At 67.5% G+C, this 230686-nt stretch carries 204 protein-coding genes, 1 pseudogene and 1 riboswitch (2 of these 206 only partly in view); of the genes and pseudogenes, 73 read left to right on the top strand and 132 right to left on the bottom strand.

The annotated features are described in order from the left end of the window. On the bottom strand, positions 1 to 691 hold the 5' portion of the coding sequence (gene fadD11, locus PT015_RS04490; RefSeq protein WP_285190921.1) for a fatty acid--CoA ligase FadD11. It extends 1121 nt beyond the left edge of the window; 691 of the gene's 1812 nt are visible here — the first part of the coding sequence; its start codon is at positions 689 to 691; its stop codon lies beyond the left edge, outside the window. A gap of 55 nt (positions 692 to 746) precedes the next feature. On the opposite strand from fadD11, the gene PT015_RS04485 reads away from it, so the two are divergent. Next, positions 747 to 1568, top strand: coding sequence for a class I SAM-dependent methyltransferase (locus tag PT015_RS04485; RefSeq protein ID WP_285189096.1), 822 nt, complete (start codon positions 747 to 749; stop codon positions 1566 to 1568). A 13-nt stretch (positions 1569 to 1581) separates the two neighbouring features. Here PT015_RS04485 and PT015_RS04480 read toward each other — a convergent pair whose 3' ends face one another. Beyond that, positions 1582 to 1983 (bottom strand): MerR family transcriptional regulator, encoded by a 402-nt coding sequence (locus tag PT015_RS04480; protein ID WP_285189095.1) that lies wholly within the window; start codon positions 1981 to 1983, stop codon positions 1582 to 1584. A 59-nt stretch (positions 1984 to 2042) separates the two neighbouring features. Between PT015_RS04480 and PT015_RS04475 the strand changes: the two genes are divergently transcribed. Together PT015_RS04475 and PT015_RS04470 are read left to right on the top strand one after the other, a co-directional pair. Next, positions 2043 to 2489, top strand: a complete 447-nt coding sequence (locus PT015_RS04475; RefSeq protein WP_285189094.1) for a PPOX class F420-dependent oxidoreductase — start codon at positions 2043 to 2045, stop codon at positions 2487 to 2489. Further along, positions 2482 to 3450, top strand: coding sequence for an MBL fold metallo-hydrolase (locus PT015_RS04470; protein WP_285189093.1), 969 nt, complete (start codon positions 2482 to 2484; stop codon positions 3448 to 3450). The genes PT015_RS04475 and PT015_RS04470 overlap by 8 nt, the downstream gene beginning before the upstream one ends. A 35-nt stretch (positions 3451 to 3485) precedes the next feature. Here the strand turns inward: PT015_RS04470 and dnaE are convergent, their stop codons facing one another. From dnaE to PT015_RS04445, 5 genes are all read right to left on the bottom strand, one after another. Further along, the gene (gene dnaE, locus PT015_RS04465; protein ID WP_285189092.1) at positions 3486 to 7028 is read right to left on the bottom strand and encodes a DNA polymerase III subunit alpha; all 3543 of its coding nucleotides are present in this window, start codon (positions 7026 to 7028) and stop codon (positions 3486 to 3488) included. A 74-nt stretch (positions 7029 to 7102) separates the two neighbouring features. Beyond that, entirely contained in the window at positions 7103 to 10315 is a 3213-nt protein-coding gene (locus PT015_RS04460) for an MMPL family transporter (protein ID WP_285189091.1), read from the bottom strand. Positions 10316 to 10409: 94 nt separating this feature from the next. Next, entirely contained in the window at positions 10410 to 10808 is a 399-nt protein-coding gene (locus PT015_RS04455; protein ID WP_390887992.1) for a type II toxin-antitoxin system Rv0910 family toxin, read from the bottom strand. A 146-nt stretch (positions 10809 to 10954) separates the two neighbouring features. Continuing rightward, positions 10955 to 11758 carry an SDR family NAD(P)-dependent oxidoreductase gene (locus PT015_RS04450; protein ID WP_285189089.1) on the bottom strand — a complete coding sequence of 268 codons (804 nt, stop codon included), beginning with the start codon at positions 11756 to 11758 and terminating at the stop codon, positions 10955 to 10957. Between the two features lie 7 nt (positions 11759 to 11765). Continuing rightward, positions 11766 to 12782: an SDR family NAD(P)-dependent oxidoreductase gene (locus PT015_RS04445; protein WP_285189088.1), complete on the bottom strand. Its 1017-nt coding sequence runs from the start codon at positions 12780 to 12782 to the stop codon at positions 11766 to 11768. Between the two features lie 162 nt (positions 12783 to 12944). Here PT015_RS04445 and PT015_RS04440 point away from each other — a divergent pair, with 162 nt between their 5' ends. Continuing rightward, positions 12945 to 13352, top strand: a complete 408-nt coding sequence (locus PT015_RS04440; protein ID WP_285189087.1) for a group I truncated hemoglobin — start codon at positions 12945 to 12947, stop codon at positions 13350 to 13352. Positions 13353 to 13447: 95 nt separating this feature from the next. On the opposite strand, the gene PT015_RS04435 is transcribed toward PT015_RS04440, so the two are convergent. Beyond that, positions 13448 to 14827 carry an MFS transporter gene (locus PT015_RS04435; protein ID WP_285189086.1) on the bottom strand — a complete coding sequence of 460 codons (1380 nt, stop codon included), beginning with the start codon at positions 14825 to 14827 and terminating at the stop codon, positions 13448 to 13450. Positions 14828 to 14977: 150 nt separating this feature from the next. On the opposite strand from PT015_RS04435, the gene PT015_RS04430 reads away from it, so the two are divergent. Then, positions 14978 to 16159: a putative sulfate/molybdate transporter gene (locus PT015_RS04430; RefSeq protein ID WP_285189085.1), complete on the top strand. Its 1182-nt coding sequence runs from the start codon at positions 14978 to 14980 to the stop codon at positions 16157 to 16159. Here PT015_RS04430 and PT015_RS04425 read toward each other — a convergent pair. Genes PT015_RS04425 through moeA form a run of 3 tightly spaced genes read right to left on the bottom strand, consistent with a single transcriptional unit; the run spans position 16150 to position 18352 of the window. Continuing rightward, the gene (locus tag PT015_RS04425; RefSeq protein ID WP_285189084.1) at positions 16150 to 16629 is read right to left on the bottom strand and encodes a MogA/MoaB family molybdenum cofactor biosynthesis protein; all 480 of its coding nucleotides are present in this window, start codon (positions 16627 to 16629) and stop codon (positions 16150 to 16152) included. The two genes, PT015_RS04430 and PT015_RS04425, sit on opposite strands and share 10 nt — an antisense overlap. Beyond that, positions 16629 to 17123, bottom strand: a complete 495-nt coding sequence (gene moaC, locus PT015_RS04420; RefSeq protein WP_285190920.1) for a cyclic pyranopterin monophosphate synthase MoaC — start codon at positions 17121 to 17123, stop codon at positions 16629 to 16631. Before moaC ends, PT015_RS04425 begins: the two co-directional genes overlap by 1 nt. Before the next feature lie 23 nt (positions 17124 to 17146). Next, positions 17147 to 18352 carry a molybdopterin molybdotransferase MoeA gene (gene moeA, locus PT015_RS04415; protein ID WP_285189083.1) on the bottom strand — a complete coding sequence of 402 codons (1206 nt, stop codon included), beginning with the start codon at positions 18350 to 18352 and terminating at the stop codon, positions 17147 to 17149. A gap of 25 nt (positions 18353 to 18377) precedes the next feature. Here moeA and PT015_RS04410 point away from each other — a divergent pair, with 25 nt between their 5' ends. Next, positions 18378 to 18803: a molybdenum cofactor biosynthesis protein MoaE gene (locus PT015_RS04410; protein WP_285189082.1), complete on the top strand. Its 426-nt coding sequence runs from the start codon at positions 18378 to 18380 to the stop codon at positions 18801 to 18803. 1 nt (position 18804) lies between these two features. On the opposite strand, the gene PT015_RS04405 is transcribed toward PT015_RS04410, so the two are convergent. Both PT015_RS04405 and moaA read right to left on the bottom strand, forming a co-directional pair. After that, entirely contained in the window at positions 18805 to 19062 is a 258-nt protein-coding gene (locus PT015_RS04405) for a MoaD/ThiS family protein (RefSeq protein ID WP_285189081.1), read from the bottom strand. 2 nt (positions 19063 to 19064) lie between these two features. Continuing rightward, a complete protein-coding gene (moaA, locus tag PT015_RS04400) occupies positions 19065 to 20186 on the bottom strand; it encodes a GTP 3',8-cyclase MoaA (protein ID WP_285189080.1) in 1122 nt (373 codons plus the stop codon). A gap of 23 nt (positions 20187 to 20209) precedes the next feature. Between moaA and PT015_RS04395 the strand changes: the two genes are divergently transcribed. The 5 genes from PT015_RS04395 to nirD all read left to right on the top strand — a co-directional run bounded on the left by PT015_RS04395 (position 20210) and on the right by nirD (position 28313). Then, positions 20210 to 20605, top strand: a complete 396-nt coding sequence (locus tag PT015_RS04395; protein WP_285189079.1) for a KH domain-containing protein — start codon at positions 20210 to 20212, stop codon at positions 20603 to 20605. 81 nt (positions 20606 to 20686) lie between these two features. Next, the gene (locus PT015_RS04390; protein WP_285189078.1) at positions 20687 to 24721 is read left to right on the top strand and encodes a bifunctional nitrate reductase/sulfite reductase flavoprotein subunit alpha; all 4035 of its coding nucleotides are present in this window, start codon (positions 20687 to 20689) and stop codon (positions 24719 to 24721) included. An 8-nt stretch (positions 24722 to 24729) separates the two neighbouring features. After that, complete coding sequence (gene mobA, locus PT015_RS04385) at positions 24730 to 25290, top strand: molybdenum cofactor guanylyltransferase (RefSeq protein WP_285189077.1); 561 nt, start codon at positions 24730 to 24732, stop codon at positions 25288 to 25290. A gap of 70 nt (positions 25291 to 25360) precedes the next feature. Continuing rightward, positions 25361 to 27907, top strand: coding sequence for a nitrite reductase large subunit NirB (nirB, locus tag PT015_RS04380; RefSeq protein WP_285189074.1), 2547 nt, complete (start codon positions 25361 to 25363; stop codon positions 27905 to 27907). 1 nt (position 27908) lies between these two features. Further along, positions 27909 to 28313, top strand: a complete 405-nt coding sequence (nirD, locus tag PT015_RS04375) for a nitrite reductase small subunit NirD (protein ID WP_285189072.1) — start codon at positions 27909 to 27911, stop codon at positions 28311 to 28313. Here nirD and PT015_RS04370 read toward each other — a convergent pair. Both PT015_RS04370 and PT015_RS04365 read right to left on the bottom strand, forming a co-directional pair. Then, positions 28310 to 29023: a sirohydrochlorin chelatase gene (locus PT015_RS04370; protein WP_285189070.1), complete on the bottom strand. Its 714-nt coding sequence runs from the start codon at positions 29021 to 29023 to the stop codon at positions 28310 to 28312. The genes nirD and PT015_RS04370 overlap by 4 nt on opposite strands. Next, positions 29020 to 30168 (bottom strand): uroporphyrinogen-III synthase, encoded by a 1149-nt coding sequence (locus PT015_RS04365; RefSeq protein WP_285189069.1) that lies wholly within the window; start codon positions 30166 to 30168, stop codon positions 29020 to 29022. The genes PT015_RS04370 and PT015_RS04365 overlap by 4 nt, the downstream gene beginning before the upstream one ends. Before the next feature lie 230 nt (positions 30169 to 30398). Between PT015_RS04365 and PT015_RS04360 the strand changes: the two genes are divergently transcribed. Beyond that, positions 30399 to 31157, top strand: coding sequence for a class I SAM-dependent methyltransferase (locus tag PT015_RS04360; protein ID WP_285189067.1), 759 nt, complete (start codon positions 30399 to 30401; stop codon positions 31155 to 31157). Here the strand turns inward: PT015_RS04360 and PT015_RS04355 are convergent. Together PT015_RS04355 and lspA are read right to left on the bottom strand one after the other, a co-directional pair. Beyond that, positions 31154 to 32080 (bottom strand): RluA family pseudouridine synthase, encoded by a 927-nt coding sequence (locus PT015_RS04355; RefSeq protein WP_285189066.1) that lies wholly within the window; start codon positions 32078 to 32080, stop codon positions 31154 to 31156. The two genes, PT015_RS04360 and PT015_RS04355, sit on opposite strands and share 4 nt — an antisense overlap. Continuing rightward, positions 32077 to 32733, bottom strand: coding sequence for a signal peptidase II (lspA, locus tag PT015_RS04350; RefSeq protein WP_390887929.1), 657 nt, complete (start codon positions 32731 to 32733; stop codon positions 32077 to 32079). Before lspA ends, PT015_RS04355 begins: the two co-directional genes overlap by 4 nt. Before the next feature lie 17 nt (positions 32734 to 32750). Between lspA and PT015_RS04345 the strand changes: the two genes are divergently transcribed. Further along, complete coding sequence (locus PT015_RS04345; protein ID WP_285189062.1) at positions 32751 to 33662, top strand: asparaginase; 912 nt, start codon at positions 32751 to 32753, stop codon at positions 33660 to 33662. On the opposite strand, the gene PT015_RS04340 is transcribed toward PT015_RS04345, so the two are convergent. The 4 genes from PT015_RS04340 to PT015_RS04325 all read right to left on the bottom strand — a co-directional run bounded on the left by PT015_RS04340 (position 33627) and on the right by PT015_RS04325 (position 40284). Continuing rightward, positions 33627 to 35030, bottom strand: coding sequence for a DNA polymerase IV (locus PT015_RS04340; protein WP_449247846.1), 1404 nt, complete (start codon positions 35028 to 35030; stop codon positions 33627 to 33629). The genes PT015_RS04345 and PT015_RS04340 overlap by 36 nt on opposite strands. 90 nt (positions 35031 to 35120) lie before the next feature. Further along, a complete protein-coding gene (locus PT015_RS04335; RefSeq protein ID WP_285189061.1) occupies positions 35121 to 35978 on the bottom strand; it encodes a DUF559 domain-containing protein in 858 nt (285 codons plus the stop codon). 134 nt (positions 35979 to 36112) lie between these two features. Further along, positions 36113 to 39229, bottom strand: coding sequence for an isoleucine--tRNA ligase (gene ileS / locus PT015_RS04330; RefSeq protein ID WP_285189059.1), 3117 nt, complete (start codon positions 39227 to 39229; stop codon positions 36113 to 36115). A gap of 248 nt (positions 39230 to 39477) precedes the next feature. Next, positions 39478 to 40284 (bottom strand): acyl-CoA thioesterase, encoded by an 807-nt coding sequence (locus PT015_RS04325; protein ID WP_285189057.1) that lies wholly within the window; start codon positions 40282 to 40284, stop codon positions 39478 to 39480. Between the two features lie 107 nt (positions 40285 to 40391). Here PT015_RS04325 and PT015_RS04320 point away from each other — a divergent pair, with 107 nt between their 5' ends. Then, complete coding sequence (locus PT015_RS04320; protein ID WP_285189056.1) at positions 40392 to 41162, top strand: lipase family protein; 771 nt, start codon at positions 40392 to 40394, stop codon at positions 41160 to 41162. A 51-nt stretch (positions 41163 to 41213) separates the two neighbouring features. On the opposite strand, the gene PT015_RS04315 is transcribed toward PT015_RS04320, so the two are convergent. From PT015_RS04315 to PT015_RS04305, 3 genes are all read right to left on the bottom strand, one after another. Continuing rightward, a complete protein-coding gene (locus tag PT015_RS04315) occupies positions 41214 to 41447 on the bottom strand; it encodes an Rv1535 family protein (protein ID WP_285189055.1) in 234 nt (77 codons plus the stop codon). Positions 41448 to 41716: 269 nt separating this feature from the next. Next, positions 41717 to 41889, bottom strand: a riboswitch (M-box (ykoK) riboswitch). Positions 41890 to 41955: 66 nt separating this feature from the next. Further along, positions 41956 to 42630, bottom strand: coding sequence for a TetR/AcrR family transcriptional regulator (locus tag PT015_RS04310; RefSeq protein ID WP_285189054.1), 675 nt, complete (start codon positions 42628 to 42630; stop codon positions 41956 to 41958). Continuing rightward, the gene (locus PT015_RS04305) at positions 42630 to 43751 is read right to left on the bottom strand and encodes an NAD(P)H-dependent flavin oxidoreductase (protein WP_285189053.1); all 1122 of its coding nucleotides are present in this window, start codon (positions 43749 to 43751) and stop codon (positions 42630 to 42632) included. The genes PT015_RS04310 and PT015_RS04305 overlap by 1 nt, the downstream gene beginning before the upstream one ends. 837 nt (positions 43752 to 44588) lie before the next feature. On the opposite strand from PT015_RS04305, the gene pks2 (PT015_RS04300) reads away from it, so the two are divergent. The 12 genes from pks2 (PT015_RS04300) to PT015_RS04245 all read left to right on the top strand — a co-directional run bounded on the left by pks2 (PT015_RS04300) (position 44589) and on the right by PT015_RS04245 (position 69898). Further along, positions 44589 to 50849: a sulfolipid-1 biosynthesis phthioceranic/hydroxyphthioceranic acid synthase gene (pks2, locus tag PT015_RS04300; protein WP_285189051.1), complete on the top strand. Its 6261-nt coding sequence runs from the start codon at positions 44589 to 44591 to the stop codon at positions 50847 to 50849. Positions 50850 to 50894: 45 nt separating this feature from the next. Beyond that, positions 50895 to 57137, top strand: a complete 6243-nt coding sequence (gene pks2, locus PT015_RS04295) for a sulfolipid-1 biosynthesis phthioceranic/hydroxyphthioceranic acid synthase (protein ID WP_285190918.1) — start codon at positions 50895 to 50897, stop codon at positions 57135 to 57137. 86 nt (positions 57138 to 57223) lie between these two features. Beyond that, the gene (locus tag PT015_RS04290) at positions 57224 to 58627 is read left to right on the top strand and encodes a condensation domain-containing protein (protein WP_285189048.1); all 1404 of its coding nucleotides are present in this window, start codon (positions 57224 to 57226) and stop codon (positions 58625 to 58627) included. Positions 58628 to 58670: 43 nt separating this feature from the next. Then, the gene (locus PT015_RS04285; protein WP_285189047.1) at positions 58671 to 61913 is read left to right on the top strand and encodes an MMPL/RND family transporter; all 3243 of its coding nucleotides are present in this window, start codon (positions 58671 to 58673) and stop codon (positions 61911 to 61913) included. Continuing rightward, entirely contained in the window at positions 61910 to 63160 is a 1251-nt protein-coding gene (locus tag PT015_RS04280) for a glycosyltransferase (RefSeq protein ID WP_285189046.1), read from the top strand. Before PT015_RS04285 ends, PT015_RS04280 begins: the two co-directional genes overlap by 4 nt. Then, positions 63160 to 63924 carry a GAP family protein gene (locus PT015_RS04275; protein ID WP_285189045.1) on the top strand — a complete coding sequence of 255 codons (765 nt, stop codon included), beginning with the start codon at positions 63160 to 63162 and terminating at the stop codon, positions 63922 to 63924. Before PT015_RS04280 ends, PT015_RS04275 begins: the two co-directional genes overlap by 1 nt. Before the next feature lie 32 nt (positions 63925 to 63956). Next, complete coding sequence (locus PT015_RS04270; RefSeq protein WP_285189043.1) at positions 63957 to 65435, top strand: PE-PPE domain-containing protein; 1479 nt, start codon at positions 63957 to 63959, stop codon at positions 65433 to 65435. Beyond that, positions 65432 to 66301, top strand: coding sequence for a glycosyltransferase family 2 protein (locus PT015_RS04265; protein WP_285189042.1), 870 nt, complete (start codon positions 65432 to 65434; stop codon positions 66299 to 66301). The genes PT015_RS04270 and PT015_RS04265 overlap by 4 nt, the downstream gene beginning before the upstream one ends. Beyond that, the gene (locus PT015_RS04260) at positions 66298 to 67362 is read left to right on the top strand and encodes a polysaccharide pyruvyl transferase family protein (RefSeq protein ID WP_285189041.1); all 1065 of its coding nucleotides are present in this window, start codon (positions 66298 to 66300) and stop codon (positions 67360 to 67362) included. Before PT015_RS04265 ends, PT015_RS04260 begins: the two co-directional genes overlap by 4 nt. Continuing rightward, positions 67363 to 68262: a glycosyltransferase family A protein gene (locus tag PT015_RS04255; protein ID WP_285189040.1), complete on the top strand. Its 900-nt coding sequence runs from the start codon at positions 67363 to 67365 to the stop codon at positions 68260 to 68262. Next, on the top strand, positions 68259 to 69329 hold the full coding sequence (locus PT015_RS04250) for a polysaccharide pyruvyl transferase family protein (RefSeq protein ID WP_285189039.1): 1071 nt from the start codon (positions 68259 to 68261) through the stop codon (positions 69327 to 69329). The genes PT015_RS04255 and PT015_RS04250 overlap by 4 nt, the downstream gene beginning before the upstream one ends. Then, positions 69329 to 69898 (top strand): class I SAM-dependent methyltransferase, encoded by a 570-nt coding sequence (locus PT015_RS04245; protein ID WP_285189038.1) that lies wholly within the window; start codon positions 69329 to 69331, stop codon positions 69896 to 69898. Before PT015_RS04250 ends, PT015_RS04245 begins: the two co-directional genes overlap by 1 nt. A 6-nt stretch (positions 69899 to 69904) precedes the next feature. On the opposite strand, the gene PT015_RS04240 is transcribed toward PT015_RS04245, so the two are convergent. The 7 genes from PT015_RS04240 to mutA form a co-directional block, all read right to left on the bottom strand. Beyond that, positions 69905 to 70573, bottom strand: a complete 669-nt coding sequence (locus PT015_RS04240; RefSeq protein ID WP_285189037.1) for an O-methyltransferase — start codon at positions 70571 to 70573, stop codon at positions 69905 to 69907. 46 nt (positions 70574 to 70619) lie between these two features. Next, on the bottom strand, positions 70620 to 72344 hold the full coding sequence (locus PT015_RS04235) for an AMP-binding protein (protein WP_285189036.1): 1725 nt from the start codon (positions 72342 to 72344) through the stop codon (positions 70620 to 70622). A gap of 81 nt (positions 72345 to 72425) precedes the next feature. Continuing rightward, a complete protein-coding gene (locus tag PT015_RS04230) occupies positions 72426 to 73013 on the bottom strand; it encodes a carboxymuconolactone decarboxylase family protein (protein ID WP_285189035.1) in 588 nt (195 codons plus the stop codon). A gap of 18 nt (positions 73014 to 73031) precedes the next feature. Continuing rightward, complete coding sequence (lipL, locus tag PT015_RS04225) at positions 73032 to 74297, bottom strand: esterase/beta-lactamase LipL (protein ID WP_285189034.1); 1266 nt, start codon at positions 74295 to 74297, stop codon at positions 73032 to 73034. Positions 74298 to 74339: 42 nt separating this feature from the next. Beyond that, a complete protein-coding gene (meaB, locus tag PT015_RS04220; RefSeq protein WP_285189033.1) occupies positions 74340 to 75338 on the bottom strand; it encodes a methylmalonyl Co-A mutase-associated GTPase MeaB in 999 nt (332 codons plus the stop codon). Between the two features lie 4 nt (positions 75339 to 75342). Next, complete coding sequence (scpA, locus tag PT015_RS04215; RefSeq protein WP_285189032.1) at positions 75343 to 77592, bottom strand: methylmalonyl-CoA mutase; 2250 nt, start codon at positions 77590 to 77592, stop codon at positions 75343 to 75345. A gap of 5 nt (positions 77593 to 77597) precedes the next feature. After that, entirely contained in the window at positions 77598 to 79478 is a 1881-nt protein-coding gene (mutA, locus tag PT015_RS04210; protein ID WP_285189031.1) for a methylmalonyl-CoA mutase small subunit, read from the bottom strand. Positions 79479 to 79654: 176 nt separating this feature from the next. On the opposite strand from mutA, the gene PT015_RS04205 reads away from it, so the two are divergent. The 5 genes from PT015_RS04205 (at position 79655) to PT015_RS04185 (ending at position 83495) form a co-directional block, all read left to right on the top strand. Then, positions 79655 to 79936 (top strand): FeoA family protein, encoded by a 282-nt coding sequence (locus PT015_RS04205; protein ID WP_285189030.1) that lies wholly within the window; start codon positions 79655 to 79657, stop codon positions 79934 to 79936. Next, entirely contained in the window at positions 79933 to 81849 is a 1917-nt protein-coding gene (gene feoB / locus PT015_RS04200) for a ferrous iron transporter B (protein WP_285189029.1), read from the top strand. Before PT015_RS04205 ends, feoB begins: the two co-directional genes overlap by 4 nt. Then, a complete protein-coding gene (locus PT015_RS04195; RefSeq protein ID WP_285189028.1) occupies positions 81846 to 82412 on the top strand; it encodes a NifU family protein in 567 nt (188 codons plus the stop codon). Before feoB ends, PT015_RS04195 begins: the two co-directional genes overlap by 4 nt. A gap of 22 nt (positions 82413 to 82434) precedes the next feature. Beyond that, positions 82435 to 83199 (top strand): TVP38/TMEM64 family protein, encoded by a 765-nt coding sequence (locus PT015_RS04190; protein WP_285189027.1) that lies wholly within the window; start codon positions 82435 to 82437, stop codon positions 83197 to 83199. 62 nt (positions 83200 to 83261) lie between these two features. Beyond that, positions 83262 to 83495 (top strand): hypothetical protein, encoded by a 234-nt coding sequence (locus PT015_RS04185; protein ID WP_285189026.1) that lies wholly within the window; start codon positions 83262 to 83264, stop codon positions 83493 to 83495. Positions 83496 to 83774: 279 nt separating this feature from the next. Here the strand turns inward: PT015_RS04185 and PT015_RS04180 are convergent, their stop codons facing one another. Further along, positions 83775 to 85100, bottom strand: a complete 1326-nt coding sequence (locus tag PT015_RS04180; RefSeq protein WP_285190917.1) for an MFS transporter — start codon at positions 85098 to 85100, stop codon at positions 83775 to 83777. A gap of 270 nt (positions 85101 to 85370) precedes the next feature. Here PT015_RS04180 and PT015_RS04175 point away from each other — a divergent pair, with 270 nt between their 5' ends. Then, on the top strand, positions 85371 to 85787 hold the full coding sequence (locus tag PT015_RS04175) for a nitroreductase family deazaflavin-dependent oxidoreductase (RefSeq protein ID WP_285190916.1): 417 nt from the start codon (positions 85371 to 85373) through the stop codon (positions 85785 to 85787). Here PT015_RS04175 and PT015_RS04170 read toward each other — a convergent pair. The 3 genes from PT015_RS04170 to PT015_RS04160 are packed head-to-tail and all read right to left on the bottom strand — an operon-like array spanning position 85784 to position 87736. Further along, complete coding sequence (locus tag PT015_RS04170) at positions 85784 to 86140, bottom strand: DoxX family protein (protein WP_285189025.1); 357 nt, start codon at positions 86138 to 86140, stop codon at positions 85784 to 85786. The two genes, PT015_RS04175 and PT015_RS04170, sit on opposite strands and share 4 nt — an antisense overlap. A 1-nt stretch (position 86141) precedes the next feature. Further along, entirely contained in the window at positions 86142 to 87278 is a 1137-nt protein-coding gene (locus PT015_RS04165) for an SPFH domain-containing protein (RefSeq protein WP_285189023.1), read from the bottom strand. Between the two features lie 26 nt (positions 87279 to 87304). Next, positions 87305 to 87736: an NfeD family protein gene (locus tag PT015_RS04160; protein ID WP_285189021.1), complete on the bottom strand. Its 432-nt coding sequence runs from the start codon at positions 87734 to 87736 to the stop codon at positions 87305 to 87307. A 58-nt stretch (positions 87737 to 87794) separates the two neighbouring features. Here PT015_RS04160 and PT015_RS04155 point away from each other — a divergent pair, with 58 nt between their 5' ends. Further along, the gene (locus tag PT015_RS04155; RefSeq protein WP_285189020.1) at positions 87795 to 88652 is read left to right on the top strand and encodes a hypothetical protein; all 858 of its coding nucleotides are present in this window, start codon (positions 87795 to 87797) and stop codon (positions 88650 to 88652) included. Here the strand turns inward: PT015_RS04155 and PT015_RS04150 are convergent. From PT015_RS04150 to fabG1, 3 genes are read right to left on the bottom strand one after another with little or no spacing between them, the layout of a single operon-like run. Further along, positions 88649 to 89662: a ferrochelatase gene (locus PT015_RS04150; protein WP_285189017.1), complete on the bottom strand. Its 1014-nt coding sequence runs from the start codon at positions 89660 to 89662 to the stop codon at positions 88649 to 88651. The genes PT015_RS04155 and PT015_RS04150 overlap by 4 nt on opposite strands. Before the next feature lie 6 nt (positions 89663 to 89668). Next, positions 89669 to 90478, bottom strand: coding sequence for an NADH-dependent enoyl-ACP reductase InhA (gene inhA, locus PT015_RS04145; protein ID WP_285189016.1), 810 nt, complete (start codon positions 90476 to 90478; stop codon positions 89669 to 89671). Positions 90479 to 90504: 26 nt separating this feature from the next. After that, positions 90505 to 91248, bottom strand: a complete 744-nt coding sequence (gene fabG1 / locus PT015_RS04140; protein ID WP_285189015.1) for a 3-oxoacyl-ACP reductase FabG1 — start codon at positions 91246 to 91248, stop codon at positions 90505 to 90507. Positions 91249 to 91405: 157 nt separating this feature from the next. On the opposite strand from fabG1, the gene PT015_RS04135 reads away from it, so the two are divergent. Then, positions 91406 to 92245: a type IV toxin-antitoxin system AbiEi family antitoxin gene (locus PT015_RS04135; protein WP_285189013.1), complete on the top strand. Its 840-nt coding sequence runs from the start codon at positions 91406 to 91408 to the stop codon at positions 92243 to 92245. Positions 92246 to 92325: 80 nt separating this feature from the next. Here the strand turns inward: PT015_RS04135 and PT015_RS04130 are convergent, their stop codons facing one another. The 6 genes from PT015_RS04130 to PT015_RS04105 form a co-directional block, all read right to left on the bottom strand. Beyond that, positions 92326 to 93333: a VWA domain-containing protein gene (locus PT015_RS04130; RefSeq protein WP_285189012.1), complete on the bottom strand. Its 1008-nt coding sequence runs from the start codon at positions 93331 to 93333 to the stop codon at positions 92326 to 92328. A gap of 43 nt (positions 93334 to 93376) precedes the next feature. After that, positions 93377 to 94288 (bottom strand): DUF58 domain-containing protein, encoded by a 912-nt coding sequence (locus tag PT015_RS04125; protein WP_285190915.1) that lies wholly within the window; start codon positions 94286 to 94288, stop codon positions 93377 to 93379. 50 nt (positions 94289 to 94338) lie between these two features. Next, positions 94339 to 95472, bottom strand: coding sequence for a chaperone MoxR1 (moxR1, locus tag PT015_RS04120; protein WP_285189010.1), 1134 nt, complete (start codon positions 95470 to 95472; stop codon positions 94339 to 94341). 143 nt (positions 95473 to 95615) lie between these two features. Then, a complete protein-coding gene (gene ripB, locus PT015_RS04115; RefSeq protein WP_390887991.1) occupies positions 95616 to 96308 on the bottom strand; it encodes an NlpC/P60 family peptidoglycan endopeptidase RipB in 693 nt (230 codons plus the stop codon). Positions 96309 to 96354: 46 nt separating this feature from the next. Continuing rightward, on the bottom strand, positions 96355 to 97776 hold the full coding sequence (gene ripA / locus PT015_RS04110) for an NlpC/P60 family peptidoglycan endopeptidase RipA (RefSeq protein ID WP_285189007.1): 1422 nt from the start codon (positions 97774 to 97776) through the stop codon (positions 96355 to 96357). A gap of 250 nt (positions 97777 to 98026) precedes the next feature. Then, complete coding sequence (locus tag PT015_RS04105) at positions 98027 to 98569, bottom strand: Rv1476 family membrane protein (RefSeq protein ID WP_285190914.1); 543 nt, start codon at positions 98567 to 98569, stop codon at positions 98027 to 98029. A 244-nt stretch (positions 98570 to 98813) separates the two neighbouring features. On the opposite strand from PT015_RS04105, the gene acnA reads away from it, so the two are divergent. Together acnA and PT015_RS04095 are read left to right on the top strand one after the other, a co-directional pair. Beyond that, complete coding sequence (acnA, locus tag PT015_RS04100) at positions 98814 to 101657, top strand: aconitate hydratase AcnA (RefSeq protein ID WP_390887928.1); 2844 nt, start codon at positions 98814 to 98816, stop codon at positions 101655 to 101657. A gap of 20 nt (positions 101658 to 101677) precedes the next feature. Next, entirely contained in the window at positions 101678 to 102241 is a 564-nt protein-coding gene (locus PT015_RS04095; RefSeq protein ID WP_285189004.1) for a TetR/AcrR family transcriptional regulator, read from the top strand. An 11-nt stretch (positions 102242 to 102252) separates the two neighbouring features. On the opposite strand, the gene PT015_RS04090 is transcribed toward PT015_RS04095, so the two are convergent. The 4 genes from PT015_RS04090 to trxA all read right to left on the bottom strand — a co-directional run bounded on the left by PT015_RS04090 (position 102253) and on the right by trxA (position 105474). After that, a complete protein-coding gene (locus PT015_RS04090; protein WP_285189003.1) occupies positions 102253 to 102444 on the bottom strand; it encodes a helix-turn-helix domain-containing protein in 192 nt (63 codons plus the stop codon). A gap of 116 nt (positions 102445 to 102560) precedes the next feature. Then, positions 102561 to 104189: an ABC-F family ATP-binding cassette domain-containing protein gene (locus tag PT015_RS04085; protein WP_285189002.1), complete on the bottom strand. Its 1629-nt coding sequence runs from the start codon at positions 104187 to 104189 to the stop codon at positions 102561 to 102563. 74 nt (positions 104190 to 104263) lie between these two features. Continuing rightward, a complete protein-coding gene (locus PT015_RS04080; protein ID WP_285190913.1) occupies positions 104264 to 105070 on the bottom strand; it encodes an enoyl-CoA hydratase in 807 nt (268 codons plus the stop codon). A 41-nt stretch (positions 105071 to 105111) separates the two neighbouring features. Then, positions 105112 to 105474 (bottom strand): thioredoxin, encoded by a 363-nt coding sequence (gene trxA, locus PT015_RS04075; RefSeq protein WP_285189001.1) that lies wholly within the window; start codon positions 105472 to 105474, stop codon positions 105112 to 105114. A gap of 157 nt (positions 105475 to 105631) precedes the next feature. Here trxA and PT015_RS04070 point away from each other — a divergent pair, with 157 nt between their 5' ends. Next, a complete protein-coding gene (locus PT015_RS04070; RefSeq protein ID WP_285189000.1) occupies positions 105632 to 106384 on the top strand; it encodes a DUF5666 domain-containing protein in 753 nt (250 codons plus the stop codon). On the opposite strand, the gene PT015_RS04065 is transcribed toward PT015_RS04070, so the two are convergent. Both PT015_RS04065 and PT015_RS04060 read right to left on the bottom strand, forming a co-directional pair. Next, a complete protein-coding gene (locus tag PT015_RS04065; protein WP_285188998.1) occupies positions 106385 to 107533 on the bottom strand; it encodes an acyl-CoA dehydrogenase family protein in 1149 nt (382 codons plus the stop codon). Next, positions 107530 to 109023, bottom strand: coding sequence for a carotenoid oxygenase family protein (locus PT015_RS04060; protein ID WP_285188997.1), 1494 nt, complete (start codon positions 109021 to 109023; stop codon positions 107530 to 107532). Before PT015_RS04060 ends, PT015_RS04065 begins: the two co-directional genes overlap by 4 nt. 23 nt (positions 109024 to 109046) lie before the next feature. On the opposite strand from PT015_RS04060, the gene PT015_RS04055 reads away from it, so the two are divergent. Then, positions 109047 to 109784 (top strand): FadR/GntR family transcriptional regulator, encoded by a 738-nt coding sequence (locus PT015_RS04055; RefSeq protein ID WP_285188996.1) that lies wholly within the window; start codon positions 109047 to 109049, stop codon positions 109782 to 109784. Between the two features lie 7 nt (positions 109785 to 109791). On the opposite strand, the gene zwf (PT015_RS04050) is transcribed toward PT015_RS04055, so the two are convergent. The 9 genes from zwf (PT015_RS04050) to PT015_RS04010 all read right to left on the bottom strand — a co-directional run bounded on the left by zwf (PT015_RS04050) (position 109792) and on the right by PT015_RS04010 (position 117931). After that, positions 109792 to 111195 (bottom strand): glucose-6-phosphate dehydrogenase, encoded by a 1404-nt coding sequence (zwf, locus tag PT015_RS04050; protein WP_285190912.1) that lies wholly within the window; start codon positions 111193 to 111195, stop codon positions 109792 to 109794. Between the two features lie 148 nt (positions 111196 to 111343). Then, on the bottom strand, positions 111344 to 111568 hold the full coding sequence (locus PT015_RS04045; protein WP_285188995.1) for a hypothetical protein: 225 nt from the start codon (positions 111566 to 111568) through the stop codon (positions 111344 to 111346). A gap of 106 nt (positions 111569 to 111674) precedes the next feature. Continuing rightward, complete coding sequence (locus PT015_RS04040) at positions 111675 to 112022, bottom strand: metal-sulfur cluster assembly factor (protein ID WP_285188994.1); 348 nt, start codon at positions 112020 to 112022, stop codon at positions 111675 to 111677. After that, a complete protein-coding gene (gene sufU, locus PT015_RS04035; RefSeq protein WP_285188993.1) occupies positions 112019 to 112480 on the bottom strand; it encodes a Fe-S cluster assembly sulfur transfer protein SufU in 462 nt (153 codons plus the stop codon). Before sufU ends, PT015_RS04040 begins: the two co-directional genes overlap by 4 nt. Positions 112481 to 112486: 6 nt before the next feature. Then, complete coding sequence (locus PT015_RS04030) at positions 112487 to 113749, bottom strand: cysteine desulfurase (protein ID WP_285188974.1); 1263 nt, start codon at positions 113747 to 113749, stop codon at positions 112487 to 112489. A gap of 1 nt (position 113750) precedes the next feature. Further along, complete coding sequence (gene sufC, locus PT015_RS04025) at positions 113751 to 114521, bottom strand: Fe-S cluster assembly ATPase SufC (RefSeq protein WP_285188972.1); 771 nt, start codon at positions 114519 to 114521, stop codon at positions 113751 to 113753. A gap of 1 nt (position 114522) precedes the next feature. Next, positions 114523 to 115707 (bottom strand): Fe-S cluster assembly protein SufD, encoded by a 1185-nt coding sequence (gene sufD, locus PT015_RS04020; protein ID WP_285188969.1) that lies wholly within the window; start codon positions 115705 to 115707, stop codon positions 114523 to 114525. After that, positions 115707 to 117161, bottom strand: a complete 1455-nt coding sequence (gene sufB, locus PT015_RS04015) for a Fe-S cluster assembly protein SufB (RefSeq protein ID WP_285188968.1) — start codon at positions 117159 to 117161, stop codon at positions 115707 to 115709. Before sufB ends, sufD begins: the two co-directional genes overlap by 1 nt. Beyond that, complete coding sequence (locus tag PT015_RS04010; protein WP_390887927.1) at positions 117158 to 117931, bottom strand: helix-turn-helix transcriptional regulator; 774 nt, start codon at positions 117929 to 117931, stop codon at positions 117158 to 117160. The genes sufB and PT015_RS04010 overlap by 4 nt, the downstream gene beginning before the upstream one ends. A gap of 172 nt (positions 117932 to 118103) precedes the next feature. Here PT015_RS04010 and mptB point away from each other — a divergent pair, with 172 nt between their 5' ends. The 4 genes from mptB (at position 118104) to PT015_RS03990 (ending at position 122553) form a co-directional block, all read left to right on the top strand. Continuing rightward, entirely contained in the window at positions 118104 to 119798 is a 1695-nt protein-coding gene (gene mptB, locus PT015_RS04005) for a polyprenol phosphomannose-dependent alpha 1,6 mannosyltransferase MptB (RefSeq protein WP_285188965.1), read from the top strand. Further along, the gene (locus PT015_RS04000; protein WP_285188963.1) at positions 119795 to 120739 is read left to right on the top strand and encodes an ABC transporter ATP-binding protein; all 945 of its coding nucleotides are present in this window, start codon (positions 119795 to 119797) and stop codon (positions 120737 to 120739) included. Before mptB ends, PT015_RS04000 begins: the two co-directional genes overlap by 4 nt. Next, entirely contained in the window at positions 120736 to 121512 is a 777-nt protein-coding gene (locus PT015_RS03995; protein WP_285188962.1) for an ABC transporter permease, read from the top strand. The genes PT015_RS04000 and PT015_RS03995 overlap by 4 nt, the downstream gene beginning before the upstream one ends. A 78-nt stretch (positions 121513 to 121590) precedes the next feature. Next, a complete protein-coding gene (locus PT015_RS03990) occupies positions 121591 to 122553 on the top strand; it encodes a COX15/CtaA family protein (RefSeq protein WP_390887926.1) in 963 nt (320 codons plus the stop codon). Here the strand turns inward: PT015_RS03990 and PT015_RS03985 are convergent. Beyond that, positions 122503 to 123177, bottom strand: a complete 675-nt coding sequence (locus PT015_RS03985) for a hypothetical protein (RefSeq protein WP_285190911.1) — start codon at positions 123175 to 123177, stop codon at positions 122503 to 122505. The genes PT015_RS03990 and PT015_RS03985 overlap by 51 nt on opposite strands. Positions 123178 to 123208: 31 nt before the next feature. On the opposite strand from PT015_RS03985, the gene PT015_RS03980 reads away from it, so the two are divergent. Beyond that, the gene (locus PT015_RS03980; RefSeq protein ID WP_285188958.1) at positions 123209 to 124189 is read left to right on the top strand and encodes a quinone oxidoreductase family protein; all 981 of its coding nucleotides are present in this window, start codon (positions 123209 to 123211) and stop codon (positions 124187 to 124189) included. 6 nt (positions 124190 to 124195) lie between these two features. On the opposite strand, the gene PT015_RS03975 is transcribed toward PT015_RS03980, so the two are convergent. The 8 genes from PT015_RS03975 to PT015_RS03940 all read right to left on the bottom strand — a co-directional run bounded on the left by PT015_RS03975 (position 124196) and on the right by PT015_RS03940 (position 131736). After that, positions 124196 to 124486, bottom strand: a complete 291-nt coding sequence (locus tag PT015_RS03975) for a WXG100 family type VII secretion target (protein ID WP_285186681.1) — start codon at positions 124484 to 124486, stop codon at positions 124196 to 124198. A gap of 31 nt (positions 124487 to 124517) precedes the next feature. Beyond that, a complete protein-coding gene (esxG, locus tag PT015_RS03970; protein ID WP_285188957.1) occupies positions 124518 to 124811 on the bottom strand; it encodes a type VII secretion system protein EsxG in 294 nt (97 codons plus the stop codon). Positions 124812 to 124858: 47 nt separating this feature from the next. Next, a complete protein-coding gene (locus PT015_RS03965) occupies positions 124859 to 126520 on the bottom strand; it encodes a PPE family protein (RefSeq protein ID WP_285188956.1) in 1662 nt (553 codons plus the stop codon). A 2-nt stretch (positions 126521 to 126522) separates the two neighbouring features. After that, entirely contained in the window at positions 126523 to 126828 is a 306-nt protein-coding gene (locus PT015_RS03960) for a PE family protein (protein ID WP_285188955.1), read from the bottom strand. 105 nt (positions 126829 to 126933) lie between these two features. Continuing rightward, on the bottom strand, positions 126934 to 127893 hold the full coding sequence (locus PT015_RS03955; protein WP_285188954.1) for a hypothetical protein: 960 nt from the start codon (positions 127891 to 127893) through the stop codon (positions 126934 to 126936). Further along, positions 127893 to 129077, bottom strand: coding sequence for a JmjC domain-containing protein (locus PT015_RS03950; protein ID WP_285188953.1), 1185 nt, complete (start codon positions 129075 to 129077; stop codon positions 127893 to 127895). Before PT015_RS03950 ends, PT015_RS03955 begins: the two co-directional genes overlap by 1 nt. A gap of 42 nt (positions 129078 to 129119) precedes the next feature. Continuing rightward, positions 129120 to 130640 carry a PPE family protein gene (locus PT015_RS03945; protein ID WP_285188952.1) on the bottom strand — a complete coding sequence of 507 codons (1521 nt, stop codon included), beginning with the start codon at positions 130638 to 130640 and terminating at the stop codon, positions 129120 to 129122. A 175-nt stretch (positions 130641 to 130815) separates the two neighbouring features. Next, entirely contained in the window at positions 130816 to 131736 is a 921-nt protein-coding gene (locus PT015_RS03940) for a heme o synthase (RefSeq protein ID WP_285188951.1), read from the bottom strand. Positions 131737 to 131990: 254 nt separating this feature from the next. Between PT015_RS03940 and tkt the strand changes: the two genes are divergently transcribed. The 7 genes from tkt (at position 131991) to PT015_RS03905 (ending at position 140207) form a co-directional block, all read left to right on the top strand. Further along, complete coding sequence (gene tkt / locus PT015_RS03935; protein WP_285188950.1) at positions 131991 to 134081, top strand: transketolase; 2091 nt, start codon at positions 131991 to 131993, stop codon at positions 134079 to 134081. A gap of 15 nt (positions 134082 to 134096) precedes the next feature. Next, positions 134097 to 135215 (top strand): transaldolase, encoded by a 1119-nt coding sequence (tal, locus tag PT015_RS03930; RefSeq protein WP_285188948.1) that lies wholly within the window; start codon positions 134097 to 134099, stop codon positions 135213 to 135215. Positions 135216 to 135311: 96 nt separating this feature from the next. Continuing rightward, positions 135312 to 136865, top strand: coding sequence for a glucose-6-phosphate dehydrogenase (gene zwf / locus PT015_RS03925; RefSeq protein WP_285188947.1), 1554 nt, complete (start codon positions 135312 to 135314; stop codon positions 136863 to 136865). Then, the gene (gene opcA / locus PT015_RS03920; RefSeq protein WP_285188945.1) at positions 136862 to 137773 is read left to right on the top strand and encodes a glucose-6-phosphate dehydrogenase assembly protein OpcA; all 912 of its coding nucleotides are present in this window, start codon (positions 136862 to 136864) and stop codon (positions 137771 to 137773) included. Before zwf (PT015_RS03925) ends, opcA begins: the two co-directional genes overlap by 4 nt. Beyond that, a complete protein-coding gene (gene pgl / locus PT015_RS03915; RefSeq protein ID WP_285188943.1) occupies positions 137770 to 138513 on the top strand; it encodes a 6-phosphogluconolactonase in 744 nt (247 codons plus the stop codon). Before opcA ends, pgl begins: the two co-directional genes overlap by 4 nt. A gap of 20 nt (positions 138514 to 138533) precedes the next feature. Next, the gene (locus PT015_RS03910; RefSeq protein ID WP_285188942.1) at positions 138534 to 138932 is read left to right on the top strand and encodes an ATPase; all 399 of its coding nucleotides are present in this window, start codon (positions 138534 to 138536) and stop codon (positions 138930 to 138932) included. A 3-nt stretch (positions 138933 to 138935) separates the two neighbouring features. After that, positions 138936 to 140207: a cytochrome P450 gene (locus PT015_RS03905; protein WP_285188941.1), complete on the top strand. Its 1272-nt coding sequence runs from the start codon at positions 138936 to 138938 to the stop codon at positions 140205 to 140207. Between the two features lies 1 nt (position 140208). Here the strand turns inward: PT015_RS03905 and PT015_RS03900 are convergent, their stop codons facing one another. The 16 genes from PT015_RS03900 to PT015_RS03825 all read right to left on the bottom strand — a co-directional run bounded on the left by PT015_RS03900 (position 140209) and on the right by PT015_RS03825 (position 159054). Next, positions 140209 to 140670: a hypothetical protein gene (locus PT015_RS03900; RefSeq protein ID WP_285188940.1), complete on the bottom strand. Its 462-nt coding sequence runs from the start codon at positions 140668 to 140670 to the stop codon at positions 140209 to 140211. A gap of 19 nt (positions 140671 to 140689) precedes the next feature. Further along, positions 140690 to 143482 (bottom strand): phosphoenolpyruvate carboxylase, encoded by a 2793-nt coding sequence (ppc, locus tag PT015_RS03895; RefSeq protein ID WP_285188939.1) that lies wholly within the window; start codon positions 143480 to 143482, stop codon positions 140690 to 140692. Between the two features lie 45 nt (positions 143483 to 143527). Beyond that, positions 143528 to 143764: a preprotein translocase subunit SecG gene (gene secG, locus PT015_RS03890; protein ID WP_285188938.1), complete on the bottom strand. Its 237-nt coding sequence runs from the start codon at positions 143762 to 143764 to the stop codon at positions 143528 to 143530. A 26-nt stretch (positions 143765 to 143790) separates the two neighbouring features. After that, on the bottom strand, positions 143791 to 145017 hold the full coding sequence (locus tag PT015_RS03885; RefSeq protein ID WP_285188936.1) for a PecA family PE domain-processing aspartic protease: 1227 nt from the start codon (positions 145015 to 145017) through the stop codon (positions 143791 to 143793). 140 nt (positions 145018 to 145157) lie between these two features. Further along, positions 145158 to 146396 carry a PecA family PE domain-processing aspartic protease gene (locus tag PT015_RS03880; RefSeq protein ID WP_285188935.1) on the bottom strand — a complete coding sequence of 413 codons (1239 nt, stop codon included), beginning with the start codon at positions 146394 to 146396 and terminating at the stop codon, positions 145158 to 145160. Between the two features lie 123 nt (positions 146397 to 146519). Then, on the bottom strand, positions 146520 to 147305 hold the full coding sequence (gene tpiA, locus PT015_RS03875; protein ID WP_285188934.1) for a triose-phosphate isomerase: 786 nt from the start codon (positions 147303 to 147305) through the stop codon (positions 146520 to 146522). A 145-nt stretch (positions 147306 to 147450) separates the two neighbouring features. Continuing rightward, entirely contained in the window at positions 147451 to 148671 is a 1221-nt protein-coding gene (locus PT015_RS03870; RefSeq protein ID WP_285188932.1) for a phosphoglycerate kinase, read from the bottom strand. A 2-nt stretch (positions 148672 to 148673) separates the two neighbouring features. Further along, positions 148674 to 149696 (bottom strand): type I glyceraldehyde-3-phosphate dehydrogenase, encoded by a 1023-nt coding sequence (gap, locus tag PT015_RS03865; RefSeq protein WP_285188931.1) that lies wholly within the window; start codon positions 149694 to 149696, stop codon positions 148674 to 148676. Between the two features lie 87 nt (positions 149697 to 149783). Beyond that, the gene (locus PT015_RS03860) at positions 149784 to 151526 is read right to left on the bottom strand and encodes a DUF3556 domain-containing protein (protein ID WP_285188930.1); all 1743 of its coding nucleotides are present in this window, start codon (positions 151524 to 151526) and stop codon (positions 149784 to 149786) included. A 164-nt stretch (positions 151527 to 151690) separates the two neighbouring features. Further along, positions 151691 to 152668 (bottom strand): DNA-binding protein WhiA, encoded by a 978-nt coding sequence (whiA, locus tag PT015_RS03855; protein ID WP_285188929.1) that lies wholly within the window; start codon positions 152666 to 152668, stop codon positions 151691 to 151693. Further along, positions 152665 to 153729 (bottom strand): YvcK family protein, encoded by a 1065-nt coding sequence (locus PT015_RS03850; RefSeq protein WP_285188928.1) that lies wholly within the window; start codon positions 153727 to 153729, stop codon positions 152665 to 152667. The genes whiA and PT015_RS03850 overlap by 4 nt, the downstream gene beginning before the upstream one ends. Next, the gene (gene rapZ / locus PT015_RS03845) at positions 153726 to 154652 is read right to left on the bottom strand and encodes an RNase adapter RapZ (RefSeq protein ID WP_285188927.1); all 927 of its coding nucleotides are present in this window, start codon (positions 154650 to 154652) and stop codon (positions 153726 to 153728) included. The genes PT015_RS03850 and rapZ overlap by 4 nt, the downstream gene beginning before the upstream one ends. 11 nt (positions 154653 to 154663) lie before the next feature. Continuing rightward, on the bottom strand, positions 154664 to 156649 hold the full coding sequence (uvrC, locus tag PT015_RS03840; protein ID WP_285188926.1) for an excinuclease ABC subunit UvrC: 1986 nt from the start codon (positions 156647 to 156649) through the stop codon (positions 154664 to 154666). Between the two features lie 134 nt (positions 156650 to 156783). Further along, positions 156784 to 157254 carry a PH domain-containing protein gene (locus PT015_RS03835; RefSeq protein WP_285188925.1) on the bottom strand — a complete coding sequence of 157 codons (471 nt, stop codon included), beginning with the start codon at positions 157252 to 157254 and terminating at the stop codon, positions 156784 to 156786. After that, positions 157251 to 157730, bottom strand: coding sequence for a 6,7-dimethyl-8-ribityllumazine synthase (gene ribH, locus PT015_RS03830; protein ID WP_285188923.1), 480 nt, complete (start codon positions 157728 to 157730; stop codon positions 157251 to 157253). Before ribH ends, PT015_RS03835 begins: the two co-directional genes overlap by 4 nt. A 46-nt stretch (positions 157731 to 157776) precedes the next feature. Then, a complete protein-coding gene (locus PT015_RS03825) occupies positions 157777 to 159054 on the bottom strand; it encodes a bifunctional 3,4-dihydroxy-2-butanone-4-phosphate synthase/GTP cyclohydrolase II (protein ID WP_285188922.1) in 1278 nt (425 codons plus the stop codon). A 231-nt stretch (positions 159055 to 159285) separates the two neighbouring features. Here PT015_RS03825 and PT015_RS03820 point away from each other — a divergent pair, with 231 nt between their 5' ends. Beyond that, positions 159286 to 159837, top strand: coding sequence for a chitin-binding protein (locus PT015_RS03820; protein ID WP_285188921.1), 552 nt, complete (start codon positions 159286 to 159288; stop codon positions 159835 to 159837). Positions 159838 to 160008: 171 nt separating this feature from the next. Continuing rightward, positions 160009 to 160269 (top strand): hypothetical protein, encoded by a 261-nt coding sequence (locus tag PT015_RS03815; RefSeq protein ID WP_285188919.1) that lies wholly within the window; start codon positions 160009 to 160011, stop codon positions 160267 to 160269. Here PT015_RS03815 and PT015_RS03810 read toward each other — a convergent pair. Continuing rightward, positions 160266 to 160865 (bottom strand): riboflavin synthase, encoded by a 600-nt coding sequence (locus PT015_RS03810; protein ID WP_285188918.1) that lies wholly within the window; start codon positions 160863 to 160865, stop codon positions 160266 to 160268. The two genes, PT015_RS03815 and PT015_RS03810, sit on opposite strands and share 4 nt — an antisense overlap. Before the next feature lie 93 nt (positions 160866 to 160958). Here PT015_RS03810 and PT015_RS03805 point away from each other — a divergent pair, with 93 nt between their 5' ends. Then, positions 160959 to 161672: an LppX_LprAFG lipoprotein gene (locus PT015_RS03805; RefSeq protein ID WP_285188916.1), complete on the top strand. Its 714-nt coding sequence runs from the start codon at positions 160959 to 160961 to the stop codon at positions 161670 to 161672. Beyond that, the gene (locus PT015_RS03800) at positions 161627 to 163216 is read left to right on the top strand and encodes an MFS transporter (RefSeq protein ID WP_390887990.1); all 1590 of its coding nucleotides are present in this window, start codon (positions 161627 to 161629) and stop codon (positions 163214 to 163216) included. Before PT015_RS03805 ends, PT015_RS03800 begins: the two co-directional genes overlap by 46 nt. Here the strand turns inward: PT015_RS03800 and PT015_RS03795 are convergent. Both PT015_RS03795 and PT015_RS03790 read right to left on the bottom strand, forming a co-directional pair. After that, positions 163200 to 163664 (bottom strand): hypothetical protein, encoded by a 465-nt coding sequence (locus PT015_RS03795; protein ID WP_285188913.1) that lies wholly within the window; start codon positions 163662 to 163664, stop codon positions 163200 to 163202. The genes PT015_RS03800 and PT015_RS03795 overlap by 17 nt on opposite strands. 15 nt (positions 163665 to 163679) lie before the next feature. Next, positions 163680 to 163994 carry a DUF4333 domain-containing protein gene (locus PT015_RS03790; RefSeq protein ID WP_285188912.1) on the bottom strand — a complete coding sequence of 105 codons (315 nt, stop codon included), beginning with the start codon at positions 163992 to 163994 and terminating at the stop codon, positions 163680 to 163682. A gap of 151 nt (positions 163995 to 164145) precedes the next feature. Between PT015_RS03790 and PT015_RS03785 the strand changes: the two genes are divergently transcribed. The 3 genes from PT015_RS03785 to PT015_RS03775 are packed head-to-tail and all read left to right on the top strand — an operon-like array spanning position 164146 to position 168547. Next, a complete protein-coding gene (locus PT015_RS03785; protein ID WP_285188911.1) occupies positions 164146 to 167214 on the top strand; it encodes an AfsR/SARP family transcriptional regulator in 3069 nt (1022 codons plus the stop codon). Between the two features lie 53 nt (positions 167215 to 167267). After that, positions 167268 to 167633, top strand: a complete 366-nt coding sequence (locus tag PT015_RS03780; RefSeq protein ID WP_285188908.1) for a hypothetical protein — start codon at positions 167268 to 167270, stop codon at positions 167631 to 167633. A gap of 38 nt (positions 167634 to 167671) precedes the next feature. Further along, entirely contained in the window at positions 167672 to 168547 is an 876-nt protein-coding gene (locus PT015_RS03775) for a vacuolar protein sorting-associated family 26 protein (RefSeq protein WP_285188906.1), read from the top strand. A gap of 6 nt (positions 168548 to 168553) precedes the next feature. Here PT015_RS03775 and PT015_RS03770 read toward each other — a convergent pair whose 3' ends face one another. The 4 genes from PT015_RS03770 to PT015_RS03755 all read right to left on the bottom strand — a co-directional run bounded on the left by PT015_RS03770 (position 168554) and on the right by PT015_RS03755 (position 171082). Next, on the bottom strand, positions 168554 to 168892 hold the full coding sequence (locus PT015_RS03770; RefSeq protein WP_285188905.1) for a TM2 domain-containing protein: 339 nt from the start codon (positions 168890 to 168892) through the stop codon (positions 168554 to 168556). Continuing rightward, a complete protein-coding gene (locus PT015_RS03765) occupies positions 168889 to 169101 on the bottom strand; it encodes a hypothetical protein (RefSeq protein WP_285188903.1) in 213 nt (70 codons plus the stop codon). Before PT015_RS03765 ends, PT015_RS03770 begins: the two co-directional genes overlap by 4 nt. 2 nt (positions 169102 to 169103) lie before the next feature. Next, positions 169104 to 170360 (bottom strand): neutral zinc metallopeptidase, encoded by a 1257-nt coding sequence (locus tag PT015_RS03760; RefSeq protein ID WP_285188900.1) that lies wholly within the window; start codon positions 170358 to 170360, stop codon positions 169104 to 169106. A 188-nt stretch (positions 170361 to 170548) separates the two neighbouring features. Next, complete coding sequence (locus tag PT015_RS03755; RefSeq protein WP_313825825.1) at positions 170549 to 171082, bottom strand: anti-apoptotic protein; 534 nt, start codon at positions 171080 to 171082, stop codon at positions 170549 to 170551. Positions 171083 to 171302: 220 nt separating this feature from the next. On the opposite strand from PT015_RS03755, the gene PT015_RS03750 reads away from it, so the two are divergent. Both PT015_RS03750 and mddA read left to right on the top strand, forming a co-directional pair. Continuing rightward, on the top strand, positions 171303 to 171926 hold the full coding sequence (locus PT015_RS03750; protein ID WP_285188897.1) for a hypothetical protein: 624 nt from the start codon (positions 171303 to 171305) through the stop codon (positions 171924 to 171926). A 117-nt stretch (positions 171927 to 172043) separates the two neighbouring features. After that, positions 172044 to 172853 (top strand): methanethiol S-methyltransferase, encoded by an 810-nt coding sequence (mddA, locus tag PT015_RS03745; RefSeq protein ID WP_285188896.1) that lies wholly within the window; start codon positions 172044 to 172046, stop codon positions 172851 to 172853. Here the strand turns inward: mddA and ribD are convergent. The 4 genes from ribD to fmt are packed head-to-tail and all read right to left on the bottom strand — an operon-like array spanning position 172825 to position 176994. Then, positions 172825 to 173889: a bifunctional diaminohydroxyphosphoribosylaminopyrimidine deaminase/5-amino-6-(5-phosphoribosylamino)uracil reductase RibD gene (ribD, locus tag PT015_RS03740; RefSeq protein ID WP_285188894.1), complete on the bottom strand. Its 1065-nt coding sequence runs from the start codon at positions 173887 to 173889 to the stop codon at positions 172825 to 172827. The genes mddA and ribD overlap by 29 nt on opposite strands. After that, positions 173886 to 174575, bottom strand: coding sequence for a ribulose-phosphate 3-epimerase (gene rpe, locus PT015_RS03735; RefSeq protein ID WP_390887925.1), 690 nt, complete (start codon positions 174573 to 174575; stop codon positions 173886 to 173888). The genes ribD and rpe overlap by 4 nt, the downstream gene beginning before the upstream one ends. A gap of 14 nt (positions 174576 to 174589) precedes the next feature. Then, complete coding sequence (locus PT015_RS03730; protein WP_285188892.1) at positions 174590 to 176056, bottom strand: RsmB/NOP family class I SAM-dependent RNA methyltransferase; 1467 nt, start codon at positions 176054 to 176056, stop codon at positions 174590 to 174592. Further along, positions 176053 to 176994: a methionyl-tRNA formyltransferase gene (gene fmt, locus PT015_RS03725; protein WP_285188890.1), complete on the bottom strand. Its 942-nt coding sequence runs from the start codon at positions 176992 to 176994 to the stop codon at positions 176053 to 176055. Before fmt ends, PT015_RS03730 begins: the two co-directional genes overlap by 4 nt. A 70-nt stretch (positions 176995 to 177064) precedes the next feature. Here fmt and PT015_RS03720 point away from each other — a divergent pair, with 70 nt between their 5' ends. Next, positions 177065 to 177685, top strand: a complete 621-nt coding sequence (locus tag PT015_RS03720; RefSeq protein ID WP_285188889.1) for a YdcF family protein — start codon at positions 177065 to 177067, stop codon at positions 177683 to 177685. Here PT015_RS03720 and PT015_RS03715 read toward each other — a convergent pair. From PT015_RS03715 to PT015_RS03700, 4 genes are all read right to left on the bottom strand, one after another. After that, positions 177633 to 179585, bottom strand: coding sequence for an aconitate hydratase (locus PT015_RS03715; protein WP_285188888.1), 1953 nt, complete (start codon positions 179583 to 179585; stop codon positions 177633 to 177635). The genes PT015_RS03720 and PT015_RS03715 overlap by 53 nt on opposite strands. A gap of 69 nt (positions 179586 to 179654) precedes the next feature. Further along, positions 179655 to 180350, bottom strand: a complete 696-nt coding sequence (locus tag PT015_RS03710; RefSeq protein ID WP_285188886.1) for an LpqN/LpqT family lipoprotein — start codon at positions 180348 to 180350, stop codon at positions 179655 to 179657. Between the two features lie 31 nt (positions 180351 to 180381). Continuing rightward, positions 180382 to 182328, bottom strand: a complete 1947-nt coding sequence (locus PT015_RS03705; RefSeq protein ID WP_285190910.1) for a primosomal protein N' — start codon at positions 182326 to 182328, stop codon at positions 180382 to 180384. Positions 182329 to 182381: 53 nt separating this feature from the next. Continuing rightward, complete coding sequence (locus tag PT015_RS03700) at positions 182382 to 183113, bottom strand: lysoplasmalogenase (protein WP_285190909.1); 732 nt, start codon at positions 183111 to 183113, stop codon at positions 182382 to 182384. Here PT015_RS03700 and PT015_RS03695 point away from each other — a divergent pair. The 3 genes from PT015_RS03695 to PT015_RS03685 are packed head-to-tail and all read left to right on the top strand — an operon-like array spanning position 183112 to position 186559. Beyond that, positions 183112 to 184062: an alpha/beta hydrolase gene (locus tag PT015_RS03695; protein ID WP_285188885.1), complete on the top strand. Its 951-nt coding sequence runs from the start codon at positions 183112 to 183114 to the stop codon at positions 184060 to 184062. The genes PT015_RS03700 and PT015_RS03695 overlap by 2 nt on opposite strands. Positions 184063 to 184075: 13 nt before the next feature. Then, positions 184076 to 185020: an alpha/beta hydrolase gene (locus PT015_RS03690; RefSeq protein ID WP_285188884.1), complete on the top strand. Its 945-nt coding sequence runs from the start codon at positions 184076 to 184078 to the stop codon at positions 185018 to 185020. A gap of 51 nt (positions 185021 to 185071) precedes the next feature. Beyond that, positions 185072 to 186559 carry a flavin-containing monooxygenase gene (locus PT015_RS03685; RefSeq protein WP_390887924.1) on the top strand — a complete coding sequence of 496 codons (1488 nt, stop codon included), beginning with the start codon at positions 185072 to 185074 and terminating at the stop codon, positions 186557 to 186559. Positions 186560 to 186611: 52 nt separating this feature from the next. Here PT015_RS03685 and metK read toward each other — a convergent pair whose 3' ends face one another. The 12 genes from metK to pyrR all read right to left on the bottom strand — a co-directional run bounded on the left by metK (position 186612) and on the right by pyrR (position 199699). Continuing rightward, entirely contained in the window at positions 186612 to 187823 is a 1212-nt protein-coding gene (metK, locus tag PT015_RS03680; protein WP_285188882.1) for a methionine adenosyltransferase, read from the bottom strand. A 109-nt stretch (positions 187824 to 187932) separates the two neighbouring features. After that, on the bottom strand, positions 187933 to 189180 hold the full coding sequence (gene coaBC, locus PT015_RS03675; protein WP_285188880.1) for a bifunctional phosphopantothenoylcysteine decarboxylase/phosphopantothenate--cysteine ligase CoaBC: 1248 nt from the start codon (positions 189178 to 189180) through the stop codon (positions 187933 to 187935). 42 nt (positions 189181 to 189222) lie between these two features. Next, positions 189223 to 189549: a DNA-directed RNA polymerase subunit omega gene (gene rpoZ, locus PT015_RS03670; RefSeq protein WP_240258122.1), complete on the bottom strand. Its 327-nt coding sequence runs from the start codon at positions 189547 to 189549 to the stop codon at positions 189223 to 189225. A gap of 65 nt (positions 189550 to 189614) precedes the next feature. Then, positions 189615 to 190184, bottom strand: coding sequence for a guanylate kinase (gene gmk, locus PT015_RS03665; protein WP_285188879.1), 570 nt, complete (start codon positions 190182 to 190184; stop codon positions 189615 to 189617). Positions 190185 to 190338: 154 nt separating this feature from the next. Continuing rightward, the gene (gene mihF / locus PT015_RS03660) at positions 190339 to 190659 is read right to left on the bottom strand and encodes an integration host factor, actinobacterial type (RefSeq protein ID WP_005146193.1); all 321 of its coding nucleotides are present in this window, start codon (positions 190657 to 190659) and stop codon (positions 190339 to 190341) included. Positions 190660 to 191080: 421 nt separating this feature from the next. Next, positions 191081 to 191896 carry an orotidine-5'-phosphate decarboxylase gene (gene pyrF, locus PT015_RS03655; protein WP_285188872.1) on the bottom strand — a complete coding sequence of 272 codons (816 nt, stop codon included), beginning with the start codon at positions 191894 to 191896 and terminating at the stop codon, positions 191081 to 191083. Between the two features lie 2 nt (positions 191897 to 191898). Continuing rightward, positions 191899 to 195246, bottom strand: a complete 3348-nt coding sequence (gene carB / locus PT015_RS03650) for a carbamoyl-phosphate synthase large subunit (protein WP_285188870.1) — start codon at positions 195244 to 195246, stop codon at positions 191899 to 191901. Further along, a complete protein-coding gene (gene carA / locus PT015_RS03645) occupies positions 195246 to 196397 on the bottom strand; it encodes a glutamine-hydrolyzing carbamoyl-phosphate synthase small subunit (RefSeq protein WP_285188867.1) in 1152 nt (383 codons plus the stop codon). Before carA ends, carB begins: the two co-directional genes overlap by 1 nt. After that, the gene (locus tag PT015_RS03640; protein ID WP_285188865.1) at positions 196361 to 196873 is read right to left on the bottom strand and encodes a PH-like domain-containing protein; all 513 of its coding nucleotides are present in this window, start codon (positions 196871 to 196873) and stop codon (positions 196361 to 196363) included. The genes carA and PT015_RS03640 overlap by 37 nt, the downstream gene beginning before the upstream one ends. Further along, positions 196870 to 198162 (bottom strand): dihydroorotase, encoded by a 1293-nt coding sequence (locus PT015_RS03635; RefSeq protein WP_285188863.1) that lies wholly within the window; start codon positions 198160 to 198162, stop codon positions 196870 to 196872. The genes PT015_RS03640 and PT015_RS03635 overlap by 4 nt, the downstream gene beginning before the upstream one ends. Next, positions 198159 to 199136, bottom strand: coding sequence for an aspartate carbamoyltransferase catalytic subunit (locus PT015_RS03630; RefSeq protein ID WP_285188862.1), 978 nt, complete (start codon positions 199134 to 199136; stop codon positions 198159 to 198161). Before PT015_RS03630 ends, PT015_RS03635 begins: the two co-directional genes overlap by 4 nt. Continuing rightward, complete coding sequence (gene pyrR / locus PT015_RS03625) at positions 199133 to 199699, bottom strand: bifunctional pyr operon transcriptional regulator/uracil phosphoribosyltransferase PyrR (protein WP_285188861.1); 567 nt, start codon at positions 199697 to 199699, stop codon at positions 199133 to 199135. Before pyrR ends, PT015_RS03630 begins: the two co-directional genes overlap by 4 nt. A gap of 658 nt (positions 199700 to 200357) precedes the next feature. On the opposite strand from pyrR, the gene PT015_RS03620 reads away from it, so the two are divergent. The 4 genes from PT015_RS03620 to PT015_RS03605 all read left to right on the top strand — a co-directional run bounded on the left by PT015_RS03620 (position 200358) and on the right by PT015_RS03605 (position 204513). Continuing rightward, positions 200358 to 200675, top strand: a complete 318-nt coding sequence (locus tag PT015_RS03620) for a hypothetical protein (protein WP_285188860.1) — start codon at positions 200358 to 200360, stop codon at positions 200673 to 200675. 304 nt (positions 200676 to 200979) lie between these two features. Beyond that, entirely contained in the window at positions 200980 to 202698 is a 1719-nt protein-coding gene (locus tag PT015_RS03615; protein WP_285188859.1) for a glycosyltransferase family protein, read from the top strand. Between the two features lie 70 nt (positions 202699 to 202768). Next, positions 202769 to 203974 carry a serine hydrolase domain-containing protein gene (locus tag PT015_RS03610; protein WP_285188857.1) on the top strand — a complete coding sequence of 402 codons (1206 nt, stop codon included), beginning with the start codon at positions 202769 to 202771 and terminating at the stop codon, positions 203972 to 203974. Further along, complete coding sequence (locus tag PT015_RS03605; RefSeq protein WP_285188855.1) at positions 203974 to 204513, top strand: GNAT family N-acetyltransferase; 540 nt, start codon at positions 203974 to 203976, stop codon at positions 204511 to 204513. The genes PT015_RS03610 and PT015_RS03605 overlap by 1 nt, the downstream gene beginning before the upstream one ends. Here the strand turns inward: PT015_RS03605 and PT015_RS03600 are convergent. From PT015_RS03600 to PT015_RS03560, 9 genes are all read right to left on the bottom strand, one after another. Next, positions 204510 to 205664, bottom strand: a complete 1155-nt coding sequence (locus PT015_RS03600; protein WP_285188854.1) for an acyl-CoA dehydrogenase family protein — start codon at positions 205662 to 205664, stop codon at positions 204510 to 204512. The two genes, PT015_RS03605 and PT015_RS03600, sit on opposite strands and share 4 nt — an antisense overlap. 41 nt (positions 205665 to 205705) lie before the next feature. Further along, positions 205706 to 206269 carry a TetR/AcrR family transcriptional regulator gene (locus PT015_RS03595; protein ID WP_285188852.1) on the bottom strand — a complete coding sequence of 188 codons (564 nt, stop codon included), beginning with the start codon at positions 206267 to 206269 and terminating at the stop codon, positions 205706 to 205708. A 142-nt stretch (positions 206270 to 206411) separates the two neighbouring features. Continuing rightward, positions 206412 to 209096 carry a fumarate reductase/succinate dehydrogenase flavoprotein subunit gene (locus PT015_RS03590; RefSeq protein ID WP_285188851.1) on the bottom strand — a complete coding sequence of 895 codons (2685 nt, stop codon included), beginning with the start codon at positions 209094 to 209096 and terminating at the stop codon, positions 206412 to 206414. Beyond that, complete coding sequence (locus PT015_RS03585) at positions 209096 to 209836, bottom strand: ABC transporter ATP-binding protein (protein WP_285188849.1); 741 nt, start codon at positions 209834 to 209836, stop codon at positions 209096 to 209098. The genes PT015_RS03590 and PT015_RS03585 overlap by 1 nt, the downstream gene beginning before the upstream one ends. Then, a complete protein-coding gene (locus tag PT015_RS03580; protein ID WP_285190907.1) occupies positions 209833 to 210651 on the bottom strand; it encodes an ABC transporter permease in 819 nt (272 codons plus the stop codon). The genes PT015_RS03585 and PT015_RS03580 overlap by 4 nt, the downstream gene beginning before the upstream one ends. A gap of 38 nt (positions 210652 to 210689) precedes the next feature. Continuing rightward, positions 210690 to 212048 (bottom strand): ABC transporter substrate-binding protein, encoded by a 1359-nt coding sequence (locus PT015_RS03575; RefSeq protein WP_285188848.1) that lies wholly within the window; start codon positions 212046 to 212048, stop codon positions 210690 to 210692. Positions 212049 to 212056: 8 nt separating this feature from the next. Continuing rightward, positions 212057 to 212284 carry a 4Fe-4S dicluster domain-containing protein gene (locus PT015_RS03570; RefSeq protein WP_285188847.1) on the bottom strand — a complete coding sequence of 76 codons (228 nt, stop codon included), beginning with the start codon at positions 212282 to 212284 and terminating at the stop codon, positions 212057 to 212059. After that, positions 212281 to 213018 (bottom strand): GntR family transcriptional regulator, encoded by a 738-nt coding sequence (locus tag PT015_RS03565; RefSeq protein WP_285188845.1) that lies wholly within the window; start codon positions 213016 to 213018, stop codon positions 212281 to 212283. Before PT015_RS03565 ends, PT015_RS03570 begins: the two co-directional genes overlap by 4 nt. Positions 213019 to 213195: 177 nt before the next feature. Beyond that, positions 213196 to 215940 carry an aminotransferase class I/II-fold pyridoxal phosphate-dependent enzyme gene (locus tag PT015_RS03560; RefSeq protein ID WP_313825807.1) on the bottom strand — a complete coding sequence of 915 codons (2745 nt, stop codon included), beginning with the start codon at positions 215938 to 215940 and terminating at the stop codon, positions 213196 to 213198. A gap of 71 nt (positions 215941 to 216011) precedes the next feature. Here PT015_RS03560 and PT015_RS03555 point away from each other — a divergent pair, with 71 nt between their 5' ends. Next, the gene (locus PT015_RS03555; protein WP_285188844.1) at positions 216012 to 216614 is read left to right on the top strand and encodes a hypothetical protein; all 603 of its coding nucleotides are present in this window, start codon (positions 216012 to 216014) and stop codon (positions 216612 to 216614) included. Positions 216615 to 216618: 4 nt separating this feature from the next. On the opposite strand, the gene PT015_RS03550 is transcribed toward PT015_RS03555, so the two are convergent. The 3 genes from PT015_RS03550 to efp are packed head-to-tail and all read right to left on the bottom strand — an operon-like array spanning position 216619 to position 218029. After that, complete coding sequence (locus PT015_RS03550) at positions 216619 to 216978, bottom strand: antitermination protein NusB (RefSeq protein WP_285188843.1); 360 nt, start codon at positions 216976 to 216978, stop codon at positions 216619 to 216621. Beyond that, on the bottom strand, positions 216975 to 217469 hold the full coding sequence (gene nusB, locus PT015_RS03545) for a transcription antitermination factor NusB (RefSeq protein WP_285188841.1): 495 nt from the start codon (positions 217467 to 217469) through the stop codon (positions 216975 to 216977). Before nusB ends, PT015_RS03550 begins: the two co-directional genes overlap by 4 nt. Beyond that, positions 217466 to 218029, bottom strand: a complete 564-nt coding sequence (efp, locus tag PT015_RS03540; RefSeq protein ID WP_285188840.1) for an elongation factor P — start codon at positions 218027 to 218029, stop codon at positions 217466 to 217468. Before efp ends, nusB begins: the two co-directional genes overlap by 4 nt. A 193-nt stretch (positions 218030 to 218222) precedes the next feature. On the opposite strand from efp, the gene PT015_RS03535 reads away from it, so the two are divergent. Further along, positions 218223 to 219329, top strand: a complete 1107-nt coding sequence (locus tag PT015_RS03535) for a GGDEF domain-containing protein (protein WP_285188839.1) — start codon at positions 218223 to 218225, stop codon at positions 219327 to 219329. Here PT015_RS03535 and PT015_RS03530 read toward each other — a convergent pair. After that, on the bottom strand, positions 219326 to 220414 hold the full coding sequence (locus PT015_RS03530) for a M24 family metallopeptidase (protein ID WP_285188838.1): 1089 nt from the start codon (positions 220412 to 220414) through the stop codon (positions 219326 to 219328). The two genes, PT015_RS03535 and PT015_RS03530, sit on opposite strands and share 4 nt — an antisense overlap. Before the next feature lie 33 nt (positions 220415 to 220447). Here PT015_RS03530 and PT015_RS03525 point away from each other — a divergent pair, with 33 nt between their 5' ends. Further along, positions 220448 to 221164 carry a B-4DMT family transporter gene (locus PT015_RS03525; RefSeq protein WP_285188836.1) on the top strand — a complete coding sequence of 239 codons (717 nt, stop codon included), beginning with the start codon at positions 220448 to 220450 and terminating at the stop codon, positions 221162 to 221164. Here the strand turns inward: PT015_RS03525 and aroQ are convergent. The 4 genes and pseudogenes from aroQ to aroC form a co-directional block, all read right to left on the bottom strand. Then, complete coding sequence (gene aroQ, locus PT015_RS03520) at positions 221161 to 221592, bottom strand: type II 3-dehydroquinate dehydratase (RefSeq protein WP_285188835.1); 432 nt, start codon at positions 221590 to 221592, stop codon at positions 221161 to 221163. The genes PT015_RS03525 and aroQ overlap by 4 nt on opposite strands. After that, on the bottom strand, positions 221589 to 222671 hold the full coding sequence (aroB, locus tag PT015_RS03515; RefSeq protein ID WP_285188834.1) for a 3-dehydroquinate synthase: 1083 nt from the start codon (positions 222669 to 222671) through the stop codon (positions 221589 to 221591). Before aroB ends, aroQ begins: the two co-directional genes overlap by 4 nt. Before the next feature lie 152 nt (positions 222672 to 222823). After that, positions 222824 to 223330: pseudogene (locus PT015_RS03510) on the bottom strand (shikimate kinase); the annotation flags it as partial. A gap of 2 nt (positions 223331 to 223332) precedes the next feature. Next, positions 223333 to 224538: a chorismate synthase gene (aroC, locus tag PT015_RS03505; protein ID WP_285188833.1), complete on the bottom strand. Its 1206-nt coding sequence runs from the start codon at positions 224536 to 224538 to the stop codon at positions 223333 to 223335. A 439-nt stretch (positions 224539 to 224977) separates the two neighbouring features. Here aroC and PT015_RS03500 point away from each other — a divergent pair, with 439 nt between their 5' ends. Both PT015_RS03500 and PT015_RS03495 read left to right on the top strand, forming a co-directional pair. Then, positions 224978 to 226024 carry a ferredoxin reductase gene (locus PT015_RS03500; protein ID WP_390887989.1) on the top strand — a complete coding sequence of 349 codons (1047 nt, stop codon included), beginning with the start codon at positions 224978 to 224980 and terminating at the stop codon, positions 226022 to 226024. Between the two features lie 15 nt (positions 226025 to 226039). After that, the gene (locus tag PT015_RS03495) at positions 226040 to 227242 is read left to right on the top strand and encodes a fatty acid desaturase family protein (RefSeq protein ID WP_285188830.1); all 1203 of its coding nucleotides are present in this window, start codon (positions 226040 to 226042) and stop codon (positions 227240 to 227242) included. On the opposite strand, the gene PT015_RS03490 is transcribed toward PT015_RS03495, so the two are convergent. Beyond that, complete coding sequence (locus PT015_RS03490; protein ID WP_285188829.1) at positions 227239 to 227637, bottom strand: hypothetical protein; 399 nt, start codon at positions 227635 to 227637, stop codon at positions 227239 to 227241. The two genes, PT015_RS03495 and PT015_RS03490, sit on opposite strands and share 4 nt — an antisense overlap. Positions 227638 to 227717: 80 nt before the next feature. Between PT015_RS03490 and PT015_RS03485 the strand changes: the two genes are divergently transcribed. Then, positions 227718 to 228527: an alpha/beta fold hydrolase gene (locus PT015_RS03485; RefSeq protein ID WP_285188827.1), complete on the top strand. Its 810-nt coding sequence runs from the start codon at positions 227718 to 227720 to the stop codon at positions 228525 to 228527. Here the strand turns inward: PT015_RS03485 and PT015_RS03480 are convergent. From PT015_RS03480 to PT015_RS03470, 3 genes are all read right to left on the bottom strand, one after another. Further along, positions 228519 to 228932: a prepilin peptidase gene (locus PT015_RS03480; RefSeq protein ID WP_285188826.1), complete on the bottom strand. Its 414-nt coding sequence runs from the start codon at positions 228930 to 228932 to the stop codon at positions 228519 to 228521. The genes PT015_RS03485 and PT015_RS03480 overlap by 9 nt on opposite strands. Positions 228933 to 228946: 14 nt before the next feature. Further along, a complete protein-coding gene (locus PT015_RS03475; RefSeq protein WP_449247814.1) occupies positions 228947 to 230014 on the bottom strand; it encodes an IS110 family transposase in 1068 nt (355 codons plus the stop codon). Positions 230015 to 230235: 221 nt separating this feature from the next. Beyond that, on the bottom strand, positions 230236 to 230686 hold the 3' portion of the coding sequence (locus tag PT015_RS03470; protein WP_285190906.1) for a shikimate dehydrogenase. 356 nt of this gene lie beyond the right edge of the window; the window shows 451 of its 807 coding nt (coding positions 357-807); the start codon falls outside the window, past its right edge; its stop codon occupies positions 230236 to 230238.

Raw genomic sequence — 230686 nt, 5'->3', positions numbered from 1 at the left:
GAATCCCGTACATCTCCTGGTTGTAGAGCGCCATCATGCGGTCGGCAATGTGCGCCGACGGCAGATAGGAGGTCGTGCGGTCGTCCGGGTTGACATCCACGACGGCGCTGAGTGCCTCCGCCTCGAACATCAGGTTGGCGTGCGTCATCTCGACACCCTTGGGATTGCCGGTTGTCCCGGACGTGTAGATCAGGGTGATCACGTCATCCGGTTGCACTGCGCGCCAAGTCGATTCGAAATCGAAGTCGTCGGGGGCGGCGGCGTACAGCTCGTCCAGCGAGATGGTCCCCTCCGGTGCGCCGTCGATGCAGACAATGTGGTCGAGGCGGGCATCGCTCGCCTTGATCCGGTCGACGTACTGCTGTTCGCAGATCACCACTTTGGTGTCGGCGTTGCCGAAAACATACGTGAGTTGCTCGGCGGGCAACGTGTTGTAGACCGAGAACGACGTGGCACCGAGATGCTGTGCGCCGACCTCCAGCGGATAGAACTCGACGCGGTTGGTCATCATCAGCGACACCGTGTCGCCCCGGCGGACGCCGATCCCGGCCAGTCCCGCTGCGACCCGGCGGACGCCGTCGGCGTACTCCCGCCAGGTCAGCGTTGTGGTGTTGCCGGGAGTGCGCAGCGCCACCGCGTCCGGGTTGGCGGCCGCGGACCGCTGAAATGCTTCACACATGGTGGCGGGCATATCGAGATGGGAATCGGTCACTCAGCCGAGGTTAGTCCCGGAGTAGGTTGCCGGTATGGGAATTGCGATCACCGGCTTGACGCCCGTCGAGCGGACCGCGTTCGTCACCCAGTACGCCCGCGCGGTCGACAGCCGTTGGGCCAGGCCGATACTCGGTGATCGGCTGGCCGACGAGATCGTCGCAAAGATCGACTTCGACTTCGACGGCCTGGGCGTACCGGGCAGTGCGATCCGCCAGACGGCGTTGCGCGCGAAAATCCTCGACGACCGGATCCGCGACTTCGTCGCCGAGCATCCTGACGCCGTTGTCGTCGACCTCGGCGCGGGCCTGGCGACGCCGATGCAACGCGTCACGCCGCCGCCCACGGTGGACTGGTACAACGTGGACCTGCCCGCCATCATCGCGCTGCGTGAGCAGGTGGTGCCCGCCGACAATCACGCGCATTCAGTGGCGGCGTCGCTGGCCGACGACACGTGGACCGACGGGATTCCCGCCGATCGGCCGGCGTTCCTGATCGCCGACGGCCTGCTGGCGTTTGTTCCAGAGTCGTTGCTGGTCAACCTGTTCCGCCATATTCCGGAACATTTCGGGTCCGGTGAAGTGGCGATCAACGACTATGGGCGGGTCAGCCCGGTCAACATCGCCGCGATGAAGATCGGGTTCAGCGCGGTCGGAACCCAATGGATCTACCGGGGTTTCAACGATCCGCACACCCCGGAGACCTGGAGTCCGCGGCTACGCCTCGTCGAGGAGACCAGCCTGTCGCACGTGCCGGAGATTGATCTCTACCCGACCGCGGCCCGCGTGTCGACCCGGCTGATGGGCAGGACCAAGTCGGGCGCCCGCAGCGCGCGCATCCTGCGCTACCGTTTCTGAAAGACGCTGCGGTCTAAGCAGATTCGGCTGTCGGCTGCGGCGGGTGAATGCCGCAGCTGCACTCGTCGATCGACCGGCAGGTGCAGCGCATCCCCCACTCGATGACGGCCCGCGCGCGGGTCAACGAGTCGATGCGCTCATCGATCTCCACCAGCTTGGCCTCGGCGAGGGCCTTACTGGCCGGTCGCCCGGGCGCATCGTCGGCGAACAGCACCTGGATCTCGTCCAGCGTGAACCCGGCCGCTTTGCACAGCCCGATCACCTCGAGGCGGGCCAGCACCGAATCGTCGTAGCGCCGCTGTCCACCGATCCGTGTCGGCACCGGCACCAACCCGATCTGTTCGTAATAGCGCAGCGTGGTGGCCGCGACGCCCGTTTCCACGGCCACCCCGCCGATCGTCAATCCTGCGGCCACGACGACCTCCACATCTTAATGCTTGACTTAGAGCCAACTCTAAGTCATTGACTGTCGCCATGCATAGATCCGATCCACTCAAGACCGCCCGCTACGCCCGACTGCGTTCCTTCCGTCGCGACGGCAGGCCCGTCGACACCCCGATCTGGTTCGCGATGGAAGACGGGCAGGTGGTGTTCCGCACCAAGGTCGGCCCGAATACCCGGCGGCTCACCTACCGTCCCGACGTCGAACTCGTCGCGTGTGATCACCGTGGCCGGGTGCGCGCCGGCGCGGCGACGTGGGCCGGACGCGCGACGATCCTGTCCGGTCCGCAGGCGGAGCAGGCCAACCGCGTACTGCACCGGCGCTACGGCTGGCAGTGGAACATCGTGCCGATGATCAAGGTGCCCGGCGTCACCAACGTCCACCGCGATCTCTGCTTCGGCGAAAAGCTGCGGCGGACTCGCGACCGGGGAGTCTGGTCCGACAGCGTCATCGTCCGGGTGGAGGCGTCCCATGTCTGATCCGGTGCGCTCCCCCAGCTTTCGCCAATGCTGCTCGGCTGCAGTCGGATTGGTCCGGGGATCGCTGCGGCCACGCCGGCCCGACGAGCGCTTCATCCGCAGCGTGGTCGACACGGGGCTGCCGACCCCCGGCGCGACCGTCACCGTGAGGGCGCTGCCGCAGGTGCCGCACTCGGTGCCCACCGCGGCGATCGTCGAGGGCACCTTCTCGCCCCAGCGCATAGACAACGCGATGACGTCGTTCGTGGTGACACACCCGGAGGCGACATTCGTCGTGGATCCCGCAATCTGTGTGGATGTCGAGGAGCGGGCGATCGCTCAACTGCCGGCGGTGCTGCGGGTGGCAGTGCACCCGCCCGCGGATGTCATTCCGACCATCGCCGGCCTGGCCCAGTCAGGGCTGCCGCCAATCGATTTCGCGCTGCCGACGCACGCGCACTGGGACCACATCTCCGGCCTGCTCGACTTCCCCGGCCTGCCCGTTTACCTGCATCGCGCCGAACACGACTGGGTGAGCGCAGGGCCGGTCGCGCCGGTCGGCGGTGTCCGCGACTCGCTGCGCGACCGCCCGCTGATCGACTATGAGTTGGACGGGCCACCCGTGTCGACATTCACCCGATCACACGACCTGTTCGGCGACGGCTCGGTGATCCTGGTCGACCTGCAGGGGCACACCCCCGGCAGCATCGGCGTGCTCGCGCACAGCCAGCACGGATGGATCCTCATCGCCGGCGACGCCGCTTGGCACGAACTGCAGGTCGAGAACGTGCGGCAAAAGTCTGGCTACCCCGGCGTTCTGGTCGACGAGGACCGCGACGAGACGTTCAAGACATTGCAACGACTGCACCTTGCACGGCACACGGTGCGGGTCATCCCGACCCACGACCATCAGGCGGCGTTGCGGCTGGCTAGTCGCCGAGCGCCCGGCGGGCGGGGGGACGAGCGCCGGGTTCCCGGCTAGCCGGGCGCTCGACGTCGGGCTGGCGCTGCGGCTGGCTAGCCGCCCAGGCAGCCCGGGCCGAGCAACGCCTTGAGATCACCCATCAGCGCCGGGGACATCGTCACCCGCAGCGTCTGGTCCAGCTCCAGCGTGGTGACCCGGTCGCCGCTGAGCAGTCGCAGGTGCACCTGCGAGGTGCCCGGGTGTTGCGAGAGCACCTGTTTGAGCGCGGTGACCTTGTCGATAGTGCATTGGCGGGTCGGCAGGCTCACCGCGAGCGGCCGATTCACCTGTGCGTTGCTGAAGTCCGGCACCACCAGGTCGTTGGCGATCAGCGAAATCCGGTCGTCGCGGATCGCGACCTTGGCGGTCACCAGCACGACCGTGTCGTCGATGACGTCGGCGCCGAACGCGGAATAGGTGTGCGGGAAGAACATCACCTCGATGCCACCGGTAAGGTCTTCCAATTGCGCTGAGGCCCAGGGCATTCCGTTCTTGTTCACCCGCCGGTTCACCGATGCGAGGATGCCGCCGACCTTCACCATGGTGTCGTTGCCGACATCGCCGTCCAGGATTGCCGGGATCGCGGTGTCGACCTGGGTGGCCAATAGATGCGCGACACCATTGAGCGGATGCCCGGACACGTACAGTCCCAACATCTCTCGCTCGAGGGCGAGCTTGTGCTTGTCGTCCCACTCCTCGTCGGGCACCCGAATCGTGAACACCGCGTCGGCGCCCGCTCCCCCGTCATTAGGGTCGCCGCCGAAGAGGTCGAACTGCCCCATCGCCTCGGCCTTCTTGGTGCCGAGCACCGACTCGACCGCGTCGGTGTGCACCAGGAACAGGCCCTTGCGTGGATGCTTGAGCGAGTCGAAGGCACCCGCCTTGATCAGCGACTCGGTGACCTTCTTGTTGCACGCCGCGATGTCGACCTTGTTGAGGTAGTCGGAGAAGTCGGTGTACTTGCCCTTCTCTTCACGGGTATTGATCAGCGAGGCAACGACATTGGCGCCGACGTTGCGCACCGCGCCCAGTCCGTAGCGGATGTCGGTGCCGACGGAAGCGAAGTTCAGCCGCGACTCGTTGACGTCCGGCGGCAGCACGGTGATGCCGAGCTTGCGGCAGTCGGCCAGATACACCGCCGCCTTGTCCTTGTCGTCGCCGACGGAGGTGAGCAGACCGGCCATGTATTCGCCCGGGTAGTTCGCCTTGAGGTAGGCCGTCCAGTAGGACACCAGGCCGTACCCGGCAGCGTGCGACTTGTTGAACGCGTAGTCGGCGAACGGCAGGATGGTGTCCCACAGCGCCTTGACGGCCTTGGCCGTAAATCCGTTGGCCGCCATGCCTTCCGAAAAGCCCTCGAACTCCTTTTCCAAGACCTCGCGCTTCTTCTTACCCATCGCCTTACGCAGAATGTCTGCTCGGGCGAGGGAATACCCGGCGACTTTCTGCGCGATGCGCATGATCTGCTCCTGATACACGATCAGGCCGTAGGTCTCGGCGAGGATCTCGCGCAGCGGCTCCTCGAGCTCGGGGTGAATCGGCTTGATGGCCTGCCGGCCGTTCTTGCGGTCGGCATAGTCGTTGTGGGCGTTCATGCCCATCGGCCCGGGCCGGTACAGCGCCAACACCGCGACGATGTCTTCGAAGCCGGTCGGCTGCATGCGGCGCAGCAGATCGCGCATCGGCCCGCCGTCGAGCTGGAACACGCCCAGCGTCTCGCCGCGACCCAGCAGCTCGAAAGTGGCCGGGTCGTCGAGCGCTACCGACTCCAGGTCGAGGTCTATCCCCTGGTTCTCTTTGATGTTGACCAGCGCGTCGCCGATGATCGTCAGGTTGCGCAGCCCCAGGAAGTCCATCTTCAACAGGCCGATGGCCTCACACGACGGGTAGTCCCAGCCGGTGATGATCGCGCCGTCCTGCGCGCGCTTCCACAGCGGGATGACGTCGGTCAGCGGCTCGCTGCTCATGATCACCGCGCAGGCGTGCACGCCCGAGTTGCGGATCAGGCCTTCCAGTCCGCGGGCGGTTTGGTAGATCGTGCGGACGTCGGGATCGGTGTCGATCAGGCCGCGGATCTCCGCGGCCTCTTTGTAGCGCTCGTGGGTGGGGTCGGTGATGCCCGACAGCGGGATGTCCTTGGCCATGATCGCCGGCGGCAAGGCCTTGGTGATCCGGTCGGCGATCGCGAAGCCGGGCTGGCCGTAGTGGATCCGGGCCGAATCCTTCAGCGCCGCTTTGGTTTTGATCGTGCCGAAGGTGATGACCTGGGCGACCCGGTCGGAGCCCCACTTCTCGGCGGCGTAGCGCACCATCTCGCCGCGTCGGCGGTCGTCGAAGTCGATGTCGATATCGGGCATCGACGCGCGCTCGGGGTTGAGGAACCGCTCGAACAGCAGGCCGTGCTCGATCGGGTCGATGTCGGTGATGCCCAGCGTGTAGGCCACCAGAGATCCGGCGGCGGAACCACGGCCGGGGCCGACCCGGATGTCGACCGAGCGGGCGTAGTTGATCAGGTCGGCGACGATGAGGAAGTAGGACGGGAATCCCTTGTCGCAGATGACTTCGATCTCGTAGGCGGCGCGCTCGGAGTAGCCGTCCGGCGTCGCGGCCGGGAAGCGGCGCTTCAAACCGTTCTCGACCTCGTGGCGCAGCCAGGACGCCGGGTCGTGGCCCTCGGGCACCGGGAACACCGGCATCCGGTCCTTGGGCGCCCACACCTCGGCGTACGAGGTGACCCGTTCGGCGATCAGCAGGGTGGAGTCGCAGGCGCCGGGGACCTCGTTGTCCCAGATCTCGCGCATCTCGGCGGCCGACTTGAGGTAGTAGCCGTCACCGTCGAACTTGAACCGCGTCGGGTCGGTGAGCGTCTTGCCGGTCTGCACGCACAGCAGCGCCTCGTGGTTGTGCGCGGCGTCGCGGGTGACGTAGTGGCAGTCGTTGGTCGCCAGCGGCGGAATGTTCAGCGCGCGACCGATTTCCAGCAGCCCGTCGCGCACCCGGCGCTCGATGGACAGGCCGTGGTCCATCAGCTCCAGGAAGAAGTTCTCCGGGCCGAAGATCTCGCGCCACTTGGCCGCCGCTTCCAGCGCCTCGCGGTGGTGACCGAGCCGCAGCCGGGTCTGCACCTCGCCGGACGGGCAGCCGGTGGTCGCGATGATCCCGCTCGCGTGCTCGGCGATCAGTTCGGCGTCCATCCGCGACCACTTGCCGAGCTGGCCCTCGAACGACGCCAGCGACGACAGCTTGAACAGGTTGCGCAGGCCGGTGGCGTTCTCGGCCATCATCGTCATGTGGGTGTAGGAGCCGCTACCGGAGACGTCGTCGCTCTTCTGCCCCGGGTCACCCCACAGGATGCGCTTGGTCTCGAAGCGGGACGCCGGCGCGATGTAGGCCTCGATGCCGATGATCGGTGTGATGCCGAGCGCGGTGGCGCCGTTGTAGAACTCGCTGGCGCCGAACATGTTGCCGTGGTCGGTCATCCCGATCGCGGGCATCTGCAGCCGCTGCGCCTCGGCCAGCATGGGCGAGACCTTCGCGGCACCGTCCAACATCGAGTATTCGGTGTGGTTGTGCAGGTGCACGAACGACTTGCTCATAGGGACGCCAGTCTATGGCCGGACACCGACGAGTACGGGCGTGTCGCGGAAGTGTGTCGTGCCGTTGTGTCTGATCACCAACGCAGCACGACGGTGTCCGGATCGCTTTCGTCGACGACCTCGGTCGACATCCTGATCGCGTCCGTGTCGGGATCATCCTCGATGTGCACCGGCATCCCGTTTTCCGGGCCGGTCAGAGACTCCGCCCCGACCTCGGGCGTAGGGACCGCGTGCACTTCGGGCGTGGGTACCAGGTGGGCTTCGGGCGTCGGCACCGCGTGGGCCACCAGCGTCGGCCCCAAATCCGCCTCGGGCTCACTGCCGTTCTCCGGCGTCGGCTCGGCGTCGGTCTCGGGCGCCGCGTCGGATTCGGGCGCCGCGTCGACCACCGGCGCCGGCTCGGGCTCCGTCTCAGCCTTCGTCTCGACCTCTACTGCAGGCTGAGCGTCGGCCTGCGACAGGGGAATTGGCCGCTCCCGCGCCGCGGGCGGTGGCGGCTTGGACGGCCACCAGTTCCACTTCCCGACGAGCACGGCGATCGCGGGCACGGTGATCGTGCGGACCAGGAAGGTGTCCAGCAGCAGACCGGTGCCGATGATGAACCCGCACTGCACCAATGTGCTGATGCTGGCGAACAGCATGCCGAACATGGAGGCGGCGAAGATGACGCCGGCCGCGGTGATCACGCCGCCCGTCGAGCGCACCGTCTGGATCACCCCGGAGCGGATGCCGTGCGGCGACTCCTCGCGCAGTCGCGAGATCAACAGCAGGTTGTAGTCGGCGCCCATCGCGACCAGCACGATGAAGGTCAGCCCGGGGATGCTCCACGTCAGCGGCTGGCCCAGCATGAACTGGAAGACGATCACGCCGAGGCCGAGTGCAGAGAGATACGAAAGCACCACGGACGCAATCAGATACAGCGGCGCCACCACCGCGCGCAGGATCGCGACCAGGATCAGGAACACAATCAGGATCGTCATCACGATGATGAGGTTGATGTCGTCGCCGTAGTAGGCCCGGGTGTCTCGCAGCATCGCTGTCACACCCGACGCCGAGATCGACGCCTCCTTCATCAGCGCGCGCGGGTGCGGGCCGCGGGCCGCGTCGGTGATCTCACGGATCTGGCTGAACGCCTCGGTCGCGAACGGGTTGAGCTTGGTCTGCACCAGATACCGCGCAGTGTGCCCATCGGGCGAGATGAAAGCCGTCAGCGCGCTGTTCAGGCCGCCCCCGGTCTGGGAGGTGTCCTTGATGAGCGCCTTGACCTCATCGATCATCTGCTGGATCGCGTCCGCGTAGTTGTGCGGATCTTTCGGCGGCGGCGCGGCCGCGTCCTTGGCCGACGGCGGGTCGTTGCTCAGGGAGCGTATCTCGGTTCGCGCGTTCTCCACGATCCGGCGCACTTCCCGCGAGGCCGCCTCGATGGAGGGCTCGTCGGGGAACGACGACAACTGTTCGGCGAACTCCGACATCTTCTTCAGCGCGCCGCCGTCACGGTTGGCGGTCGCCACCACATCGAGCACCGTCACCGGCGCGGAACCCACCGTATTGGCGATCTCCGCGATGTCGACCGACATGGCGAACCCGAGTCCGCGCACCGTGTTGACGAACGTGTTGGTGTCGTCGACTTCCTTCTTCTTCTCCGGCGGCGCGGTCGGCAGCGTCACGCCGGGAGGCAGGTCGAGGCTGCTGAGATCCGGTGTCAGATCGACGTTTCCGGACGCCGACACCGAATACAACAACGCCGCTACGTTGGGGAACCCCTCGGCCCCCTCGAGATCCTTGTTGCCGGAACTACTGCCCTTGTCGTGGCGGGGCAGCAGTTCGCCGCTGGCCGCGGACTTCTTGTCGTTCGATTTAGCCGACGGCACCGGGGCGGGATGGATCGCGGCGATGTCGGGCAGTTGGCTGACCCGCTGCTCCATCTGCTTCAACTCGACGAGAGCGGGACGCTTGCGCAGGTCCTCGCTGGAGTGGACGACGAGATACTCCGGAATGGTCGCGTTCAGCGGAAAGTGTTCCGCCAGAGTCGAATACCCGACCGAGCTCTCCACCGAGTCCGGCAGGGTCTTGCTGTCGTCGTAGTTGAAGCGGGCGAACATCCCGCAGACGGCGAGGATCAGCAGGACGGTGAGGCTGCCGGCCAGATGGATGATCGGCTTACGGACGATGCGAATCCCGGTCACCCGCCAGAAGTGGCCGGTGAGATCGCGACGCGGCTTGATCCAATTGCGCCGTCCGGCAAGGACCATCAGCGCCGGCAGGAACGTGACGGCCGCAAACAGCGCCACCGCGATGGAGATGGCCAACGCGGGACCGACGTTCCGGAAAGCGCCCAGCTTGGTGAAGATCATCCCCAAAAAGGTGACCGCCACCGTCGCCGCGGAGCCGGCGATGACTTTGCCGATCGAGGTCAGCGCCCTCTCGACGGCGTCGTCGGAATCCAGGCCCTGCCGCAGATAGTCGTGATATCGGCTGATCAGGAAGACCGCATAGTCGATTCCCGCGCCAAACATCATCGTGGTCATCAGCGTGATGGTCTGGGTGGAAACGCCAAGGCCGAGCTGGGCGACGCCGGATACCAACGCCTGCGCCACGCCGACCGACAGGCCGATGGTCATCAGCGGCAACATCATCGTCAGCAGATTGCGATAAATCACGAACAGAATGACCAGGACCATCACCACGACGGCCGTCTCGATCACGTGCATGTCGCGGATACCGATGTACATCAGGTCGTCGCCGGTGGCCGCCGGGCCGGTCAGATGCGCCGTCAGCGTGGTGCCGGCAACGGATTTCTTGACGATGTCGGCGACCCGGCCGAAGCCTTCATGCAGTTCGGGCGTGCCCACTCCGCCGGACAACACCATCGGCAGGTACCAGGCTTTATGGTCCTTGCTGGTCATGGCGTCCCGCAGCGCCGGGGTTCGGACGAAGTCCTGCAGCAGGACGATGTCGCGGGTGTCCGGCCGCAGATTCTCGGCCAGCGTCCGATACGTGGTCAGGTCGGACGGGTTGAGTCCGTTGTCGTCGGTCAGGACGACGAGCAGGACGTTCTCGTTCTCCGAGCCGTTCTGGTGATAGGCCTCGGAGATCTGCTTCGTCGTCTGCAGCACCGGGGCGTCCGGCGGCAGGATCGGGACCGGCCGTTTTGCGGCCATCTCGGTCAGCGACGGGAACGTCATCGACAGGACAGCGGTCAGCGCGATCCAGAATCCGACGACCGCCCACGGCCAGCGGCGCACGACGACGCCGATCCAGCCGAAGACACCGGTGCCATCGGCCATAGTCGCTCCACGAGCCCCCCGTAACACCCGGTCAGGCTACCGCCGTTGGCTGAGGATGTAGGCCCTTCGACCCATGTGAGTCGGCGTTCCGCCGCTATCCGTACAGCTCGACGAACTGCTTGAGGGACTTCTCGACGTCGCCCTTCACGGCACGGGCGGCGGTCGCCCCGACCGGCCCGAACAGTGCACGGCCGCCCAGGTCGAGGCGTAGACCCAGGTTGGAGCCTTTTCTGGTGGGTGAGACGCTCAGTGTGACGGTGTATTTCGCGCCGCCTTTGCCCGAGCCGGAGAGCGCGATCCGGTGCGGCGGGTCCCAGGTGGTGACCGTCCAGGTCACGCGGTTGCGGAAGCCTTTGGCGCGAGCGACGCCGACGATCTGGGTGCCCTCGCTCAGCTCGTCGGGAAGTTCGCTGCGCCACGCCTCATGCATGGTCAGCCACTCCCCGAGCTGAGACAGATCCGAGACGCGGTCCCACATATCCTGCGGGCTCATCGGCACGTCGGCCGTGACATCGACTTTGGCCACCGCGTCAGACTATCCGGCGAGTCACACCAGCCACGTGGTCCTCCGCCGGAGGCGAGGGTCGTTGTGCCCGCCTCGTAGCGGATTTGGCGTGCACTTGGCGCCGGGGCGACACCCTAACGACTGGGCCCGCCGCGGAACCGGTTGCCGATGCGTAGTCCGGGCAGCAGCAGGGTGCGCGGCATGTAACGGCCGCCGATACTGACTGCTTTCGGTACCAGCCCAGGCACCACGCTGCGCTTGCCGTCGACCATGCCGGCGATCGCCGCCTCGGCGACGTCGCGCGGCGACACCTGCGCGATCGGAATGCTGAAGCGTTCCGCGTTGGCGATCTCGCCCCACTCGGTGGGCACCGGGCCCGGGCACAGCACGGTCACCGACACCCCGGTCCCGTTGAGCTCCTCGTGCACCGCCTCGGAAAACGTCTGCACGAAGGCCTTCGTCGCTGAGTAGACCGCCATGTACGGCATCGGCTGGAAGCCTGCGATCGAGGCGATGTTGAGCACCGCCCCTGCGCCGCGCTCGACCATCCCGGGCAGCGCGGCATGGGTCAGCTCCATCAACGTCAGCGAGTTGAGCACCACCTCTTCGCTCTCACGCTCGACCGGCAGGTCCTGGAATACCCCGCTGGTGCCGAATCCGGCGCTGTTGCACAGTCCCGCAACGGATTCCGTGCGCAGCCGGTTGGCCAGCTTTTCCCGCGCCGCGGCGTCGGACAGGTCCAGCGCCTGCACTTCGACGTCGACCGAGAACTGTGAGTGCAGCTCCCCCGCCAGCTCGTCCATCCGCTCCTTGCGGCGAGCGACCAGTAACAGCGGATAGCCGCGACGGGCCAATCCGCGGGCCAGTTCGGTGCCGATGCCCGACGAGGCGCCGGTGATGACGATGGGTGCCTGATTGGTCGGTTTAGGAAGACTCATGATCGCCTCACCAGTGGATTCCGCGGGTGGCCCGCACGAAGTTCTCGCTGCGGTTGTCGAATTCGGTAGTGCTGCTTTCGGATTGGTCGCCCTTGGCCGCCGTCGAATCACCGAACATGCTGAAGGCTCGGTTGCGCACCCGGTCCATCACCGCCGGGTTGACGGCGTCGGCGACGGCGGCGAGCTGCCCGAGCGGCGAGCTGGAGCGGCGCGGGCGCTGCACGATCGCGTCGGTGATGACGCCGGCGGCCTGCTCCGGTGTCAGCGCCGGGAACTTGTCGTACATCGTGGTGGGGCTGATCATCGGCGTCCGGACCAGCGCCATGTGCACGGTGGTGAATTTGATGTCATCGCTGACGACTTCGGCCTGCAGCGCGTCGCACAGGCTGTCCAGGGCCGCCTTGCTGGCGATGTAGGCGCCGAACCGCGGCGCGCGGGTCTGCACTCCCACCGAGGACACATTGATGACATGCCCGAATCCCCGTTCCCGCATGCCCGGAATGAACTTCAGGATCAGTTGCACCGCGCCCAGGTAGTTCAGCTGCATGGTGCGCTGGTAGTCGTGGATCCGGTCGTACGACAGCGCCAGCGAGCGCCGGATCGACCGTCCGGCGTTGTTGATCAGCATGTCAACCCCGCCGAGATCGGCGAGCACCTTGTCGGCCATCGCGGCGATGGCGTCCATGTCGGTGAGATCGCAGGGGTAGACGTGCGCAGTGCCGCCGCTGCTGCGGATGTCGGCCGCGACCTTGTCGAGGTTCTCCTGGGTGCGCGCCACCAGAACCACCTCGCCGCCGGCCTCGGCGATCTTCTTGGCCGCCGCCTCGCCGATGCCCGACGACCCGCCGGTGATCAGCGTGATGGTGCCGTCGACGGCGTCGTGCAGGGTCCGGCCTTGCACCGCGTCGAGCAGATTGCGCAGGTAGAACGGCCGATAGCGGCCGGCTGCGTTGGGCGTGTTGACGAGATTGGACACGGCGGCGAACGGCTTCTCGACGAGGCCGGTCAGATCACCCAGATTCATTGCTTCACGCTCCCGGTGGTGACTCCCCTGGATTTCCCACGAGTCTGCTACACCGCCGCGCCGCCCAAGGTGGTTCTCCGGCAATCCGGTTGTTACGCCGGGTAATCGCGCGGTGACGGCAACCTAACGGGTGGGCAACTCCGACATGGTCTGCTGCACAGCATGGGAATGCTCACCCGTTTTCGTAGACCCGGCACGGTGTCGCTGTACGACAAGGTCGGCGGCCACGACGCCTTGGACGTCGTCGTCGAGGACTTCTACTGCCGGGTGCTGGATGACGATCAGCTGGCCGGCTTCTACGCCGGCGCGGACATGCGGTGCGTCAAGGCACGTCAGGTCGAGTTCCTCAGCGCCACGCTCGGCGGCCCCGCGCCCTACGGCGGACGGTCCATGCGACAGGTCCACGAGGGCCGCGGCATCACCATGTACCACTTCGCGATGGTGACCGCTCATCTGGCCGACTCGCTCTGTGCGGCTGGATTGCACCCCGACACCATCACCGAGATCCTCCACGCCCTCGCGCCACTCGCCGGCGAGATCGCGTCGGACGAGATCAAAGCGGTCGTCTAGGACGCCGCCCCACAGCTTCGCCGAGCGTGCGTGGTCTGCGAATAAGCGGCCTGGTTTATCGCGTGGCCGCACGCTCGGCGAACCCCTTTCTTGCACTAGGCGGCGGCCAGCGCCGGTTCGCTCACCGCGGTGAGCGACGACCGCCGCACGTAGACGCCGAAGGTGATCAGGGCCGCTATCACGTAGAAGCAGGCGAAGTCCCAGAACGCGCCGGTGGCCGTGCCGTCGGCGAGGTAGGACGTGCGTAGCGCCAGGTTGATCGCAACCCCGCCGAGTCCGCCGATGGCACCGGTGATCCCGATGACCGCTCCCGACATCGAGCGCGAGTAGTTGTTGCGGGTGTCCTCGTCGGCGTCCAGTGAGCGGGACGCGGCATGGAAGATCGACGGGATCATCTTGTATACCGCCCCGTTGCCAATTCCGCTGAGCACGAACAGGATAACGAAACCGGCGACGTACGCGACCATCGTCACGGCGGTGGTCTCGCGGCCGGCGAACGTCGACGTGATCGCCAGCACCGCGTCGCCGCCGATCATCCCGACGAACGCCCACAGGGTCACTGTGCCGCCACCCACCCGGTCGGCGACCCGACCGCCGTAGATCCGGGCGATCGAGCCCAATAGTGGCCCAACAAAGGCTATTTGAGCTGCGTGCAGGGACGCCTGCGCCGGGCTCTGCCCGGTGGCCGAGAAGGAGATCTGCAGCACCTGGCCGAACGCGAACGAAAAACCGATGAATGACCCGAAGGTGCCGATATAGAGCAGGCTGACCAGCCAGGTGTGCCGACTGCGGAGCGCGGCGCGCATAGCGTCCACGTCGACCGACACCACGTCGAGGTTGTCCATGCACCGGGCGGCGCCAACCGCCGCGACGACCAGCGCCGCGACGTAGAACCCGCACACCCAGTACGGCTGGCGATTGCCCGCGGTGGCGATCACCAACAAGCCGACGAGTTGCACGGCGGGCACACCGATGTTGCCGCCGCCGGCGTTGATGCCCAGGGCGATGCCCTTGAGACGCTGCGGGAAGAACGCGTTGATGTTCGTCATCGACGAGGCGAAGTTGCCACCGCCGAGCCCGCACAGCGCCGCACACACCAGGTAGAGCCACAGCGGACGACCGGGCAGCGCAAGGACCGCGATCGTCGCGGCCACCGGCACCACCAGCACGCACGCGGAGAACACCGTCCAGTTTCGGCCGCCGAAGCGCGCCGTTGCCATCGTGTACGGCAGCCGCAGCATCGAACCGACCAGCGTCGCAGTCGCGGCGATCAGGAACTTGTCCCCCGCCGTCAATCCGTAGATCGACTGCGGCATGAACAGCACCATCACCGACCACAGCGACCAGACCGAGAACCCGACATGTTCGGCGGCCACCGACCACACCAGATTGCGGCGTGCGACGGCCTTTCCGCCGGCGTCCCATGCGACCCGGTCTTCGGGGTTCCACCCTGTGATCGTGTGCGATCGCGCCACCACGTTCTCCTCTGCGTGTTCGGTACGTCCGAGGTGAAACTAAGAGTGCGATGTTGCCGACCGGCGTCTCACGGTGTCGCGGCCGTGAAATCACCCTCACGGGCGGGCGCGCGGCCTCGTGAGCGTGGCGTGCTGCATTAGAGTGCGGGCATGGTCGGCACGGCGCCCGCAGAGCTCGAGTCAGGGTCGAACCCGTTTCGGTTCGATCGCGCGGAAATGGCCGGAGCGCTAGGCGATCTGGGTGTGCTGGTGCCGATCGCGGTGGCGTTGATCGTCAAGAACGGGCTGACGCCGACGGCGGTACTGCTGCCGGCCGGGGTGCTGTACGTGGTGGCCGGCCTGATCTATCGGCTCCCGGTTCCGGTGCAACCGCTCAAGGCATTTGGCGCGATCGCGATCGCCCACGGTTTCGGCGCCGACGACATCGCGGCCGGCGCGCTGCTGATGGGCCTGCTCTTCCTGGCGCTCGGCGCCTCGGGATTGTTGGACTGGGTGGCAAAGGTGTTCCCGCATGCCATCATTCGTGGAATTCAGCTCTCGGTCGGACTGCTGTTCTGTCAGTTGGCGTGGCGGCTGGTCTCGGCCACGCCCAAGTCGTTCGTCGACCATCGTCATTCGCCGCTGTATGTGGTGGGCTTGACCGTCCTGGTCGTCGTGGTGGCGCTGCTGTTACGGCACCGCCAGATCACGTTGGTGTACATAGTGATTGCGGTCGTGGCGATGGTGCTGGCATTCCACGGCGCGGTCACGTTCGGCCCTTCGGCGATCCACGTGCCGCATCTGAGCCGGCACGCGTTCGCCGCAGCGGCGGTCGCGCTGGTGCTGCCTCAGGTACCGCTGTCGTTCGCCAACTCGTGCCTGGCCACCGCCGATACGGCCCGGACGTACTTCGGCGACGCGGCGGCGCGGGTGCGACCGGGCCGGCTGGCCACCACGATCGGGATCGCCAACCTGTTCGCCGGCTCGATCAGCGGCATGCCGGTATGCCATGGGGCCGGCGGCATGACGGCGCACCGAACCTTCGGTGCCCGCAGCGGTGGCGCGCCGATCATGTTGGGCGGCTTACTGATCGCGCTCGCGTTGGGCATCGGCGCCGCGCTGACCACTGCCCTGACCGGATTCCCGGTGCCGATCCTGGCGGGTCTGCTGACGGTTGCGGGCCTACTGCACATCACCCTGCTGCGCGACCTGAAGGGGCCGTGGCAGTGGGCGCTGGCCATCGGCGTCGGTGTCACCGGATTCCTGAGCAATCTCGCAGTGGCGTTGGTGGGAGCACTATTGCTCTGGTGGGCAGTGCATCTCGTCCGGTCGCGCCGGACCCGTCAGGAATGATCCTTGCCGGCAATCTGATCCAGCGCATGACCGAGCACAGCGCCGAGCACGCCGAGGCCGTCCCGCACCCCACCGGGTGAGCCGGGCAGGTTGACGATCAACGTGCGGCCCGCTACCCCGCAGATACCGCGCGACAACACCGAGGTCGGCACCGCCGGCAGGCCCGCGCGCCGGATTTCCTCGGCCAAACCCGGGATGTCGTAGTCGATTACCGCCGCGGTCTGGGCCGGAGTGTCGTCGGTCGGCGAGATGCCGGTGCCACCGGAGGTGATCACCACGCCGACGCCGGCGGCGACCGCTTCCCGCAGCGCCTGCCCGACCGGATCCCCGTCGCCGACCACCGTCGGCGTCACCGACTCAAACCCCTGCTGCACAAGCCAATCGGCGATCAGAGGCCCGCAGCGGTCCTCGTACACGCCCTGCGATGCCCGGTTTGAGGCGATCACGACGCGGGCCGATCGGTTCGCCATCAGCGTGTCCAGGATCCGTGACGGCCGCCGTCCTTGCGTAACACCCGGATGTCGTCGATGCGGGCGGCTGGGTCGACGGCCTTGATCATGTCGTAGAGCGTCAGCGCGGCTACCGAAACCGCGGTCAGGGCCTCCATCTCCACCCCGGTGCGGTCGGTGCTGCGCACGGTGGCGGTGATGTCGATATCGGTTGCGCCGACACCGAATTCGACGTCCACGCCCGTCAAAGCCAGTTGGTGACACAACGGGATGAGTTCGCTGGTGCGTTTGGCAGCCTGGATCCCGGCGATCCGTGCGGTGGCCAGCGCGTCACCCTTGGCCAGCCCGCCCGCCGAGATCAGCCCCACCACATCGGCGGCGGTGCGGACCGAACCCGCGGCGACCGCCACGCGCGCGGTCGCCGCCTTCTCGGTGACATCGACCATGCGGGCCGCGCCGCGCTCGTCGATGTGCGACAGCTCGCCGGACGGCGGCTCAGCGGCGGGTTCGGCCATCACGGGTCCATTCTGACAGTTGATCAGGCCAGGTCCCAGACCTGCACGGTGGCGCCCGCGGGCAACTCGGTGACCTCCAGCGGGATGTCGAGCAGGCAGTTGGCCACCGCGAGCGACCGGAGGTGATGCGACGCGGGCGGTCCCTCGCTGGTCACCGTCCCGGTGGCCGGGTCGAACATCCCACGCCGGAACTGGCGCTTGCCCGTCGGCGAGGTCAACGATTCGGTCAGCACTGCGGATCGGCGTGGACGGTCGGCATCGGGCAGTCCCATCGCCGCCCGAAGCGGCGACCGGATGAACACCTCGAAGCACACCAGCGCACTGACCGGGTTGCCGGGCAGCGTCAGAATCGGGGTGCCCGCCACCCTTCCGGCACCCTGCGGCATGCCGGGTTGCATCGCCACCCTGGCGAATTCCACTCCACGATCGCCCGAGCGGCCGAACGCGTCCTTGACCACCTCATAGGCACCCGCACTGATCCCGCCGCTGCTGATGATCAGATCGGACTCGGTGGCGTACCGGTCGATCACCGCGGCGAATTCAGCGACGTCGTCGCTGACCGTCGCGACGGCGACCACCTCGGCGTCGGCATCGCGCAGGGCCGCCGCCAGCATTGGCGAGTTGGATTCGTAGATCTGGCCGGGCCGCAGCGTCTCGCCCGGCGCCACCAACTCCGAGCCGGTGGAGACCAACAGCACTCGCTGGGGCGGGATGACCGGCAGCGCACCGAATCCCAGCGAAGCGGTCAGTCCGATCACCGCCGGTGTGACCAGTCGACCGGCCCGCAATACGGTGCTGCCCGCCTCGACGTCTTCGCCGGCCCGGCGGATGTGCTTTCCCGCGGGGACGGCGGCGTTGATGCTGACGACGTCGACGCGGCCGTCGGTGGACTCCACCGGCACCACCGCGGTCGCGCCGGGCGGGACGGGTGCGCCCGTCATGATCCGGTGTGCGGTGCCCGGCTCGAGCGCCGGGAGGTCGATGCGACCGGCCGGAATATCCTCGGCGACGGGCAATTTCACCGGCGCGGCCGCCGACGCGGTGCTCACGTCCACCGCGCGGACCGCGTAGCCGTCCATCGCGGAGTTGTCGAAAACCGGCAACGAGACTGCGGCAGACAGGTCTTCGGCGAGGACGCGTCCCTCGGCGTCGCGCAGGTTGACGGCGACGGCCGGACGGGCGCTGATCAAGTCGGCGACGATCCGCTGGTGCTCCTCGACCGACCGCATGACGCCTCAATATAGTGGGGCCTCGATGACGCTCGTTGTGCGTGCCGCGCTGACGGATCAACCGATCACCCTCGCCGAACACCAGGGTCTGGTGAGTCGTGACGCCGCGGGTGCGGTCGTCGGCTTCGTCGGCGTGATCCGCGACCACGACCACGGGCGCCAGGTCACCGAACTCGAGTACTCGGCACATCCCTCGGCCGCCGAGGTGCTCGCCGAGGTGGTGGCGGAGGTGGCCGCGCAATCGCCCGGGACGCGCGCGATCGCCGCCAGCCATCGGATCGGCGTCCTGCGGATCGGCGAGGCCGCCCTGGTCGCGGCCGTCTCCGCCGATCACCGCCAGGAAGCGTTCGTGACCTGCGCGCGACTGGTCGACACGATCAAGGAGCGGTTACCGGTATGGAAGCGGCAGGTGTTCGCCGACGGCACCGACGAGTGGGTCAACTGCACTTAGCTCAGCCGCCGGCGAACGGCGGCAGCACGTCGATCGTGACGCCCCGCCCAAGCGGTTGGGACCGGTCGCGGACCGCTATCCCGTCGCGCAGGAACGAACACCGCACCAGGACCCGGGCCAGATCGGGGTTACCGGCGCCGAGTCGATCGATCAGGTCGTCGACGGTCGTGCCGTCCTGCACGCTCACCTGCACGGACTCCGATCCGGCAGCGGCGTGCGCGGCGGCGAAATAACGCACGGTCAGCTCTACCGGGGGCACGGTCAGCCGCCGATCGCGCTCATCGGGCGGGCCGGCTGCACGAAGTCAGGGTCGTCAATGCCGTGTCCGGCGGGCTTGTCCCACATGGCTTTTCGCCACGCCGCCTCGACCGCTGCATCGTCGGCGCCGCCGCGGAGCAGGCGACGCAGGTCGGTCTCCTCGGTCGCGAACAGGCAGCTGCGCAGCTGCCCGTCGGCCGTGAGCCTGGTGCGGTTGCAAGTCGAGCAGAACGGGTGCGACACCGATGCGATCAGCCCGATCGTGCCGCGACATCCGGTCGCAGGATCGGTGACGCGCCACAGTTCGGCGGGCGCCGAATCACGCGGGGCCCGATCGGGTTCCAGTGCGAACGCGTGGCGCCGCAATTGGGTCAGCACCTGATCCGCGGTCACCGCGGCCTCGCGACGCCACTGTTGTTGGGCATCGAGCGGCATCTGTTCGATGATCCGCAGCTGATAGTGGTGCTCGAGACAGAAACGCACCAGCGCCACCGCGTCGTCGAGCCCGGTCTGCGGGTCCAGCACCGCGTTCACTTTCACCGGGCGCAGGCCGGCGGCGTGCGCGGCGGCCAGTCCGGCCAGCACGTCGTTCAGCCGGTCGCGCCGGGTGATCGCCGCGAAGCGCATGCCGTCCATGCTGTCCAGCGACACGTTCACCCGGTCGAGGCCGGCCCGCGCCAGGCTGTCGGCGCGAGTGCCCAGCAGCACCCCATTGGTGGTCACGGCGATTTCGGGGCGCGGTCGCAGAGCGGCCGTGGCCGCGATGACGTCGTCAATATGCTTGGCCAGCAACGGTTCTCCGCCGGTCAACCGCACTTTTGTGATACCCAGGCGGGTCACGCCGATTCCGATCAGGCGGACGATCTCGTCGGGCTGGAGCAACTCCTGAGCGGGCGACCATTGCAAGCCCTCCGCCGGCATGCAATACGTGCAGCGCAGATTGCAGCGGTCGGTCAGCGACACCCGGAGGTCGGTGGCCACACGGCCGAAGCGGTCGATCAGCGGACCGGTGGCCGGCACCTGGCCGGTCGCAGCCAGCCCGCTCGCAGCGGGACGCCGCACCAGCGGCACACCGAGCGTCGTGATCACGCCTGCCATTATCCATTCGCCCGTCGGGATCGGCATGGTGCGACGCCTAGGCTGGCCGGATGGGCGGCAAGACTGACAAGAAAGTCGACTTCGTGCGGCTGGCCGACGCGCTGACCGGCTTTCATGCCGCGTACCTCGTTACCGTCGACGACGACTACCGGGTGCACACCGTCGACGTCGAACCGGAGCTCCAGGGTCACGTGATCGACGTCGGAAGGGTCGGCGGCCGAACTCGACGCAACATCGAAAAGCGCAGCGCCGTAACGCTGTTGTGGCCACCGCGCGAGGCCGGCGATTACTCGCTGATCGTCGACGGCACCGCGAAGCTGTCCGACGTCAGCGACGCCGACACCGCCGCGCTGCGGGTCACACCGGCCCGCGCGTTGCTGCACCGCAAGGGCGACCCCGGGCCGGGTGGCTTTCGGCACGATTGCGTGGTGTTCTCACAGCCCTGAACTCGCCTTCGACAGGTCGAGTTGATCCGCCCGTAACCGCCGCGACGGGCCCGGAAACACGCCACCGCCACCATTGATGGCATGGCAACCTCTGCAAAGGTCGCCACAGTCTGCGGGTACTGCGGCGTGGGCTGCGGCCTGGATCTGCACGTCACCGACGGGGTGGCCACCAAGGCCACGGGCCGTGCCGATCACCCGGCCAACCACGGCCGACTGTGCACGAAGGGCAACACGACCGCGGACATGCTCCGCGCCGGCGGCCGCCTGACCACGGCGCTGGTCCGGCAGGAACGCGGGGCAGAGGCCGAACCGGCCCCCGTGACCGCCGCGATCGAGACTGTCGCCGATCGGCTGTCGGCGATCCGCGACCAGCACGGGCCCGACGCGATCGCGCTCTACGTGTCCGGGCAGATGACCATCGAGGCGCAGTATCTGGCCAACAAGCTGGCCAAGGGATATCTGCGCACGCAGTGGATCGAGTCCAATTCCCGACTGTGCATGGCCAGCGCCGGCACGGGCTACAAGCAGTCGCTGGGCGCCGACGGGCCGCCCGGCAGCTACGACGACCTGGACACCGCCGACCTGTTCGTGGTGATCGGCGCCAACATGGCGGACTGCCACCCGATCTTGTTCCTGCGCATGATGGACCGGGTCCGCGACGGCGCCAAGCTGGTCGTGATCGACCCGCGCCGCACTGCCACCGCGGCCAAGGCCGACGTTTACCTCCCGGTGCGACCGGGCACCGACCTGGCGCTGCTGAACGGCGTGCTGAGGCTGGTGCGCGACGCCGGCGGTGTCGACCACGGCTTCGTCGACGCCTACACCGAGGGTTGGGACGCGCTGGACGCCATGCTCGACGAATACCCCCCGGACACGGTCGCCGAGATCACCGGAATTCCGGAGGCCGACCTGCGGGCGGTCGCGGACATGATCTGCGCGACGAAGAACTGGGTGAGCCTGTGGACGATGGGTCTCAACCAATCCACCCACGGCACCTGGAACACCAACGCGCTGTGCAACTTACATCTGGCCACCGGTGCGATCTGCCGCACCGGCGCCGGCCCCTTCTCGCTGACCGGTCAGCCCAACGCGATGGGCGGCCGCGAGATGGGCTACATGGGTCCCGGTCTGCCCGGGCAGCGCTCGGCACTGGACGCCGCGGACCGGACGTTCGTGGAACAGCGCTGGGGCCTCGATGCCGGGACGATCCGCGCACAGGCCGGCGCCGGGACGGTCGACATGTACCGCCGGATGGCCGACGGGGAGATCAAGGCCGCCTGGATCATCTGCACCAATCCCGTTGCCTCGGTGTCGAATCGGGCCTCGGTGATCGCCGGTCTCGAGCGCGCCGAGCTGGTGGTGATGCAGGAGGCGTTCACCGGCGTCGAGACCGCCGCCTACGCCGACGTGGTGCTGCCCGCCGCACTGTGGGCGGAATCCGAAGGGGTGATGGTCAACAGCGAGCGCACGCTGACCCATTGCGGCGCGGCGATGAAGCCGCCGGGTGAGGCGCTGCCGGACTGGCAGCTGATCTGCCGGGTCGCCACCGCCATGGGTTATTCGGGCTTCGAATTCGATTCCGCCGCAGAGGTGTTCGCCGAACTCGCGAGCTTTCACAATCCCCGCACCGGATGGGACCTGCGCGGCATCGACTACGACCGGTTGCGCAGCAACCCGGTGCAATGGCCCGCCGCGCCCGGCGGCGCCGACCGCAACCCGATCCGCTACCGCAATGACGGGGTCAACCAGGACCTGCACACCGCCGACGACGGAACCGTTCCCGCGCTGGCTTTTCCCACGCCGAGCCGCCGTGCCCGGTTTCTGCCGCGTCCGCACCTGCCCGCCGCGGAGCTACCCGACGACGAGTTCCCGCTCGTGTTCACCACCGGCCGGTTGGCGCACCAATGGCACACGATGACCAAGACCGGGCGGGTCGCCAAGCTCAACAAACTCAACCCCGAGCCGTTCCTGCAAGTGCATCCCGACGACGCCGACCGCCTCGGGGTGCGCGACGGCGATCGGGTCGAGATCCGTTCCCGGCGGGGCCGAGCAGTTCTTCCCGCGGCGGTCGACGACGCGGTACGACCGGGCGTGTGCTTCGCGCCGATGCACTGGGCCGACGCGTTCGGCCCCGACGTCGCAATCAACGCCGTCACCAACGACGCCGTCGACGCCGACTCGCTGCAGCCCGAATTCAAGGTGTGCGCCGTCGCGCTGAGCGTCCTCGACACCCGTTCTGCACCAGAGGAATCCATGCCGCTGCAAGTTCAGCTACCGGCCGACGCCCTCGGCGGTGTCTTCGGATCGCTTCCCAGCGCGCCGACCCTTACCGTCGCCGAACAGCACTACCTGTCCGGCTTGCTGGCCGGAATCCGGGCGAACCCGCCCGTGGGTGCGATGCCCGCGTTACCCGCGACGACTCCACTCTCGCCGGAGAACCGGATGTGGGTCGACGGTGTCCTGGCCGGAATCTTCTGCCGCACAGAGCACACCGCGCCTGCTGCGCCACCAGAAGTAGCCGAAAGGCCGACGGCCACCGTGGTGTGGGCGTCGCAAACGGGCACCGCCGAGGAGTACGCCGGCACCTGCGCAGAGCACCTGAGCGGGGCCGGTGTCGCGACCCGGTTACTCGGGGCCGAGGAAGTATCCGTGGCCGATCTGGCCGGCACGGTGCTGTTCGTGGTGGCGACCACCGGCGACGGTGATCCGCCCGACAACGGCATCGCGCTGTGGGACGCCCTGGCCGCCGCCGAACCGGGCGACATCGACGGCCTCGAGTTCGCGGTGCTGGGCTTCGGCGACTCGTCATATGCCGACTTCTGCGGATTCGCCCGCAAACTCGACGCGCGCCTGGAACACCTGGGCGCCCGCCGCATCGCCGGCCGCGGATCGTGTGAGCCCGACTTCGATGCCACCGCGCGCAACTGGACCGACCACGTCGTCGCCGCGATCTCGGAGCAGCAACCCAAGACGCCGACCGTCGCGAAAGTATCAGCACAGCAGGCATATTCGCGAAATAACCCGCTACGCACCACGATCGCCGGCAATGTCGCGCTGTGCGCCGCCGGCTCGGACAAGGACGTCCGCGACATCGCGGTGCATCTTCCGGCGGACACCCTGCAGTACGGCGTGGGCGATGCACTCGGCGTCTGGCCGCACAACCGCGCCGACACCGTCGCCGAATTCCTCGACGTCGCCGGACTCGACGGCACCACCGAGATCAAACTTGGTGGCGAAACACTATCTGTCGCAGAGGGTTTCCGTCGCAGGCTCGATATCACCCGCATCACCCCCGACCTGGTGCGGTTTGTGCAGCGTCACAACCCGTCCGAAGACCTGCGGGCTGTCATCGACAACCCGGCCGGTTTCGCCGACTGGACCTGGGGCCGCCAACTCATCGACCTGCTGGCGAGCCATCCGGTCGCCGCCCACCTCGACGACTGGCTCCAGGTGCTACGGCCGATGACGCCCCGGCTGTACTCGATCTCGTCGAGCCCGCTCGAGGACCCCACCCAGGTACACGTGACGCCAGGCATCGTCCGCTACGCGTCGTCGAACGGCGGCTCCCGCCACGGCGTCTGCTCCGGCTACCTCGCAGGCCTGGACGCCGGTGCCGAGGTCGATGTCTTCATCCAGCCCACCAAGCACTTCCGGCCCCCGGCGGACGCAGACGCGCGGGCCATCATGATCGGTCCCGGCACCGGGATCGCACCGTTTCGCGGCTTCCTGCACGATCGCGCCGGTCGCGGGCACCGCGGCGACAACTGGCTGTTTTTCGGCGAGCGTCACGAGGCGACCGAGTTCTACTACCGCGAGGAGTTGGAGAGCTTCGCGCAAACCGGGCTGCTCACCCGGCTGGACACCGCGTTCTCCCGGGACGGAGATACCAAGCTCTATGTTCAGGACCGGATGCGTGAAAACGCCGCCGACCTGTGGAAATGGATCACCGACGGCGCATACGTCTACGTGTGCGGCGACGCGGCGCGGATGGCACGCGACGTCGACGGGGCCCTGCAGGGCATCATCGCTCAGGAGAGCGGCCGCAGCCCGAAGAGTGCCGAGGCCTACCTGTATGCGATGTCAGCCGAGAGGCGTTACGTGCGAGACGTGTATTGAGCACCCCGATGCGGGCCGTGATCCTGGCCGGTGGCGCGTCGACGCGCCTTGGCGCGGACAAGCCAGAGCAGCGGGTCGGCGACCGGCGCCTGCTCGACATCGCACTGGCCGCCGTCGCCGGAGCCGAGCAGGTCGTGGTCGTGGGGCCGCCGCGTGCCGTGCCGGCGGAAGTCGTTGTGGTGCGCGAAGATCCACCCGGCTCGGGTCCCGTGGCGGCGCTCGCCGCGGGCCACGCGGCGCTGCGGCCCGGCGCCGCCGACGTCGTAGTGCTTGCAGCCGACCTGCCATGGATCACCCCGGCCGCCGTCGCGGCATTGCGCGCCGCGCGCGGCGGCGCGCCGGTCGCCCTCGCCGTCGACGACACCGGCCAGCCCCAATACCTCACCGCCGTCTGGGATTCGGTCACGCTGGCGGCCGCCTTGGCTGCCAACCCCCCTCGAGTGAGGGACCTCATACCCGCCGGTGCCGCGCTCGCCGAGGTGGGCGACGTGACCGACATCGACACGCCTGACCAGCTAGCCTCGGCCCGGGCCCGGGCCGCCCTCACGCGCGACGATCGGACGCGGTGAGAAAGGCGTGACGACGCGGCAACTCAGCGCGACGCCGCGGCAATACGCACCTCCTAGCGTCGACCTCGACATGCTGGAGAGGAGCACATCAGTGCGTCAACGCACAGTGGCGGTAGTCGGACACGGAATGGTGGGCCACCGATTCGTCGAGGCCTTGCGGGCCCGGGACACCGACGGCGCCTGGCGCATCGTGGTCTTCGGCGACGAGGCCGACGCCGCCTACGACCGGGTCGGATTGTCGTCGTACGTCGGCCCGTGGGACCGCTCTCTGCTTGCCTTGAGCGGCAACGACTACTCCGGTGACGATCTGGTCGAGGTGCGCCTGGGCGCAGCGGTGACCGCAATCGACCGCGACGCGCGACGGCTGAGCACGGCTGACGGGTCCGAGATGGCCTACGACGCACTGGTGTTGGCGACCGGGTCGTATCCGTTCGTCCCGCCGGTGCCGGGTCACGACGCCGCGGGCTGCCACGTCTACCGGACGCTGGACGACCTGGATGCCATTCGCGCGGACGCCGAGGAGGCGCTGGCCCGCGATCCGGACGCGGTTGGCGTGGTGGTCGGTGGTGGGCTGCTCGGTTTGGAGGCCGCCAACGCGCTGCGGCTGCTCGGAATGCGCCCGCACGTTGTCGAATTCGCGCCGCGGCTGATGCCGCTGCAGGTCGACCAGGCCGGCGGTGAGCACCTCCTGCGGTCGGTGCGCGAACTGGGCATCGGCGTCACGGTCGGGGCGGGCACCTCGGCGATCGAGCCGACCAGATCCGGTGGTCTGCGGGTGACGCTGAGCAACGACGAGGTGATCGACGCGGCCTTGCTGGTGTTCTCGGCCGGCGTGCGCCCGCGCGACGAGCTGGCCCGGGCCGCCGGACTCGACCTCGGCGAGCGCGGCGGTGTGCACTGCGACCTGACCTGTGCGACAGCCGATCCGGCGATCTACGCGATCGGGGAGGTCGCGGCGGTCGAGGGCCGGTGCTACGGCCTGGTCGGGCCCGGCTACGCGGGAGCCGAGGTGGTCGCCGACCGGCTGCTCGGCGGCGACGCCGAATTCCCCGGCGCCGATCTGTCGACCAAACTCAAGCTGCTCGGGGTCGACGTCGCCAGCTTCGGCGACGCGCTGGCCACCACCCCGGGCGCGCTGGAAGTGGTGGTGTCCGACCCGATCGGAGGCAGCTACGCCAAGCTCGTGCTCTCCGATGACGCGCAGACCCTGCTGGGCGGCGTGCTGGTTGGCGACGCGTCCAGCTACGGGGTGCTGCGGCCGCTGGTCGGCTCACCGCTGCCCGGCGATCCGGTATCGCTGATCGCGCCGGCCGGCAGCGGCGACGGCCCGGCGATCGGCGTCGGCGCGCTGCCCGACGAGGCACAGATCTGCTCGTGCAACAACGTCACCAAGGCGGGCCTGTGCTCGGCGATAGCCGAGGGCGCCTGTACGGTAGCCGACCTCAAGGGCTGCACTACCGCGGGGACGTCCTGCGGATCGTGCGTGCCGCTGTTGTCGCAACTGCTCGCCGCCGAGGGTGTCGCGGTCTCGAAGGCGTTGTGCGAGCACTTCTCTCAGTCACGCACCGAGTTGTTCGAGATCATCCAGGCCAGTGGAGTGCGGACCTTCTCGGGGCTCGTCGAGCGGTATGGCACCGGAACGGGTTGCGATATCTGTAAACCCGCGGTCGCGTCGATCCTGGCATCCACCAGCTCCGAGCACATCCTCGACGGCGAGCAGGCCTCGCTGCAGGACACCAACGACCACTTCCTGGCCAACCTGCAGCGCAACGGCACCTACTCGGTGGTGCCGCGGGTGCCCGGCGGCGACATCACGCCGGAGCAGCTGATTCTGATCGGGGAGATCGCCCGCGACTTCGGGCTGTACACCAAAATCACCGGCGGACAACGCATCGACATGTTCGGTGCCACCGTCGACCAGCTGCCGCAGATCTGGCTGCGCCTCGTCGAAGGCGGCATGGAATCCGGTCATGCATACGGAAAATCACTGCGCACCGTCAAGAGTTGCGTCGGCACCGACTGGTGCCGATACGGGCAGCAGGACTCCGTACAGATGGCCATCGACCTCGAGCTGCGCTACCGCGGTCTACGCGCTCCCCACAAGATCAAGATGGGCGTATCGGGCTGCGCGCGTGAGTGTGCCGAGGCTCGGGGCAAAGACGTCGGCGTGATCGCCACCGAGTCCGGTTGGAACCTCTATGTCGCCGGCAACGGCGGCATGACGCCCAAACACGCTCAGCTGCTCGCGTCCGACCTGGACGACGCGACGCTGGTGCGCTACATCGATCGCTTCCTGATGTACTACATCCGCACCGCGAGCCGCTTGCAGCGCACCGCGCCATGGCTCGACGAACTCGACGGCGGGCTCGACCATCTCAAAGAGGTCATCATCGACGACTCCCTCGGCCTCGCAGCCGATTTCGAGGACGCGATGGATCGCCACGTCGACGGCTACCGATGCGAATGGAAAGCCGTTCTCGACGACCCCGAGAAACTCGGCCGCTTCGTCTCGTTCGTCAACGCGCCCGGCGCACCCGACCCGACCGTCGAGTTCACCGAGAAGAACGGGCGCAAAGTGCCCGTCCTGATCGGCACACCAACCGTGAGGACCCGCTGACATGGCGACATCTTTCGATCTCGGCCGCTGGCGCGAAGACTGGACCGCGGCCTGCGCTGTCGCGCGTCTGCAACCGATGCGTGGCGTCGCGGTGCTGCTGCCCGATGGCGCGCAGGTCGCGCTTTTCCTGTTGGCAGACAACAGCATCCGAGCGGTCGGAAACATCGACCCGATTGGGCGGGCGGCTGTGCTGTCACGTGGCATCGTCGGCGACCGTGCCGGAGTGCCAGTGATCCAATCACCGTTGAAAAAGCAGGCTTTCAGCCTGCTTGACGGTCGCTGCCTAGACGCCGACGGTGTCTCGATTCCGGTGTACGCCACCCGGGTCGGCGTCGACGGGACGGTGTGGGTGGCCAACTCCCCCGAGATCCGCTTCGGCTACCGCCGCGCCGGTTTGTCGGCCTAAGCCGGCGCGAACTCCGGCGCGTCCATCAACCCGGCCTCTCGCCGGCGACGGCACGCCAGCCGGATCACCGCGGGATGCAGACCCAGCGGCTCGGCCACTACATCGGCGCCGGCGGTGTGCAGCCGACCCTGAAACAGCCCGTCGGCCAACAGATATGAGGCCACTGCAACCCGACGAGCGCCGAATCGGCGCACCCGCGCGACGACCTCCGGCACCGACGGATAGCCGGAGCCGTCGCGGCACGGCGCCGCGAACGCGATCGACACCCGTCGCCCCACCAGGGCGGACAATGCCGCGGCGGTGTGCCGCAACTCCCCCTGCCCTCGCGGGTCCCGGGTACCGGCGGCCACCAGCACCACGTGATCGTCGCGGCGCCAACCCGATTCGAGCAACCGGCACAGCATGGCGCGGGCCAACTCCGGCGATGGACCCAGCGGGCGGGCGATGGTTACGTGTCGATGCCCCGACTCCGCGACATAGCGTGGCACGTCGACACGTACGTGCACGCCGCTGGACAACAACGCGGGCACGACCACGGTCGGTGCGTCGGCCAGCGTGCTCAGCACCTCGGCCGGGGTAGGCCCGAGCACGTCGACGAACGCGACTCGCACCGGCTCGTCCAGCACCTCGGTGACGGCTTCGGCCAGATCGCCGATCATCCTGACGCCGTGTGGGTTTCGCGTTCCGTGCGCAACCAGCAGGGTGGTCATCGAGGGACCGTCGCGTCGTCGGGCATGAAGTCCACCGCTAGCCGGTAACCGCGTTTGACGGCGGTGGCAATCAACTCCTTGGCGCCGATCGCCGACCGCAGCCGCGCGACCGCTGCCTCCACCACGTGCGGGTCGTCGCCGCCGAGCGCTTCCAGCATCACGTCGCGCGACACCACCGCGCCGGGCGAGGCGGCCAGCATCTTCAGCAGCACAAGCGAATTGGGCGACAGGTCGCGCACGACACCATCGACCACGGCACACGTCGCACGCACACCCAGGGTGTGCCCGGCGACCGAGAGGTCCGGTTGGCGGCGGGGCAGCTCGTCGGAGACGGCGCGGGCCAACGCCCCCAGTCGCATCCGTTCGGGTTGCACCGAGGGCACCTTGGCATTGCTTAGCGGACGGGCCGTCACCGGTCCCACGCAGAATGCGGTCACGGTGGTGCTCATCGCGCGTCGCACCGCTTCAGTGAGGCGCAGCTCGTCGGCACGCATCAGGAACGACGCCGCCGCGGGGGCCGAGGTGAAGGTGATGGCGTCCACGCCGCCGAGCGCGACCTTGTCGATCAGGGCGTCCAACGGGCCGAGATCCTCGGGCGGTTCCCATCGGTACACCGGCACCCCGACCACGGTGGCGCCGCGCTCGACGAGGGTCTCGACGAAGCCCGGCACGGGATCCCAGTCGTCGGTGGCCCCGTGCAACTGAACCGCGACGCGTTTGCCCTGGAGATCGTCGACGGTCAGATGGGCGAGCACCTCTTCGGACGATTCCGAGACCGGCGACCACTCTTCGCGCAGGCCCGCGGCCCGCAGGGCGCCGGTGGCCTTGGGCCCGCGCGAGATCACCCGGGCCTTGCCCAGCGAGGCCAACAGCGGCTCGGCCACTCCCCAGCCCTCGGCGGCCTCCACCCAGCCGCGGAACCCGATGCCGGTGGTGGCGATGAGGATGTCGGGCGGAGCGTCGATCACGTCCTCGGTGGCGGCGCGGAGCCGGACGTCGTCGGCGAGCGGGACCATGCTCATCGCGGCGCCCGCAACGACATCCGCACCACGACGCCGCAGCATCGTGGTGAACTCGTCCACCCGTCGTGACGCGGTGATGGCCACCGTGAATCCCGTCAACGACGCCGCCTCCGGCTCCGTCATGCCCGCGCTGTGTCCGATCTGTCCGCCATGAGTCCTGCCCGTTCGCCATGTCCTCTGAAGAACGTATGAGCACGATGTTGCTCTTCCGATGCCCGCCGTGTCGCCGTGATGAATTCGTCCTCACATCCTGGTGACGAGCACTGTGAGCTCAGGAAAAGGGTCGCCGACGGCCGGGATAGTTGCAAATCGCGCTGGTGTTCGATTGCTCACCGGCGGTAGACAATGCAGTGATGGGTCGCACATTCGACGAGTTGGTGTCCGAAGCTGCGGCGGCGCCGATCGACGGCTGGGATTTCTCCTGGCTCGATGGTCGCGCCACCGAGGAGCGACCATCGTGGGGGTACCAGCGGCTGATGAGCCGGCGACTGGCGGTGGCGTCCGCCGCCCTCGACATCGACACCGGTGGCGGCGAGGTGTTGTCCGAGGCGCCGACGTTCCCGCCGACGACGGTGGCCACCGAGTCGTGGCCGCCGAATGCGGCTCTGGCGACGAAACTGCTGCATCCCCGGGGCGTGGTCGTGGTGGCGACCCGCGACGAGCCGTCGCTGCCGTTCGCCGACGCCGCGTTCGACCTGGTGACCAGCCGGCACGCGACCAAGATTCGGTGGACGGAGATCGCCCGCGTATTGCGTCCCGGCGGCAGCTACCTCGCCCAGCAGATCGGGCCCGCGACGATGGCCGAGCTCTTCGAATACTTCCTCGGGCCGCAGCCCGCCAAATGGGCTGAGCTGCAACCCGATAACCAGAGATCCCGGGCACGGGAGGCAGGTCTGGAGGTCATGCAGATGCGGATGGAGCGGTTACGCGCCGAGTTCTTCGACGTCGGCGCGGTGATCTACTTCCTGCGCAAGGTGATCTGGACCGTGCCGGACTTCACCGTCGACCGCTACCGCGAACGACTACACGCGATGCACGACCAGATCGAGGAGAACGGCCCGTTCGTCGCGCATGCCACGAGGATCCTGGCCGAGGCCCGCAAACCGTACTAGTGATCGGCGCGCAGCACATCCAGCGCGTGTTGCAGGTCCGCCGGGTAGGGGCTGACGAACTCGACCTGCCGGCCGTCGCCGGGATGTACGAACGACAGCGACCGCGCGTGCAGCCATTGCCGTTCCAGCCCAAGCTTTTCCGCGAGTTTCGGGTTGGCGCCGTAGGTCAGGTCGCCACAGCAGGGATGGTGCAATGCGGCGAAGTGCACCCGAATCTGATGGGTGCGGCCGGTTTCCAGGTGCACGTCGAGCAAACTGGCCGCGACGAACGCTTCGACGGTGTCGTAGTGCGTCAGGCTGGGCCGGCCATCGGAGGTGACGGCGAATTTCCAGTCGTGACCGCGGTGACGGCCGATCGGCGCATCGATGGTGCCGCTGGACGGGTCCGGATGTCCTTGCACCAGAGCGTGATACCGCTTGTCGACGGTCCGCTGCTTGAACGCGCGCTTGAGCAGCGTATAAGCCCGCTCGGAGATCGCGACGACCATAACCCCGGACGTCCCGACGTCCAGCCGGTGCACGATGCCCTGCCGCTCGTGCACCCCTGACGTGGTGATCCGGTAGCCGGCCGCGGCCAGCCCGCCCAGCACCGTCGGCCCGGTCCACCCCACCGACGCGTGCGCGGCCACCCCGGCCGGCTTGTCGACCACGACGATGTCGTCGTCGGAGTACAGGATGTCCATGCCCTCGATGTCGACGGGCGCGTTCTCGACCGGCGCCGGCGGCTCGGGCAGTCGGACCTGCAGCCACGCCCCCGCGGTCAGCCGGTCCGATTTGCCGGCCGGCGCCCCGTCGAGCTCGACTCCGCCGTCCTCGGCCATCGCGGCGGCGGCGGTGCGCGACACGCCCAGCAGTCGGGCGACCCCGGCGTCGACGCGCATGCCCGCCAGGCCCTCGGGCACCGGCATCGACCGATCGGTCATCGAGGCTCGTCGGCGTCCTTGGCGGGCTCCTCGGCCGTGTCGGCGGGCCGACGCCCGACGGTGTCGAAGTCGAATCCCAGCGCCGACAGCGTGACCAGCAGGATCGCCCCTCCGACCACCGACGGATCGGCGACGTTGAACACCGGCCACCAGCCGATCGAGAGGAAGTCCACGACGTGGCCGCGCAGCGGACCCGGAGACCGGCAGAACCGGTCGACGAGGTTGCCCATCGCGCCGCCCAGGATCATCCCCAGGCCGACTGCCCACCACGTCGACACCAGGCGCCGGCCCATCCAGACGATCCCGACCACGACCGCGCTGGCGATCAACGTCAGCATCCACGTGTAGCCGGTCGCCATGGAAAAGGCCGCCCCGGAATTGCGGACCAGCGTCCAAGTCACGGTGTCGCCGATGATCGGCACCGGCTGGCCCGGGGTCAGCAGCTTGACTGCCAGCACTTTCGTGACGATGTCCAGCGCCAACACGATGGCAGCCACCGACAGCAGCAGCGGCTGTCGTCGCCGGGGCGGGGCATCAGTCACTGAGGCCGTGTCGGTCTCAGTCGCCGGGTCCGCCGATCCGGTCGGTTGGTCAGTCACGCCACCATCATCCACTAGCGCCGCGGCCGGCCTTGACCCGCCGCGCCTGCGCATGCGGGATGATCTCTGCCATGAGCCGCGTGACCGTCATCGCCACCGGCGGAACCATCGCCAGCAGCGCCGCGGCCGACGGCGTGCAGCGGCCCACCCGGGGCGGCGCAGACCTCGCCGTCGGCCTGGACGTGGACGTCGTCGACGTGCTGGCCAAGGACAGCTCGCAGCTGACGCCCGCCGACTGGGACGCCATCGGAGACGCCGCGCGCGCCGCCGCCGGGGCGGGTGCCCAGGGCGTGGTCGTGACGCACGGCACCGACACCCTCGAGGAGACGGCGCTGTGGCTCGACCTCACCTACGACGGCGCCGCCCCGCTGGTGATCACCGGAGCGATGCGTGGTGCCGACGCACCCGACGCGGACGGTCCGGGAAACCTGCGTGACGCGGTGGCGGTGGCCCTGGCGCCCGTCACCCGCGACGTCGGCGTGCTGGTCTCGTTCGCCGGGCAGATCCTGCGGCCCATCGGGCTGCACAAGGTGGCGCGCGGCACTGGCTTCGCGGGCGCGGTCCTCGGCACCGGAGTCACGTTGTCGCAGCGCAAGACTCGGCCGTTCCTCGGCGTGCTGGCGGCGGCCGGCGCGCCGCGGGTCGACATCGTGGCGACGTACGCCGGCGGCGACGCCGTTGCGATGGATGCATTGGTGGCCGCCGGGGCGCGCGGCATCGTGATCGAGGCGCTGGGTTCGGGTAACGCCGCTGACGCGGTGGTCGAGGGGGTGCGGCGGCACTGCCGGACCGGGATCACGGTCGCGGTGTCCACCCGAGTCGTCGGTGGCCGGGTCAGCCCGGGCTATGGGCCCGGTCGCGCACTGGTGGACGCGGGCGCAGTCATGGTGCCGGAGTTGCCGCCGAGCCAGGCCCGGGTGCTGACGATGGCGGCGTTGGCGGCGGGCCTACCCCTGTGCGACGTCGTCGACCGCCTGCTCTGAGGCCGCGTCGGCGATGGCCTGGAGGTAGTCCGGCCAGTCCAGGCTGTCGATCGGGTTCGCCCGGGTGATGTCGTCGGTGTCGGACGAGAACGTGCGGGCGGGGCCCGGGCCGGTGCCGCGGGTCTCGAATCGGACGGTGACGACGCCGTGCCCGGCGCCCTGCACCCAGCCGTGGCCCCATTCGCGGTGGGTGACGTCGTCGCCGATCCGCCAACCCGCGGCCTCCGGCGCTGGGGGCGCAATGGGCTCATGCTCCGCCGCAGCCTGGTCGCCGCTCGCCTCGGTCTCCGGCACGGCCAGGTCGAGGTCCGGGAACAGCGAGTCCTGCCGGACGCTGCTCAGGCCCGAAAAGCCAACGCCCAGAAGCCTAATGGGCCCGATCTGGCGCGGGTCGAGCAGTAGCCGCCGGGCCAGCGCCGCGAGCGCCGCGGGATCGGTGGTGGCGTAGGGCAGCGTCGCCGAGCGGGTCAGCGTACTCATGTCCGACTTCTTCAGCTTGACGGTCACGGTCCGGGCGCCACGACCGTCGCGGAGCAACCGTTCGTGCGCATGTTCGGCAATCGGCACGATCGCGTCGTGTAGCTCCTCGAGCGTGGTCAGGTCGACGGGAAAGGTCGATTCGGCGCTGATCTGTTTGGCCACGGCGCGTTCGGCGACCGGGCGATCGTCGATACCGCGGGCCAGCCGGTGCAGGGCGGGCCCTATCGTCGCGCCGAGAATATTGGCGACTTCGGCCTCGCTGAGCGCGGCCAGCTGTCCGATGGTGTCGATGCCGAGGCGATGCAGCTTCTCCTCGGCCACCGGGCCGATGCCCCACAGCTTGCGCACCGCGAGACCGTCCAGCAGCCGCGACTCGTCGGCCCGCCGGATCACCTCGATGCCGTCGGGTTTGGCGAGTCCGGAGGCGATCTTGGCGACCTGCTTGCCCGACCCGGCCCCGACCGAGGCGATCAACCCGGTCTCGTCGCGAACTCGTTGCCGCAGCGTCGCACAGAACCCCTCGACATCGGCCTCGGTCGCGCCGGCCAACTCCACCGGCTCCCCGAACGCCTCGTCGAACGACAGCTGCTCGACGACCGGCATCATGGCCCGTACGGTCTGGAAGACGCGGCGGCTGGCGATGCCGTACACCGCGCCACGCGGCGGCAACACCACCGCGGTCACGCCGATCAGCCGGCGCGCCTGATGCATCGGCATCGCCGAGCGCGCCCCGAACACCCGCGATTCGTAGCTGGCGCCGGCCACCACCCCGCGGCCGCCCAAGCCGCCGACCAGCACGGGACGGCCCCGCAGGGTGGGCCGGGTGAGCTGCTCGACGGACGCGAAGAACGCGTCCATGTCGAGGTGCAGCACCCACCGGGAATCCACGGGCCCTAGCCTCTCAAATCCCGAGCCGCGAGAGTGCAACTACCGACGGCCTCACTCGACAAACGTGTCGGCAGTTGCACTTTCGCGGCATCAGACCGCGAGGCCGCGCTCGCGCAGGGCCGCACGGACCCGGGAGACGACGACGTCCGGCCGGTACCGGAGCAGGTCGGCGCTCACCCGGATGAGGATCCAGCCCCTGCTCTGCAACTCCGCGGATCGGTCGATGTCGCTGGAGCGCACCCAGGGGTCGGTCCAGTGCTGCGCGCCGTCGTACTCGATGCCGACCTTCCATTCGCTCCAGCCCATGTCGATGCGGGCCAGTACCCGGCCCCAGTCGTCGAATACCTCTATCTGAGTCTGCGGTCGGGGCAGGCCGGCTTCCATCACGAGCAACCTCGTCCGCGTCTCTTGCGGCGATTCGGCGCCGTCGTCCATCAGCGCCAGCACCCGTCGCAACTGCTTGAGGCCGCGAGATCCCCGGTGTGCCGCAATGAGTGGTTCGACCTCCGCGGCCGTCACACCCGTGGCGCGGGCCAAGCCATCGACACGAATGACCGCGGTCTTCTGACCAGGGCGGCGGCCTAGATCGAAGGCGGTACGGGCCGGCGACGTGACCGGAATCCCGTTCAGGCACACCGTCTCACCGGTCAGCAGCGTCTCGTTGCGCGCCACGATGAGCGGCGGTGGGCGTTTGCGGCTCGTCACCAGTTCGGCCGGCAGGCGCGCGTCGACCCATTTGGCGCCGAGCAACGCGGCGGCCGAATTACCCGCAACGACGGCCTTTTTCCCCGACCACAGCCATGCCGCGAGCGCTCGATCCTGCGCGCTCAATTCCGCTCCGCGGCGTTGATACACATTCCGGTAGATGCGGGTACACGATCGCCGCAGTTGGCGCTCGGTAAGTCTGCCCGCGCACACAGCATCCGTTCCGACGAACGGTGAATCCATGGCCGCCCCGCTCCGCGAGAGTGCAACTACCGACGGCCTCACTCGACAAATGCGTCGGCAGTTGCACTTTCGTGGTCAGATCGTAGGCAGCACGGCTGGCACGCCGTCACCGCTGTCCACAGCCGCCGCGACGGTCAGGCCTTGGCGAGCGACACCCGCACGCCGTCACCGATCTCCGCAGCACCGTCGCCCGGTTCGCCGAAATCGAAGCCGGTGGCCAGGATTTCACCGGCGATCAGGTCGCGGTGCGCGGCGGCCCAGTCGGCCCGGGTGGCGGGCACCGACATCACCACGACGATCCGATCGGACACCTCCAGGCCCGCCGACTTGCGCAGCTCCTGCAATTCGCGGATGCGGTCCTTGGCCCAGCCCTCGGCCTCGAGTTCCGGCGTCAGCGTCGCGTCCAGCACCACCAGCCCGGCACCGCCGGGCAACGGCGCGGTGTATTCGGGATCGGCGGCGACCAGTCTCGAGCTGTACTCCGCGGGCCGCAGCACGGCCGGGCCGGCGGTCAGCGTGCCGTCGGGGTTGACGACGCCCTCGCCCGCCTTGACCGCCTTGATCGCGGCCTGCACGTCCTTGCCCAGCCGCGGGCCGGCGACCTTGGCGTTGACGGTCAGCTCGAATCGACCGTGACCGGCGATGTCGTCGGTCAGCTCGACCGCCTTGACGTTCAGCTCGTCGGCGATCAGGTCGGTGAACGGCGCCAATCGTTCCGGACTCTCCACCGCCACAGTGAGTTTCGGCAGCGGCAGGCGGACCCGCAGCTTCTTGGCCTTGCGGAGCGACGAGGCCACCGAGCACACCTCGCGCACCTGGTCCATCGCCTCGACCAGTGCGGCGTCGGCGGGCACCAGGTCGGCGGCGGGCCAGTCGGACAGGTGCACCGAGCGCTCACCGGTGATGCCGCGCCAGACGATCTCGGTGGTCATCGGCAGCAGCGGCGCCGCCAACCGCGCCGTCACCTCCAGCGCCGTGTGCAGCGTGCCGATCGCGTCGGGGTCTTCCTCCCAGAACCGCGAACGTGACCGTCGCACATACCAATTGGTCAGGGCCTCGGTGAACTGCCGTAGCTGCTCGCAGGCTCCGGAGATGTCACACCCGTCCAGTGACTCCGTCAAGTCGTCGCGCAACTCGGCAAGCTTGGCCAGGATGTAGCGGTCCAGGACGTTCTTCGAATCAGTGCGCCAGGTACCGACTTTCGGCGCATACAGCGCCAGGAAGCTGTAGGCATTCCAGAACGGCAGCAGCACCTGACGCACGCCGTCGCGGATACCCTGCTCGGTGACGATCAGGTTGCCGCCGCGCAGGATCGGCGAGGCCATCAGGAACCACCGCATGGCGTCGGAGCCGTCGCGGTCGAAGACCTCGCTGACGTCGGGATAATTGCGCAGCGACTTGCTCATTTTCTGGCCGTCGCTGCCCAGCACGATCCCGTGCGCCACACAGGTTTTGAACGCCGGACGGTCGAACAGCGCGGTGGCGAGTACGTGCAGGGTGTAGAACCAGCCGCGGGTCTGCCCGATGTACTCGACGATGAAGTCACCGGGATAGTGCGTGTCGAACCAGTCATCGTTCTCGAACGGGTAGTGCACCTGCGCGTATGGCATCGAGCCCGAGTCGAACCACACGTCGAACACATCCGGGATGCGACGCATGGTCGAGGTGCCCGTCGGATCGTCGGGGTTGGGCCGAGTCAACTCGTCGATGTAGGGCCGGTGCAGGTTGTCCGGCCGGGTGCCGAAGTCACGCTCCAACTCGTCGAGGCTGCCGTAGACGTCGATCCGCGGATAGGCCGGATCGTCGGAGACCCACACCGGAATCGGGGTGCCCCAGTAACGATTTCGCGAGATCGACCAGTCGCGCGCACCCTGTAGCCACTTGCCGAACTGACCATCCTTGACGTGCTCGGGGTACCAGGTGATCTGCTGGTTGAGCTCGACCATCCGGTCGCGGAAGTCGGTGACCTTGATGAACCACGACGACACCGCCCGGTAGATCAACGGGTTACGGCAGCGCCAGCAGTGCGGGTAGGGGTGGTCGTAGGTCTCCTGACGGATCAGCACCGCACCGTTGGCGGCGGCCGGCCCGGTGCGGTTCTTCAGGTCGCGAATGATCTGCGGGTTGGCGTCGAAGACGTGCTGCCCCTGGTAATCCGGGACGGTCGCGTCGAATCGGCCCTTGGCGTCGACGGGTGTCACCGGCACGATGCCGACCGCATCGGCGGTGGCCTTGTCGTCCTCACCGTAGGCCGGTGCCAGGTGGACGATTCCGGTGCCGTCGTCGGTCGTGACGAAGTCGGCGCTCAGCACCTGAAAAGCGTTGGGCGAGTCCATGAAGTATGCGAACGGCGGCCGGTACCGCGTGCCGACCAGGTCGGCGCCCCGATAGGTGCCCAGCACCTCGGGCTCTTCGCCGAATTCCCTTGCGTACGAGGCCAGTCGGGCCTCGGCGAGCACCACGCGATGCTCCCCCGCCCGCACCTGGACGTAGGTGACGTCGGGGTTGACGGCCACCGCCTGGTTCGACGGCAGGGTCCACGGCGTGGTCGTCCACACCAGCAGGTGCGCCCCCGCCAACTCGCCGTCGGTGACGGTGAATCCGACCGTGAGTGCCGGGTCCTGGCGGTTTTGATAGACGTCGTCGTCCATCCGCAACTCGTGATTGGACAGCGGGGTTTCGTCGCGCCAGCAGTACGGCAGCACCCGGTAACCCTCGTAGGCCAGGCCCTTGTCCCACAGCTGCTTGAACGCCCAGATCACCGATTCCATGTAGGGCAGGTCGAGCGTCTTGTAGTCGTTGTCGAAGTCGACCCAGCGCGCCTGTCTGGTGATGTAGGCCCGCCACTCGTCGGTGTAGCGCAGCACCGACTCACGACAGGCGTCGTTGAACGCGGCGATGCCCATCGCATCGATCTGGGACTTGTCGGTGATGCCGAGCTGTCGCTCGACCTCCAGTTCGGCGGGCAGACCGTGGGTGTCCCAGCCGAACCGGCGCTCGACCTTGTAACCCCGCATGGTGCGGTAGCGCGGAACGATGTCCTTGACGTAGCCGGTGAGCAGATGGCCGTAGTGCGGGAGTCCGTTGGCGAACGGCGGGCCGTCGTAGAAGACGTATTCAGGTGCGTCCGCACGATTCTCGATGCTGGCGCGGAAGGTGTCGTCACCGGCCCAGTAGTCGAGGACCTCGAGTTCCAGCGCCGGCAGGTCGGGTGCCCCGCCGGCCGGCTTGGGATAGGTTTTCTCGGTCACCGCGCGTCGTCTCCATGTGCCGTCGTCAGGCACGGGGACGACGACGTGCTCGGTGCACTGGCGCCGCGGTACCACCCCGCTTGCCACACCAGGGTGTGGCCGCTCATTGCCGGCTGTGACGGGCCTACCCGTTCGGTTCTACTGGACCGGCGGCACTGCAGGTGCCGGCTGTTCTTCCGAAGGCTCCCCGGTGATGGCCGGATCGACGCCGCTGGTCGATTCTACGATTCGGTGCAAGTTGACTGCACCTAGCCCTTGAAGTAGACGATCTGGTACGTCGTGGCCAGCAACTGGCCGTCCCGGCTCCACAACTGGGCGTTCTGGTCGAAGAACCCGCGATCGAACCGGTCCGCTCGCGCGGTGGCCAAGATGTAGTCCCCGCCGAGCGCATCGAGGTGGCGGCTGTCGGCGTGAAAGTACGTGGTCATCGAGATCGTGCCGGCCGGAATCACGCCCCGCCGCAGGTACACCCGCGGGAAGAAGATGTCCGACATCGCGGTCAGAGCGGGAAAGTCGACCCGACGCTCCTTCGCATCGCGCACCCACAGCGTGGTCGTCGACGAGGACCCGGTCTGCACGGCGCCACCGGAGAATGATCCCTCGGCAAAACGCATGTCGTACATGCCAATCCACACCGGCAGGTTGTCACGGCTGCTGCGGGATATCTCCTCCGGAAGTGGGGCCACTGGCGGCACCGCCTCAGTGTCCGACCAGGTCTCGCGGCGGACGCCGAAGATCGCAGTCGCGGTGGTAACGACTTGACCGTCCTGGCTGAGTTCGACGATCCAATGCTGATTCGTCCGATTGGTGCGCGCGGCCCGACGCGAGATCTCGAATTCGCCGTCCGCGATCGGCGCAGCGAAATTCACGGTGAGCGCGACGGGCTCACCGAGGCGATCGGGATGCGATTCGATGGCATGCAGCAGGACCGCCGCGGTGACGCCCCCGAACGGACCCACCATGTTCGCCCACTCCGGTCGAGTCCTGCCTCGCACGACATCGGTGCTCACCGTGTCGAGTTCAATCGCGCGATCCAGCGCGTGCGGTTCGGGCATCGATGTCACGTCTCCTGAGTTCGACTCTGCTACAGCAGGGTTCGCGCGCCAGCCTACATCTGGCTCAACAAGCCTCAAGACAGGCCCGTGCTCGCTAGACTCCGGCCGTGGCGTTCGATCCGGTGTTTGCTCGCGACGTGGCACTCCCGCTGGCACAGGCCGCGTACACCGTGATGGACGGACATCCCGCGACCATGCCGCCCGGGTTCAGCCAGACCAGCCTGATCCAGGCCGACGGTGTTGTTCTGGCGTCGATGACCACGCCGCACCCCGCCGTGGTCGCGATGATGAAGGACACCGGCATCTTCGGGCTGATGGGTCGTAACACCGCCAGCCGCACCGCTTTCTTGTCCTTCCGTGGCACCGCCGACGTCGCCGAGTGGGTGGCCGACATCGACGCCATCCCCGGCGATTACCGCTCGATCCCCGAGTTCGGGCAGGTGCATTCGGGCTTTCAGGATGTGTACGAGCTTGTCCGAGCCGACATCGCCGCCAATCTGCCCGCCGCGATCGCGGGCTGCGACCAGATCCTGGTCACCGGGCACAGCCTCGGCGCCGCGCTTGCCGTCATCGCCGCACCCGATATCGCCCGCGCGATGCCGCCGAACACGATCGAGCCCCGGTTGATCACCTTCGCCGGCCCGAAGGTCGGGTTGAGTGACTTCGCCGCGCAGTTCAACGCGCTCATCGAGGGGTGCTTCCGCGTGGTGAACTCCCTCGACGTCGTGCCGTTCCTACCGCCGACGCCGCCGACGGCTTATGTCCATGTGGGAGCCCAGATCTCGATCAACAGCGGCGGGCAGATCCAGCTCGGCTGGCGGCACAGCCTCGCCGCGTACCAACAGGGGTTGACGGGATTCATCGCGGCGCAGCGATAAAGCAAAACCCCCGGCGCCCAATCGGTGGATGCCGGGGGTTTCACACGCTCGTCAAGCGCTGACGTCGATGACGCCGGCGCGCCACAGTGCGGCGTACAGCTGGCGAAGCGGAACGCAGAGCAGCCGCGCGGCGCCGTTGACCAGCGGGTCATCGCCCACCAACGGGGCGCTGGGACGCTTGGCGGTCTTCGGCTTCGACTGGGCCGCGGGCGCCGTGTCGGGCACGACCGTCAGCCGGGGGCCGGAAATCGGCACTACTACGTCGTCGTACAGAGCAGCGGTCATGATCGCCTCCTACACAGAAATCAAACGGGCACAACGGGATTCGATGTCCGTCCGATATGGCGGCGAGCAGGCGACAGGCGATGGGAGCGAAGGGCTCAGTTCACTGCAGTGCGCCGCAGGCCGGATCGGGACGAAACGGGGTCCGGATATCGACTCGGACTAGAACTGGAACTCACGTGTCCCTCACCTCCTCGCGGTCGCAGCGGGTGCGGGAAAACCGCACATTTCGCGTGCAAGCGGGAGGGCAGAATCCGGACGTCGCCGGAAGATCCGCACCCCACTCGTCAGAGTTTCGGCACTACACGCCGTATCCGGAAGGTTCCGGAAGCCACTTGGGCTCAACCCTTAAGCCGGGAGGAGCTGTCCTGACCCTGGGGCGTCTCTCGACGTTCGGGGTCAGTGGCCTGTATCCGTGTAGACGCCTCACCTAACGAGGTGCTTACCCCGACGACTATGCCCGAACATCGCGCCCAGGTCAATTCGCCACGCCGAGCCCATTGACCAGCCGTTATGGATCCGTGACCGGGCCCGTCGCCGCCAGTACCTCATCCCTGGGCCGAAGCCCGTTTAGAGCGAAGGAGACCACGATGTCCGCCACGTCGCTGGCGGTCACGCCGTCATCGGTGGTCAGCCGACGGTGCGCGATCTGACCGATCAGCGCCGCGAGGCTGAACGCGAGCATCCTGGGCGGTGCGCTGATCACCGTCCCGCGCTCTTGCGCGACGATCATGTTCTTCTCGATGTCGTCGATGAAGCGCTCGTAGATGCTGCCGAGGTGCTTCTCGAACTCGTCGCCCAGCGCCGAGGCGTCGCGCAGCAGCAGCTTGGTGACCGCCTTGTCGGCTTCGAAATACTCGAGCACGGCCTGCACGGTGATGCGCAGCGGCTCCCAGTTGCGGTCGGGACGGCCGCCGGCCGCGGCCAGTGACGCGGCAATATGCGCGCGCAGCGCCTCCCCTTCGGCGGCCATCAGCGCATGGAAAAGCTCGTCCTTGGAGTCGAAGTACCAGTAGACCGACCCATAGGCGAGCCCGGCCTCCTTGGCGATGTGCGAGATCGTCGTCGCGTGAAAACCATTGCGCGCGAACACCTTCTTGGCCGCATCCATGATTTCGTTACGCCGCTTCGACTTGTCTTCCTTGCTGACCGCACGCCGTCTGCGGGTGCCTCCACCCTCACTCACTATCCGACTACCCCCTCGAGACGCTCTACCGCGTCAATGAATTCGGACACCATGTCCAGCACGACAGCCTTGGCGGGCCGAACCTTGTTCATCGAGCCGACGACCTGCCCGACGAAATACGTCGCCAACTCGCGTGCGTGCGAATCGGGTTGAGCCGCAGCCTCATTGATGCGCAACTGCGATTGGCCTATCAGCACAGTCTGCAGCGGCATGTCGAGCGGATCGGGACTGTCGGGACGGTCCCACTCGTCGGTCCATGCGCTGCGCAACATCCGCGCCGGCTTGCCGGTCAGCGACCGCGACCGCACCGTGTCCGACGACGTAGCCGCGAGGAACTTGTCCTTGACCGTCGGCGGCGTCTCGGCCTCTTCGGTGGTCAACCACACCGACCCGCACCACACGCCCTCGGCGCCGAGGGCCAGTGCGGCGGCGATCTGCCGGCCTCGGCCGATGCCGCCCGCCGCCAGGACCGGAACCGGGGCGACCGCGTCCACCACGTCGGGAACCAGCACCATCGTCGATACTTCGCCGGTGTGTCCGCCCGCCTCGGTCCCCTGCGCCACGATCAGATCGACACCGGACTCGGCGTGCCGCTGCGCGTGCCTCGTGCTGCCCGCCAGCGAGACGGCCAGCACGTCAGCGTCGTGTGCCCGGGTCACCAGGTCGGCCGGCGCCGGACCCAAGGCACTGGCGATCAGCCGAATGCGGTGGGCGAACACGACGTCGAGCAGCGGCCCGTAGCCTTTCGGCGAGACGTTGAGCTGACCGGCAGGATTCGGCTTGTCGTCACTGAAAGCTGTGATGCCGTAACGGATTAGCAATTCGTCGACGAAGGCCCGGTGTTCGTCCGGTAGCAGGGCACGGATCTGGGCGGCGTCGATTCCGCCGCGGTCGTGCCCGACGTACTTGGGCGGGAGCAACAGATCCACTCCGTAAGGCTTGCCACCGGTTTCCCGCTCGATCCAGGACAGTTCGCTGTCCAGGCGTTCAGGAGTGTGCGCGACGGCGCCCAGGACACCCAGTCCGCCGGCGTTCGTGACGGCGGCCACCACGTCGCGACAGTGGCTGAAGGCGCAGATCGGGAACTCCGAGCCGAGCATTTCGGCCACTCTTGTTCGCATCGCAATGACGCTACGAATTACTGATTCGCGTGTCAATATCGCAGCGGAAATTACTGATTGATATGTCAATCACGCGTCCGAATTATTAACTGATTGACATGTCAATCACATTGCACGCACGGCCCGATCGGAGACGCGCTCGAGGGCCTCTACAACAGGTGCTAGACGAAAGCAATCACTGCCACTCGGCGTGGCGTCGAGGTAACCGGTAGGTGCCGGCTACTGAAATCGGCCTGAGAGTCGATTAAGACGCCGTTAAATCCCCGTCATCGGTGTTGACGAGGGTCTCGCGCTAGATCACGATAAGGTAACGATCAGCACCACAGACGCCGGAACTGGATGCGTGTCGAATAGCGTTGCGGTACCAAGAGCCTTCCTGACGTGCAAGAAAGCCGCGTTACGACGGCCCTGACCGACTTCACGCGACCCACGCGGCCGACAGCATCCCGGGGAGATGCTTCGCACCGACATTTTGCCTGCCGTGGCGCCCATTGCCATTGCCAAAGGGGGGAAATGCCTGCATTTACGACTTCGGTCTACCGCTCGGGTGACATTGCTGTTTCGCCTGGCGAATGTTTCGAGAATGGCAACACAATGACAACTTCAGTTGCCAATATTCCGATCGCGTATCGGTTCTCCGCAGTGTAGATTTTTGCGATCGAGTCGCGCTTTTGAACACTGGGCAGTAACTCGCTTAATCGCGTCGTGCGGTGCGTATAGAAAGAGGGCGAATTGCATACTTCCGAGACGAATCAGACGTCGCCGGTGTACTCCGATTCGAGTAATTCCGAGTCGGCCAATGGGCAAAGCCCGACAACACCGGTTGCGGTGATCGGCATGTCTTGCCGACTCCCCGGTGGCATCGAGTCTCCGGAGCAACTGTGGGAGGCGTTGCTGCGTGGTGACGACCTGGTGAAGGAAGTTCCCGCCGAGCGCTGGGACATGGAGCAGTACTACGACCCCGAGCCGGGCGTTCCCGGTCGCTCGATCTCGAAGTGGGCCGCCTTCCTGGATGACCCCGTCGGTTTCGACGCGGACTTCTTCGGCATCGGCGACCGCGAAGCGCTGGCCAGCGACCCGCAGCACCGGGTGCTGTTGGAGACCGCGTGGGAAGCACTGGAGCACGCCGGACTGCCGCCAACCCAGATCGTGGACTCGCTGACCGGTGTGTTCGTCGGCCTCACGCACTCCGACTACTCCTACCTCGCCGCGGACGCCGCCGCGCTCGAAGGGCCCTACGGGTTCTCCGGGACCAACTTCAGCCTCGGGTCGGGACGCATTTCCTACGCGCTCGGCGTTCACGGGCCCGCGGTCACCGTCGACACCGCGTGCTCGTCGGGCCTGCTCGCGGTCCACCTTGCGTGCCGGAGCCTGCACAACGGAGAAAGCAACCTCGCCGTGGCCGCCGGCGCCTCGGTGAGCCTGGAGCCGCGCAAGTTCGCGGCCGGGTCGGCCGAGGGAATGCTGTCCCCCACCGGTCGCTGCCACGCCTTCGACGCCGCCGCCGACGGATTCGCGGTCTCCGAGGGCAGCGTCGTGCTACTCCTCAAGCGCCTGTCCGACGCGGTAGCCGACAACGACCGGATCCTGGCCGTGCTGCGCGGCACGGCAGCCAACCAGGATGGCAAGACGGTCAACATCTCGGTGCCCTCGATGACCGCGCAGACCGCCGTGTACCGGTCCGCCCTGGCCGCGGCGGGCGTCGACGCCGCCACCGTCGGCATGGTCGAAGCGCACGGTCCCGGCACACCGATCGGTGACCCCATCGAGTACGAGAGCCTGGCCAACGTCTACGGCATCACCGGGCCGACGGCGCTGGCCTCGGTGAAGACCAACTTCGGCCACGCGCAGTCCGCCTCCGGGCCGCTCGGCCTGATGAAGGCGATCCTGGCGCTCCAGCACGGGGTCGTCCCACAGAACCTGCACTTCGAGCGCCTGCCCGACGCACTGGCCGAGATCAAGACCAAGCTCTTCGTGCCACAGTCGGTGACCCCCTGGCCGACCAACGGCGCCCACCCGCGGCGGGCATCGGTCTCGTCGTACGGGTTCTCGGGAACCAATGTGCACGCGATCCTCGAGCAGGCGCCGGTTAACGCGCCCGGCGACGACCCGAGCGCCTCGGCCATCGATGGACCTTTGCTCTATCCGCTCTCAGCGACGTCGGCCGACGCCCTACGGCGGACCGCCGCGCGACTCGCCGACTGGGTGGACACGCACGCCGACGAGATCTCCGGCGCGGATCTCGGCTACACGCTGGCCCGCCGGCGCGGTCACCGTCCGGTGCGGGTGTCGGTGACCGCGAGCAGCCTGCCCGAACTGACCGCGAGCCTGCGCGAGATCGCCGGCGACGAGGTTCCCTATCAGCCCGCGGCCGGCCGCGATGATCGCGGGCCGGTGTGGCTGTTCTCCGGTCAAGGCTCGCAGTGGGCCGCCATGGGTGCCGAATTATTGCGCACTGAACCGGTTTTCGCCGCTGCCATCGCCGAGGTCGAACCGTTGATCGCGGCAGAATCAGGCTTCTCGGTCACCGAGGCCATCTCGGCAACCGACACGGTGACCGGGATCGACCGCGTGCAGCCGACGATCTTCGCCATGCAGGTCGCCCTGGCGGCCACCATGAAGTCCTACGGTGTGGTGCCGGGCGCGGTCATCGGCCACTCCATGGGCGAGGCCGCGGCCGCCGTGGTCGCGGGCGCACTCTCGCTGCACGACGGCGTCCGGGTCATCTGCCGCCGCTCGCGGTTGATGCTGCGGGTGTCCGGCGCCGGTGCCATGGCATCGGTGGAACTGCCTGCGCAACAGGTTCTTTCGGAGTTGATGGCGCGCGGCATCAAGGATGTCGTGGTCGCCGTGGTGGCCTCACCCAAGTCCACGGTGATCGGCGGGGCGACGGAGTCCGTTCGGCAACTGGTCGCCGGGTGGGAAGAACGCGAGATCATGGCCCGCGAGGTGGCGGTCGACGTCGCGTCCCACTCCCCGCAGGTCGACCCGATTCTCGACGAGCTGGCCGAGATTCTTCCGGAGCTCGAGCCGCGCGAGCCGGCGATCCCGTATTACTCGGCCACCCACTTCGATCCGCGAGATCTGCCGACCTGTGATGCCGACTACTGGGTCGAGAATCTGCGCTACACAGTGCGATTCGCCTCTGCAGTGCAGGCGGCGCTGGAGGACGGCTTCCGGGTGTTCGCGGAGATGGCGCCGCATCCGCTGCTGACGCATGCGGTCGATCAGACCGCGGGCGGCCTGGACATGCGCGTAGAGGCGCTGGCCTGCATGCGCCGCGAGCAGGAATTGCCGCACGGGCTGCGCGGCGTGCTGGGTGATCTGCACAATGCCGGCGCCGCCGTGGACTTCTCGGTGATGTATCCCGGCGGGCAGCTGGTCGATGCGCCGTTGCCGACGTGGACGCACCGCCAGTTCGTCTACGAGCTCGACAGCAAGGACTTGCGGGCCCGCGGCGTCAACAGCGTTGCGGTGCACCCACTGCTGGGCGCGCACGTGCGACTGTTGGAGGAGCCGGAGCGCCACGCCTGGGAGGCCGAGGTGGGCACCACCGCGCTGCCGTGGCTGGGCGATCACAAGATTCACGACATCGCCGTGCTGCCCGGTGCGGCCTACCTCGAGATGGCGCTGGCCGCGTCCCGCGCGATCCACGGCGAGACCGCCGCGATCCGGGATGTCCGGTTCGAGCAGATGCTGCTCCTCGAGGCGACGACTCCGGTCGCGGCAAACGCCACGGTGCACTCACCCGGGGTGGTGAAGTTCGCGGTCGAGGCCGAGCAGGAGGGCGAGCGCGCGCGCCGGGCCAGTGCGGTCCTCTACCCAGCGGCCGACGACGCCGAGGCGCCCGCGCACGACATCGACACTCTGCTCGCCGAGCACCCGCACCGCGTCGAGGGCGACGAACTGCGGCGGGGCTTCGACAAGCGCGGTCTGCAGTACGGCCCGGCGTTCGGTGGCCTGGCGGCCGTGCTGACCGCCGAGACAGGCGGCGACACGGTGCTGGCCGAGGTCGGCCTCCCGCCCTCGATCCGCTCACAGCAGTCCGACTACGGGCTGCACCCCGCCTTGCTGGATGCCTGCTTCCAGTCGGTCGCGGCCCACCCGGCCATCCACGCGGCCGGCATCGGCGGGCTGATGCTGCCGCTGGGCGTACGACGGTTGCAGACCTATGGCGCCGCCCGCGACATCCGCTATGCGTACTCGCGGGTGACCAGCGCGGACCCCACCTGGGTCGAAGCTGATCTCGAGCTGCTCGACGAGCACGGCGCCGTGGTGGCCATCGTGGAAGGGCTCCAGATCGGCAGCGGCTCGAGCGAAAGCGCGAACCGGCAACGACTGTTGAACGAGCGACTGCTGACCATCGAGTGGCAGAAGCGCGACGTGCCCGAGTCCACCGACAGCGAGGCCGGCAACTGGCTACTGGTCAGCACCTCCGCCGGCGCGGATGTCGTGGCCAACACCTTGACTGATGCGCTGAAAGTCGCTCGCGCGCAGGCAACCTCGGTGGTCTGGCCGCACGACGCCGATCACGAGGCCCGGGCGGAAGAGCTTGCCGACCACCTTCGCGCGGGCTCTTTCACCGCGATGGTGGTTCTCAACGGCCCCAAGAACGGCAACCCCGATGACGAATCCGCTCCGCGCGGAGGCGATTACGTCCACCACCTGGTCCGCGTCATTCGCGGGTTGTCGAACAACGAGGGCGCACCGCCCCGACTGTTCGTGGTGACCAGGGGCGCGCAGACGGTGCTCACCGACGACCGCGCCAACCTCGAACAGGCCGGCTTGCGTGGTCTGCTGCGCTCGGTCGGCAACGAGTACCCGGACTGGCGGGTCACGCAGATCGACGTCGACGAGCGCACCGACGGTGAGTGCCTGGCACGCCAGCTAATCAGCGGATCGGAAGAGGACGAGTCCGCCTGGCGGGACGGCGAGTGGTACACCGCCCGGCTGTTCCCCGGCCCATTGCGCGCCGAGGAGCGATTCACCGCGCTGGCCGACGGCAAGCAGGACGGCATGCGGTTGCAGATCCGCACGCCCGGCGACCTGCAGACCATCGAGCTCACCGCGTTCGACCGAGTTCCCCCGGAGGCCAACGAGATTGAGGTGGCCGTCACCTCGTCGAGCATCAACTTCGCCGACGTCCTGGTCACGTTCGGCCGGTATCCGTCGTTCGAAGGACGGCTCCCCCAGCTGGGCACCGACTTCGCCGGCGTGGTGACCGCGGTCGGCAGCGACGTGACCACGCACCAGGTGGGCGATCGCGTCGGCGGCATCTCACCCAACGGCTGCTGGGGCACGTTCGTCACGTGCGACGCCGATCTCGCCGCGACGCTGCCGGCCGGGTTGACCGAACAGCAGGCCGCCGCGGTGACCACCGCGCACGCCACGGCGTGGTACGGGCTCAACGACCTCGCGCGCATCGATCGCCGTGACAAGGTGCTGATCCACTCCGCGACGGGTGGCGTCGGCCAGGCCGCAATCGCCATCGCCCGCGCGGCAGGGGCGGAGATCTTCGCGACCGCGGGCAGCGAGCAACGTCGACAGTTGCTGCGCGACTGGGGAATCGAGCATGTCTACGACTCCCGCAGCGTCGAGTTCGCCGAGCAGATCAAACAGGACACCGGCGGCTACGGCGTCGACATCGTGCTCAACTCGGTGACCGGCGCCGCCCAGCGCGCCGGCATCGAACTGCTTGCGCTCGGAGGGCGTTTCATCGAAATCGGCAAGCGCGACATCTACGGTGATTCGCGACTGGGCCTGTTCCCGTTCCGCCGCAATCTCGCGTTCCACGGTGTCGACCTCGGGCTGATGTCGCACAGCCATCCCGAACGGTTCCACGACCTACTGGACACCGTGTACCGGCTCACCGCCGACGGCGTGCTGCCGATGCCGGAGAGCACGCACTACCCGCTCACCGAGGCCGCCACCGCGATCCGGGCGATGAGTGCCGCCGAGCACACCGGCAAACTGGTGCTCGACGTCCCGCGGACCGAACCGTCCCGGGTTGCGGTGCCGCCCGGCATGATTCGGGTGTTCCGCGCGGACGGCTCCTACATCATCACCGGTGGACTGGGTGGACTCGGCCTGTTCCTCGCCGAGAAGCTGGCCGCCGCCGGCTGCGGTCGCATCGTGCTCAGTTCACGATCGCAGCCGAGCGAGGAGGCACTGGCGACGATCGAGCTGATCCGTGCCGGGGGCGCCGACATCGTGGTCGAATGCGGCGACATCGCCGACCGTGCGACGGCGGATCGGTTGGTGGCCGCCGCGACGGTCACCGGTCTGCCGCTGCGCGGCGTCCTGCACGGCGCCGCGGTCGTGGAGGACGCGACGTTGGCCAACATCACCGACGGCCTCATCGATCGCGACTGGCGACCGAAGGCCCACGGGGCGTGGAATCTGCACGAGGCCACGCTCGGCGCCCCACTGGACTGGTTCTGCTGCTTCTCCTCGGCGGCTTCGTTGATCGGTTCCCCGGGGCAGGGTGCGTACGCCGCGGCGAACAGCTGGCTGGACGCCTTCACCCACTGGCGCAAATCCCAAGGGCTACCGGCGACCTCGATCGCGTGGGGCGCCTGGGGCCAGGTCGGCCGCGCCACGGCTCTGGCCGAGGACACCGACACCGCGATCGCACCGGACGAGGGCGCGTACGCGTTCGAGTCGATGCTGCGACACGACCGCGCCTACGCCGGCTACGCGCCGTTGATCGGGACGCCGTGGCTGACGACCTTCGCGCAGCGCAGCAAGTTCGCCGAGATGTTCAAGTCTGCGGGTGCGGGCGCCAAGGGGTCGAGCAAGTTGCGTGCCGAGCTGAACGAGCTACCGGTCGAGGAATGGGCCGGCCGGGTGCGAAAGCTGTTGTCCGAGCAGATCGGGCTGCTGCTGCGTCGTTCGGTGGACCCGGACCGTCCGCTGTCGGAGTACGGACTGGATTCGCTCGGCACGCTCGAACTGCGGACCCGCGTCGAGTCCGAGACCGGCGTCCGGATCAGCGCGCAGAACATCATCGACCACGGCACCGTCCGGGCGCTGTCGCAGTTCCTCGCCGACGAACTGGCCGCCTCCCAGACTGTCTCGGCGGCGGCTGGAGGGGAGTGAACGGCTGTGGCTGAGCCTCACGTCACGCCCGTCGCGGTGATTGGGATGGCGTGCCGCCTCCCCGGCGGCATCGACTCCCCCGAACGGCTCTGGGATGCCTTGCTGCGCGGTGACGACCTGATCACCGAAATCCCCACGGAGCGCTGGGATGCCGAGAGCCGCTACGACCCCGAGCGGGGCGTGCCGGGCCGGTCGGTGACCAAGTGGGGCGGATTCCTCGACGACGTCGCGGGCTTCGACTCGGAGTTCTTCGGCATCAGCGACCGCGAGGCAACCGCAATCGATCCACAGCATCGGCTGCTGCTCGAAACATCCTGGGAGGCAATCCAACACGGCGGGGTCGATCCGGCCACGCTCGCGGACTCTGCGACTGGCGTCTTCGTCGGTCTGGCGCACGACGACTACACGCTTGTCACCGGCGACGCGGGCGCGCTGGAGGAGCCGTACGGATACACCGGCACCGCGTTCAGCATGGCGTCCGGACGGATCAGCTACACGCTGGGGCTCAGCGGTCCCGCCGTCACCATGGACACGGCGTGCTCGTCAGGCCTGGTGACCGTGCACATGGCCTGCCGCAGCCTGCACGAGGGCGAGAGCGACCTCGCACTGGCCGGCGGTTGCATGTTGATGCTGGAGCCGCGATTGAACGCGTCGATGTCGGCGATCGGCATGCTGTCGTCGACCGGGCGCTGCCAGTCCTTCGACACCAAGGCCAACGGGTTCGTCCGCGCCGAGGGATCGGCGATGGTGTTGCTCAAGCGACTGCCGGACGCGATCCGGGACGGCGACCGGGTGCTGGCCGTAATCCGCGGCACCGCAACCAATCAGGATGGCCGATCCGACACCATCACCATGCCGTCAATGGATGCGCAAGTCGCCGCCTACCGTTCCGCCCTGAAAGCGTCCGGGGTGGAGGCGGCCAGCATCGGCATGGTCGAGGCGCACGGCACCGGAACCCCGGTCGGGGACCCCATCGAGTTCCGCGGCCTGGCCGAGGTCTACGGCGTCGACGGTCCCTGCGCGCTGGCCTCGGTCAAGAGCAATCTGGGCCACACCGAATCCGCGGCGGGCACGGTGGGCCTCATCAAAGCGATCCTTGCGGTGCAGCACGGCGCCATCCCACGGATGTTGCACTTCACGGAACTGCCCGAGGATCTGGCCCGGATCGACACCAATCTGTTTGTGCCGCAGGATCTCACGGCCTGGCCAGGCGACGGCACGGGTCCGCGCCGCGCCGCGGTGTCCTCCTACGGCATGTCGGGCACCAATGCGCACGCGATCATCGAGCAGGCGGCCGACGCCACATCGGCGACCGCCGAACGGAACGGTGTCGCAGTCGATTCGGTTACGCGCGAACCCTTGTTGGTCCCGGTGTCCGCGACATCGGTCGATGCGCTGCGGTCCACGGCCGAGCGACTCGCCGACTGGGTGGACCGCCACGCGGAGGACGTCACCCTCCGCGACGCCGCGTACACGCTGGCACGTCGCCGCGCACACGGACCCGTCCGCACGGCAGTGCTGGCGGCCGACCTGCCGGAGCTGGCCGCCGAGCTGCGCGATATTGCCGGGGGCGATCTGCCGTATCAACCCGCGCTGGGCGACGACGACCGCGGGCCCGTCTGGGTGTTCTCCGGGCAGGGTTCGCAGTGGGCCGAGATGGGTGCCGAATTACTCTCGGGCGAGCCGGTTTTCGCCGCGACCATCGCGCGGCTGGAGCCGCTGATCGCCGAGGAGTCCGGTTTCTCGGTGACCGAGGCCATGACCTCAGTCGAGACGGTGACCGGCATCGACCGCGTGCAGCCGACGATCTTTGCGATGCAGGTCGCCCTAGCCGCGACGATGACGTCCTACGGCGTGGTACCTGGCGCGGTCATCGGGCATTCGCTCGGTGAGGTCGCGGCCGCGGTCGTCGCCGGCGCGCTGTCGCTCGAGGACGGCGTGCGGGTGATCTGCCGGCGAGCCCGGCTGTGCCTGCGCCTGGCGGGCGGTGGCGCCATGGCGTCCGTCGAACTCCCTGCGCAGCAGGTGCTTTCGCAACTCGCGGATCGGGGGATCAACGACGTCGTGGTCGCCGTGGTGGCCTCCCCCACATCCACGGTGATCGGTGGCGCGACCGCCCCGGTCCGCGACCTCGTCGCCGGCTGGGAGGCCCGCGACGTCATGGCCCGCGAAGTGGCGGTCGACGTCGCGTCGCACTCCCCTCAGGTCGACCCGATTCTGGACGAGCTGACCGAGGTCCTGGCCGACCTCGAACCGATGTCGCCGACCATCCCCTACTACTCGGCCACCTCGATCGACCCACGCGACGAGCCGTATTGCGACGCCGACTATTGGGTCGAAAACCTCCGGCAGATGGTGCGATTCGGCGCTGCCGTCCAGGCCGCCCTGGAGGACGGCTACCGGGTGTTTGCCGAATTGTCGCCGCACCCGCTTCTGACCCGGGCGGTCGAGCAGACCGCCCGGCACCTCGAGACGCCCGCGGCGGCACTGGCCGGGATGCGTCGGCAGCAACCGATGCCGCACGGGTTGCGCGGCCTACTGGCCGACCTCTACGCGGCGGGCGCGGCGCTGGACTTCGCGGCGCTGTATCCGACCGGACGCCTGGTGGATGCGCCGTTACCGACCTGGACGCATCGCCGGCTGATCCTGACCCCGCGGGAGTCGCCGGGCGCGGGCGGCGCTTCGGTCGCCGTCCATCCGCTGCTCGGCCCCCATGTCCGACTGCAGGAGGAGCCCGAACGGCACGTCTGGCAGTCCGGTGTCGGGACGGCCGGGTCACCGTGGCTGTCCGATCATCAAATCAACCGGGTGGCCGCCTTGCCCGGGGCCGCCTACTGCGAAATGGCCCTGGCCGGCGCCCGCGCGGTCTTCGGGGAGTCCGGCGAAGTCCGCGACATCCGCTTCGAGCAGATGCTGCTGCTGGATGCCGACACCACCGTCGGGGCAGTCGCAACCCTCGAGACCCCTACGGCGGCAACCTTTTCCGTGGAATCCAACACCGAGGGTACCCACACCCGCTGGGCCTCGGCCGTGCTGGCCGCGATCGATGACGACCGCCCACCCGCGCACGATCTGCCCGCACTACGCGCCGCTCACACCGTTCGGATGGATGGCGCGGACGTCCGCGAGGCGTTCGACCGACGCGGCATCCAATTCGGGGCTGCGTTCACCGGCCTGGCCGCCGTGCACACCGGCGATGGGGCGGGGGCGACCATCTTCGCCGAGATCGGCCTGCCCAATTCGGTTCGCACGGGCCAGAATGCGTTCGGAGTGCACCCCGCGCTGCTCGACGCCTGCTTCCAATCCGTCGCCGCCCATCCCGGCGCGCGCCACATCGGCAACGGCGGCCTGCTGCTCCCACTCGGCGTGCGCCGGTTGCGCCAGTACGGACCGACTCGCGACGCCCGCTACTGCTACGCGCGGGTGACCGCATCCGGTACCTGCCTGGACGCCGACCTCGATCTCGTCGACGCGCACGGCACCGTGCTGCTCACCGCGCGTGGACTGCAGATGGGCACCGGAGTCTCGGAGAGCGCTCACCGCGATCGCCTGCTCGGTGAGAGCCTGCTGACCATCGAATGGCAACCGCGGTCGCTGCCCGCGTCCGACCCAGCAGCGGCCGGAAACTGGTTGCTGGTCAACACCTCCGATGACGCAGATCCGCTGACGACGTCGCTGGGCGACACGATCGCCGTACGCGCGGGCGACGTTACCTCCGTGACGTGGTCGCCGCGGTCCGCTCACCCGCGCATCGCCGAACAGCTCGCCCACTGCCTACGCGCACACGAGTTCGCCGGCGTGGTCGTCGTGACGCCGCCACGGCGCGGGGTCACCGACGAACAGAGCCTGACCGAAGGGCGCGAGCAGGTCCGCCACCTGGTGCGCATCGCCCGAGAACTGACGGAGCTACCCGGATCGTCGCCGCGACTGTTCGTGGTGACCCGGCGTGCGCAACTCGTCGTGCCGCACGGCGCGCTGAACCTGGAGCAGGCCGGGCTTCGTGGCCTGCTCCGGGTAGTCGGAGCGGAGAACCCGCATCTGCGGGTCACCCAGATAGACGCGGACGACGACACCCCTGCCGATGAACTGGCGCGCGAGTTGCTCAGCGGCGCCGACGAGGACGAGACGGCTTGGCGCGGCGGGCAGTGGTACGCGGCGCGCCTGCGGCCCGGTCCGCTTCGTCCAGACGAGCGGCTACCGCGGCTGGTCGAGCACGCGGAAGCTGGTGTGCGGCTGAGAGTTCGGGTGCCGGGTGACCTCGAGACGCTGGAACGCGTTGCGTTCGATCGCGTTCCGCCGGGACGGGGGCAGATCGAGGTGGCTGTCACGGCGTCCAGCCTGAACTTCGCCGACGTCTTGATGGCAATGGGCCGGTTCCCCACCATCGACGAGCGCGAACCCGAATTGGGCGTGGACTTCGCGGGCGTCGTGACCGCGGTGGGGCCGGGGGTGGCCGACCACGAGGTCGGCGACCGGGTCGGCGGGTTCTCGCGAAACGGCTGCTGGGCGACGTTCGTCACCTGCGATGCTCGAGTCGCCGTCACGCTGCCCGTCGGACTGAGCGATCACCAGGCGGTCGCGGTGTCGACTGGCCACGCCACCGCCTGGTACGGCCTGCACGACCAGGCGAGGATCGCCGCCGGCGACCGGGTGCTGATCCACTCGGCGACCGGTGGCGTGGGCCAGGCCGCGGTGGCGATCGCTAGGGCCGCCGGCGCCGAGATCTTCGCGACGGCGGGTAGCGCGCAGCGCCGGGAACTGCTGCACCGCATGGGTATCGACCATGTATACGACTCGCGCAGCACCGACTTCGCCGAGTTGATCCGCCGCGACACCGACGGATACGGCGTCGACATCGTGCTCAACTCGCTGACCGGCGCCGCCCAGCGCGCCGGCTTCGAATTGCTGGCCGACGGAGGGCGATTCGTCGAGATCGGCAAGCGCGACGTCTACGCGAACGCCCGTCTGGGCATGTACCCGTTCCGGCGCAACCTGGCATTCCACTACGTCGACCTGGCGCTGATGTCGGAGACGCACCCCCAGCGCATCGGGAAATTGCTCGGCACCGTCTTTCACCGCGTCGCGGACGGCGACCTGCCGCCGGCCGAATTCACGCCGCTCCCGTTCGGCGACGCGGCCACCGCCATCCGAATGATGAGCGCGGCCGAGCACACCGGAAAACTGGTACTGGACGTTCCGCGCACCGGCGTCAGCAGCGCGCTGATACCTCCGGCCGACGCTCGTCCCTTCCGGGCGGACGGCGCATACGTGGTCACCGGCGGCCTCGGCGGACTGGGGCTGTTCCTGGCCGAGGAGATGGCCGCCGCGGGCTGCGGCCGGATTGTGCTGAGTTCCCGGTCTGGACCGGACGCGGCGGCACAGCAGGCGATCGACCGGATCCGCGCAACGGGAGCCGACGTCGTAGTGGAACCCGGTGACGTGACGGCCCGCGACACCGCGCAGCGGCTGGTGCTGGCCGCGACGGCGACCGGCCTGCCGGTGCGCGGGGTGCTTCACGCCGCGGCCGTGGTCGAGGACGCGACGCTGACGAACATCTCCGACGACCTGATCGACCGTGACTGGGCGCCAAAGGTTTACGGCGCATGGCAGCTGCACCGCGCGACGATCGGACAGCCATTGGACTGGTTCTGCTCGTTCTCGTCGGCCGCGGCCCTGCTCGGCTCGCGCGGACAGGGCGCGTACGCGGCCGCCAACAGCTGGCTGGACACGTTCACGCACTGGCGGCGCGCTCAGGGGTTGCCATCCTCCGCGATCGCCTGGGGGGCGTGGGACAAGATCGGGCGCGGCGCGGGCTTGGCCGAAACCGGTGACACCACGATGATTGCGCCGCAGGAGGGCGCGTACGCGTTCCAGTCGCTACTGCGCCACGATCGTGCCTACACCGGATACATCTCGATCGCCGGAACACCGTGGCTGACCGCGCTGGCACAGCGCAGCCGATTCGCCGAAGCTCTCCAGTCCGCTGACCAAAGTGCCACGGAGGCAGGCAAATTCCGCGGCGAACTAGAGGAACTTCCGACCGACGAGTGGCCCAACAGGTTGCGCCGACTGGTCTCGGAGCAGGTCAGCCTGATCCTGCGGCGCAGCGTGGACCCCAACCGTTCGCTCGCCGAGTACGGGCTGGATTCGTTGGGGAACCTCGAACTGCGTACCCGCATCGAAACCGAGACGGGCGTGCGGATCAGCTCGTACCACATCACCACGGTCCGCGGGCTGGCGGGCCACCTGTGCGACGAGTTGTCGGACTTGGAGGCGATGCCCGCGTGACGGACCGCTGATGACGACTTCGTATCCACTCACAACGTATTAGGGAGGCGACAATGCTCGAAGTAGGAAAAGTAACCGTAAAGAGCGTGTACGACTGGGTGCCGGACCCGGGCTCGGTCGTCTCGTGGGGACCCACCCCCGCGACACTCACGAAAGCCGCTGAGGCGCCGGCGAACCCGACGCCACCGAGCTACATGCAGGCCGAGCACCTGCGCAGCTGGCTCGATTTCGCGGCCAAGGGTGTCGACATGTCACGGCTCTGCATTGCCACCTGGGAGATCCCCGGGCAATGCGACGTCCGCGCCATGACGCACGTGATCAACACCCACCTCAAACGTCACGACACGTTCCACAGCTGGTTCGAGTACTCCGGCGAGGACATCGTCCGGCGGACCATCGACAACCCCGCCGCGATCAAGTTCGTCCCCATCAAGCACGGGGAGATGACGCCGGACGAGTTGCAAAGCCTGGCGATGGCGACGCCGGATCCGTTGCAGTGGGACAGCTTCCGCTTCATGATCATCCAGCACCCGAACCACTTCACGTTCTGCATATCGATCGATCACATCAACATCGACGCGACCTACCCGAGCGTGCTGTTGCCCGAGATCCAGATGCAGTACGCCGCCCTGGCCGGCGGTGGGGCGCCGCTGGTCCTGCCGAAGGCGGGCAGCTATCTCGACTACTGCGACCGCCAGCACCAGTACCTGTCGTCGCTCACGGTCGAGTCACCGGAGGTGAAGGCGTGGATCGAGTACTTCGAGAGCAACTCCGGAACACTTCCGGACTGCCCGGTGTCGCTCGGTGACGGATCCGGCATCTGCGACCTGATGAGCCTGACTCTGCTCGACCAGAAGCAGACCGCCGCGTTCGAATCCGTCTGCGTGTCGGCGGGCGCCCGGTTCAGCGGCGGCGTCTTCGCCTGCGCCGCGCTGACCGAACGCGAGCTGAACGGCGTCGACACCTACTACGGATACGTCGTCACCGACATCCGAAGCACGCCCGAAGATTTCATGACGTCGGGCTGGATCACCGGCTTCGTCCCGATCACGGTTCCGATCAGCCCGAGATCATTCGACGAGACCGTGCGGGCCGCGCAGTCATCGTTCGACTCGGGCCGTGAACTCGCCAAAGTCCCCTTCGCACGGGTCCTCGACCTGGCCCCGTGGTTACAGCGACCGGATCGCCGGGTGCCGCTGATGTTCCACATCGACCTTGGTATTCCGCCCTTTTCGGCTCTGGTCACCGAGAAGCTGGAGGGCCTCAACGCTCGGATCTTCCAGGACGGTGGGGCGCCCGCGCAGTTCGACATCCGGGTCACCCGGCTCGAGAACGAGACCCGCGCGGTCGTCCTGTTCCCGGACAACCCGGTCGCCCGTGAGTCGGTCACCCAGTTCCTCACGCTGCTGAAGTCGGTGTACGTGCGCGTGGCCGAGCGACGCTACTCGGCCGAGCCGATCCGCGAGGTTGCGCTCACCCAGTCGGCCTGATGAACCCGTTGCACCACAAGCTATTCCGGAGGTAGCCCGCCCGATGTCGCCGCGAACGGATGTGATCGACCCACCCGCGGCGACGGGCGTCTACCCGAAGTTGGGCAGGGTCGTCACGCGCCACCCGTTCATGGTCATCGCGCTGTGGCTCGCGCTGGCGGCGGGCGTCTCGCTGGGCTTGCCGCCGCTGGCGGTCGTGATCGGGCAGAAGCAGGCGCAGATCATGCCCGACGACGCACCGATGATGGTGGCGGCCCGCGAGATGGTTGCGGCGTTCCACGACAAGGGAACCGACAACGTCGTACTGGCCGTGCTGACCGACGACAAGGACCTCAGCCCGGCCGACGAGGCCACCTACCGCACATTGGTGGAGAAACTCCGGCAGGACACCGCCGATGTCGTGTCGCTGCAGGACTTTCTCGGCTCCCCCGAGGTCCGCGAGGTGCTGTCCAGCAAGGACAAGAAGGCGTGGTATCTGCCCATCGCCCTGGCCGGTCACGCGGGGTCGGCCGAAGGTGGGGTGGCCTTCCAGAATGCCTCGAAGCTGATCAAGCAGACGGTCTCGGGATCGACGCTCACCGCGCATCTGGCCGGACCCGCGGCCACCGCCGCGGACCTGACGATGATCAGCGAGCGGGACATGCACGTGATCGAAATCGGCACCGGCATCATGGTTCTGCTGATCCTGCTGATCGTGTATCGCAATCCGCTGACCTTGCTCATGCCGTTGATCACGATCGGCATATCGTTGGTGACGGCGCAGGGAGTGCTCGCCGGATTGGCGCTGCTGGGCCTTGGTGTTTCGGCCCAGACCATGGTGTTCATGAGCGGCATCGTGTACGGCGCCGGCACGGATTACGCCGTCTTCCTCATCAGCCGATATCACGACTACGTCAGGCTCGGCGAGGACTCCGATCAAGCGATCCGACATGCGCTGGGGTCGATCGGAAAGGTCATCGCCGCCTCCGCAGCCACGGTCGCGGTGACCTTTGTCGCGATGGTCTTCACCAAGTTGCCGGTGTTCTCGACGGTGGGGCCGGCCCTGGCGATCGCCGTCACGGTGGCATTCCTCGCCGCGGTGACGGTGCTGCCGGCCATCATGACGCTCGCGGGACGGCGCGGATGGATCAAGCCGCGCCGCGAGTTGACCACGCGGTTCTGGCGAACATCGGGTGTGCGAATCGTGCGCCGTCCCAGGATCCACCTGGTTGCGAGTCTGCTGATCCTGATCACCCTGGCGGTCTGCTCGGGTTATGCGCACTACAACTACGACGACCGCAAGACATTGCCGAGTTCGGTCGAGAGCGCGGCCGGATACGACGTGATGGCGCAGCATTTTCCACTCGACACCATCATTCCGCAGTACCTGTTCATCCAGTCGCCCCGGGACATGCGCGACCCCAAGATGCTGGCCGACCTGGAGCAGATGGCCCAGCGGGTGAGCCAGCTGTCCAACGTCGCGATGGTCCGCGGCATCACCCGGCCGACGGGCGAGTCGCTGGAACAGGCCCGATTGGCCTGGCAGGCCGGCGAAGTCGGCAACAAGCTCGGTGACGCGTCGCAACAGATCAACGGCCACACCGGCGATCTCGACACCATGACCGACGGCGCCAACCAGCTGGCGAATGCGCTGGGTGACTTGCGTTCTCAGGTCGATCAGGCGCTGCCCAACATCACCGGCCTGGTCGATTCGCTGACATTCCTACAGAAGAATTTCGGCGGGCAGAAGGTCCTCAACCAGCTCGACGACGCCGCCAAGCTGATCACCGACATGCACAAGCTGGGCCAGAACCTCGACCTGAACATCGTCGACGTCAACAATGTCGCCAGCCTCGCGCGCCCGATCCTCAACGCGCTCGACGCGACCCCGGTGTGTTCGCTCGACCCGAACTGCGTCACCGCTCGTGCGCAGCTGCAGCGCATTGCCGACGCGCACGAGAGTGGCGAGCTCACCAGCGTCGCGGAACTGTCGAAGAAGCTCGAATCGGCCCAGGGCACAGACACTCTCGGGGCGACGACCGACAAGTTGAAGCAACTGGTCAACCAGCTCAACAGCGCGACACAGGTGCTGGGCGGTGGCGGCCTGTCGGCGAAACTGGCATATCTGCAGAACGGCGCCAACCAACTCGCCGACGGCAGCCGGAAACTGGCCGACGCCGTCGCGCTACTGGTCGGTCAGACCAAGGAAATGGGCGCGGGCCTCAACGACGCCTCGGGCTTCCTGATGGCAATGAAGAACGGCGCCAACGCGCCACCGATGGCCGGCTTCTTCATCCCGCCACAGGTCCTCACCCGAGACGACTTCAAGAAGGCGGCCGGAATCTTCGTCTCCCCCGACGGACACGCCGCGCGGTACCTGGTGCAGACGAAGTTGAATCCGTTCAGCATCGCCGCGATGGATCAGGTCAATTCGATCCTCGACACGGCGCGGCAGGCCCAGCCCAACACCACCCTCGCCGATGCGAGAGTATCGATGGCCGGAATCTCAGTGGGGCTCAGGGATACTCGCGACTACTACAACAAAGACTTCAACTTCATCATCATCACGACGGTGGTCATCGTCTTCCTGATCCTGATCGGCTTGCTCAGGGCGATCGTCGCACCGTTGTACCTGATCTGCTCAGTGATCCTGTCGTATCTCTCCGCGCTAGGCATCGGCACCATTGTGTTCCAGTTCGGATTACACCAGGAGTTGCACTGGACCGTGCCGGGGTTGACGTTCATCATCCTGGTGGCGGTCGGCGCGGACTACAACCTGCTGCTGATATCCCGCATCCGCGACGAGTCGACGCACGGCATCCGTGTCGGAGTGATCCGAACGGTCGGCGCCACCGGCGGCGTGATCACCGCCGCGGGGCTGATCTTCGCCGCGTCGATGTTCGGCCTGTTGTTCGCCAGCATCACGATGATGGTGCAGGCCGGCTTCGTTCTCGGCACCGGAATCTTGCTCGACACCTTCCTGGTGCGCACGGTCACGGTGCCGGCGATCGCCACGCTGGTGGGCAAGGGCAACTGGTGGCCGTCCCGGTCGCATAGTCGCAAGCGTCTCGCCCGGCCGCGGCGTAGCCGCTTGGCGCGGTTGCGAAGCCGCGTGACACCGACATTCGCGGCCAAGCGACGCCTGGCGAAGCAACTCGCGGCGGAGGCGCCGGACGAGGCACCCGACGTTCCGGAGACCGACGAGACGTCGATACCCCCCGCCGAGAACCGGCGCGCGACCGAACCGCCACGGGCCGTGGTGGCGGTGGCTCTGAACCGGCGCGTCGGAGGGAGGCTCGACCGATGAAATTCGCCCTGGGCATCCACGGCAGCCGTGGTGACGTCGAACCGTTCGCCGCCATCGGGCTCGAACTGCAGCGCCGTGGTCACGAGGTTCGAATGGCCGTCCCGCCCAACATGATCGGCTTCACCGAATCCGCCGGGCTCACCGCGGTCGCTTACGGCCCGAGTTCGCAAGCGGTCAACGAAGAGGAATTCATCCGCAACTTCTGGGACATCAGGACTCCGGTCAAGATCGTGCGCGCGGGCAAGCATTATCTGGGCGAGGTCTGGGCCGAGATGGGCACGACGCTGACCACGCTCGCCGCGGGAACCGATCTGCTGCTGACCGGCATGGTCCAGCAGGGCCTCGCCGTCAATGCGGCCGAATACCACGGCATTCCGCTCGCGGAACTGCACTGCTTTCCGGTGCGCGTCAACAGCCACATACTGCCGGCGATCCCCTCGCCGTTGATCCGCTCGGGCATTTCGGCGCTGTGGTGGGCGCACTGGCGCATGACGAAGCCGACGGAAGACGACCAGCGTCGACAACTGGGTCTGCCCAAGGCGATCGGGCCCTCGACACGCCGCATCGTCGAACGCGGGTCCCTGGAAATCCAGGCGTACGACGACCTGTTCTTTCCCGGTCTGTCGGACGAATGGAGCCGGGGCGCCGGTCGGCGGCCGTTCGTGGGTGCACTGACCATGAACGTGCCGACGGCTGCCGACGACGCGGTCGCGGACTGGTGCGCTGCGGGGACGCCGCCCATCTACTTCGGATTCGGCAGCATGCCGGTGCGATCGTTCGACGCGACGGTACGGATGATCGGCGACGCCTGCGCGGAGTTGGGTGAGCGCGCGTTGATCTGCTCCGGCGCACACTATTTCGACGAGCGTTTACGCACTGACCGCGTCATGATCGTCGACGCGATGAACCATCGGAGCATCTTTCCGAAGTGTCGCGCCGTGGTGCACCACGGTGGCGCGGGTACCACTGCCGCCGGTCTTCGCGCGGGGATCCCGACGCTGATCCTGTGGGTCACCGCCGACCAGCCGATTTGGGCCGCTCAGATCAGACGTCTCAAAGTCGGTTCGGCCCGGCGCTTTTCGGCCACCACCAGTCGCTCGCTCGCCGCGGATCTGCGCGACATCCTCACCCCGCAGCACGTCGCCAATTCCCGCACGATCGCGGGCCGGCTGACGCCACCCGACATCAGCGTGCGAACGACTGCCGACCTGCTGGAAGATGCGGCGAAGCTGAGGCGGGTCGCCTGATGTGGAGCGCCGTGCTGCTGTTCGGAATCGTCGCCGCCCAGGATCCGGTCCGGATCGGGATCATGGCCCTGTTGATATCGCGTCCACGACCGCTGTCGAATCTGCTGGCCTATTGGTGTGGGTTGATGGCCACCGGTCTCGGCGCCGCCCTGGCCGCCTTGTTTCTCTTGCACGACTTCCTGATTCCCGTGGTCCGACTGGTTCATTCGGTCGCAACGCATCCCGCGGTTCCGCCCACCCAGATCGTCCTCGGAATCCTCGCGATCTCGGCGGCGGCGATGCTGGTGCGGCCCCGTCCGGTACGCCAGACCGCGTACGCGCTGCTGCCCGCCGGCGAGCCGCTCCCGCAGCCGTTGGAGCCGTGCGAACCGTGCGAACCGTGCGAACCGTCGAAAGGGTTGTCCCGCTTGACACTTCCGCGGCTGTCCTGGACGGCCGTGCTCGAGGGCAAGTCGCTCGGGATGCCTTTCGTCGCCGGACTGTGCACATCGACACAGCTGCTGGAGTTCTGGGGGGCGATGCTCGTCATTCTCGCCTCCGGGGCCGCGGTCGGCACACAGGTCGCGGCCGCGCTCGTCTTCACCCTGGTGGCCTACACCATCACCGAGATTCCGCTCATCGCCTACGTCATCGCCCCGGCGAAGACCCGGGTGGTCGTCATGGGGATGCACGGCTGGTTGTGCGCCCGCCGTCGACCGATTTTCGCGGTCCTGCTGAGCGCTTTCGGCGCCATGATGCTCGCGAAAGGACTGAGCGACCTGTGATGTCAAACGGCGGCAACAACAAGGAGACGGCCATGCGCGATCGCGCGGTGCACCGAGGGCGGGTCGGACTGGCAGCGGCCACCGGCGCGGCTCTGCTGGCACTCACCACCGTGCTGACTCCCCCGTCCGCGCACGGGGACGACGACGGGATCCTGCCGTTCCTGGTCATGGGCGGGACCGGCATGCCACTTCCGGACGACGGCTGGGTCGACACGGTCCAGAGTCTGTTCTTTCCGGCGACGGCGCTATTCGACGGGCAACCGACATTCCCCACCGCCGACCCGACGGCCCTTTACACCCCCGAGGAGTTCTACCCGCTGAGCCCGGACGGGCTGACCCTGAATGACTCGGTGTCCCAAGGGCTCGGCAACCTGTCCGCCGCGCTGCAGCCCTACCTCGATGCCGGCACCCCGGTCGGGGTGTTCGGCTACTCGCAGAGCGCGATCATCGCGTCGCTCGAGATGGACCAACTGGCGGCGCAGGGAGTGCCCAGTTCCGATGTCAACTTCGTGTTGATCGGCGATCTGATGAACCCCAACGGCGGCCTGTTCGAACGCTTTTCCGGCCTGGACCTGCCCAGCTTGGGAATCGACTTTTCCGGTGCCACGCCCGCCGACGACTACGCGACCACCATCTACACGATGGAATACGACACGTGGGCAGACTTCCCCCGTTACCCGTTGAATTTCTTGTCCGTCCTCAACGCGTTCATGAGCGACACCCACTTCGACTACGACACCCTCACGGCCGAGCAAGTCGCACAGGCGATTCCGCTGGACACGACGGGCGGCCTCACCGACTACTACATCATCCCGGTGGATAACCTGCCGCTCCTTGATCCGCTGCGGGAGGTGCCGATCATCGGTAACCCGTTGGCTGATCTGTTCCAGCCCAATCTCACCGCGCTGGTGAACCTGGGCTACGGCGATCCGGAGTACGGCTGGTCGACCGCCCCGGCGAACCTGCCCACCGAGTTCGGCCTCCTGCCCAGCCTCGCCGACTTCGAAAAACTTCCGGCACTGTTGCTCGCCGGCACCCAGACCGGAATCGAGGATTTCATCGGCGATTTCACCGGCACCGGACCCAATCCGGTGTCGCTGTCGCTGGATTCGCTGTTCTCCGGCCTGGCCGACTCGTCGTCGATGACGTCGGGCACCACCCTGTTCGATCCCGACGCGATGCTGGCGGCCCTGAACACGCTCCTCAGCGACCCGACGGCGCTCTCGGCCTTGCCTGCCGACTTCGGCGACGCCCTGTCGGATATCGGTGCGGCCCTGCAGTCCGGCTTCACCGCGACCGAAGACATCCTGCAGGCCGTGCTGATCAGCGTCCCCGAATACAACCTCAGCCTGATCATGGACAACCTGGACAACCCGATCGAGGCGCTGCTGCTGCCGGTAGCCGCCGATTTCGCGATCGACCAACTCCTGGGCGGTTTCCAGTCGACGGTCATCGACAACACGGTGCAGTCGATTCTGGCCGCGCTGACGGACCTGGTGCCGGCAGGATGACCACGTACCCGCCCGTGGTCGCCGCGATACCCAACTACAACATGGGAAGGCATCTGCGCGAACTCATTCCGCAACTGCTGGCCCAGCACTACGACGCCATCTTCGTCCTCGACGACGCCTCCACCGACGACAGCGTCGATGTCGTGGCCGAATTCGGCGACGACGTGCGGTTCGTGCGCAGCCCGGAAAACCGTGGGGCGGGAGCGAATCGCAACCAGATCATCGACCACGTGGACAGCGGGACACTCATTCATTTCGTCGACGCGGACATGGAGATGACCACGGCCGACACTCCGGCGGTGGCCCGCGAGATCGCCGGACGCTATCTGCGCCACGGCATCGGGATGATCGGCGGTCTGGTCAGCCGTCTCGACGGCAGCCAGGAGTACTGCAATTACGGGGCGGCCTTCTCGTTGTGGGGAAATTTCACCTCGAACGTGCCCAGGTTGGTCGACCACTGGCGCGACAAGCCGCGGCTCGCCGGCGCGGTGCAACGGGTGGCCGGCCCGATCGCCCCAGGCTGGCCTCGCCTGCTGGACGAGCCGATCCCGCGACGCGCTTATTGGCTGCACGAAGGCAATCTGCTCGTCCACTCTGACGTGTTCGCGCTCGTCGGCGGCTACGATCCCGCCCTGCGTTCGCACGAGGCGCAGGATCTGGCCATCCGGCTGGACGCCAAAGGCATTGGCAGACAATTTGATCCAAGCATCCGGGTCATCCACCACCACATCGACGTCCGCGGCAAGAACCGGCGGAAATGGGAGAGCACCGCGACCCGGTACCTGATCCGCAAGCACGGGATGGCGCGGTTTGTCGCCGGCGGGCGGACGCCGCTCCGACCGCAACCGTTGGAGCCCATCGCATGACGCGGCGCAGCGACGCCTCGGTCGCCTATCTGGGTTGGCACGGGATGGGCAACATCGGCGACGACGCGATCTACGACGCGGTGTGCGCCCAGCTGCCCGGGGCGACCGTGCTGGATCAGCCGCGATTCCCCGGCGAGCGATTACGCGCCGCGACAACAGGATTGAACCGCTCGCTGCGAGACAGCATCCAGGTCGTCGGCGGCGGCACGTTGATCGGGCGCCGGCACTGGCGCCGGATGGTCACCCGCGGGCAAGCCCTCACTCGCCGCAACGGCAGCTACGCGATCGGGGTCGGTGTCGAGGATCCCAGCTTCGTCGGCCGGCGCAGTGGCTCGGGCAAGGGCGAATTGAAACGTTGGCTACCGGTGCTCCGGGACTTTCACACGGTTTCGGTGCGCGGTCCGCGCAGCGCGGAACTGCTCGCCGACGCCGGCCTGGACGTCTCCGTCGCCGGCGACCCGGCCCTGCTGCTGCCCACCCCCGACATCTCCCCCGAGGACGGCCTGATCGGCGTCAACCTCGGATTCGGCGACGACCTCTGGGGCCGCGACCCCGAAGCCGTCGCGGCGCACCTATGCGGGGCGACAACACATTTGGCGTTACAGGGTTACCGGTTCGTGGGGATCCTGATGAACCGCGCCGACCGCCGCTGGACCGAACAAGCACTCGCCGGCACCAACGCCCCCATCATCGCCCCACCCGACGCCACCACCGCAGCCCACGAACTCGGCCGGTGCTCACTGGCCATCGTCAGCCGACTCCACGCCGGCATCCTCGCCGCACTATCCAGCACACCCGTCATATCCCTGGAATACCAACCCAAATGCCGCGACTTCGCCCTCTCCATCAACGACGAACGCGCACTACTACGCACCGACACACTCACCACCACCACCCTGCTCGACCACACCCACCACACCCTGCACAACGCAACCCACATCCGAACCACCACCCACCACGCCGTCACCCACCTCAGACAACAACTCACCCACCAATACGCCACCGTCGCAGACCAACTCGGCCTTCGAAGGCCGACCGGCCAGCTCACAGAGGGGCACTGAATGCTCGCGTTCATCACCACGCTGCGTCATCCACAGAACTCCGCGAACTACGGCCGGGTGGAATCGCTGCTGCGGAACACCCTCGAGTCGTTGACCCGGCAGACCAGCAACGACTACGTCGCCTTCGTGGTGGGTAACCGCAGGCCGTCATTCGCCATGCCGCCTCGGACGGTTTTCGTCGAGGTCGACTTTCCGCCACCGTCCGACGTTCACGGCCCGCGAACCGGACCGGCACCGGTCATCTGGGACAAGGGCACCAAGAACGCGGTAGGTCTGATCGCCGCGCGGGATTGCCGACCCGACTACGTCATGCCGATCGACGCCGACGATTTCGTGCATCGGGACATGGTGGCGTTCGTCCGCGACCGTCCGGGTCACACCGGCTGGGTGGTGAAGCGCGGGTGGGTGTACTCGCGGGCGCGAAACGCCTACCGGTTGCGCAGGCGTTTCTACCGGGTGTGTGGAACGTCGTTCATCATCCCGTTCGACGCGTATGAGGTCCCGGCCGAGCTGACGGTGTCCTCCACCCAGCGCGACATCGCCGAGGCATTCGGCGAGCGCCTCGAGCAGATTCTCGAGCATGGCTACGCCTACGACTACTGGCGCAAGCATGGGCGAACTCTCACGGGCCTACCGTTTCCCGGTGCCGTCTACCACATGGATACCGGTGAAAACCACTCCGGCAATGAGCTTTTCGGGCCCGCCCTGCCGTACCGGGAGCATCTCTACCGGGATTTCGCGATTCGCCCGTCCAGAACAGCATCCTCGAGTCTCTGGTCGGCGATCGGTCCGGCCGCGCTCAAGCCCGATCTGCGATTTCAGCTACCGATGTTCCTGCAACCCAAGTCGTACCTGCAGGACTACTCACCGCCCAGCACGCCCTCGGTGCGGTCGCAATGACGGGCCCCCGCGATCCATTGGTCGCCTATCTGGGTTGGCAACGGATGGGCAATATCGGCGACGACGCGATCTACGACGCCGTGTGCGCGCAGCTGCCCGGGGCGACTGTGCTGGATCAGCCGCGATTCCCCGGCGAACGATTGCGCGCGGCGGTGACCGGCATGAATCGTTCACTGCGACAGAGCATCCAGGTCGTCGGCGGCGGCACCCTGTTGGGAACGCAGTACTTCCGGCGGTTGGTTACCCGCGGGCAGGCTCTTACCCGCCACAACGGCAGCTACGCGATCGGGGTCGGCGTCGAAGACCCGACATTCGATCGGCGCCAGAACGTCCAGGACAATGGTGAGCTCAAGCGCTGGGTGCCAATACTTTCCGAGTTCCGCACCGTGTCGGTGCGGGGTCCGCGCAGCGCGGAACTGCTCGCCGACGCCGGCCTGGACGTCTCCGTCGCGGGCGACCCTGCCTTGCTGCTGCCCACCCCCGACATCGCTCCCGAGGACGGCCTGATCGGCGTCAACCTCGGATTCGGCGACGACGATCTGTGGGGGCAGGATCCGGCAACCGTGGCCGAACACGTAGCCGGCGCAGTGCGCCAATTGGCCTCCGAGGGTTACCGGTTCGTGGGGATCCTGATGAATCGCGCCGACCGCCGCTGGACCGAACAAGCACTCGCCGGCACCAACGCCCCCATCATCGCCCCAACCGACGCCACCACCGCAGCCCACGAACTCGCCCGCTGCTCACTGGCCATCGTCAGCCGACTCCACGCCGGCATCCTCGCCGCACTATCCAGCACACCCGTCATATCCCTGGAATACCAACCCAAATGCCGCGACTTCGCCCTCTCCATCAACGACCAACGCGCACTACTACGCACCGACACACTCACCACCACCACCCTGCTCGACCACACCCACCACACCCTGCACAACGCAACCCACATCCGAACCACCACCCACCACGCCGTCACCCACCTCAGACAACAACTCACCCACCAATACGCCACCGTCGCAGACCAACTCGGCCTGCACAGCACGAGCGAACAACCGAGCAAGCGAGGTATCTGATGCCCAGAGTCATCACCACATTGCGCCAGAAGACGGACTACGGCCGATGGGCCGACTCCCGTAACATTTTCGCGTCCTGGGAGTCTCGGAGCCAGCGGGCCGCCGCGCTGGTACCGGTCGACAGCCGTGTGATCGAGTTCGGCGCCGGCAACCGCATTTTCGAGCGGCATCTGCACGAGTCGTGCACCTACACGCCGTCGGACATCGTCGAGCGCGGCACGGGCACCATTGTCTGCGACCTGAACGTGCGACCCCTACCGGCGCTGGCTATCGACGCCTACGACGTCGCAGTGTTGATGGGAGTCCTGGAGTACATGCGCGACATGCCCACCGTGCTGGATTGGTTGGCCGAACTCGTGCCGACCATTGTGCTGTCCTACGCCTGCGCGCGAGGCGGTCGCTACTCGCCGCGGCGCGCGGCCGGATCCGTCGGCCGGCTACGGGCGGGCTGGTTGAACAGCTACTGCGAGGACGAGTTCCGATTGATGTTCAGCCAACGCGGGTTCCGGGGTCTGCACGAAGAAATCTGGCACGGCCAAAGGCTTTTCGTCTTCTCGCGGCTGCCGTGACCGGTTTCACGCCGCGGTGAGCTCGACGATTCCGAGTCGGTGCCAACGAGCGACGGAGTCCGCCACCATCTGATCGGCGCGGATCTCACGCCACGCCGCGCGCATACCGTCGCAGTAGGTGATGTCGTCGAAAAGCACCAAGCCGCCCGGTGACATGCGGGGCTTCAGCAACTCCCACTGCCTCATCACGAAGTCGTAGTCGTGTATGCCGTCGACCAGCGCGATGTCGATCGGGCCGGGGAGGTCGTCGACATGCTCCTCGAAGGCACCGCGAATGAGCGAGAACCTGTCGGTGATCGTGCCGATGTTGCGTTCGGCGATGTCCGCCCAATCCGGGTTGATTTCGAACGAGTACAGCCTGCCCCGCCTGAGCGCGGTAGCGAAGTACATTCCCGAAACACCAAAGGCGGAACCGAATTCCACCACGACGTCCGGATCGCGCTCGGCTACCAGGTAGGCATACAGATCGCCCTGGGACGACGGTGAGCGCACATCCGCCGGGCTGAACCGGTCGGGCAGGTCATATTCCGGAGCCAGCGGCTGCGCCCCGATCGCGTTCGTGGTCTCGGCGATGGCCTCGATCTCGGCCTTGCGCGGGGCGGCCGGCAACCGGCGCGGCAGACCGGCCAGCAGCGGGCTTCGTGATCGACCCCAGAACTTCAGTGGCGCAAGCATATGCGGCTCCCTGTCTTTCGTTCCATACCGACGAATCGAGCAAGCCCTAGGCATCCAGGCGAGCGAACTGATCCTGCTGATATTGCGTGACACACGCCTGTCGCCGGACCTTGCCGCTGGTCGTGATGGGTATCGATCCCTGTGGGACCAGGACGAGGTCTGCGATGCTCAAGCCGTGCGACGTCGAGATCGCCGAGGTGACCTCGTTTTTGACGGTGTCGAACCGACCGGCCGCATCCTCGCGGTCTTTCAGTTCCGCGATGGCCACCAACTTCTCGGTGCCGTCGTCGGGCACGGCGATCGCCACACAGCGACCGCGGGTGATCAGCTGGATCGTCGCCTCGATGTCGTCCGGAGAATGGTTGCGCCCGTACACGATCAGCAGATCTTTGATCCGGCCGATGATGAACAGCTCGCCGTCGTGGAAGAAGCCCAGATCGCCGGTCCTGAGCCACGGCCCCTCCGGCGTTCCCGGCGACGGCCCAGAGAGCTTGGCGCCGAAGGTGTATTCGGTCTCCTGCGGTTTGCGCCAGTACCCGGTCGCGACGTTGTCGCCGTGTACCCAGATCTCGCCGACCGCGTCCGGCGAGCTTTCGACGCTGGAGTCCGGGTCGACAATCCGCAGAATCGGTGACCGCGGCACGCCGTAGCTGACAAGTGCTGTGCCGTCGGTGTTTTCACACCGCTCTACCCGACCGTCGGCGAGCCGCTCGGAGTCGAAGTGGACGACGTGCTGCTCGCCGGGTTCGCGGGTGACGATGTAGACCGTCGCCTCGGCCATGCCGTACGAGGGCCGCAGCGCCCGCGCTGGAAAATTGAACGGGGCGAATCTTTCGGTGAAGCGCCTCAGCGTCGCCGGTTGCACCCGCTCGCTGCCGTTGATGATGCCCAACACACCGCCGAGGTCCACCCCCGCCAGTTCTTCGTCGGTGGTCTTGCGCGCGGCCACCTCGAACGCGAAATTCGGTCCCGCGGAGAAGGTGTGCGGATAGGTCGCCAGCAACTGCAGCCACCGCGCGGGCCGCGCCAGGAACGCCACCGGGCTGGTGAGCACGGCGTGATATCCGCCGAGTACCGGAACGCACACCCCGACCAGCAGGCCCATGTCGTGATAGAACGGCAGCCACGAGACGAAGGTGGTGTCGGACGGCGCAACGCCGCCTGTGTCGGCGAAATAGTCGGCGAACATCTGCTCGAAATTCGCGAGCAGGTTCCGGTAGCTGACCTCGACCCCTGCCGGCGCGCGGGTGGACCCGGAGGTGTACTGCAGGTAGGCGGTAGCGGTCCGGGTGTGGCGGCCGGGCCGAAATCCGCTGCGCGCCTCCACATCCACTCGATCGACCTCGATGAGCGACGGCGCCGGACCGTCCTGTTGCGCCTCGAGATACGCGGCCACGTCACCCGCCACAGCTGAGGTCGTCAGGACGACCGATGGGGCCGCGTCGAGCAGTACCGACTTGACCCGCTCGTCGACGACCCCGCCCACGGGGACCGACAGCGGTACCGGAATGAGGCCGGCCAGCAGCGCACCGAAGAATGCGTCGATGTAGTGAAGCCCTTGTGGCGCAACGATGACCGCACGATCTTCGGTTGAGCCGTGCAGCCGCATCTCGGCCGCGACATTGAGCGCTCGCCGGTACAGCTGCGAATAGGTGATGGTCTCCGCGACGCCCTCCCAGTCCCGCTCGTAATCGAGATAGGTGAACGCCTTCTCATTCGGCTGCAGACTGGCGCGCTCACGCAACACATCGGGAATGGTCAATCCGGCCACAGACGTCACCTTACCGCCGCAGGCAGCGGGCGCAATCGTAAAGCGCAACACCAATTGTCTTGTCCGACAATGACTGACGTGTCAATCAGTAACGCGGGAGGGCCCTGCCCCGTCCGGCGGCCAACTGATGACGTCGTCTTCCAGCGGCACCTGCAGGCTCTGCAGGATCGAGGAGACCATGCGCCAGGCGCTGATCACGGTGACCAGCTCGACGAGCATCGCGTGGTCGGCGCCGAACGCCGCGCGGCATGCCGACCAACTCTGCTCGCTCACCACACCGTCGCGCACCACATCGTCGGTAGCGGCCAGCACCGCCCGCTCGGTCGGGCCGAATCCGTTGTACGACGGCCAATCCCGAACTCCTGCGAGGTCGTCGGCGCTGACCCCGAGGCCTTGCGCGACCCGCCAATGCTGCGCCCATTCGTATTCGCACGCGGTGAGCCAACCGATCCGCATGATCGCCAGCTCACGCAGGCGTGAATCCAGCTTGCCCTGCCACAACATACGAGCCAACAGATCGTTGAGCCCGGAGGCCAGTTTCGGATGGTTCAGCAGCACCTGGAAGATCGCGAGCTCGGCCATGTAGTCCGGCACGCTCGCCTCGTCCGCAGCGGCTTTGGCCTCGTCCTGTGGCAGACGGGGTATGCGGCCCTCTCGGTCGGACGTCACGCTGTCAGGCCACACCCGCTAGCCGGCAACGGCGCCAGCTTCGACGAACGGCGCGCCGAAGTCCGCGACCCGCTCGAAACCGTCTTTGCGCGCTGCGGCCGCACCGAGCCGGCACAGAGCGCTGGTCGCGACCAGGCCGGCGTGATCGACCACGACGAACGGCGTCAGCAGCCGGTTGTGGACGAATCCGATGGACAGGCCGTGTTCCGGGTCGGCCCACCCGACGGAACCACCGAGACCGACGTGCCCGAAGCCCGGCACCAGACCCAGCGGCAGTTGGTGGTAGCCGAGATTGAACGACAGTGGTATCACCAGGTTTCCGTCCGGCCGCGGACTGCGCCGCCCGACGAGCCCGGCCGTCACCTCCGGCGACAGGAACTGGGTGCCATCCAGTCGGCCGCCGTTGGCGAGCGGGGCATACATCCGCGCGAGTCCACGCGCGGTCGCCACCCCGTTGGCCGCCGGAATCTCGGCGTCCAGCAACGGGATATCGCCCTGGGCAACGGCTTTGACGCCCGGGAAGTACATCGAACTGAATCCGGCAGCCTGCGGGATCGCCGCGATCATCGGCGCCACCGCGTTGAACACCGGGTTCTGAAAGGCGGTCTGCGGCATGATGATCTGTGCCGGCCGCGTCGGGGCGCCGACCGGGGGACGGCCCAGGTGCAGACCATCGGTGCCCAGCGGCTCGGCCAGCTCGGTACGGATCAGCTCGCGCATGCCCTTCCCGGTCACCGCGCGGGCAAGACCGGACAGCAACCAGCCGTAGGTCAGCGCGTGATAAGCGGATTTGCCGAAGGAATAGCCCGGCCGCGCGGCCGCGAGCCGCCGCTCCATCAGTTCGTGATCGAGAAGGTCCTTCTTGCTGGCACCGCGCAGCGCCGACAGCCCGGCTTGGTGCCGCATCATCTGGCGGACGGTGATGTCGGCCTTGCCGTTGGCGCCGAACTCCGGCCAATACTGCGCGACCGGCACGTCGTACTCGATCAGGCCGCGGTCGGCGAGTCGGTGGATGACGGTGGATGCCATGCCTTTGGTGGCGGAGAACACCATGGTGGCGGTGTCCGCCGTCCACGGCACCCGTCCGCGCCGGTCCGCGTGACCCGTCCACACGTCGACGACGGGTTCCCCGTCGAGGTAGACCGCCAGCGCGCCGCCGCCGAATCGGCTGCCGTGAAACGTGCTGGCGAAGCTGCGCACCGCGCAGGCGAAATGGGGATCGGCGGCGCCATGGACTCCGCGCGGCAGCACGGAGCGGCGATTGCCCACTACTTCGAGGGTCATGTCACCAAATCTAGTTGTTTAACTCTACAAACGAAGTGGAATTTACCCATCCGTTATTGAAGCTAGCTTCAATATTTGCTGTGCGGCCAGGGCGGGGGTCAACTCCCCTGTCAGCACCCGTCGTTCCACGTCGGCGCGGGATTTGCGGACCGCGGGGTTGGACATCACCCGGTCCAGCACCGTGTCGCGGACCATCTGCCACGTCCAGTCCACCTGCTGGGCGCGGCGGCGCGCCTCGAAGTCACCCGCCTCGGTCAGCACATCGCGATGCCGCTCGACGGTGTCCCACAACTCTTCCAGGCCAGTGCCTTCCAGCGCGCTCATCGTGAGAACGGGCGGGCGCCAGAGGGTCTCACGCGGATAGATCAGCCGAATCGCCCCGGACAATTCACGGGCGGCCTTGCGCGCCTCGGTCAGGTGGTCGCCGTCGGCCTTGTTCACCACCACGATGTCGGCGAGCTCGAGGACACCCTTCTTGATCCCCTGCAACTGGTCACCGGTGCGGGCGAGGGTCAGGAACACGAAGGTGTCGACCATATTGGACACCGCGACCTCGGATTGGCCGACGCCGACGGTCTCGACCAAGATCACGTCGAATCCGGCCGCCTCCAGCAGCACGATGGTCTCCCGGGTGGCCTTGGCGACACCGCCGAGGGTCCCCGATGTCGGCGACGGGCGGATGTAGGCGTCGGGATGTGTTGCCAATTGCGGCATTCGGGTCTTGTCACCGAGGATCGAACCCCCTGTGCGCGTCGACGACGGGTCGACGGCGAGCACCGCGACGCGGTGGCCGCGACCGATCAGGTACATGCCGAGCGCCTCGATGGTGGTCGACTTGCCGACTCCCGGCACCCCGGTGATGCCGACGTGCAGGGCGTTGCCGGCGGCGGGCATCAGCTGCAGGAGCAACTGCTGGGCGCGGTCGCGGTGGTCCGCCCGGGTCGACTCGACCAGGGTGATCGCCCGCGGCAGCGCCGAGCGGTCGCCCGCGCGCACCGACGCGGCGAGTTCGTCGATGCCGTCGCCGTTGTCTGTCGCCATGTGGCTAGAGGGTGTATCCGAGTCGCTCGGCCAGCTTGTGCAGCAGATCGATTGCGGCGTCGGCGATTACGGTGCCGGGCGGGAAGATCGCGGTAGCACCGGCCTCGTACAGCTCATCGAAGTCGCCAGGCGGGATCACCCCGCCGACCACGACCATGATGTCGGAGCGGCCCACCTCGGCCAGCGCGTCGCGCAGGGCGGGCACCAGGGTGAGGTGGCCGGCCGCGAGCGAGGACACCCCGACAACGTGCACGTCGTTGTCGGCGGCCTGCCGCGCCACCTCGTCCGGGGTGGAAAACAGCGAACCCACGTCGACGTCGAAGCCGATGTCGGCGAACGCCGTTGCGATCACCTTCTGTCCGCGGTCGTGACCGTCCTGGCCCATTTTGGCGACCAGGATGCGCGGACGCCGGCCGTCGGCCTCGGCGAACTTTTCGACGAGTTCGGTTGCTGACGCCATGTTTTCGGCCTTCCCAGCTTCGTCGCGGTAGACCCCGGCGATGGTACGGATCTCGGCCTGGTGCCTGCCGTACACCTTCTCGAGCGCATCGGAGATCTCGCCGACGGTGGCCTTGTGCCGAGCTGCGTTGACGGCCAGTGCCAGCAGATTGTTGCCCAGACCGTCCTCCCCCGCCCTGCCCTGCGCCTCGGCGGCACGCGACAGCTCGGCCAGCGCGGCCTCGACCGCGGCCTGATCCCGATTGGCACGCAGCTCTTCGAGTTTGGCCAACTGCTCGGCCCGGACCCGGCTGTTCTCGACCTTGAGGACCTCGACCTCCTGGTCCTCCTCGACCTGGTACTTGTTGATCCCGATCACCGGCTGGACGCCGGAGTCGATGCGGGCCTGGGTGCGCGCGGCCGCTTCCTCGATGCGCAGCTTCGGGATGCCCTCGCTGATCGCCTGGGCCATGCCGCCGTGCTCGGCGACCTCCGCGATGTGAGCACGTGCCTTCTGCGCCAGCTGATAGGTCAGCCATTCCACGTAGTAGGAGCCGGCCCAGGGGTCGATCGGCCTGGTGGTCCCCGACTCCTGTTGCAGCACCAGTTGAGTGTTGCGGGCGATGCGGGCGGAGAAATCGGTGGGCAGGGCCAGCGCCTCGTCGAGCGCGTTGGTGTGCAGCGACTGGGTGTGGCCCTGGGTGGCGGCCATCGCCTCGATGCAGGTGCGCGCGACGTTGTTGAAGGCGTCCTGTGCGGTCAGCGACCAGCCCGAAGTCTGCGAATGGGTGCGCAGCGACAGCGATTTCGCGCTCTTGGGCTCGAACTGCGCGACCAGTTCGCTCCACAGCAGGCGGCCGGCCCGGAGCTTGGCCACCTCCATGAAGAAGTTCATCCCGATGCCCCAGAAAAAGGACAGCCGGGGTGCGAACTTGTCGATGTCCAGCTCGGCGGCCAGGCCGGCCTTGATGTAGTCGACACCGTCGGCGAGCGTGTAGGCCAGTTCCAAGTCTGCTGTCGCACCGGCCTCTTGGATGTGATAGCCGGAGATCGAGATGGAGTTGAACTTCGGCATCTTCGCGCTGGTGTAGGCGAAGATGTCGGAGATGATCCGCATCGACGGCTTCGGCGGATAGATGTAGGTGTTGCGCACCATGAACTCTTTGAGGATGTCGTTCTGGATGGTGCCGGCCAGTTTCTCCGGCGGCACCCCCTGCTCCTCGGCGGCCACCACGTACAGCGCCAGGATCGGCAGCACGGCCCCGTTCATGGTCATCGACACCGACACCGTCGACAGGTCGATGCCGTCGAATAACTGGCGCATGTCGAGGATGGAATCGATGGCCACACCGGCCATTCCGACGTCGCCCTGCACGCGCGGGTGGTCGGAGTCGTAGCCGCGGTGGGTGGCCAGGTCGAACGCCACCGACAGACCCTTCTGCCCGGCGGCCAGGTTGCGGCGGTAGAACGCGTTCGACTCTGCGGCGGTGGAGAACCCGGCGTACTGGCGGATGGTCCAGGGTTGGTTGACATACATCGTCGGGTAGGGCCCGCGAACGAACGGCGGTTCGCCCGGGAAGGTGTTCAGCGGGTAGCCGTCGGACTCGACCGCGGCGCGGTCGGCAGCGATGTACACCGGTTTGACATCGATGTCTTCCGGTGTGTGCCAGACGAGTTGCTCCGGGGCATACCAGTGGGCGGCCGCGGCCGCGGCGACATGTTCGTCGACCGCCTTCTCGGTCGATGGGGCCACGGCCCGATCGCTCTGCAACGGCACGTCGGCGAAGCTGCCGACAGCGGGTGTGGTGGTCGTCATGGTGGTCAGGCCCCCAACCGGTCGAGCAGGTTCGAAAGAGCTTCGACCGCATTGATTTTCGCGGTCAGGAAGTCATCGGGCTGATGGTCCGCCTCGGTCACCGATTTCTGCGGACCAGCCAGGCAGACGTGGGTGACCCCGGCGTCGTGGGCGGCCCGTACGACCGCCGACGCCTCGTCGCTGTAGCGGCCGTCGGTCCCGCAGATCACCGCCACCACCGGCGCGCCCGCGTCGGTGACGGCCTTGGCGATACCGTCGGCGTCGACCGTTCCGGGATTGACCGCTTCGATTCCCCCGGATGCCAACAGGTTTGACGCGAAGGTCGCGCGAATGTTGTGTTCCGCCAGCGGACCGAGCGGCAGTAGCAGCGCCGTAGGACGCGCGCCGGTGCGTTCCAGGAAGGCATCGGACCGGTCCCGCAACGCTTCGAACTGAGCCGCGTAGCGAATCAGCTTGCCGGCCGCAAGGGGCGAGTAGGCCGAATCAGACTGCGGCAGGGCCGCTTCGGCGAGATTCGGGTACTCGTTGACGCCGGTGATCGCGGTCTTGCGGTGCGCAATGTCGTCGGTGCGGCGCGCGGCGATCTCGGCGATCTGCTCGGTGATGTAACCGCGCGCGTCGATGAACCCGCCTCGCTGCTCGACCGCCTGAAAGCTCTGCCAGGCCTGGTTGGCCAGCTGGTCGGTGAGATCTTCGACGAACCAGGACCCTCCGGCGGGGTCGAGGATGCGCCCGACGTGCGACTCCTCGAGCAGCAGCAGCTGAATGTTACGGGCCATCCGACGCGCGAAACTGGTTGCCATGCCGGGGAATCCACCGTCGATCGCCACGTCGAACGGGAACACCAGCACCGTGTCGGCACCGCCGACGCCGGCGCCGAACGCGGCCAGCGTGGTGCGCAACATGTTAACCCAGGGGTCGCGCTGGGTCATCATCGGCAGCGAGGTCTCGGCGTGGACGACGGCGCCGCCGCGGTCCGGCTCGCCGACCACCTCGGCCACCCGCGCCCACAACCGGCGCAGTGCCCGGACCTTGGCAATCGTCAGGAACTGATCATCGTCGGCGGCCAGTCGAAAGCTGATCTGCGCCAAGGCCTTCGTCACCGGCAGCCCGGACTCGGTTAGCACCCGCAGATAGGACACCGCGGTGGCGATGCTGCCGGCGAGCTCCCACGTCGCGTTGGCCCCGAGGTTGTGGAATGCCGGCCCGTCGACCGTGATGGCCCGCACCCCGGGCTGATCGGCCACCGTCCGCGCCAGTCCGACCACCTCGTCGATCGTCGGGGCCGGCCGGTCGCTGAGCGGCGCGGTCAGCGGGTCCGCCCCGAGGTCGATCGAGAGAATCGCACGCTGGTCGTCCTCGACACGACTGACCAGTTCCAGCAACGCATCGGCGGCCGCCCGGTAGTCGGCGCCCGCGTCGAGGATGACCGGCGCCATGCTCAGGTAGACGCCGTCGAACACCTTCTCCAGTTGCGCCGGGGCGATGCCCGACTCCCCCACCCGCACCAGCAGCGCGCTCACGCCCTCGGCGAGTCCGGCCAGCACCGCGGAGTTGACGTCTTCGGCCGCCACCCCGGCGACCCGGGTCGCCGGAATCGACTCGGCGACTTTCCAGCCGGACTTGACGTCGCGCAGCGCGTCGGCGCCGCGCAGGAACGGCCATTCACCCGGCAGCGGTGGTTCCGGCAGCTCGTCGAGGGCGGTGTAGAGCGCGCGGATCGCGACGGCCTCGTAGGTCGGTGTTTCGAGCATCTGCTCGGGCTCGGGCCCGAGATCGTCAGCGTCACGCTTCGTGCTCTTGGCCAGGACCCCGGCCACCGCGGTGCGCCAGCGCGCACGGCCTTGTGCCAGGTCGGCAGGTTCAGCGGACACATCGACTGACACCGGCGGCTCCTTGTCCAGCACGTGACATCCCGACGCTGGTCTGTCACCCGACCACCAGGCTAAATGATGGGCGTGAGTGTCACGCCTCACACCGGACGAGCGGGTTCGACGAGCCATGACGGCCGTGGAAGTGAGGAGTACCTTACTAAGGTAGGCCAGCTAACGTTAGGGCGATCATGGCTGTTCAACCACGGGGCGCGCGCGGTGAATCTCGCACCATCGCGCTGGCCCAGCTGCCGCCCGGACAGTGGGCGACGGTGGTGGGAACGATCGCCGAGGCCAATCCGGTGATCGCGAACCGCCTAAATCAGTTGGGCTTTCGGGCGAGGGCCCGCGTCGACGTCGTCCGTCGGGCGCCACTCGGCGACCCGACCATCTACCGGGTGCACGACACCGAACTGTGCCTGCGCCGCCGCGAAGCTCAGCTCATCGAAGTCCTTCCCGAAGCAGACCGATGACGGCCTGCCATGACGTCGAAGGCTCCGCGGTCGCCGTCGCCGACGTCCGCCGCGTGGCGCTGGTCGGCAGCCCCAACGCCGGCAAGACCAGCGTCTTCAACCACCTGACCGGGCTGCGCGCCAAGACTGGCAACTATCCGGGCGTCACGGTTGGCCGCAGTGTCGGAACCACTACTTCTACCGACGGGGTCCCGGTCGCGGTCGAGGACCTGCCCGGCACCTACAGTCTCGACCCGATCAGCCCGGACGAACAGGTCGTCACCGACCTGCTGGCCGGCTCGTATCCCGGGATCGACCCGCCCGACGCGCTGATCCTGGTCGCCGATGCCACCACCCTGCGGCGGTCGATCCTGCTGATCGGTCAGGTGCTCCGCCTGGACCAGCCGTGCCTGCTGGCCCTGACCATGGGTGACGAACTCACGGCCCGTGGCGGCCGCATCGACGTCGGCGCGCTGTCGGCGGCCCTCGGCATCCCGGTCGCTCCGGTGGTGGCCCACCGCGGCTCTGGCATCGACGCCGTCCGTCAGCGGCTCGCCTCGTTCGAGCAGTGGCAGCGACCGCCGGTGCTGCCGCCGACCGACCCGGCCGACATCGACGCGTGGGGCGAGTCGGTGCTCGAGGCCGCCGATTACGTTGCGCCGCAACCGGATCAGCGCACCCGCCGCATCGACCGGGTCCTGCTGCATCCGCTGTGGGGCACGGTCACGTTCTTCGCGATGATGTTCGCGTTCTTCCAGGTGCTGTTCACCGCCGCCGCGCCGTTGCGGGACGGCATCGGCAGCGCGCTGATCTGGCTCGGCGGCCAGGTCGCCGACCACGTCGGCAACCCCGTGCTGCGCGGACTCCTCAGCCAGGGCCTCATCGGCGGAGTCGGGACCGTCCTGCAGTTCCTGCCGCAGATCGTGTTGCTGTTCTGTTTGCTCGCTTTCTTGGAGAGCGTCGGCTACATGTCGCGGGCGGCGTTCCTGATGGACCGCGTAATGGCCAAGACCGGACTGGAGGGCCGCGCGTTCGTCGCGATGCTGTCGTCGTTCGCCTGCGCGATCCCGGGCATCATGGCGACCCGGACGCTGCCGTCCTCGCGGGACCGGATCGCCACCATCATTACCGCGCCGTTGATGACGTGCTCGGCGCGACTGCCGGTGTACACGCTGCTGGTCGGCCTGCTGGTGGCGCCGCAAACGCGGTGGTGGGGCCTCAGCGCGCAGGGCGTCACGATGTTCCTGCTCTACCTGGGCGGCGGGCTGTCGGCCCTGATCGCCGCCTTCGTGGTCAAATCCACGATCCTGCGTGGGGACCTGCTGCCGTTCACCATGGAGCTACCGCCCTACCGGCTGCCGTCGATCCAGGCGATGCTGGCGGCGATGTGGAGCGCGGCGCGGGTGTTCCTGCGCAAGGCCGGGACCATCATCCTGGCCACCTCGCTGGTGCTGTGGGCGCTGCTCAACCTGCCTATTCGCGAAGCGCAGACGCGCGAGATGTCCGCGACCGAGGCCACTGCGTTCGTGATGAACCACAGCTACGCCGCCGACGTGGGCCGCGCCGTCGAGCCGGTCTTTGCGCCGCTCGGTTTCGACTGGCGCACCGACATCGCGTTGGTCGGCTCGCTGTCGGCCCGCGAGGTGTTCGTCTCGACCCTCGGGCAGGTAGCGGCCGCTAGCGACCCGGACGCTCCGCAGCAGGCGTTGGCCACGATGACGAATGATCGCGGGCAGCGAATCTTCACCGCGCCCACGGTGATTGCGCTGATGGTGTATTTCATGTTCGCGTTGCAGTGCATGTCCACGATTGCGGTGATGCGCCGCGAGACCAATTCTTGGCGATGGCCGACGTTCGCGTTCGGCTACATGTTCGTGCTGGCCTGGACGATGGCATTCGTTGCGCGCTCGGTCGCGACGGGCCTGGGCGCATGATCCCGCTGCACGCCACAGCGACCGCCGACCCCCAGCAACTGCGCTGGGTGGTCGCTGCCGAGCGGCTGCCCACCCGCGGCGCGGTGCGGGGGGCCCCAATGCGTCTCGGCGCGCTGCTCGACGACGGGGTGATCGACGAAATCGCCGTGCGCCCAGCCGATGTGCTCATCACCCTGCGCCGCGGCGAGACCTGGCGGCAGTGGGGCGACGTGATCCGTCAGGCGCTGTCCGACGCCCTGCAGGATCCGGCCTCCTGGCGGGTCGACGCGGTCGACGACACCGCCGCACTGGCCGCGATCGCCGCCGAACTGCTCGCCGGACCCGTCGGCGCCTTGGCCGAATCGCACGGCGGGGCGATCGAATTGGTGTCGGTGCAGGGCGACCGCGTGAACGTCCGGTTGTCGGGCGCCTGCCACGGCTGCCCGGCGGCGGCCGGCACGCTGCACGACACCCTGCAGCGCGAGCTGCGGTTGCGGTCCGGTACGGACGTCACGGTCAACGACGAAACACGTTCACCGGCAATGCCTTTGGGCCGCAGACTGCTGTCGCTGATCGTCCGCTGACGCGCCGCGTAGGCTGCACCCTGTGACCCGGCGCCCGATCGACCGAATCGCCGACTCGCTGCGCCCGCTGGGCTCGGCGCTGGCGACCACCGCGCGCCAGATTTCCACGCGTCGGCTCGCGTGGACCGGTCTGGCGGTCGCCGCCATGGTCGCGGTGGCGCTGCTGGTCCGGTTGCCGAGCGCGATCCAGTTGCGGGACTGGTCGACGTCGATGGGCCCCTGGTTGCCGTTGGCGTTTCTCGGCGCTCACATCGTCGTCACCGTGCTGCCGTTCCCGCGGACGGCCTTCACGCTCGCCGCCGGACTGTTGTTCGGGCCGGCGCTCGGAATCGGGCTGGCGGTGGTGGCCAGCACGGTCAGCGCGCTGATCGCCCTGGGATTGGTCCGGGCCGCGGGCTGGCAACTCAGCCGCCTGGTTCGGCACGCGGCCGTCGACCGCGTCGACGCCCGGCTGCGCGAGCGCGGCTGGCTGGCGGTGCTGTCGCTGCGGCTGGTCCCGGTGGTGCCGTTCGCCCCGCTGAACTATGCCGCCGGCGCGTCGGGAGTCCGGGTGCTGCCCTACACGCTGGCGACGGTGGCGGGACTGGTGCCCGGAACCTCGGCCGTGGTAATCCTCGGCGACGCGCTCACCGGCCACGTCAGTCCACTGCTGGTGCTGATCTCCGCGTGCACCGGCTTGGTCGGGCTGGCGTTGTTCGGCTACGAAATCCGCCGGTACCGCACCCACCACCACGCCGCGCAGACCGACCCCGACGACGCAGCGGCGCCCGCGGCATTTCGTCGATAGACTGAAAATCTGAAGCATTACCACCGTTGCATTGGCGGGTTTCCGCCTGAGAGGCAACAACAATGGACGTCAAACGACTGGCTATCGCGACCGCCGCGCTGGTTGCCGCGTTGAGCCTGGGCGTCGGGGTCGCGGACGCCGCGCCCGCTGACCCTCCTCCGGGTCCGACCTCGCCCGCGCCCCCACACAAAGCGAAGACCTGTTGGTCGGGCCCCCGCGTCGGCCCGGGCAGCGGCCGGGGCAGCGCCGGCATACCGGTCTACCCGCCGCCGTGCCCGCCCGGCGCCCCACACTGATCGGCTAATCGCAATGGCGGACTTCCGCCTGAGAGGCAGCAACGATGCACGTCAAGCGACTAAGTTTCGCAATCGCAGCCCTCGCCGCGGCACTATCCCTGAGCGTCGGCGTCGCCGAAGCGGCGCCCGCCGACCCCGCGCCTGGCCCGCCGCCTACGCCCGTTCTGAAGGCGAAGAAGTGTTGGGACGGCCCTCGCGTGGGCCCGGGCGGCGGCTGGGGCAGCGCCGGCATCCCGGTCTATCCCCCACCGTGCCCGCGCAGCACTCCGCACTGACCGACTAGTCGCAACCCTCGACCAGTTCGCGGGCTTCTTCCTCGGTCTCGACGGTGGGCGGCGATCCGGGCAGTCGCTTGCCGGCGACCTCGGGCGTGAATGCCAGCGTGACGATGCCGACCAGCCCAGCGACGATCAACATGTACGCCGGCACCATCAAGTTGCCGGTTCCCGAGACCAAGGCCTGGGCGATCAGCGGGGTGGTCCCGCCGAACGCGGAGATCGACACGTTGTAGGAGATGGCCAGGGCGCCGTTGCGAACATTGGTCGGGAACAGCGCGGGCATCGTGGCGGGCGAGGTGCTGTCGAAGCACAGTTCCATCAGGCCGAGCAGCAGCACGCCGAGGAACACCAACAGGCGACCGCCGCCGTCCCGGATCAACAAGAACGCCGGAATGGACGCGACCATCAGCAGCACGCAACCGGTCCGCATGATCGGTTTGACCCCGATTCGGTCCGACAGCGACGCGACCGGGACCAGTAGAACTGCCAGAATGGTCAGCGTCACGGTGATCATGGTCAGCCCCGACGTGTGGCTGATGTGGGCGAAGACCTTGAGATAGGTCGGCAAATATCCGGTCAGCATGTAGTCGGCCGCGTTGGACGTGTAGACCAGCGCCGCGCAGATCAGCATCGGCTTCCACTGCTCGGCGATGGTGCGCCGGTAGTTGCCCGAGTCTTCTTCGGATGCCGCCGGGGTGTCCCCGCCCTGGAACGACGGCGACTCCTGCAGTCGCATCCGCATGAATATCGCCACCAGTCCCAACGGCGCGCTGATCAGCAGCGGAACCCGCCACCCCCACGTCAGCATCTGGTGGTTGGTCAGGAAGGTCTGCAGGGCCGTGACGACCAGACCGGCGGCCACGAAACCGGCGAGGTTGCCCAGCGGCAGAAAGCCGACCACCCTCCCACGCTTGCGGTCGGGGGCCTGCTCGACGATGTAAGTCATCGCCCCGACATATTCACCACCGGTCGACAGCCCTTGGAACACCCTGGCAACGACCAGCAGGATCGGTGCCCAGACCCCGATGGTGCTGTAGCCGGGCAGCAGGCCGGTGCCGGTGGTCCCGATCGTCATCAGCACGATGGTGATCACCAGCACCCGTTTACGGCCGATCCGGTCGCCCAGCGGGCCGAAGATCAGCCCACCAATCGGCCGCACCACGAACGCGGCCGCCAACGTGCTGAAGGTGGCAAGCAGGTGAACTGCGCTAACGCTGTTACCCGGGTAGAAGATCTGTGCGAGCGCCGTGGCGATGTAGCCGTAGACCCCGAAGTCGTACCACTCCATGAAATTGCCGATGGATGCGCCTTTGAGCGATTGGCGCATCTGCTCGGGGTCGGTGACCTGAATCTGATCGCGCGTCCACCTACGCCGACGGCGCCGACCGAGGCCGACGCGCCGGCTTGCGGTAGTCATCAGGTGCTCAGGTACCCATTAACGCTCGATTCGAACATGTGAGTGACGGATGCCGCACCGACAACGGGCATCCAGCTAATTTGCAGCCCGGTCCGCCACCATGGGTAGGTGTCTGCCACCGCTTGGCTTCGGTCGCGCCTCGCGGCGCTCGGAGCAGGCGTATTGCGCACGAGGGCCCTGATGCGCATCCCGATCTGGGCCTACCGTTTGGGAGCCGGCGCGCTGTTCGGTGAGCGACTGATCATGCTCCAACACATCGGGCGCAAGACAGGCAACCGCCGCTACGTCGTACTCGAGGTCATCGGCCATCCCACACCACAGACATACCTCGTCGCCTCCGGATTCGGGGAAAAGGCGCAGTGGTTCCGCAACGTCAGCGCCTCACCCCGGGCGTGGGTCTACGTCAGCGGCCGCTCTCCCGTCGCGGCATCGGCGCGAATCCTCCCCCGACACGAGGCGGACCACGCCCTCGGCGATTACATCAAGCGACACCCGCGGGCGTGGGCCCGATTCAGACCCGTGCTGGAGCACACGCTCGGCTGCCCAATCGCCGAGACCAATACCGCGTTGCCGATCGTCGAGTTCCGGCTCGACTAGTCAGGCGCGGGCCCTTTCGCCGTCAACACGGCGTAGAGCGCCAGAAACGACGCGGCCGGGATCGCGTTGACGATGCTGTCCCGGACGCGTAGGTGCGCTCCCACTGCGAGCACGAAGTACAGGGTCAGCATGGCGGTCGTCAGCCGTGCCAATGCCGGGAATCGGCTCGCGGCGAGCAAACCGATCGCCGACGCCCCTTTCGCCGACGGCAGCACCCAGCGGATGTCCTGCGGAACACCCAACGTGTCAAGGCTTTTCGTGATCGGCGGGATCGGGATCGCGCAGGCGACCGCATCGACGGCCTGGAACGCGGCCAGGCCGGCGTATGTCTTCGGCGAGGTCAGCGCGCCCACGTCACTGTCCCAACTGGTGGCGCGGCGGCAGAACACCCTCGACGGGCTTGTGCGCATCGGCTTCGGCCTTGGCGACCGCCTGCATGATGGCGGGGTCGGTCTCGGTGGAGAACCAGTCCTTGACGTCCGAGTCGTCCTCGGGTTTGGCCGGGGTGTCCTCGACGGGCGAGGGAGCGAACCTGAACACCCCGTCGTCGCCGGGTGCGCCGAGTGACTTGTAGAAGCCCTGCAGTGCGGTGCCGAAGTCGCTGGGCACCACCCAAACCTTGTTGGCGTCGCCCTGCGCCATCTTGGGCAGTGTCTGCAGGTACTGATAGGCCAGCATTTCCGGGGTGGGCCGGCCGGCCTTGATCGCCGCGAACGTCTTCTCGATGGCCTTGGCCTGGCCCTGTGCCTGCAGGAATGCCGCGGCCCGTTCACCCTGCGCGCGCAGCATCCGGGACTGCCGGTCGGCCTCGGCGGCGAGAATCGATGCCTGCTTGGCACCCTCGGCGGCGAGGATCTGGGACTGCTTCTCCCCCTCGGCCTGCTTGATGGCGGCCTCGCGGGTTCCTTCGGCGGTCAGGATCATCGCGCGCTTCTCGCGGTCGGCCTTCATCTGCTTTTCCATCGACGCCTGGATCGACGGCGGCGGGTCGATGCTGCGCAGTTCGACGCGCGCGACCCGCAGCCCCCAGCGGCCGGTCGCCTCGTCGAGCACGCCACGCAATTGGCCGTTGATCTGGTCGCGGGAGGTCAGCGTCTGCTCCAGCGTCATGCCGCCGACCACGTTGCGCAGCGTGGTCGTCGTCAACTGCTCGACGCCGACGATGTAGTTGCTGATCTCGTAGACCGCGGCCTGCGGGTTGGTCACCTGGAAGTAGACGACGGTGTCGATGTTCAGCGTCAGGTTGTCCTCGGTGATCACCGGTTGCGGCGGGAACGAGACCACCCGCTCGCGCAGGTCGATCCGGGCGCGGATGCGGTCGATGAACGGCACCAGCAGGGTGAGTTGCCCGCTGACGGTGCGGCTGTAGCGGCCCAGCCGCTCGACGACGGCCGCCTCGGCCTGCGGAATCAGCGCCACCGACTTGGCGACGACGATGACCGCGAACACCACCAGCACGGCAAAGAACAACAGCCCGGCAGTTGCACCCATTCGATTCTCCTAGAGCTCTCGGACGATTACGGACTTCTCCAGACCACCGCAGTGGCCCCATCGATACGCATGACGGTGACCTGTTCGCCGGGTTCGAACTCGTCGCCCTCATTCAATGGCCTCGCGGTCCACACTTGACCGTCTACCTTCACCTGACCCTCGTCGCGGGCCACGTGGTCGAGCACCAGCGCGGGCTTGCCTTCCAGCGCCGCGATGCCCGTCGTCATGATCTTCGGCGTCAGGTGTCGCCGCAGCGCCGGCCGCACCAGCGCCAGCAGCAGCACCGACACCACCAGGAACACCGCGCCGTCGACCCAGATCGGAGCGCCAAGCAACCAACTCGATCCGGAGGCGGCCAGCGCCCCGCCGCCCAACATGAGCAGGAACATGTCGCCGGTGAGCGCCTCGGTACCGGCCAGTCCTATCGCGACGATCAGCCAGATCACGGCCGCAGACATGCCGTCAGGATATCGCGAGACCGGCCGTGGCCACGGTGAACAACTAGACTTCATATCCATGTGGTGCCCAAGCGCAACGCTCTCGGTCTGGGCCAATGCCTGGCTGGCCGGCCGGGCCGCGCCCGACGACGTCCTCGACGCGTTATCTTGTTGGGCACCAGCACAATCCGTCACCGCCTACGACTCGGTGGCCGCGGGCCACACCGGGCTGCCGTGGCCGGATATCCATGACGCAGGCGTGGTTTCGCTGCTCCAGACGCTGCGGACGGCCGCCGGGCGGTCGTCGACCGGCACGCCGTCGGTGGCGGTGGTGCTGCCGATTCCCGGCGACAGTCGCGGCCTGCCCCCGGGCACCCAGTTCGAGCGCGACGCGATGACCGCGGGTGAAGCCGTGATCGTCGTCCACCCAGACGATCCGGCCAAGGCCGTCGGGCTGGTGCCGGAATTCGAGTACGACGAGTCCGACGACGAATCGGTGATTCCGGAACTCGCCGCGTTGTCGTGGACGGTTTACTCGCTTCCCGGCGCCCCGATGCTCGACCATGTCGAGTTGGGCGAGGCCGAATACGACTTACGCCTGGCGGTGCGCTCGGCCGCGGACGCCCTCACCACGATCGGACTCGGCTCGGCCGGAGTCGACGTCGACGACCCGCGCGGAATGGTCGAGCAACTGCTGGAATCGACTCGGCACCACCAGATTCCGGAACACGCACCGTCACGGGCAATGCGGGTGCTGGAGAACGCGGCGCATGTCGACGCGATCATCACGGTCAGCGCCGGACTGAGCCGGATCGGCACCCAGTCGCTGTCGGAGGCGCAGATCGCCACAGATGCGCTGCGGCCGCTGGCGGCGGTGGTCCGTTCGGCAAGAATGGCTGCGCTGAGCGCGATTCTGCACTCCGCCTGGCAGATTTAGGTCGGCCACACCTCGGCGGCGCAATGCGGCGGACGGCATGGCTCGCCGTTGATTCCGGCCGAGCAACCGGGTACCGGGTTCGGCGCGGCGACCCGCGCGGGCGGGTTGCCTTGGCGCAGTTCATCGATCAGGTCGACCGCAAGGCGCGCGAAGCGAGGATCGGCGTTCGGGGTGCTGACCCGGGCGAGGGCGACGCCGGCCGCGTCGGTCTGCGCGCGCAATTCGGCGTCGAGATCCCACACCACCTCGATGTGGTCGGCGACAAATCCGATCGGGCAGACGATGACCGCCGTCGTACCGGTCTCGGTGAGCGCGGCGACGTGGTCGGCCACATCCGGTTCCAGCCACGGCACCTGCGGCGGACCGGAGCGTGACTGCCACACGACGTCGTAGTCGTCGTATCCGGCCGCCGTCGCGACAAGCCTTGCGGCGTAATGTACTTGGCGGCTGTACAACTTCGGTCCCTGGCGGTCGTCGGCCGCGCTCGGTACCGAATGCGCAGTGAACACCAGTCGGGCGTCCTCAGGCACCGACTTCGCGGCCGCGACGAGGTTGTCGGCGAAGATCTCGACGAACAGTGGATGGTCGAAGTAGCGCCGCAGCTTGACCAGTTCGGGCGCACCGGGTCCGGCCGACTTCAGTGCGCGATCCAGGTCCTCGGAATACTGTGTGCACCCGGAATAGCCGCTCCACGCCGACGTGGTGAACACCGCCGCGCGCCGAATCCCGTTGTCACGCATGGCCGCGACGGTGTCTTCGACATAGGGCTCCCAGTTGCGGTTGCCGAAGTACACCGGGATGTCCACCTGGGACTCCAACTGGACGATCAGGTCGCGATTGATGCCGTTGATCGGCGACACCCCACCGAAGTGCAAGTAGTGCTGCGCGACGTCGTCGAGCCGCTCCGGCGGGATGTTGCGCCCGCGGGTGACGTTCTCGAGGAACGGCCGCACCTGCTCGGGCCCTTCCGGACCTCCGAAGGACAGCAGTAGGAGCGCGTCGAAATCCATTGGGCGCTAGAGCAACTGCGTGCTGGCGCCGCCGTCGGCGTAGATGATCGTGCCGGTGGTGGCCGGCAGCCACTCGGACAGCAGCGCACACACCGTCTTGGCCACCGGCGTCGGGTCTTTCATGTTCCACCCGATCGGCGCCCGTTGGTCCCAGCCCTCTTCGAGCAGCTGCATCTGGGCGCCTGCCTCGTCGCCGAGTGCACCGCCGACGATCGCGCTCATGGCCAGGGTCCGGATCGGTCCGGCGGCAACGAGATTCGACCGCACACCGAACTTGCCCGCTTCCCGCGCCACGAACCGGTTGACCGATTCCAGCGCGCTCTTGGCGACCGTCATCCAGTTGTACGCCGGCATCGCGCGGGTCGGGTCGAAGTCCATGCCGACGATCGACCCGCCGGGGTTCATGATCGGCAGCAACGCCTTGGCCAGAGATGCGTACGAATAGGCTGAGATGTGAATGCCTTTGGAGACGTCTTCGTAGGGCGCATCGAAGAACGGGTTGATGCCCATTCCGGTTTGCGGCATGAAGCCGATCGAGTGCACGACGCCGTCGAGCTTGTTGCCGTCGCCGATCTCGGCAGTGACCCGCTCGGCGAGGGTGTCGAGGTGCTTCTCGTCCTGCACGTTGAGTTCGATCAGCGGGGCTTTCTCCGGCAACCGGTCGGCGATGCGCTGGATCAGCCGTAGCCGGTCGAATCCGGTGAGCACCAACTGGGCGCCCTGTTCCTGTGCCGCCTTGGCGATGTGAAACGCGATCGACGCGTCGGTGATGATCCCGCTGACCAGGATTCGTTTGCCTTCGAGCAGTCCCGCCATGTCCGTCCTTGTCTCGTGATGTGAAGTCAGTGGCCCATGCCCATGCCGCCGTCGACCGGGATGACGGCACCGGAGATGTAGCTCGCGTCCTCGGAGGCCAGGAAGCTGACCACCCCGGCCACTTCGGCGGCGGTACCAACCCGCTTCGCCGGAATGAAATCCAGTGCGCCCTCTTGGATTCGCTCGTCGAGCGCGCGCGTCATGTCGGTGTCGATGTAGCCGGGCGCGACGACGTTGGCGGTCACGTTGGCCTTGGACAGCTCACGCGAGATCGAGCGGGCCATGCCGATCACGCCGGCCTTGGAGGCCGCATAGTTGGCCTGGTTGCCGATCCCCCAGGTGCCCGATACCGATCCGATGAAGATCAAGCGGCCGAACCGCTTTCGCTGCATGCTGCGCGACGCTCGCTGCACCACCCGGAACGCCCCGGTGAGGTTGGCGTCGATGACCTTCTCGAACCGCTCTTCGGTCATCCGGATCAGGAACGCGTCGGCGGAGACACCGGCGTTGGACACCACGACCTCGACCGGACCCTGGTGTTCTTCGACTGCGATGAAGGCGCGATCGACGGCTTCGCTGTCAGTGACGTCGCACTCCACGCCGAACAGACCCTCGGGGGCGCCGGATCCGCGGTGGGTGACGGCGACCTTGTGGCCGTCGGCCGCGAGTCGCTGCGCGATCGCCAACCCGATCCCCCGGTTTCCACCGGTGACCAGGACCGAGCGGGATACGAACGCGGGCTTGCCGCCGTCAGTGGCTTCGTCAGTCACTCCGACAACCTATCGCTTGACCACAGCCGGGCCGAAATCGCCCGGCGCCGACGGCGAGCGCAGCCGAGCGTGACGCCATGGCGGGGTCACGCCGCGGAACGGCGCCGTGCCGTCACGCTCGCGAAGCGTGTCGGATAGCACCGGCACACTGCCCGCCATGGATGAGCCGTTTCTCGGAACCGAGGCGCTCAACGCCGGAGAATTGACTCGTGACCAGTTAAGACGGCGCTGCGTCCGGGTGTATAGAGATGTGTACCTGGCGCGCGACGTAGAGCTGACGCCGAAGAGACGCGCGCGGGCCTGTTGGTTACGGTCGCGGCGCCGGGGAATCCTGGCGGGCTTTTCCGCGTCGGCGCTCCACGGCTCGCGGTGGATCAACCCGGCATGGCCGGCGGCGATCATCGACAGCAACCGCCGCCCAGCCGCCGGAGTCCGGGCCTGGGAGGAAAGTATCGAGTGCGACGAGATCAGCGTGGTCGATGGCATGCGGGTCACGACACCGGCCAGGACCGCCCTCGACATCGCCAGGCGCTACCCGATCAACACGTCGGTGGCCGCAATCGATGCGCTCGCGCAGGCGGTCACGTTGAAGCCCGCGGACATCGAGCTACTCGTTTCCCGATATCGAGGCAGGCGCGGAATGTGCCGCGCCCGAGCTGCCCTGGATCTGATCGATGACGGAGCACAGTCACCGAAAGAAAGCTGGCTACGCCTGCTGCTGATCCGCGGCGGGCTTCCGGCGCCGCAGACCCAGATTCCGGTCCGCGATGAATTCGGTTGTGTTGTGGCGTATTTGGACATGGGCTGGGAAGACATCCTGGTCGCCGTGGAATACGACGGCGACCACCATCGAACGGATCGCGTCCAATATGTCAAAGACATCCGCCGACTCGAGATGGTCGAACATCGAGGGTGGATCCTCGTTCGCGTCGTCGCCGGGGACCATCCACTGGACGTGCTTCGGCGGGTTCGAGCGGCACGCGCTCGCCGAGCGTAACGCCGTGGCGGGATCGGGCGGCTGACTAGCGCCGTAGCGTTACGGTCGATAAACCCACCGAGGTCGCCGGCGCGAGCGAACTACGTCGGCAGCCGCCGGTTGATCAGCAGCGCCGCCAGCCCGGCCAACGCGAGCACCAGCGAACCCAGTCGCAGCCAGCCGATGCTGGCGTCACCCCGGATCGTCTCGTAACCGATCTGCTGTTGCAGCGATGCGTAAACCTGCTTGAGCTCCTGCAGGTTCGAGGCATCGTAGTGGGTGCCGTTGGACAGCTCAGCGACCTTCTTCATCGTGCTGTCGTCGACGGGCACCGGCTGGCGCTGCCCGTTGATCTCGACGAACCCGTACGGGGTGCCGAACGAGATCGTGGAGATCGGCACGCCCTGATCCTTGGCGGTGCGCGCCGCGGTGAAGGCACCCTTCGGGTTGTCCGGGTTCGTCGGCATCGTCTCTTTACCGTCGGAGAACAGCACGATTCGCGCGGGCGGCGGGGTGTCGCCGCCACCGATCACTGCGCCGACGGTGGCGATGGCCTGCAGGGCGGTGAAGATGCCCTCGCCGGTGGCGGTGCGGTCGGCGAACTGCAGCTTGTCCAGTGCGGCTTTGGTCGCATCGCGGTTCGTGGTGGGCTGGACGAGCACCGTCGACGTGCCGGCATAGGCGATCAGGCCGAGGTTGATACCAGGGGTCAGCTCGCCGGCGAACTCCTTGGCCGCGACCTCGGCGGCGGCCATCCGGTTGGGTTCGACGTCGGTGGCTCGCATGGACTGCGAGACGTCGATGACGAGCATGACCACCGCGCGATTACGGGGGATCCGGACATCGTGGGTCGGACCGGCCATCGCGATCGTGAACAGCAGCAACGACGCGACCAGCAGAATCGCCGACAGATGCCGCCACCGCGTAGGTTGTTTCGGCGCAACGCTTTCCAGCAGCTCCATGTTGGCGAAGCGCAGCATCCGGCGCTGCCGGGCCAGCTGCGAAAAGACATAGAGGGCGACGATCGCCAGGATCACGAACAGGAACAGGAAGAACCACGCGTGGGCGAACCCGGAAAGCGTCATCGGCCCGAGTAACGGCAAAGTCATAGCAAACCCGTCTTGATATTGAGGCCCGCGTGCACAGCGGAAGTCACTGGCGACCCGTCAGCGCGCCGCGGCGGCGCGATTCGACGAAGCGCACGGTGTCGGCGATCCAGTCACGGTCGGTGCGCAGCGACAGCAGCGGTGCCCCACAGCTGCGCAGGGTGCGGGCCACGTCGGCGCGGTGTGCGGCAGCGGCTTTCGCGAAGTCGTCGCGCAGTTGCTCGTCGATGGTGAACTCGCGGGAGCGGCCGGTCTCGGCGTCCTGGAGGATGACGTCGCCGACATCCGGCAGTTCCACGTCGCGGGGGTCGAGCACCTCGACGCCGAGCACCTCGTGGCGCGCGGAGATCGCCCGCAGCGGTCGCATCCAGTTGATCGGGCCGAGGAAGTCGCTGATGATCACCGCCATCCCGCGGCGCCGTTCCGGACGGCGCAGCGCGTCGATGGCGACCGACAAGTCGCCGCGCACACCGACCGGGGCCTTCGGCATGGTCGCGATGGTCCGTAGCAGCGTCTGCTCATGCTGTCGACCCGAGCGGGCCGGAACACGAGTTACCTTCTCGCCGTTGGCAATCAACGCGCCGAGCCGGTTACCGCCGCCGCTGTTGAGGAATGTGATGGCGGCCGCGGCGGCGACGGCCAGGTCCCGCTTCTCACACACCGCGGTGCCGAAGTCGAGGCTGGCCGACATGTCGACCACCAGCCAGGTCTCCAGCTCACGGTCGGCGATCATCTGCCGCACGTGCGGGTGAGTGGTGCGCGCGGTGACCGCCCAGTCCATCCGGCGTACGTCGTCGCCGGGCTGGTACTCGCGTGACTCCCCCGGCTCCGACCCCGGACCCGGGATCAGGCCGAGGTGATCGCCATGCAGCACACCGTCGAGCTTGCGCCGCACGGTGAGCTCGAGGGTCCGCAGTGCCGCCGCCAATTTGGGATCGTCGATGTTCCCGCGCAGCATCGATGGCGGATGAGTAGCCACGGGCTTCTCCGCGGCGGAGTTGCTATCGGTCACCGACCGCTGGCCGCACCCGCGGCCTGCATTGCCGGGGGCACCGAATGCCCTTGCTGCGGGACAGCATTCACCTGAGGCATCCCGACGGTCTGTAGCACCCGGTTGATGACGACATCCGACGAGATCTCGTCGGCGAGCGCGTCGTAGGTGAGCACCAAGCGGTGGCGCAGCACGTCGGGGATGACCTCGACGATGTCCTGCGGGATCACGTAGTCGCGACCGCGGACCAGGGCGAGCGAACGCGACGCCGCGATGATGCCCAGCGAGGCACGAGGCGAGGCGCCGAACGAGATCCAGCTCTTGACGTCGTTGAGGCCGAGTTGCTCGGGGTGTCGGGTGGCCGTGACGACCCGCACCACGTAGTCGACCAGCGCGTGGTGGACGAAGTTGTTCGCGGCGATGTCCTGCAGTCGCAGCAGGTCACTGGTGTCCAGGATCTGCTTGGGCTCCGGCGGCTTGACGCCCATCCGGTAGATGATCTCGCGCTCTTCCTCGGGCGACGGGTAGCTGACGTTGATCTTGAACAGGAAGCGGTCGCGTTGCGCCTCGGGCAGGGGGTAGACACCCTCGTGCTCGATCGGGTTCTGCGTGGCCATCACCAGGAACGGGTTGGGCAGCGGGAATCGTTTGCCACCGATGGAGACCTGCCGCTCCTGCATGACCTCCAGCAGCGCGGACTGCACCTTGGCCGGCGCGCGGTTGATCTCGTCGGCGAGCAGGAAGTTCGCGACGACGGGACCGAGCTCGGTGTCGAACTCTTCCTTGCCCTGCCGGTAGATGCGGGTACCGATGATGTCGGTGGGCACCAGGTCCGGGGTGAACTGGATGCGGGCGAAGGATCCGCCGACCACCTTGGCGAAGGTCTCGACGGCAAGGGTCTTGGCGACACCGGGCACGCCCTCGAGCAGCACGTGGCCCTTGGACAACAGGCCGACGAGCATCCGCTCGACGAGCTGGTCCTGGCCGACGATGATCCGCTTGACCTCGAAGATGGCCCGTTCCAGGGTGTGCACCTCGGCCGCCAGGCCGTTACCGCCCCCGCCGGGGGCCGCGTGCGCCGGAGCCGTCGAAGCACTGCCAGAACCCGAGTAACCGCTGGTGCCCGGCGGCGGCCCGCCTGCTGATGTCATCGATTACCCTCCACGGCTCAGACCTTCCAAGGCTCAATCAGACGCGACTCTCGCACCACGAACGTCACGGGGCAGCGGTGTGCCCTGGTTCAACTATTCCAGGCCACCCGGAATCCGTCGACGTGGCCTGCTCCGGTACTCGATCAGTACTCGATGATCCGGGTCAGGAACGGCGTCATGCCGCCCTTGCGGACCGGGCTGACGGTGACCTTGCCGGCGCTTCCCGAAGCCTCCAGCATCTGACCGTTGCCCAGATAGATGGTCACGTGCTGGCCGCCGCCGGGGCCGTAGAAGATGAGGTCGCCGCGCTTGGCCTGCGACGGCGGGATGTGCCGCCCGGCCTTGTACTGGTCGCCGGAGAACCTCGGTAGCAGCACCCCGACCCCGGCGAAGCTGTAGCGGACCAGGCCCGAGCAGTCGAAGCCGACGGTGTTGGCGCCGGAGTCGATGCCCTTGCTCGGCGAGTTCGGCGTGCCGCCGCCCCAGGAGTACGGCACTCCCATCTGCGAGGACCCACGGCGGATGACGTATTCGACGGCCTGGCGGCCGTACACCCGCGGGATGCCGTTGGCGCTGGTGGTCGGTGGAGTTCCGCCGAGGTTGATTCCAAGTCCGCTGAGAAACTGCTGCCCCAACCCGAGCGTCGTCTGCGTCGCCTGCGCGGTGGCCTGCAGCGACTGGTTGGCCATGGCCACCGGGTCACCCGGCGCGCCCGCGCTGATCGTCGGCGGCAGGGTCGGGTCCCACGCGCCATCCTCGGCCTGAGCCGGAACCGTCAGCCCGAGCAGCAGGCCGAAGGCGGCCAGCACCGGCCAGACCAGCCTGGTCCAGCGCACACCCTCGGAGTCGGAAAACCTCTGGCGCATAGATCCTTTCAATGGATCAGTATTCGATGTAGCGGATGACATACGGCGTCATGCCGCTGGTGCGGACCGGTGCGATCCGGACCTTGAGACCCACGTCGGGAGCCTCGAGCATCTGACCCTGACCGAGGTAGAGCGTCACGTGCTGGCTACCGCCGGGGCCGTAGAAGATCACGTCGCCGCGGCGCATCTGCGACGCCGGGATCTTGCGACCGAGGTCGTACTGCGCGCCCGAATAGTGCGGCAGCTTGATGCCGACTCCGGCGAATGCGTAGAGGATCAGGCCGGAACAGTCGAAGCCAGTGGTTCCCGAGCCCGAACCGATGCCCTTGCCCGGGCCGGCGGCGGTGCCACCGCCCCACGAATACGGGACACCGATCTGGGAGCCGGCGCGGCGGATCACGTACTCGGATGCCTGCCGGCCGTAGACCCGTGGGATCTTACCGTTGGTGAAACCTGTTGGCGTGGGCGCCAATCCGAGCTGCTGCAGGAAGCTGCGGCCCATGTTGGAGGTGACCTCGGAGGAGGTCGACATCGTCCCGAGGACCTTGTTGAGGACCGCGACCGGGTCACCGGGCACGTTGGCGCTGGGCACCATCGGCAGCGTGGGATCCCACGCGCCGTCCCAGTTGCCGCCGTGGCCCTGAGGCTTCTCCGGCGAACCCGGCGCGGCCGGGTCCCAGCGATCTCCGGGGGACGACGCCGCCCGCTGTCCGGCATCCGGTCCGCCCGCGGATGCCGTCCAATTGCGGGCGGCGTCGAGTCTTGATTGGGCCGCGTTGCGCTCGTCGGCCAGTCGAGTGACTTCCTGTTGCTGCTCACCGAACTTGCGGTGCACGTCGACCAGGGCCGCCACCGCGGTGTTCTGGCTGGATTGCGCATCGCTGACGGCCTTGTCGGCCTTCTGCTTGGCCAGTCGTGCCGAGGATTCCTTGTTCAACTGCTCGGTGCGGGCCCGCTGCAGGTTGTCCATCACCTGCCGCGAACTGGTGGCCAGCGCCTGGCCGGCCGCCGCGGTCGCGATCATGTCTTCGGGGGTGCGCGCGGTGAGGTAGCTGTCCGACGGGCCGTTGACGTAGCTCGCCACCGCGAAACGGTCGAATCGCTTCTGCGCGGCGGCAATTGCGGCGTCCGCGTCTTTGACCGACGCCTGGCTTGTCTCGACGTCGTGCTGTGCGGTGGCGGCATTGTCGCGCGCGTTCTCGACGTCGACGACGGCCTTGTTGACGCTTTCCTCTTCGGTCTGGATCTGCGCGTTGAGGTTTTCCAGGCGCTGGTTGGCCTGGGCCACCTCGGCGATCAGCTTGGCCATCGAGTCCGGATCGGCCTTGGCCAACCCCGGCGTACCCAGCAGCAGCGCGACGCTGAGCACAGCGGGGGCGACTCGGAAGGTCAACGGGGTCGCCAATCGGATAGACGAGCCGCGGCAGTTGCGTCTCATTCGACTCGGATCTCCTCGGCTCAACGCGGGGCGGATGGCGCTAGTACTCCGAGCTACCAGCGATCACTGGAAGCACGAATAAACCAAATGCATCTCCTGCACCGTAAGTCACATCTGACCCAGCGGAAACGTATGTCACAAATTACAAGTCTGTTCTTCTGAGGATTGTGACCCTACGGTGACATCACTAATTTGCCCGCGAAAGCGGTGTCGATGCCGGCGCTATCCGACACACGAGGAATACTGCCCGCTAAGCGCTCTGATCGGCGCCTTGCGCGGGCCCGCCGGAACTACGTGCCGGAGTTGCTGACCGCCGGGCGCGCAATTGCAGGAAACGCGTTCCGGCGACGGTCGCCAATACGCCGAGCAGCACGACGATCGTGAATGGCGTCCAAGGGAACTGCGGCGTCTCGAGTTGGTGCAGAAAATTTTGCGCCGATGCCACCGTGTTGCCGGTCTTGGCGTGGTCTTCGCCGATCTCGAGGGTCGACCGGGGAAAGTGGGTGCTGTAGCTACCGACGAAGTTCGGGCTCAGAACCAGCACCGTCGCGTCCGGGTGCTGGGAGCCGACCACCGTCGCGATGTCGCGCAGCGGGGTGTCGTTCGGCGGGTTGTGGTCGAGCACGACGATCTTCAGGTCGATGTCGTGCTCGTGCGCCTGGTTGATGATGTCGAGCAGCGACGGCGTGACGGCCGGCGGCGCGCTGATGTTTCCCGCGCTGACCTGATGCTGGACGAGCGTCAGGCACTCATCGGGCTTGGCCGTCGGGTCGGCACCGACGGTGCCGCAGATCTCGCCCGGGATGTAGAGCGGCGCGTGCGGGGTAGTCACGGATGGAACGGTACCGCTTCCCGACGCCCGCGTTACGGCAGGTGGTCAGGGAAAAGAAAAGGGAGATTTCGGGTCCGCCGAAATGCAGGACAAGCGTACTGTTAGACTGGAAAGCATGCGTCGACACGGCCCGTCGGCGCACAGAAACAGCGGCGATCGCGTGTGCGGCGTAGCCAACCGCAGCGGGTTGCCGACCAGGATATAGATGCCGGGAGTTGATGTGAGCAGCAAAGATTCGGTGAATTCGTTCGGAGCCCGCGACACGCTGAAGGTCGGCGATGAGAGTTACGAGATCTATCGCCTGGATGCCGTTCCGGGCATGGAAAAGCTCCCCTACAGCCTCAAGGTCCTTGCCGAGAACCTGCTGCGCACCGAAGACGGCGCGAACATCACCAAGGACCACATCGAAGCGATCGCGAACTGGGATCCCAGCGCCGACCCGAGCATCGAGATTCAGTTCACCCCCGCCCGCGTGGTGATGCAGGACTTCACCGGCGTGCCGTGCATCGTCGACCTGGCCACAATGCGCGAGGCCGTGGGCGCGCTGGGGGGCGACCCGGAGAAGGTCAACCCGCTGGCTCCGGCCGAGCTGGTCATCGACCACTCGGTGATCCTCGACTTCTTCGGCAATGCCGACGCTTTCGAGCGCAACGTCGAACTCGAGTACGAGCGCAACGGCGAGCGCTATCAGTTCCTGCGTTGGGGCCAGGGCGCTTTCGACGATTTCAAGGCGGTACCGCCCGGCACCGGCATCGTGCACCAGGTCAACATCGAATACCTCGCGCCGGTGACGATGGTGCGCAACGGGGTCGCCTACCCCGACACCTGTGTGGGCACCGACTCACACACCACGATGGTCAACGGGCTCGGGGTGTTGGGCTGGGGCGTCGGCGGTATTGAAGCCGAGGCCGCGATGCTGGGCCAGCCGGTCTCGATGCTGATCCCGCGGGTGGTCGGCTTCAAGCTGACCGGTGAGATCAAGCCCGGCGTGACCGCCACCGACGTGGTGCTCACCGTCACCGACATGCTGCGCAAGCACGGTGTGGTCGGCAAGTTCGTCGAGTTTTACGGCAAGGGTGTGGCCGAGGTGCCGCTGGCCAACCGCGCCACGTTGGGCAACATGAGCCCCGAATTTGGTTCCACCGCAGCGATTTTCCCGATCGACGGCGAGACCATCAAGTACCTCGAGCTCACCGGCCGCACCGATGAGCAGCTGGCTCTCGTCGAGGCGTACGCCAAAGCGCAGGGCATGTGGCACGACGCCGACCACGAGCCCAAGTTCTCCGAGTATCTCGAACTCGACCTGTCCACCGTGGTCCCCTCGATCGCCGGACCGAAGCGCCCGCAGGACCGAATCCTGTTGTCAGAAGCCAAGGTTGCGTTCCGCAAGGACATCCACAACTACGTCGAGGAGAACCACGCGGCCCCCGAGTCCAAGCTGGACGAGGCGGTCGACGAGTCGTTCCCGGCCAGTGACCCGGTCTCGCTGTCCTTCGCCGACGACGGCGCCGTCGACGTGACACCGAGCGCGGCCAATGGCTGCGACGGGCGGCCGACCAAGCCGGTGAAGGTGCGCTCGGCCGAGCGCGGCGACTTCGTGCTCGACCACGGCGCGGTCGTCGTCGCGGGCATCACGTCATGCACCAACACCTCCAACCCCGAGGTGATGTTGGGTGCAGCGCTGTTGGCGCGCAACGCCGTCGAGAAGGGTCTGACCTCAAAGCCGTGGGTGAAGACCAACATGGCACCCGGCTCGCAAGTGGTCACCGACTACTACGACAAGGCCGGCCTGTGGCCCTATCTGGAGAAGCTCGGCTTCTATCTGGGCGGCTACGGCTGCACAACCTGCATCGGTAACACCGGCCCGCTGCCCGACGAGATCTCCAAGGCCGTCAACGACAACGACCTGTCGGTGACCGCGGTGCTGTCCGGCAACCGCAACTTCGAGGGCCGCATCTCCCCCGACGTCAAGATGAACTACCTGGCGTCGCCGCCGCTGGTGATCGCCTACGCCATCGCCGGAACCATGGACTTCGACTTCGAGTCCGACTCGCTGGGCAAGGACAACGACGGCAACGACGTCTTTCTGAAGGACATCTGGCCGACGACCGAGGAAATCCAGGAGACAATCGCCTCCTCGATCAACCGCGAGATGTTCGTCAAGTCCTACGCCGACGTCTTCAAGGGCGACGAACGCTGGCGCTCGCTGCCGACACCGGAGGGCAACACCTTCGACTGGAACGACAACTCGACCTACGTGCGCAAGGCGCCGTACTTCGACGGCATGCCCGCCGATCCGGAGCCGGTGTCCGACATCAAGGGCGCCAGAGTTCTTGCGCTGCTGGGTGACTCGGTGACCACCGACCACATCTCGCCGGCCGGCAGCATCAAGCCGGGCACCCCGGCGGCGCTGTACCTCGACGAGCACGGCGTGGAGCGCAAGGACTACAACTCGCTCGGCTCGCGGCGCGGTAACCACGAGGTGATGATCCGTGGCACGTTCGCCAACATCCGGCTCAGCAACCAGGTGTTGGCCGCATTGGGCGACGTTCCCTCGGGTGGGTACACCCGCGACTTCACCCAGGACGGCGGACCGCAGGCGTTCATCTTCGACGCGGCGCAGAACTATGCGGCACAAGATATTCCGCTGGTCGTGCTCGGCGGCAAGGAGTACGGCTCCGGCTCGTCGCGAGACTGGGCCGCCAAGGGCACCCGGCTGCTCGGGGTGCGCGCGGTGATCACCGAGTCGTTCGAGCGCATCCACCGGTCCAACCTGATCGGCATGGGCGTCATCCCGCTGCAGTTCCCGGATGGCAAGTCCGCCAAGGACCTTGGCCTCGACGGCACCGAGGTCTTCGACATCACCGGTATCGAGGAACTCAACAACGGCAAGACGCCGAAGACGGTGCACGTGAAGGCCGAAAAGGATGGCGGGAAAACCATCGAATTCGACGCAGTGGTGCGCATCGACACGCCTGGTGAAGCCGATTACTACCGCAACGGCGGCATCCTGCAGTACGTGTTGCGCAACATGCTGAAGGCCAATTAGTCCGCGGGAAGGGTGCAGCCTTGCCCAAGGTCAGCCAGGATCATCTGGCGGCCCGGCGCCGTCAGATCCTTGACGGCGCCCGCCGCTGCTTCGCCGAGTTCGGGTATGACGGAGCGACGGTCCGACGCCTCGAGCAGGCGATCGGCTTGTCACGCGGCGCGATCTTCCATCACTTCCGCGACAAGGACACACTGTTTTTCGAGCTCGCGCACGAGGACGCCGAGCGAATGGCCGACGTGGCATCGCGCGAGGGCCTGGTCCAGGTGATGCGCGACATGCTGGCGGCGCCCGAGCAATTCGACTGGCTCGCCACACGATTGGAGATCGCCCGCAAGCTGCGCCACGACCCGGAGTTCAACAAGGAGTGGACCGACCGGTCAGCGGAGTTGGCGGCGGCGACGATAGAGCGTCTGCGCCGGCAGAAGCAGGCCGGCCGGGTCCGCGACGACATCCCCGGCGATGTGTTGCAGTGCTACCTGGATCTCGTGCTCGACGGCTTGGTGGCCAAGGTGGCGTCCGGCGAAGACACTCGGCTGCTGACCGCCGTTCTCGATCTGGTCGAGGGCTCGGTCCGGCAGCGCTGACCCGTCCGGAATTAACGCGGGCGGGTGCGGTGGTTCGGGCCGCCGCGACTGCGCATCGTGGTGCCGGACTCGCGCAGCATGCTGTGGATCGATCCGTACGACCTGCCGGTCGACCCCACCAACGTCCGGATGCTGGCCCCGCCCTCGTAGGCGCTGCGCAATTCGCGCAGCACTTGATCGCGCGGCTTTTTCGCTTTCCCCATCGGCCCCTCCCCGGGTTGAACAGGTTCCCCAAAGAACACAGAGTAGGAACCCGGGTGGACCGGCGGAGCGGATTGACCAAATCCTATGCTACGGCGCAAGAATTGCGGCGCAGCGGTCAGGCGAGCTCGATGAGATCCCGGTACTCGTCCGACCAGTGGTCCTCGGTTCCGTCGGGCAGCAGCACGACGCGTTGCGGGTCGAGGGCCTCCGCGGCACCCGGATCGTGGGTGACCAACACGACCGCGCCCGCGTAGCTGCGCAACGCGTCGAGGACCTGTTCGCGCGATGCCGGATCGAGGTTGTTGGTCGGCTCGTCGAGCAGCAACACGTTGGCCGTCGATGCCACCAATCCCGCGAGCGCCAGCCGCGTTTTTTCGCCGCCGGACAAGGTTCCGGCCGGCTGCTCGAGTTGGCTGCCGGTGAACATGAACGCGCCCAGCAGGCCGCGCAGGTCCTGCTCCCCGGAGTCGGGCGCGGCGTGGCGGATGTTCTCCCACACGGTCGCATGGTCGTCGAGGGTGTCGTGCTCCTGCGCGAAATACCCGATCTTCAGGCCATGTCCGGGCTCGATCGCGCCGGCGTCGGCTTGTTCGACCCCCGCCAGTAGCCGCAGCAGCGTCGTCTTGCCGGCGCCGTTGAGCCCGAGCACCACGACCCGCGAACCCCGGTCGATGGCCAGGTCGACGCCGGTGAAGATCTCCAGCGAGCCGTAGGTCTTCGTCAAACCCGACGCGGTCAGCGGGGTGCGCCCGCACGCCGACGGGCTCGGGAACTTGATCCGGGCCACCTTGTCGGCCACCCGCTCGGCGTCCAGGGCGGCCATCATCCGATCGGCGCGACGCAACATATTCTGCGCCGCAACGGCTTTGGTGGCCTTGGCGCCCATCTTGGCGGCCTGCGCCCGCAGCGCGCCGGCCTTCTTCTCCGCATTGGCCCGCTCGCGGCGGCGGCGCTGCTCGTCGGTGGCTCGGGCGTCGAGATATTTCTGCCAGCCCATGTTGTAGACGTCGGCCTCGCCGCGCACGGCGTCGAGGAACCAGACCCGGTTGACGACATCGGCGAGCAGGTCGACGTTGTGGCTGATGACCACCAGACCGCCGGTGTGGCTGCGCAGGAAATCGCGCAGCCAGCCGACCGAGTCGGCGTCGAGGTGGTTGGTGGGCTCGTCGAGCAGCAACGTGGTGTCCGAACCGGAGCCGCTGTCGGACGCGGCGAACAGGATCCGGGCCAACTCGACGCGACGGCGCTGACCGCCGGACAACGTCCGCAACTGCTGGGTCAGGACGCGGTCAGGCAGGCCGAGGCTGGCGCAGATCCGGCCGGCTTCGCTCTCGGCGCCGTAGCCACCGAGGGCGGCGAAGCGCTCTTCGAGCTGGCCGTACTTGCGGATGGCGCGGTCGCGGGCGTCGTCGTCGGCGACCTCGGCCATCAGCGCCTGCTGCTTCTCCAGGTCGGTGAGCAGGGTGTCCAGGCCGCGGGCCGACAGCACCCGGTCGCGGGCCAGCACGTCGAGGTCGCCCTCTTTGGGATCCTGCGGCAGGTAACCGATTTCGCCGGTCCGGGTCACGGCGCCGGCATACGGCTCGCCTTCCCCGGCCAGGATTCGGAGCGTAGTCGTCTTGCCGGCGCCGTTGCGGCCGACCAGGCCGATCCGGTCGCCGGGCTGGATGCGCAGCGCCGGGCCGTCGGCATAAAGGAGCGTGCGCGCACCTGCGCGGACCTCGAGGTCCGTAGCCGTGATCACGGTCACTCTCCTTGCAACATCGTCGCTCCGGCTCCTCTTCAGGCCTACTACGCCTGCATCGTCGCCGGAGGGATTTAAGGCTTGTCGTCGGTGAACACCGGCGGGCGCTTTTCGGCGCGCGCGGCAACCGCTTCTTCGAAGTTGCCGGTGAGCAGGCGGACGAAGAGCTGTCCGAGACCTTCGGCCTGCATGTGCCCTTCCAGGCTAGCGGCGTCCAGTCCACTCCATAGCGTGCGCTTGGTCAACTCGACGCCCGGCCGGGAGAACGCGGCGATGCGCTCGGCCATGTCGTAACAGGTCTCCAGCAGTTGCTCGTCGGGTACCTGACTCGACACCAGCCCGATGCGCTCGGCCTCCTCGGCGTCGACGTCGCGACCGGTCAGCATGATCTCGAAAGCCCGCGACGAGCCGATGGCGCGCGGCAGTAGGTAGCTCAATCCCAACTCGCTCGCGGTCAGCCCGTTGTTGATGCCGGCGGCCCGGAAGTACGCGCCGTTCGCGGCAACGCGGATGTCGGCGGCCAGGGCCAGACACAGCCCGCCGCCGATCGCGGCGCCGTTGACCGCGGCGATCACGGGTTGGTGCATTTTGCGCAGTGCCAGGATGACGTCGTCGAGGATCGCCATCGACCGCAGTGCATAGGTGGGCCGGGTCAGGTCTTGAACATGCGGAACCGAACCGGCCGATTTGTGGTCCGCACCCGAAGAGAACCCTTTGCCGGCTCCGGTCAGCACGACAACCCTGACGGAGTTGTCGTAGGTGATGTCCTCGAGCACCTCTTTGAGCGGAACCATGACGTCGAAGGCCATGGAGTTCATTCGCTCGGGCCGGTTTAGGGTGATCAGCGCGACGTGCGGGCGGGGGTGTTCGACGAGGACCATGGTCACCGTTGAACGGTAACGCGTGACTCGTCGGGTTTAGCTCAAGCTTCGGTGCCCTCTTGGGTCGCGATCGCGGCGTCGACGTCGAAGTCCTTCACCTGCTGAACCAGGTCCTCCAGCGCGGCGGCCGGCAGCGCGCCCGCTTGGTTGAAGATGAGCTTGCCCTTCTTGAAGGCCATCAGCGTCGGGATGGAGCGGATCTGCGCGGCAGCGGCGAGTTCCTGCTCGGCTTCGGTGTCCACCTTGGCGTGCACCACGTCGGGGTGCTTGTCCGCGGAGGCGGCGAATGTCGGTGCGAACTGCCGGCACGGGCCGCACCACGACGCCCAGAAGTCGACGAGCACGATGTCGTTGCCGTTGATCGTTTCGTTGAACTGCGCGGCGGTGAGTTCTTGGGTAGTCACGCGTTGATTAACGCATGCCGATGACGCGGTGTTCCCACCGCGGTTTACACAGCGCGCTCTTAAGTGGCCTCAAGCCTGCGCTTAACGGCGACCTCAAGGGTGATATCCGTTGCCCGAGTCGGCCACCTCATCGAGGCCGACGACCGAAAGGACCCCGATGCCTGCCACCCTCTCGACCGCGCGAATGTCCCGCGCCGCGCTGCTCGCTGTCACCGGAGCCACCGCGCTGTCCCTCGCCGCGTGTGGAAACTCCAGCGAGACCAAGCCCGCTCCGGCGAGCCCGAGCAGCAGCGCCAGCGCCCCCACTTCATCAACCCCGTCGGCGTCCGACAAGAGCCACGACTGGGTAAAGGGCATCATCGACTCGGTGTCCGGCAGCACGATCCAGGTCACCGCGAAGTCCGGTCCCACGACCGTCGACTTCACGCCGTCCACCACCATCGACGAGATCACCCCGGCGCAGTTGACCGACGTCACCGTCGGCAGCTGCGTGTGGGTCCACCCCGACCACGAGGCCGACGCCCCGGCGGGCGGCCCGATCAACGCCCGCGCGGTGAAGGTCAGCGCCGCGGTCGACGGGAAGTGCCCCGGACCCGCGCCGCACCCGGCCGGCGACAAGCCGCACCACCAGATTCCGCCGCACGGTCAGGTCGCCTCGGTCGCGGGCAACACGATCACACTGAATGGCACTGACGCGCAAGGCAATCCGTCGACGATCACCGTGAACGTCACCGACACCACCAAGTACAAGAAGAAGACGCCGGCCGACGCGCACGTCATCGTTCAGGGCAAGTGCCTGGTGGCGCACGGCACCCGCGACAGCGGTAACGCCCTGCAGGCCAAGCGAATCGACGTCAAGGACGCCGTGAACGGCAGCTGCCCCGAGCACGGCAAGCACCACGACCGCTAACTAGTAGGAGCGCGGCAACCCGAGGCTGTGCTGGGCAATGTGGTTGAGGATCATCTCGCGACTGATCGGGACGGTCTTGAACAGCCGGACGAACTCATACATGTTGGCCAGCGCAACCTCGCGGGTGAAGCCGGCGCCGCCATGCACCTCGATCGCCTGATCGACGCAGCGGATGGCGGCGTCGGCGGACAGGAACTTCGCCATGTTGCTCTGCTCACCGGGGTCGGTCCCTGCGTCGTAGCCGGCGGCAGCCTGCCGCGTCATCAGACGGGCGGCTTCGAGTCCGATCTTGGCTTCCGCCAACGGATGTGCGAGGCCTTGGTGCGCGCCGATCGGCACGTCCCAGACCCGTCGTTCGCGGGCGTAACCGACGGCCTTGTCCAGTGCATAGCGGCTGACGCCGTTGCAGATTGCGGCGATGATCACCCGCTCGGGATTCATTCCGTCGAACGCGACCCGTAGCCCGTTGCCCTCGCCGCCGACCAGCCGGTCGGCCGGTACCGCGACGTGGTCGAAGAACACCGTAAAGGACTTGTCGGTGATCTCGAAGGTCATCGGGATTCGGTGCATGTCGATGCCGGGGGTGTCCCGGTCGACGAGAAACAGCGAAAGTTGCGCGCGGCCTTGGGCATCGGTGCCCGTGCGGGTGACCACGAGCAGCGCGTCGGCCTGGTCGGCCGCGGTGATGTAAGTCTTCTGGCCGCTGATGAAGTACTTGTCGCCATCGCGAGTCGCGGTGGTGGCGAGCTGGTGGCTGTTGGAGCCGGCGTCGGGTTCGGTGATCGCGAACGCGATCTTCATCGTGCCGGCGGCCATCGGCGCCAGCCACTGCCGCTTCTGTTCCTCGGTGGCATGCCGGGCGAGCAGGCTGCCGACGATTCCCGGCGAGATCATCAGCATGATCTGCGGGCAGCCGGCCGCAGCGGACTCCTCGGCGACGATGTTGAGTGCACTCAATCCCATTCCCCCACCGCCGTATTCCTCTGGCAGGTTGACGCCGACGAATCCGCCGGCGGCGAGCGCGTCCCACAACGCGGTGGGATGGGTGAGGGTTTCACTGCAGTGGGTGAAGTAGTCGTTGCCGAATTCGGCGACGATCCCGTGGACCGAGGCCCGCAGTTCGGCTTCTTCGGTGGCGGTGAGGGTCATCGGAAATCCATCCAGTGTCCGTGCGGGGTGAAGCCGAGGAGGAAGGGGATCTCGATGCGGCAGATCGGCCCCTCGGTGATGTCCTGCGTATCGAAAATCGCGTATTCGCCCAGGTTTTCGGTCCATCGCGAGATCGGCACCATCAGGTATCCGTCACCTTCGGCCGCATCGGCGGTTCGCGGGACGAAGGTCGGTTCCATCACCAGCGAGGGACGCTCGTGGCGGAGCCGATACCGCTGCTCGTCGCCGGTATGGCGGTCGCGCACGATCAGGCTGTGCATGCGCATGCCGTTGCCCTTGGCATCGCCGCCGATCAGGTAGCCCCAGCGCTGGCCTCGGCCGTAGAACCGCTCGTCGACCTTGGGCAGCTCGCAGGGCTGGTCGTCGAGCATCTCCGACTTCACACTGCCCGCGTTCAGGTCGACGGTCCAGCGCCCCAGTGTGCTGCGGGCGAGGTTGAAGAAGAGTTGAACGTCTTCGCCCTGGAATCCGTCGATATCCAGCGGGAAGGGTGGGCGTTCGAAGATCGGGGCGTCCAGCGTCAGGGTGTCGCCGTCGATGTCGGCGGCCAAGGTGTGCATGACGTATTGCTGCCCGATGTCGGCGGTGACCCAACGGATGTCGCCGTTCTCGATATCGTCGCGCGGTATCAGCGCGAGTGTGATCGGCAGCTCGGGTTGCCAGTCCTGCACCGACTTTCCGCGCTCGATGCGGTCGGGGTCGAAGGCGAATCCCTGGAACGGCAACACCATTGAGTCCTTGGTCAGCCACATGTCGTGGACCTCTGAGGTGTACGGCGCATCCCAGAGTTCGCGCGAGGCCACCGAGCCGTCCGGTCGTACGACGTGGACGGTCACGAAGGGCTGATGGTTGCTGTAGGCCCAGCCGTACAGCGTGCCGGTGTCGCTGTCCCACTTCGGATGTGCGGTGAACGCCGCATCGCCGTAGCCGGCCTTGTCGAAGATGCCGCGGGACAGGTGCGGCGACCAGGACACCATGCCGCGGGTCTCCAGCGTCATTGGGTCCAACGCGACCGGCGGGCTGCCCTGCTCGCCCGAGGCCAGGATCTCGCCCGCGAACGGAAAGCAGTTGATGTTGTTGGTGCCCTGCGGAATTCCGCGGGTGTGCTCGTCGGGTACCGCAGCGCCGAACCCGATGTTTCGCCAGTCCGTCCACTCTCCGTCCGACCAGGAGAACATGCCGCGCTGATGTTTGTCCTCGAGCAGGTACTTCGGGGTGCGGACCCAGCGGTTGCGGAAGTCGGCCCGGCCGTTGTCGAAGGTAAGCCCCTGGACCATGCCGTCCATCGCCAGTAGCCCGTTGGCGCCCTGCCGGGTGGGCCGCTTGAAGGTCGGGCCGACCCGGTAAAAGCCGCCGGCCAGGTCTTTGGGGATCTCGCCGTGGGTCGTGACGCAGTCCTCTACGGTCGCCTCGAACCGCATCGGCCGGAATGCTCCGGTGAGCACCGCGGTATTCGGAACATTCACCATAGGTACTTAGTATACTAAGTCGTATGACCCTCGCAAGGCCTTCACGCGCACCGGATGTCGTCGCCGGGACCCTGCGCCGGCAGATCCTGTCCGGCGATCTCGCACCCGGCGACTCGCTGCCCACCGAGGGGGAACTGGTCAGTCAGTTGGGCGTGAGCCGCGAAACGGTTCGCATGGCGCTACGACTGCTCGATGCCGAAGGACTGACCACCACCAGTCAGGGCCGCGGCGGCGTGCGCATCCGCCATCCCGAACCCGAGCGGGCCGCGCGATCACTCGTGCAGTTGTTCACGCTGACCGGCGCGACGTGGGGCGACCTGCTGTCGTTTCGCATCATGCTCGAGCCGGCGGCCGCGGCCCACGTCGCCGAGCACGCCACCAAGAAGCAGCGCGAACGCATCGCCGCCGTCGCGGCCGGGGGCATCGAACCCGACGGCACCGGATATCACGAATTTCACGAACTGCTGGTTGAATCCAGCGAGAACCCGCTCCTGACAACAGTTTTGGCGGCGGTAGAGCAGGCCGTGCGGTGGGCCGCCGCCGAGCAGGACATCAGTCAATACGACCGCGACGAAGCCGGCAAGTCGCATCGCGCGATCGCCGCCGCCATCTCGGCGAAGGACCCGCAGAAGGCTCAGCGCCGGATGGAACAGCACCTCTTGGCGGCACTACGCCATGTCGAGGCGTCGGGACTGCGCGATGCGCCGATGATTCCGCCGTCACGGTGGCGGGGCGAGAACAGTGACCTGCCCTGGCGCTGAAACGGCGTTATTTCTTTCCGCGCCAACCACGTTCGAACGGCAGCCGCCAGGCGCGCGGAGCGATCAGCGGGTGGACGGCGTTGGGACCCCACGAGTCGAGGTCATAGCTGCGCGACGGCGGTGGGTCGTCCAGCAGCGGGGCCGAGACCTCCCAGAGCCGCTCGATGCCCTCCGCGGTGTTGTACAGCGTCCGGTCGCCCCGCATGGCGTCGAGGATCAGCCGCTCGTAGGCCTCCAGGACGTCACCCGCGTGACCGGTCTCCTCCATGGTGAACTGCAGGCTGAGTTTGTCCAGCTTCATGCCCGGGCCCGGGCGCTTGCCGTAAAACGACAGCGACATCTTCGACACGTCGGCCAGGTCGAAGGTCAGATGGTCCGGACCCTTTTGTCCCACACCGGATCCCGGCGGGAACATGCTGCGCGGCGGCTCGTGGAACGCGATCGAGATGATGCGCTGGCCCTCCGCCATGCCCTTGCCCGTTCGCAGGAAGAACGGAACGCCCGCCCACCGCCAGTTGTCGATTTCGCATTTGAGGGCGATGAACGTCTCGGTGTCCGATTCCGGTGAGACACCGGACTCGTCGCGGTAGCCGCGGTATTGGCCGCGGACCACCTTGCTCGGGTCGAGCGGGAGCATCGAGCGGAACACCTTGTTCTTCTCTTCGCTGATTGCGGTGGACGCCAACTCGGTGGGGGGCTCCATCGCAACGAACGCCAAGATCTGGAAGAGGTGGGTGACCACCATGTCCTTGAACGCGCCGACGGATTCATAAAACTGCGCCCGGTTTTCGACGGTGAGGCGCTCGGGCACGTCGATCTGGATGTGGTCGATGAACTGTCGGTTCCAGATCGGCTCGAACAGCCCGTTGGCGAACCGGAACGCGAGGATGTTCTGCGCGGCTTCCTTGCCGAGGAAGTGGTCGATCCGGAAGATCTGTTCCTCGTCGAACCGCTCGTGAATGGCCTTGTTGAGTTCGCGCGCGCTCTTCAGGTCGACGCCGAACGGCTTCTCCATGATGACCCGGGAGTTCTCCGCGAGGTCGGCCTTGTGCAGGGTGTCCATCACCGCCAGCACCGCCTTGGGCGGGACGCTCAGGTAGTGCAGCAGCCGGACGTCCTTGCCGCCGAGCGCCTCGGTCTGTTCGGCGACCGCGCTTGCCAGGGCCTCGGGGCCGCTCTGCTGCGGCACGAACGTCAAATTGGCGATGAACTGTTCGAACAGTTCGTCGGAAACCTCGTGGTGCGCGAACTCCTTGCAGGCCTTGTGCGCCTGCTTACGGAAGGCGTCGGTGTCGAGTTCGTCCAGCGACGTTCCGATGACGCGCATCTCGGGGGCCAGCTTCGAGCAGGATAGGTGGAGCAGGCCCGGTAAGAGCTTTCGTCGCGCCAAATCGCCTGTGGCACCGAACATTACGACGACGTGCGGTGGCACTTTCGACCCCTGCTCGGGTCCGCGGGCGGTCGAGGCTTTCGTCACAGTCACGATGTTAGCCAAGGCCGCTTGGATTCACACCCTGCACAGGTGAACACTGGGCGCGGCTAGCGCCGGCCGGGACCGGTCAGGGAACCCGGTACCAGCCCTTCTCGTCGCCATAGGCCCAACCGCAGGGCGCGTATTCCCACTTGGTGCCGTCGTCGCCACCCATGACGTTGCACAGCGGTCCGCCGGACGGCGGGGAGTCCGCCTGCGCGGGTGCCGGGTCATTGTCGTCTGCATGCGCGACGCCGCTGCCCATACCCAGAGCCGCCACACAGGCAGCAACCATCATCAGCTTCTTCGTCATCGAGCGGTCCTTTCGAGTCCGGTCCCCCGATTTTGCTGGCAAATTCGCCCGCGCGCGACCGTAAAGGCGCCCAGGAACCAGGGCTTAACAGGACGTTTACAGCAGGTCAGACCGTAAAGCCCAGAGCGCGGAGCTGATCGCGGCCGTCGTCGGTGATCTTGTCCGGGCCCCACGGCGGGTTCCACACCCAGTTGATCCGCAATTCGTCGACCAGACCGGGGCCGATGAGCGCGTTGCGCGACTGGTCTTCGATGACGTCGGTCAGCGGGCAGGCCGGCGACGTCAGCGTCATGTCGACCACCGCGACGGTGCCCTCCTCGGCCTCTTCGAGGTTGACGCCGTAGACCAGCCCGAGGTCGACAACGTTGATGCCGAGCTCGGGGTCGACGACGTCGCGCATCGCCTCCTCGATGTCCGCCAGCAACTCGTTGTCCGGTGCCGCAATCTCACTCATTTGGAGACCTCCTCTACGTCGTGACTCGCTTGGGCCAATGCATCCTTGAATGCCATCCAGCCCAGCAGCGCGCATTTCACCCGGGCCGGATATTTCGCGACGCCGGCGAATGCCACCCCGTCGCCCAGTACATCTTCGTCGCCCTCGATGTTTCCGCGCGACGACACCATCTCGTTGAACGCGGTGACGGTCTTCAGCGCCTGCCCGACGCTCTGGCCGATCACCTGCTCGGTGAGTACCGAGGTGGCGGCCTGGCTGATCGAGCAGCCCTGCCCGTCGTAGGACACGTCCTCGACGGTGTCGCCGTCGGCTGACAGCGCGACCCGCAGCGTGATCTCGTCGCCGCAGGTGGGGTTTTTGTGGTAGACCTCCGCGCCGAACGGCTCACGCAGGCCGCGGTGCTGCGGGTGCTTGTAGTGATCGAGGATCACTTCCTGGTACATCTGCTCGAGACGCATTGCCGCTCAGGCCCTTCCGAAGAATTCGATGGCGTGGCGCACACCGGCGACCAACCGGTCGACTTCCTCGAGGGTGTTGTAGACCGCGAACGAGGCGCGCGCGGTCGCGGCGACGTCGAAACGGCGGTGCAGCGGCATCGCGCAGTGATGCCCCACCCGGACCGCCACGCCGTCGTCGTCGAGCACCTGGCCGACATCGTGGGCGTGTACGCCGTCGACCACGAAAGACACTGGGGAGCCCCGATTTTCCATGGTCGTCGGACCGACGATGCGGACGCCGTCGATACCGGACAGGCCGTCGATCGCGGCCGCGACGAGTTCGTGCTCATGCGCCTCGACCGCCGTCATGCCGATGTCGGTCAGGTAGCGCGCGGCGGCACCCAGCCCGACGACCTGCGAGGTCATCGGGGTGCCGGCCTCGAAGCGTTGCGGCGGAGCGGCGTAGGTGACGGCCTCCATGCTGACCGTCTCGATCATCGAGCCGCCGGTGAGGAAGGGCGGCAGCGCGTCGAGCAGTTCGGCGCGGGCATAGAGCACGCCGATTCCGTTGGGGCCCAACATCTTATGGCCTGAGAAGGCGGCGAAGTCGACGTCGAGGGCATGAAAGTCGACCGGCTGGTGCGGCACTGACTGGCAGGCATCGAGCACGGTGAACGCACCGACCGCCTTGGCCCGCTCGACGAGCTCGGCGACCGGAGCGACTGCGCCGGTCACATTCGAGTGATGGCTGAACGCAACGATTTTCACGCTGTCATCGAGCCGTAGCGAGTCGAGGTCGATGCGGCCGTCTTCGGTCACGCCGTACCAGCGCAGCGTCGCGCCGGTCCGCCTGGCCAGTTCGTGCCATGGGACGAGGTTGGCGTGATGCTCGAGTTCGGTGGTGACGATGACGTCGCCGGGCCCGACCGCCCGGTCGAAGCGGTTGTCCCCTAACACGTATGAGACCAGGTTGAGCGACTCGGTGGCGTTCTTGGTGAACACCAGCTCGTCGGGCTCGGCGCCGACGAAGGCGGCAATGTCCGCGCGGCCCTGCTCGTAGGCGTCGGTGGCCTCCTCCATCAGCTGGTGTGCGCCGCGGTGCACCGCGCCGTTGGAGGTCAGCAGGAAGTCGCGCTCGGCGTCGAGAACCTGTACCGGTCGCTGCGACGTCGCCCCGGAATCCAGATATGCCAACTGATTCCCGCCCCGCATCACCCGGCTCAGGATCGGGAAGTCGGCCCGGATCGCCGCGACGTCGAGCGTCGTGGAACGAGTGGCCGAGACCGTCATGTCAGGCTCCCGAGGCGGCCGTTTGCGTGAAGCGCTCGTAGCCGTTTTCCTCGAGCTCGTCGGCCAATTCGGGGCCGCCCGATTCGATGATGCGGCCGCCGACGAAGACGTGCACGAACTGCGGCTGGATGTAGCGCAGGATGCGGGTGTAGTGCGTAATGAGCAGGATCCCACCGTGCTCTGCCTCGGCGTAGCGGTTGACGCCTTCACTGACGACGCGCAGCGCGTCGACGTCGAGGCCGGAGTCGGTCTCGTCGAGGATCGCGATCTTCGGCTTCAGCAGGCCCAGCTGCAGGATCTCGTGGCGCTTCTTCTCACCACCGGAGAAGCCTTCGTTGACGCTGCGCTCGCCGAACGCCGCGTCGATGTCGAGGTCCGACATCGCGGCCTTGACCTCCTTGACCCAGTGCCGCAGCTTCGGCGCCTCGCCGCGAACGGCCGTCGCAGCCGAGCGCAGGAAGTTCGACATCGACACCCCGGGCACCTCGACCGGGTATTGCATGGCCAGGAACAGGCCGGCGCGGGCGCGCTCGTCGATGCTCATCTCGAGGACGTCGGCGCCGTCGAGCGTGATCGAGCCGGACGTCACGGTGTACTTCGGGTGACCGGCGATCGCGTAGGACAGCGTCGACTTGCCGGATCCGTTGGGCCCCATGACCGCATGCGTCTCCCCCGACTTCACGGTCAGGTTGACACCCTTGAGGATCGGCACTTCTTCGCCTTCGGGCGTGAAGACCGAGGCGTGCAGGTCTTTGACTTCGAGCGTGGTCATGTCAGTTACTTCTCGATTCGGTGATTGCTAGTTCTCGTTCGATGGCTTCGGTGAGGCGCTCGCGCACCGCGGGGACGGCGATCTTCGCGATGATCTCGTTGAAAAAGCCGCGCACCACCAGGCGACGGGCCTGGTCCTCCGGAATGCCGCGGGCGCGCAGGTAGAACAACTGCTCGTCGTCGAATCTTCCGGTGGCACTGGCGTGTCCGGCGCCGACGATCTCGCCCGTCTCGATCTCCAGGTTGGGCACCGAGTCGGCGCGGGCACCGTCGGTGAGCACCAGGTTGCGGTTCACCTCGAAGGTGTCGGTGCCGGTGGCCTCGGCGCGGATCAGTACGTCGCCGATCCACACGGTGTGCGCGTCCGGCTTCGACGAGTCCGGATCCCCTTGCAGCGCACCTTTGTACAGCACGTCGGACTTGCAGTTGGGCTGCGAATGATCGACCAGCAGACGCGACTCGAAGTGCTGGCCGTCGTCGGCGAAGTAGGTGCCCAGCATTTGGGCTTCACCGCCGGGCGCGGTGAATCGCACCGTCGCCGAGGTCCTGACGACGTCGCCGCCGAGCGTCACGGCGACGTGCCCGAGGGTCGCGTCCTTGCCGAGTCGGGCGTGGTGCGATCCGACGTGCACCGTGTCGTCGGCCCAGTCGGCGATCCAGATGACGCCGACACCGGCCGAGTCGCCGACGATGATCTCGACGTTGTCGGCGTAGGTCCCGCTGCCGCGCAAATCCACCACGACGATGGCCCGCGACAGTTCTTCGACGCGGATCTGCAGGTGGCCGTAAGCGGTAGCGCCCTCACCTGGGCCGGTGACGGCGATCTCGATCGGCTCGGCCACCTCGGTGTCGCGCGCCACCGTGACGATGGTCGCCTGGTTGAACGATGAAAACGCTTGCGCCGCAACCCGGTCAGCGGGAACGCCGGCCTGGCCGAGTCGCTCGTCGCCGCGGCGCACGGTTTCCACCGTCACGCCCGGACGTTCGGTCACCTCGATAGCGGCGTTGCCCGTAGCGGGGGCCGATCCGTCGTGCAGGCCGCGCAGACGCTTCAGCGGGGTGAACCGCCACAGCTCGTCGCGACCGCCCGGCACCTCGAACGCGTTGACGTCGAACGACGAAAACAGCTCGCCCTTGTTGGCAGCGGAGAGGGCCGAACCCTCAACCGCCTCAGTCAATCCCGTCACTAGCCGACCGCGCCTTCCATCTGCAGCTCGATCAGCCGGTTGAGCTCCAGCGCGTATTCCATCGGGAGTTCCTTGGCGATCGGCTCGACGAAGCCGCGCACCACCATCGCCATCGCCTCGTCCTCGGTCAGCCCGCGGCTCATCAGGTAGAACAGCTGGTTCTCGCTGACCTTGGACACCGTAGCCTCGTGGCCCATCGTGACGTCGTCCTCGCGGATGTCGACGTAGGGGTAGGTGTCGCTGCGGCTGATCGTATCCACCAGCAGCGCATCGCATTTCACGCTGGAACGCGAGCCGTGCGAGCCCTTGTTGACCTGCACCAGGCCGCGGTAGGAAGCACGGCCACCGCCGCGGGCGACCGACTTGGACACAATGTTGCTCGAGGTGTTGGGCGCCAGGTGCAGCATCTTCGCGCCGGTGTCCTGGTGCTGACCCTCGCCGGCGAACGCGACCGAGAGCACCTCGCCCTTGGCGTGCTCGCCGGTCATCCACACGGCCGGGTACTTCATCGTGACCTTGGAGCCGATGTTGCCGTCGACCCACTCCATGGTGGCGCCGGCTTCGGCCCGGGCCCGCTTGGTGACGAGGTTGTAGACGTTGTTCGACCAGTTCTGAATGGTCGTGTAGCGGCAACGGCCACCGGGCTTCACGATGATCTCGACGACGGCGGAGTGCAGCGAGTCGCTCTTGTAGATCGGCGCGGTACAACCCTCGACGTAGTGCACGTAGGCGTCCTCGTCGACGATGATGAGCGTTCGCTCGAACTGGCCCATGTTCTCGGTGTTGATCCGGAAGTAGGCCTGCAGCGGGATGTCGACGTGGACACCCTTGGGCACGTAGATGAACGAACCACCGCTCCACACAGCCGAATTCAGCGCGGAGAACTTGTTGTCGCCGGCCGGGATCACGGTGCCGAAATACTCCTGGAAGAGCTCCGGGTGCTCACGCAGACCCGAGTCGGTGTCCAGGAAGATGACGCCCTGCGCCTCGAGGTCCTCGCGGATCGAGTGGTAGACGACCTCGGATTCGTACTGCGCCGCGACGCCGGAGACCAGGCGCTGCTTCTCCGCCTCGGGGATGCCGAGCTTGTCGTAGGTGTTGCGGATGTCCTCGGGCAGGTCGTCCCAGGTCGCGGCCTGCTTCTCGCTGGAGCGCACAAAGTACTTGATGTTGTCGAAGTCGATGCCGTCGAGGTTGGAGCCCCAGTTCGGCATCGGCTTGCGATCGAAGATGCGCAGCGCCTTGAGCCGGTGTTCGAGCATCCACTCGGGCTCGCTCTTCTTGGCCGAGATGTCGCGCACCACGGCCTCGGACAGGCCGCGCTGCGCGCTGGCACCGGCCACGTCGGAGTCGGACCAGCCGTAGCCATAGCGGCCCAGCGAGGCGATCGTCTCCTCCTGGGTCAGCGTCTCGACGGGCATAGCCGTCTTGGCGGCCTCCGGGGTGAGGGTCATAGCGACACTCCTTTGGTGCTCGTGGTGGCTTCGGCGCGGGCTGTGCGCCGAAGTTCAGTCGGTGTGGCTTCTGCCGCGGCGAGCGGAACGTGGGTGGTGCAGGCGCAATCGCCGTTGACGATTGTCGCCAGTCGCTGCACGTGGGTTCCGAGGACCTCCGCCATCGCCTGCCGCTCGGTCTCGCACAACTCCGGGAATTCCTCGGCGACGTGCGACACCGGACAATGATGCTGGCAGATCTGTACGCCGTGGATCGGACCGCCCACCTGCGTGGTGCTCGCGACATAGCCGGCCTTGGACAGTGCGCCAGCGATGCGCTCGGCGGCCGCCTCGATGTCCTCGTCGGCGTCGGAGCCGGCAGCCTCGACGCCGGACAGGATGGAGTCGATGCGCCGCCGGGCGAAGCTGCGGACCGCCTCGTCGCCGCCGATCTCGCGGAGCTGGCGCATCGCAGCGGAGGCCAGGTCGTCGTAGCTGTGGTCGAGCTTCGCGCGGCCGGTCGCGGTCAACCGGTAGCGCTTGGCCGGGCGTCCCCGTCCGGCCTGCTGCCAGGGCGCGGCCGACGCCGACTCGGCCTCACCCATCTCGATCAGCACATCGAGGTGGCGTCGCACCCCGGCGGCCGACAATCCGAGCTGCTCGCCAATCTGCCCGGCGGTGATAGACCCGGACTCCAACAGCAGCCGGATGACGGCGCTGCGGGTCTGACCGTCATGCGTAGCGGCAGCGGCTGCCGCTTCGGCGGGAGAGACGGGGGGCGGGAATTTCACAACACCAGTGTGACGCAATTCCGCGGACGAATCTAGGAAGGGTACCCTCTGCCATCGTTGCGCTGGTCACACCTGACCGGTTCGGCGCGGCCACAGGACGCAGTCAGATCGCAAGGCGGCGACCCGCTGCGCCCGGCTCCGCCGCGCTGGCGATCGCCGCTACGCTGCTCTGATGGCAGAGCGCCACCACTCGCTGAGTTCCTCGATCGCCAGCTTGCATGGCGACGAAGTGGCGGTGGGTCAACCCCTGAACGACGCCGAGGAACGCGCGCTGGGGCGCACCCGCGTTTTCGGCGCCACCGGCACGGTCCTGATGGCGATCGGCGCGCTCGGCGCCGGGGCCCGCCCGGTTGTCCAGGATCCGACGTTCGGGGTTCGGTTGCTCAACCTGCCTTCGCGCATCCAGACGGTGTCCCTCACGATGACCACCACCGGAGCGGTCATGATGGCCCTGGCCTGGCTGATGCTGGGACGGTTCGCGCTGGGCAAGCGGCGGATGTCGCGCGGCGAGTTGGACCGCACGCTGCTGCTCTGGGTGCTGCCGCTGCTGATCGCGCCCCCGATGTACAGCAAGGACGTCTACTCCTACCTGGCGCAGAGCCAGATCTGCTGGCTGGGACTGGACCCGTACCGAGTGGGCCCGGCCACCGGCCTGGGCCTCGACCACGTGTTCACGCTGTCGGTGCCGAGCCTGTGGCGCGAGACGCCCGCCCCCTATGGCCCACTGTTTCTGTGGATGGGCCGCGGAATCTCGGCGCTGACCGGCGAGAACATCGTTGCCGCGGTGCTCTGTCACCGGCTGGTGGTGTTGCTCGGGGTCGGCCTGATCGTCTGGGCGACACCGCGCCTGGCCCGCCGCTGCGGGGTGGCCGAGGTGAGCGCGCTGTGGCTGGGGGCAGCCAATCCGCTGCTGATCATGCATTTGGTCGCGGGCATCCACAACGAGGCTCCGATGCTGGGTCTGATGCTGACCGGCACCGAGTTCGCACTGCGCGGTGTCGATGCCACGCGCCCGCTCTGGCCGCGACCGTGGCCGCGGGCCAGCGGGGACCGGGCGGACTGGGCGCCGCTGGTGATGCTGCTGACCGGTTCGGTGCTGATCGTGCTGTCGTCCCAAATCAAGCTGCCGTCGCTGCTGGCCCTGGGCTTCGTCACGATGGCGCTGGCGCAGCGCTACGGCGGTGGCATCAAGGCATTCCTGCTGACCGGCACCCTGATGGCGGCGTTGTCGCTGGCGGTGATGGCGGCCGTCGGCTCGGCCAGCCGGCTGGGCTTCGGCTGGATCTTCACCCTCGGGACGGCCAACGTGGTGCGCAGCTGGATGTCGCCGCCGACGCTGATCGCGCTGGGCACCGGCCAGGTCGGGATTCTATTGGGGCTGGGCGATCACACCACCGCCGTGCTGTCGCTGACCCGTGGCATCGGCGTGCTCATCATCGCCGTGCTGGTCGCCTGGCTGCTGCTGTCCGTGCTGCGGGGCCGGCTGCATCCGGTCGGCGGCCTCGGCGTCGCGCTGGGCGTGTGCGTGCTGCTGTTCCCGGTGGTGCAGCCCTGGTATCTGCTGTGGGCGATCATCCCGCTGGCGGCCTGGGCCACCCGGCCGGGCTTCCGCGTCGCGGTGATCATCGTGACGATGGGCGTCGGGGTGTTCGGTCCGACCGCCAACGGCGACCGGTTCGCACTGTTCCAGATCGTCGACGCGACGGTGGCCAGCACCGTCATCGTGGCGTTGCTGATCGCGGTGACCTACGACCGGCTGCCCTGGCGCCCGCTGCTTGCCGAGGAACTCACCCACGACGCGGCGACGCTGGATCCAGCTACCCCACAGTCGGACCCGTTGTCCGACGCTTACGCTAAATCGTCGTGAGCTCAGCATCTGATACCCCGGTGCGGCTGCGCGGGGTGTGCAAGACGTACGGCTCGGGTGCTGCCGCAACGACCGCCGTCTCCCAACTCGACCTCGAGGTGCACACCGCCGAGGTGCTGGCGCTGCTCGGGCCGAATGGCGCGGGCAAAACGACGACGGTGGAGATGTGCGAGGGGTTCGTGCGCGCCGACGCCGGAACCATCGAAGTGCTCGGGCTGGATCCGATCGCCGACAACGCCCGACTGCGCCCTCGTATCGGGGTGATGCTGCAGGGTGGCGGCGGCTATCCCGCGGCCCGGGCGGGCGAGATGCTGAACTTGGTGGCCTCCTATGCCGCCAACCCACTGGACCCGCAATGGCTGCTGGACACGCTGGGCCTCGCCGAAGCGGCCCGCACGACCTACCGACGGCTCTCGGGCGGCCAGCAGCAGCGCCTGGCCCTGGCCTGCGCGCTGGTCGGCCGGCCCGAATTGGTCTTCCTCGACGAGCCGACGGCGGGCATGGATGCGCAGGCCCGAATCCTGGTGTGGGAGTTGATCGATGCGCTGCGCCGCGACGGCGTGACCGTGGTGCTGACGACGCATCAGCTCAAGGAGGCCGAGGAACTGGCCGACCGGCTGGTGATCATCGACCACGGGGTCACGGTCGCATCCGGGACCCCGACGGAGTTGACCCGCAGCGGCGCCAAGGGCCAACTCCGCTTCAGCGCTCCCCCGCGGCTGGACCTGTCGCTGCTGGTGTCCGCCCTGCCCGAGGGCTACCAGGCGTCGGAGTCGACGCCTGGCGAGTACCTGGTGCAGGGCGCCGTCGACCCGCAGGTGCTGGCGACCGTGACGGCCTGGTGCGCGCAGATCGACGTGTTGGCCACCGATCTGCGGGTTGAGCAGCGCAGCCTGGAAGACGTATTTCTGGAATTGACCGGGCGGGAGTTGCGCTCATGACCGAAAGTACTTTCGCGGCAGGCACTTTCGCTCCTAACCCGCAGTCGGCGGCGGTGCCTCGGATGCTGACCGCGCAGTTTGGACTCGAGCTGAAGCTGCTGCTGCGCAATGGCGAACAGCTGCTGCTGACGATGTTCATCCCGATCACACTGCTGGTCGGGCTGACGTTGCTGCCGCTGGGATCGTTCGGTGAAAACCGGGCCGCGGTATTCGTGCCGGTGATCATGGCGTTGGCGGTGATCTCGACCGCGTTCACCGGTCAAGCCATCGCCGTGGCATTCGACCGCCGCTACGGGGCGCTGAAACGACTCGGTGCGACGGCGCTGCCGGTCTGGGGCATCATCGCCGGCAAGTCCGCGGCGGTGGTGACGGTGGTGTTCCTGCAGTCGATCATTCTGGGCGCCATAGGTTTTGGGCTCGGCTGGCGGCCGCATCCGCTCGGACTGGCGCTGGGTGCGGCGGTGATCGCGCTGGGCACCGCGGTGTTCGCCGCGCTCGGCCTCCTGCTGGGCGGCACGCTGCGCGCCGAGATCGTGCTGGCGGTGGCCAACCTGCTGTGGTTCGTCTTCGCCGGCCTCGGGGCGCTGACCATCGAGTCCGGCATGATCGGGTCCGCGGTCAAATGGGCGGCTCGGCTCACCCCGGCGGGGGCGCTGACCGAATCGCTGTCGCAGGCGATGAGCCTGTCGGTGGACTGGTTCGGCCTGTTGGTGCTCGTCGTGTGGGGCACGCTGGCCGGCCTGGCCGCGCTGCGCTGGTTCCGCTTCACCTGACGCGTCGAGTCGCTACGAGCGTGACGCCAGCGTCACGCTGGCGGCAATGACCCGCCCTACTACGGGACGTAGTTGTCGTTGGCCTACGATCGGGCGATGCCTGTCGGGCAATCATTGCAGCGGATTTCGCGACCTAGCCTGCGCGCGCAGCGCGTCATCGCGGCGTTGGTGGTACTAACGCAGGGCGGTATCGCCGTCACCGGCGCGATCGTCCGCGTCACCGCCTCGGGGTTGGGCTGCCCGACCTGGCCGCAGTGCTTCCCGGGCAGCTTCACCCCGGTCGCGCATTCCGAGGTTCCCCGCATCCACCAGGCCGTGGAATTCGGCAACCGGATGATCACGTTCGCCGTAGTGCTCACCGCCGCGCTGGCGGTGCTGGCCGTGATCCGGGCGCACCGCCGACGCGAGGTGCTGGTCTACGCGTGGCTGATGCCGGCGTCGACGGTGCTGCAGGCGGTGATCGGCGGCGTGACGGTACGGACCGGTCTGCTCTGGTGGACCGTAGCCATTCACTTGCTGACGTCGATGACCATGGTGTGGCTCGCGGTGCTGCTGTTCGTCAAGATCGGCCAGCCCGATGCCGGAGTGGTCGAGGATCGGGTCGTGAGGCCGCTGCGGATACTGACGACGCTCAGTGCCGTGACGCTGGCCGCTGTGCTGGTGGCCGGGACCCTGGTCACCGCCGCGGGACCGCATGCCGGGGACACCAGCCCGAATCGCGTGGTGCCACGGCTACGCATCGAGATCACCACGCTGGTCCACGCTCACTCGTCGCTGCTGATCGCCTATTTGACGTTGCTCGTCGGCCTTGGTTTCGGTTTGCTGGCCGTCCGCGCTCCGCGCCCGGTGCTGATCCGGTTGGGCGTCGTGCTCGTCGCGGTGATCGGGCAGGCCGCCGTCGGGACGGTGCAGTTCTACACCGGGGTGCCGGCGGCGTTGGTCGCGGTGCACGTCGCCGGCGCGGCGGTCTGCACGGCGGCCACCGCGGCGTTATGGGCGTCGATGCGACAGCGGACCCAGATCCAGCCGGTCGAGAGCTGACTCGACGCACAGCGCGAACCGCCGCTGCGCGTCGGCGCGGGCCGCCTCGTCGAGTAGCTCCCAATCCAACGACGGCGCAACCACATTCAGCTCTGCCAGCTCGACATCTCCGGCGTCCTCGACCACCTCGACCCGGGCGTACAACAACTCTTCGACACCAATACCCACGTGATCGGCCGCCGCTTGCAGTGCGGCCTGCCCGAGGTCCCACAGCTCGAAATCGGCATCGACCGGCGATTCCGCGACGTTCGCGTGCGACTGGACGCCGCCGAGAAACATCAGCGCCGTGCGCGTCGCGGAGGCCGAGGGTCGGCGGCCGCGCAACACCGGCACGCCCGCGCGGCCGATGTCGCGGAGGTGCCGACGACCCATGTTCCAGGCGACCGCGTCGGGGGCGTTGAGCAGATTCGTCACCCGCCTTGTCCATGGCAAAAACTCGGCGTGATCGCTGCTGTCCCGCAGGATCACCAGGTCGGCGTCAAGGGTGCGCGGGTCGTCCCAGGCCAGCCAGCGCGCGTGCAGGCCGCGCTGGCGCAGCGCCGCGACCAGGCCCGCGTCATCGCCGTCCGCGGATCCCGCCAGCACGATCCTGGGGTGGCGAATGTCGGGGCGGGCCAACTTCATGCGGACTCCATGCATCCGGATGATAGTCAGCATGCACGCAATCGAAGTCGCCGAAAACGGCGGTCCCGAAGTCCTGAGCTACGTCGAACGGCCAGAGCCGACCCCGGGGCCCGGTGAGGTCCTGATCCACGCCGAGGCGATCGGCGTGAACTACATCGACACCTACTTCCGCTCCGGGAGTTACCCGCGCGCGTTGCCGTTCATTCTCGGCAACGAGGTCGCCGGGACGGTGACGGCCGTCGGCGACGGCGTCACAGAACACCGCGTCGGCGACCGGGTGGCCACCGCCGTTGCGTCCTCCGGCTCATACGCCGAATTCAGCACGGCACCAGCACGATTCGCCGCGCAAGTACCCAAGGACGTCGGACCGGACGTGGCCGCCTCGGCGTTGCTGAAAGGCCTGACGGCGCACTATCTGATCACGTCGGTGTATGCCGTGCAGCCCGGCGACGCAGTGCTGGTGCACGCCGGCGCGGGCGGAGTCGGCCTGATCCTGACGCAGTGGTTGGCGCACCGCGGGGCCCGCGTGATCACGACGGTCTCGACGCCGGAGAAGGCCACGCGCTCGCGAGAGGCCGGCGCCGCGGAGGTGTTGGACTATCCGGGTGATGACCCGGCCGAATTCATCGCCCGTATAAAAGATCTCACCGCCGGCGACGGTGTGCCGGTGGTGTACGACGGCGTTGGGGCGAGCACCTTCGACGCCAGCCTGGCCAGCCTCGCCGTGCGCGGGACGCTGGCGCTGTTCGGCGCATCCAGCGGGCCGGTGCCGCCAGTCGACCCGCAGCGCCTCAACGCGGCGGGTTCGGTGTTCCTGACCCGGCCCGGGTTGGCGCACTACACTCGCACCGGCGAGGAATTCGCCTGGCGCGCAAGTGAACTGTTCACCGCCATCGCGGACGGCTCGCTCAGTGTCGCGGTGAGCCACCGTTATCCGCTGGCCGACGCCGCGCAGGCGCACCGCGACCTGCAGGGACGTCAGACCATCGGGTCGATCGTGCTTACGCCGTAGCGGGGCCTAGCCGCCCCATTTGGCGCCCTCGGCCGAGTCGCGAGCCAGCATCGAGGTGGTGTTGTTCTCGTGCGTGCTCGCCATCGCCCGATACGACAGCACCAACTGCTCCAGCGCCTGGTTCCACTGCGCCTGCCACGCCTGGTAGCTCAACCCCGTGTCACCCTGCCACGCCGACTGCAACGCAGCCTGCTCAGCAGAGATGTCGGCACCCAGACTCTGAATCGTGCCGGCATAGCCCGCCATGTCCGCCGAATGCGCCAGCATCGCCGGGTAGTTGTACATGATCTGCGACATCACAAACCCTTTCGATTAATCAGCTAGCGATTCAGAAGCCCGGGTAACTGCTCGCCGCAGCACTGTCCGCGGCCACATACGTACCCGCCGCATCACCCAAGTTGGCCTGCGCGATATCCAACAGCGAGTTCACCTTCGCCGCCGCCGCCACAAAACGGGTATGCGCCGCCTGAAACGCCGCCGCCGAATCCCCGGCGTGAAACGCCTGCGACGACATCGCCTCCTGCTCGGCCTGACCAATCGTCGACCGCATCAAACCCGCCTTGGCACCAAACGCCGACTGCGACGCCACCAACTGCGGAATGTGAGCATCCAACAAACTCATCCCTCAAACCCTTTCCTCATCCGATTACCGTTGCTGCACAGCAACGTTCAATTCTTCTCGCCATTCTCCGCCGGTCCCCCGGACAGCCAGGTGTTGGGCAGCATGGGCATCGTCGGCCCGGTCCCGTAACCGTCGTCGTCAAGCGTAGCCAATCCGGTCGCCTGTTCGCCGCTCTTCGACACGGTGCCGGAGAATCCCAGCGGGCCCGCGCCGCGGTCGGAGGCTTCCGGCGGCGCCGCCCAGTCTGGGTCGAGTTCGATGTTCATGTCGGCGAATTCGTCGGCCTGGTCGCGCCGGACGGCGCGCCGGCGGCGCCGCGTCGGCTTCTTCGCCGCTGCCGCGGCCGCGGACGCCGCCATCTCGGGTGCCTTCGACGATCCCCGCGACGTCGGCTCCTGGGCCTTGGCCCCGCTGCTCATCCAGCCACCAATTGTCGGGCCACCAACGATGTAGGGCGGCGTAAAGCCCGGCCCCGCACCCGGTGGTGGCGGGGCGGACGGTGCCGCCGGTGCGGCGGGCGCGCCCGCGGCGCTCGCGGGGGCAGGCGATGGGGCCGGAGCGCTGGGCGCAACCGACGACGCCAGGACCGCGGGGGCCGGCGCCGTCACCGGGAACAGCGGTGGCGCCAGGACGGAGTCGACCGGCAGCACGGGGACGACGGGCGGCACAAGGCCGGCAAGGCCGGCCAAACCCGCGCCGCCGGCAGCCAGCGGCGCCAGAGCGGGCGCGAAGGCAACGAACAACGCCGGGTTCGACGTCAGATAACTCGTGACTTCCAGGATGTGAGTGGGGAAGTCGAAGAGCTGCCAGCTGATGAACCACTGCACGGCCTCCAGCGGATTCGTCTGGAGCAGCTGGCCGAAATACTGGAAATCCTCGGTGAGTTCGAGGGCGCGTGCGACCCAGAACGATGCCTGACCAGGGTCGGCGTACGCGTCGTAGTCGAGGCCGTTGAGCGTGCCTTGTGCGGGCTGCCAGTTGTAGCCGAACTGCTGCAGCCACTGCGCGATCGCCTCGTCGAACGGCGAGTCGACCGTCGGGTCGTGCGCCAGCTGGCTATTGCCGATCCCGTACTGCTCCAGCCATTGCTCCAGCCACTGCGGGATTCCCAGCGGATTGTCGCCGCCGTCGTCACCGTCTCCGTCGTCGGCGGGCTGCGCCGTGGTGTCGGATTTCAGGATCGGGGGCGCCGCATCGGTGGTCGGAGTGGCGGCCACCGCGGAGTCCGCGACGGCCTCGTAGGCGCTCATCGTGGTGGCGGCCTGCACCCACATCCGCACGTAGTCCGCCTCGTTGACCGCAATCGGAATCGTGTTGATCCCAAAGAAGTTCGTGGCCTGGAGAACGCCGTGCACGACGTGATTGGTTGCCAGTTCGGGCACGGTCGGCATTGCCGCCAGGGCGGCGGTGTAGGCGGCGGCGGCAGTCTCGTGTTGCGACGCCGCCGCGGCGCTGTCCGCCACGGCCTTATTCAGCCACGCCAGATACGGCACGTACGCCGATTCGAACGACTCAGCGCTGGGGCCCTCCCAGGCGCCGGCCTGCACCTCCAACAGCACCGAGCTGAGTTCCTCTGCGACCGAGGCATATTCGGCACTCAAGGCATTCCACGCGCCCGCGGCCTCGAGAAGCGAGCTCGGCCCGGGGCCGCTGCTCAACAACGTCGAATGAACCTCGGGCGGCGCCGCCATGTAGATGGGCGCCGTCATCGTCAGGCCCAGGCGCCGTAGGACGCCGCCGCGGCGGCATCGCCCACCGCGTAGGTGACTCCCGACTCGGCGACCCCGACCCCGGAGCGGCCGAGCTCCTCGGCGCCCTGCGCGGCCATCGCCGCGTGCTGGCCCCCGCGGACGCTGAATCCCGCTGCGGTCTGCAGCGACACCGGGTCGGCGGCAGCGGGCACCACGGCGGTGATCATCGGCGCCGCCCCGGCCTGCGCCGATGCGAGGCGCGCGGTCAGGGCTTCAATCCGCGCGCTAGCAGCCGCAAGGCCCTCTGGAACGACGCGCAATGTCATGACAGCCCTCCGGACACCGTGATGAACATGATTTTCATTAACAGTTTTAGCACACAGCAGAAGGATTGGAAACTCAAACATTGCGCCCGCGCGCCGCGCGTTCGGTCAGCGCAGTGACGCCAACTGGCGGTAGCCAGGTTCGGCGTAGCGCAGCGCGGCGTCCCGCATCTCGTCCGTCATCGGCCGAATACGCAGATCTTCTCCCGAATACGGTTGTATTACAACACTTTTCGAGTAGTACGCGGCCTGTTCGGTCATGCGCTCGATATCCGCGGCCTCGACGGCGATCCCGAAGTGCGGCGCTACCCGCTCCCACACCGCATCGGGTAGAGCGGAATGGTCGACGCAGACCCGTCGCCCGGGACCGATCGCGGCCGAGAACAGCATCGCGCCGAGCGCTCGGGCGGCGAATTCCGCCCGTGTCATCCCTGCCACGGACGTGGGGTCGATACCGAAGATCGCCGCGGTCTGCGGCGGCGGCACCTGTTCACCCAGCCAGCCCGGCGGCTCGGCCAGTAGTGACGACAGCACCTGGACGGGGTCGCGCTGCACCCATGCCCACGGCGCGGCCGGAAACGCCGCGGTCAGGATCTCCTGGCGGCGAACGTTCCAGCTCGAGCACTTGAGTACCAGGTGTCGCTCGTCGCCATGACGACGCCGGCCCAGCGCCCGCACCAGCAGCCGCACCACCTGGACCAACGTCGCCCCGTCGACCTGTCGCGGGTCGAGTCCGAGCAGCGCGTTCAGCGGCGAGGGCTCGGCGATGACTACCACGCCGGGGATCGTCGACAGCAGCCGTGAGACCAGCGTCGACCCGCATCGCGAGAAGTGAAAGATCATGCCCGCCGGATCGAGCGATGGCTGCCCGTCGAGCGCCAAGAGCGCCTCGAGCCCGGTCCGCACCAGCGGTGTGGCGCGCGGGCCGGCGGACCAGCGGCCCACGGTCTGGTCGAAGAAGGGCTCGACAAATCGTTCGGCGGTCATGTCGGCCCAGTCGATGGCGGGGGCCGGCCCGGTCAGGTCGACCCGGACCGGCGTCCAGCGAGCGAGGTCGGCGATCTCCATCAGACGTCGGTGTGCCGGATGAGAAATCCCTGGAGCAGCAGCGTCCGCGCCAGTTCGACGCGCTGCGCTTCCGATAGTCCGGGTAGGTCGGAAATGCGAAACGGAGCAGTGCTTTTCGCGAGAAACCGCAGAGCGTCCAGATGCTCGTGGGTGGCATTGAAGGCCGACTGGGCAAAGTGCAGGGTCACGCCGTCGAAGTGCTCGGTCACCCGCGCGTACAGCGGCTGACACTTGACCACCCGCGTCTGGTCGTCGATGGCGATCGCGCCTGATATCGCGGCGCCGAGCGGTTGGCACTGGCCCCGCTTGACCAGGTCCGCCTCCAGCGAATCCAGGCTCTGGGCAATGGTTTCCGGCTGTTCCAGGGCTTCGGTGATCCCGCGGACCAGCGGGCCCAGGCCGGAGCGCGCGACCGGGTCGGAGAGGAAGCGCGGCGGCAGCCGAATGTGGGCACGGTCGTCAGAGATGTTGAGCGCATTGAGCATTCGTGTGGCGAGCGTAAACAGAGTAGGTGCGTGCAGGCCGACGGTCAGGTGTACCGACAGCTCGGACGTTGACTCCGCCGCGTGCACCCGTCCGCGCGGCACGTAGAGCACGTCCCCGGTGTCGAGCCGAACGTCGACGGGGGCGGGCAGGCCGGCGGCGGGAATCGGCTCTTGGCGCCACATCTCATTCGGCACAACGTCGATGCCCTCGTAGAGATGCCAGATCTTGGAACCCTGTAGTTGCACGATCAGCGCGTCGTGGTCGTCGCAATGAGCCGCAAAGCCTTGCGATTGCGGCGGCGTGAAATACGCGTTGACCTGTGCCGCGAAATCCAACTCGACCTCGATCGAGTGCGACAGCGTCGCGATCGCCCGCGCATACCGTTGGACGCTGTCGAGCACGATGGTGTAGCCATCGGCGAAGTCGCGGCCGATCGCGGCCACGTCGAATCCGCCGCCGGCGAGCCGGTAGAGGTACTGATCCTTGCGCTGCTCTTCGCGGACCAGGCTGACCAGCGACAGGTGCGGTCGAAATACCGTCAGCAGCTCGTCGACCGAGTCAGCGCCCTCGCGCAACCCGTCCAGATAGCCGGGCCGCCCGCGACGCACATGGTGATGGCGGGCTCCCCAGCACTGCCCCAGAAACTCGTCGACGGTGAGCGGGTCGAGCAGCCAGGCCAGCGAAAAATGTTGCGCCATCAGCCTGTGAGCATACCCGCGTACGCTCACCCGCTCAGGCCATTACTCCCCCGGTGACCACGAGTTCGGCAGCATCGGCATCGCCGGACCGGAGCCGAAGCCGTCGTCGGTCAGCGTTGCCAGCCCGCTCGCCTGCTCGCTCCCTGTGGCGACGGTCCCGGCGAATCCGAGCGGACCGGCACCCTGGTCGGACGTGGCCGTCGACTCGTCCCACTCCGGCTCGACGCCGACGTTCATGTCCATGTACTCGTGGGCGTGCGAGTGCAGTCGGGCGCGCTGCCGCCGACGCGCCCGCTGGCGGTCCTTGGTTCCGGCCGCGACCGCCGCTGCGGCCGCCGGGGCCTTCGAGGCGCCTCGTGAGGTCGGTTCCTGCGTCTTGGCTTGGGATGAAAGCGCCGACGCCAGCGAGGCGCCCCCGATCGCGTACGGCGGGGTGAAGCCCGGACCGCCGCCGGGCGGCCCCGCGCTCGGAGCGCTGACCGTGCTCGGCGCGGGTGCGCTCGACACGGCCGGGGCGTGACCGCCGCTGGTGCCGATGCCGCCGATCGTCGACGTCGACGGGGCGACGTTGGCCGCGGGCGCAGCGGCCGGCGCGGGGATCGCGACGATGGGCGCGACGGGCGCGGTAGGTATGGCCGCCAAGCCGGCGAGGCCGGCCAGCCCGCCGAACCCGACCGTGAATGCCGCGGGTATCGCGAGGGGCAACAGGAACGGCGCCGCCTGCACCAACGGCCAGAACAGCACGATCGTGTGGAACACCGTCCACCCGAGCGCCGAGGCCAGTGCCGGCGAGAGCCCCGGAATCACCGACTGCAGCGCGTTGGCGACGCCGCTTGCGAACGGGAACGCGGGGAACGGCCACCCGCTCGGATAAAGAAGCTCGCCGAGCGGCTGAGCGAATCCCTGGGTGTAGTAGCTGAGCAGCGTCGCCAACTGGTCCTGCCACGAAGTGTCGGCCGTGGCCGCGGCTGCCTGCTGCCCCGCTGTCGCGGCTTGCGTTGTCACGGAGCCGGATTCGCCACCGGCGGTCAGGATCGGCGGGGCCGGCTCGGTCGGCGGGACCGCGGCAAGCGCCGATCCCGCGACCGCCTGATAAGTGCTCATCGTGGTAGCCGCCTGAACCCACATCCGCACATAATCGGCCTCGTTGAGCGCAATCGGAATGGTGTTGATCCCGAAAAAATTGGTCGCCGTCAACACCCCATGCACCACATGATTCGTAGCCAACTCCGGCAACGTCGGCATCGCCGCCAAAGCCCCGGTATAGGCCGCCGCCGCGGTCTCATGCTGCGCCGCGGCCACCGCACTGACGGCACTCGCCCAGGCAAGCCAGGTCAGATACGGCGCGTGCGCCGCGACGTACTGCTCAGCACTGGGACCTTGCCACGCCCCGGACTGCACACCCGCCAATATCGTGGTCAGTTCGTCGGCGGTGTCGGCGTATTCGGTGCTCAGCGTCGACCAGGCCCCCGCGGCGGTCAACAGGGAACCCGGGCCGGGGCCGCTGCTGAGCAGCGTCGAGTGCACCTCGGGGGGCAACGCCATCCAGATCGGCGCCGTCATCGGCTCACACCCGCCACAAAGTCGACACATAACCGCGAGATCACGTCGAAAAGTCAATACGACACCGCGTCGTAGAGCAAGACGGGCTACGGGTAGGGGGTACGACGAATGAATGCTCGACCGCAGGACGCAGAGCTTATGGGGTATTCGCAGGTCCAGGACCTGCCGAGGAGCCTCAGGCGTGCAGCAGCGTCGGCAGCGCGAGTGCCGAATCCAGCGCAAGCGCGCAGAAGACGACGGCGAGGTAATTGTTCGACTGCAGGAACAACCGCAGCGGTTTGACCGGCTCACCGCGCCGCACGCCGGCATAGAGCTGATGCGCCATCGCCAAAAACCAGACGCCCGCGACCACAGCGACCGCGGTATAGAGCCACCCTGCGGCCAGGGCCAGTGCCAGCGTCGCGGCCACGGTCAGCCAGGTGTAGACCAGGATCTGCTTGGTGACCTGACGTTCGGTCGCCACCGCAGGCAGCATCGGCACCCCGGCCGCCTGGTAGTCCTCCTTGTACCGCATCGCCAGCGCCCAAGTGTGCGGCGGCGTCCAGAAGAAGATGATCGCGAACATCACCAGCGCCGGCCAGCCGATCGTCCCGGTGACGGACGACCACGCGATCATCACGGGCATGCAGCCGGCGGCACCGCCCCACACCACGTTCTGCGAGGTGCGCCGTTTGAGCAGCAGCGTGTAGATGAAGACGTAGAACGCAATGGTGCCCACCGCGAGCAGGCCGGACAGCAGGTTGGTGGTCCACCACAGCCAGGCGAACGACGCCACGCTCAGCAGGAGCCCGAAGACCAGCGCGTTCCTGGTCGGCACTGTCGCGCGCGCGAGCGGTCGTCGCGCGGTCCGCTTCATCATCTTGTCGATGTCGGCGTCGGCCACGCAGTTCAGCGTGTTCGCGCCGCCGGCGGCGAGCATCCCACCGACCAGCGTATTCAGGATCAGCAACGGATTGACGACGCCGCGATGGGCCAGCAGCATCGCCGGAATGGCGGTGACCAGCAACAGCTCGATAACCCGCGGCTTGGTGAGCGCCAGATACGACAGCACAACGGTGCTGACTCGGCTCGGCGCAACGCGCTCGCGAATGCTCACGCAATGACTCCTCGGATCACGGCAGCGCGCAGCTTCTACTACGCACGATGGTAGACCGCACGACTTGCCCAGCATGCACCGCACGGCCTATCGACAGCCAATCGCCAGGCTTTGGGGCACAACGCACCGTTGACGGCGCTTGAACAATCGGCGGCTCAAATACGCACTAACGCGTCGGGAACATTCCGGCACTAGGGTGGTACGGAGGATTCTTTCGCCGACGATCATTCTGCCGACCCGAGGACTTCCCTGAAGTGACGACACTCGAAGACATCTCGACCCTGACCCAACCGCATCGCCCCGACGACTGGACCGAGCTCGACTCGGAGTCCGTCGACACCATTCGGGTGCTGGCCGCCGACGCGGTCCAGAAGGTGGGCAACGGCCATCCCGGCACCGCGATGAGCCTTGCGCCGCTTGCCTACACGCTCTTCCAACGGGCGATGGTGCACGACCCGAGTGACGTGTACTGGCTTGGCCGCGACCGCTTCATCCTGTCGTGCGGGCACAGCAGCCTGACCCTGTACCTGCAGCTTTATTTGGGCGGCTTCGGGCTCGAGTTGTCCGACATCGAGTCGCTGCGCACCTGGGGTTCCAAGACGCCCGGGCACCCGGAGTTCCGGCACACCAAGGGTGTGGAGATCACCACCGGCCCGCTCGGCCAGGGTCTGGCGTCAGCGGTTGGCTTCGCGATGGCGGCCCGCTACGAGCGTGGCCTGTTCGACCCGGACGCCGCGCCGGGTGAGAGCCCGTTCGACCATCACATCTACGTGATCGCCTCGGACGGCGACATCGAAGAGGGCGTGACCTCGGAGGCGTCGTCGCTGGCCGGCGTCCAGCAGCTGGGCAACCTGATCGTGTTCTACGACCACAACGAGATTTCAATCGAGGACGACACCCAGATCGCGCTGTGCGAGGACACCGCCGCGCGCTACGAGGCCTACGGCTGGCACGTGCAGCACGTCGAGGGCGGCGAGAACGTGGTCGGCATCGAGGAGGCGATCGCCAAGGCCAAGGCCGTCACCGACAAGCCGTCGTTCATCTCGCTGCGCACGATCATCGGCTACCCGGCACCGAAGCTGCAGAACACCGGGAAGGCGCACGGTTCCGCGCTCGGCGACGAGGAAGTCGCGGCGGTCAAAAAGGCGCTTGGGTTCGACCCGGAGAAGAAGTTCGAGGTACGCGACGAGGTCATCGCGCACACCCGTGAGCTGGTGCAGCGCGGCAAGGACGCCCACGAGAAGTGGAACGCCGACTTCGAGGCGTGGGCCAAGCGCGAGCCCGAACGCAAGAAGCTGCTCGACCGGCTGACCGCCGAGGAACTGCCCGACGGCTGGGACGCCGACATCCCGCAGTGGGAACCCGGCGACAAGGCGCTGGCCACCCGCGCGGCATCCGGGAAGGTGCTCAACGCCGTCGGCCCGCACCTGCCCGAGTTGTGGGGCGGTTCGGCCGACCTGGCCGGCAGCAACAACACCACCATGGACAACGTGAAATCGTTTGGCCCGCCGTCGATTTCAACGAAGGACTACACCGCGGACTGGTACGGCCGCACGCTGCACTTCGGGATTCGCGAGCACGCGATGGGCTCGATTCTGTCCGGCATCGTGCTGCACGGCCCGACCCGCGCCTACGGCGGGACGTTCCTGCAGTTCTCCGACTACATGCGCCCGGCGGTGCGACTGGCCGCCCTGATGGATATCGACACCATCTACGTCTGGACGCACGACTCGATCGGCCTCGGCGAGGACGGCCCTACCCACCAACCCATCGAGCATCTGGCCGCGCTGCGGGCTATCCCGAAGCTGTCGGTGGTGCGCCCGGCCGACGCCAACGAGACCGCCTACGCGTGGCGCTCGGTGCTGGCCCGCGGCAACGGCAGCGGTCCGGTCGGGCTGATCCTCACCCGCCAGGGGGTGCCGATTCTCGAGGGCACGAGCTTCGAGGGCGTGGGCAAGGGCGGCTACATCCTGGGCGATGCGGGCGGCGACGAGCCCGACGTGGTGTTGATCGCCACCGGCTCCGAGGTCCAATTGGCCGTCGAGGCGCAGAAGTTGTTGGCGGACAAGGACATTGTTGCCCGCGTCGTGTCGATGCCATGTGTCGAATGGTTCGAGTCGCAGTCCGACGAATACCGCAACAGCGTGTTGCCACCGTCGGTGTCGGCCCGGGTCGCGGTCGAGGCCGGCATCGCGCAGAGCTGGCACAAGCTGGTCGGCGACACCGGCGAGATCGTTTCGATCGAGCACTACGGGGAATCCGCCGATGAGAAGACTTTGTTCCGCGAGTTCGGGTTCACCCCCGAAGCCGTCGTCGACGCCGCCGAACGAACCATCGACAACTAATCGAAGGGAAAGCCGATGACTCAGAACCCCAACCTCGCCGCTCTGAGTTCCGCGGGTGTGTCGGTCTGGCTGGATGACCTGTCCCGCCAGCGCTTGCAGTCCGGCAACTTGCAGGAACTGATCGACACCAAGAGCGTCGTGGGGGTCACCACGAACCCATCGATCTTCCAGAAGGCCCTGAGCGAGGGCGACGCGTACGACGCGCAGGTCGCCGACCTCGCCGAACGGGGCGCCGACGTGGACGCCACCATCCGCACGGTCACCACCGACGACGTGCGCGACGCCTGCGACGTGCTGCGGCCGCAGTGGGAGAGTTCGGACGGCGTCGACGGCCGGGTGTCGATCGAGGTCGACCCGCGATTCGCGCACGATGCCGACAAGACGGCCAAACAGGCCATCGAATTGTGGAAGATCGTCGACCGGCCCAACCTGTTCATCAAGATCCCCGCCACCGAAGACGGCCTACCCGCCATCACTTCGACTCTGGCAGAAGGCATCTCGGTGAATGTCACACTGATCTTCTCCGTCGAGCGACACCGCGCGGTGATGGACGCCTACCTGGCCGGACTGGAAGGCGCCAAGGCCGCCGGCCACGACCTGTCCAAGATCCATTCGGTCGCCTCGTTTTTCGTCTCGCGTGTTGACACCGAAATCGACAAGCGGCTGGAAAAGATCGGCTCGGACGACGCGAAGGCGCTGCTTGGGAAGGCCGGCGTCGCCAATGCCCGCCTGGCCTACGCGGCGTACCAGGAAGTCTTCGTCGGCGGCGACCGGTTCGCGTCGCTGGAGGCCGACGGCGCGCGAGTGCAGCGTCCGCTGTGGGCGTCGACCGGCGTGAAGAACCCGGACTACTCCGACACCCTCTACGTGACCGAACTGGTGGCGCCCAACACGGTGAACACCATGCCGGAGGCGACGATTGACGCGGTGGCGGATCACGGCGACGTCACCGGTGACACGGTCACGGGCACGGCGTCGGCTGCCCAGGAAGTCTTCGACAATCTCGACGCCATCGGCATCGATCTGACCGACGTGTTCCTGGTGCTGGAGAACGAGGGCGTCGAGAAGTTCGAAGCCTCGTGGAACGAATTGATGGACGCGACCCAGGCTCAGCTCGACGACAAGTCCAAATGAGCCGCGCCGGCGACGATGCGGGCGGTCCCGCGGAGGAGCGGCGCCGATGAGCCCCGCCGGCGACGATGCGGGCGGTCCCGCGGAGGAGCGGCGAAAGTGACTCCTGCCGACGCTCGATCAGGCGCCGAGCCTTGGCAGAACCCGTTGCGGGACAAGCGCGATAAGCGCTTGCCGCGGATAGCCGGCCCGTGCGCCGTCGTGATTTTCGGCGTCACCGGCGACTTGGCCCGCAAGAAGGTCGTCCCCGCAATCTACGATCTGGCCAACCGGGGCTTGCTGCCGCCGGCCTTTTCGTTGGTCGGGTTCGGGCGACGTGACTGGGATGACGCCGCGTTCAGCGATGAGGTTCTGCAGCTGGTAAAGGCCCACTCGCGCACGCCTTTTCGACAGGTGATCTGGGACCGGTTGGCCGACGGCTGCCGCTTCGTGCAGGGCGCATTCGACGATGACGAGGCGTTCGACCGGCTGGCGGAGACGTTGGAGAAGTTGGATGCCGAGCGCGGGATCGGCGGTAATCATGGCTTCTACCTGGCCATTCCGCCGAAGAGCTTTCCCGCGGTGCTCGAACAGCTGCAACGGGCCGAGCTGGCCCGGCCGGCCGAGGGCAGTTGGCGACGGGTCGTCATCGAGAAGCCGTTCGGTCACGACCTGGACAGCGCGCGCGAGCTGAACAAGGTCGTGAACAGCGTGTTCCCCGAGGAGTCGGTGTTTCGCATCGACCACTACCTCGGCAAGGAGACCGTCCAGAACATCATGGCGATGCGGTTCGCCAATCAACTTTTCGATCCGATCTGGAATGCGCACTACGTCGACCACGTGCAGATCACCATGGCCGAAGACATCGGCCTCGGCGGTCGGGGTGGTTACTACGACGGAATCGGCGCCGCGCGCGACGTGATCCAGAACCACCTGATGCAGCTTCTTGCGCTCACCGCGATGGAAGAGCCGGTCAGCTTTCAACCGTCGGAGTTGCAGACCGAGAAGATCAAGGTGCTCTCGTCAGTGAAACTCGCTGAGCCGCTGGACGAAACGACGTCGCGCGGCCAATACACGGAAGGCTGGCAGGGCGGCGAGCACGTGGTCGGGCTGCTGGACGAAGAGTGCTTTTCCAAGGACTCGACCACCGAGACCTTCGCCGCGATCACACTCGAGGTCAACACTCGACGTTGGGCCGGTGTGCCGTTCTACCTTCGTACCGGAAAACGGTTGGGCCGCAGGGTGACCGAGATCGCGTTGGTGTTCAAGCGGCCCCCGCACCTGCCGTTCGATGCGACCATGACCGACGAACTCAGCGCCAACGCCATCGTCATCCGGGTACAGCCGGACGAAGGCGTCACGTTGCGATTCGGTTCCAAGGTTCCTGGCACCGCGATGGAAGTGCGCGACGTCAATATGGACTTCTCCTACGGCGCGGCATTCACCGAGGAATCTCCCGAGGCCTACGAGCGGCTGATCCTCGACGTGCTGCTCGGCGAGCCATCTTTGTTTCCGGTCAACGAAGAAGTCGAATTGGCTTGGGAAATACTGGATCCCGCACTCGAGCAGTGGGCCGAGCACGGCAGGCCCGATTCCTACGAGGCCGGCACCTGGGGTCCGGCGTCGGCATTCGACATGCTGCGCCGCTCCGGACGTGAATGGCGGCGCCCGTGATAGTCGACCTGCCCGAGACCAGCACGAACGAGATCAACAAGAAGCTGAACTCGCTGCGTGAGGAGTCCGGAGCCGTCAACCTCGGTCGGGTGTTGACATTGGTGATCGCCACCGACAACGAAACGCTGCTCGAAGAATCGATCGAGGCGGCCAACGCGGCCAGCCACGAGCACCCCAGCAGGGTCATCGCGGTGACCAACGGTGATGCCGAGGCCTCGGACGCACGGCTGGACGCCCAACTGCGCGTCGGGGGCGACAGCGGCGCCGGCGAGGTGGTGGTGCTGCGCCTCTCCGGTCCACTAGCGGGACATCACGGCAGCGTGGTCATCCCGTTCCTGCTGCCGGACATCCCCGTCGTCGCGTGGTGGCCGTGCAACGCCCCCGATGTGCCGGCACAGGATCCGTTGGGGCAGTTGGCCGTACGGCGCATCACCGACGCCACCAACGGGGCCGACCCGCTCGCGGCGATCAAGAGCAGGCTCTCGGGTTACTCCGCCGGCGACACCGACCTGGCCTGGAGCCGTATCACTTACTGGCGGGCGCTGCTCGCCTCGGCCATCGATCAGCCACCGCACGAACCGATCACCTCAGCGCTGGTGTCCGGGCTCAAAAACGAACCGGCACTTGATATTCTGGCGGGATGGCTGGCCAGCTGCATCGATGGTCCGGTCCGCCGCGTCGAGGGTGAGCTCAAGGTCGAACTCGAGCGGTCGAGTGAGACCGTCGTGCTGCGCAGGCCGCAGAAGGGCGTCACCGCGACCCTGAGCCGCACCGGCAAGCCCGACGCCCTGGTTCCGTTGCAGCGCAGGGATGTTCCCGAATGTCTCGCCGAAGACCTTCGGCGCCTCGACGCCGACACCATTTACTATTCCGCGCTGGAAGGGATCGATCGGGTGGAATACGCATGAGCACGTCCGTGGAGAAGTTCGACGACAGCGAAGGACTGGTCGCGGCCGCGGGTGAACGGCTGGTCGGCGTCATTCGGGACGCCGTGGCCGCCCGCGGCAAGGCCTTGGTGGTGCTGACCGGCGGCGGTAACGGCACCAAGCTGATGCGCTTCCTCGCCGCGCAGACCGAGCGGATCGACTGGGCCAAGGTCCATGTGTTCTGGGGCGACGAGCGTTACGTCACCGAGAACGACGACGAGCGCAACGAGAAGCAGGCGCGCGAGGCGTTGCTGGACCACGTCGACATTCCCGCCCGCAACGTGCACGCGATGGCGGCCTCCGACGGCGAGTTCGGCACAGACCTGGCCGCCGCGGCACTGGCCTACGAACAGATCCTGGCCGCGAACGCCGAGCCCGGTGACCCCGCGCCGAATTTCGACGTCCATCTGCTGGGCGTCGGGCCGGAAGGTCACATCAACTCGCTGTTCCCAGATACGCCGGCCGTCCGCGAGACGACCCGGGTGGTCGTCGATGTGGCGGACTCCCCTAAGCCGCCGCCGCAACGGATCACGTTGACGCTGCCCGCGATTCAACGGTCGCGCGAGGTCTGGCTGCTCGTGTCGGGCGCGGAGAAGGCCGAGGCGGTCGCCGCGGCGGTTGGCGGTGCCGACCCGGTGGCTATTCCGGCGGCCGGTGCCATCGGTCGCGACCACACCGTTTGGTTCCTCGACGCGGGCGCCGCCAGCGAATTGCCCGCCTAGCTCCCCTTTCGACAGCCATAATGGGCGCCATGGCAGACAAGAGCGCCGGTGAGCGCCCCGCGCGGCAGCGGATCAGATCCCTGGCTCAGGCGGCGCTGAACGCCGACGTGACCGTCGAGCAACTCGAAGACGTCCTCGACGGTCTCGGCGGAACGATCACGGATCTCGACGATTCACTGACCAACCTGAACAGCGCCATCGCGCGGTTGAACGACGGACTGGACCACTTCGAGGCCACCCTGGGCCGGATCGACGATCTGATGAAGCGACTGGTGACGCTGGTCGCGCCGGTGGAGGCGATCGTCGAACGCATCGACTACATGGTCGGTGTCGGCGAAACGGTGATGTCTCCGCTGTCGGTGACCGAGCACGCAATCCGCAACGCGTTCAACACCATTCGCAATCGCGGTAGCCGCTAAACCGTGCCGCGCCCGGTACCCGATCCGCCCTACGCCGAGGGCACCGGTCTGCCGTGGGACGTGTCGATCACCGACGCCGTCGCGGCGATCGCCGCCGCCCGCGCCGAGCACGGTGACACCTTCGCGGTGCGCAGCGGCGACGACAACTACCTGTTCACGTTCTCCCCTACCGGAGTCGAGTCGTTTTACGCGCTGCCCGAGGAGAAGGCCAGCAAGGGTGTCGCCGACTTCCTGATGTTGCGCCGCAAGCTGCCCGACGAGATCTTCGACGGCCGCCGGATTCTGCCGGGGACGCTGTTTCGTCGCGACGATGTCGCCGGCTATCTGGCCAACCTCGAACGCGCGCTCGACGCCACGATCGAAGAACTCGGGCCGTCGGGATCCCTGGATGTGTTCGCGTTGACCCGCCGCCTCGGCCACCGGATGGGCCTGGCGTCGTGGGCCGGGTCCGGGTCGGCCCGTGGCGAGGCGTTCGAGCGTCTGGTGCGCGCCTTCGACACCCTCGACGGCTCCGACGCGTTCGTACATCCCGACGCGATGGCCGCGGTCGCCGCGTCGCAGAAGCGTGCCGAGCGGGCCGCGCTCGACGAGGTGACCGAGATCGTCGCCGACGCCGTCGATCACCGGCACGGCGACGAGGGTCTGTTCGGTCGCATCGTCGACGAGTGGCGAGATGAACCGGACGACAACCGGATTCGCGGCATCGCGCTGGACGTGGCGCTGATCCACATCGCGTCGATGTCGAATCTCGCGGCCGCGCTGGGGTGGGCGCTGGTGGATCTGCTCGAGCATCCGTCGTATGTGCCGCGAGTGGTCGACGATGCGGACCTCGCTCAGCGTTGCGCGCTGGAGTCGACTCGGCTCGCGCAGCGGTCGATCATGCCGCGCGCGGTGTTGGCGCCGGTCACCCTCGACACCGGGGACGTGCGCTACGAGGTGCCCGCCGGGTGGACGATTGCGACGCTGCTGCCGCTGCTCAACACCTCCGCCGCGCCGGGACTCGAACGGTGGGACCCCGACCGCTGGACACGGCACCGGTTGACCGGCGAAAAGTCACTGCCCTCACCGATGTTGGTGACGGCGTTCGGGCACGGTAGGCATTCGTGCCCGGCCCAGCCCTTTTCGCTGTCGGCCATGACCGCCACGATGACTCGGCTGCTCGGCCGCTATCGCATGACGCCGGAGTGGACGACGCACCCGCAGCCTGTCCCGGCCCAAATCGGTGGCGTGGCGCGGGCCGACGGGCCCTGCGTGATCGGCTACGGCGAAATCTGACCTAGCCGCCGCACCAGGTGTGCAGCAACGCCGCCGTCTGAGCCGCGGCACGAAGCGTTTGACTCTCACCATGTTTCAGGGAATCGCGGGCCTCGGCGATGCGTTGCCGGGCCGTATCGAGCAGCGGCCCGCCGATGCACTCCGGCTGTTCCGGGAGCTGCGGAGGGGGCGGGCGGCTCATCGATGCCTCGAACGCCGACACGTCGCTGGGAACCGCGGGCTGATGCATAAACGGTGCGGCGAGTATCTCCTCGGTGGCGCGAATCTTGACGGCGCACCGGCGATATTCCTCGCCCACCCAGTCCACCACGGCACCAGCGATCCGGAACTGTGCCGCGTCGTGGTCGGAGATGCCTTCCGCGCGGCCGAATTTGGCGAAGTGGGCGAATTGCCGCGCGACACTGTCGAAACAGGCCGCGGCGAGTTCGAGGCGTAGGGCGTCGAGATCGGGCGTCAGCGACATCTGAGTGCTGCCGCGTGATCTAACCGCTGTTCCGTAATGCGCTGGCCAGACCGTTCATCGTCAGCAGGATCCCGCGCTGCACCAGATCGTCGTCGTCGCCGGAGCGGTACCGGCGCAGCAACTCGACCTGCAGGTGATTCAGCGGTTCCAGATACGGGAAGCGGTTGAACACCGATCGGGCCAGCGACGGGTTGTCGGCGAGCAGGTTGTCCTGACCGGTAATCAGCTTGTGCGCGTTGATGGCTCGCTGATGCTCGGCGGCGATCTTGTCGAACACCCGTCGCCGCAACGACTCGTCCTCGACGAGTTCGGCATAGCGGGCCGCGAGGCCGAGGTCGGTCTTGGCGAGCACCTGCGCCATGTTCGACAGCACGGTCTGGAAGAACGGCCAGCGCTCGTAGAGTTCGCGCAGCGTGTCCAGGCGGCCTTCGTCGTCGGCCAGCCACTCCTCGATCGCGGCGCCGGTGCCGTACCAGCCCGGCAGCATCACCCGCGACTGACTCCAGGCCATCACCCACGGGATGGCACGCAGGTCCGAGATCGACGACGTCTGCTTGCGCGATGTGGGCCGGCTACCCACGTTGAGCGAACCGATCTCACTGACTGGCGTCGACTGCAGGAAGTACTCCACGAAACCGTCTGTCTCGTGGACCAATTCGGAGTAGGCGCGCTGAGCGCGGTCGGCGAGCTCGTCCAGGATCTCGTAGGCCGGGCCGGCGGCGTCACCAAGTCCCTCGACGTCGAGCAGTGTCGACTCCAGCGTCGCCGACACCAGGGTCTCCAGATTGCGTTGGGCCATGAGTGGTTCGGCATACTTGGCGGCGATCACCTCGCCCTGCTCGGTCAACCGCAGCGCGCCGTTCACCGCGCCCGGCGGCTGGGCCAGGATCGCCTCGTAACTCGGTCCCCCACCGCGGCCCACGGTGCCGCCGCGACCGTGGAAGAGCCGCAACCGAATTCCGGTCTTGCGCGCGGACTCGACCAGGTCGAGTTCGGCGCGGTAGAGCGCCCAGTTGGCGGTCAGGTAGCCGCCGTCCTTATTCGAGTCGGAGTAACCGAGCATCACCTCTTGGCTGCCGCCGCGGGTACGCACGATGCGCTGATAGACCGGAAGGTCAAGCGCCGCTTCGAGAATCGACGCGCCGCGGCGGAGGTCGTCGATCGTCTCGAACAGCGGCACGATGCCGACCGGACAGTGCGGCTCGTCCTCCGAGGCGTCCAGCAGCCCGCATTCCTTCAGCAGGAGACCCGCCTCGAGTAGATCTGAGACGGATCGGCACATCGAGATGATGTAGTTGGGCACCGCTTCCGGGCCGTAGATGTCGACGGCCCGGGCGCCCGCGGAGACGATCGCGAGCTCCTTGCGGGCCAGCTCCGACAGCTGCTCGCGGTCACCGATCAGCGGCCGTCGGGTGCCCAACTCCTCGGCGAGGATGTTGACTCGTTCGTCTTCGCCGAGCGACGCGTAGTCCGGGTGCACGCCGGCCCAGGCCAGCAGCTCGGCAACCACTTCCTCGTGGACGTCGGAGTTCTGCCGCATGTCCAGACCGGACAGGTGAAAACCGAAGACGTCCAACGCTTCTCGTAACCGAGCGAGCCGATCATCGGCGAGCAGCCTGCTGTTGTTTGCGCGCAGTGACGCGTCGACGGTGTCGAGGTCCGCAGCCATCTCCCCCGGCGTCCCGTACGGCGTCAGGCCGAGGTCGAGCAGGTTGTCGGGCTCCTGATCCAGGATCTGGCCTGCCGTGGCGGTGAGCCGGCCATGAATGACGCGCAGGGCGCGGCGGTACGGCTCGTCGCCGCGGGCGGGCTCATCGCAGCTCTCGGCGAGCGCGGCCAGTTCGTCGCTGACGGCGACGAGGCGGGCCGACATCGACAGCTCCTGTTCCAGCGCGCTCAACTCGGCGAAGTAGTGGTTCAGTGCGGCGTACGCGGCGCTGCCGGTGGCCAGCCGTACGACCTCGGCGGTGACGTTGGGGTTGCCGTCGCGGTCTCCCCCGATCCACGAACCGGGACGCACGATCGGCTTGGGCAGCAGGCCGGCGTCCGGCCAGCGACCGCGCAACGCGTCGCGAACGCCGGCGTTGACTTTCGGGACGACGTCGAAAAACGCTGCCTGGTAATAGCGCAACCCAACGGCGATCTCGTCAGAGATCTGTAGCCGGGACAGCCGCACCAACGCGGTCTGCCACAGCATCAACACCTGGCGGCGCAACTCGGTGTCGATGTTGCCGCCGTCGTCGGTCTCGGTCTGGCCGTGCGCATGCAGGCGCATCAGCTGAGTGATGCGGTGCTGGGTGTCGAACACCGTCCGGCGGCGGGTTTCGGTCGGATGCGCGGTGATCACGGGCGAGACCAGTGCGCCGGTCAACGCTTCGGCGACAGCATCGGCGGCGAGGTGCGCGGCGTCGAGCTTGTCGTAGGTGGCCGCCAGGGTGCTGTCCTGCGGCGGGTCACCGGCAGCGACGTGGATTGCGCGGCGGCGCTCCCGGTGGATGTCCTCGGCGACGTTGGCCAGCAGCGCGAAATGGCTGAACGCCCGGATGACCGGCAGCGCCTGCCGGATGTCGATGCCGTCGAACATCTGCGCCACCTCGGCGCGCTCGATCTCGGAACGACGCACCCGAAACGACGCGATGCGGGCCCGCTCGACCAGCTCGAAGACGGCGTCGCCGTTCTGTTCGCGGACCGTGTCGCCGAGGATGGTGCCGAGTAATCGGATGTCGTCGCGCATCGGTTCGGTCGCGTCGCGACCTACCTGGGTGCGTTGGACCGCACCGAAGGGCTCCAGCGAATCGGGTGCTTCAGCCATGCCTACCAGTATCGGGGTGGTTGGCGTTCTTCGCCTTTCGTGGCGTCAGGCGTTGTACTTGATCCGCAGCGCGACACCGACGATGGAGACCAGCCAGATGCCGACGACGAACAACGTCAGTCGGTCGAGGTTCTTCTCCACCACCGTCGACCCGGACAAACTGGACTGCACGCCACCACCGAACAGCGTGGACAGACCGCCACCCTTGGCGCGGTGCAGCAGCACCAACAGCACCACCAGGATGCTGGTGATCACCAAGGTGATCTGCAGAGCCAATTCCATGGCGGACAGCTTACCGGGCCGCCTGGCTACGGAATGTACGGGCTGAAGTAGGTCGTGCCGATGCTGCCGCTGTAGTCCAGATAGACCTGGTGGTTGAGGAACGGGATCATGCCGCTGTTGATGTAGTTCCCGGAGACGACGTAGGGGCCGTTGGAGACAAGCTGGGGCGTGCCGTCGTTGCTGATGTCGGTTTGGCCCGTCGTGTAGCTGTACAGCTCTTCGCCCTCGGCGTTCGTGACCGAAATCAGCACGCCGTCCGGCAGCTGCTCGCCCAGGTCAGAGCCCGGCGCCAGGGCCGACGGGATCGTTCCGAACACACCACCGGAGTCCAGGTTGACGCTCAGGGTGCGCGTGACGCCGTTGGCCGATTCGATGACCGTGCTGATCGGCGCCCCGTCGGTGGACACCCATCCGGTCGTGTCGTAGTCGCCGATGACCAGCTGGTTGTTCGGGATGTCGATCAGCACGCCGTCGTAGTCGGCGAACGGGGTGACGGTCGGGCCGTAGTCGTTGTATCCCACTCCGAGGATGCCGTCGACGTTGTTGCCCGCGAGGAAGTTCTGGAAGGCGTCGTTGGTGAACAGGCTCGCGAAGTTGCCCGGCGCGTAGGAGTAGACCTCGATGTTGGCGGGGCCGTCGGTCTCCAAGACAGTGGCGGTCCCGGCGAGGTTGGTGTAGTCGATGGACACGCTGTCGTAGGTCAGGTAGATGTAGCTCACGCCGCCGCTGTAGCCGCTCGACCCGATCCCGGAGGGCAACCCGAGCTCGAACAGGTTCTGGAGTTGTTCGGAGTAGTTGTCGCCCAACAGAGTCGATGGAATCACCAACCCGCCGGAACCGGTGTCGACGAGCAGTGGCACGGCCTCGTCTCCACCTTCGACGGTCGCGTACACCACCGGCTCAGTGCCGATGACCACCTCCATCGGAATCACCGCATTCGGCAGGGCGGTGACGTCGGCTGCGGGCAGAGCTCCGGTCGCCGCGGCCGCGAAGGCGGAGTCCGTGGTCGGCCACAGGAAATCGAACGCGTTCAGGCTGTCGAGCAGCTCGTCGGCCCAGCTGGTGAAGTCGACCGCAAACGCCGGGTCGAACACCGCTATCGAATCGGTCAACGAGGAGATGATCGGATCAAAGAGGTCGTCGAGGTCCGCCTTCGCCGGCGCTGCCGAGCCGGTGGCTATCGCCGCTGCGGCAGCAAGCGCTCCAGCGCTCGCACCCAGGCTGACCAGCTTGCTACGCAGACGACGTGCCATGAAAGCGACCCCTGAGAGTGGACGGGACTGCGCAGCCGAGTGCCACGAGCCTGTGTTTCTATCAGGATGCTCTAAGCCAACTCTGCGTTTCTCTGCGAGAACGCGTATTCATACCAAACTGAAAAGTTTGCGTCAGGCGCCTACGTCAGCGGCTCGAAATACGTCTTGTCGGCGGCGTAGTCGAGATAGACGCCGTGGGTGAGGAACGGCAGCACGCCGCTGTCGATGCTGGTGCCGGAGATCACCGTCGGTGCGTTGCTGATGAAGTGCGGTGTGGCGGTGTCGCTGACGTTGGTCGTGCCAACCGTGTAGCTGTACAGCTCCTGGCCGGCGGTATTGGTGACGGTGATCTCGGTGCCAGGCGCGATGGAGCCGTTGGTCGCCAGGCTGGACGGAATCGTGCCGAACACGCCACCCGAGTCGATGTTGTTGGTAACCGTGACGGCCGTGCCACCGTTGACCGACTCCAGAACCTTGCTGACCGGGTCACCGCTCGTCGAGAAAGCGTCAGGGATCGGGTTTCCGCCGCCGACGACCAGCTCGCCGCCCGGGATGTTGACGTAGACGCCGCCGTAATCGAGGAACGGTGTGGTGGTCGGGCCGGCGGTGTTCTCTCCGATACCTAGGATGCCGTCGACCTCGTTGCCGCTGAGGAAGTTCTGGAACGCGTCGTTGCTGAAGTAGCTGAAGATGTTCGACGGATCCCACGAATAGATCTCGACGTTCACGGGCCCGTCGGTGCTCAGCGCGGTTGCACCGTCGGCGCCGAGGTAGTCGACCGGCACATGGCTGTAAGTCAGATAGAGGTAGTCGACCCCGCCGCTGTACCCGCTCTCACTAATGCCGGTGGGCGTGCCCAGACTGAATAGGGCCTCAATCTGCGAGAAGTAGTTGGACCCGAGGTCGGTGTACGGGATCACCAGCCCGCTGGACCCGGTGTCGACGAGTAGTGGCACCGAAGTGCCGCCGTCGATGGTTGCTTTCACAGCCGGTTCGGTGCCCTCGAGGAGCGAAAGCCCGAGCGTGCCCCCGGTGAGCGCATCGACGGTGGGCAGCGCTCCCGTCGAGCTGGCCGCCGCGGCGGAATCCAGCGACGGCAGCAACGAGTCGAACGTCGAGTTCAGGCTGCTCAGGAAGGTGTCGGCCCAGTTGGTCAGGTCGACGGCGGCGGCCGGGTCGAAGAGCGCGAGCGAGTCGGTGAAGGACGCCAGGATCGGCTGGATGATCGGGTCGATCAGGGCGTCGAAGTCGGCGCGCGCGGGCGCCGCGGTGACGGCCGAACCCGTGGCCAGCGCTGCTGCGGCAAAGAAGACGCTCGCGCCCGTCCCGATCAGGCCAAGTCCCGCCGCAGCCTTCTTCTTGCCGTTCCGACCAGCCATGAGTTGCTTCCCCCGAGGACGTGGCGCTGCTTCACGCGAAACTTAAAGAACCTGTATTTCTGTCAGTCTTCTTTAAGCTAAATGTGAAGTTGCCATGATCGCAACCCGTACGGCCCAATGTGATTACGGCAGCGGTCCCCCGGCGGCGATCGCCGAGAGCGTCGCGAACTGCTCGCCGTCCAGCGATGCCCCTCCGACCAGGGCCCCGTCGACGTCTTCCTGGGCGACAATGTCGCCGATGTTCTTGGCATTCACCGAGCCGCCGTAGAGCACCCGTATGGACTCGGCGATCTGCGGCGTCGCCAGCGAGGCCAACTCCTTGCGGACCGCCGCGCACACCTCCTGCGCGTCGGCGGCGCTGGCCACCCGCCCGGTACCGATCGCCCAGACCGGCTCGTAGGCGATGACCGTCTGGCCGATCTGCTCGGCCGACAGCCCGGCCAGGGAGCCGCGCAACTGGTTCTGGCAGTGGGCGACGTGCTCCCCCGCTTCGCGAACCTCGAGGTGCTCGCCGATGCAGACGATCGGCGTCAGCTCGTGCTTGAGCGCGGCCGCGGCCTTTGCGGCCACCAGCGCGTCGTCCTCGTGGTGGTAGGTGCGCCGCTCGGAGTGCCCGACCACGGCGTAGTGGCAGCCCAGCTTGTGCAGGAACGCGCCGCTGATCTCGCCGGTGTACGCACCGGAGTCGTGCTGCGAGATGTCTTGCGCGCCATAGGTGAGTCGCAGCTTGTCACCGTCGACGAGGGTCTGCACGCTGCGCAGATCGGTGAACGGCGGGATGACCGCGACGTCAACCTTGTCGAAGTACTTGTCCGGCAACGAGAATGCGATCTTCTGTACCAGGGCGATGGCCTCGAAGTGGTTGAGGTTCATCTTCCAGTTGCCGGCAATCAGCGGCTTGCGGCTCATCGTCGTCCTTTGCTCAGGTGGTCAGGCTTTACCGTCCGCGCGCCGAGATCGGCGTTTGGCAGGCCCATTCTCGAACTTTTCCGCCAAAACGTCGATCTCGATGCAGAACGGCGAAGGAAGTCGGTCAATGTGCGGCGAAGACCACTCAGCTGTCCAACACTTCGAGACCGGGCAGCGTCTTGCCCTCAAGGTATTCCAGCGACGCTCCGCCACCGGTCGAAATGTGCGAGAAGCCGTCGTCGGGCAGGCCCAGCGCCCGCACCGCGGCAGCCGAGTCGCCGCCGCCGACCACACTGAACGCGCCCTTGGCGGTCGCCGCGGCGATCACCTCGGCGAGGCCCTTGGTACCGGCGGCGAACGCCGGGAATTCGAATACGCCCATCGGGCCGTTCCAGAAGATCGTCTCGGCGTTGGCCAGCAGCTTGGTGAACCGGTCGACCGATCCCGGGCCGATGTCGAGGCCCATCTTGCCTTCCGGAATTGCCTCGGCGGCAACGGTTTCCGGGGTGGCGTCGGCCGAAAACTTGTCGCCCACCACGATGTCGACGGGCAACCGGATGACGTCGGCGTAGGTGTCGAGTAGCTGCTTGCAGGTGTCGATCATCTCGGGCTGCAGCAGCGACGTCCCGACCGAGAGTCCCATCGCCGCAAGGAACGTGTAGCACATGCCGCCGCCGATCACGACGCTGTCGGCCTTGGTCGCGAGTTGTTCGATCACCGCGAGCTTGTCGGAGACCTTGGAGCCGCCGAGGATCACCGCGTACGGCCGCTTCGTCGAACCGGTCAGCCGCTCCAGCACGGCGACCTCATCGGCGACCAATGTGCCGGCGTAGTGCGGCAACAGCGTCGCGACGTCGTACACCGAGGCCTGCTTGCGGTGCACGACGCCGAACCCGTCGGAGACGAAAGCTCCATTGCTGCCGACCAATTCGGCGAGCTCCTTGGCCAACGCCAGGCGCTCGGCGTCGTCCTTGCTGGTTTCGCGCGGGTCGAACCGGATGTTCTGCAGCAGCAGCACATCGCCGTCGGCGAGGCCGCCGGCGCGGGCCTTGGCGTCCGCACCCACGACGTCGTCGGACAACTGGACGGTCGTGCCCAGTTCCTCACCCAGCTTCGCCGCGACCGGGGCCAGCGAGAGTGCCGGGTCCGGCTTGCCGTCGGGCCGTCCGAGGTGCGCGGTCACGATCACTTTGGCGCCGGCGTCAGCCAACGCCTTGATCGTCGGCACCGAGGCGATGATGCGGCCGGGATCGGTGATGGCCCCGTCGCTGAGCGGCACGTTCAGATCGGATCGAACGAGGACTCCGCGTCCCAAAACTCCCTGCGCGAGAAGGTCTGGAAGATTGGGGATCGAAGATCGCGTCACGGCTACAGCGACTTGCCGACCAGCGCGACCAGGTCGACGAGTCGGTTGGAGTAACCCCATTCGTTGTCATACCAGGACACCACCTTGGCCTGATCGTCGATGACCTTGGTCAGGCCGGAGTCGAAGATCGAGCTGTGTGGGTCGGTGACGATGTCACTGGAGACGATCGGTGCGTCGTAGTACTTGAGGATGCCCTTCATCGGACCGTCGGCGGCGGCTTTCATGGCGGCATTGATCTCGTCGGCGGTGGCCGACTTCTTCAGCTCCGCGGTCAGGTCGGTGACCGAGCCGGTGGGGATAGGTACCCGCAGTGCGTAGCCGTCCAGCTTGCCCTTGAGCTCGGGCAGCACCAGGCCGATCGCCTTCGCCGCACCCGTCGAGGTCGGCACGATATTCAGCGCGGCGGCGCGGGCGCGGCGCAGATCCTTATGCGGCCCGTCCTGCAGGTTCTGGTCCTGCGTGTAGGCGTGGATGGTGGTCATCAGACCCTTGACGATGCCGAACTCGTCGTTCAGCACCTTGGCGATCGGGCCGAGGCAGTTCGTCGTGCAGGACGCGTTGGAGATGATGTTCTGGCTGCCGTCGTACTTGTCGTCGTTGACGCCCAGCACGATGGTGATGTCCTCGTCGGTGGCGGGCGCCGAGATGATGACCTTCTTGGCACCGGCGTCCAAGTGGCCCTTGGCTTTTGCGGCGTTGGTGAAGATGCCGGTGGACTCGACGACGACGTCGACGCCGAGGTCGCCCCACGGCAGCGCAGCCGGGCCCTCTTTGACTTCAAGCGCCTTGATCTTGTGGTCGCCGACGACGATGGTGTCTTCGCCTTCGAGGCTGACGTCGAAGGGCAGCCGGCCCAGGATCGAGTCGAATTTCAGCAGGTGCGCCAGCGACGCGTTGTCGGTCAGGTCGTTGGCCGCCACCACCTCGATGTCGGTGTCGGCTCCGGCGGCCTGCTGCGCCAGCAGGGCCCGGTAGAAGTTGCGCCCGATGCGACCGAAACCGTTGATGCCTACCCGGACCGTCACGTATCTCTCCTTCGATGCTGGCTTGATGCTCGCCGCCAGCCTAGTAGCTGCGACAATGCGTAGCTAATTCGGTGGTTCAGGTCACGCTCATCCGTGCGCGACGGGGTGAACGGGCAGCTCGTCGCCGGGCTCTGGCCAGGGCTGGCGGGCCAGCATGTCGTCGACACTGACGTAGCCCTCCTCGAGCAGGCCGGTCTTGGCGTCGACGATCCGGTACCACTGCTTTTTCGTCTGGATCGGCTGTCCCTCGAGGATGATCACCCGCAGGTCGCCCTCCTCCAGCCCGCACCGCCGCTGCACCGCCTCGATCAGCTGCTCGTTGTGCAGATGGCCTTCACCGAAGTTCCAGCCGATCAGGGGCCCGGCCACGGTCTCGCCCTCGCGCAATGCGTAGTCCGCCACGTCCTCCAGTGCCCGCGGCAGCAGGCCATTGAGCGCCCGACCGTGCACATGCATGCAGCGGAAGGCGCGGGCCTTGTCGCTGATGATCTCCGCGGTGTTCGCGTCGTAGAGCCGTGCGATCTGCCGCACGGTCAGCGCCGAGCTCTTCACGACCCCCGCCTCGATCTTGTCCTCCACGCCGGCGCGGAAGCACCAAACGCTCGACGCCCAGTTACCGGCGTAATACCGCAGCGCCGGCAGGAAGGAAATCTGTTGCGGGAACATGTTTCCCACGACCGGAATCACCAGCAACGCAGCCAGCAACATCGCCAGTAGCAGTGGTGAACTCAGGTCGTAGATCACGATGTCGCTGTAGTGACCGAACAGGTAGAACAGCGAGAAGATGAAGAAGATGTTCCACTCCAGGGGCACGCCCATCGGGAGGTTGGAAATGATGTTGAGGTGGAAGATCACCATGAAGGCGATCAATCCCCAGCGCCACGGGTGATTTCCCGCGGCGAACACCAGAACCGCCGGCACGATGAGCTCGGCGGTGGTGCCGCCGACGTGGGCCATCAGCTTCGGAATCCACGTCGGGCGAATGTCGTTCACCGGGTCGCGATAGAGCCTGCGCTTCAACCAGTTGAACGGCCTGCCGCGCAGCAGAGCGTTGTTGCTCGTCATCGCAGCCACCACGTACGGGAAGTGGTGGTTGAGCTTGGAAGTCGCTGCACCCCACCATAATCCGAGCATGACGATCTTGAACGCGGCGATCTGGTCGGTGAACGGGAAGAAGAAGATGATCAGTTTCAGCCAGTAGTGCTCCCCGCGGGCGGCCAGAAAGATGGTCTTGTCACGCAGGCCCAGCAGCGCGAGCGCGACGATCGTCGGCAGCACCCGCAGCGGGTCGATAAGCCCCACGTCGCCATCGCCGGTGACCGATCCGCCGTGTCCGGGTGCCAGCAGCACCCAGACCCCGGAACCCAGGACGACGAGGTAGAGCGCCACGTCGAGCAGCGTGCGGGAGTCGCCGCGCGTGAACGGGACATCGTTGGGCCACGGTGGCAGCCGAATTGTCTTGGGCCGCAACCAATACAGGAATCCGCCGATCGGCGGCAGGAAGCGTGCGGTGAGCGGGCCGGACCCGCAGCCCAGGCCGAGGACCTCGAACAGCAACGTGAAGACGATGAACTTCTGGTAGACGATCGGCTGCGTCCACCAGGTCCCGATGTCGGCCAGACCGCCCAGCCCCGGGGTCAGGGCGATCACCGCCGCGGCGCCCGCCGCGTACGCCGCCATCTTGACCACGTACAGCAGGTAGATCGCCGAGGGAGTGCCGAAACCGTGCTCGACCCAGTGCCGGGTCACCACCTGCATCCGGTCCGCCGCGGACCGGTCCTGCCAGGTCTCGGGGTCGACGTCGGGAAGATCCGGGCTGATGAATCCCATCGGGCCTCGTTTCAGGTCTTGCCACCGTTGGCGAGAACAATCTAGCGGGATAGTCGAGTGCCGCGGCCAATCTGGGCAGCCTGGGATCCTGTGAGCGCCGAATGTGCGGCTTATGAGCGGAGTTGCCCCGCGATCGCGTGCATGACCTGCACAGTCGACGCGAGTTAGGCGTCTTCCAGCAGGTCGGGCGTCACCGCGGACTCGGTGTCGGGAATGCCGTCGACCTTCGCCTTGCGGTCCGCCATCGACAACAGCCGCCGAATACGGCCTGCCACAGCGTCTTTGGTCATCGGCGGGTCGGCCAGCCGGCCCAGCTCCTCCAGCGACGCCTGTCGGTGCTCGACGCGCAGCCTGCCCGCCGCGGACAGGTGGTCCGGGACGGTGTCGCCGAGAATCTCCAGCGCGCGCTCGACCCGGGCGGCGGCGGCCACCGCCGCACGCGCCGATCGCCGCAGGTTGGCGTCGTCGAAGTTGGCCAGCCGGTTCGCCGTCGCGCGAACCTCGCGGCGCATCCGCCGCTCCTCCCACACCAGCCGGGTGTCCTGGGCGCCCATCCGGGTGAGCAGCGCCCCGATGGCCTCGCCGTCACGCACGACCACCCGGTCGGCGCCGCGCACCTCCCGCGCCTTGGCGCTGATGCCGAGCCGTCGGGCGGCGCCCACCAGTGCCAACGCCGCCTCCGGGCCGGGGCAACTGACCTCCAGCGCCGACGAGCGACCGGGCTCGGTCAGTGAACCGTGCGCCAGGAACGCGCCACGCCAGGCGGCCTCGGCGTCACCGATGCTGCCGCCGACCACCTGAGCCGGCAGCCCCCGCACCGGCCGGCCTCGTAGATCGAGCAGTCCGGTCTGGCGCGCCAAGGCCTCGCCGTCATTCGCGACCCGCAGCACGTAGCGCGTGGTCTTGCGAATTCCGCTGGCCGACAACACATGTACGACCGCGCTGTAGCCGTACAGGTCGAAGATGTCCTTGCGGAGCCGACGCGCGATGCTCCCCAGATCGACCTCGGCTTCGACGACCACCCGCCCCGCCACGATGTGCAGCCCGCCGGCGAACCGCAGCAAGGACGTCACCTCGGCGCGCCGCGCGCTCACAGCGGTCACCACCAGGCGGCTCAACTCGTCTTTGACTTCGGCCGTCATCGCCACGCGTCGTCACCCCTCGGTCCGTTGCGACCCGGTCCATCTGTGCCGGTCCGCTGACGTTCTTGCTCGATCGCCACTGCGTCGGTCGACGTCGCGGATGGCGGCGGCCGACCGGAGTCGCGCACGCCCACTCCCTCCAGCGCCGCGGCCAATCTGCCCGGGTCATGTAAAGGTGTACCAGGCCGGGACACGTCAGCGAATTGAACCTGCGCATTGAGCAAAGTTGCCGTCCGCCGGATCTGATCTCGCTCCCGTTCGCTCGGCACCCGCTCGGCGTCGATGATCACGTCGTGAACGGTGAAACCCGGTGCGTGCTGGGCAAGTACGTGCAGGTGGCGTTCGACCGAGAACCCGGCCGTCTCCCCCGGTTCGGCCACCAGGTTGAGCACCAGCGCGCGACGGGCCGAGGTCGCCTGCAGAGCCGCGGCCAGTCCGGGCACCAGCACGTGCGGGATCACGCTGGTGAACCACGATCCCGGACCCAGCACCACCAGGTCGGCGGACATGATCGCGTCGACAGCCTGGCGGGTGGCCGGCGGATCCCCGGGCAGCAGTCGCACCCGACGTACCTTGCCCGGTGTGGTCGCGATCGCCACCTGCCCGCGGATCGCCCGGAACATCCTGGGATCGCTCTCCAATCCGGAGACGTCGGCCTCGATCTGCAGGGCGATCGGGCACATCGGCAGCACCCGGCCCCGTACGCCCAGAATCCGACCGACCTCGTCGAGGGCGGCCACCGGATCGGCCAGCACCTCGCTGAGACCGGCCAGCAGCAGGTTGCCGATCGGATGCCCGGACAACGCGCCGCTGCCACCGAACCTGTGCTGCATGATCGTCGCCCACAGGCGCCCCTGCGGGCTGTCAGAAGCCAAGGCCGCCAACGCCATTCGCAGATCGCCGGGTGGTACCACGTCGAGTTCGCTGCGCAACCGACCGGAGGAACCGCCGTCGTCGGCAACGGTGACGATCGCCGTCACGTGCGGGGTCAGCCGCCGGGCGGCCGACAACGTGGCATAGAGGCCGTGCCCACCGCCCAGAGCGACGATCCGGCGGCTCATTCGCGACCCAGATCCCGGTGCAGCACCCGCACCGTCAGCTGTTCGTCGGGTTCGAGCAGACGCGCCAACGCCTCGGCGATCGCGACGCTGCGGTGTTTACCGCCCGTGCAACCGATCGCCACAGTCATGTAGCGCTTCCCCTCCCTGCGGTAGCCGTCGACAATCAGGGACAGCAACCGATGGTATGTCTCGAGAAACTCTGCCGCGCCGGTCTGGCCAAGGACGTAGTCTCGGACCTCGGGATGCTGACCGGTGAGTGGGCGCAACTCGTCGACCCAGTGCGGATTGGGCAGGAAGCGAACATCCATCACGGTGTCGGCGTCCATTGGCAGACCGTATTTGAAGCCGAACGACTCGACGGTGACGGCGGTCTGCGCGACGGTCTCGCCGCCGAAGGCCCGCTCGATGCTCTCCCGTAGCTCGCGCACCGCCAGTGTCGAGGTGTCGATGACCAGGTCGGCGGTCGCGCGGACCGGAGCGAGCATTTCCCGTTCGGCCGCAATGCCTTCCGCCAGCGTCTGCTCACCCTGCAGCGGATGACTACGTCGGTTCTGCTCATAACGGCGCACCAACATGTCGTCGGAGGCCTCCATGAACAACACCCGCGGAGTGATGTTGCGGGTGGCCAGGTCGTTGCGCACCCAGTCCAGGTCGCCGGTGAACCCGCGGGACCGGACGTCCATCACGATGGCCAGCTGGGTGATCCGGGACCCGGCGTCCAGCCCGAGGTCGACCATCCGGGTGATCAACTGCGGTGGCAGATTGTCGGCGACATACCAGCCGAGGTCCTCGAGCACCTTGGCGGCGGTGCCGCGGCCGGCCCCCGACAGCCCGGTGACCAGAACCACGTCGATTCCGGATTCGCTTGTCGCGCCGTGATTCTCGGCATTCTCGAGCGACTGCGCCTGATTGGGCCCGTCCATCCCCTCGCCTATCATCCCGATGCCCGCTCCGCGACCGGTTCCTGCGCCGCCGCGTCCGTTCCTGGATTGGATCCATCGCCACGCAGCGCGTCGAGCACGGCCGTCGCCGTGGCAACCCCGATGCCCGGAACGGAAGTGATCTCGTCGACCGTAGCCTCCCTGAGCCGAGCCAGTGAGCCGAAATGGGCAACCAGTGCCTTGCGGCGGTGTTCGCCCAGCCCGGGAACCGAGTCGAGCGCGGACGCCGTCATCCGCTTGGACCGCTTGCTGCGGTGGTAGTTGATGGCGAACCGGTGCGCCTCGTCACGCACCCGCTGCAGGAGGAACAGGCCCTCGCTGTTGCGCGGCAGGATGATCGGGTCCGGCTCTGAGGGCACCCACACCTCTTCGAGGCGCTTGGCCAGGCCGATCACCGCGACATCGTTGACACCGAGCTCCTCGAGGACCGCGCTGGCGGCGTTCACCTGCGGCGCCCCACCGTCGACCACATACAAATTCGGTGGATAGGCGAAGCGGCGTGATTTGCCCTCGGGCGACAGGACTTTCGGATCCTCCTGGTCCTGGACGTGTCGAATGAAGCGACGCCGGGTCACTTCGGCGATCGACGCCACGTCGTCGGAGCGACCGTCGCCGGCCGCCTCCCGGATGCCGAAGTGGCGGTAATCGGATTTGCGCGGCAACCCGTCCTCGAACACCACCAGCGAGCCGACCACGTCGGTGCCCTGCACGTGGCTGATGTCGACGCACTCGATCCGCAGCGGCGCGTCGGCCAGCCCCAATGACTCCTGAATGTTTTGCAGCGCAGCTGATCTCGCGGTGAAGTCGCCGGCCCGTTTCAGCTTGTGCTGCTGCAGCGCATCTTTGGCGTTGCGCTGCACGGTGTCGGCCAGGTCCTTCTTGTCACCGCGGCGAGGCACCCGCAGCGCTACCCGCGAACCACGCAGGCCGGTCAGCCAGACCGCCAACTCATCGGCGTTCGGTGGCAGACATGGCACGAGCACCTCGCGCGGCACCGGGTTGACGGATTCGTCCGCGGCTCCGCCGAGCGCGGCCTGGTCGCCGTAGAACTGGGTCAGGAATTGCTCGACCAGTTGCGCCTCACCGGAATCGCCCGGATCACCAGGCTTTTCGACGATCCAGCCACGCTGTCCGCGAACACGCCCACCCCGGACGTGGAACACCTGGACAGCGGCTTCGAGGTCGTCGTCGGCGAACGCAACGACGTCGGCGTCGGTGCCGTCGCCGAGCACCACCGCCTGCTTCTCCAGCGCGCGTTTGAGCGCGCCCAGGTCGTCGCGCAGCCGCGCGGCGCGTTCGAAGTCCAGATCGTCCGCCGCGGTGAGCATCTGCTGTTCCAGTCCGCGGGCGAACTTGTCGGTCTTGCCGGACAGGAAGTCGCAGAAGTCCGTCACGATCTGTCGATGCTGCTCGGCGCTGACGCGACCGACGCACGGTGCCGAGCACTTGTCGATGTAACCCAACAGGCACGGTCGGTCAATTTGATTGTGCCGCTTGAAGACTCCCGCTGAACAGGTACGAGCCGGGAACACCCGGGTCAGCAGGTCGAGGGTTTCGCGGATGGCCCAGGCGTGCGAGTAGGGCCCGAAGTAGCGGACGCCTTTGCGACGCGGACCGCGATACACCATCAGCCGTGGATACTCCTCGTTGAGGGTCACCGCGAGCACCGGATAGGACTTGTCGTCGCGATACCGGACGTTGAACCGGGGATCGAATTCCTTGATCCAGTTGTATTCCAGCTGCAGCGCCTCGACCTCGGTGTTGACCACCGTCCACTCGACTTTGGCAGCGGTAGTCACCATCTGACGGGTGCGCGGATGCAGGCCGGAGATGTCGGCGAAGTACGAGTTCAGCCGGCTGCGCAGGCTCTTGGCCTTGCCGACGTAGATCACCCGCCCATGCTGATCGCTGAACCGGTACACGCCCGGCTCGACCGGGATGGACCCGGGAGCGGGGCGGTAGGTCGCGGGATCAGCCACGGTGTCCAAGGCTAGTCGCGCCCGCCGACGCCGACGACGTGAACCGGATGCGTGGCGAACGCGGAGCTAGGCGCACACTCGGCGCCGAATGTGAAGCCAGCCGCACATTCGACGCCAGACACGGCGAGCGCTGATCAGTGCGACGCCAGATCAGGCCGGTAGTGCGCCAGCAGCTTCCGCACGGCGTCCATGGCCGCCACGGCGCGATCCTTATCGACGGACTGGATCGCCATCAGCGGGATGTACTCGTCGTCGGGCAGATCGATCCGTGCCCAGCGGGCCCCCACGGGAAAGGACACACCCACCAACTCACCCCAGGGCACCAGCCGGTCGCTGAGCACGTTGCGCACCGACAGCCCGGCCGCGCCGACCCGTAGCCGCGGCCGCGCGAACAGCAGCACGAGCCCCGCAAGCACGACGCCGAGCACAGCCATCGCGATCTGGTCGGAGGTCTGGAAGATCACCCCGGTGGACCCCATCTTGAGCAGCAGGCCGATCGCCACATGCGCGACGACGAGAACGGCCGCCACGGCGTAGGCGACATACGGCGTCAGGCGTGGCCGCAGCTGCACATCCCAGGTGTCCTGGTCGGATCGGGCGGTCACGACTTTCCGTGCAGCTGGCGCAGAGTCAGCGCGGTGCTCAGCGCCGCGGCCGTCGCCTGGCCACCGTTGTCCTCGGCGGAATCGGGCAGGCCCGCCCGGTCGAGGGCCTGCGCTTCGTCGTTGGTGGTCAGCACCCCGTTGGCCACCGGGGTCGACTCGTCCAGCGAAACCCGGGTGAGACCCTGCGTCACCGCGTCGCAGACGTAGTCGAAATGCGGTGTCTGGCCGCGGATCACCACGCCGAGCGCGACCACTGCGTCGTGGTCACGGGCGAGTGCCTGCGCGACCACTGGAATCTCGATCGCACCACGCACCCGCACGACGGTGGGGTTCTTGACGCCCCACTGGTCCGCGACCAGTTGAGCGCGATCGAGCAGCTGGTTGCAGATCTTGCTGTGCCACGTGCTCACCACGATCGCCAACGTGAGTGCCGAAGCGTCCTGCGACGCGATGTCGGGTACCCCGGCACCGCTCATAAGCGCCGCTCCTTGGCATCGCTGCGCTCTGATTCGTCGCCGGCGGTCACAGAGCGCCGCCGAATTCGCCTGGCAGATTGATGGATTCGTGGTAGTCGTCCAGCCCGGCAAGGTCGTGGCCCATCCGGTCGCGCTTGGTCATCAGATAGCGGATGTTCTCCGCGTTGACCCGCACCGGCAACGGCACGCGCTCGAGGATGTGCAGCCCGTAGCCGTCGAGGCCGACCCGCTTTGCTGGGTTGTTGGTCAGCAGCCGCATGGAGCGCACACCAAGGTCAACCAGGATCTGCGCACCGGTTCCGTAATCCCTTGCGTCGGCGGGCAATCCGAGCTTGAGGTTGGCGTCGACGGTGTCATCACCGGCGTCCTGCAACTGGTAGGCCTGCAGCTTGTGCATCAGGCCGATGCCGCGGCCCTCGTGGCCGCGCATGTAGAGCACCACACCCCGGCCTTCGCGGGCGACCATCGCCATCGCGGCGTCCAGTTGCGGACCGCAGTCGCAGCGGCGTGACCCGAACACGTCTCCGGTCAGGCATTCGGAGTGGACACGCACCAGCACATCATCGCCGTCGTAGTTGGGACCGGCGATCTCACCGCGGACCAACGCCACGTGCTCGACGTCCTCGTAGATGCTGCTGTAGCCGACCGCACGGAATTCACCGTGCCGGGTCGGGATGCGCGCCTCGGCAATCCGCTCGATGTGCTTCTCGTGCTTGCGGCGGTATTCGATCAGGTCGGCGATGGCGATCAGCGCGAGATCGTGCTCGTCGGCGAAGACCCGCAGCTCGTCGGTCTGCGCCATCGCGCCTTCGTCCTTCTGGCTGACGACCTCGCAGATCGCGCCGGCCGGCGAGAGACCCGCCATCCGGGCCAGGTCGACCGCGGCTTCGGTGTGGCCGGGACGACGGAGCACGCCACCATCCTTGGCGCGCAACGGAACTACGTGCCCGGGCCGGGTGAAGTCGTCGGCGACGCTGGCCGGGTCGGCGAGCAGCTTCATGGTGGTCGCCCGGTCGGACGCCGAAATACCGGTTCCGACACCGTTTTTGGCATCCACCGTCACCGTGTACGCGGTGCCGTGCTTGTCCTGATTGACCGCATACATCGGCAGCAGACCGAGCCGGTCGCAGATTTCGCCGTCCAGCGGCACACACAGGTAGCCGGACGTGTAGCGCACCATGAACGCGACCAGCTCAGGGGTCGCCTTCTCGGCCGCGAAGATGAGATCGCCTTCGTTCTCCCGGTCCTCGTCGTCGACGACGACGACCGCCTTGCCCGCCGCGATGTCGGCGATCGCGCGCTCGACCGAGTCCAACCTCGTCATCGCAGCCACCTTGTCAATGAAACACACCTGACGTCCTCAGGTGTTGTCTCCAGTATGAACCACCACGTCGGATGAGTTATTGCCGCTGCTCACTCAGTGAGCACTTTCGTCACAGCGACTCATCCGCAGAAGGTTTCCAGAGCCGGCGCGTAGCTAATTCATAGCTTAGCTATTTAATGTTCAAGTCGTGGGGGAACGTCCGCCGAATACCGAGAAGGTAGGTGAAGGACCATGACATTGAGGCAACTGATCGCCGGCGCAGGAATAGCCGGTGCCCTTGGCGCAGCCGCACTGGGGGTGGGCACCGGAATTGCCAGCGCCGCGCCCGGGCCACTACCGGGCGGCCATGGCGCCCCCGCCGTCAATCACGCACCCGCGCCGCAGGAGCCGGGCGGCGGGGGCGGCCACGGGCCGGGCGGACCGGGTGGTCCCGGACCCGGTGGCCACGGACCCGGCGGGCCTGGTCCGGGCGGACCGGGTGGGCCAGGTGGGCCGGGACCGCACGGACCTGGTGGACCCGGACCGCATGGAATGAGCGGGCCAGGACCATGGCACGGCGACGACCACCGCGGGTACTTCCGCGGAGCGCCGTGGGGCAACGGGCCGGCACCGTGGGGTGGCGGCGAGCCTCCTCGACCGGCCTGGAATCGGCCGCTTCCGCCACCGGGTGGACGGTGGAGCGACGGCCCGATCAACTACTGGGGCTACCAGGAAAACCCGTTCTGGAACCCACAATTCAATCAGTGGGGCTTCAACTTCTTCGGAGTTTGGATCCCGCTGTAAAGATTCACCCACCAGACGCCCGCTTCGCCGACCAGGCGGAGCGGGCGTTGCCTTTTCCAAGCTCGACAGCACCTTTCGCGCGGATGACGGTCTGCCGACAATTCAGTGCAACCTCAAACACGACTCACACATATCGGCCACGGGGCGTGCTTTCGGCGCTACTGTGGCTTCATGGCGACGTTGCCCGCGATGCGCACCTTGCGCGCCTTGACCTGTGGTCTTGGCCTCGCCGGCGCTTTGCTCGTCGGCGCTGTCCTCACCGGCCCGGCGGTATCCGCGAGCCCGTCGATCATTGCGGCGGACGACCCGGGACAACCATCGAGCCCCGATCCCGCGCCGGGCGCGCAAGGGCCCGGCGATCAGGGTCCGCCCCAGGCGTTGCCCCATCCGCACAGGCGCCACATCGACAACGACCCAGTCTTTCGCCGCTAGACCGACTTCGCGTGCAGTAGTCGCTCCACGTATTTGGCGATGACGTCCACTTCCAGGTTCACCTGAGTCCCGGCTTCGGCCGGCCCGAGCGTGGTCAGTTCGCGGGTGGTCGGGATCAGCGACACCTCGAACCAGTCGTCGCCGAGGGCGGACACCGTCAGCGAGATGCCGTCGACGGTGATCGATCCCTTCTCCACGACATACCGGGCCAGCTCGACGGGCAGCCCGATTCGGACCACTTCCCAGTTGTCGGTGGGCGTGCGACTGAGGATTTTTCCGGTGCCGTCGACGTGACCCTGCACGATGTGCCCGCCCAGGCGACTGTTCAGGGCCGCGGCCCGCTCCAGATTGACCGGGCTACCAGCGACGAGGCGACCCAGGCTGGACCGGCTGAGCGTCTCGCCCATCACGTCCGCGGTGAACTGACCGCCCGGGAGTATCTCGACGACGGTCAGGCACACCCCGTTGACCGCGATCGAGTCGCCATGCCCGGCGTCGGCGGTGACGACCGGACCCTGGATGGTGAAGCGGGCGGAATCCCCCAGCTCATCCTTAACGACGACCTCACCCAGCTCTTCAACGATTCCGGTGAACACCGCCTCAGGCTAGTGAGTCGCGGTCCCCCGCGCGACGTCCCGCCCACCTTGCGCTTCTCTGCCCGGTCGGCGCGACCCGCTACTCTGCAAGTTATGCAGACGCCCCGACCTGTATCCCGCATCCTTGCCGTTCTCGCCGCCGTGTCGATCGGCGCCGCCTTGATCGGCGGCTGCTCGTCGTCCAAGCAATCCGGCGGTCCGCTGCCGGACGCGGCCACCTTGATCAAGGAATCCACCCAGAGCACCAAGAACGTCAAGAGCGTGCACCTGGCCCTGACCGTCAACGGCAAGATCAAGGGTCTGCCGGTCAAGTCGCTGACGGGCGATCTGACCACCACGCCGCAGACCGCCGCGCAGGGCAACGCGAGCATCATCTTCGGCGGTTCCGACATCGATGCGCCGTTCGTCGTGCTCGACGGGATCCTTTACGGAGCCCTGACGCCCGGCCAGTGGGATAGCTTCGGCAAGGCGTCCGACCTGTATGACCCGTCGACCATCCTCAAGCCCGAGGTCGGACTCGCCAACGTGTTGAGCAACCTGAGCAACCCGAAGGCCGAGGGCCGTGAGAACGTCGGTGGGCAAAGCACCATCAAGATCACCGGAACCGTCTCGGCAGACGCGGTGAACGGCATCATGCCGCGACTGAAGGCAACGCAACCGCTGCCCTCGACGGTGTGGATCGAGGAAAACGGTGACCACCAGCTGGTCCAGACCCAGCTGGAGCAGAGCCCGGGCAACTCTCTGCAGCTGACGCTGTCGAACTGGAACGCCCCGGTTCAGGTCACCAAGCCCCCCGTCGCGCCGTGACAGCACCGCAACGCGCGGGCCGCGGCGTCGCCATCAGCGCCGGCAGTCTCGCGGTACTCCTTGGCGCCCTCGACACCTACGTCGTGGTCACGATCATGCGCGACATCATCGGGACCATCGGCGTTCCGATCAACCAGCTGCAGCGCATCACCCCGATCATCACTTACTACCTACTCGGCTACATCGCGGCGATGCCGCTGCTGGGACGGGCATCCGACCGATTCGGCCGCAAGCTGCTGCTGCAAGTCAGCCTCGCTGCCTTTGCCATCGGTTCGGTGATCACCGCCCGGGCTACCAATCTGGACGCCCTGGAGCTGGGACGTGTCGTCCAAGGCATCGCCAGCGGCGCCCTGCTCCCGGTCACACTCGCGCTGGGCGCAGACCTGTGGGCGCAACGCAACCGGGCCGGCATCCTCGGCGGCATCGGTGCCGCGCAGGAACTCGGCAGCGTGCTCGGTCCGCTGTACGGCATTTTCGTCGTCTGGCTGACCAGTCGCTGGCAGGACGTGTTCTGGATCAACATCCCACTGGCGCTCGCGTCGATGGCGATGATCCAGTTCAGCCTGCCGGGCCGCGACCGCAGCGCCGATCCGGAGAAGATTGACATCGTCGGCGGTGTACTTCTGGCGCTCACGCTCGGACTGGCGGTCATCGGTCTGTACAACCCCAGCCCCGACGGTAAGCACGCGCTGCCCGAAAACGGTCCGCCGCTGATCATCGGGGCTGTCGTAGCCGCAGTCATTTTCGTTGTCTGGGAACGGTTTTCACGCACCAAGCTGATCGACCCGACCGGGGTGCATTTCCGGACGTTCCTGTCCGCGCTGGGCGCCTCCTTGTGCGCCGGCGCCGCCCTGATGGTGACGCTGGTGGACGTCGAGCTCTTCGTTCAAGGCGTGTTGTCGAGAGACCAGAACTACGCGGCAATGGTTCTGCTGTGGTTCCTTGCCGCACTGCCTGTCGGCGCCGTCGTGGGTGGGTTGATCGCCACCAAGATCGGCGATCGTGCGGTGACGTTCATCGGTCTGCTCATTGCCGCCGCCGGCTACGTCGTGGTTCGGCAGTGGGACATCCATCTGGCCGACCACCGGGCGGTGTTCCACGGTCTCATCGTGCTGCCGGAGTTGGTGGTTGCGGGCCTCGGCTTGGGCCTGGTGATCGGCCCGCTGACGTCCGCGAGCCTGCGGGTCGTGCCGTCAGCGCAGCACGGCATCGCGTCGGCCGCGGTCGTGGTCGCGCGCATGACGGGAATGCTCATCGGGGTCGCGTCGCTGAGTGCTTGGGGCTTCTACCGGCTCCCGCAAATCACGGCCGAGCTAGCCGCCAAGACACCCCGGCTCGGAAAGGACGCGAGTCCCTTCGAACGCGCGGCGGCAATGGGCGACCTGTACCGACAGGCGTTCGCCGGAATGTACGGCGAAATCTTCGGTGCGACCGTGGTCATCTGCATCGTCGGCGCACTGATCGGTCTACTGATCAGCAGCCGCAGTGTGCACGCCGACGAGCCCGAGGCGCTGAGTTCGGAACCCGTCAGCCCGGCTGTCTGATCAGCCCGTTCAGGGCGCCGATCCAGTCGGCGTTGGAGGCGACGTAGAAGGCGACTTCGCCGGACGGTAGTTGCACGATCAGGTGCGAACGGCCCCCGCGCACAGACGCTTTGAACACTTTGTCTTCGCGGACCCCGACGATCTGCGCCACCGGCACGTCAATCAGCTTGCCGGTCAGGGTGATGAAGATCAGTCGCCGCGCACTGAGCGCGATGGTCCCGTTGTTGTTGACGACGGGATAACCGGGCGCGGTCGCCCCCCGGTACACCCCCTTCTCCGGCGGGCGAACTGGCGTCTCTGACTCGAGGGCCGCCTCGAGCCTCACCCGGGCCACGCGCGACTTGCGACGCCACCAGACGATGATCGGTATCCAGATCACGGCCTGGACCGCGGCGATCCCCAGCACGATCAACGCAACGAACCCGACTGTGTCCCAAGCGTTGTGCACGGTACCCTCCAGCGGCTACGGCGCGCGCGGCGCGGTCTTGACGTCAAACTCGACGTTGTCGCCGTCGACCTTGGTGATCCGCATGTGCGCGACGTACGGCCCCTCCGGACCGGTGAAGCCGCAATCGAATTGACCGCCGACGGTGGCCTTGACCCCCGATGGGCAGTGCACGTCATTCGGCGTGAATCCGGTTTGCCGCGAGACGACATCGACGACCGATCTGGCGGCCCCGTCGGGCTTGACGGTCGCGCCGCACCCGGTCAGTGGCAGCGCCGCGACACCGATCAGCACGCCGGCGCAGCACCGCGTCGCAGAGCCGAGTGTTTTCATCAGGGCCTGAGTATGGATCAACCGCTCAGCAATTCACAGAGTTTTCGCAGGTAATACCGATGGTGCGGTCCAACCAGCACGCGGCCAGACCTATGGCCATGTATCGTGTGACCGCTAGCAACGGTCAGCATCTTCGCTCGCGGTGGGGGTCATGGTCGAATACCAGCTGTCCGGCGCGGTCGAGGCCCGCGTCGGCGGGGCACTGGCGCCACTCGGCGGACCGAAACAGCGCTGCGTGCTGGCCGTTCTTCTCGCCAACCACGGCACGGTGGTCAGCGTCGACCGACTGATCGACGCGGTCTGGGAGGACAAGCCCCCACCCAAGGCGCTGGCATCGCTGCGGGCCTACGTCACCAATTTGCGGCGCATCCTGCCGGTGTCGACCGACACCGTCGCCCAGCCGAAGCTGCGGCTCGCGTCCCGGGCGTACGGCTACCAGCTCACCCTGCTCGACGACGACTCGGTCGATCTGCACCGATTCGAGACCCTGGTCAAGGAGGGCCGGGCGGCCCTGGTTCGCGGCGCTGCCGCGGCCGCCTTCGACAAGCTCGGTACGGCGCTGACCTCGTGGCGCGGCGACCCGTTCGGGGAGTTCACCCATCGCGACTTCGCCCACGCCGACGCGACGCGCTATATCGCGTTGCGCCACACCGCAATCGAAGCGCGCTTCGATGCGGCGCTGCAATCCGGCGACGGCGGCGACTTGGTTCCCGAGATCGAGGCGGCCATCGCGGCCGACTCGACCGAGGAGCGACTGTGGGGCCACCTGATGGTGGCGTTGTACCGGGCCGGCCGCACCTCCGACGCGATTCGCGCGTTCGACCGCGCCCGCGCCACGCTGGACCGCGAGCTCGGCACCGCTCCCGGCGACGGTCTGCAGACCCTTTACCGCAAGATCTGCGACAAGGCGACGGATCTGCATTTCAACCCGCCGGCCGAACCCCCCGCCGTCTCACCCGGATCCGACCCGCAGAGCCAGATCCCGTTCGTCGGGCGGAACTCAGAACTGGAGAGCATCACCGCTGCATTGGGCAATACCCGCGCGGGCACGGGCGGGCTGATCCTGTTGACCGGGGAAAGCGGAATCGGGAAAACGGCTCTTGCACAGGCGGTTTCGACGCATGCCCGCAAGGCCGACATGGCCATCGCGTGGGCCGCGCACCCGCCGGGTGTCCGGTTACCCCTGATGTGGACGTGGATCCAATTGCTGCGCCGACTCGGTGACGAACTCGGACAGCCGGGTCGAAACGCGGTGCGCCGGGTCGCCCCCGGTGTGGTCGACGCGCTGGTGCCCGAATGGACCGAACGCGATGCCATCAACTCCGGGGTCCGGGCTGCCGCAACGGGTTTCGCGCTTATCGAGGGTGTGGTGTCGGCGCTGTGTGAACTCTCCGCGATCCGCCCGTTGCTCCTTGTCCTCGACGACCTGCATCTGGCCGACTTCCCGTCCGGCAATGCGCTGTCCTTGCTGAGCGCGCAACTCGGGCGCGCGCCGATCCAGGTGATCGGCAACTGGACCTACTTCGGCAGCGGCCGGCCGATGAACCGGCCCACCTTCGAGCGGCTGGTCCGCCTGGAGGCCGCCCGGTCGATTCATCTCGACGGCATCGGGCCCGCCGCCGCGGCCACCCTCGTCGACGCGCTGGCCGGTACGGGCACCGAGGGCGCCGTGTCTCAGCGGGTGTGGAACCGTACCGGCGGAAACCCCTTGTACATCAGGGAACTCGTCTCAGTCCTGGTCGCGCACGACCGGCTGCACGACGCATCCGACGGACATACCGACGACGTGTCGGCGGCCGTCGCCGGCATGGTCGGCCAGCGGCTGGGCCGCCTCGACCGGCCCAGCAGGAGGGCGCTGGCCGCGGCCGCGGTGATCGGCGCCGAGTTCGACATCGCCGACCTGGCCGACGTCGTCGACCTGTCGGTGTCGACCGTACAGGCCCGCCTGCGACCGGCCTACGAAACCGGACTGCTCGACGAGGTCGCCGACCGGCCGGGCTGCTACCGGTTCGGGCACGGCCTGTTGCACGACGCGGTGCTCACGCAGGTGCCCGGCTCCGAGCGGGCCGCGGTGCACGCGGCGATCGCCGCCCACAGCGCCGCGAGCATCGCGACCGCCGCCTACGAGGACGTCATCTCCGTCGCCGACCACGCCTGGCGGGCCGGCACCGAGATCAATCTCGAGATCGCCCTGGAGATTTACGAGACGGCGATCCAGCGGGGCCTGGCCCGCTCGGCATACGACGACATCGCGATCCTCGCGGGACACGCGCTGCAGGTGTGCCGCAAGCTGCCGCCCAAACCCGAACCGCTGCAACGGCAAGCGAGTCTGTGGTTGCATCTGGCCGGTGCCCACGCAATTCTCGACGGGCAGAACAGCCCGGCCGCCGCCGCGGCCGTGCAGCGCGCGTTCGAGATCGGCGAACACGCCAGCGGCAAGCACTACCACGGCGCCGTAGCGATGCAGTGCTACATGCTCTGCGTCCGTGGACGTCTCGACGAAGCGCAGGCCCTGGCCAGCGGATTGGTCGCGCAGTACGCGGCGACCGGCGATCCCGACGTGGGCGTGTCGAGCCACTTCGTCCAGGTCATGCTGCACACCCTGCGCGGCGAACACGAGGCGCAGGAGTCCGTCGCGGGAACCATGATGGCGCGCTTCCCCCCGCCCGAGACGGTCGCCGACCCGTTGGTGTTCTTCCACCCCCGGGTGTACTGCTGGCTGAGTTTGGGCCGGGCGCTTCTCGGCGACCGCGCGGGCGCACATCGGCAACGCAAGGTCGCCCTGGAATTGGCGCAGAGTCGGCGCGCCCACTTCGACATTCTGGCCGCCAAGCTGGTGCGCGTCGAGATCGACGCAATCCTGGGCGTCACCGACGGCACCGTGGCCGCGGCCGAGGAGGTCTACCAGGAGATGATGGCGGCGGGATCGCCGCAGTGGGCGGCCTGCGCGCGGATGATCGGCGAGTGGGCGCGGACGCTGTCCGGCGAGGGTGGTGACCGGGACGCCGCCTTCGAGGCGTTCCGTGACTACACCCACGACGGCAGCATGGTGATGACGCCGTTCTTCCTGGCGTTGATCGCCGACATCGAAAATCACCACGGTCACGTCGATCACGCCCAGCAGCTGCTGGAGCGAGCGCAGGCGGTGGCCAACGCCACGGGTGAGCACATCTGGGACGAGCAATTGGCCCGTCGACTCGCGGTGTCCGCGGCCACGTAGCGCGCACACCCGCCTCCAATCAGGATCCAATTGTGCGGGCTAGCGTTCCGCCGATGAGTATCAGCGAACCGCCGCCGCCGGAGCGTGGGCTGACTCGCGCGGAGCGGGGCCGGGACGTCAGCGAGGCTCAGGCCGAGGCCGAAGCGCAGACATCAACGGTCCGAAGGCTTTTGGCGTCGATGAGCCCACGATTCGTCCTGTCGCAGGCCGACGGCTATCCGGTCGTCATCAAGCAGTTCCTGCAGTTCTGCCTGATTCTCACTTACCCGGCGTGGGTGGCCGGGGCCCTGTTCTCCGTCGTGTGTTACTACGGGTTCTACGTCACGGTGTATCCCGTGCTGTGGGTGTTGTTCTGGCCCATGCGGGCCTGGATGAAGAAGAACCGGCCCGAAGAGTACGCGGCCAGTCGACAGAAATAGTGCGCCGTTTTCTCCGGCCTGCCCGGGCGCAGGTCACCGTGACACCGTCGGTGGTGTCCCCCGGTCAGTCCGTCGACGTGCGGGTCAGCACAGCCAAGCCGATCAGCGACGTGAGTTCGGCGCGCATCGAATTGGGCTACCAGAACTTCTTCCGCTATCGCTGGGCCGGCCATGCCGATGCGGCCGCGACCGAGGCGACCGGCGCGATGTGGTTGACCCAGGACGTCGGCACGACCTACGGGACCGACCGCAACACCAAAGAATGGATCGGTGTCTTTGTCGCCGAATTGCCCACTCCGACATCTGAATTCACCGAGGGATCGGCCACGTTCCGGATTCCGTCGTGGGCACCGCCTTCGTCGTCCCGCATCGCCGGCTGGTCGTGCCGGCTGGTTGTGCAACGCCGTGGTATCGACGTCGAAGAGTCGGCCGAGTTCACGGTTGTCACCGACGTCGGCGATGCCCCGGCCGACCTCGGCGGGATCGAACAGGTCACCGGCAGTGCGGCGTCCAGACTCGACATCGAGTTGCCCCGACTGGTGTTTCGCGCCGGTGAGACCATCGACGGTGCCGTCGTCGTGACCCCGAGCCGGGATCTGGCGGCCGGCGATGTCCGGGTGAAGTGGCAGTGGCAGCGTGATTCCCATCCGCGCACGCGCACACCGGGATTCGACGAGGTCGCCAACGGTCGCACCGTCCAGCTCGACAAACACGTGACACTGCGCGAAGGCGCCCCGGTCCGGCTGCCCTTTCAGATCGCGCTACCCCTCGACGCGGCGCCCAGCGCCAGCGCGGTCAACTCCTCGATGCACTGGTTCGTCGGCGCCACAATGTTTTACGCCGGGTTCTCCAGTCCGGGCCACGAGTCCGTGCGGCTACCGATCGCGGTGGTCAATCCCGTGCGAGTGCGCTAGCGGCGGTCAGTCGCGCAGGATGCGGCCCTGCGCGTCGGGAATCTTGCGATTCAGAATCATGATCGCGTCGATCAGCGGCCACAGCCCGCCGAGGCCACAGGTCAGCCAGGTTACCGCGATCTGCGCGACGCCCACGCCGGTGTAGCCGAGGTAGAACCGGCCGATGCCGAGGCTGCCGAAGAAGATGCCCAGCAGACCCGCGGTGACCCTGCTGCGGTCCGAGAGCGGCCGGCCCCAGGCGTCCACGGCCGGCGGCCACCCGGGCGGTGGCGGGTACGGCGGAGGATACGCCGGCGGCCGCTGCGGGAATTCGTCTGGGGAGTAGGGGTATTCGTGCGTCGTCATGTCAGTGACGCACTCGGCTGGATCTGGTTGGAACGCCGTCGGTCGAGCACCCGCCGGATACCGATGACGCTGAAGACGACCACCCCGATCAGCGCCAGCGACGCGTAGACGGTGAACGCGATGGTGAACACCATTGTCACGACATTGATCACCGCCACCACAGCACCCAGGGCGAGGAAGCCCAACGAGAACCCCAGGACCGTGAACACGACTAACGCGTCACGCAGGCTTTGGCGCCGTTCATCACGCCATCGCGGTACGCGTCGACGCGGACCGAACCGTGTCCCTGTCGCTCTACGTCACCTGAACCCCGGAAGACGATCAGCGCGGTGATGCCCTTGTCCAGGTCACCGGGTGACATCTTGTACGGGCTCTCCGGACGGTCCTCGAGCAGGATGCTGGCCGCCCACGCCCCTGCCATGCAGTCGGCGCGCAGCGACGTCAGCTTGTTGCTGGCGTCCTGTCCGCCGTGTGAGAGCACCGCCAGGCCGTACTGGGTCGCAATCAGCGTGGCGACCGCGAAATCGCCACCCTGGTCATAGATCTCGGGCATGGCCTTGACCGCATCGAATCCGACATAGTCCTCCGGCACGCAGTAGAAGAGCACGTACGCGGAAGTGGGCTGCCCACCGCAAGTGGGCGCCTCGGCCGGGTCGAACGCCTTAACGGGCTGCAGCGGCTTCCAGGGCTCGCCAGTCAGTTTCGGGTAGACCTGCGACCAGTAGTCCTCGAGGTCGGCGGGCACGCCCGCGATGATGTCCGCGTATGGCGCGTTGCCGCCGCTCTCCACGTCGGCCGCGCTGTTGAACGGGATCTCGACCACAGGTGGGTCGCCGGGCTTGTAGCCTTTGCACGCGCTCGGGCCGTTGTCGAACCCGGTCTGGAACGAGTTCACCCGGTCGAAGCCGCTGCCGTGTGCCTGCGGGTCGTGCTTCTCGGTGCCGGGTTCGTCTCGCAGGAAGAGGAATCCGGCGAGCGCGTTGTCCAGATCATCGGCACTGGCCTTGAATGCGTCGCTCTTGGAGGCGTGGGCCGCCCACGCTCCGGCAAAGCAGTCGGCCTGGATCTCCTTGACCACCGTCGGCCCCTGGAAGTTGGCGCGCGCCTGGATGGCGTGGCCCCACTCGTGGGCCAGCACGACGGGAATGACGAAGTCGCCGAAGCGCTTTCGCAGACTGGGTAGCAGCTGTTCGCTGTCCCAGGCGACGTCATCGGCTTTGGAGCAGTAGAACGCGTTACCCGAGATGTCGGAGGCGGCGGCCGCGCACGGCGCCAGCTGTCCGGACGACGGCGTCACGGCGTAAAAGCCGCCCTTGACCGGGGTGTAGTCGTGGCCGTACAGCTTCGGGAATTCGCTGCCCCAATAGGTCTGCAGGTCGGCGATCGCCTTGATGGCGAGCTTGTTGACCGGGTCGGCGGCATCGCCGTGGATCTGCACCGACGCGGCCGGATCGGCCGATTTCGGCACCGGCTTCGAGGCTTTGGTCGTACTGCAGCCGGTACACACCAGTAAAGCCGCTGCAGCAAACGCAATTAACCGCGTTAACCAATTCATTGCCGGCATCTGCCGCCCTTCCATAGCCCCGTTAATTCGTTTATGGCGCGCAGACAATACGCACCGATGATTGGAAATCGATTGGAAGACGCTTGTGTCAATTACTTGGCTTGATCGTCGACCTTGAAATCGAAGTGCACATCGCCGGCGTCGACGTCGGTGACCGTCACCGTGACCCCATAGGCCTGGCCGTCGTCCTTGAGCTCGCAGCGCAGCGTCGAACCCGGGGTGCCCTTCAGGTTGTCCGGGCACGTCACCGAGTCCGGCTTACGGCCGACCTTCTCGGTGAGCTGCTCGCTGACCTTGCTCGCCACCAGGTCCTTGTCGACCGTCTCGACCATGTCGAACTCGACGTCGTCGCCCTTCACGCTGGTAGCGGTGACGTTGACGTTGTAGTCCTGCCCCTTGATCTTCATCGCGCAGTTCAGTTGCGCGCCGACCTGACCCTTCAGGCCGTCCGGGCAGCTGACCGAGTCCGGCTTGTTGCCGGCGGCGTCGGTCATCTTGGCGCTGATCTGTTTGGCGATGTCGTCCTTGCTCACCATCTTGGGACCGCTCGAGCACGCCGCGGTGCCGATCAGGGTTCCGGTAATTGCACTAGCGACGAATAGTGTCCGCGAAAACGAGTGCGCCATGTCTGCCTTTCAGTCATCTCAGATAGATGAATCGGCGAAGTATTGCACGCGAAAGGAAGGGAATACATTGCAATCAATGTAAAATCTAGGTTAACTAGAGCCACCAAAACTGAATAATTATCCGCACTAGCAGCGCCGTGGGGTTACGGTGCCAGCAACCCCGAAAATGGTTCGCGTCCACGCGCGGATCGCGCGGGCAAATCAACTAAGGAGCGCTTTGATGAAAACCCCGGTGATCGCGGTGGCGGGCCTGACGGCGGCCACCGTGCTGGTGGGTCTATCGGTGACGGGCTGCAGCAGCAAGTCGGACAAGCCGGCTTCGACGTCGTCGTCGGCCTCGGCCACCGCCAAGAGCTCCACAGCGGAACCGAGTTCCTCGGAGGCCCCGTCGGGCGGTTACGCCAAGTTGCTGATCAAGGCCGAGGACATCACGCTGCCCGGCGACACCTTCACCCTCTCGCCGCCGACGGAGAACCCGAACGGAAAGACAGGTGTCGCAGGCGTTTTCAGCAACCAGGCCGACACCCGTGAAATCGGCGACACGATCATGATCCTGCCGGACTCGGCGGGCGCCGCCACCGCCCTGGACGGCGCGAAGTCGTCGCTGAGCAGCAACGTGACCGGCGGGGAAGCGCAACCCGCGGCCGTCGGCGAGGGCGGAACTATCGTGCAGGGCACCTCGCCCGACGGCTCGAAGTCGGTGACCGTGTTGCTGTTCACCGAAGGCAAAGCCTTTGTCACGCTTGAGTTTGACGGAAAACCCGACGACCCGGTGCCGCCGGCGTTCGCCACTGACATCGGCCAGAAGCAGGACGCCGCGATCAAGAGCGGTCTGGCCGGCTGACCAGCTTGGTGCCGCGACCCCGGGACGGCGCGCAGCGCCTTGTCGCGGCACCAAGCTCAGCCGGAGGGCTGAGTGCACACCCTGGTGTATCGGCCGGAGACGGAGGACACTGATCCCGTGACTCGTGCTGATGAGTCGTCGTCGCGACCCGCAGAAAGCGCGGTCGGAGGCGTGGTCGTCGCCGCGTACGGCTTCGCCGTCTATGCAGTCTTCCTGCTCGTATTCCTGTACCTGATCGGGTTCGTCGCCGACGCGCGTCTCACCGTAGGCGGCGTCCAGCTCATTCCCACGACCATCGACCACGGCAACGGCGACGGAGCCGTCACCGTCGGGGCGGTGCTCACCGATCTCGCCGTGCTCGCGCTGTTCGGTGTCCAGCACAGCGTCATGGCACGGCCGGCGTTCAAACGGCGCTGGACCCGCGTAATCCCCACCAGCGCAGAGCGATCCACCTATGTGCTGGCCACCAACGTCTGTTTGATCGTGCTGATTGCCGCGTGGCGTCCGATCACCGCCGACGTGTGGCACGTGATCGCGCAGCCGTGGCGCACCCTGCTCGTCGCCGTCAGCGCCGCCGGTTGGCTCACCGTGCTGATCAGCACCTACCTGATCGACCACTTCGACCTGTTCGGTCTCCGCCAGGTGCTGGCGCGACTGACTCGCCGACCCGCCGCCGAGCACGAATTCGCGACGCCGTTCTTCTACCGCTTGGTCAGGCATCCGATCTACACCGGCTTCATCATCGCGTTCTGGTGCACACCGGCAATGACATTGGGGCACTTACTCTTTGCGGCCGTGATGACCGGATACATCCTGTTCGCCGTGCGGCTGGAGGAGCGCGACCTGATCGCGTTCTTCGGCGATCGGTACCGGGACTACCGCCGGCGGGTTCCGATGCTCATCCCGGGGCTGGGCGGTCGCTCCTGACGGTGCCCGACGCCGACTCCCGCGGCACCAAGCTCAGCACCAGGTCCGGGCCGACTCGCTCGATGCCGTCGTAGCGCCAGCGCAGCGCCCGACCGATGCTCGGCACCCCGACGTCGTCGACCGCGGTGATCGGTCCCCCGAGCAGGATCGGGGCGACATAGGCCAGAATTCGGTCGATCGCGCCCGCCCGCAGGAATGCCCCAGCCAGCGTGGGACCGCCCTCGAGAATCACGTCGGTGCGGTCGGACAGCGCCCTCAGCACCTCGGCGGGCTCGCGGGTGCGAATCACCATCGTGCGGGTGTCGTTGTTGAGAACCTTTGCCTCCGAGGGTATCTCGCGCATACCAACCACCACCCGCATGGGCTGACGCTCGGTGAGGCTGCCGTCGGCCAGCCGTGCGGTCAGCGTCGGGTTGTCGGTGAGCACGGTGCCGGTGCCCACCACGATCGCGTCGGCGGTGGCCCGTCGCCGGTGCACGTCGGCGCGGGCGGATTCGCTGGTGATCCACTGGCTCGAGCCGTCGGCGGCCGCGCTGCGGCCGTCGATGCTGGTGGCGTACTTCCAGGTGACGTGCGGCAGGCCGGTGCGCTGCTTGTGCAGCCATTCGCGCAGCGGTCCGGCCGTGACCAGGTCGGCGTGCACATCGCCGGTCACGGCCACGCCCGCCGCGGCCAACCGTGCCGCTCCCCCAGCCGCCTTCGGGTTGGGGTCGCCGACCGCGTAGACCACCGCCGCGATGCCCGCCTGGATCAGCGCGTCGACGCACGGTGGGGTCTTGCCGTGGTGGTTGCAGGGTTCCAGCGTGACCACCGCGGTGCCGCCGGCCGCCAGCCGGCCCGCCCGGCGCAGCGCCATCACCTCGGCGTGCGCACTGCCGGTTCGCTGCGTGCCGCCGACGCCGACGACACGGCCGGCATGATCCAGGATGACCGCACCGACCGGCGGGTTGGGGTACGTCTTGCCCTTCACCAGATCGGCTTGCTCGACGGCCAGGCGCATGGCGGCCTCGTGGCTCATGGCCGCCGGCGGGGTCATCGGCGCAGATGCGGCGACACAGCACCGGCCTGGCGCCGCAACGCCTCGACAGCCGCACCCGGGTCGTCGGCGCCGTAGACGGCCGACCCGGCGACGAAGCAGTCGACGCCGGCCTCGGCGGCCTGCTCGATGGTGTCGGCGTTGATGCCGCCGTCGATCTCGACCAGGATCGTCAGCTCGCCGGAGTCGACGAGCTTGCGCACCTCGCGCACCTTGCTCAGCACCTCGGGGATGAACTTCTGACCGCCGAACCCGGGCTCGACGGACATCACCAGGAAGGTGTCGAAGTCCTTGAGGATCTCCAGGTAGGGATCCAGCGGCGTGCCGGGTTTGATGCTCAGGCCCGCCCGGGCACCCGCCGCGCGAATATCGCGGGCCACGCTGACCGGATTCTCGGTCGCCTCGGCGTGAAACGTCACGTTGTACGCGCCGGCTTCGGCGTACGGCGGCGCCCAGCGGTCGGGGTCCTCGATCATCAGATGGCAGTCCATCGGGATGTCGCTGGCGGCCAGCAGGCTTTCCACCACCGGCAGACCGAGGGTGAGGTTCGGCACGAAGTGCGCGTCCATCACGTCGACGTGCAACCAGTCCGCGCCCTCGACGTCGGCGGCCGCGTCGGCCAGCCGGGCGAAATCAGCGGCCAGTATCGAGGGAGCGATGAGCGGCCGGTCGGTCTTGCCTGACATGAACGTCACCTTAACTAACCGTCGACGTTCGGCGACGATGTGCGCCGCGCGGCGCGAGGAGGATCCGAACGGTTGACACGCAGGGCTGCGGCGAACATCGCGTCGGTGCCGTGACGGTGCGGCCACAGTTGAACGTAGGGTCCGTCGCCCAGGTCGGTCACCGGCTCGAACAGCGGCCGGGTGTCCAACGCGGACACCGGATGACGACGCAGCGCGTCACCCACCACGCCCACGGTCTCGGACAGATGCGGCGAGCAGGTCGCGTACAGCACGACGCCGCCCGGCCGGGTCAGCGTGATCGCCGCCGCCAGGAGTTCGCGTTGCAGCTTGGTCAGCGCCGGCACATCGGCGGGCTGACGCCGCCAGCGCGCGTCCGGGCGACGTCGCAGCGCCCCCAAACCGGTGCATGGCGCGTCGACCAGCACCCGGTCGAAGACTGGCTCCAGGCCGGTGCTGCGCCCGTCGACCCGCAGCACGTCGACCGGCAACCCGGTGGTGTTCTGCACGACGAGGTCGGCACGATGGTCGGCGGGCTCCACCGCGGTGACCCGCGCCCCCACCTCGGCCGCCAGCGCGGCCAACAGGGCGGTCTTGCCACCCGGGCCCGCGCACAGGTCGAGCCATTGCCCGGTATCGCCGTCCACCGGGGCCAAAGCCGCTGCGCGCGCGACTAATTGGCTGCCCTCGTCCTGCACTAGCGCCTGACCGTCGCGCACCGCCGCCACATCGGCGGGGTCGCCGGCGGGCAGGTAAACCGCGTACGGCGAATACCGGCCTACGCTGCCGTCCACAGCTGTGGCCAGGTCGCCGGCGGCAAGCACACCGGGTCGGGCCGCGAGATGCACCTGCGGCCGGGCATCGTCCGCGGCGAGCGCCGCGCCGAGTTCACCGGCGGCGCCGCCCAATGCGTCGACGAAAGACTGTGCGATCCAACGCGGGTGGGCATGCAGGAACGCGGCGTTGCCGATCGGGTCGGCCGACTTGCTGGGCGCCAGCTCGTCGAGCCACGACTGCTCATCTCGGGTGCTGATCGTGCGCAGCACACCGTTGACGAATCCCGCTCGCGCCGAATCGAATTCGATGGCAGCCTGCTCGACGGTGGTTGAGACGGCGGCGTGCGCGTCGACACGGGTGCGCAGCAGTTGATAGGTACCGAGCCGCAGCAGGTCCAGCAGCACCGGGTTGATGGTGTCGGGCGACCGGTTGGCGGCGGCGCCGATCACGGCGTCCAGCAGGCCTCGTACTCTGCTGCTGCCGTAGGTCAGCTCGGTGGCGAAGGCGGCGTCGCGTCCGGTGATTCCACGCTCCCGCAACAAGACCGGCAACAACAGGTTGGGATAGGCGTCGCGCTCACGCACCGCCTGCAAGACGTCGAATGCGGCACGGCGGGCCGGATCGAGCGGCTTGCGCCGCGGCGGCCGCTGGGGTGGACGCGTCTTCGCCGGCCGGTCCCGGCGCGGGTTTCCCTGCTGCGGACTCATGACGCGCGTACCGCCTCGTCGAGTCGCGCTCCCCTGGCCCAGTCGACGGAGTTCATCGACTTCTTGCCCGGGGCCTGGACCTGGCCCAGCCGGACCGCCTGCGACGCGGTGCCGACCCGCACGCTGCGGCGGTCGACGTAAATTTCACCGGGCGCCAATGTGTTTGGCAGGCTGTGACCGTCGGTATCGAGGTAGACCGGCCCGAGCTTGACCCGCAGGTCGCCGATCAGCGTCCACGCTCCCGGGTTGGGCGTGACGGCCCGGATCCGGCGGTCGACGACCTCGGCCGGCAGATCCCAGCGCACCCGCGCCTCCTCGACGGTGATCTTGGGCGCGACGCTGATGCCGTCGGCCGGCTGCGGCACCGGTGTGAGCGCGTCGTCCGCGATGCCGTCCAGGGTGGCCGTCAGCAACGCCGCCCCCGAAACCGCCAGTCGGCCAAGCAGATCCCCCGCGGTGTCGATCGGCCGCACCGATTCGGTGACCACGCCGTAGACCGGCCCGGAGTCCAGGCCGGATTCGATCTGGAATGTCGTCGCACCGGTGACGGTGTCGCCCGCGGCGATGGCCGCCTGCACCGGGGCCGCCCCACGCCAGGCCGGCAGCAGCGAGAAGTGCAGGTTGACCCATCCGCGTGCCGGCACCGCCAGCAGGTCGTCGCGCAACAGTGCTCCGAACGCCACGACCGGACAGCAGTCCGGCCCCAGCTCCGCTAGTTCGGCGACGAACTCCGCGGAGTTCGGCCGCTCCGGTCGCAGCACCGGAATGTCGCGCTCGAGCGCGAGTTGCGCGACCGGCGACGGCTTGGGTTTACCGTGCCGGCCCGATGCGGCGTCCGGCCGAGTGAGCACCGCGACCACCTCGTGACGCGGCGAGTCGATCAGACTCTGCAGCGCGGGCAACGCGGGTTCGGGGGTACCGGCAAAGACGAGACGCACCGGCCCAGTCTAGAAAGGGCTTTCGACCGACCGACACCGCCCGCTCGCCGCTAGGACGAGAATTGGGCCGATGAGTGGGCGGAATACGTGGATCGCGGTCGCGTCCGGCGTCATCGCGGTGACGTTGGGATGGTCTGAATGGGCAACGTGGAAGGCGTCGCGCGAGTTCTACCCGACCCGGTCGGGCGCGGCCGGCGACGCGTCGGCGACGAACGTGCTGGTGCTGGGCTGCCCGATACCGGTGCTGCAGCGGTGGCGGGTCCGGATCGCCGTCCGATCGGGCGATCCGCAACGCGCCCGGTTCATCTTCTCCGGCGGGGCGGTACGGACACCGGTCGCCGAGGCGACGATGATGGCCGATTACGCGGTGCACTCGCTGGGAGTGCCGGCGTCGCACACCGTCATCGAGGACGCGTCTCGCACCACGATCGAGAACATTGCCAACTCGGCGCCGCTGCTCGCTGAGGGCGGCTCGATCACGATCGCGTCCAACACCTTTCACGCGCACCGCGCCCGCCGGATCCTGAGAGACACCGCCCCGACATTGGCCGACAGACTCGTTCCAGCGAGCGACTACCGGCCGTTCGAGTGGGGACCCCTGCACGCGGCGCTGCTGGCCCACGAGGGGTACCGACGGGCTACTCGTCCTCGGCCAGCCGCGGAATCAACCCGCCGGCCAACACATCCTTGACCTGTCGCGACGAAAGTCTGTGCCGCACAGTGAAAGATGTGTCCTTGCTGACGTTGTCGACCTGCAGGGTGTCGGACTTGGCCAGCGCATCGCGGACGCCGGACATGCGCAAGGTGTCGTCCTGATCGACGTTCTCGTAGTCGTCGGGGTCGTCGAATTCGAGCGCCAGCACACCGAAGTTGGCCAAGTTCTGCCAGTGGATACGGGCGAAGGATTTCGCGATCACGACCTGAAGGCCCAGGTGCCGCGGCGCGATCGCGGCGTGCTCGCGCGACGAGCCCTGACCGTAGTTGTCGCCGCCGACGATGATGTGACCGGTCGCATCAGAGTCTTTGGCCCGCTCGGGATAGGACTCATCGACCTGGGTGAAGCTGAACATGGCGAGCTTGGGGATGTTCGAGCGGAAGGGCAGCGCGCGGGCTCCCGCCGGGGAGATCTCGTCGGTGGAGATGTTGTCGCCGACTTTGAGCAGCACCGGGGCTTCGATCTCATCGGGCAGCGGCGGCAGATCCGGCAGGCTGGAGATGTTGGGCCCCTTGACCGGCTCGACCTTTTTCGCCTCCTTCTCGCGCAACGGCGCGACCAGCATCACGGTGTTGATCGCCGACTGCTGCGGAAAGTCCAGCGTCGGATAGTCGACCTTGTTGTCGCGGGCCCAGTCTCGTGGATCGGTGATCACACCGGTGAGCGCCGACGCCGCGGCGGTCTCGGGCGAACACAGCCACACGGCGTCCTCCTTGGTGCCGGAGCGGCCCGGGAAGTTGCGCGGCATCGTGCGCAGCGAGTTACGCCCGGTCGCCGGCGCCTGGCCCATGCCGATACACCCCATGCAGCCGGCCTGATGGATGCGGGCGCCGCCGATCACCAATTCCGTTGTGGCGCCCATTTTTGTCAGGTCGGTCAAGATCTCGCGTGACGTCGGGTTGATGTCGAAACTGACCTCGGGGGCGGTCTGTCGTCCGGCGATCATCGCGGCGGCGATCGCGAAGTCACGCAGTCCTGGGTTGGCGCTCGACCCGATCACCGCCTGGGCGATCTCCTCGCCGGCGACCTCGCGAACCGGAACCACGTTTCCCGGTGACGAGGGCTTGGCGATCAGGGGTTCGATCGCGGAGAGGTCGATCGCCTCGTCGACGTCGTATTCCGCCTCGTCGTCGGCCAGCAGTTCGACCCAGTCGTCCTCGCGGTCCTCGGCGCGCAGGAAGTCACGGACCGCCTCATCGCTCGGGAAAACCGTTGTGGTAGCACCGAGTTCGGCGCCCATATTGGCGATGACGTGGCGATCCATCGCACTCAGCGTGGCGAGCCCGGGGCCGTAATATTCGATGATCCGGTTCACGCCGCCCTTGACGTCGTGGCGCCTGAGCATCTCCAGGATCACGTCCTTGGCCGAACACCATTGCGGCAGTTCACCTGTGAGCCTGACACCCCAGATCTCCGGCATCCGGATATGTAGCGGGCGCCCCGTGATGGCCAGCGCGACCTCGAGTCCACCGACGCCGATCGCCAGCATGCCCAGCGAGCCCGCGGCCGGGGTGTGCGAGTCCGAGCCCACCATCGTCTTGCCCGGAATCCCGAACCGCTGCATGTGCGTCGGATGCGATACGCCGTTGCCGGGCTTGGAGAACCACAGCCCGAATCGCTGCGCGGCGGTGCGCAGGTATTCGTGATCCTCGGCGTTCTTCTCGTCGGTCTGCAGCAGGTTGTGGTCGACGTACTGGACGCTGACCTCAGTGCGGGCGCGGTCGAGTCCGAGCGCCTCCAACTCCTGCATCACCAGCGTGCCCGTGGCGTCCTGGGTCAACGTCTGGTCGATACGCAGGGCGATCTCTTCGCCGGGCTTCGGCTCGCCGGACTCGAGGTGTGACTCGATCAGTTTGCGGGCGACGTTGAGAGACATGACAACCGTCCTCGGTGACGTTGGGCTGAAACGTCTGGGTTGCGTACCCCGACGCCGCCGCGGCCATGCCTACGGGGTGATCGTCGTCTTCTCGTCGATGGCGACCGCCGCCGGGACTGCCTTCTCGACCTGATCCGGCAGCGCGTCGGCGTTGAGCTCCAGCAGGTAGATCACGTCGTCTTTGCCGTTGATCACGACGACCTTGTCGAGGACCGCCCTGGTCTGGCCGTCCTGTGTCCACGTCCCGGCCAGTTGATAGGCCGGAAATCCGCCGAGGTTGTCTTCCGTGCCGTCGTTGTGGATCTTGAAGCCGGGCAGGTTTTTCGTCGCGCCCGCGGCGAGCTCGATCAGCTTCTGCGGGTCGACGTCGCCGTCGAGCTTGGAGACGGTCGCCACGATGCTGGGGGTGTACTTGGCCGATTCGGGACCGTTGTCGACGATCGCCCAGTACGCGGTGGGCGGGGTGTCGGGTCCCGCGTCGGCCCAGCCGTCGGGCATCGGGAAGTTGACGGTCGGCGCGCCGGGGTCGCCCTTGTGCACCGGGGTCGCGGTGATGTGCGCGTCCTTGAAGTAACCCGCGATGGTCGGGTTGGGACCCTCGGGAGCCAGCCGCGGCGCCACCTTGGGTTGCGGCTTGGCGCTGGCGCTCGCCGACGACGGGTTGTTAGCCGCGGTGCTGTTGCTCGGCGATGATCCACAGCCGGCCAGGGTGATCGAGGTGGCAAGGATGGCGACCGCTGCGCCGCTGATGGCTGTCCGTTTCATGGAACGGCAGCATAGCCGCCGGACCTATGCGCTAGCCGATGTGCAGCGGGTCGATCTGGACGCGGACCGGCTCGCTGGTTTGGCGCGCGCTGACCACCGCGACGCCGCGCCGCAACTCCGCGGCCAGCGCCAACCCCTGCCGGCGATCGACCCGCACCAGCATCCGGTCGACAGGTTCGTCGGCCGCCATACCGGGCGGCCGCCGCGCCCCCGCCGGCAGCGGCACCGGGCCGAGCAACTCAGCGGTGTCCGGCAGCCGGACCTCCTCGAGCAACGCGGCGACGGCCGGGCCGGATCCGTCCAGGGCAGCCATATGTGCGCTCGGCGGCAGCGCGACCTCGGTGCGCGCGGCCAACTCGGCGTCCGCGTGGCCGACCGGATCCCAGCGGATCAGCGCCTGCACCGTCGGCACGGACGCATCCGCGACAACGGTCACCACCCCGCCGTCGTCGCGCGATCGGACCAGCGACGCGGCGGCCATCCAGCGGCGCAGGGTGTCCTCGGCCGCGCGCAGGTCCTGACGGCTCAACAATGCCCAGCTGTCCAGCAGCAGCGCCGCGCCGAAACCGCCGTCGGCGCGCGGTTCGGCGCCGGGCGTCGCGACCACCAGGGCGGGGCGGGCGTCGACCTCGGACACCATCGCCTCACCCGAGGAGGTGATCACCGTCGTCCCGGCGAAGGCGCGACCCAGTTCCTCCGCGGTCCGACGGGCGCCCACCACGACCGCTCGGATCGCGTCGGATCCGCAAGCGCCGCAACGCAATGCGGTATCAGCGCGGCCGCACCAGCGGCACACCGGCGACGAGCCGCCGCGGTCGTCCAGCGACAGCGGCCCGGTGCAATGCCGGCATCGGGCGATGGTCCGGCACCGCGCACACGCCAGCGACGGGACGTAGCCGCGCCGCGGCACCTGCACCAGTACTGGCGCGCCGGCCTGTAACGCGGTGCGGGCGGCGCGCAGCGCAACCGACGGCAACCGCGCGTTGCGCGCGGCGGGGTCACGTTCTTCGGCGTATCCGCCGTCGTCCAGGGCGACGACGCGCGGGCTGCGCGCACGCACCACCGGCCGCGCCGCGACCAGGTCGTGCGCCCAGCCGCTGCGCACCAGCGCCTGCGCCTCGGCGGTGCGGGCGTACCCGCCGATCATTGCGGCGCAACGCATTTGGTGGGCGCGCAGCATCGCCACCTCGCGCGCGTGCGGGTAGGGGGCGCGGGGCTCGGCCAGTGTGTCGTCGCCGTCGTCCCACACCATCACCAGGCCGAGATCGCTGACCGGCGCGAACACCGCACTGCGCGTGCCGATGACCAGCCGTGCGCTCCCCCGCAGTGCCGCGAGCCAACGCCGGTACCGTGCGGACGGACCGAGGCCCGCCGACAACGCGACCACGGCCGCCTCGTCGAGCAACGCCGTCGCCGCCCGCCACATGGTGTCCACGTCGCGCTGATCCGGCACGATGACCAGCGCGGCGCGCCCGCTCCGCATGGTCTGCGCCGCGGCCTCGGCGAATCGGTCGGCCCACGACTCGCCGGGCAGCGCCTGCCACACAGCGCGGGCCGCGCGCGTCTCGGCCAGCGCCGTCAGGAACTGCCCGCCGCTGCTGTAGGACTCCCAGCCGGCCCGGTCGACCTCCTCGACCACGGAAAGCTCTGCCGCAGCGACGGTTTCAGCCTCGATCTTGGCGTGCCGCGGCGGCACCGCCAGCCGCAGCACGTCGGCGCGGGTGCCGGCGTAGCGCGCGGCCACGGCATCGACCAGCCGGCGGATCTCCGGGGTGAGCACCGCCTCGGCCGACACCACCCGGTCCAGCCAGGCGAGCTTGCCGACGTGATCGGTGTCGGTGCGGCGCTCCAGGACGAAGCCGTCGACCAGCCGGCCGTGGAAGCGCAGCCGCACCCGCACGCCGGGTTGGGCGTCGTCGGACTGCTCCTCGGACACCAGGTAGTCGAAGTCGCGATCCAGGTGCGGCACCGACAGCATCGGCAGCACGCGAGCGATCGGCTCGAATGCTGCGGCCTGTCGGGTCCGCGTGGTCACTCGCCAGGTGTAGCAGAGGTGATCGACACCCGGCCGAAGAAGAAGCCCGCGGTGATCAGCACCTGCGCCGCCGCGTAGGTCCACCAGATCGGCACCGCCAGTGCCTCGTTGCCCAGCACGAAGCGGCTGATCCCGATCATCGCGTCCGACCCGGCGAAGCTCAGCGCGCCGACCGCCGTCCACACCGTCGGGAGCTGCGCCAACAGCGCCGCAGACGCCATCGCGACCAGCACCAGCATGTACACCGTTACCGGAATGGTCATCCCGTCACGGGCCAGTTGCGGCCAGAACCACGTCAGCAGCGCAACGCATGCCACGCAGAGCGCCGCGACAGCGATCAGCCGGGGACGCGACCGATCGGCCCCGCGCGCCAGCGGTATCAGCGCGCCCAGAAAACACAGGTGCGCCAACAGGAATGCACCCAGACCGAGCACGAACGACGGCGCCCACCACGGAATGGCCAGCAATAGGTCGCCGACGGCGGAGAACAACAGCGCCGGCATCAGCCAGCGCCGCTCGCGCACGATCGGGTGCGCGGCCGCCGCCAGCGCGAGCAGCACCGCCATGGCCGCCTTGAAGGCCGGTTGCGCGCCCCACACCCCGGTCAGCTCGTCGCCGGGCGCGGAACGCAGCGCGACGATCGTGAGGAATACGCCGTATGCGAGGCCGGCCCAGCCACCAGCCACCCAGGCGCCCAGCATGACCCGGGGTGCGTACGGTGTCTGCATGCCCAGCGTCGACGATTCCGGATCCGCCATCGATCCCATCCTGCAGAAGGTACTGGACGCGGTCCCGTTCCGGTTGTCCGCCGACGACGGTGTCGAGGCCGCCCGCGCTGCGCTGCGCGATCTGCCGCGGCGGGCCTTCCACCCCGAGCTGCGGGTCGAGGACCGCGCCATCGACGGGCCGGCCGGTCCGATCAACCTCCGGATCTACTGGCCCGCAACCGATCACACGCCACTGCCGGTGGTGATGTTCTTCCATGGCGGTGGTTTCGTGGTCGGCGATCTCGACACCCACGACGGCACCGCCCGCCAGCACGCCGTCGGCGCCGAGGCCATCGTGGTGTCCGTCGACTACCGACTCGCGCCCGAGCACCCCTACCCCGCCGCGATCGACGACGCCTGGGCCGCGACGCGGTGGGTTGTCGAGCACGGCAGCGAAATCGGTGCCGACGCGAGCCGGCTGGCCGTCGCGGGCGACTCCGCGGGCGGCAACATTTCGGCCGTCATCGCGCAGCGCGCCAGGGATGCGGGCGGGGCGCCAATTTCCTTCCAGCTCTTGTGGTATCCCGCCACGCTGTGGGACTCGTCGCTGCCATCGTTCACCGAGAACGCCGACGCCGCAGTGCTGGACAGCGCCGCCGTCGCCGCGTTCAGCCGCTACTACGCCGGCGAGATCGACCTGTTCAATCCGCCGGTCGGGATGGCACCGGGCCGCGCGGAGAACCTGACCGGCCTGCCTGCCGCGTACATCGCCGTCGCGGGCCACGACCCGCTGCGCGACGACGGCAGGCGGTACGGCGAACTGCTCGATGCCGCGGGCGTTCCGGTCGAGGTGCACAACGCGACGTCGATGGTGCACGGCTATCTCGGCTACGCCGGGGTCGTTCCCGCGGCCACGGAGGCCATGGACCGCGGCCTGACCGCGCTGCGCGACGCCCTGCACACCCGGTGACAAAGGAGAAGACGTGACGGAGCCAACCATCGCCCGACCGCAGATCGATCCGACGCTGAAGGCCGTGGTCGACGCGTTCCCGATGACCTTCACGGCGTCCGACGGCGTCGAGGTCGCCCGAGCGCGGCTGGCCCAGCTGAAAACGCCGCCCGAGATGCTGCCGGACCTGCGGATCGAGAATCACTCGGCCAACGGGGTTCCCGTCCGCATCTACTGGCCGCAGTCCGAGCCCGGCAACCTGCCGATCGTGGTGTTCATCCACGGCGGCGGCTTCGCGCTCGGCGACCTGGACACCCACGACCCGGTCGCGCGGGCGCATGCCGTCGGCGCGGAGGCGATCGTGGTGTCCGTCGACTACCGACTGGCCCCCGAGCACCCGTTTCCGGCGGGCGTGGACGACTGCTGGACGGCCCTGCAGTGGACCGCCGAACACGCTGCTGAACTGGGCGGCGATCCGACCCGGATCGCGGTCGCCGGTGACTCGGCCGGCGGCAACCTGGCCGCGGTGATCGCGCAACGCGCCCGCGACGAGGGCGGGCCGAAGCTGGCCTTCCAGTTGCTCTGGTATCCGACGATCACCGCCGATCTGTCGCTGCCGTCGTTCACCGAGAACGCCGACGCGCCGATCCTGGACCGCGACGTCATCGACGCCTTCCTGAGCTGGTACATCCCGGGCCTCGACATCAGCGACCCGAAGGCGCTGCCGCCCGCCCTGGCGCCCTGTAACGCGGCCGATTTCTCCGGGTTGGCACCGGCCTTCATCGGCAGCGCCGAGCACGACCCATTACGCGACGACGCCGCGGTCTACGCCAAGCTGCTCAACGACGCCGGTGTGCCCGCGGAACTGAGCAACGAAGGCACCCTGGTGCACGGCTACGTCAGCTTCGCGCTGGTCATCCCGGCCGCCGCCGAGGCGACCAACCGCGGACTCGCGGCCCTGAAGGCGGCGCTGCACTAGATACGCGGTACCGTCGGTATCGACTAAGCACCTGTAGCGATGGAGGTACCGGTGAACAGCGAAGGCCCCGACTACCACTGCCTGATCGTCGGCGCCGGATTCTCCGGCATCGGCGCTGCCGTCAAACTCGACCAGGAAGGCTTCAACGACTATCTGGTCGTCGAGGCCGGCGACGAGGTCGGCGGCACGTGGTACTGGAATACCTATCCCGGCATCGCCGTCGACATCCCGTCGGCGTCGTACCAGTTCTCGTTCGAGAAGCGGCCGGACTGGTCGCGCACCTACGCGCGGGGCGGCGAATTGAAGGCCTACGCCGAGCACTGCACCGACAAGTACGGGATCCGTCCGAAGATCCGGTTCGGCACCAAGGTGCTGTCCGCCGAATTCGACGACGAGCGCTCGCTGTGGCGAGTGCAACTCGATCCGGGCGGCGAAGTGACGGCGCGGTTCATCTACAACGGCAGCGGCGTGCTCACCGTGCCCAAGCCGCCCGAGATCGACGGCGTCGACTCGTTCGGCGGCGAGATCGTCCACACCGCCCGGTGGGATCACTCCCTCGACCTGACCGGCAAGCGGGTCGCTGTGATCGGTACCGGCGCCTCGGCGGTGCAACTGGTGCCGCAGATCGCGCCGATTGTCAAGCAGCTCAATGTCTTTCAGCGCACGCCGATCTGGTGCTTCCCGAAGTTCGACGTCGCGTTGCCCACCCCTGCGCACTGGGCGCTGCGCCTGCCCGGCGCCCGGACGCTGCAGCGGCTGATCACCCAGTCCTACGTCGAGGTGACCTTCCCGCTCCCGGCGCAGTACTTCACGGTGTATCCGCTGGCGAAGTGGATGGAGTCGCTGGGCCGCGCGTACCTAAGGATGAAGGTGCGAGACCCGGTGGTGCGCAAGCAACTCACGCCGAGCTACGCGATCGGCTGCAAGCGTCCCGGCTTCCACAACAGCTACCTGTCGACATACAACCTCGACAACGTCCGTCTCGTCACCGAACCGATCGACAAGATCACGCCCTCGTCGGTGGCCACCACCGACGGCACCAACCACGACATCGATGTACTGATCCTGGCCACCGGGTTCCACGTCTTCGACGCCGACACCACGCCGACCTTCGCGGTCACCGGCAGCGGCGGCAAGTCGCTGAAGCGGTTCTGGGAGGACAACCGGGCCCAGGCCTACGAGGGCACCACCATTCCCGGCTTCCCGAACTTCTTCTCCACGATGGGGCCCTACGGCTATGTGGGGTCCTCGTACTTCGCGCTGATCGAGGCGCAGACCCACCACATGGTCCGCTGCATGAAGCGCGCCCAGCAGCGCGGCGCGATCCGCGTCGAGATCAGCGACGAAGCCAACGCCCGCTACTTCGCCGAACAGTTGCGCCGCCGCGACAAGCAGGTGTTCTGGCAGGACAGCTGCCGGGGCGCCAACAGCTACTACTTCGACAAGAACGGCGACGTGGCGCTGCGCCCCGCGCACACCTTCGAAGTGTATTGGCGCAGTAGGCGTTTCGATCTCGACGACTACAGCTTCACGGCCTGACACGAGAAAGCCCCCGCACGCCGAGCGTAACGGGGGCTTTTCGCGATACGAACTAGACAGCGCGCTTGAGGTCGTCGACCTTGTTGGTCTGCTCCCACGGCAGGTCGATGTCGGTGCGGCCGAAGTGGCCGTACGCGGCGGTCGGGGCGTAGATCGGACGCAGCAGGTCCAGGTCACGGACGATCGCGCCGGGCCGCAGGTCGAACACCTCGGGCACGATCTTCTCGATCTTGACCGGGTCGACGGTGGCGGTACCGAACGTCTCGATGAACAAGCCGACCGGGGCCGCCTTGCCGATCGCGTAGGCCACCTGAACCTCGACGCGCTCGGCCAGGCCGGCGGCGACGATGTTCTTGGCCACCCAGCGCATCGCGTAGGCCGCCGAGCGGTCCACCTTCGACGGGTCCTTGCCGGAGAAGGCACCGCCGCCGTGGCGGGCCCAGCCGCCGTAGGTGTCGACGATGATCTTGCGGCCGGTCAGGCCGGCGTCGCCCATGGGGCCCCCGACGACGAACTTGCCGGTCGGGTTGATCAGCACCCGGGTCGACGACGTATCCAGCGTCTCGTGGGCCAGGTCGGCGAGCACGGTCTTGATGACGTGCTTCTGCAGATCGGGGTCCAGCGTCTTCACCAGGTCGATGCCGTCGGCGTGCTGGGTGGAGATGACGACGGTGTCCAGGCGAGTCGGGACATTGTCTTCGTACTCGATGGTGACCTGGGTCTTGCCGTCCGGGCGCAGGTAGTCCAGGGTCCCGTTCTTGCGGACCTCGGTCAGTCGCCGAGACAGACGATGGGCCAGCGCGATCGGCAGGGGCATCAGCTCCGGGGTGTCGGCGATGGCGTAACCGAACATCAGACCCTGGTCGCCGGCGCCCTGCAGGTCCAAGGGGTCAGCGGCACCCTCGACGCGGGTCTCGTGCGCGGTGTCGACACCTTGCGCGATGTCGGGCGACTGCCGGCCGATGCCGATGTTGACGCCACACGTCTCGCCGTCGAAGCCCTTGTCGGAGTGGTCGTAGCCGATCTCGAGGATGCGCTCGCGGACGGTGTTGGTGATGTCGGCGAAAGCTTCCTTGGCGTTCGTGGTGACCTCGCCGATGACGTGGACCTGACCGGTCGTCACGGCCGTCTCGACGGCGACACGTGAGCGCGGGTCTCCGGCCAGCAGCGCGTCGAGCACCGAGTCGCTGATCGCGTCACAGATCTTGTCTGGATGCCCCTCGGTCACCGATTCGCTGGTGAACAACCGACCCTTTTCGCTCACACTCTCTCCCTTTCAAGGCGCATGAAAAAACGTTAGTTAGGCAAATTATATCGCCGGGCTGGTATATGTTACCGGCCGGTCTGCGGTGCTCTAAAAGCCCTGTCGCCTTTTAGGTGCCCCGCTGCAGGAACGTGGCGATCGCGTCCACGATACGGCTGGCCATCAAGGTCTTCGAACCGGGCTGCAACGCCGACTCGGTGCCGTCGGCCGCCAGCAGCCAGCCGTCGTTGTGGTCGACCTCGAAGGCCTTGCCGTCGCCGACGGCGTTGACCACCAGCAGGTCACATCCCTTGCGCCGCAACTTGGCCCGCGCGTGAAACAGCACGTCACCATTGGCGTCGCCGGTTTCGGCGGCGAAGCCGACGATGGCACGCATGTTCGGCAGCTGCCCGGCGGTGCGGGCCTGCACGGTCGACGCCAGCACGTCGTCGTTGCGGATCAGGTCGATCTGCGGTGCCGAGTCGTCGGTGGCGCGCTTTTTAATCTTGGCGGTTGCGACCTGGGACGGCCGGAAGTCGGCGACGGCCGCCGCCATCGCCAGCACGTGGAAATCGGGTGCGTGCTTGGACACTGCGTCCCGCAGTTGTTGAGCGGAGCTGACGTGGACCACCTCGACGCCGGCCGGGTCGATCAGCCCGGCGTTGTGCCCGGCAATCAAGGTGACCTCGGCGCCGCGCTGGGCCGCGACCCGGGCCAGCGCGTAGCCCTGCTTGCCGGAACTGCGGTTGCCGATGAAGCGGACGGGGTCGATGGGTTCGCGGGTGCCCCCCGCGGTGACCAAGAGCTTGACGCCGTCGAGGTCGTAGGGCATGGCGTCGTGGCGCTCGAGCAGCAGCTGGGCGAAGGTGACGATCTCCTCGGCCTCGGGCAGCCGGCCCGCGCCGCTGTCCTCGCCGGTCAGCCGGCCGGATGCCGGTTCGAGCACGACGGCTCCCCGGCGGCGCAGCGTGGCGACGTTCTCGACGGTGGCCGGGTGCTGCCACATCTCGGTATGCATGGCCGGCGCGAACAGCACCGGACATCGCGCGGTGAGCAGTGTCGCGGTCAACAGGTCGTCGGCGCGGCCGTGGGTGGCACGCGCCAGCAGGTCGGCGGTCGCCGGTGCAACGACGACGAGGTCGGCAGCCTGGCCGATGGCGACGTGCGGCACCTGCGGCACATTGTCGAAGACCCCGGTTTGAACGGGCTGGCCGGAGAGCGCCTCAAAAGTGGCGGCACCGACGAACTTCAGCGCGGATTCGGTGGGGATGACGCGGACCTGGTGGCCGGCCTCGGTGAGCTGACGCACCACGGTGGCCGCCTTGTAGGCGGCGATGCCCCCGGCGACGCCGACGACGATCCGTCGTTGCTCGCCCATGTGGCTCCCTGCGCCGCTCACAGCAGGCCCGCCAGGATCCCGCTACTCGCCTTCGGTGTGCTCGAGCAGGTCGCCGTGGATCTCGCGCATCGCGATCGACAGCGGCTTCTCCTGCAGACCCGGCTCGACCAGCGGGCCGACGTACTCGAGGATGCCCTCGCCGAGCTGGTTGTAGTAGTCGTTGATCTGACGGGCGCGCTTGGCCGCGTAGATCACCAGGGCGTACTTGCTGGACACCCGCGCGAGCAACTCGTCGATGGGCGGGTTGGTGATGCCCAGCGGTGTGTCGTAGGCGCCGATGCCACCAGCGGACGGGTCGAACTGGTCCGGGACGGCGGCTAACGAAGTGTCGGTCTGCGAACTGCTCACGTAAATATTCTCCTGGCGGCCGGTAATGATCTGCGATTAATCGTGAATCGAGTCTGGTTGGACGATCACGCCGTCTGCGGCGCGGGACCGACCAGCAATGATACCAATTCTGAGCACGCGGTTTCCAATTGGCGATTCACCACGACCTCGTCGAAGTCGTCCTGTGCGGCCAACTCGGTGCGCGCGGTGGCGAGCCGGCGCTCGATCACTTCGGGTGTCTCGGTGCCGCGGCCGATCAACCGGGCCTCCAGCGCATCCCAGCTCGGGGGCGCCAGAAAGACCGCGACCGCCTCCGGCATCGCCTGCTTGACCGCACGTGCACCGGCCAGGTCGACCTCGATGAGGACCGGGTGCCCGGCGGCTACGGCCTCCCGGACCGGGCCGGCCAGCGTGCCTGATCGGTGCAGGCCACCGTGGATTTCCGCCCATTCGAGCAGGGAACCGTCGTCAATCAGTTGTTGGAAGTGTCCGGCCGAGACGAAGTGATAGTCGATTCCGTCGACCTCGCCGGGCCGAGGAGCCCGGGTGGTCGCGGAGACACTGAAATGAAGATCGGCGATCCGCTCGCGAAGGCAGCGCACCACCGTTGATTTGCCCACTGCGGACGGACCGGACAGCACGATCACACGTGCCATGCCGTCCGGTCCCCCGTCAGTGCTCAACGACTCTCCCGGAAGGTGCTCAGGCGCTGGCCCGGCCTTCCGTCAGGCCCGAAGGCCTGCATGGTCGCCAAACTGATGCGTCGGTCCGACTCCTCCTCAGGCCTCACGGCCCGCATCGTCGTCGAACTCAGGCGGTGAAGTCGAACTTTTCGAGCAAAGCCTTGCGCTGACGGTCGCCGAGGCCACGCAGGCGGCGGGTCGGGGCGATCTCCAGCTCGGTCATGATTTCCTGCGCCTTGACCTTGCCCACCTTCGGCAGGGCCTCCAGCAACGCGGAAACCTTCATCTTGCCCAAGACCTCGTCGGTCTCGGCATCCTTCAGCACCTGCTTGAGATTGGTGCCGCCACGCTTCAGCCGGTCTTTGAGCTCGGCTCGGGCTCGGCGTGCGGCGGCAGCCTTCTCCAACGCTGCCGCGCGCTGCTCGTCGGTCAACTGGGGAAGGGCCACGATTCCTCCGTATCGATCAGCAACAGATTTCGATCTTTGTTTGTCTCGGCCAGGTAGTCCAGCCAGCGGTCACGACCGTACCCACGCCACCTGACGAAATCTAACCCGCCCCCCTGGTTGAAGCTACAAAGACGCAGCTTATGGCTGGGGAAAGCGCGGGTTCGGCCCGCTCAGAGAAGGGCCGCGGGGCCGTTCCAAGGCGGTCGCCCGGCCCCCGCTTTCGCCGCCATTAAATCGCCTCTACCAGTGCCTATGCTAGCGCCGGGCAAATCGTCCGGGGCCGAAAAGGACTCGTCGCGACGGTGTTGACACTGGTCAAAATGCCGAATCGGACCCGACAAGGAAAATCGCGGCGTGTCGCGCGTGTCGCGTCAAACAGCACGTCAGCCCTGACAATGAACGACGCCGTGTCGTAGATCGTTCAGGAAGCCAGGTGGGCGACCGCGTCGCGCATCCGCTCGCCCGCCGTCCGCACCGCGGTGACGTCCGGACCGGCTCGCAGCACGTCGCGCGACACCGCAGGCAGCAGCTGGCCGGAAACGGCCCCACCCAGGCCGCTCAGGGCCTCGGGCCGGCCACCCTGGAAGCCGACACCGGGCACCAGCACGGGGCCGTCGAGCAGGCTCACGTCGGGCACCTCGGTCAGCGTGGCGCCGATGACGACGCCGACGGTTCCCGCGCCCAGTGCCCGATTGGCGGCGGCGGCTTGGTCGACGATCGACTGGGCGACCGGCGTGCCCCCGGTCGTCGCGCGTTGCACGCCGGCGCCTTCCGGGTTGGAGGTCGCGGACAGCACGAACACCCCGCTGCCGCAGTCCGCGGCGCGGTCCAGCAGCGGCTGCAGCGAGCCGAAGCCCAGATACGGCGAGGCGGTCACCGCGTCGGAGGCCAGCGGGGCGTCGCCCGTCCACGCGGCCGCGTACGCCGTCATCGTCGACCCGATGTCGCCGCGCTTGGCATCGGCCAGCACCAGCACGCCGGCGCCACGGAGGGCGGCGATCGTGCGCTCCAGCACCGCGTACCCCGCCGCGCCGTAGGTCTCGAAGAACGCCACCTGAGGCTTGACGACCGCGAAGTCGGCGTAGGCCGCCACACAGATGTCGGCGAACGCCGCCAGCCCGTCGGCGTCGACGCCCAAGCCCCAGGCCCGCAGCAACTCGGGATGCGGGTCGATGCCCAGACACAACGGCCCGCGGCGGGATATCGCGTCGGCCAGCCGAGCGCCGAACGCGGGCATACCTACTTACCGCCGTTGTTCAGCGCGCTGTGCAGTTCCTGCAGCGAACGGACCCCGATGTCGCCGCGGATACCGGCTTCGATGCCCTGCACCGCCGCCGACACTCCTTGCACGGTCGTCACACAGGGGATGTTGACTCCGACTGCGGCCGAACGGATTTCGTAGCCGTCGATGCGGGGGCCGGAGTTGCCGTACGGCGTGTTGAAGACCATGTCGACCTCACCCGCGCGGATCGCGTCGACAGCCGACATCTTCGGCCGCTCCGGCGACGCCTCCTCGAAGTGCTTACGCACCTCATCGCAGGGAATCCCGTTGCGGCGCAACATCTCCGCGGTGCCTTCGGTGGCCAACACCCGGAAGCCCAAGTCGGCCAGTCGCTTCACCGGGAACACCAGCGAACGCTTGTCCCGGTTGGCGACCGACACGAAGATCGTGCCCGAGGCGGGCAGCGAGCCGTAGGCGGCGGTCTGACTCTTGGCGAAGGCGCTGCCGAAGTCACGGTCGATGCCCATCACCTCACCGGTGGACTTCATCTCCGGGCCCAGCAGCGAGTCGACACCCGAGCCGTCGGCTTTGCGGAATCGGTGGAACGGCAGCACGGCTTCCTTGACGGCGATGGGCGCGTTCGGCGCCGCGTTGCCGCCGTCCCCGACGGCTGCCAGGATTCCCTCGCTGCGGAGCTCGGCGATCTTGGCCCCCAGCATGATTCGCGCACACGCCTTGGCCAGCGGGATCGCGGTGGCCTTGGAGACGAACGGGACGGTCCGGCTGGCCCGCGGGTTGGCCTCCAGCACGTAGAGCACATCGTCTTTGAGGGCGTACTGCACGTTGAGCAGGCCGATCACACCGATGCCATGCGCGATCGCCTCGGTCGCGGTACGCACCTTCTCGATGTCGCTGCGGCCCAGCGTGACCGGTGGCAGCGCGCACGCCGAGTCGCCGGAGTGGATGCCGGCCTCTTCGATGTGCTCCATGATGCCGCCGATGTAGACCTCGTCACCGTCACAGAGCGCGTCGACGTCGATCTCGATGGCGTCCTCGAGGAAACGGTCGACCAGCACCGGGTGTTCGGGCGAGAGTTCGGTGGCGCGGGCGATGTAGCCCTGCAGCGTCTCGTCGTCGTAGACGATCTCCATGCCGCGCCCGCCCAGCACGTAGGACGGCCGCACCAGCACCGGATAACCGATGTCCGCGGCGATGCGCCGCGCCTGCGCGAAGGTGGTCGCCATGCCGTAGCGCGGCGCCGGCAGCCCGGCCGCCGACAGCAGGTCGCCGAAGGCGCCGCGGTCCTCGGCCAGATCGATGGCCTCCGGTGGGGTTCCGACGATCGGGACACCCTCGTCGGCAAGTCGCTGCGCCAACCCCAGCGGTGTCTGACCGCCGAGTTGCACGATGACGCCCACGACGCCCGGCCCGCCTTCGCCGGACAACTGCTCGGCGTGGAACACCTCGAGAACGTCCTCGAACGTCAGCGGCTCGAAGTAGAGCCGGTCGGCGGTGTCGTAGTCGGTGGACACCGTCTCCGGGTTGCAGTTGACCATCACGGTCTCAAATCCGGCCTGCGACAACGTCGTTGCCGCGTGCACACAGCTGTAGTCGAACTCGATCCCCTGGCCGATGCGGTTCGGACCCGAACCGAGGATCAACACCTTGGGCTTGGTGGTCTGCGGGGCCACCTCGCTCTCGGCGGACGGGTCGAGTTCATAGCTGCTGTAGTGGTACGGCGTCTTGGCCTCGAACTCCGCGGCGCAGGTGTCGACGGTCTTGTACACCGGGTGGATGCCGAGGCGGCGCCGCAGCGACCGCACCCCGCCCTCGCCGGCCAATTCCGGCCGCAGCGCGGCAATCTGGCGGTCCGACAGGCCGCTGTGCTTGCAGCGTCGCAACAGTTCGACGTCCAGCACGGCGGCGTCGCTCACTTCGTCTCGCAACGTCAGCAGTTCCGCGATCTGCGCGACGAACCACGGGTCGATCCCTGAGGCTTCGGCCACCCGGTCCACCGGCGCCCCCAACCGCAACGCCAATTCGACGTCGTAGAGCCGGCCATCGGTGGGTGTGCGGAGCCTCTCGAGCGCGTCCTCTGCGCTACCTTCGTCGTCCGGGCCCGTCCAGAATCCGGTGCGCTTGGTCTCCAGCGAGCGCATCACCTTGCCGAGCGCCTCGATGAAGTTGCGGCCCAACGACATTGCCTCGCCGACGGACTTCATCGTGGTGGTCAGGGTCGGGTCGGCGCCCGGGAACTTCTCGAACGCGAACCGCGGCGCCTTGACGACGACGTAGTCCAGTGTCGGCTCGAAGCAGGCCGGAGTCTCCTTGGTGATGTCGTTGAGGATCTCGTCGAGGGTGTAGCCGACGGCGAGCTTCGCGGCGATCTTGGCGATCGGGAAGCCGGTGGCCTTGGACGCCAGCGCACTTGACCGCGACACCCGGGGGTTCATCTCGATGACGACCAGCCGGCCGTCCTGCGGGTCGACCGCGAACTGGATGTTGCAGCCGCCGGTGTCGACGCCGACCTCACGCAGGATGTCGATGCCGAGGTCGCGCATCTTCTGATACTCGCGGTCGGTCAGCGTCATCGCCGGGGCAACCGTGACCGAGTCGCCGGTGTGCACGCCCATCGGGTCGACGTTCTCGATCGAGCAGACCACGACGACGTTGTCCTTGCCGTCGCGCATCAACTCGAGCTCGAATTCCTTCCAGCCGTAGATCGATTCCTCGATCAGCACATTGGCGCTCGGCGAGGCCGCCAGCCCGGCGCCGGCCATCCGGTCGACCTCCTCGGCGGTGTGCGCCAGACCCGAACCCAGGCCGCCCATCGTGAACGACGGCCGGACCACGACCGGCAGCCCGAGTTCGCCGACGGTCTCGCGGACCTCGTCCATGGTGAAACAGACACGGCTGCGGGCGGATTCGCCACCGACCTTGGCGACGATGTCCTTGAACATCTGCCGGTCCTCACCGCGCTGGATGGCGTTGAAGTCGGCGCCGATCAGCTCGACGCCGTGCCGGTCTAGGGCGCCGTTTTCGTACAGCGCGACCGCGGTGTTCAACGCGGTCTGGCCGCCCAGCGTGGCCAGCAGCGCGTCGATCTTGTGGCCGCGCTCGGCCTGCTGGGTGATCACCTTCTCGACGAACGCGGCCGTGATGGGTTCGACGTAGGTGTGGTCGGCGTATTCGGGGTCGGTCATGATGGTCGCCGGGTTGGAGTTGACCAGGCTGACCTCAAGTCCCTCGGCACGCAGGACCCGGCAGGCCTGGGTCCCGGAATAGTCGAATTCGCAGGCCTGCCCGATCACGATCGGCCCAGAACCGATCACCAGGACGTGCTTGAGATCTGTCCGCCGTGGCATTACTTGTTCTCCCCTGCCATCAAGTCGACGAATTGGTCGAACAAGTACTGTGCATCATGCGGTCCGGCCGCGGCCTCCGGGTGGTATTGCACCGAAAAGGCTCGTCCGTCAGCCAGTTTCACGCCCTCGACGACGCCGTCGTTGGCGCAGGTGTGGCTGACCACCGCGTCGCCGAACGGGGTGTCGAATCGTTGTCCCGCCTCGCCTTCGAGGGCGAATCCGTGGTTCTGGGCGGTGACCGCGACCCGGCCGGTGGCGTGGTCCATCACCGGGATGTTGATGCCTCGGTGGCCGAAGGTCATCTTGTAGGTCGACAGGCCCAGCGCCCGGCCCAGGATCTGGTTGCCGAAACAGATTCCGAACAGCGGGATTCCGGCGCCCAGCACCTCGCGGGTCACCGCCACGATGTGGTCGGCGGTCGCGGGGTCGCCGGGGCCGTTGGACAGGAAGACGCCGTCGGGTTTGAGTTCAGCGATCTGCTCGAACGTCGCCGACGAGGGCAGCACCCGGCTGCGCACGCCGCGGCGGGCGAAGTTGCGCGGGGTGTTGGTCTTGATGCCGAGGTCGATCGCGGCGACGGTAAATCGCTGTGGCCTTTCGGGTTCGACGATGTATGCCTCCGGCGTGCTGACCTGACCGGCCAGGTCGGCGCCCAACATCGGCTGCTGGCCTCGGACACGTTCGGTCAGTTCCTCCGGCGCGGCCAGCGCGTCACCGGAGAACACTCCCGCCTTCATCGACCCTCGACTGCGCAGATGCCGCACGACGGCGCGGGTGTCGATGCCGGCGATCCCGACGATCTCCTGGCGGATCAACTCGTCCTCCAGCGTGCCGGTGGCGCGCCAGTTGGAGACCCGCGGCGACGGGTCCCGGACTGCATAGCCGGCCACCCAGATCTTGTCGCCGCGACTTTCGCCGTCTTCGCCGTTCCAGCCGGTGTTGCCGATCTGCGGGGCGGTCGCCACCACGATCTGCCGGTGATAGCTGGGGTCGGTCAGCGTCTCCTGATACCCGGACATGCCGGTGGAAAAGACCGCCTCGCCCAGTGTTTGGCCGATGGCACCGAAAGCCGTACCGGTGAACGTCCGGCCGTCGTCGAGAACCAGCATCGCCTTCACAGCGCGACTCCTTCCGGCCAGCTGTGCAGCCATCCCTTGTTGTCGTCGCGGTTGTCGGCGCGAAACCCGGTGTCGATCTTGACGCCCGACGGCAGCCGCCATCGAATCGCCAGAATCCCGTCGCGCGCGGCCACCTTGCCGGCGATGACGTGTTCGGTGCGGATACCGGAGATCGACTCGCTCGGTATCCAAATCGGTTGTGCCCCAATGCGCTGCACCAGGATGCCTTCGGGGTGGCGGGTGAGCACGGCCTTGCTGCGGTAGCCCAGGTCGCCGACGGTGATCCGTTGGCTCCACGCCGGCGCCATTGTGCAGCCGACATACATGCCGGGAGTAGTGATCGACGCGGGGCCGACATGATCCGGTATTTCGGGCAGCGTTCCGAGCAACTCGGCCTGACGCTCCGCGCGCTTGCGCCAGCCGCGCAGCATCAGCTGAATGATGAACGCGATGATGACAACCAGCAGTGCGGCCATGATCAGCGACGCCACCTGCGTCTGGCTATTCATGCCGGGCTCTTTCCGTCGCGCGCGGTGATCTTGCCGCGCAGCAGGGTTGCGGTCACGGCGGCCGGCAGTGTCATCGTCTCGTAGGGCGTGTTGGCCGACCGGCTGGCGAAATCGGCGCCGACGACGGTCCAGGTGGCGTCCGGGTCGATGACGGTCAGGTTGGCCGGCTCCCCGACTTCGAGCGGCCGCCCCTGGTCGGGCAGTCCCGCGATGCGGGCCGGGTTTTCGCTCATCACCCGCGCGACGTCGCGCCATGTCATCAGACCCGGTACGACCATCGCCTGGGCCACCGCCGACAGCGCGGTTTGCAGACCGAGCATGCCCGGCAGCGCCGCGGCGAACTCGACGCACTTCTCGTGTTCGGCGTGCGGCGCGTGATCGGTGGCCACACAGTCGATCACACCGTCGACCAGGGCCTGGCGCAGCGCGACGGCATCGGCGGCCTCGCGCAGCGGTGGGTTGACGCGGTTCACCCCGTCATAGCTGGCCAGTCGGCTGTCATCGAGCAGCAGATGATGCGGCGTCACTTCCGCGGTGATCGAAATACCCTGCGCCTTAGCCCATTTGACGAGCTCGACAGTGCCGGCAGTAGAGGCATGACAGATATGCACCCGCGCCCCGGCGTCGCGGGCCAGCAGGGCGTCGCGGGCGACGATCGACTCCTCGGCGGCCCGCGGCCAGCCCGACAGCCCCAGCTTCGCGGCGTTGGGGCCTTCGTGCGCGATCGCCCCGACGGTCAGCCGCGGCTCCTCGGCGTGCTGAGCGATCAGCACGCCCAGCCCGGTCGCGTATTCCAGCGCGCGCCGCATGATCAGCGGGTCGTCGACGCATTTGCCGTCGTCGGAGAACATCCGCACCTGCGCGGCTCCGGCGGCCATCATGCCCATTTCGGTGAGTTCTTTGCCGGCCAGCCCCACCGTGACCGCGCCGACCGGATGCACGTCGACCAGGCCCACCTGCTGTCCGCGATGCCAGACGTGGTCCGTGACGACGGGGCTGTCGGCGACCGGGTTGGTGTTGGCCATCGCGAACACCGCGGTGAAACCACCGAGAGCGGCTGCGGCCGAGCCGGTTTCGATGTTCTCGGCGTACTCGCGGCCGGGCTCACGCAGATGCGTGTGCAGGTCGACGAAGCCGGGTAGCAACACCTGACCGGTCGCGTCGATCACGTCTGAGGTTTCGGGGATCGTGAGTCCGGCGCCGATCTCGGCGATCTGCCCGCCGTCGACCAAAACGTCGACCTGGTCCCCTTCGCCGTAGAGCCGCACCCCACGCAGCACGACGCTCACGCCACATACCCCTTTCCGCCGAGCCCTTCGGCGGGCGACTCGGTGCCCACAAGCAGATGGAAAAGCACCGCCATCCGAACGTGGACACCATTTGAAACCTGTTGCAGCACCGCCGATTGCGACGAGTCCGCCACCGAAGACGAGATCTCCATGCCGCGCAGCATTGGGCCGGGATGCAAGACGATCGCGTGATCGGGCAGCAGCACCTGGCGCCGATCTGACAGCCCGTAGCGCACCGAGTACTCCCGCGTGGAGGGGAAGAAGCCACCGTTCATCCGCTCGGCCTGGACGCGCAGCATCAGCACCGCGTCGGCGGCCGGCAGTTCGGCATCCAGGTCGTGTGACACCGTCACCGGCCAGTCGGCGACCCCGACCGGCAGCAGCGTCGGCGGCGCCACCAGCACCACCTCGGCGCCGAGGGTGTGCAGCAGCATGACGTTGGAGCGGGCCACCCGGCTGTGCAGGATGTCGCCGACGATGACCACCCGGCGGCCGTCGATGCCACCGAGTCGCTGCCTGATGGTCAGCGCGTCGAGCAGCGCCTGGGTCGGGTGCTCGTGCATGCCGTCGCCGGCGTTGATCACCGCGGGTCCGGTGTCGTCGGCGTTCGCCGTCCAGGCCGCAAGCTGGTGTGCCGCACCGGAAGCCGGGTGCCGGATGATCAGCGCGTCGGCGCCGGCGGCGCGCAGGGTGAGCGCGGTGTCGCGCAGCGACTCGCCTTTGCCCACCGAGGACCCGGCAGCGCTGACGTTGATTACGTCGGCGCTCATCCACTTGCCGGCGACTTCGAACGACACCCGGGTGCGGGTGGAGTTCTCGTAGAACATCGTGATGATCGTGCGGCCGCGCAGGGTCGGCAGCTTACGTACCTCGCGGCCGACCAACGCCTGGGCGAACCGGTCGGCGTCGTCGAGAATCGCGGTGGCCTCGTCGCGGGTCAGGTCGCCGGCCGCCAGCAGGTGCCTCGGACTCATCGGGAGATCACCACGCCGTCGTGACCGTCCTGCTCGGCCAGTTGTACGTGCACGTTCTCGGTGCGCGAGGTCGGCACGTTCTTGCCGACATAGTCGGCGCGCAGCGGCAGTTCGCGGTGGCCGCGGTCGACCAGCACCGCCAGTTGCACAACCCGCGGGCGGCCGACATCGCGCAGCGCGTCCAGAGCGGAGCGCACCGAGCGGCCGGAGTACAGCACGTCGTCGACGAGAATCACCAGCGCATCGTCGATGCCGCCGGCGGGAATACAAGTGTTCTCCAGCGGCCGCGGCGGCTTGGTCATCAGATCGTCTCGATAGAGGGTGATGTCCAACGCCCCGTGCGGGATCTCGGCGCCGGAGAACTCGGCGATGTTGGCGGCGAGGCGGTTGGCCAAAGTCACACCACGCGTGGGGATTCCCAGCAGGACCACCCGAGGCGCGTCGGCACCGTCGAGGGCAGTCTTTTCGATGATTTGATGCGCAATACGCGAAATTGTGCGACCCACGTCGGCCGCCGACATCAGTTCGCGGCCGGTAGCGGCGTCACCCGCAGCAGCGCCCATGCGAGATCTGGACCTCCTTCTCCGCCTCTCTGGACGGATCGTTAAAGGGGGTTTGGAGAACACTTTCGTGGCCTACCGGCTAGGAGGCTACCAGCTTGTCGGCTTGCGTTCTCTTAACTGGGTTCGGTTCCGCGGCGGCCCGGCGATATACCCGGCACAGCGGTAGCCGTGCCCCTGCTAATTACCAGGGAAATCCCTGTATCTAGCAGGAGTCCGTTCGGCATACCGTCTGCGAAGAGGGGCGATCTGCCACCTCAAGCAGAAAGGGAAACCGTAGCCATGAGAACAACGCGGATCGCGGCCGTAGCCGCAGTGATAGCCGGTGCGGCGGTGGGGTTGGCCGGTTCGGCGTCGGCGGCGGAACCGCTGTCGGGTAGTTACAGATATACGGTCACCGACTCGAACAAATTTCCGGCTGGGTCTGGCATGCCACAGTTGTTCGTTCCGTGTGGTCCGGATTGCACCCGAGAGGAGAGCCATCCGGATCAATCAACCAAGGAATATCACTTGCGGGGCAGCACCTGGTCTGCGCAACTCGCAGAATGCCAGGAAACTATTGACGCTAATTCCTTGGCCGGTCGCTATGAGTGCCCTAATGGAAAGTATGTCAACTTTCAGTTGACACGGGATTAGAAAGGTCAGCGGATCAATGAGGACGATGGCATTCACTCGTGGACTTGCGGTTGGCGTTGCCCTGGCCGGCGCAGCAGTTGGGTTGGCGTCCCCGTCGCTGGCCGATGATCCACCGCCCGTTCCCGTCACGCCCGGATCGCACACCATGACGGCACCAAACGGGAACGTAACTCACGTGGGGGTGGCGCTGGACTGCGGTCCGGCCTGCTTCGCGTGGCTCGGCAGTGGACAGCACGACGAGTTCCACTGGGCAGGGGACAAGTGGGTCGATGAACATGGCACCTGGACCGTGGACGGCATCACGTTCACGAACCGCAACGGCGGCACCACCACCATGTCCTGACGAAGAACGGCCACACCAAGAACGGCTGACACGGGCCAGCTCCGGCCCTGGACCTCGGGAGTCCGCGGAATCAACCGAGGTGTAACCCTTGCTCAACCGGCCCGAGCAGCTCGTGGCCGTGGTGTTTGCGAAGAACGCCATGTCGACAGCCTCGGCGATCTGGTCAGCGCGACCTCTTCGCCCAGCTTGGAGTCCGAGTCATCGACCAGCTCATTGCTGGCGACGACGAGGTTCAGGGCCTCGCCGTACTCTTCGGGCAGCCAGCTGGCGAAAAGGACAGGCGTCGGAATCTTAAGGAGCTCGGGTGCTCGGGCAGTGGACCAGAGGCCGCCGCGGGGGCCTGCTCGCCTTCCTGCTCTACCTGGCCGGGGTTATGATCGTCACCCTCGGCGCGTGGCGCGGCCCGACGTCCGGGTGGGCCGGCGGCTGCTGCGATCAGGAACAGGCGATCTGGTACCTCGGCTGGACGCCGCACGCGCTGATCCATGGCCTCGATCCGTTCTTCACGACGCAGATCGCCGCACCCACCGGCGCCAATCTCATGTGGAGTCCGTCGATGCCCCTGCTCGGAATCCTGGGGTGGCTACCGGCGAAGATCGGCGGGCCGATTTTCGGGTTCAACATCCTGATGGTCCTGGGCATCGCGCTGAGCGGGTGGGCGGCCTGGCTGGCGATCCGGCGCTGGACGGGTGACGGCCTCGGGCCGACTGTCGGCGGCGCGGTGTACGCCTTCTCCCCCTACGTCGCCTCCCACGCGGCCCACCATCTCAACCTGACCACGGTCTGGGTTCCACCGCTGATGCTGATCGCCCTCGACGAGTTGGCGGTGACTCGTCGCCGCCCGGCCTGGAAATCCGGGGCCACACTCGGCGCGCTCGGCGCCGCGCAGTTGCTGATCAGCGAGGAGGTGCTGGCTACCAGCGTCGTGGCGGGAGCCGTCCTGCTCTGCGTGCTGGCGGCGGCACTGCGGGCGTTGCCGACCCGCCGGCTCGCGGCCGGGCTTGCCGTTGCGGTGCTGACATTCCTGGCGTTCGCGGCCGGGCCATTGGCCGCGCAATTCCTTGGGTCGCAACGGATCAGCGAACAGGTGCAGAACTCTACGCACTTCTCGACAGATCTGCTCAACCTCGTGCTGCCGACCCCGTATCAATTGATCGCGCCGGGGTTCGCAACAAACCTGTCGCGCGAGTTCAGCGGCCTCTACCACGAGGCGACGGCCTATCTCGGCGCACCGCTGATCGTGCTGATCGTCGTTGCGGCCGTACGCTATTGGGACGATCTGCGGATCCGCATCCCGGCCATCACCGGGGTGCTGATACTGGTGCTGTCACTGGGCCCCTGGCTGCACATCGGTAAGGACCCGCTGCACGTTCCCCTGCCATGGCTGGTGCTGGCGAAACTACCGTTGCTGAAACACGTCCTGCCGGATCGCTTCACGGTCTTCGTCTGGCTGGCGGTGGCGGTGATCGTCGCGACCGTCATCGCCCGCGCCTCCCGCCTCGCGCCGCGTCCGGCGGCTCGCTGGCTGCTCACGGTGGGCGCGTCCCTGTTCCTCCTGCTTCCCGCGCCGCTGGCGCGCGTTCAGTTCACGACACCACCCTTCTTCTACCACTGGGCGAGCCATCACATCGGCGCCGACGAAACCGTCCTCGTCGCACCGTATTTCGTCAACGGTAACGAGGCTGCTCCGATGGTGTGGGCCACCGTCGCCGACTTCGGCCTGCGGATGCCCGAGGCCTACGCCTACCTGCCGCAACCCAACGGTGGAACGTATTCCGGGCCGGCGCAATCACAACTCACCTTCACCATGTGGGTCATTCAGCAGCGCGGCGCGTGGCTGGTCGCGCGCGGTGACATCCGCGACCAGATCGCCGACGACCTGCAAGCTGCCGGTGTGCGCCATGTGATCGTGGGCCCGGGCACCAATTCGGGGCAGATGCTCGCGTTCTTCACCGACCTTTTCGACCGGCAGCCTGCGATCATCGAGGGCGTCGCGCTGTGGAGCGACGTCACAGTCCGGTGAACAACGCCGATCGTGATCGAGCCTGCTCCCTGAATTCGCGGGTCGGCGACCGCCCATTAACCTCGATCAGGTGAACCTCGATGGCAATCAGGCCTCTATCCGCGAGGCCTGCGATGCCGGACTGCTGGCCGGCGCGGTGACGGTGGTGTGGCAGCACGGAAAGCTGCTGCAGGTCAACGAGATCGGCCACCGCGATATCGACGCGCAGCTACCGATGCAGCGGGACACGCTGTTCCGTATCGCGTCGATGACCAAGCCGGTGACCGTCGCCGCCGCCATGAGCCTGGTCGACGAGGGCAAGCTGGCGTTGCGCGACCCGGTGGTGCGCTGGCTGCCGGAGTTCGCGAACCTGCGGGTGCTCGACAACCCGATCGGTCCGCTGGATCGGACTTCTCCGATCGAGCGGGCGATTCTGGTCGAGGACCTGCTCACCCACACCAGCGGCCTGGGCTACGGCTTCTCGGTGACCGGCCCACTGTCGCGGGCCTACCTACGGCTGCCGTTCGGGGAGGGCCCCGACGCCTGGCTGGCCGCGCTGGCCGAATTGCCGCTGGTGCACCAGCCAGGCCATCGGCTGACGTACGGTCATTCCACCGACGTGGTCGGCGTGCTGGTGTCGCGCGTGGCGGATAAGCCGTTTCACGAAGTCCTCGATGAGCGAATCCTGCAGCCGCTGAACATGATTGACACTGGATTTCACATCACTCCGCAGGGCCGCCGGCGTGCCGCGACCATGTACCGGCTGGACGGCACGGATAAATTGCAGCACGACGTCATGGGCCAGCCGCACATCTCGCCACCGGCGTTCAGCAATGCCGGTGGTGGACTGTTCTCTACCGCCGACGACTACCTGCGATTCATCGAGATGCTGCTGCGAGAGGGCACATTGGACGGCGTGCGGGTGTTGTCGCCGGAGTCGGTGCGGGCGATGCGCACCGACCGGCTTACCGCCGAGCACAAGCGGCACAACTTCCTCGGGTCGCCGTTCTGGATCGGGCGTGGCTTCGGCCTGAACCTGTCGGTCGTCACCGACCCGGCCAGGTCGACGCCGTTGTTCGGGCCGGGCGGGCTGGGTACATTCAGCTGGCCCGGCGCCTACGGCACCTGGTGGCAGGCCGACCCGACCGCGGACCTGATCCTGCTGTATCTGATCCAGAACATGCCGGCGTTGTCGGCGGACGCCGCGGCCGCCGTCGCCGGCAACACCTCACGCGCGAAACTGCAAGCGGTGCAACCGAAGTTCGTCCACCGCACCTACCGGGCGCTGGGTCTGTAGTGGCCGAGTTCACGCCCGAACGCATCGAGGGCTCGCGGCTGCTGTTGCGCCTGCCGGTGATCGACGATGCCGGCCCGCTCTTTCAACGGGTCGCGCGCGACCCTCAGGTGACCAAATACCTGCTGTGGACCCCACATCCCACGGTCGCGGTCACGCAGCGGGTGATCGCCGAACGCATGAACGTCAACCCACACCTGCGAACCTGGGTGATGGAGTTGCAGCACAGCGGCGAGATCGTCGGCATGATCAGCTGTGGGCGTCCGCTGCCCTATATCGCCGAGATCGGTTTCTGCGTCGGCAAGCGTTGGTGGGGAAAGGGTTTGACGTCCGAGGCGCTGGACATGCTGATGACCACGCTGCAGGCCGACCCCGACGTGTACCGGGCTTGGGCGACCTGTCACGTCGACAACGACCGCTCCGTGCGCTTGCTGGAAAGGGCGGGGTTCACCCGCGAGGGCCGAATGGCGCGGCAGGGCATCTACCCCAACCTCAGCACCGAACCGCTGGACAGCTTCCTGTTCGCCAAGGCGTTGCGCTAGACCATCGCAAACGGCGAGACCTTCGCGCCGATCTCCAACGCGCCGGCCAATTCTCGGCTGCCGTCGTAGTCGAAGACGACGTGCCCGGAGATCACGTCGACGTCGCGCTTGGCCCGCTGCAGCGGGTGGTCCAGGAATTGCGCGCTCGCACCGGACGCCTCGAGCAGATCGGCGATCACCGAACGGGATTCGTGCACGACGCGCGCCGCGGCCACCCGCACGCCGGCCCGCACCTTGCGGTCGATGTGCTCCCCGGCGGCGACCCGGGTCTGGATGTCGTCAGCGGCCGAATCGGTCAGCGCCCGTATCGCGCGCAGGCGCGCCCGGGCATCGCCGAGGCGTATCTGCGCGGCGGGCTGATCCTTCTGCGCCGCACCGGAATACGCGATGATGCGCTCACTGAGCCGGCGGGCGAACAGATCGGCGACCAACTCCGCGGCCCCCAGCGCAGGCATCGCCGCAACCAGCGCCAGGGCGGGCACCATCGGCCAGCGGTAGACCGCCGCGTCATGCAATTCCGCGCCCGGCGCGGTGCCGCCGTAGATGTCGGTGACCGCGACCAACCGATGCTCGGGCACCCAAACGTCCTCGACGATCACGTCGTTGGATCCGGTGGCACACATTCCGGCGGTGTGCCACACGTCCTCAACCCGAGTGTCCGCGACCGGTAGCAACACCAGCGCCGGGTACGGCGCATCGTCGGGTCCGCAGAGGGCGCCGACCATCACCCAGTCGGCGTCCATGATCCCGGTGGCCCACGACCAACGCCCGGTCAAGCGGACACCGCCGTCCGCCGGGATGGCGCGGCCTGTCGGCGCGAGCGGCGCGGGGCACAGCACCGGCCCGTCGGCGAACACCTCGTCCTGGGCCCGCTCGTCGAGCAGCGCCAGCATCCAGTTGTGCAGCGTGTAGAAGCCCAGCGTCCAGGCACTGGACGTGCAGCCGTGCGCCATCACCCGCACGGTGTCGAGGATCTCGGGAAAGTCCGCCTGAATGCCGCCGTAGCGCTTGGGCAGCAGTAGCTGTGCCAGCCCGGAGTCGCGGTAGTCGTCGACGGTGGCCTGCGGCAACCGGCGCAGTCGCTCCGCCTCCCCCGCACGCTCGGCCAGCCTTGCGACGAAATCGTCGCTGACCTTCGACGTCTGCGTCATGCTCCGGACATTACCATACCTTTTGGTATGGTAGACGGGAGTCAAGGCCGCAGCATCACGTCCAGGAACTGCTCGCGACGGCCGGCCGCCAGCGGGCTCGGCCGCGAGCCGGACAGGTGCAAAAAGCCAATGCCCGCAGCGAAAGTCGCGGTGGCGCGCATCTCGGCGTCGTCGTGCTCGAAGCCGGCGTCGATGAAGGCCTGCCGGACGGCGGCGACCACGCTGTGATCCGATGCCCGCACCGCGGCGGCGACGGTGGGCTCTGATCGCGCCCATTCCCGCATGGCACGTTCCAGCATCCAGTGCCGCGGACCGACCAGCGAGGTCATCATGCGCGACAACCGCTCCCGCGGCGGCAGACTCACCAGGTCGTCGAACGACCGGTCTTCGTCGCGGACGACCGCCCAAGTGTCGATCAACGCTGTGCGGTAGGCGGTCATGTCGCTGAAGTGCCAGTAGAAGCTGCCTTTGGTGACGCCGAGGCGCGTGCACAGATGCCCGAGCGTCAAGGACTTCACGCCGTCCTCGGCCATAACCCGGAACCCCTCTTGCACCCAGTCGTCCACCGACAACCGGGAGTTGGTCGCGCTCGCCGAAGAGGCCATGGCCGGTAAGCCTAGACCGGCGACGATGCGGTTCGGAACGAACCGCTGAGGAGTCGGGCCATCAGATCCAGCGGCGACGATGCGGTTCGGAACGAACCGCTGAGGAGCCGGGCCATCGGATCCAGCGGCGACGATGCGGTGACTAACCCGTTTCCGTACTCAACGCCCGGCGTGCGTACGCACGGACATCGGCGTCGTCGTCCTTGAGCGCCACGCTCAGCGCGTCGCGCGCGCCCGCGTCGGTCACCGCCCACCGGCTGAGGCTCAGCACCGCGGCTTTCCGCACGTCGAGGTGCTCGTCGACCAGCGCCTGCGACAGCCTCGGCACCGCGTGTTCGGCCGCGGCGCCGGAGAGCGCGCGCGCCGCGCCCTCGCGAACCTGCCAGGCCGGAGTCCGTAGTGCCTGCTCTATCGCCACCAGATCGGTTTCCTCGCAGCCCAATTGGCCGAGTGCGGCCAGCGCCGCAGCGCGAACCAGCGGGTCGTTGTCGGCGACCAGCGTCCGGACCGCGTCGCCACCGGCCCGCAGGGTCCCCAGACCGTTCGCGGTGACGATGCGCACCTCACGGTTGCCGTCGCCGGCGCCCGCGGCCACCCCGTCGGCGTCGTCGACCGACACCAGCGCCCGCACCGCCTCGATGCGCACCCGATGGTCGACGTCGCCCAGCGCATGCCGGAACACCTCGGCGTCACCGACACGGCGGGCGGCGAGCAGATAGGTGCTGACCGATCGCACCACCGGGTCGGGCGAGGCCAGGAATTCGCGGCCGGCCTGCGGATCAGGCAGCACCTCGACCAGCTCGCGGACCCCATCGGCGGCCGTCCGGCGCACCGACGCGTCGCCGTCGCGAAGCGCACCGAGCAGTTCGGTGGCGTAACCGTCCGGGGTGCGCTCGGTCAGCGTCGCGACCGCGGTGCGCCGCACACCCGCGTCGGCGTCACGGAGGAACTCGGCCAGCGCGGCGACGGTCGGCTCCTCGATCGCCAGCACCGCGACGATGCGCGGCGACGGCGGTTCTGCCGATGCCGTGGCGACCCGCGAGGGCGCCTCGACCGGGGCCCGGCCGCCGATCAGCGGCGGCTGCTCGACCGGCCACACCGTCCGGTCGGCGGGCGGCAACGTGTCGAACTCGGGCACCGAGACGAAGTACGGGGCCACCGGTCGCTTGAAGAACTCCATCGACCCGTCGGACGCCTTGCGCAGGTTGAGGTGGTAGCCCCAGTCCTGGTCGTCGCGGGCCGGCAGGTCGGCCCGCTCGTGGTAGAGGCCCCAGCGCGACTCGGTGCGGGTCAGCGACGAGCGGGCGGCGAACTCCGCGCAGTCCCGGATGAACGACACCTCGATGCTGCGCATCAGCTCGTGCGGGGTTCGGGCGCCCATATCGGCGATCTCGTCGCGCATCCGCTCGAAGGTGTGCACGGCGATCGACATCTTGGCCGCGGTCTTCGGTGGCGCCACATAGTCGTTGACGAAGCGGCGCAGCTTGTATTCGACCTGCGGCTGCGGTGGGCCGTCCGGGTGCCGCAGCGGACGGTAGATCAGCTCGTGCGCCTCGGTCAGTTGATCCTGCGGAAGCTGTTGCGGGGCAGGCACATCGGACAGGGTCGAGGCGGCATCGGCGCCGGCCAGATCGCCGAAGACGAAGGCGCCGATCATGTAGTTGTGCGGCACGCAGGCCAGGTCGCCCGCGGCGTACAGCCCGGGCACCGTGGTGCGGGCGTTCTCGTCGACCCAGACCCCCGACGCGGAATGGCCGGAGCACAAGCCGATTTCGGAGATGTGCATCTCGATGTCATGGGTGCGGTAGTCGTGGCCGCGGTTGGCGTGAAAGGTGCCGCGGGTGGGCCGCTCGGTGGTGTGCAGGATGTTCTCCAGCGACGCGAGCGTCTCGTCCGGCAGGTGCGACACCTTGAGGTAGATCGGTCCGCGCGCCGACTCGATCTCACTGCGCACCTCCGACATCATCTGGCCCGACCAATAATCCGAGTCGACAAACCGTTCGCCGAGCGCGTTGACCTGGTAACCGCCGAACGGGTTGGCCACGTACGCGCACGCCGGTCCGTTGTAATCCTTGATCAGCGGGTTGACCTGGAAGCACTCGATGCCCGACAGTTCGGCCCCGGCATGGTACGCCATCGAGTACCCGTCGCCGGCGTTCGTCGGGTTCTCGTAGGTGCCGTAGAGGTAGCCCGAGGCGGGCAGGCCGAGCCGGCCGCAGGCACCGGTCGCGAGGATGACCGCCTTGGCCCCGACCGCGACGAATTCGCCTGTGCGCGTGTTCAATGCGGCGGCGCCGACGGCCCGGCCGCCATCGGTGAGGACCCGCACCGGCATGAGGCGGTTCTCGATGCGGATCTTCTCCCGCATCGACTTCTGCCGCAACACCCGGTAGAGCGCCTTCTTGACGTCCTTGCCCTCGGGCATCGGCAGCACGTAGGAGCCGGAGCGGTGCACGCGGCGCACCGCGTACTCGCCGTGCTCGTCCTTCTCGAACTTGACGCCGTAGCGCTCCAGCCGCTGAACCATCGCGAACCCGCGGGTAGCGGTCTGATAGATGGTGCGCTGGTTGACGATTCCGTCATTGGCCCGGGTGATCTCGGCGACGTAGTCCTCGGGTTCGGCCTTACCCGGGATGACCGCATTGTTGACGCCGTCCATACCCATCGCGAGCGCCCCGGAGTGCCGCACGTGGGCCTTTTCGAGCAGCAGCACCTGTGCGCCGTGCTCGGCGGCCGTCAGCGCGGCCATCGTGCCGGCGGTGCCCCCACCGATGACCAGGACGTCGCAGTCCAGGCGGGCGGGGGTCGTGGAGTTAGGAATCTGCATCAGGTGGTCACCAGATCATGTAGTGCGGCAATGATTTCCGCGCGTTGTTCGGGATGTTCGCGGTCGCTGCGCGGTTGCGGCACGTCGACGAGCGCGCGCAGCGGCTGTCCGGCACGGCCCAGCACGGCAATCCGGTCGCCCAACGCCAACGCCTCGTCGACGTCATGGGTGACGAACACGATAGTGGTCGGGTGTGCCCGCCAGGACTCGATCAGCAAGCGCTGCATGGCCGCCCGCGTCTGGGTGTCGAGCGCACCGAACGGCTCGTCCATCATCACCGCGCGCGGCGCCCCGGCCAGCCCGCGGGCCAACTGGACACGCTGGCGCATGCCGCCCGACAGGTTCTTGGGCAGATAATCGCCGAAGCCGGTGAGGCCCAGTTCGCCGATCCACCGGTCGGCTTGCGCGGTCCGGGTGGCCCGCGGCTCGCCGCGCAGCCGCAGCGCCAACTCGATGTTGGAACGCACGCTGCGCCAGGGCAACAGCGCGTTGTCCTGGAACACCACCCCGCGGTCACCCGAGGTGCCGGTCACTTCGGCTCCGTCGGCCAGCACCCGGCCCGCGTCCGGTCTCAGCAGCCCAGCCACCGCGCGCAGCACGGTCGTCTTGCCGCAGCCGGACGGCCCGGTGAGCACCAAGATCTCCCCCGGCCGCACCGCAAAGGTCAGGTCGTCGATCACGGGAGTGCCGTTGTAGGACAACCTGATCCGATCCAGCTCCAGACTCATTCCGGTCGTCATCGGCCGTGCCCCTCCCCGCGTGGCAGCCAGCGCGTCGCTCGGCGGCCGATCAGCTCCACTGCCGCAGAGGTCGCGAACCCGAGCGCACCGATCGTGATGATGCCGACGAACACCTGTGGGTAGGCCAGCACCGTGTAGGCCTGCCAGGTGCGATACCCGACACCGAGTCGGCCGGAGATCATCTCGGCCGAGATCACACAGATCCACGCGACACCCATCCCGACCGACAGTCCCCCGAACACGCCGGGCTGAATCCCGGGCAGCACCACCTGGGTCAGCACGTCCCAACGCCGGCCGCCGAGCGTGCGGACCGAGTCCTCCCACAGCGTCGGCAGCGCCCGCACGGCGTGCCGGGTGCTCACCATGATCGGAAAATACGCGGCCAGGAACGTGATGAACACGATGCCCGCCTCGTCTGTCGGGAACAGCAGAATGGCCACCGGCACAACGGCTATCGCGGGGATTGGGCGGGCGAGTTCGGTCAGTGGCCCGAGCACATCGGAGGCCAGTCGGGACCGGCCGAGCAGGATGCCGCTGGCCACTCCGACGACGGCGGCCAGCCCGAACCCCGTCAGGATGCGGATCAGCGACTGTGCCAAATCCAGCCAGTAGCCATGGGTTCCGACCGCACGGGTCAGCGCGCCGACGATCTCGGTGACGGTCGGCAGCGTGTCGAAGCGTAACCAGAAGCGCACGTGGCCGGCCGTCAGCAACTGCCACAGCCCGATCGCGGCGACCACCGAGGCCACCCGAAGCGCGCGCGATCGCCACGCCGTTGCGGGCTTGCGCGCCGCGGTGACACGGGCTACCGGCACCGCGACCGCGGCCCCCTGAACACTCACGTCGACAGCGGTCACGCGGCACCTGCCAATGCTTGTTGGTAGTCGATGAGGGTGCTGCCGGGATGCGCTGCGAGGTAGCGGCGCGCGCCGGACACGGTGTCGAACGGTAGGTAGCTCGCGCCGTCACGCACCCATGTCATCTTGTCGGCGAACCAGCGGGTACCGAGCTCAGCGTCGGGCACGTAGGCGGCCCGGACATGCGACCCGTGGGCGGTGGCGTCGCGCACGGCCTTCAGCAGGTCGGCGGGCGTCGCGACCGGCTGGGTGGTGTCGGATCCCTGCAGCCACAACTCGCTGCCGCGGGCTGGAGTGGTCGCATGCAACGCCACGCCGTAGTCGAGCTTGCGGGCTGCGAACGCCGACCGCAGCGGGCCGTCCTGGACGAAGTTGGCCACGTCCAGATCGGCGAAGTCGCCGATCGACTTCAGATAGGGCACATCACCTTTCAGCGCGTCGACCAGCGACGGCTTCAGGGTGGCGTCGAAGGCGGTGCCGCCCGGGCCGTTGTACAGGTAGACGACCTCTTGGGGCAGGCCGCTGGACTCGGCGACGATGCGCGCGGCCTCCAGCGGCTTGGCGTTGAGGAAGTCGGTCGCGTCGAGCTGGGCCTGCAGGAAGGCGTCGAGGACGTCCGGATGGGCAGCCGCGTAGGCACGCCGGACCACCACGCCGTGCAGCGTCGGGTAGTTCAGCTCCGCCCCGTCGTAGAGCAGCTTGGCCTTGCCCTGCTGGACCAACAGGCCGGGCCATGCGACGAACTGTGAAAGGCCCTGCGCCTGGCCGGATTCAAGGGCGGATGCGCCGACCTGGGGTTGCTGGTTGAGGACCTCTACCCCGGTACCGGGGTTGATCCCGGCACCGGTCAGCGCGCGTACCAGGGTGCCGTGCCCGGCCGATCCGACGCTGGCCGAGATTTTCTTGCCGGCCAGGTCCGGTAACGCGGTGGCGGCCGAATTCGGCTCGACCACAACCATGTTGAGTGCGCCCCTGGCGTTGTAGCCGGTGACCGACACGATCTCGGTGGCGGCGCGCGGGTTGGCCTGCGTCCGAGAGCCGTTGATCAGCATCGGGTAGTCGCCCATCGAGCCGATGTCGATCTTCTCGGCAACCATCTGCGCCGTGATCGGCGCGCCGGTGTCGTAGTCCTCCCACACCACACGGAATTTCGTGCCGGTGCGCTTGGTGACGTCGGCGAGTCGGTGCTCGAGGTAGCCCTGAGCCCGCAACAGCGTGCCCGCCGTGACCGTATTGATGGTCTTGGACTGGTAGCCGACCACGACGTTGACGGCGTTGCCGGAGTCCAGTGCGCATCCGGGCGCCACCATGGTGAGGGCGACGAGAGCCGAAGCCAGCCTGCGGGAATTCGTCATGCGCCGTCCTAGCGGATCAGGTAGGGCATGTTGACAGTGACCGCGCCGGTCGGGCAGCGGGCGGCGCACGGTCCGCAGTACCAGCATTCGTCGACGTGCATGAAGGCCTTGCCGGTCTCGGGATTGATGGCCAGCGAGTCCAGCGGGCAGATGTCGACGCACAGGGTGCAGCCGTCGATGCACAGCGACTGGTCGATGGTGACCGGGACGTCGGAGCGGTTGTTGACCAGTGTCATGGTTCGGTCCTTATCAAGTTGCCGCGCATGGTGATTCGGTCGCCACGCATCCGGATGTATTCGAGGTCGACGGGCCGGCCGTCGTTGAGGCTGGTCAGTCGCTCCAGCATCAGCAGCGGTGCGCCGTCCGGCACCTGCAGCGCCGCAGCCGAATGTGCATCGGCCGGAATCGCTTCCAGCGCCAACGACGCCGCCCCGAGCCGGCGGCCGGTGAGCTGTTCGATGAGCGCGAAGATGTCGTTGGTCTCCAGCGAGTGCGTCAACACCTGGGCGCCGATGTCGGGCTGCAGGTAGGTCAGGTCGATGCTGAGCGGCAATCCGCCGAGGTATCGCAGCCGTTCGACGAACACCACCTGCTGTCCCGGGTCGAGCCGAAGCCGCTGCGCGACTGATGGCGGCGCCGACACCGTCATCGCGGCACGCACTTCGTTGCGGACCTCGCCGTAGCTCTTGAATGTCTCCTTCAGGCCCAGCAGGGTGTCGAGGCCGTGGTCGTACTTGCGCTGCGCCACGTGGGTGCCGACTTTGGGGCCGCGCTCGATCAGGCCCTCGTTCTTCAACGTGGTGAGGGCCTCGCGAATGGTGTTGCGCGACACCGAGAATTCCGCCGACAGCGCCGTCTCACCAGGCAGGTTGTGGTCGTAGACGCCGGAGTGGATCTGCTGGCGCAACACATCGGCGACCTGGCGCGCGCGATCGGCGCGGGGTTGTCGGATCGGCAATGGTACGGCCACGTCGCCACGCTAACGCCGCACCCGCCGAAGTCCCCGCCGACCGCGTCCGCGCCGAGGCGGCCGGTGAACGCATTACGCCACCGCGGATTCGGCCGTCACCAGCCGATACCGCACACCGGCTGGCCATTGCGCCACCTGGCGTTCACCCCCGGAGTTTCTGATCGCGGTGAGCGAAAACTAGCCGGTCGACGTATCCGCGCACCGCGCCGCGTAGATGCGTTTGAGTGCGTCCTCGGTGAACACCGACAGGCCCAGTTCCGGGTTGTATCCGTGGATCTCTTTGACATCGAGTTGCGCCAGGAAATACAGGATCTGCTTGGACACCACCTGGCCGGGCACCAGCACCGGGAAGCCCGGCGGATAGGGCACCACGAAACCAGTTGACACCAAGGACTTTCCGTCGGCAAGCCGCCGGCCCGCCTCCCCGATCATCACGTGTTCACGGTCGGTGTCCTCGTAACCCGCGTAGAACGCCGACCGCATGTCGCCGAACGAGCTGCCGTCGTCGGGCTTGAACGTGTTGTCGAACTCGCTGAAGTCCGGCAGCGCGGGAAGGTCCTCGGTGATCTCCTCGACCCGGCGCTGATGCAGCGCGCGGTCGTCGCGGCTCGCCGCGGCCTCCTCGTGGTCGAAGTCGGTCGCGACCCGGCGCAGCACGTCGAGCAGGTAATGCACGCTCGACCAGGTCACCCCGATGGTGAAGATCAGCAGCACGCTGTTGATCGACGTCTTGTTGATCTGGATGCCGAAGCGGTCCATCAGGATCTTCTCGCGGAAGTCGAAGCCGTTCATGCCGGTCTTGCCGATGAACAGCGTGACCCGCGTCGGGTCGAGCACGAACTGGTCGGACCGCCACGCCTCGTTCCAGTCCGCAAGCGCACCCTGGCGCACCTGCCGATAGGAACTGACCGCCGACTGCCTGAATTCGTTTGGCACCAAATCGGATTCGTCGAGGATGCGGAACCACTTGCCGATCAACCGGTCCTTGCGCACGCGATGCCGGAAGACCAGCGCCATGTCGTAGACGTAGCGAACCATCTGGAAGCCTTCGATGTCGACCTGGCGACGGGCCAGGTCGAGCGAGGCCAGCAGTTGCTGGTTGGGCGAGGTCGAGGTGTGTGTCAGGAACGCCTCACCGAAGGCGTCTCGGGACAGCGAATTGAAGTCCTGATCGCGGATGTGGATCATCGACGCCTGGCGCAGCGCCGACAGCGACTTGTGGGTCGAGTGCGTCGCGTAGACCCGCACCCGGGCCTGGCTGGGATCGGGAAGCAGCCGGTGCTCGCCCCACTCGCTGCGCGGGATGTCCCGCATCGACTCCTTCCACTGCAGATACTCCTGCGCGTAGGCGGGCGATGACAACATCGATTCGAGTCGTTCGGCTGAGACCATCGCGGTGCGTTGCCGCGCCCACGGCACCGCGGTGGCGAACGCGTACCACGCCTCGTCCCACAGGAAGCAGATGTCCGGCTTGATCGCCAGCACCTCCTCCATCACTCGTCGCGGGTTGTAGACGACGCCGTCGAAGGTGCAGTTGGTGAGCAGCAGCATGCGCACTTTGTGCAGCTGCCCCGCCGCTTCGAGGTCGAGCAGCGCCTTCTTGATGGTCTGCAGCGACACCGCGCCGTAGATCGCAAACGGTTGCAGCTCATAGGCATCCAGATACAACGGGTACGCCCCGGCCAGCACCAGGCCGTAGTGGTGTGACTTGTGGCAGTTGCGGTCGATCAGCACGATGTCGCCCGGCCGGGTCAGCGACTGCACGACGATCTTGTTGGCGGTCGAGGTGCCGTTGGTGACGAAGTAGGTGTGGTCGGAGTTCCAGGTGTGCGCGGCCTTGTCCATCGCCTTTTTGATGTTGCCGTGCGGGTCGAGCAGCGAATCGAGTCCACCCGAGGTGGTCGACGTCTCCGCCATGAAGATGTTGCGGCCGTAGAACTCCCCCATGTCCCGCAACGTCTTCGAGTTGAAGATGCTGGCGCCGCGAGCGACGGGCAGCGCGTGAAACTGGCCGGCCGGCCGCGCGGCGTAGGCCCGCAAGGCGTCGAAAAATGGTGTGGCGTAACGGCTTCTGATCCCACCCAGCACGGTGCTGTGCAGGTCGGTGACGTCGTTGAGCCGGTAGAAGGTGCGGTCGTAGACGCCCGTTTCGTCCGTCTCGGCGGCGATCGACTCGTCGGTGAGCAGGTAGAGGTCGATGTGCGGTCGCAGTTCGCGAATCCACTCGCCGCACTCGACCCAGTCGTGGGTGCGGTCGGTGGCGATCACTTCGTCGTTCGGGCCGAGCAGCGTGGTCATCAACGGCACCCGGTCGTGGGAGCGCAACGGGATGTCGTGCCGGATGATCGCGGCCTGGATCTCCCCGTTCAGCGCGACCGCGGTGATCGCGTCCTCGACGCTGGAGACCACCAGCAGTTCGAACTGCACGTCGTCGCCGATGTCGCGGACCGCGCGCAGGCTCTCCGCCAGACCCTCGGGCGCGTTGACCGGCGCGTCGTCGGCCAGCAGCACCGTGTAGAACTGCTGTTCCTTGGCGCGGGCCACCAGTTCCTGGTCGGCCAGCGACGACGAAGTGTCGAAAAGCGCTGCGCGATCGCCATATTCGGAGAGCAGTCGCACCGCCAGCGACACCTGCTCGGCCAGGCTGACGGTGGCCAGCTGGTCGAGGTAGCCGCAGTAGGCCGCGAGGTTCTCCGGGCCCGGGTAGATCCAGTAGCGCTCGTAGGCGCTGAGCCGGTTGAGCAGGCGGCGGACCCGGGCCGCCTCGTGGCTGGTGTCCATTCCGGCGCGATCGACCACCGCGAGTTGGTGGCAGGCGTCGTCGAGCAGGTTCCAGGTGTCGACCCGCGAATACGACGGGTTGGCCACCGCCGCCAGCGCGGAGACGCACAGCCGTCTCGGGTGTCTGCCGTCTCGATCCATATCGCCAGTGTGTCCCTCTGTTAACAAAGATGCGGGTGTTTCGCCGTTGACGGTTCGCTCAGAATGGAGGCATGCCACGCCTGGTGTTCAACGGACATATCGCGGGGTTCGGCACGCGGGCCGGTACCCGGTTCGTGGTCGGGTCCTGGCTCGAGTCGCCGTTCGGCCGGTTCGCCGACGTCATGGTCGAAGAGGCAGACGGCCGTCGGTCGTTGCTGGCGCCCAACGCCGATGTCGCCGAGTTCGTCTCCGCCACATACATGTTCGACTCGATCGAACTCGGCGACGTCACGGTGCAGCAGAGTACCGACGCCTTTCGGGTCTCCGCTCCGGGGCTGACGGCGGAGGGCACCCTTGGCGGCGCCGCGCCGTTCGACTGGCTGCTCAGATGGGTGCCGGCGCGGTTGGCATCGGCCCCGGCCTGGCTGCGCGCCATCGATCCGGTCGCGGCGCGGCTTGTTCCGGGGGTGCGCACGGCGGGTAGCGCGGGCAGCGGACGCCGTGAGTATTACGGGGTCCGGCGCGCTCGTCGTATCGCGTCGGTGGCCGGCACGTTTCGCGGTGTCGACCTGGCCGGATTGGCCGATCTGGATCCGCCGGTGCGGTTCGGTTTCTCGTCCGCGCCTGCCACCCCGCAGCTGGTGTCGGTGACCACGACGATCGACGTGCCGTGACCTGTCAGGCCTGATAGTCGTCGTCGGACTTTCGACCCCGGGTGATCGGAATCCAGCGGCGCGCGGGCGCGACCTCGGTGACGTCGGACAGCGACCGCACCACCGCCTGAGTCAGCGCCATGATCGCCGCCATCACCGGCAGCAGCGGACGGAACGGGGTCGCGGCCGCGCGGACCGTCTCGATGCGGCGGGCCAGCACGAGCCGCTCGATCGAGTGATACAGCCATGCGCCGACACCGAGCGCGTAGATCGCCAGCGCCGCGGCGATCGCCGCCTGCCCGTAGGCCGCGCACAACACCGCGCCCAAAACCACCGTTGCCGCCAGGATGCCGGCGATGAGAACGCGCAGCTCCAGACGGGTCATGATTCGCCGGCGTCCGCGTCTGCCTGTAGCGCCTCGGCCGCGGCCCGGATATTCGGGGTCACCAGCATGACCTGCCCCAGCACGCCGTTGACGAAACCCGGCGAGTCGTCAGTGGAAAGCTCCTTGGCGAGCTCGACCGCCTCGTCGACGGCGACCGGCGCGGGGACATCGTCGGCATGCAGCAGCTCGTAGACCGCGACCCGCAGGATGGCCCGGTCAACGGCCGGCAGCCGATCCAGGGTCCAGCCCTGCAGATGTGAGGAGATCAGGTCGTCGACGTGAGCGGCGTGCTCGGTGACGCCGTGCGCCACGGCCACCGTGTACGGGTGTGGCGGCGCCACATCGTCGTTGGCCTCGGCGAGCGCGGTGCGGGCATCCGCGGCCGCGGCGGGGGTCAACCCACGCGCCTCGGCTTCGAACAGCAAGTCGACGGCGCGCTTACGTGCCTGGTGCCGTCCTTTAACCGGTCGCGCGGGACGGGCAGAATTCACGCGTTGACACGTCCCAGGTAGCTTCCGTCGCGGGAGTCGACCTTCAGCTTGTCGCCGGTGTTGATGAACAGCGGGACCTGAAGCTCGGCGCCGGTCTCCACGGTGGCCGGCTTGGTGCCGGCGCTGGACCGGTCGCCCTGCAGGCCCGGCTCGGTGTGGGTGACAACGAGTTCGACGGTCACCGGCAGCTCGATGTAGAGGGGTGCGCCGTTGTGGAAAGCCACCTGCACCGGCAGACCCTCGAGCAGGAAGCGCGAGTTGTCGCCGACCAGCGACTCCGGCAGCGGGTGCTGCTCGTAGTCCTGGCTGTCCATGAAGACGAAGTCGGAGCCGTCGCGGTAGAGGAAGGTGGTGTCGCGCCGGTCCACCGTCGCGGTCTCGACCTTCACACCCGCGTTGTAGGTCTTGTCGACGACCTTGCCGGAGAGCACATTTTTCAGCTTGGTCCGCACGAACGCCGGACCCTTGCCGGGCTTGACGTGCTGAAAGTCGGTGATCTGCCAGAGCTGGCCGTCGATCACCAGTACAAGTCCATTTTTGAAATCGGCAGTGCTTGGCACGGTCGGTCAATCTCCTACGACGCGATTGGTGGTGGTGTCGGCACACCGGACTGCGAGCGACTCTACCCGCGGCCCAGCTCGGGACTAAATGGCCCGTCCGGGCTGCCGGATAGTTCGTCGCACCGGCGAAAAACCCGCAAGAGTTCCGATAACCTGCGACGTTGACGTTCGAGCAGACGGGTACGGGGTGGTCATGTCCTGGCATCGCCGGCTGCGTGGCCCGTCAAATCCCACAGCCGAGCAATACCTGACCCAGCGGGACAAGCTCGAGATCCTGAGCAAGCTCGTCATGCGCGAGACGACCTACCGGTACTCCATTGCAGCCTTCGTCGTCGTGTTTGCGCTCATCGGCGTGCTCATCTTGTTTTCCCATGATGGTCCGCGCACTCTGCCGGAACGCGTCGTCGCCTGGGGCTTCTACGCGTCCACGATTCCGGTCGGCGTGGCGATGATGCGGGTCAATCACACGACGATCTGGTGGTCGCACCACACCGGCTATCGCCACGCGCCGGAGTTGTTCGTCTTCTACGCGGACGTCGGGCTCACCTCGGTGCTGTTGACCCTGCAGAACGGCATGGTGGCGGGATTCGGCGCGATGCTGTTCGCGATCATCGGAACCTACGTCGCTCATTTCGTGACGCCGACGGCGCGGCTGATCCATGTCGTGTTCACCAGCTGCGTCATCATCGGTCTCGGCTGGTGGGCACTCGATTACGGGGATCTCGACGTCCCCGCCGTCATCACGGCGGTGCTCATCGGGCTGTTCGTCGTCAACGGCACCGTCGCGCTGCACAGCATCTACACCACCGAAGTGCGGCGAGCGATCGCGTCCAAGCACACGCACGCCAACACCGATCCGCTGACCGGGATCGCGAACCGGCGCGCCTTCAACACCCGCGCCCGCGATCTGATTGAGGCCAGCGAAGACGGCGTCGACGTGATGCTGATCGACATCGACAACTTCAAGACCGCCAACGACACCCACGGCCATGACCGGGGTGATGAGATCCTGGTCGACGTCGCCCTGGCGATTTTGACGGCCGTCGACTCAACCGCCGTCGTGGCACGCCTCGGCGGCGACGAATTCGCGGTCGCGGCTCATCCCGTGGATGGCCGGCATTATTCCGCAAAAACATTGCGCGACAGAGTCGTCGAGCAGACTGGGATCCTGGTGAGTGTCGGCTGGGCCGCCACCGAGCCGGGCACAACCGACAGCTCCGATGCTTTGTCGGCTGCGGTGGCCGCCGCCGACATCGACCTTTACGCCGCCAAGAGCGCCCGCAAGATGGTCGCCGACTAACCGATGACCATCAGCTCCTTCGGGAACCGGGTGAGCAACTCCGGCTCGCCGTCGGACGGCACCACCAGCGTGTCCTCGATACGGACGCCGCCGCGTTCGGGCAGGTAGACCCCGGGCTCGACGGTGACAACGGACCCCGCGAGCAACGTGCCGGTGGCGGTGGACCCGATTCCCGGCGCTTCGTGGATCTGCAGGCCCACACCGTGGCCCAGGCCGTGGCCGAAGTGCTCGCCGTGCCCGGCCTCGACGATCACGCCGCGGGCCGCGCCGTCCACGTCGGCCAGGTCGGTGCCGGCGCCCAACGCCTCCCGCCCGGCCCGCTGCGCCCCGCTGACCAGGTCGTAGATCTCGCGCTGCCACTCGGCGGCCCGGCCCAGCACGAAGGTTCGCGTCATGTCGGAGTGGTAGCCGCCGACCAGCGCCCCGAAGTCGATCTTGACGAAGTCACCGACGGCCAGCGCCGCGTCGGTGGGCCGGTGGTGCGGGATCGCCGAATTCGGCCCCGCCGCCACGATCGTCTCGAAGGAGACGCCGTCGGCGCCGTGGTCGAGCATCAGCGCCTCCAGATCGCGGCCGACCTCCCGCTCGGTGCGTCCGGGCCGCAGGCCGCCGCGGTCGAGCAGGTCGGCCAGCGCGGCATCGGCGGCCTCGCAGGCCAACCGCAGCAGCGCGACTTCACCGGCGTCTTTGACCTCGCGCAATGCCTCCACAGTCTGTGAGGCGCGGACCAATTCGGTGTCCCCCGCCGCGGCGGCCAGGGCGTCGTAACCGTCGACGGTGACCACGTGGCTTTCAAAACCCACTCGCCGCGACGTGCCGGCCGCCGCACGACCGGCCAGATAACGCCCGCAGGCCCGCTCGATCGCCACCTCCAGGTCGGGCGCCTGCTGCGCGGCCTGGGTCCGGTAGCGCCCGTCGGTGGCCAAGACGGCCTCCCCGTCGTCGGCGAACACCAGCAACGCCGCGTTCGACCCGGTGAAACCGGACAGATAGCGCACGTTGATCAGGTCGGTGACCAGCATCGCGTCCAATTCCGCGACCCGGAGTCGAGCTCCGAGAGCGGCTCGCCGTTTGGAATGTGTCACACCAGCGAACGCTACTCGCTACGCTGTGGCCCCATGACTAACTGGATGCTGCGTGGCCTGGTGTTCGCCGGCGCAATGGTCGTCGTTCGGGTGTTCCAGGGCTCGCTGATCAGCGTGCTGCAGACGCAGGCCACGCTGATCAGCCTCGTGCTGCTGGCCCTGTTCATCGTGGGCGTGGTCATCTGGGGTCTGATCGACGGCCGCGAGGACGCGGCGAGCACTCCCGACCCGGACCGCCGCGAGGACCTGGCGATGACGTGGCTGCTGGCCGGCCTGATCGCCGGCCTGCTCAGCGGCGTGGTGACCTGGCTGATCGCGGTGTTCTACAAAGCGGTCTACGTGGGCGGCCTCATCAACGAGCTCACGACCTTCGCGGCGTTCACCGCACTGGTGGTGTTTGTCGGTGCGATCTGCGGTGTGGCCGTGGGCCGCTGGCGGGTCGACCGCGCCGGCGCCTACAAGCCGCAGGCAGCGAAGACCGGTGGTGACGACGAGCGCGCCGACACCGACGTGTTCGCCGCCGTTCGGGGCGACCAGGCCGCAACCGAGGGCGGCGCGGTCGCCGAATGGCCGGAAGAGCAGACCAGCTCCGTGGCGACGGCCGAACGCGAGTACGAGGCGCCGACGGCCTACAGCCAGGAATCCGCCGAGACCAGCGAGGCGCCCGCAGCGCACGACACCGAGAAGACCGAGACGCTGCCCGCCCACGAGCCGGCCACCGAGCACATTGAGAAGCCGAAGACCGACTAGTCGTTCAGGCTTGCCAGGTAGCGCAGGGCCAGCACGTAGCCCTGCACGCCGCAGCCCACGATGACGCCACTGGCGATCGGGCTCAGGTACGAGTGATGCCGAAACTCTTCGCGCGCAAAGACATTGGAGATATGCACCTCGATCAGGGGCGCGCTCAATTCGGCACAGGCGTCGCGTAGCGCGATTGACGTGTGGGTCAGCGCCCCGGCGTTGAGGATCACCGGTTCCTTGTTGTCGGCGGCCAAGTGGATCCAGTCGAGCAGATGGGCCTCGCTGTCGCTCTGTCGCACAACGGCTTTCAGCCCGAGCCCGGCCGCCTCACGCTCGACCAGCGCCACCAGATCGTCGTGTGTCGTACTGCCGTAGACCTCGGGCTCGCGGCGGCCGAGCCGGCCCAGGTTGGGTCCGTTGAGCACATTGATCGTCACCGCGTTCCCACCTCCGCGTACGCCGCCGCCAGCAGCGCCGGGTCCGGGCCCTCCAGCCGGCCGGGTTTGGCCAGTCCGTCGAGGACCACGAACCGCAACACTCCGGCGCGGGTCTTCTTGTCGCCGGCCATCGATTCCAGTAACTGTGGCAGCGCATCGGCGTCGTAACTGGTCGGCAGCCCGATCGAGGTCAGGATGTCACGGTGGCGCTGCGCAGTCGAGTCATCGAGACGCCCCGTGAGGCGGCCCAATTCGGCGGCGAACACCATGCCCACCGACACTGCGGCGCCGTGCCGCCACTGGTAGCGCTCGCGCCGCTCGATGGCGTGGCCCAGGGTGTGGCCGTAGTTGAGGATTTCGCGCAGCGCCGACTCTTTCTCGTCGGCCGCAACCACCTCGGCCTTGACGGCGATCGCCCGCCGGATCAGCTCGGGCAACACCTCCCCCGCCGGGTCCAGAGCGGCCTGCGGGTCGGACTCGATCAGGTCGAGAATCACCGGGTCGGCGATGAAGCCGGCCTTGACGACCTCGGCCATGCCGGCGGCAATCTCGTTGTGCGGCAACGTCTGCAGCGTCGCGAGGTCGACCAGCACCGCGGTCGGCTGGTGAAACGCGCCGACCAGGTTCTTGCCGGCGTCGGTGTTGATACCGGTCTTACCGCCGACGGCCGCATCGACCATCGCCAGCAGCGTGGTGGGCACGTGCACGATCGACACCCCGCGTAGCCACGTCGCCGCGGCGAAGCCCGCGACGTCGGTGGCGGCACCGCCGCCGAGGCTGACCAGAGCGTCCTTGCGGTCGATTCCGATGCGGCCCAACACTTCCCAGATGTATCCGACGACGGGCAGGTCCTTGCCCGCCTCCGCGTCCGGAATCTCGATCTGGTGTGCGTCGATGCCCTTGTCGGCCAGGTGCTGCCGGATGGCCTCGGCGGTCTGTGTCAGCACCGGCTGGTGCAGGATCGCGACCCGGTGCCGCCCGGCGAGCACATCGCCGAGTTCGCCGAGTAGCCCGGTGCCGACAATGACCGGGTACGGCGGGTCGACGTTCACCGGGATGGTGACCGGTTCGTTGGTCATTTGCCCGCCTCCCGGCGTGCGGCGGCCAGGGCCGCCGGGGTCGCGGGTGTGGGCGGCGGACCCGTGCGTGGTTCGGGCGCGCTGGGCGTCTCCGCAGCCGCGATCCGGCGCCACGGCGGGCGACGCCGGTTGTGCGCCGGGTTGCCCAGTTTCGGGTCCTTCAGGCGGCACACGATGTGCCGGACGACGGCGCCGGGGTTGCGACGGTTCGTATTCACCCGGATCGTGGCGACCTTTCGATAGAGCGGCACGCGCTGGGTCATCAGCGCGCGGAACTTCTCAGCCCGGTCGGGGCCGGCCAGCAATGGACGCACGGTGTTGCCGCCGGTACGCCGAACCCCTTCGGCCGCAGTGATTTCCAAATACACGACGATGTGGCCGGCCAGCGCGTCCCGCACCCCCGGCGTGGTGACGGCCCCGCCGCCGAGCGACAGGACGCCGTCGTGGGACTGCAGGGCCGCACGGATGACTTCCTCCTCGATCCGGCGGAACTCCTGCTCCCCGTCGGTGGCGAAGATGTCGGCGATGCGGCGCCCGGTCTTCTCCTCGATAGCGGCATCGGTGTCGAGCATGCCGACGTCGAGCGCCTTGGCCAGCCGGCGCCCGATGGTGGACTTACCGGATCCCGGCAGTCCGACCAGCACGGCTTTGGGCGCCATCGTTACCCAGACGCCCGGACGTCGGAGACGGGTTCACGCTCGGCGACCGAGCGTAGGTACGCCTCGATGTTGCGCCGTGTCTCGGTCAGCGAGTCGCCACCGAATTTCTCCAGCGCGGCGCGGGCCAGCACCAGTGCGACCATGGCCTCGACGACGACGCCGGCGGCGGGCACCGCGCAGACGTCCGACCGCTGATTGATCGCGACGGCCTCATCACCGGTTGCCATGTCGACGGTGGCCAGCGCCCGCGGCACGGTGGAGATCGGCTTCATGGCGGCGCGGACCCGCAGCGGCTGGCCGTTGGTCATGCCGCCTTCCAGTCCGCCGGCCCGATTGGTGGAGCGGACGATGCCGTCCGGCCCCGGGTACATCTCGTCGTGCGCGCGACTGCCGCGCCGGCGGGCCGTCTGGAAGCCGTCACCGATCTCGACACCCTTGATCGCCTGGATGCCCATCACGGCGGCGGCCAGTTGGCTGTCGAGCCGGTTGTCGCCGCTGGTGAACGAGCCCAGGCCGATCGGCAAGCCGGTGACGACGGCTTCCACCACACCCCCGAGGGTGTCGCCGTCCTTCTTGGCCGCCTCGATCTCGGCGATCATCGACGCCTCGGCCGCTTTGTCGAACGCCCGCACCCCGCTGTTGTCGATCGCGGCGAGGTCGCCGGGTAGCGGCGGGGGTCCGTCATAGGGCGTGGAATCACCGATCGAGATGACGTGCGAGAGCACCTCGACGCCGAGGGCCTGCCGGAGGAACTGTCGGGCGACGGTACCGGCGGCGACGCGGGCCGCGGTCTCGCGCGCACTAGCCCGCTCGAGTACCGGGCGGGCGTCGTCGAATTCGTACTTGAGCATGCCGGCGTAATCGGCGTGGCCGGGCCGCGGCCGGGTCAGCGGGGCGTTGCGCGCGACTTCGAGCTCTGCGGGGTCGACTGGGTCGGCTGCCATCACGGTCTCCCACTTGGGCCACTCGGTGTTTCCGACCTCGATGGCGATCGGCCCGCCCAAAGTGATGCCGTGTCGGACGCCGCCCAGAACAGTGACCTGGTCGCGCTCGAATTTCATCCGGGCGCCGCGGCCATAGCCGAGACGGCGGCGGGCCAACTCGTCAGCGATGTCGTTCGAGGTGACCGCGACGCCGGCGACCATGCCTTCGACCATCGCCATCAGGGCGCGGCCGTGGGATTCACCAGCAGTAGTCCATCGCAACACGGGTCCCATCTTCCCATGACGGACCCGGCCAGCGAAAAGTGTGAATGCGTGCACATGTGTTTACTGAATTGCAAGAGGGGTATCCGATTTACCGTGACAGCAGTCACGCCGAACCGTGACCGAAATGGGGGCGATGAGCTGGCATTTGAGGACCGCAGCCCGCCGAGCCGCGATCCCCCGCCAGGTAAGTCGATCTTGCCCGGGTTCGCTCGGTGAACACCAACAGCTCGTTCGGGGCTTGCACGTGCAGGATCGGGATTCGGTACGGGATTAACTTACTTGCGGGTAGGGTAAATCCGGTGTGAAACCAGTCACACCCAATCGGCAGGTTCCATACGAGCGGAAAGGCAGCCTCTTGAGTGCACCGTTGAAGTCGTTCGTGCGCTGGGCTCGGTCCCCGGCGAGAGACGTGGACGCGGCATCGGGATGGTGGGTGAACATGGTTCGCGGCCTAGCGGCGCGTGCGACCACTCCACTGCTCCCCGACGACTATCTGTCTTTGCTCAACCCGCTGTGGTCGGCGCGCGAATTGCGGGGCGAAATTGTCTCCGTCGAGGCCGAAACGGAGGACACCGCCACCGTCGTCATCAGACCGGGGTGGGGCTTTTCCGGCGAATATCAACCAGGTCAATACGTCGGGATCGGCCTGCGCGTCGACGGCAAATGGCACTGGCGGTCCTATTCACTGACCTCGGTGCCCGAACGCGGGGATCTGAACATCTCGATCACCGTGAAAGCGACGCCGGAAGGCTTTCTGTCCACCCACCTGGTCAATGGTGTAGAGCCCGGCACCATCATTCGATTGCAATCGGCCCAGGGCGACTTCGCGCTGCCCAACCCGCCACCCGACAAGCTGTTGTTCATCACCGCCGGAAGCGGCATCACACCGGTGATGGCGATGTTGCGCTCACTGCGGGCTCGAGATCAGCATCCCGACATCGTGCATCTGCATTCCGCGCCCTCTGAGGATTCGGTCATCTTCCACGACGAACTGAGCGACATCGAGAAAGAGCAGAAGGGTTATCGACTGCACCTGCAGATCACCGAGAACGACGGCAAGGTCGATTTCGACCAACTCGACAAGATCGTCTCCGACTGGCGCGATCGCTCCGCGTGGGCGTGCGGGCCTTCGGCCATGCTCGACGCCGTCGAGAAGTTGTGGAAACACAACGAGATCGACGACGCATTGCACATGGAGCGCTTCAATATCGCCGCCACCGACAAAGGCGGCGAAGGCGGTACCGTCACGTTCTCGATTTCGGACAAGGAAGCCGAGATCGACGGGGCGACATCAATTCTCGAGGCGGGCGAAAAACTCGGCATTCAGATGCCGTTCGGCTGCCGAATGGGTATCTGTCAAACGTGCGTGTTGCCGTTGGAAGACGGTCACATTCGCGACGTTCGCTCGGGTCAAGAGCATGGCGCCGGCGACCGGATACAGACCTGCATCTCCACCGCATCCGGCAACTGCACCATCAAAGTTTGAAAGGCAAAGATTCTCATGGCTATTACCGACATCAAGGCCTACGCCCACCTAACTCCACAAGACGTCGAGGACATCGCCGCCGAGCTCGACAAGATCCGCGAAGAGGTTGAGGAGTCGCGCGGCGAGCGCGACGCCCGCTACATCCGTCGCGCGATCCAACTGCAGCGCGGGCTAGCCGCTTTCGGTCGGCTCGCCCTGTTCGCCAGCAGCAGCAGGGTGGCGTGGCTCGCGGGTGTCGCGACACTGGGGTCCGCCAAGATCATCGAGAACATGGAGTTGGGGCACAACATCATCCACGGCCAGTGGGACTGGATGAACGACCCGGAGATCCACTCGACCGAGTGGGAGTGGGACACAACCTGCCCGAGCTCGCACTGGAAGCACTCGCACAACTTCGTGCACCACAAGTACACCAACGTGGTCGGCTTGGACAGCGACGTCGGCTACAACATCATGCGCGTTACCCGCGACGAACCGTGGGCGCCGTGGATGATCGGCAACCCGATCTACAACCTTTTGCTGGGCACGCTCTTCGAGTGGGGCGTGGCCGTACACCACGTCGACGTTGGCAAGATCCGCAGCGGTGAAAAGTCCTGGGCCGAGGCGCGACGGGACCTGCGCACCGTCGGCCGGAAGGTCGGCAAGCAAGTCGGCAAGGATTACATCATCTACCCGGCCCTGACCGGCGTGAACTGGAAGCGCACTTTAACGGCAAACGCGGTTGCCAACCTCATCCGGAATTACTGGTCCTACGCGGTCATCTTCTGCGGTCATTTCCCGGACGGCGCCGAGAAGTTCACCAAGGAGGAATTCGAGCAGGAAACCCGCGGCGAGTGGTACCTGCGCCAGATGCTCGGCTCGGCCAACTTCAACGCCGGCAAAGTGATGGCGTTCATGAGCGGCAACCTGTGCTATCAGATCGAGCACCATCTGTTCCCCGACCTGCCTAGCAACCGTTACGCCGAGATGAGCGTGAAGATTCGTGCGCTGTGTGACAAGTACGACCTGCCGTACACCACTGGGCCGTTGTGGCGCCAGTATGCGCAGTCGTTCTGGACCATCGCCAAGCTCGCCCTGCCGGATAGTTGGCTGAAAGGCACCACCGACGACGCGCCGGAAACTCACTCGGAGAAGAAGTTCGCGAATCAAGAGCCGCGCGAACAGGACGGGAAGCGGTACGGACTGCGTAGCGCCCTGCGAGGTCGCGCCGCTGCCTAACTCCGCGCCGCACGCAGCGCTCCGAACTGCCAGACACCGAGTGCGAGCATCACCACGCCGGCATCGACCAGCGCCCAGTTGCCGGCGCCGGTCAGCGGCAGCCACCCGAATGCCGCTGTGGCGCAGGCCAAAGGGGCCAAAACGAGGTTAGTCACCACGAACGCGGCGACGAGTCCGCGGGTGATGCGGATCCGGCTCAGGATCACCAGTAGGGCCGGTCCGAGAATCGCGAAAGCGATGCCGCCGCCGAGAGGTACCGCACTAGGGACGCCCCACGATGCGGAGACCGGTCCGCTGAGTGCGGCGCCTATCGCGCCCGCGACGGTCCAGAAGGCGAGGTCGGCCTGGATGGAGCGCGAGCAGTAGGTGGGGTGCGCGAGCGATGTGGTTGTCATGGCCTCGATCGTGCGATCCGACCGGTTGCCATCTCGACCGAGACCACTGCCAGATGCTGCCAATTGCGGATAATGCCGACATGCAGGAGTTGGTGCGCACCTCGCTGGGACGGCTCAATGTCGGACAGATCGGCTCCGGGCCGCCGGCCCTGCTGTGGCACAGCCTCTGGGTCGACTCGCGTAGCTGGGGTCCGCTCGCCGACGCCCTCGGCGCGCACCGACGGCTGGTGGTCGTCGACGGCCCCGGCTACGGCGGCAGTGATCCTATCCACCGCGATTTCACCCTCGACGACTGCGCTCGGGCGGCCGTCGACGTGCTCGATCAGCTCGGCATCGACGAACCGGTGGACTGGGTCGGCAATGCGTGGGGTGGCCATGTGGGCATCACGCTGGCCGCCGAGCGATCCGACCGCGTGCGCAGCCTGGTCACCATCAACGCGCCACTGCTGCCGGTCGGTCGGCGGCAACGCTGGACGACGAGCTATCCGCTTGCGCTGCTCTACCGGCTGACCGGGCCCAGTCCGGTGATCGCCAAGCCGCTGTTCGACACGCTGCTCGGCGCCGAGGCGTTCGAGGCGCAACCGGACCGGGCCGCGGAGATGGTCGAGGCGTTCCTGCACGCCGACCGTGAATCGATGCGGCGCACGATCCGATTCATGCACCGCTGGCAGCCGTTGACCGACAAGCTGCCCGCGATCACCGCGCCCACGCTGTTCCTCACCGGAGACGTCGACGGCCAGCAGTGGTCGCCCGCGGAGGCCGAGGCCGCGGCGGCAACGATGCCCGACGCCCGGGTGGTCCGGCTGCGCGGCGCGGGCCATGTCAGCCCGCTGCTGCTCGACACCGACCTGATCGCCAACACCGTCGCCGACTTCTGGCGGTCACCCTAGAAGCACCGCCGCCGCGCTGGCCGCACACATCGACGGGCCGTGCGGCACCGTCGCCACAGACCAGCCCACCCGCGCCACGGTCCCGATGACCGCCGTCAACAGCGTCGCCCCGACCGCGGCGAGCACCCACACCTCGGGTCCGAAACATGCTGTCAGCGAACCCAATCCGAGCGCCAGCTTGACATCGCCAGCACCCATCGCTGCGGGCGACAGCAGGTGTACTGCCAGGTAGACGACGGCCAACAGGCCCGCCCCGGTGAGCGCCGCGGCGCCGCGTCCGGTGACCCCTGCCGCCACGACGATCGCCGCAAACCCGGGCATGGTCAGCCAGTTGGGCAGCCGCCGCTCTCGGACGTCGAACCAACTCAGCGCGGCCATCCACAGCAATGCCAGTGCAATCAGCATGCGTTTCTCCTATGTCAAGCCGCTGCCGGTTGGCAGGGCTTAGTTCGGTGTTGCTGGTCGGTGTGGAGGTGGCTGAAAACGACGCGGGCCAGGCGGCGTTTGAGGCAACGCAGGGCTTCGGAGTTGGAGTCGCCTATAGCAAGGCGGTGTCGGTAGTAAGTGCGGCCCAAGCCCTCGAGGCGGATCTGAGTGACGGCTATGCGATGCAGGGCGGCGTTGAGTTGCCGGTTGCCCGAACGGGTCATCCGAACCCGCCCCGCGGTATTGCCCGACCACACCGGAATGGGCGCCACCCCGGAATGGCGGGCGAAGGCGGCCTCACTTTTGAAACGAGTTACCCCGGCTGTTTCACCGACCAGCTTGGCCGCGGTCAATTCCCCGCACCCGGGCATCGCCAGCAGCGCAGGCGCAACCGCGCGTACTCGCGAACCGATCCGGTTAGCCAGTGCCTCGATTGCTTCGGTCAGCCGGGTAATGTCGGCGAGCTCATCGCGGGCCAACTCGGCAACCAGACCGGGCACCGTCACCAACCAAGCGCCCAACAGCACGCGATGTTTGGAGCGGTCCAACGAAGCCGGAACCGGGGCACGCTCGGGATCGAGTTCGTGAACCCGCCAGCGCAACCGGTTGATCATCGCAGTCCGTTGTGCCACAAGGACTTCCCGGCGATCCACCAACAGCTTCAACTCGCGCGACACCTCATCGTGAGATGCGACAGGTAGGTCGGGTTCGCGAAGAAACGCCCGCGCAACCGCCAGCGCATCAATCGGGTCAGACTTACCACGAGTACGCGCTGAGGCCCGGGCTTGAGCCATCAACTTCGGCGGTACCCGCACCACCTGCTGGCCAGCGGTGAGCAGATCCCGTTCCAACCGCGCCGACAAATGCCGACAATCCTCGATCGCCCACACCACCTTGGTGCCAAAGCGCTCGCGGACCCACATCACTGCCTCGGCATGACCGGCGGTGACAGCCCTAACAGTCTTCTCGCCAAGCTTGCGCCCCACCTCATCGACGGCGACGAACGTGTGCGTGTGCTTGTGTACGTCGGCTCCAACAACAACCATGGTGATTGCCTCCATTCACTGTGAGGTGACGGTTGGGCCGGTCGGCGGACACATCTCAGTGGGGGCGGTGCCACGCTCCTATCAAGTCACGCCGGCCGGTCCTTCACACCCGGCGTCGACAAAACGCATGAACGCCAACCCAAAGGCGGCAGGCAGGCTATGAGCCAGACACCGGGTGATCAGGATCCAACCACCGCAACCTCCTGCGGCACCTCACCCTGACACTGAGCGGCAGGCTAATCCAACGCCGACTCCATCGCCGCTCGCGGAGCGGGCATACCTGTGAATTGTTCGACTTGCGCGAAGGCCTGGTGCAGCAGCATCTGCAGACCGCCGATAACGCGCCCGCCCGCGGCGCTCACCGCCTCGGCCAGCGGCGTCGGCCACGGGTTGTAGATCGCGTCGAGCAGCACTGGCGTGCCGGTGAACTCGCCGGAATAGCCGGCCGCGACGTCGGCGGGCAACGTGCTCACCACAACCCCGGCGCCGGCGACCGCATCGGCAAGCGACCCGCCGTTGAGGTCGCAGAACCGGGCCGTCGCGCCGACGCGGCCGGCCAATTCGACGAGACCCGCCGCCTTGTCGGGATTGCGGGCAGCCACGGTGATGTCGGTGACGCCGAGTTCGGCCAAGGCCACTACCGCCGCCGGGGCGGTACCACCGGAACCGACCACCACCGCCGCGCCC

Origin of the sequence: Candidatus Mycobacterium wuenschmannii (genome assembly GCF_030252325.1) — a bacterium.
GTDB classification, from domain to species: domain Bacteria; phylum Actinomycetota; class Actinomycetes; order Mycobacteriales; family Mycobacteriaceae; genus Mycobacterium; species Mycobacterium wuenschmannii.
The sequence above is the reverse complement of the archived record's forward strand: the minus strand, read 5'-3'. Positions and strand labels throughout refer to the sequence as shown.

Coding starts and splice junctions, on each gene's coding strand:
- PT015_RS04270 (WP_285189043.1), top strand. CDS start 63,957: ATGCGCGATCGCGCGGTGCACCGAGGGCGGGTCGGACTGGCAGCGGCC.
- sufB (WP_285188968.1), bottom strand. CDS start 117,161: ATGACCCTCACCCCGGAGGCCGCCAAGACGGCTATGCCCGTCGAGACG.
- PT015_RS03475 (WP_449247814.1), bottom strand. CDS start 230,014: ATGGAGGCAATCACCATGGTTGTTGTTGGAGCCGACGTACACAAGCAC.
- PT015_RS03910 (WP_285188942.1), top strand. CDS start 138,534: ATGGGCGCCATGGCAGACAAGAGCGCCGGTGAGCGCCCCGCGCGGCAG.
- PT015_RS04305 (WP_285189053.1), bottom strand. CDS start 43,751: ATGCGAACAAGAGTGGCCGAAATGCTCGGCTCGGAGTTCCCGATCTGC.
- PT015_RS04175 (WP_285190916.1), top strand. CDS start 85,371: ATGCGCATCCCGATCTGGGCCTACCGTTTGGGAGCCGGCGCGCTGTTC.
- dnaE (WP_285189092.1), bottom strand. CDS start 7,028: ATGAGCAAGTCGTTCGTGCACCTGCACAACCACACCGAATACTCGATG.
- PT015_RS03750 (WP_285188897.1), top strand. CDS start 171,303: ATGAAAACCCCGGTGATCGCGGTGGCGGGCCTGACGGCGGCCACCGTG.
- PT015_RS03880 (WP_285188935.1), bottom strand. CDS start 146,396: ATGGCTGGTCGGAACGGCAAGAAGAAGGCTGCGGCGGGACTTGGCCTG.
- PT015_RS03720 (WP_285188889.1), top strand. CDS start 177,065: ATGAGTGGGCGGAATACGTGGATCGCGGTCGCGTCCGGCGTCATCGCG.
- PT015_RS04470 (WP_285189093.1), top strand. CDS start 2,482: ATGTCTGATCCGGTGCGCTCCCCCAGCTTTCGCCAATGCTGCTCGGCT.
- PT015_RS04125 (WP_285190915.1), bottom strand. CDS start 94,288: ATGCTGCGCGGGAACATCGACGATCCCAAATTGGCGGCGGCACTGCGG.
- PT015_RS03785 (WP_285188911.1), top strand. CDS start 164,146: ATGGTCGAATACCAGCTGTCCGGCGCGGTCGAGGCCCGCGTCGGCGGG.
- PT015_RS04070 (WP_285189000.1), top strand. CDS start 105,632: ATGCCTGCCACCCTCTCGACCGCGCGAATGTCCCGCGCCGCGCTGCTC.
- PT015_RS03755 (WP_313825825.1), bottom strand. CDS start 171,082: ATGGCGCACTCGTTTTCGCGGACACTATTCGTCGCTAGTGCAATTACC.
- acnA (WP_390887928.1), top strand. CDS start 98,814: ATGCCGGGAGTTGATGTGAGCAGCAAAGATTCGGTGAATTCGTTCGGA.
- meaB (WP_285189033.1), bottom strand. CDS start 75,338: ATGGCGACAGACAACGGCGACGGCATCGACGAACTCGCCGCGTCGGTG.
- PT015_RS03860 (WP_285188930.1), bottom strand. CDS start 151,526: ATGGGATTCATCAGCCCGGATCTTCCCGACGTCGACCCCGAGACCTGG.
- PT015_RS03535 (WP_285188839.1), top strand. CDS start 218,223: ATGTCCTGGCATCGCCGGCTGCGTGGCCCGTCAAATCCCACAGCCGAG.
- PT015_RS04065 (WP_285188998.1), bottom strand. CDS start 107,533: ATGACCCTCACCGCCACCGAAGAAGCCGAACTGCGGGCCTCGGTCCAC.
- PT015_RS03590 (WP_285188851.1), bottom strand. CDS start 209,096: ATGCAGATTCCTAACTCCACGACCCCCGCCCGCCTGGACTGCGACGTC.
- PT015_RS04370 (WP_285189070.1), bottom strand. CDS start 29,023: ATGACCACCCTGCTGGTTGCGCACGGAACGCGAAACCCACACGGCGTC.
- PT015_RS04360 (WP_285189067.1), top strand. CDS start 30,399: ATGGGTCGCACATTCGACGAGTTGGTGTCCGAAGCTGCGGCGGCGCCG.
- PT015_RS04355 (WP_285189066.1), bottom strand. CDS start 32,080: ATGACCGATCGGTCGATGCCGGTGCCCGAGGGCCTGGCGGGCATGCGC.
- mptB (WP_285188965.1), top strand. CDS start 118,104: ATGGCAGAGCGCCACCACTCGCTGAGTTCCTCGATCGCCAGCTTGCAT.
- PT015_RS03700 (WP_285190909.1), bottom strand. CDS start 183,113: ATGCAGACACCGTACGCACCCCGGGTCATGCTGGGCGCCTGGGTGGCT.
- PT015_RS04450 (WP_285189089.1), bottom strand. CDS start 11,758: ATGAGTCTTCCTAAACCGACCAATCAGGCACCCATCGTCATCACCGGC.
- PT015_RS03555 (WP_285188844.1), top strand. CDS start 216,012: ATGCCACGCCTGGTGTTCAACGGACATATCGCGGGGTTCGGCACGCGG.
- PT015_RS03985 (WP_285190911.1), bottom strand. CDS start 123,177: ATGAAGTTGGCCCGCCCCGACATTCGCCACCCCAGGATCGTGCTGGCG.
- moxR1 (WP_285189010.1), bottom strand. CDS start 95,472: ATGACATCAGCAGGCGGGCCGCCGCCGGGCACCAGCGGTTACTCGGGT.
- PT015_RS04440 (WP_285189087.1), top strand. CDS start 12,945: ATGGGAATGCTCACCCGTTTTCGTAGACCCGGCACGGTGTCGCTGTAC.
- PT015_RS03975 (WP_285186681.1), bottom strand. CDS start 124,486: ATGTCGCAGATCATGTACAACTACCCGGCGATGCTGGCGCATTCGGCG.
- gmk (WP_285188879.1), bottom strand. CDS start 190,184: ATGGCACGTGTGATCGTGCTGTCCGGTCCGTCCGCAGTGGGCAAATCA.
- PT015_RS03805 (WP_285188916.1), top strand. CDS start 160,959: ATGCAGACGCCCCGACCTGTATCCCGCATCCTTGCCGTTCTCGCCGCC.
- PT015_RS04285 (WP_285189047.1), top strand. CDS start 58,671: ATGTCGCCGCGAACGGATGTGATCGACCCACCCGCGGCGACGGGCGTC.
- zwf (WP_285190912.1), bottom strand. CDS start 111,195: ATGTTCGGTGCCACAGGCGATTTGGCGCGACGAAAGCTCTTACCGGGC.
- PT015_RS04445 (WP_285189088.1), bottom strand. CDS start 12,782: ATGAATCTGGGTGATCTGACCGGCCTCGTCGAGAAGCCGTTCGCCGCC.
- PT015_RS04195 (WP_285189028.1), top strand. CDS start 81,846: ATGATCCCGCTGCACGCCACAGCGACCGCCGACCCCCAGCAACTGCGC.
- pgl (WP_285188943.1), top strand. CDS start 137,770: ATGAGCACGTCCGTGGAGAAGTTCGACGACAGCGAAGGACTGGTCGCG.
- PT015_RS04180 (WP_285190917.1), bottom strand. CDS start 85,100: ATGCGCCAATCGCTCAAAGGCGCATCCATCGGCAATTTCATGGAGTGG.
- whiA (WP_285188929.1), bottom strand. CDS start 152,668: ATGACGGCCGAAGTCAAAGACGAGTTGAGCCGCCTGGTGGTGACCGCT.
- PT015_RS03500 (WP_390887989.1), top strand. CDS start 224,978: ATGGTTCGCGGCCTAGCGGCGCGTGCGACCACTCCACTGCTCCCCGAC.
- PT015_RS04205 (WP_285189030.1), top strand. CDS start 79,655: ATGGCTGTTCAACCACGGGGCGCGCGCGGTGAATCTCGCACCATCGCG.
- PT015_RS04365 (WP_285189069.1), bottom strand. CDS start 30,168: ATGACGGAGCCGGAGGCGGCGTCGTTGACGGGATTCACGGTGGCCATC.
- PT015_RS04390 (WP_285189078.1), top strand. CDS start 20,687: ATGGCAACCTCTGCAAAGGTCGCCACAGTCTGCGGGTACTGCGGCGTG.
- PT015_RS03790 (WP_285188912.1), bottom strand. CDS start 163,994: ATGAAAACACTCGGCTCTGCGACGCGGTGCTGCGCCGGCGTGCTGATC.
- PT015_RS03770 (WP_285188905.1), bottom strand. CDS start 168,892: ATGACGACGCACGAATACCCCTACTCCCCAGACGAATTCCCGCAGCGG.
- PT015_RS04245 (WP_285189038.1), top strand. CDS start 69,329: ATGCCCAGAGTCATCACCACATTGCGCCAGAAGACGGACTACGGCCGA.
- PT015_RS04255 (WP_285189040.1), top strand. CDS start 67,363: ATGCTCGCGTTCATCACCACGCTGCGTCATCCACAGAACTCCGCGAAC.
- PT015_RS03850 (WP_285188928.1), bottom strand. CDS start 153,729: ATGAGCCGCCGGATCGTCGCTCTGGGCGGTGGGCACGGCCTCTATGCC.
- moaA (WP_285189080.1), bottom strand. CDS start 20,186: ATGCCGATCCCGACGGGCGAATGGATAATGGCAGGCGTGATCACGACG.
- ribD (WP_285188894.1), bottom strand. CDS start 173,889: ATGACCCCGCCGGCGGCCATGAGCCACGAGGCCGCCATGCGCCTGGCC.
- PT015_RS03640 (WP_285188865.1), bottom strand. CDS start 196,873: ATGAATAGCCAGACGCAGGTGGCGTCGCTGATCATGGCCGCACTGCTG.
- PT015_RS03950 (WP_285188953.1), bottom strand. CDS start 129,077: ATGGCGCAACATTTTTCGCTGGCCTGGCTGCTCGACCCGCTCACCGTC.
- PT015_RS04335 (WP_285189061.1), bottom strand. CDS start 35,978: ATGGATTCACCGTTCGTCGGAACGGATGCTGTGTGCGCGGGCAGACTT.
- PT015_RS03945 (WP_285188952.1), bottom strand. CDS start 130,640: ATGACGGCGCCGATCTGGATGGCGTTGCCCCCCGAGGTGCACTCGACG.
- PT015_RS04060 (WP_285188997.1), bottom strand. CDS start 109,023: ATGGTGAATGTTCCGAATACCGCGGTGCTCACCGGAGCATTCCGGCCG.
- PT015_RS03965 (WP_285188956.1), bottom strand. CDS start 126,520: ATGACGGCGCCCATCTACATGGCGGCGCCGCCCGAGGTTCATTCGACG.
- PT015_RS04460 (WP_285189091.1), bottom strand. CDS start 10,315: ATGGCCGATGGCACCGGTGTCTTCGGCTGGATCGGCGTCGTCGTGCGC.
- PT015_RS04425 (WP_285189084.1), bottom strand. CDS start 16,629: ATGGCGAACCGATCGGCCCGCGTCGTGATCGCCTCAAACCGGGCATCG.
- carB (WP_285188870.1), bottom strand. CDS start 195,246: ATGCCACGGCGGACAGATCTCAAGCACGTCCTGGTGATCGGTTCTGGG.
- PT015_RS04250 (WP_285189039.1), top strand. CDS start 68,259: ATGACGGGCCCCCGCGATCCATTGGTCGCCTATCTGGGTTGGCAACGG.
- PT015_RS04315 (WP_285189055.1), bottom strand. CDS start 41,447: ATGACCGCTGCTCTGTACGACGACGTAGTAGTGCCGATTTCCGGCCCC.
- carA (WP_285188867.1), bottom strand. CDS start 196,397: ATGGCTGCACAGCTGGCCGGAAGGAGTCGCGCTGTGAAGGCGATGCTG.
- PT015_RS03620 (WP_285188860.1), top strand. CDS start 200,358: ATGGCATTCACTCGTGGACTTGCGGTTGGCGTTGCCCTGGCCGGCGCA.
- PT015_RS04485 (WP_285189096.1), top strand. CDS start 747: ATGGGAATTGCGATCACCGGCTTGACGCCCGTCGAGCGGACCGCGTTC.
- PT015_RS04185 (WP_285189026.1), top strand. CDS start 83,262: ATGGACGTCAAACGACTGGCTATCGCGACCGCCGCGCTGGTTGCCGCG.
- aroB (WP_285188834.1), bottom strand. CDS start 222,671: ATGACCAACGAACCGGTCACCATCCCGGTGAACGTCGACCCGCCGTAC.
- pks2 (WP_285190918.1), top strand. CDS start 50,895: ATGGCGTGCCGCCTCCCCGGCGGCATCGACTCCCCCGAACGGCTCTGG.
- mobA (WP_285189077.1), top strand. CDS start 24,730: ATGCGGGCCGTGATCCTGGCCGGTGGCGCGTCGACGCGCCTTGGCGCG.
- PT015_RS04280 (WP_285189046.1), top strand. CDS start 61,910: ATGAAATTCGCCCTGGGCATCCACGGCAGCCGTGGTGACGTCGAACCG.
- PT015_RS03585 (WP_285188849.1), bottom strand. CDS start 209,836: ATGACGACCGGAATGAGTCTGGAGCTGGATCGGATCAGGTTGTCCTAC.
- PT015_RS03550 (WP_285188843.1), bottom strand. CDS start 216,978: ATGACCCGTCTGGAGCTGCGCGTTCTCATCGCCGGCATCCTGGCGGCA.
- PT015_RS03485 (WP_285188827.1), top strand. CDS start 227,718: ATGCAGGAGTTGGTGCGCACCTCGCTGGGACGGCTCAATGTCGGACAG.
- PT015_RS04150 (WP_285189017.1), bottom strand. CDS start 89,662: ATGGATTTCGACGCGCTCCTACTGCTGTCCTTCGGAGGTCCGGAAGGG.
- PT015_RS04030 (WP_285188974.1), bottom strand. CDS start 113,749: ATGACGGTCTCGGCCACTCGTTCCACGACGCTCGACGTCGCGGCGATC.
- PT015_RS04160 (WP_285189021.1), bottom strand. CDS start 87,736: ATGTCTGCGGCCGTGATCTGGCTGATCGTCGCGATAGGACTGGCCGGT.
- PT015_RS03595 (WP_285188852.1), bottom strand. CDS start 206,269: ATGGCCTCTTCGGCGAGCGCGACCAACTCCCGGTTGTCGGTGGACGAC.
- PT015_RS04135 (WP_285189013.1), top strand. CDS start 91,406: ATGGATGAGCCGTTTCTCGGAACCGAGGCGCTCAACGCCGGAGAATTG.
- moaC (WP_285190920.1), bottom strand. CDS start 17,123: ATGGCCGAACCCGCCGCTGAGCCGCCGTCCGGCGAGCTGTCGCACATC.
- PT015_RS04345 (WP_285189062.1), top strand. CDS start 32,751: ATGAGCCGCGTGACCGTCATCGCCACCGGCGGAACCATCGCCAGCAGC.
- tal (WP_285188948.1), top strand. CDS start 134,097: ATGACTCAGAACCCCAACCTCGCCGCTCTGAGTTCCGCGGGTGTGTCG.
- PT015_RS04455 (WP_390887992.1), bottom strand. CDS start 10,808: ATGAGCCCGCAGGATATGTGGGACCGCGTCTCGGATCTGTCTCAGCTC.
- PT015_RS03780 (WP_285188908.1), top strand. CDS start 167,268: ATGAGTATCAGCGAACCGCCGCCGCCGGAGCGTGGGCTGACTCGCGCG.
- pyrF (WP_285188872.1), bottom strand. CDS start 191,896: ATGCCCGCGTTCGGCGCTCGGCTGGCCGACGCGATATCCCGCCGCGGG.
- esxG (WP_285188957.1), bottom strand. CDS start 124,811: ATGAGTTTGTTGGATGCTCACATTCCGCAGTTGGTGGCGTCGCAGTCG.
- moeA (WP_285189083.1), bottom strand. CDS start 18,352: ATGCGGTCGGTCGAGGAGCACCAGCGGATCGTCGCCGACTTGATCAGC.
- PT015_RS03980 (WP_285188958.1), top strand. CDS start 123,209: ATGCACGCAATCGAAGTCGCCGAAAACGGCGGTCCCGAAGTCCTGAGC.
- PT015_RS03495 (WP_285188830.1), top strand. CDS start 226,040: ATGGCTATTACCGACATCAAGGCCTACGCCCACCTAACTCCACAAGAC.
- inhA (WP_285189016.1), bottom strand. CDS start 90,478: ATGGCGGGACTGCTCGAAGGCAAACGAATCCTGGTCAGCGGGATCATC.
- PT015_RS04165 (WP_285189023.1), bottom strand. CDS start 87,278: ATGGGTGCAACTGCCGGGCTGTTGTTCTTTGCCGTGCTGGTGGTGTTC.
- PT015_RS04155 (WP_285189020.1), top strand. CDS start 87,795: ATGTGGTGCCCAAGCGCAACGCTCTCGGTCTGGGCCAATGCCTGGCTG.
- PT015_RS03960 (WP_285188955.1), bottom strand. CDS start 126,828: ATGACATTGCGCGTCGTTCCAGAGGGCCTTGCGGCTGCTAGCGCGCGG.
- PT015_RS03705 (WP_285190910.1), bottom strand. CDS start 182,328: ATGCTGTCGGTGCCGCACCTGGATCGCGACTTCGACTACCTGGTGTCC.
- secG (WP_285188938.1), bottom strand. CDS start 143,764: ATGGAATTGGCTCTGCAGATCACCTTGGTGATCACCAGCATCCTGGTG.
- PT015_RS04240 (WP_285189037.1), bottom strand. CDS start 70,573: ATGCTTGCGCCACTGAAGTTCTGGGGTCGATCACGAAGCCCGCTGCTG.
- rpe (WP_390887925.1), bottom strand. CDS start 174,575: ATGTCAGGCAAGACCGACCGGCCGCTCATCGCTCCCTCGATACTGGCC.
- nirB (WP_285189074.1), top strand. CDS start 25,361: ATGCTGGAGAGGAGCACATCAGTGCGTCAACGCACAGTGGCGGTAGTC.
- PT015_RS03995 (WP_285188962.1), top strand. CDS start 120,736: ATGACCGAAAGTACTTTCGCGGCAGGCACTTTCGCTCCTAACCCGCAG.
- PT015_RS03710 (WP_285188886.1), bottom strand. CDS start 180,350: ATGAAACGGACAGCCATCAGCGGCGCAGCGGTCGCCATCCTTGCCACC.
- PT015_RS04275 (WP_285189045.1), top strand. CDS start 63,160: ATGTGGAGCGCCGTGCTGCTGTTCGGAATCGTCGCCGCCCAGGATCCG.
- PT015_RS03695 (WP_285188885.1), top strand. CDS start 183,112: ATGCCCAGCGTCGACGATTCCGGATCCGCCATCGATCCCATCCTGCAG.
- sufC (WP_285188972.1), bottom strand. CDS start 114,521: ATGACCACGCTCGAAGTCAAAGACCTGCACGCCTCGGTCTTCACGCCC.
- PT015_RS03730 (WP_285188892.1), bottom strand. CDS start 176,056: ATGAGTCCGCAGCAGGGAAACCCGCGCCGGGACCGGCCGGCGAAGACG.
- PT015_RS03560 (WP_313825807.1), bottom strand. CDS start 215,940: ATGGATCGAGACGGCAGACACCCGAGACGGCTGTGCGTCTCCGCGCTG.
- sufU (WP_285188993.1), bottom strand. CDS start 112,480: ATGCGTCTCGAGCAGATGTACCAGGAAGTGATCCTCGATCACTACAAG.
- PT015_RS04430 (WP_285189085.1), top strand. CDS start 14,978: ATGGTCGGCACGGCGCCCGCAGAGCTCGAGTCAGGGTCGAACCCGTTT.
- PT015_RS03525 (WP_285188836.1), top strand. CDS start 220,448: ATGACTAACTGGATGCTGCGTGGCCTGGTGTTCGCCGGCGCAATGGTC.
- PT015_RS03490 (WP_285188829.1), bottom strand. CDS start 227,637: ATGACAACCACATCGCTCGCGCACCCCACCTACTGCTCGCGCTCCATC.
- PT015_RS04090 (WP_285189003.1), bottom strand. CDS start 102,444: ATGGGGAAAGCGAAAAAGCCGCGCGATCAAGTGCTGCGCGAATTGCGC.
- pks2 (WP_285189051.1), top strand. CDS start 44,589: ATGTCTTGCCGACTCCCCGGTGGCATCGAGTCTCCGGAGCAACTGTGG.
- PT015_RS04410 (WP_285189082.1), top strand. CDS start 18,378: ATGACGCTCGTTGTGCGTGCCGCGCTGACGGATCAACCGATCACCCTC.
- PT015_RS04040 (WP_285188994.1), bottom strand. CDS start 112,022: ATGAGTGAGATTGCGGCACCGGACAACGAGTTGCTGGCGGACATCGAG.
- PT015_RS04130 (WP_285189012.1), bottom strand. CDS start 93,333: ATGACTTTGCCGTTACTCGGGCCGATGACGCTTTCCGGGTTCGCCCAC.
- ribH (WP_285188923.1), bottom strand. CDS start 157,730: ATGAGCGGTGCCGGGGTACCCGACATCGCGTCGCAGGACGCTTCGGCA.
- PT015_RS04045 (WP_285188995.1), bottom strand. CDS start 111,568: ATGACGAAGAAGCTGATGATGGTTGCTGCCTGTGTGGCGGCTCTGGGT.
- feoB (WP_285189029.1), top strand. CDS start 79,933: ATGACGGCCTGCCATGACGTCGAAGGCTCCGCGGTCGCCGTCGCCGAC.
- coaBC (WP_285188880.1), bottom strand. CDS start 189,180: ATGGGCGAGCAACGACGGATCGTCGTCGGCGTCGCCGGGGGCATCGCC.
- PT015_RS03955 (WP_285188954.1), bottom strand. CDS start 127,893: ATGGAGATCGCCGACCTCGCTCGCTGGACGCCGGTCCGGGTCGACCTG.
- nirD (WP_285189072.1), top strand. CDS start 27,909: ATGGCGACATCTTTCGATCTCGGCCGCTGGCGCGAAGACTGGACCGCG.
- PT015_RS03600 (WP_285188854.1), bottom strand. CDS start 205,664: ATGACGCAGACGTCGAAGGTCAGCGACGATTTCGTCGCAAGGCTGGCC.
- PT015_RS04265 (WP_285189042.1), top strand. CDS start 65,432: ATGACCACGTACCCGCCCGTGGTCGCCGCGATACCCAACTACAACATG.
- PT015_RS04260 (WP_285189041.1), top strand. CDS start 66,298: ATGACGCGGCGCAGCGACGCCTCGGTCGCCTATCTGGGTTGGCACGGG.
- PT015_RS04395 (WP_285189079.1), top strand. CDS start 20,210: ATGGGCGGCAAGACTGACAAGAAAGTCGACTTCGTGCGGCTGGCCGAC.
- ppc (WP_285188939.1), bottom strand. CDS start 143,482: ATGGCTGAAGCACCCGATTCGCTGGAGCCCTTCGGTGCGGTCCAACGC.
- PT015_RS04055 (WP_285188996.1), top strand. CDS start 109,047: ATGACCCTCGCAAGGCCTTCACGCGCACCGGATGTCGTCGCCGGGACC.
- PT015_RS03570 (WP_285188847.1), bottom strand. CDS start 212,284: ATGACACTGGTCAACAACCGCTCCGACGTCCCGGTCACCATCGACCAG.
- rapZ (WP_285188927.1), bottom strand. CDS start 154,652: ATGGACGGGCCCAATCAGGCGCAGTCGCTCGAGAATGCCGAGAATCAC.
- PT015_RS03825 (WP_285188922.1), bottom strand. CDS start 159,054: ATGACGAGGTTGGACTCGGTCGAGCGCGCGATCGCCGACATCGCGGCG.
- lspA (WP_390887929.1), bottom strand. CDS start 32,733: ATGCGCAGGCGCGGCGGGTCAAGGCCGGCCGCGGCGCTAGTGGATGAT.
- ripA (WP_285189007.1), bottom strand. CDS start 97,776: ATGAGACGCAACTGCCGCGGCTCGTCTATCCGATTGGCGACCCCGTTG.
- PT015_RS03815 (WP_285188919.1), top strand. CDS start 160,009: ATGGCGACGTTGCCCGCGATGCGCACCTTGCGCGCCTTGACCTGTGGT.
- PT015_RS03715 (WP_285188888.1), bottom strand. CDS start 179,585: ATGTCTCTCAACGTCGCCCGCAAACTGATCGAGTCACACCTCGAGTCC.
- PT015_RS04475 (WP_285189094.1), top strand. CDS start 2,043: ATGCATAGATCCGATCCACTCAAGACCGCCCGCTACGCCCGACTGCGT.
- PT015_RS04325 (WP_285189057.1), bottom strand. CDS start 40,284: ATGCCCGAACCGCACGCGCTGGATCGCGCGATTGAACTCGACACGGTG.
- PT015_RS03630 (WP_285188862.1), bottom strand. CDS start 199,136: ATGAGTCCGAGGCACCTGCTGGCGGCCGGCGACCTGACCCGCGACGAG.
- PT015_RS04080 (WP_285190913.1), bottom strand. CDS start 105,070: ATGGTCCTCGTCGAACACCCCCGCCCGCACGTCGCGCTGATCACCCTA.
- PT015_RS03575 (WP_285188848.1), bottom strand. CDS start 212,048: ATGACGAATTCCCGCAGGCTGGCTTCGGCTCTCGTCGCCCTCACCATG.
- tpiA (WP_285188934.1), bottom strand. CDS start 147,305: ATGAGCCGCAAGCCGCTGATTGCCGGCAACTGGAAGATGAACCTCAAC.
- PT015_RS03480 (WP_285188826.1), bottom strand. CDS start 228,932: ATGCTGATTGCACTGGCATTGCTGTGGATGGCCGCGCTGAGTTGGTTC.
- PT015_RS03885 (WP_285188936.1), bottom strand. CDS start 145,017: ATGGCACGTCGTCTGCGTAGCAAGCTGGTCAGCCTGGGTGCGAGCGCT.
- lipL (WP_285189034.1), bottom strand. CDS start 74,297: ATGACCCTCGAAGTAGTGGGCAATCGCCGCTCCGTGCTGCCGCGCGGA.
- scpA (WP_285189032.1), bottom strand. CDS start 77,592: ATGACGACCACCACACCCGCTGTCGGCAGCTTCGCCGACGTGCCGTTG.
- PT015_RS03820 (WP_285188921.1), top strand. CDS start 159,286: ATGACATTGAGGCAACTGATCGCCGGCGCAGGAATAGCCGGTGCCCTT.
- pyrR (WP_285188861.1), bottom strand. CDS start 199,699: ATGGGCGCTGCTGCGGGTGACGCCGCTACCGGCCGCGAACTGATGTCG.
- PT015_RS03900 (WP_285188940.1), bottom strand. CDS start 140,670: ATGTCGCTGACGCCCGATCTCGACGCCCTACGCCTCGAACTCGCCGCG.